Here is a 219,025-nt window from a genome sequence, read left to right on the forward strand (position 1 = left end):
GCTGACAGCATGGGCAACATCTGCCGTGCTGGGCTGGGGTGTCGTATTCGCCGTACCGATGTCGGCCAATGCCCAGGCGCTCACACCTGACCAGAGCGTCGACGATCCGTTGGCACTACCGACCTCCGGCGCCGCGCCTGACCGGACGGCGGCATCTGCAGCCGATGCGCAGGCGACATCGCCAGTGAACCAGGCCTCCAGCAGCAATGCGGACACGCCACCGAACATGCGCCTCCGCCTCGACAATGTCGATCCGACCACGACGAGCTCCACGCTCAGCGACGATCTGCGCCGCGTCAATTCACGCGAACCCGCCATCGATGGGCTGAGGACACGAGCGCATCCCGATCGCGCCGATGCGCAAGGCATACCGCTCGGCACCTTCACCCTGCGCCCCTCGGTCAATCAGTCCATCAATATGGAGCGGAACAAGACCGGTTCCACCGAGAACAACCGCACCTTCCTGCAAACGGATTTGCGCAGCACGCTGACATCCGATTGGGATCGACACGCCCTGACCATCACCGGTGAAGGTGTCTGGCAGAAGAACCTCAGCGGCACAGGCGCGGAACAGCCTGTGGTCACGATCAATGCCGACCTGCGCCTTGACCTTCCCGCCAACACCACCGCCCACGTCACCGCCGGCTACCAATTTTATAGGGAAGACACCAACGACCCGAATGCAATTGCCGGCGCGTCGAAACAATCCGCCGTCAATCAGTTCTCCACCGGGCTTTCGCTGGAACGCGACTTCGGCCTGCTGCGCGGCACGACCGCTGTTGCGCTGACGCGAACGGTTTATTCCGACGCCGTGCTCTCTGACGGAACCCAGATCACCCTCAGCGATCGCGACCAGACGGCCGGCACATGGCGCGGCCGCATCGGCTATGAGCTCTCGCCGGTGATCATTCCCTTCGTGGAAGCCGACCTTGGCCTCGCGATCTACGACCAGACGCGCGACAGCAACGGCTATGCGCGCTCGAACCAGAGCTATGGCGGCAAGGCAGGCGTCGAAATCGATCTCGGCGAGAAATTGAAGGGCGAACTCGGCTTCGGCTACCAGCATACGGAATTCGACGATGCGCGCCTTGCCTCGATCGACTCGCCGACGATCGACGGCAGTCTTGCCTGGTCGCCGCAGCGCGGCACCGATGTGAGCATCGGCCTTTCGAGCACGGTTCAACCGTCGACGACCCCGGGCCTGGGCGGCTACACCGCTTACCGCCTCACCAGCACCGTGAGCCATCAGCTGCGCGACGATCTCACTGCCAAGGTAACGGGCGGAACGATCTGGCGTGATTATCCTTCCGGCAGCGCAGCCAACGAAACCGAATATGACGCAGCGCTCGGTCTGACCTGGGGGATCAACCGCTATCTCGATCTGACCGGCAATATCGGCTACCAGCTGACCACCAGAAAAGCCGGCGACGACACGCGCCAGCTCCAGGCCGGCGTCGGGTTGACAGTAAAGCGCTGATCGCGCTTTCGCATAGCGCTATGATCTTGATTGAAAACCATCTGCTTCCGCAATGAAAAAGGCCCGGCATAACCGGGCCTCAGTCTTCAGTCTCGATGAATCGGCAGCCTACTTCAAGGCAGCGATCAGCCCCTTCAATTCATCTTCGATGGTCGGACGGATATCTGCGCGCGAAAGTGCAAACGCGACGTTGGCGAGAATGAATCCATCCTTTGCGCCGCAGTCGAAGGTCTGGCCCCGGAAGTGGTAGCCGGCAAAATCCTGGGACTGCGCAAGCTTCAGCATGCCGTCGGTCAGCTGGATCTCGTTGCCGGCACCCCGCTCCTGGCTTTCCAGGATGCGGAAGATTTCCGGCTGCAGGATGTAGCGGCCGTTGATGAAGAAGTTGGACGGAGCGGTGCCCCTGGCCGGCTTCTCGACCATTTCGGTGATGCGGAAACCGCTGCCGATCGTATCGCCGACGCCGACGATGCCGTATTTATGTGTCTGATCGGGAGCGCATTCCTCGACGGCGATGACGTTGCCGCCGCTCTGCTCGTAAAGCTCGATCATGCCCTTCATGCAGCCCTTTTCGGCGCGCATGACCATGTCGGGCAGCAGCAGCGCGAAAGGCTCGTCGCCGACGATCTCGCGGGCGCACCAGACGGCGTGGCCGAGGCCGAGCGGCTCCTGCTGGCGCGTGAAGCTCGCCGTACCCGCCTTCGGCAGCAGGCCGCTCAGCAGCGACAGCTCGGCATTCTTGTTGCGCTGGCGCAGCGTATGCTCGAGTTCGAACTGAATGTCGAAATAATCTTCGATGACGTGCTTGCTGCGGCCCGTCACGAATACGAAATGCTCGATCCCGGCTTCCATCGCCTCGTCGACGACGTATTGAATCACCGGCTTATCGACGACGGTCAGCATTTCCTTCGGCACCGCCTTGGTCGCCGGCAAGAACCGCGTCCCTAGTCCTGCGACCGGAAATACTGCCTTACGAACCTTCTTATGCTGTCCCACTCATACCTCCTGGGCATTAAATCAGTTGGCGCCAAGCCATTCTAAAGGTCAGTAGATTAAATTTGCTACTGTTTTGCAAATAATGACTGAACCCCGCTTCCATGGTAAAGAATTTGTTGACTTCGTTCGTTTAGTGTCAAGCTTGGGCCGATGCTACGCGCATCGCCGCACCGAAATCCAACGATTGATGGACAAGGCTGTCGATGACCGTAAACCGCAAAAACTCCCTTCTTGGTCTCGCTCTGGCGCTCGCGCTCGGCGCCTTGGCGGGATTCCTTCCCGTTAACGCCAATGCCGACCCAGGGTTCCAAAAATGGATCGCGGGCTTCTATGCGACCGCCGCAAAGAGCGGCATTACGCAATCGACCTATCGCAATGCATTTGCCGGCGTGACGGACCCCGACCCCACAGTCCTCGAAAAGGCGCAGTACCAACCGGAATTCAAGTCCCAGATCTGGGATTACCTCGATTCCCGTGTCAATCCGTATACCGTCGATATTGGCCGGAAGATGGCGGTCAAATACGCATCCACATTACGCACGCTCGAGCAGCATTTCGGTGTGGATCGAAACATTATTCTGGCCATCTGGTCGATGGAGTCGAACTACGGCGCCGTTCTGGCCAAGAACGACCGGCTGCATTATGTGCCCCGGGCACTCGCGACACTTGCCTATGCCGATCCGAAGCGGGCCGGCTACGCCAAAAAGCAGCTCATCGCCGCGCTGAAGATCCTGCAGAAGGGCGATATATCGCGCAAGGATCTGAATGGTTCCTGGGCCGGCGCGATGGGTCACACCCAGTTCATCCCGACCAGCTATCTGCTTTACGCCGTCGATGCCGATGGCAGCGGCCATGCCGATATCTGGAACTCCATTCCGGACGCCTTGGCGACGACGGCCAATCTTCTCGCCAAGAACGGCTGGAGCACCGGCCGTACCTGGGGCTACGAAGTCATCGTGCCCGCCGGCAGCCACGCTCAGGCCGGCAAGACGCACACCATCGCTCAATGGGCGGCCCTCGGCTTCGTGCGCCCCAACGGCAAAGGCTTCCGCCAGACCTCCGACCGCGCGCAGCTGAAAATGCCGGGCGGCCCGAACGGCCCCGGCTTCCTGATGACCGGCAACTTCTTCACCGTAAAGCGTTACAATGCATCCGACAGCTATGCGCTCGCCGTCGGCCTGCTGGCCGATCAAATCGCCGGCTATGGCGGCATGCAGCAATCCTGGCCACGTCCGAGCGGCACGCTGAACGTGCAGCAGAAGTTCGAGCTGCAGACGCGATTGAAGCAGCTCGGCTATTATGACGGCGTCGTCGACGGCAATTTCGGTTCCGGCTCGAAGGCCGCGATCGCTGCAGTTCAGCAGCGCATCGGCATGGACGCGGACGGCGAGCCCTCGATGAACCTGTTGAACGCGCTGCGCAAATAGGCCGTCGCATCTGTCGAATCCGGGATCGCTGGACGAGGGAGCCGCCCTCATGCCACCATGGGCCGTGAGCGGAAAGAAATGATGATAGAGCGACCTGCCCGCGCAACCATGGCAAGCCTGAGAATCATCTTCGCGGCATTCATTGCGGCTGTCATCGCGTTCGGCTGTCTTTCTCCGGCGGCCGAGGCGCAGGAGCGGCCACGCAGAAACTTGCTCGACATGCTGTTCGGCACCCGCGAGCCAGACTATCCCGACCAGCCCGCCGAGCAGCCGCCGCCACGAAGAAAAAGCCAGCCGCGCAAGCGGCCAACGCCGCCACCGCGCCAGCCGGTGGTGGTACAGCCGGAGACGCCGCCAGCAGCGGAAAAGCTTCAGGACGCAAAGACGATTCTCGTCGTCGGCGATTTTCTGGCAAGCGGCCTTGGAACCGGATTGGAAGACGCCTTTTCCACCTCGCCAGGCGTCGTCATCCAGGCGCGCGGCAATGTCGCCTCCGGCCTCGTCCGCCAGGATTATTACAACTGGCCGCAGCAATTGTCCGGAATGATGGATCAGATGAAACCGGCGATGGTCGTCGTCATGCTCGGCGCCAACGACCGCCAGCCCATCATCGGCTCAGGCCTTAACGAGAAATACGGTACGGACCCATGGTTTCTCGCCTATGAGGAGCGCGTACAGCAGTTCGCCAAGCTGATAACGAACCGCCGCATACCCCTTCTCTGGGTCGGCCTGCCGCCTTTCGGTTCGGACCAGCTGACCGCGAGTGCAGTCAAGCTCAACCACCTCTATCAAAGCCAGATGGCAGCCGTCGGCGGCGAATATGTCGACATCTGGGACGGTTTCACCGATCAGAGCGGCGAGTTCGTCGTCACTGGCTCCGACATTAACGGCCAGCAGGTGCGTCTCAGAACCGCCGACGGCGTCAACATGACCGCGGCAGGCAAGCGCAAGATCGCCTTCTATGTCGAAAAGCCGGCGCGCCGGCTGCTGGGCAATCAGGCAAGCCCCGACATCACCCGCCTCGATACCGGCAGTCCGCTGCCGGCACAGCAGACGAGCCTACCGGGCACGGAACCGGAGAAAGTCACCAGCATTCCGCCGATGAATCTTTCCGATCCTGAGCTCGATGGCGGCGCGCAGCTCCTGGGGAGCGTGCCCGCGCCCACCTCCCCGGCAGCATCACCGCGGGATCTTCTGGTCGACAAGGGCCAGATGGCGCCTGCCCCTGCAGGTCGCGTGGACGATTACCGCCTACAGGGATCGGTGGCGCGGTAGGCACCCCGGATGCCGTTTGACAACACTACAACCTACCAATAGAAAAGCGCCATGAGCACCGATAGCGCAGATCAGATCGATCGTCACCGCACCTGCCCGCAGGCTGTGGTTTTCCGCGCTTTCTCCGGCCGAGGTCTCCGCGTCCAGTCGTGACGACCGGAGGCATCGTGCGTCCGGCCATTGCTGGACGTAAAGCCCCTGCCCCAAAATATCAACGTTGCCCATGGAGAATGGCACGTGCTCAATATCTACAACGTCAATTCGCTCGTTCACTGGGAAGAGCGAGACATCCGTCTGCGTAACGACCTCATCCGCTTCTTTTCCGACGAAGTCTCGAGCTTCCTGCGCTCCGCAAACCCCGCCTGGGATATCCGAAGGGTCGAGGCCCCTACCCTGATGCCGAGAAACCTGGTCTCCGAAGCCTATTCCAATTCGGATATATGGGTGCAGGAACGACTATCGGAAACCGAGGCCGAACTTCTGCTTCGCCCGGAAACGACACCATCCACCTATGTCTACATGCAGCATCTCCTCGGCAATCATTCGAGGACACGGCTGCCTCTCTGCATCTGGCAGGCAGGCAAATCCTACCGCCGCGAACAGGACCAGCCCGGCAAAAATGTGCGGCTCAAGGAATTCTGGCAGCTCGAATTCCAATGCGCCTTCACCGCCGACAGTGGCAACGACTATCACGCAGCGAGCCTGGAGCCGGTTCGCCGCATGATCGGATCGGTCATCCATTTGCCGACGAGGATCGTTCCGTCCGATCGCCTGCCGGCCTACTCGCAGGTCACGATGGATATCGAAGTGGATAACGGCGACAAATGGATGGAGGTCTGCTCCATCTCCAAGCGCACGGATTTCCCGCAGCGCTATCGCAACCAGGCCAAGAAGGGCCTGGCGACCGACCATGACGTCACGGTGCTGGAGATCGCCATCGGGCTCGACCGCTGCGTCTACAATTGGAACATAGCGGCAAGCAGATAAGACAGAAGGCCGGGTTCATTGCGAACCCGGCCTTTCTCATAACTGACAGGCGATATCGGTGAGGCTTACCGCGGCAGAACCGTCGAGCCCATCAGGGCCTCGTCGATCGCACGCGCTGCCTGACGGCCCTCGCGGATCGCCCAGACCACCAGCGACTGGCCGCGGCGAACGTCGCCGGCGGTCCAGAGCTTGTCGACCGAAGTCTTGTAGTCCTTGTCGTTGGCAACAACGTTGGTCGAGCCGCGGCGGTCGGTGTTGAGCGTCAGCTTGCCGTCGAGTTCCTGGAGCACGCTGTCGGTGAAGGGGCCGCGGAAGCCGATGGCGATGAAGGCGAGATCGGCGCGGATGACGAATTCCGTTCCGGCGATCGGCTTGCGGCGCTCATCGACTTCGCAGCACTTTACACCGGTCAGCACGCCGTCTTCGCCGATGAACTCCAGCGTCGCGACCTGGAATTCGCGAACTGCGCCCTCGGCCTGCGAGGAAGACGTGCGCATCTTCGTCGCCCAGAACGGCCAGACGGCAAGCTTGTCTTCCTTTTCCGGCGGCTGCGGGCGGATGTCGAGCTGCGTCACCTTCACGGCGCCCTGGCGGAATGCGGTGCCGACGCAATCGGATGCGGTATCGCCGCCGCCGACGACGACGATATGCTTGCCGCCTGCCAGGATCGGGTCGGCAGGCCAGCCGGCGCTGTCGATGTTCTCACGGCCGACACGGCGGTTCTGCTGCACGAGATAGGGCATGGCGTCATGGACGCCGGCCAGCTCGACGCCGGGAATGCCGGCTTCGCGCGGGGTTTCCGAGCCGCCGCAATAGAGCACGGCATCATGATCGGCCAGAAGCTGCTCGACCTTGACGTCGACGCCGACGTTGACGCCGCAATGGAAGGTGACGCCCTCGCCCGTCATCTGCTCGACACGGCGGTCGATGAAGTTCTTCTCCATCTTGAAGTCAGGAATGCCATAGCGCAGCAGGCCGCCGGGCTTGCTCTCGCGCTCGTAGAGATGAACCTCGTGGCCGGCGCGGCCGAGCTGCTGGGCAGCCGCCATGCCGGCGGGGCCGGAACCGATGATGGCGACCTTCTTGCCCGTATGCACCGTTGCCGGCTGCGGACGAATGAAGCCAAGCTCATAGGCCTTGTCGGCAATCGCCTGCTCGACGGTCTTGATGGCGACCGGCGCATCTTCCAGGTTCAGCGTGCAGGCCTCCTCGCAGGGTGCGGGGCAGACGCGACCGGTGAATTCCGGAAAGTTGTTGGTCGAATGCAGGTTGCGGATCGCCTCTTCCCAGTTGTTGTTGTAGACGAGGTCGTTCCAATCCGGAATCTGGTTGTGCACCGGGCAGCCGGTCGGGCCGTGGCAATAGGGAATGCCACAGTCCATGCAGCGCGCTGCCTGTTTTTGCACTTCCTGGTCCGACATGGGGATCGTGAATTCGCGGAAATGCCGGATGCGATCCGATGCCGGCTGATACTTGCCGACCTGACGGTCGATCTCCAAGAAGCCTGTTACCTTGCCCATGCTTTCGTTTCCTCACTCAAAAAGAGGAGCCGAGGCTCCCGTGCCTGAGGGCAAATCCCGTTGCCCTGTCCGGCACTTTAATTCAAATCCGATTCCGCTATTCGACAGTTGCCATCGCCGTGATCAGCGACCGCAATGCGAGGCGAAGTCCTCGACTGGCTTGGTGAGCCGGGGCGGATTACTCCGCCGCCACGCTCATCCGGCTGCGCTCCATTTCAACGAGGGCACGACGGTATTCGACCGGCATGACCTTGCGGAATTTCGGGCGGTAGTCGGCCCAGCGATCGAGAATTTCCTTGGCTCGCGTCGAGCCCGTATAGTGGAAATGGTTCGAAATCAGCTGGTAGAGACGCTCCTCATCATGGCGTGTCATGTCATCCGAGACGTCGACGCGTCCCTTGTGCATGATGTCGCCGCCGTGATGATGCAGCTTCTCCAACAGTTCGTCCTCTTCGGGAACCGGCTCCAGTTCGACCATGGCCATGTTGCAGCGGCTGGCGAAATCGCCCTTCTCGTCGAGCACGTAGGCGACACCGCCCGACATGCCCGCTGCGAAGTTGCGCCCGGTCTCGCCGAGCACGACGACGACGCCGCCGGTCATGTATTCGCAGCCGTGGTCACCCACGCCTTCGACGATGGCGACCGCACCGGAGTTTCTGACTGCGAAGCGCTCGCCCGCGACACCGCGGAAGTAGCACTCGCCTTCGGTCGCACCGTAGAGCACGGTGTTGCCGACGATGATCGAGTGTTCGGCCTTAATCTTCGAATTCTCCGGCGGACGGACGATGATGCGGCCGCCCGAAAGGCCCTTGCCGACATAGTCGTTGCCGTCGCCGATGAGGTTGAAGGTCACGCCGCGCGCCAGGAATGCGCCGAACGACTGGCCGGCTGTGCCCTTGAGCGTGACGTTGATCGTATCATCCTTCAGGCCGCGATGGCCGTAGCGCTTGGCAACCGCGCCCGACAGCATGGCGCCGGCCGAACGGTCGACGTTCTTGATGTCGACTTCGAAGGCGACCGGTGTCTTGGAAGACAGCGCCGGTTCGGCCTTCTCGATCAGCTTGCGGTCGAGAACGTCGTCGATCGGGTGCTTCTGCACTGATGTCCAGTAGGTCTCTTCCTTCGGCGCATCGACCTTGTGGAAGATGCGGCTGAAGTCGAGGCCCTTGGCCTTCCAGTGGGCGAGCATGTCGTCCTTTTCCAGAAGCTCGGAAGCGCCGATGATGTCGTCCAGCTTGGTCACGCCAAGCGAGGCGAGGATCTCGCGCACTTCTTCGGCAACGAAGAAGAAGTAGTTGATGACATGTTCCGGCGCGCCCTTGAAGCGCTTGCGCAGCACCGGATCCTGGGTGGCGACGCCAACCGGACAGGTGTTCAGGTGGCACTTGCGCATCATGATGCAGCCGGCCGCGATCAGCGGCGCGGTGGCAAAGCCGAATTCGTCGGCACCGAGCAGCGCGCCGATGATGACGTCGCGGCCGGTCTTGAGACCACCGTCCACCTGCAGGGCGATGCGCGAGCGCAGCCCATTCAGCACCAGCGTCTGCTGGGTCTCGGCAAGGCCGATTTCCCAAGGAGAGCCAGCATGCTTCAGCGAGGTCAGCGGCGAAGCGCCGGTGCCGCCGTCATAGCCTGAGACGGTGATATGATCGGCGCGCGCCTTGGCGACGCCGGCGGCAACCGTGCCGACGCCGACTTCCGAGACGAGCTTGACCGACACATCCGAGGTCGGGTTGACGTTCTTCAGGTCGAAGATCAGCTGCGCCAGATCCTCGATCGAATAGATGTCATGGTGCGGCGGCGGCGAGATCAGGCCGACACCCGGCGTCGAATGCCGGGTCTTGGCAACCGTGGCATCGACCTTGTGGCCGGGCAGCTGGCCGCCTTCGCCGGGCTTGGCGCCCTGCGCGACCTTGATCTGCAGCACGTCGGCATTGACCAGATATTCGGTGGTCACGCCGAAACGGCCAGACGCAATCTGCTTGATGGCGGAACGTTCCGGGTTCGGCGAGCCGTCGACGAGCGGCATGTAACGGTCCGCTTCTTCGCCGCCTTCGCCGGTGTTCGACTTGCCGCCGATGCGGTTCATGGCGATCGCCAGCGTCGTGTGCGCCTCGCGACTGATCGAGCCAAAGGACATGGCGCCCGTCGAGAAGCGCTTGACGATATCGACCGCCGGCTCGACCTGATCGATCGAGATCGGCTTACGGCCGAGCGCTTCTGCACCCTTGATCTTGAAGAGGCCGCGGATGGTGTTCATCCGAAGCGCCGAATCGTTGACCATTTCCGAGAATTCGCGATAGCGATCCTCGGCATTGCCGCGCACGGCATGCTGGAGCGCGGCCACCGCATCCGGCGTCCAGGCATGGCTTTCGCCGCGCATGCGGAAGGCATACTCGCCGCCGATATCGAGCGTGCTTGCCAGCAGCGGATCGCGGCCGAAAGCCGAGTTGTGACGCGCGACGGTTTCCTCGGCGATTGTATCGAGACCGATGCCTTCGATCATCGTTGCCGTGCCGAAGAAGTATTTTTCGACCAGCTCCTGCTGCAAGCCCACAGCATCGAAGATCTGCGCGCCGCAATAGGACTGATAGGTCGAAATGCCCATCTTCGACATGACCTTGAGGATGCCCTTACCGACCGCCTTGATGTAGCGGTAGACGACTTCCGAGGCGTCCACTTCTTTCGGGAATTCGCCGCGCTGATGCATGTCGAGCAGCGTGTCGAAGGCGAGATAAGGGTTGATCGCCTCCGCACCGTAGCCGGCGAGCAGGCAGAAATGATGCACTTCGCGCGGCTCGCCGGTTTCGACGACGAGACCGACCGAGGTGCGCAGGCCCTTGCGGATCAGGTGATGATGCACGGCGGCCGTCGCCAGCAGCGCCGGGATCGCGATGCGATCCGGTCCGATCTGACGGTCGGAGAGCACGATGATATTGTAGCCGCCGCGAACGGCCGCTTCCGCCCGCTCGCAGAGCCGGTCGAGCATCTCGGGCATGCCTTCGGCGCCACGTTCGACATCATAGGTAAAGTCGAGCGTCTTGGTGTCGAAGCGATCCTCCGTATGACCAATGGAGCGGATCTTTTCGAGATCGCCGTTGGTCAGGATCGGCTGGCGCACTTCCAGGCGCTTGGCGTTGGCCATGCCGGTATGATCGAGCAGGTTCGGGCGCGGACCGATGAACGAGACGAGGCTCATGACGAGCTCCTCGCGGATCGGATCGATCGGCGGGTTCGTCACCTGCGCGAAGTTCTGCTTGAAGTAGGTGTAAAGCAGCTTCGGCTTGTCGGACATGGCCGAGATCGGCGTATCCGTGCCCATGGAGCCGACGGCTTCCTGCCCGGTCGTCGCCATCGGCGACATCAGGAGCTTGGTATCCTCGGTGGTGTAGCCAAAGGCCTGCTGGCGGTCGAGCAGCGACACGTCACGGCGCAGCGCCCGGGGCTCCACCGGCTTCAGATCTTCGAGGATCAGCTGCGTACGGTTAAGCCAGCTGCGATAGGGATGCTTGCCTGACAGTTCCGACTTCACCTCGTCGTCGGAGATGATGCGGCCCTTTTCCATGTCGATCAACAGCATCTTGCCCGGCTGCAGGCGCCACTTCTGGATGATCTTCTCTTCCTCGACCGGCAGAACGCCGGCCTCGGACGCCATGATGATGCGATCGTCGTTGGTGACGAGATAGCGAGCCGGGCGCAGGCCGTTACGGTCGAGCGTCGCGCCAATCTGCTTGCCGTCGGTGAATGCGACGGCGGCCGGGCCATCCCACGGTTCCATCAGGGCGGCGTGATACTCGTAGAATGCCTTGCGCTCGGCCGCCATCAGCTGGTTGCCGGCCCATGCTTCCGGAATGAGCATCATCATGGCATGCGCCATGGAATATCCGCCGCGCACGAGGAATTCGAGCGCGTTGTCGAAGCAGGCCGTATCCGACTGCCCCTCGTACGAGATCGGCCACAGCTTGGAGATATCTTCGCCGAAGAGCGGCGAGGATACCGACGCCTGACGGGCGGCCATCCAGTTGACGTTGCCGCGCAGCGTGTTGATTTCGCCATTGTGAGCGACCATGCGATACGGATGCGCCAGCTTCCAGGACGGGAAGGTGTTGGTCGAGAACCGCTGGTGCACGAGGGCAACCGCCGTTTCGAAACGCGGGTCGGACAAGTCCTTATAATAAGCGCCCACCTGGTAGGCGAGGAACATGCCCTTGTAGACGATGGTCGAGCTCGACAGCGAGACAGGATAGAAGCTGCTCTCCTCGCCCTCATATTCCGCATAGATGCGGTTGGAGATCACCTTGCGCAGGGTGAAGAGGCGGCGCTCGAATTCCTCGTTCGTGCCGGCATCGCGGCCGGCGCCGATGAAGACCTGTACATGATGCGGCTCGGTGGCGGCAATGTCAGGCGCCTTCGACAGCGAGGAATTATCGACCGGCACGTCGCGGAAGCCGAGCAGCACCTGGCCTTCTTCGGCAACGACCTGCTTGATCGCGGTCTTGAAATGCTCGATCAGCGCCTCGTCGCGCGGCAGGAAGAAATGGCCGACGCCATATTCGCCCGCCTTCGGCAGGATGACGCCCTGCTTGGCCATCTCCTCGCGGAAGAAACGGTCCGGGATCTGCACGAGAATGCCCGCGCCGTCGCCCATCAGCGGATCGGCACCAACGGCACCACGATGCGTCAGGTTCTCGAGAATGAACAGGCCGTCGCGCACGATCTGATGCGACTTGCGGCCCTTCATGTGCGCAACAAAGCCGACGCCGCAGGCATCGTGTTCGTTGCGCGGATCGTAGAGGCCTTGCTTCGGCGGGAGACCGCCCGATGTCGGACGATTGGCACGTTTCGACGTTTTGGCCGTCGCGGCAGCATTGGCTGCAGCGGTCTGGTCAAAACTCGTGAACGTCTTCCTGTTCGTCATCGTCTTCCCTCCGGTAAGGCCCGCCTCGCGGGCGCTCCTTCGTCCCGCGCGGTCCGTTTCCGGCGCCGACGCGCGACAGCTCTGTTGCATTGTGAAGATCCGGCCGCGAACCATGGCCCCGCTATGGAGCCTGTCGTCAGCGTTCCGCGCCTTGCTATTCCACCGTCGCCCTGCCCGGCGCCTCGAAGGCGTCAAGGACTTGCTCTCGGTAATTATAGCCCGAAATCCCGACATCGTCAGGACCCTCCGGCGCATCTTCGGCCTCAGCGGCCAAAATAGGACAGCAACCCTGTCCTAATTCATCAGCTCTATGCCAGAAAGTGTCCCCCTTCGCAAGAGCAAAACGGCAAAAATTCGTCAATGAAAGACGGAAGATTGCCTATGTCGCATAAATCGAGCAATAAAGTTTCGCTGCGGCGCATCATTTTATTTGTTGATTGCGTAGATCAATTTCTGTGATGGGTTCTTCAAGTTCTTGCTCTTGATAGGTTTTTGCATTGGCGTAATGTCCCGCCGACCCTATTTATCACGCTGCAACTCACTCTCGTTCATTGGTGCATCTCCATGTTCTTTGCCTCCGATAATTGGGCCGGCGCCCACTCCAAGATCGCCGAACGTCTCCTTGCCGAGTCAGGAGGCTTTGCCACCGCCTATGGCCTGAGCGATCTGGATCAAAAGGTAGAAGCCAAGTTCAGCGAAATCTTCGAGCGTGAGGTTGCAGTCTTCTTCGTCGCGACAGGTTCGGCCGCCAATTCATTGTCGCTCGCCAGCGTCCAGAAGCCGGGCGGCATCACCTTTTGCCATAGCGAGGCACATGTGGCCGAGGACGAATGCGGCTCGCCGGATTTCTTCAGCTCCGCGCGGCTGGCGACGGTCAAGGGCGCAGCCGGCAAGATCGACCCCCAAGCGCTTGCCGCGAAGATCGCCCGTTTCCCGCAGGATGCGGTGCATCACGGTCGCGCCGCTGCCGTGACGATCACGCAGGCGACGGAAATCGGCACCGTCTACTCGCTCGACGAGATCGACGCTGTGGCCTCCGTCGCCAAGGCCAATGGCCTGCCGCTGCACATGGACGGCGCGCGTTTCGCCAACGCCCTGGTCGCGCTCGCCGCCAGCCCGGCTGAGATGACCTGGAAGCGCGGCGTCGACATTCTTTCCTTCGGCGGCACCAAGAACGGCTGCTGGTGCGCCGAGGCGATCGTCTTCTTCGATCCGGAGAAGGCAAAGGAGATGCATTTCATCCGCAAGCGCGCCGCCCAGCTCTTCTCCAAATCGCGCTTCATCGCCGCCCAGTTCGACGGCTATTTCCAGGATGGACTCTGGCTCGATCTGGCCCGCCATTCCAATGGCATGGCCGATCGTCTGCGCGCCGGCATCGAAAAGACCCGTGGCGCCCGCCTTGCCTGGCCGACGATCTCGAATGAGGTTTTCGCGATCATACCGAAATCCGCTTCCAAGGCCGCCGAGGACAAGGGTGCCAAATTCTACGAATGGCCGATCCCGGAATCGCAGCCGGATCTGGTCGGCGATGATGAAACGCTGATCCGTCTCGTGACCAGCTTCGCCACAACGGAAGCCGATGTGGCGAACTTCCTCGCCTGCCTGGGCTGATATCGCGAATAAACGGAGCGCTGCGTCGGCCTGTCAGGGCAGATGCAGCGTCTCGGACCGCGGCCCCCTCACCTTGGCGAGAATGTCCTCCGACAAGGCTTTGACAAGCAGCTGATCCGCTCCTTTGCGCGGCACCAGCACGAATTCGACGTCTTCCAGAGCCGGCAGCCAGCCCGGCGCAATCTCCATCAATCCGGCCGGCGCCATGCTCCTGGGCTGAACGAGAACGCCCATGCCGGCGCGCGCCGCGGCCGTCAGCCCGCTGAGGCTGCCGCAGGTGCAGACGATCCGCCACGGCATCTGCTGCCGGCGCAGCGCCTCCAGCGCAATGGCGCGGGTGACGCTCGGCACGGGAAAGGCGATCAATGGCAGCGGTGATTCGAGCCTGCGAATACGCTCCGGATCGCGCGCCAGCCAGACCAGCGGCTCGCGATAGACGAGCGTTCCCCTGACATCGCCGAGCCGGCGCTTGGCAAGCACCAGATCGAGATCGCCATTGTCCTGCATTTCATAAAGCGTGCCGCTGAGCGCGACCGTCAACTCGAGATCGACCGACGGATGTGAGCGAACGAATTCCTCCAGCACGTCAGGGAGCTGGCTGGTGACGAAATCCTCCGAGACGCCGAGCCGAAGGCTGCCGCGCAGGCTGTTGCCGGCGAAGAGCTGGCGCACGTCTCCCTCGATCGACAATATCTGCCGCGCATGCCCGAGCAGCGCCTCGCCGTCGGCGGTCAGGACGACGCGGTGGGTGTCGCGCGCCAAAAGCTTCCGGCCGAGCTCCGCTTCCAGCCGCTGTATGTGCTGGCTGACTGTGGATTGCCCGAGCCCGAGCCGTTCTGCCGCCAGCGTGAAGCTGCCCATCTGCTCGACGGCGACGAAACTGCGCAATTGTGTGAGGTCTAGCATCACGCTTATCCCATTTTACGATAACTGTTATTCCTTGCATCGTGGATCGCGATAGGTCTATCTGCAAGACCTAATTCATCAAGACTTGCAAATGCGATTGGGGTTGGCACGATGCGCCGCTTTCTTCCAGACACCTTCACTATGCTGCTGGTGCTCACCGTTGTGACGGCATCCTTCTTTCCCGTGCATGGCGCGAGCGCCCACTATTTCGGCATCGCCACGAACTTCGCCATCGGCCTGCTGTTCTTCCTGCATGGGGCGCGTCTCTCACGCGACGTCGTCATCGCCGGCCTGCTGCACTGGCGGCTGCATCTCGTCATCCTGCTGACGACATTCGGCATCTTCCCGCTGCTCGTCCTGGCCCTGGGTCAGATCGTTCCCAACAGCGTCCTGCCCGTGTCGCTCTATACGGGCCTGCTGTTCCTCAGCGTGCTGCCCTCGACCGTACAGTCCTCCATCGCCTTCACCTCGATTGCCGGCGGCAACGTGCCGGCCGCCATCTGCTCGGCGTCTGCCTCGAACATCTTCGGCATGTTTCTGACGCCGCTGCTCGTCGGCATCCTGTTTTCGGTCGGCGGCCAAGGCGGCTTTTCCTGGGATGTCCTGTGGCAGATCATGCTGCAGCTGCTCGCCCCCTTCATCGCCGGCCAATTGCTGCAGCCGTGGATTGGCGACTGGATCCGCTCGAAGAAGAAGATCCTGATGCCGGTCGATCGCGGCTCGATCCTCATGGTCGTCTATTCGGCCTTCAGCGAAGCGGTGGTCGAGGGTCTGTGGCACACCTTCTCGGTTGTCGATATCGCCACGGTGATCGTCGCCAACATGGTTCTTCTGGCGACGGTGCTCTGCATCACCATGTTCGGCAGCCGTGCTCTCGGTTTCTCCAAGGCCGACGAGATCACCATCACCTTCTGCGGCTCGAAGAAATCGCTGGCAAGCGGCGTGCCGATGGCCAATGTCATCTTCGCCGGCCAAGGCATCGGCGCCATCGTGCTGCCGCTCATGCTGTTCCATCAGATCCAGCTGATGACATGCGCTGTCCTTGCCCAGAAATATGCCGATGCCGCCAAGCGGCGCGAGGCTACGAAGACGCAGGCAGGCGCAAAATCAGGCGAGGCAACCAACGCCGCCTGAGCCTTCGATATCCGGTAAGACAAAAGCGGCGCCCGATTCGGGGCGCCGCTTCTTTTTGATCTTGGGAGGATCAGGGGTACGACGGCTTAAGTCCGTCAGCCCTGGCACAACGATCAAAGACCGTCATGCCTGGGTCTTAGTTGATATGGGCCTCGATGGCCTTCGGGGCTTCCACGGGCTCAGCCGCAATGGAGATACGACGGGGCTTCATGGCTTCCGGAATGTTGCGCAGCAGATCGATGTGCAGCAAACCATTCTTCAGCGAAGCCGCCTGGACCTCGACATGATCGGCGAGCTGGAAACGGCGCTCGAAGGCGCGCTTGGCGATGCCGCGATAGAGGTATTCGCTGGTTTCAGCCGGCTCTTCGCTCTTTTCGCCCTTGACCTGAAGGACATGAGCGTGAGCTTCGATGCTCAGTTCCTTTTCATCGAAACCGGCAACGGCCATCGTGATGCGATAGGTGTTTTCACCCGTGCGCTCGATGTTGTAGGGCGGATAGGTCTGGGCCTGATCCGGCTGGCCAAGGCTGTCGAGCATGGTGAACAGACGGTCGAAACCGACGGTGGAACGATAGAGGGGAGAGAAGTCTACGTGACGCATGGAGTCCTCCTGTGAGCGACAATTGCGATTTCATTTTCTGTCCCATGACCCCACTCCTGGCGGTCTCGGGACGGTTCCGCGAGCCCGTTTGGCACCCGCGAAAAAGAGATGGGGATCGTTTTTCACGAGTTCAAGCCCCCTGTGCCGCCGCTCGCATTTCGCGGTAGAGCACCGCGTGAACCGCAGATGAACGCGTGGTTCGGAACCCGTTCAGGCGGCCCGGCCTATCAATAGACCATCGGAACACCATCATCCGATGACTGAAGTGTATCGTCCCTTCTTCTTCAGTCTTGCTCGGCCGGCGAAGCGGATCTCTCTATCCCGCGAGCCGGCCCTTTTCTTTCCGGTGCCCAAGCAATTCCACGACGGGGCAATTCCAGGAAAAGTATGACGCGGTTTTCCGTCCGGAATTGCGTCAAGGCAGACAACTACCGCAGCAGCTTCAACGAGCCTGTCAGCGATTTCACCCATTTCGACGGACCCGCTATTCCCAGACCATCGATCGCTTCCGCCGCGAGGTCGCGATCGGGAAACCTTGTCTCATACTCCCTGTAGTCGTGCAGCGAACGGGCGAAAGCCGGAAAAGCGACGACAGCCCGTTCGCTCTGTTGCTGCAATGCCTTCAGCAGCAGCGACCGGATGGTATCGGCATCCGCCTGCAGCATCGGAACCGGCGTGTTCGAGCTGATGTCGACGGTCCGGCCTTCGCTATCGACCAGTTGCCGCGCTGCAAGCGCGGGAAATCGCGCGCCGAGCCCGATCGCGATGGCACCGGCGGTATTGGCGATCAGCCCGAGCGGCAGATCAGGATTGATGACGATGGCGAGACGAAAATCGGGAAGCATGGGAAGCCTGTAGCTGGTGTGGACGTTCCCGAGCAGATTATCTCCGACACCGTGAAGGATCTTACCTTTCATTGCCAATATTTGATCATATGTGGTAGATCTTACCTGAATTGACCGATATCGAGGCCACATATGCCCGCCGCACTGGAACAGATCGACTTAAGAATTCTCGGAGCGCTTCAGAAGGACGGACGCCTGACCAACCAGGCGCTTTCGTCCGAAGTCGGGCTCTCGACCTCCCCATGCTGGCGGCGCGTGCGCCAACTGGAAGAAACCGGAGTCATCCAGGGCTATACGGCAACCCTCGACAGGCGCCAGATCGGCCTCGGCGTCCTGGCATTCATCAGGGTGAAGATCGACAGTCACAGCGAGGCCGAAGCGGAAGAATTTTCGCGCGACGTGCTGAAGCTCAGCGAAGTCGTGGCATGCTACAGCATCGCCGGAGATGCGGATTTCCTGCTGCAGGTCGTGGCAGCAGACCTCGACAGCTACGCGGATTTCGCCATGGCGGTCGTTCGCCGCTTGCCGCGCATCAAGGAGATGCAGACGACTTTCGTGCTCAAGGAAATCAAGCCCTTCAAGGGCTTTCCGCTGAGTGTCAGCCGGCGATAACGACGCAGGACCTGGATTGCCGGACATGGCCCGCCAGCCCTTTACGTCTGGACCGAAGCCATCCTATTCTACGAAGAGTGGCAGCCCACACCGGGGTATTGAATGTCGGCGTTCCGTTTCTCGAAAATTTCCGCATCGCTGAACGCGCTGCTCGCTGCAATTGGTCTGCTGACGGTGGCTGCACTTACGACGCCTGACATAACCGGGCAGACGAGGCACTTGTTGGAAGTCCTGCTCGCCAGCGTCTGGGCCGCCTACGTCCTGCAATTGATCGAGACGCTGATCTTGCAGCGGACGAGAGACGTTCACGGCAGGGCACTGGAAATCACCGTCGACGTGCTGGCCGTTTTAGCCCCCGTGGCCGCATTCTTTTTCGTGAGCGGGCGCGACCAAAGCCTCTATTGCGCCATCTGGTTGCTGAAGCCGCTGCGAGGCTCGACCTTCTTCCGGCTGCTGGGCAGGGTCCTGAGCAAGGAAGCGCGCAACCTGCTCGGCGTCACCTCGATCTTCGGCATCGTGCTGTTCGGCGCGGCGCTCGTAGCCTATATCATCGAGCGCGACATCCAGCCTGACAAGTTCGGCAGCATTCCCCTGGCGATGTGGTGGGCGGTGGTCACGCTGTCGACGACGGGCTACGGCGACGAGATTCCGCAAAGTTTCGCCGGTCGCATCCTTGCCGGGCTGGTGATGATGAGCGGAATCGGCATCTTCGCGCTGTGGGCCGGTATCCTCGCCACCGGCTTCTACGAGGAAGTTCGTCGCCAGGACTTCGTGCGCAATTGGCAGCTGGTGGCCGCAGTGCCGCTGTTCCAGAAGCTTGGTTCGGCCGCACTCATCGAGATCGTGCGGGCGCTGAGATCCCGCGTTGTGCCCGCCGGCGGCATCATCTGCCGCAAGGGCGAGGCCGGCGACCAGATGTTCTTCATCGTCGAAGGCCGCGTCAGCGTCGCCACACCGAACCCTGTGGAGCTCGGCTCCGGCAGTTTCTTCGGCGAGATGGCGCTGATCAGCGGCGAGCCCCGCTCGGCAACCGTCAGCGCCGCAACTGAGGTCTCGCTGCTGTCGCTCTATTCCTCGGATTTCCAGATGCTGTCGAGCAGCAGCCCGGAGATTGCCGACATCATCCGCAAAACCGCACTTGAGCGGCGCGGCACGACACCGAAGACCTGATGGAGACGGAGGAGCACCGGCACGAGGGATTCGCGCCGCAGGGACCGCCAACAAACCATTTGCAATTCCCCCAAGCTGCGCTATCCCCTTGAAAAGGACCATCCCGTCAGCGAGGCACGACACCGCCATGGATTCGATCCTCTACTCCACAGCAGACAATCCGGTGCCGGAGAACCGCACCGAAGGGTTCTTCGAGAGCTTCGACGGGCGCAAGCTGCGCTACGCCATCTTCCGTTGCGAGCAGCAGGTTGCCAGGGGAACCGTCGTGCTCCTGCAGGGCCGCAACGAGTTTATGGAGAAATATTTCGAGACGATCCGCGACCTCACGGCCAAGGGTCTTTGGGTCGCGACCTTCGATCTTCGCGGCCAAGGCGGATCGCAGCGGCTGCTGAAGGATCCGTTGCGCGGCCATGTCCGCCGGTTTTCGGATTACGAACGCGACCTGACGGCTTTCCTTGACAAGATCGTCCTGCCAGACACGCGCCTGCCGTTCTTTCTCCTTGCGCATTCGACCGGTGCCTTGATTGCCATGTCGGCCGCGCCAAGGCTTGGGAGCCGCATTGAGCGCATGGTGCTGTCGGCACCCTTTATCGGCCTGACGGGTCACGGCGCCTCCCCCCGCTTCATCCGCTTTGTCTCCAGCACGGTCAGCAACCTCGGGCTCGGTCGGATGCAATTCAGCAAGAAACTCAGGGAGACGTCATTTGCTGAGAATCCGCTGACGACGGACGAGCAGCGCTACCGGCGCAACATCGGCATTGGCAAGGCCTATCCGCAACTTTGCCTGGGGCCGCCGACGGCACGTTGGCTGTCGCAGGCATTCCGGACGATCGAGCGCGTCAACAGGCCTGAACACCTGTTCTCCATTCCCATTCCGACCATTTTGATCGCGCCGACGCGAGACGGCGTCGTGCCCTATGTCGATCAGGAGCGGCTGGCGCGCTATTTCCGCGCCGCGCAACTCGTACCCATTCACGGTGCCAAGCATGAAATCCTGCAGGAGCGGGACATCTATCGCAACCAGGCGCTTGCCGCCATCCACGCCTTCATCCCCGGCAGTGATGCGATGGCGAATGCTTACGAAGTCGAAGCCGGGGCCTGAGCGATCCGCCTTTCACGGATCGCTTGAGACGCGACGGATGACGTCAGGCTCTAGCGAGCCAGAATGGCGCGGGCTTGCTCATAGACGGCACGGCTGCCTGCCGCGATGATCGACCCGCCCATCTCAGGACGGCCGCCGTCCCAGGTGGTGATGATGCCGCCGGCCTGCTCGATAACGGGGATGATACCGCCGACATCATAGGGCTTCAGCGAATTCTCGATAACGAGATCGACATGACCGGCCGCAAGCAGCGCGTAAGCGTAGCAATCCGTGCCATAGCGGAAGAGCCGAACCTGGCTCTCGATTTCGCGATACCGGGAAAGCTCCTCGCCGACGAAGAGATGTGGCGACGTGGTAAAGAGAATGGCATTCGAAATGCTGCCGCAATCACGGACTTGCAACCGTCTTTCGCCATCCGGGCCGGAATAGGTGGAACCATTGCCATCGGCAAAATAGCGCTCGCCGGTAAAGGGCTGGTCGATCATGCCCATGATGGCGCGGCCGTTCTTCTGCAGGCCGATCAAGGTTCCCCAGACAGGGACACCGGAGATGAAGGCACGCGTACCGTCGATCGGATCGATCACCCAGACATGCTCGCGATCGAGACCGACACTGCCATGCTCTTCACCGAGAATGCCGTGATCGGGAAACTCGGCCTCGATCAGGGACCGTATCGCCACTTCGGCGGCGCGATCCCCCTCCGTCACCGGATCGAAGCCCTTGGCTTCCTTGTTGACCACGTCGACGCCGGCTCGGAAGCGCGGCAGGGTTTCGGCCTTGGCCGCCTCGGCCAGACGATAGAAGAACGAGCGATCGGGAAGCATGGTCAATCCGGGTAAGTGACAGGACGGCGAAGTCATAGCGCATATGGACCGCGAAGCAAACCGGATGATGACGCCATGGGCGGAATGCCTGCCGATCGGGCAAAATTTCCCAATCTGCCTAAATATTTTGCATAGCAAAATATTGCTTGACATTTGTGCAGCGCAGCAACATGATCCAGCTACAGTCTTCTGACTGTAAATGCCCTTCCTGGGTGTTTCCTCCCTAGACTTAACCGCGCCACGAGCGCGGTTCTTTTTGTCGGGATATCTCGAAAAGCAGGCACCAGGCCGCAAGGACCGGATACCGCCGGTCAGCCGCCATACCAACGTCGATTGAATTGCCTGCCGGGCGAAACGCTCCGGAAGATCAGACGCAAATGGGAATGCTTCTATTCAGCAGCCAGCGCCGGGTCGCCGGTGTAGGATTCCACATGCTCGGCAATGCGCTTCATGAAAAGCGTAATGGCGGATGCGACCTGATCGAAATCCGAACGCTTCTCCAGCGTCGTCTCGTCGACATAGAGAGCGCGATTGACCTCGATCTGCAGTGCGTGCAGCCCGCGAGAGGGACGGCCGTAATGCTCGGTGATGAAGCCCCCGGCATAGGGCTTGTTGCGCACGGCGTTGAAGCCGAGTTCCTCGAGGATTTGCATGGCCGCGCGGGATAGCTCAGCCGAGGCGCTGGTGCCGTAGCGATCGCCGAGGATGAAATCCGGGCGCAAGTTGCTGCCGGCAATGCGGATGTTGCCCGGCATCGAATGGCAATCCACAAGGACGCCGAAGCCGAATTTGACATGGGTTCGCGCAATCAGCCGCCGAAGCGTGGCATGATAGGGCTTGTAAATGGTGTCGATGCGTCTCAGCGCATCCTCGACCGGAACGCGGCGCGCATAGATCTCCATATTCTCGGCGACGATTCGCGGGATGGTTCCGAGACCGCCGGCGACCCTTAGCGAATTGATATTGGCATAGGACGGCAGCGCCCCGTCGAACATGCGCGGATCGAGCTCATAGGGCTCACGATTCACATCGATATAGGCGCGCGGAAAATTGGCAAACAGCAGCGGCGCACCAAGGGAGCTTGCCGCCGAAAAAAGCTCTTCGACGTAATGATCTTCCGAGCGGCGGATGGCGATACCCTGCAGGCGGGATTGGGCGATGAAATCGGGGGGATAGATGCGCCCGCTATGCGGGGAGCTGTAGACAAACGGTATCGTCTGGGAGGCGGGCTCCAATACCTCGAAAATCTCGAAACTACGCATTTCCGCGGACATCAACGTCTTTACCATGTCAACAACTTGTCGCAACAGTCATGTTGCCAGTTGCATGACAGCAAGTCCATAGTAACTTGAACGAAATGGCCTTAATCCAAAGCGCCGTAGTTGAATTCTCCGGGTGCGTGATCAGCGGAAACCTAAGGGGTTTTCGCCGGATTTGCTTGCGCCTCGAACAAATGCCAAATTGGTGCGTTATGCGCCATCATTCACGGCTTGTTTACGGCGGAGCGCTAACCTAAACCCTCGACGTGCCCAACCAGACAAGATTGATTAGCGATAGAGATGATGACCCAGAAGATACTTCTTGCCGAAGATGACAACGACATGCGTCGCTTCCTTGTGAAGGCGCTCGAAAAAGCCGGCTACAAGGTCTTGTCCTTTGACAATGGAGCAAGCGCTTATGACCGGTTGCGCGAAGAGCCGTTCTCGTTGCTTTTGACTGACATCGTCATGCCGGAAATGGACGGCATCGAGCTGGCGCGCCGCGCCACCGAACTCGATCCCGACCTGAAAGTGATGTTCATCACCGGTTTTGCCGCCGTCGCATTGAACCCTGATTCGAAGGCGCCGAAGGATGCCAAGGTCCTTTCCAAGCCTTTCCACCTTCGCGAACTCGTTGACGAAGTCAACAAACTCCTTGCCGCGTAAGGCTTTTGGCGGCCACGTCACAAAACCGAAAAAAAGCCTATTGACGGCGACCAAGGTTTTGTGATCTATGCGCCGCCATCGGATGGGCGTGTAGCTCAGCGGGAGAGCACTACGTTGACATCGTAGGGGTCACAGGTTCAATCCCTGTCACGCCCACCATCCTAATTCGCTGAAAAGCAAGGCCTTTCGAGAAATCGAAAGGCCTTTTTAGTTTCAGGTCGCTCGATAGAGCGCCAACGTCGTCAAAGCGAAACCGGCCGAAGAACAGCCCAACGGTCCGACGATTTGCAGACGCTCAGCGGTCCAGGAAATTCCGGAAGACTTCCGTCGTCGGATAGGCGTAGGCGCCACGGTCGATAAAACCCTGGCGGTAGAGGCAAGCTCGCAGAGCCAGCCAGTAAAGCGTGCTGTTCGGGTCGGGCGACCCACGCCGCCAGGAATAGGCCTCGGGCTCGCAATGATTGAGCGCCCTGTCATATCTTGCCAGCACCACCGGATCGCTGTCGGCACGAATGCCCTGGTGGATCTGATAGTTCGAAGGCGCCTCACCTGCGGAGACGCATGCCAGGCTCAAAATCGCTCCCAGCGCTAACATCATTCTCATGTGCTTCGATCTCCAACTTACCGCGTCCCGAAAAATTCGAGCGCAAGTGGAGAATAATCGCCTTTTGAAAGTTAGCCAATCACATGCTTTGGTCGGCTGCGATTGCGGCTTGCACGCAGCCTGCGACACAAGTTCCCGCGACAAGCCGCTTGACTTCCGGCCGGACCGTCATCCTACTGTCATATCAGCGCATCGATCATACGGGAGGATGAGATGACGGTGATGAAGCGGCAGTTCTACAAGAACCACAAGCCCAATGGTGACGAATATATGTTCCACCTCGCCCGCGACACCGAAAGCGGCGAGGTCTTCGTCATTCGCCAGGCGGATTTTGTCGTCGACGGTGGCAGCGAGAAAGCCATGACCCTCTACGAATTCCTGGCCGGCGGCGGCAATCGCCAGAACGCCCTGCTGCAGCTGATCGGCTCACTCGTCCCGGAAGCAGCGCAGCACTGAGGCCGTCTCCCAGAGACGCTGTCGTCCAGAAGCAACGGCTTGCGCAAGGTCAGCATCCTGAAGCGCAAAGAGCGATCATGAAACATCGCCATGCGCTTCGGGCGGGCTTGGCTTGAGCTTCGGGTTGACTGCCACATTTTGATCGGCGAATCTGCACGGGCTTGAAAGGAGCCCCTCTTATGCGATTCGCAGGCATTGCTTTTGGATTGACGGCGCTGGTCGCCACATCGGCCACGGCCGCGACAGTGGAGAATTTTCCGACGCAGGGCGTCACCGTCGTCAGTGGAAAATGCTCCAAACTCGTGGTCGGCAAACTCGATGCCTCCAAGGGCTGCACGGGCGAACTCGCCAGCGTGACGGGGCCGGATGGCTCAGTGACCTTCATTTTCACGTCCGGCGGTAAAATGCTCGGCTTCCAGGGCGACGGCAGAGGCATCAAGCCAGGCAGCCAGAAGGGCACGGCACAGCTGCCGATCGACGTTATTTCGACCGGCGCCGGCAACAAGATGTCTGGCGTCGAAGCAAAGGGCACTTGCACCTTCGCAAACCCCTATGCCGGCAAGCCGGTCGCCATCGAATGCTCGGCCAAATCGCCCAAAATGAGTTTCAACGGCAGCTTCACCTCCGACGGCAAGACGCCCCGACACAAGTAGCCGTCACTTATCGAATGGCCTGCGATGGGCTTAGTGTCGCGAGCCGGCTTTCGGCTTATGGCCGTGATTGGCATCGGCCGGCGCCTCGCGCGACAGGTCGGCGCCATTGATATGAGCGGGAACGTGAACGTCTTCATGCGTCACGGGATGCAAGGTCAGATCGACCTGATGTGGTGGCAAGACCTGCGCCTGGCGAAGCGTATTCGGTCGTGCCTTCTTCTGCCGCTCGGTCAGTTCCGGTTTCTGCTTTTGCTCTTTGCGATGAATGGGATTGGGGCTCATGGAAGCTTCTCCTATCAGTCATTGTCGCCAGAGTGCACGGACGGTACAAACAAGCCTGATGGGCAAACGCGACCTTTCCCGTTTGGTTCCTCAATTTCTCAATTTGGAAGCAGAACTGCGAAGGGAGATTTCAACCCTAGACACTTGACGTGCGTCGTGACTTCACTAACTTATAGCTTATCTCCGCGCCCCCTGACATCGGCGGCGGATTGAACTTTGGTGCCGGGCCCCTCTGGCGAGAGTTTTTACGGCGCTCTCGCGATGTCGGTACCGCCTGCAGATGAGCCGGCGGACTTCTTTCCATGAATAGCTTGACCATGCCTCACCCGCATGCCGTCTACGGCATGTGGCTGCGCGCTTTAATGGGCTTCACCACCTTCCTCCGCGGGGTGCGCCCATGACATCGCCCACCGCTTCCAAATCCGTGCTCAGCTATTTCAGCTGGGCTTTTGCCGTTACCGTGGGTGGCCTGGCCCTCGGAGCCTTTTTGGGCTGGAACACGACCGGCACGTTCGGCGGCCTCGCCACCGCTTTCTTCATCTGCGCGGTCCTGGCCGTGCTGGAGATTTCGCTTTCCTTCGACAATGCCATCGTCAATGCCAACAAGTTGAAGGAAATGACACCGGTCTGGCAGCATCGCTTCCTGACCTGGGGCATCATCATTGCCGTCTTCGGCATGCGCATCATCTTTCCGCTGGCAATCGTCGCCATTGCCGCCTGGATCGACCCCTGGGAGGCACTGAAACTCGCCGCCACCAAGCCCGAGCAATATGCGGAAATCATGCACGCCGCACATCTGCCCATCGCCGCCTTCGGCGGCACCTTCCTGATGATGGTAGGCCTGACTTACTTCTTCAACTACGAGAAGGATGTTCATTGGATCGGCTTCATCGAGAAGCGGATGGCGCATTTCGCCACCGTCAAGGGCATCGAAATCGCCTTCGTGCTGATTCTCGTCCTCATCTTCACCTCGGTGCTCGACGGTGACGACGCCACGGCCTTCCTTCACGCCTCGATCTATGGCCTGCTGACCTTCCTGCTTGTCGAGGTTCTTGCGGGCTTCCTGGACGCCTCGCAAAGGACGATGAGCGCGGCAGCAAGAGGCGGCTTCGGTGCGTTTCTCTACCTCGAAATTCTCGACGCCAGCTTCTCCTTCGACGGCGTCATCGGCGCCTTCGCCCTCACACAGAACCTGTTCATCATTGCCATCGGCCTCGGCATCGGCGCGATGTATGTCCGCTCGATGACGATCATGCTGGTGGAGAAAGGCACGCTCGCCCATTACCGCTACCTGGAGCATGGCGCCTTCTACGCCATCCTGATCCTCTCGGTGATCATGTATATCCAGACATTGACGCACATCCCGGAAGTCATCACCGGCCTTGGCGGCGCGGCCCTGATCGGTATCTCGCTCTGGTCGTCGATCCGTTACAATAAGCGCAACGCCCTCGCCCAGGCGCCAGTGCAAGACGAAGAGAGAGATCGGGCGGAAGCCTGAACAACCCTGCCGCGATCGCCGCCGCCCGAGGACGGGCGGCGGCGTCTTCCATGACGAAGACCCTTTTTACCTCTCCGCATTTTCCTTCAGGAAGCGCGTCCAGCAGGCATTCGCTGGACTTTCCAGACGGAGGTTGCCTATTGTTTACGATCTCGACGCATTAGTGCTGGCGCGTTACGAAAAAATATAGCAATGGCGATAGAAGTTGTCGGAGGAGTGAGAGCGAAAAAGCGCAATGGTTGCGCATCGCCGAGATATCTCCCGAATGAAATGTCTAGGAGAGGCAGAGCATGGCAGCAAAAATCGTTCCCGTGATCATGGCAGGAGGCAAGGGGACGCGGTTGTGGCCGCTATCGCGTGCTTCGGCCCCGAAGCAGTTCATTCAATTCATCGGCGACAGCACACTGTTTCAGAACACGCTGAAGCGCGTTGCGGATCGGGAGCTCTACGAAGCGCCGATCGTTCTGACCAATGAGGAGTTCCGCTTCCTCGTCGCCGAACAGGCGCGCGAGCTCGATCTGAAGCTGGCGGCCATATTGCTGGAGCCGGTCGCCCGCAACACCGCCGCCGCCGTTGCTGCCGCAGCTGTGCTGGTCAGCGAGCTTTTCGGCGAGGACGCGATCATGCACGTCCTGGGTTCCGACTACGAGATCGACGCCAGCAAGACCTATTACGACTGCGTGCGCCTGGCGCGCGATACCGCGCTTCAAGGCAAGCTCGTCACCTTCGGTATCAAGCCGACCGAGCCCGCCACCGGCTATGGCTACATCGAAAGCGGCAAGGCGCTGCCATCAGGCGCGCATGCCGTCAAGCGCTTCGTCGAGAAGCCTGCCCTGGAGAAGGCAGAGGAGATGGTTGCCAGCGGCCATTTCTACTGGAACTCGGGCATGTTCATGTTCTCGGCCGCTCAGCTTCTCGCCGAGATGAAGGAATTTGCGCCCGACGTCGAAAAGGCTGCCGCCAAGGCCGTTTCCAAATCGACCCGCGACCTCGATTTCACCCGCCTCGACGCCGACACCTTCTCCAAGAGCCCGGACATCTCGATCGACTATGCCCTGATGGAAAAGACGGCCAATGCCGCCGTCGTCCCGTCGCCCTTCACCTGGTCCGATCTCGGCAGCTGGGATGCGGTCTGGAAGGTGGGCAAGCGCGACGAGAGCGGCAACGTCTCCACCGGCGCTACGACGCTGGTCAACACGAAGAATTCGCTTGTCATGTCGCACAGCCTCCATGTGGCCGTGCAGGGCCTTGAAGACGTCGCCGTCATCGCCAGCGAAGATGCCGTCTATGTCGGGCCTCTCAAGGACAGCCAGGAAGTCGGCAAGCTCGTCAAATTGCTGGCAAGCGAGAAGAAGACCGCCAAGCTCACCGAGACGCACCCGACCTCTTATCGCCCCTGGGGCGGCTATACGTCGGTGCTGAACGGCGACCGCTTCCAGGTCAAGCGCATCTTCGTGCTACCCGGCAAGAAATTGTCTCTGCAAAAGCATCATCATCGTTCCGAGCACTGGGTCGTCGTCAAGGGTACGGCGGAAGTGACGGTCGGCGAAAACGTGCAGATGCTGCGCGAAAACGAATCGGTCTATATCCCGCTCGGCGAAGTGCATCGCCTGTCCAATCCCGGCAAGATCCTGCTGGAGCTCATCGAAGTACAAACCGGCTCCTACCTCGGCGAAGACGATATCATCCGCCTCGTCGACGAATTCGGCAGAAGCTGATCGAAACAACGAAATCGAGATTTCAGAACGGCGGGCGAAAGCTCGCCGTCTTTGCTTTTGGCTTTGCACGGCGAGACCTTGATGAAACGCCGACACGACTTGCTTTCTTTCGCTGCATTGCACACACTGCCTGTGGGAACAGCAATCACCGCACAACGATGCGGGCTAGGCGAAGAGACATATGGCGATCAAGGCAAGCATCTATCATCTCACCCATTACAAGTACGACAATCCGGTCCGCCTCGGCCCCCAGATCATCCGCCTGAAACCCGCCTCGCATTCCAAGACCCGCGTGCTGAGCCACTCGCTGAAGGTCACACCCTCCAATCATTTCGTGAACCTGCAGCAGGATCCGTATGGCAACTATCTCGCCCGGTTCGTCTTCCCCGATCCGGTGACCGAGCTGAAGATCGAGGTCGATCTCGTCGCCGATATGACGGTCTACAACCCCTTCGACTTCTTCGTCGAAGAGGAAGCCACCAAATGGCCCTTCGACTATCCCGAGACCATCCGCGAGGATCTGTCCATCTATATGAAGCCGGAGGAGCCAAGCCCCAGGGTGAAAGCCTTCCTCGCCACGCTCGACCGCTCGGAACAAAAAACCGTCGACATGATCGTCGGCCTTAACACGCGTCTGCAGAAGGAAATCGGCTACGTCATCCGCATGGAAGCCGGCGTACAGACGCCCGAGGAGACGCTGGAGACGGCCAGGGGCTCCTGCCGCGACACGAGCTGGCTGCTGGTGCAGGTGCTGCGCCATCTCGGCCTCGCCGCCCGTTTCGTCTCCGGCTATCTCATCCAGCTCACGCCCGACCTGAAGGCGCTCGACGGCCCTTCCGGCACCGAGGTCGATTTCACCGATCTGCATGCCTGGGCGGAAGTCTACCTTCCCGGTGCCGGCTGGGTCGGCCTCGACCCAACCTCGGGCCTTCTGACGGGCGAGAGCCATGTCCCGCTTGCCGCCACGCCGCATTACCGCAATGCCGCACCGATCTCCGGCGGCTATGTCGGCGAAGCCAGGACCGAATTCGATTTCGACATGAAGGTCACCCGCGTCGCCGAGCACCCGCGCATCACCAAGCCCTTCTCCGACGAAAGCTGGGAGGAGCTGGACGAACTCGGCGAAAAGGTCGATACCATCCTCAGAGAAGACGATGTGCGCCTCACCATGGGCGGCGAACCGACCTTCGTATCGATCGACGATTTCCAGTCCGAGGAATGGAACACCGCCGCCGTCGGCCCAACCAAGCGTGAAAAGGCCGATACACTGATCCGCCGCCTGCGCGAGCGCTTCGCGCCGAACGGCTTCCTGCATTATGGCCAGGGCAAATGGTATCCCGGCGAAAGCCTGCCGCGCTGGACCTTCTCGCTCTACTGGCGGCGCGACGGCCTGCCGATCTGGTCGAACCCCGACCTGATCGCCAATGAGGGCCGCAACTATAGCGTCACTGAGGACGATGCCGGCCGCCTGCTGACGGCCATCGCCGGTGAGCTCGACATCGAACCGGACAACGTGGTCCCCGCCTTCGAAGATCCAGCGGAATGGCTGGTGAAGGAAGCGAACCTGCCCGACAATGTCGATCCGTCCAACTCGAAGCTGAAGGACCCGGAGGAACGCTCGCGCATGGCCCGCGTCTTCGAACGCGGCCTGACGCGCCCCACGGGCTATATTCTCCCGATACAAGCATGGAACGCGCGCGCCAGCGGCCGTCGCTGGACGAGCGAGAAATGGCGCACACGCCGCGGCCGCATCTTCCTGACGCCAGGCGACAGCCCGGTCGGCTATCGCCTGCCGCTGAATTCACTCGGCTGGATACCGGCGTCGCAATATCCCTACATCAACCCGATGGACCCGACGATCCCGCGCGAGGCACTGCCCGATTACGGCGAAGACAAGGGCCGGCCACTCCAAGCGGCCCATTTCCAGCCTTTTACCGGCCAGCAGCCGGTCATGCCGCAATCCGTCGGTGAGATCGGCGGCTATGTCCGCACCGCCATCAGCGTCGAGCCGCGTGACGGGCGGCTTTGCATCTTCATGCCGCCGACGGTCAATGTCGAGGACTACCTTGACCTCGTCGCCTCCGCCGAGCGCGCGGCCGCGGCTCTGAACCTGCCGGTTCATATCGAAGGCTATCCGCCGCCGCAGGATGAGCGCATCAACGTCATCCGCGTCGCGCCCGATCCCGGCGTCATCGAGGTGAACATTCATCCGGCATCGAGCTGGAAGGAAACGGTCGACATCACCACGGCTGTTTATGACGAGGCTCGCGCCAGCCGGCTCGGCACCGACAAGTTCATGATCGACGGCCGCCACACCGGCACGGGCGGCGGCAACCATGTCGTCGTCGGCGGCCGCAGCACCATGGACAGCCCCTTCCTGCGCCGTCCCGACCTGTTGAAGAGCCTGGTGCTGCACTGGCAGCGGCATCCCTCGCTCTCCTATCTTTTCTCCGGCATGTTCATCGGCCCGACCAGCCAGGCGCCGCGCATCGACGAAGCCCGTCATGACAGTCTCTATGAGCTGGAAATTGCGCTGGCTCAGGTGCCAGCACCCGGCCGCGGCTTGCCGCCGCTTCCATGGCTGGTAGATCGCCTCTTCCGCAATCTCCTCACGGACGTCACCGGCAACACCCACCGCTCGGAAATCTGCATCGACAAGCTTTTTTCGCCGGATGGCCCGACCGGACGGCTTGGCCTCGTCGAATTCCGCGGCTTCGAAATGCCGCCGAATGCCCGCATGAGCCTCGCCCAGCAATTGCTGGTACGCGCGCTGATCGCCCGCTTCTGGCGTAACCCGATCGACGGCCGGTTCGTGCGCTGGGGCACGACGCTGCACGACCGCTTCATGCTGCCGCACTATATCTGGCAGGATTTTCTCGACGTGCTTTCCGACCTCCGCGAAAACGGTTTCGACCTCAGGCCCGAATGGTTTCAAGCGCAGCTTGAATTCCGCTTCCCCTTCTGCGGCGAAGTCGAATATGAGGGCAACAAGCTGGAACTGCGGCAAGCGCTGGAGCCGTGGCATGTGATGGGCGAAGAAGGTGCGATCGGCGGCACGGTGCGTTATGTCGATTCGTCGGTGGAACGCCTGCAAGTTCGACTTGAGACATCCAATCCCTCCCGCTATACGGTGACCTGCAACGGCCGCCACGTGCCGCTGACACCAACGAGAATGGCGGGCGTTTCGGTCGCCGGCGTACGCTACAAGGCGTGGCATCCGGCCTCGGGCCTGCATCCCGTCCTGCCCATCGACACGCCGCTGACCTTCGATATCTATGACACATGGTCGCGCCGTTCGATCGGCGGCTGCATCTATCATGTTGCTCATCCGGGCGGCCGCAACTATGACACCTTCCCGGTCAACGGCAACGAGGCGGAAGCGCGACGTCTTGCGCGATTCGAACCTTGGGGGCATACAGCAGGTGGCTATGCCCTGAGACCGGAGGCTGCATCGGTGGAATTCCCGCTGACGCTAGACCTCAGGCGGCCGGCAGGAATTTGAGACGGAACTATGCATGAGTAGAAAACCGGCGACGGAACGGCGGGACGAGGGAAAGACCGGCATCGGCAAGGAGCCGGCCTTTGCCTATCGTCCCCTGCCTGGCGTCGCCGATGAAATGGTCGACAACAAAGGCGCTGTCCGTCCCGTCTGGCAAAATCTCCTGTCGGCGCTGTCGCGCATGTCGGAGCAGGAACTGACGGAGCGCTTCGCCCGCGCAGACCGCTATCTGCGCGATGCAGGCGTTTTCTATCGGGCCTATGGGACGACTGGAGTCAGCGAACGCGGCTGGCCGATCTCGCATATTCCGGTACTCATCGATGAGCGCGAATGGCAAACTCTGTCGGAAGGCCTGCGCCAGCGCGCCGATCTGCTCGAAGAGATCATCGCTGACATCTATGGCGACAGCCGGCTGGTCGGCGAAGGGCTGTTGCCTCCGGCCCTGATCGCCGCCAACCCGGAATTCCTGCGCCCGCTCGTCGGCGTCAAGCCCGCAAGCGGCCACTATCTGCATTTCCTGGCGTTCGAGGTCGGCCGCGGCCCGGACGGCAACTGGTGGGTGCTGGCCGACCGCGCGCAGGCGCCATCGGGTGCGGGCTTCGCGCTGGAAACCCGCGTCGCCACCACCCGCGCCTTCTCCGATATCTATGCCGAAACCAAGGTTCATCGCCTGGCCTCTTTCTTCGGCGCCTTTCGCGATGCTTTGCTCGGCGGCAAGCGCGGCGAGGGACGCGTCGCCGTTCTGACGCCGGGACCTGCCAACGAGACCTACTACGAGCACGCCTATATCGCCCGTTATCTCGGCTTCATGCTGCTGGAAGGCGAGGACATCACCGTCGTCAACGATCAGCTGATGGTGCGCACGGTCGCAGGGTTGCGGCCGATCAGCGTGCTCTGGCGCCGTCTCGATGCCGCCTATGCCGATCCGCTGGAGCTCAATCAGCAATCCCATATCGGCACGCCGGGCATGATCGAGGCGCTGCGGGCACAGACGGTGACTATCGTCAACGCGCTCGGCTCCGGCATTCTCGAGACGCGCGCCCTGCTCGCCTTCATGCCGACCATCTGCCGGCATCTGCGCAGTGAGGAATTGAAGCTTCCGTCGATCGCGACCTGGTGGTGCGGCCAGAAGAGCGAGCGCGAGCATGTCGCCGGCAATATCGAGAAGATGGTCATCGGCCCTGCCTATTCCCGCATGCCCTTCTTCGATGACAACGGCCAGTCGGTGCTGGGCTCGACACTGCGCAGCACCGCCCGCGATTCGATCGCAGACTGGCTGGCAACCGAAGGCCAGAAGCTGGTCGGCCAGGAAGTGGTGACGCTTTCGACCACGCCGGCCTGGGTCAACGGCAAGCTGACGCCGCGGCCGATGAGCTTGCGCGTCTTCGCCGCCCGCACGGACAACGGCTGGCAGATCATGCCCGGCGGCTTTGCCCGCATCGGCAGCGGCGACGACGTGGCGGCTATCGCCATGCAGGCCGGCGGCTCGGCGGCCGATGTCTGGATCGTCTCCGACAAGCCCGTCGAAGCCCATACGCTGCTGCCGACCGAAGAGACCTTCACCCGCAATATGCCGGGCAGCCTGCCGAGCCGTGCCGCCGACAACCTCTTCTGGCTTGGGCGCTATATCGAGCGTGCTGAAGGTGCCTTGCGCATTCTGCGCGCCTGGCACGGACGTTTTGCCGAAGCGGCCGATCCGGAGCAGCCGCTGCTAGCGGATGTCAGCGCCTATCTCGCCACCACCGACATCGATACCAAGCAAGCAGTGCCGGAAAACCTGCTGCGCAACATCGATAGCGCCGTCTATTCGGCGAGCAACATCCGCGATCGCTTCTCCCCGGATGGCTGGCTGGCGCTGAACGACCTCGCCAAGACCGCACGCCGCTTCAAGGAAGGCGTGAAGCACGGCGACGACGCCAGCCATGCCATGACGATCCTGTTGCGCAAGCTCGCGGGCTTTGCCGGTCTCGTGCATGAAAACATGTACCGCTTCACCGGCTGGCGCTTCCTGTCGCTCGGTCGCTACATCGAGCGCGGCCTGCACATGACGCGGCTGCTCGGCCACATGTCCGGCCCGGATGCGCCGGATGGCGCGCTCGACATGCTTTTGGAAATCGGCGACAGCGTCATGACCCATCGCCGCCGCTACAACGTCAATACGGCCCGCCTGACGGTGACGGACCTGCTGGCACTCGACCCGCTCAACCCGCGCTCGATCCTTTTCCAGATGAACGAGATCCACCGCGAGGTCGAGCAATTGCCGAATGCCTTCGTCAACGGCCAGATGTCGCCCTTCTACCGGGAAGCCATGCGGCTGCATTCGGGCCTGGCCGTGATGACGCCCGAAACGATGACCGTCGAAGTCTACCAGCAGCTGGCACGCGAACTGGAGCGGCTTTCCGACCTGCTGGCGCGCACCTATCTCGGATGACGTAATGCTCTACGACCTGTCGCTTCACATGGGCTATATCTACGACGTGCCGGCAAGCGGCGCGCGGCACATTCTGCGCGTCATGCCACTATCCCTGCCCCATCGGCAACGGCTGATCGCCGGCTCGGTGAAAATAACCCCGAGCCCGGACGAGCAATCGAACTTCACGGATTTCTTCCAGCATCCGGCGACCTCGATCCTGTTGCGCGATCCGCATGAAAGGCTCGACATCCGCATGCAGGCGCGCGTCCAGGTGGAAAGCCAGCCTGTCACGGCCGACTTTTCCCCCCTTCTCGCCAAGTTGCCGGAAGAGATCGACGATTGCTGGTCGATCGATCCTTCTTCGCCCCACCATTTCCTCGGCAGCAGCCCGCGTCTGCCTGAAGCAAGCGTGATCGCCGATTACAGCAGGCAGTGGAAGACCGCCAATCTGACGACCCTGCAGATTGCTCACGCGGTCTGCGCGCAGATACACAAGGATTTCACCTACGATCCCAAAGCGACGACGGTGGATACCACGCCCAAGGAGGCTTTCCGTCTCAAGCGCGGCGTCTGCCAGGATTTTTCGCATGTGATGATCAGCGCGCTCCGCAGCCTCGGCATTCCCGCCGGCTATGTCAGCGGCTTCCTGCGCACGATCCCGCCACCGGGCAAGGAAAGGCTCGAAGGCGCCGACGCCATGCATGCCTGGGTGCGCGTCTGGTGCGGCGAGACGGCAGGCTGGATCGAACTCGACCCGACCAACAATATCCCGGCCGGCACCGATCACATCGTCGTCGCCTATGGCCGCGATTATTCCGATGTGGCACCGGTCATCGGCGTGCTCAAAGGTTACGGTAACCAAAAAACGGTTCAGGCCGTAGATGTAATTCCGCTAATATAATATAGAGCCAATTCAAAATGGGACCAATCTGGCGTTTTGTTCAAATTCGAACTGCCACCTAAACGATTGACTCATATTTATCATCGATAGTCCCGCGCATTCTCGAGGCATTTAATTCCCTCCAGCAGGCGGACGTGATGATCACCGGTTCGAATATACTTGGTATACTTAAAAAATTTCTCGGCGATAGAGCCGGAAACTTTGGCATCCTGACTGCAATTTCCATGCCTGTGCTGGTTGCTGCCGGCGGCGTCGCGATCGATGTCACGAACATGACGCTATCACACAGCCAGCTCCAGGAGGCAACGGATGCCGCGGCGCTCGCCGCCGCAACGGCGCTCGCCAATGGCACAGCGACCACGACGACTGTCAAGGATCTCGGCAACAATTTCGTCCTGGGACAAATGTCGAACTACCTGTCGGGAGATGGCGCGACAGCGGATGCACTGAGAGCGGGAACGTCGACTTCGGTAACGTCGAGCAGCAATTCATCTGGTGGCACAAGCTATTCGGTCACGGTCAACGCTTCCTATAGCATGCCGGTCAACAGCATGAGCCGCTTGCTCGGCATGCAATCGGTATCCATCGCGGCATCCAGCTCGACAACGAGTGGAACGGCTATTCAAAAAACTGCCCTGTCGATGGAAATCGCACTCGATAAGTCCGGATCGATGCTGCTCAACACGAATGTCATCGACAAGTCACAAAGCAGCTGCACGCAATATTACACTAATGGGAACTACCTCTATCAGTATCCAAACCCAATAAGCCCCTGCTATGTCAAAAAGATAGATGCACTGAAGACCGCAGTTGGCAATCTTCTTGACCAATTGGATGCTGCCGATCCCAAGTCACAATATGTTCGCACTGCAGCCATTGCGTGGAGCAGTCAGGTCGACAGCTCCAGCAACCTCGATTGGGGAACGAAGACGACCCGCACCAATGTCCTTGGCGGACTGAATGCGTCCGGTGGCACCGAGTCGAGCGCCCCGATGAAAAAGGCCTACAACACCGTCGCATCTACGGCTGAAGCAACTGCGCAGAACAATCAAGGCAATAAAAACTTCCAGAAATATATCGTTCTGATGACAGATGGCGAAAATAACGATCCAAGCTCGGATCAAAAAACGCTCGCGACTTGCAAAGCTGCAAAGGATGCCGGCGTGCAGATTTACACCGTCGCCTTCATGGCCCCGACGCGTGGACAGACTTTGCTCTCCTCCTGCGCATCAAGCCCATCCAATTATTTCGACGCGCAGCAAATGTCCGATCTGGTCACCGCCTTCAAAACCATCGGCGCTCAGGCGGCAAAGCAGATGACGCTCCTGACCAATTGATCTTGCAGGCGCCTCGCGCGAAGCAATCACAGGCCGATATAAAAGAAAAAACCGCGCGATACGTGTATCGCGCGGTTTTTCATTTCAACGATCCGCGAATAAGAGCCGGAAACATTATCGGAATCAAGTCTTTTCCCGCCGAAAGCAAGCAATTGGCGGCTATTTTGGCATCTGCCCAACTCCCTTGTTGCAACTGCTTTACATCAGTGCGTAAACTGATAGTGAAGAGGAGAGGAAATTTGGTTTAATCGGGCATAACACCCTGAATATAAAACACAAATGGCGAGAGTTGATAGCATGAATAATTTGACGAAGGCCGATCTCCCCGTTCCGGCCCCACGCAGTTCCCGCCCCGAAATCCTTGCGGAAGAGATTATCGAACGCCTGACCTACCGCATCGGCAAGGATGCGAAAGTGGCCAAGCCGCACGATTGGCTGACGGCGACGATCCTTGTCATCCGCGACCGCGTCATCGACAAATGGATGGAATCGACCCGTCGTGTCTACGAGACCGGCGCCAAACGCGTATACTATCTATCCTTGGAATTCCTGATCGGGCGCCTCATGCGCGACGCGGTTTCCAACCTCGGCCTGATGGAGGAGATCACCAACGCGCTCTCTTCGCTCGGCGTCGATATTCGCGTCATCGCCGGCCTCGAACCCGACGCAGCGCTCGGCAATGGCGGCCTTGGCCGTCTCGCCGCCTGCTTCATGGAATCCATGGCAACTGTCGATGTGCCGGCCTATGGCTATGGCATTCGTTATGTGCACGGCCTGTTCCGCCAGCAGATGGCCGACGGCTGGCAGGTGGAACTGCCGGAAACCTGGCTTGCCCATGGCAACCCATGGGAATTCGAGCGCCAGGAAAGCTCCTATGAAATCGGCTTTGGCGGTGGCGTCGAAACTGTCGGTGGCCATGATGATCAGCCCCGCTATGTCTGGAAGCCGGCCGAGCGCGTCATCGCCACGGCATTCGACACGCCCGTCGTCGGCTGGAGGGCCAAGCGCGTCAACACCCTCCGCCTCTGGTCGGCACAGCCGATCGATCCGATCCTGCTCGATGCATTCAACGCTGGCGACCATATCGGCGCGCTGCGTGAAAGCAACAAGGCCGAAAGCCTGACGCGCGTCCTCTATCCGGCCGATGCGACGCCCGCCGGCCAGGAACTGCGCCTGCGCCAGGAATTCTTCTTCTCGTCGGCCTCGCTGCAGGACATCCTGCGCCGCCATCTGCAGCAGTATGACGATCTGACCAATCTGGCCGACAAGGTCGCAATCCAGCTGAACGACACGCATCCAGCCGTCTCCGTCACGGAAATGATGCGCCTCCTGGTCGATGTCCATGGCTTCGAATTCGACAAAGCCTGGGATATCACCCGCAACACCTTCGGCTACACCAACCATACGCTGCTGCCCGAAGCGCTCGAAAGCTGGCCGGTGCCGCTGTTCGAGCGGCTCCTGCCGCGACACATGCAGATCATCTACGCCATCAATGCGAAGATTCTTGTCGAAGCCCGCAAGGCCCGCAATTTCAGCGACACCGAAATCCGCTCCATCTCTCTGATCGACGAGAACGGCGATCGCCGCGTGCGCATGGGCAATCTCGCCTTCGTCGGCTCGCATTCGATCAACGGCGTTTCCGCGCTGCATACCGACCTGATGAAGGTCACCGTCTTTGCCGACCTGCACAAACTCTATCCGGATCGCATCAACAACAAGACGAACGGCATCACGCCGCGCCGCTGGCTGATGCAGTGCAATCCCGGCCTGACCAGCCTCGTCCGCGAGACCATCGGCGACGCTTTCCTCGACGATGCCGAGCAGCTGAAACCCCTGGATCAGTTCGCCCGCGACAGCGCCTTCCAGCAGAAGTTCGCTGCCGTCAAGCGCGCCAACAAGGTGCAATTGTCCAATCTGGTCGCGAGCCGCATGGGCATCAAGCTCGATCCGAACGCGATGTTCGACATCCAGATCAAGCGCATTCACGAATACAAGCGTCAGCTTCTCAACATCATCGAAACAGTCGCTCTTTACGACCAGATCCGCTCGCATCCCGAGCTGGACTGGCAGCCGCGCGTCAAGCTCTTCGCCGGCAAGGCGGCGCCGAGCTATCACAACGCCAAGCTCATCATCAAGCTGATCAACGATGTCGCCCGCGTCATCAACAACGACCCCTCGGTGCGCGGCCTGCTGAAGGTGGTCTTCGTGCCGAACTACAACGTCTCTCTCGCCGAAGTCATGGTTCCGGCCGCCGATCTCTCCGAGCAGATATCGACCGCCGGCATGGAAGCGTCCGGCACGGGCAATATGAAGTTCGGCCTCAACGGTGCCTTGACCATCGGCACGCTCGACGGCGCCAATGTCGAGATGCGCGACAATGTCGGCGAAGACAATATCATCATCTTCGGGCTCAAAGCCGACGAGGTGGCCAACCTGCGCGGCGATGGTCACGATCCCCGCGCCGTCATCGAACGCTCGCGCGAGCTGGCACAGGCGCTTTCGGCCATCGCGTCCGGCGTCTTCTCACCGGATGATCGCAACCGCTACACCGCTCTGATCGAAGGCATTTACAGTCACGACTGGTTCATGGTCGCTGCCGATTTCGATGCCTACGCCTCAGCGCAGCGCGAAGTCGACATTCTCTGGGCCAATCCGTCCGAGTGGTACGCCAAGACGATCAACAACACCGCGCGCATGGGTTGGTTCTCCTCCGACAGGACGATCCGTCAATATGCCAAGGAAATCTGGAGAGCTGGATGAAAAAGCCGAAGAGACCCGCTGACGGCACAGGCTTGAGGGACATTTCGGCAGAGGATATTGCTGCAATTCTCGCAGGCACGCATTCCGACCCATTCGCTGTTCTCGGCGTACATCGGATGGACGACGGATTTGTGGCGCGCTGTTTCATCCTTGGCGCAGAGGCGGTGACCGCTACTTCGCTGGACGGCGCCATCATCGGCGAGCTGGATTGTCTCGATCCGGCAGGCTTCTTCTCCGGCGACGTGAAACTCTCCAAGCAGCAGCCGGTGCGCTATCGCGCCAGACGCGGCGACGCCGAATGGGCGGTCACCGACCCCTACAGCTTCGGCCCGGTTCTCGGGCCGATGGATGATTACTTTGCCCGCCAAGGCACGCATTTGCGCCTCTTCGACAAGATGGGCGCCCATCCCATGAAACATGAGGGCGTTCAGGGCTTTCACTTCGCGGTCTGGGCGCCGAACGCCCAGCGCGTCTCGGTGGTCGGCGATTTCAACGGCTGGGATGGCCGCCGGCATGTCATGCGCTTCCGCTCCGACAGCGGCATCTGGGAGATTTTTGCTCCGGATGTTCCGGCGGGTGTCGCCTATAAGTTCGAGATTCGCGGTCAGGACGGCGTGCTGCTGCCTCTGAAGGCCGATCCTTTCGCCCGCCGCAGCGAACTGCGCCCGAAGACGGCGTCCGTCACGGCCAACGGCCTCAGTCAGGTCTGGGAAGATGCGGCCCATCGCGAGCATTGGGCAAGCGTCGACCAGCGCCGCCAGCCCATCAGCATCTATGAGGTTCACGCCGGCTCCTGGCAGCGCCGCGATGATGGATCGATGCTGTCGTGGGATGAACTCGCCTCACGGCTGATCCCTTATTGCGTCGATATGGGCTTTACCCATATCGAATTCCTGCCGATCACCGAGCACCCCTACGATCCGTCCTGGGGTTACCAGACGACGGGCCTTTATGCGCCGACCGCCCGTTTTGGCGAGCCCGAAGGCTTTGCCCGCTTCGTCAACGGCTGCCACAAGGTCGGCATCGGCATCATTCTCGATTGGGTGCCGGCGCATTTCCCGACCGACGAACATGGCCTGCGCTGGTTCGACGGCACGGCGCTCTACGAGCATGAAGACCCACGCAAGGGCTTTCATCCCGATTGGAATACGGCGATCTACAATTTCGGCCGCACCGAGGTCCTTGCCTATCTGCAGAACAATGCCCTCTTCTGGGCGGAGAAGTACCATCTGGACGGTTTACGCGTCGATGCCGTCGCCTCCATGCTTTACCTCGACTATTCCCGCAAGCACGGCGAATGGATTCCGAATGAGTATGGTGGCAACGAGAACCTCGAGGCAGTCCGCTTCCTGCAGTCGATGAACACCCGGCTTTACGGCGCCCATCCGGGCGTCATGACCATCGCCGAGGAATCGACCTCCTGGCCGAAAGTATCCCAGCCTGTTCATGAAGGCGGCCTCGGCTTCGGCTTCAAGTGGAACATGGGCTTCATGCACGACACGCTGAGCTATCTCGCCCGCGAGCCCGTGCATCGTAAATATCACCACAACGAGCTGACCTTCGGCCTGATCTACGCCTTCTCGGAAAACTTCGTGCTGCCGCTCTCCCATGATGAGGTGGTGCACGGCAAGGGATCGCTGATCGCCAAGATGGCCGGCGACGACTGGCAGAAATTCGCCAATCTGCGCGCCTACTACGCTTTCATGTGGGGCTATCCCGGCAAGAAGCTGCTGTTCATGGGGCAGGAATTCGCGCAGTGGAGCGAGTGGAGCGAAGAGCGCGCGCTCGACTGGAACCTGCTGCAATATCGTATGCATGAAGGCATGCGGCGCCTCGTCCGCGATCTCAATTTCACCTATCGCAGCAAGCCGGCATTGCATGCCCGCGACTGCGAGGGCGATGGTTTCGAATGGCTGGTTGTCGATGATTTCGAGAATTCGGTGTTCGCCTGGCTGCGCAAGGCGCCGGGTGAAAAACCGGTTGCAGTCATCACCAATTTCACGCCAGTCTATCGCGAGAATTATACTTTGCGTCTGCCAGCGGAGGGGCGGTGGCGCGAAATATTGAATACCGATGCCGACATCTATGGCGGCAGCGGCAAGGGCAACGGCGGGCGTGTACAGGCCGTTAATGCCGGCGGTGGCATACAAGCGACAATAACGCTGCCTCCACTGGCGACCATCATGCTCGAACCGGAATTTTGAGATCATTACCGACAGGGAGGAATAAAATGGTAGAAAAACGTTTCCAGCCGCTGGCACGCGACGCCATGGCCTACGTTCTTGCCGGGGGTCGAGGCAGCCGGTTGAAGGAACTCACCGATCGCCGCGCCAAGCCGGCCGTCTACTTCGGCGGCAAGACCCGCATCATCGATTTCGCTCTCTCCAACGCGCTCAACTCCGGTATCCGCCGCATCGGCGTCGCCACGCAGTACAAGGCGCACTCGCTGATCCGCCACATGCAGCGCGGCTGGAACTTCTTCCGCCCGGAGCGAAACGAGAGCTTCGACATCCTGCCGGCCTCACAGCGCGTCTCGGAGACGCAGTGGTATGAAGGCACGGCTGACGCCGTCTATCAGAACATCGACATCATCGAGCCATATGGCCCCGAATACATGGTCATCCTCGCCGGCGACCACATCTACAAGATGGACTATGAATGGATGCTGCAGCAGCACGTCGATTCCGGCGCCGAGGTTACCATCGGTTGCCTCGAAGTGCCGCGCATGGAAGCCGTGGGCTTCGGCGTCATGCATGTCAACGAGAAGGATGAGATCATCGATTTCGTCGAGAAGCCGGCCGATCCGCCCGGCATTCCGGGCAATCCCGATTTCGCGCTCGCCTCGATGGGCATCTACGTCTTCCACACGAAATTCCTGATCGAATGCCTGAAGCGCGATGCGGCCGATCCGAATTCCAGCCGTGACTTCGGCAAGGACATCATTCCCTACATCGTCAAGAACGGTAAAGCCGTCGCCCATCGCTTCACGCAATCCTGCGTCCGCTCCGATTTCGAGCGCGAAGCCTATTGGCGCGACGTCGGCACGATCGATGCCTACTGGCAGGCCAATATCGATCTCACCGCCGTGGTGCCGGAACTCGACATCTACGACAAGTCCTGGCCGATCTGGACCTATGCCGAAATCAGCCCGCCGGCCAAATTCGTTCATGATGACGAGGACCGCCGCGGTTCGGCAGTTTCCTCCGTGGTCGCCGGCGATTGCATCATTTCCGGCGCCAGCCTCTACAACAGTCTGCTGTTCACCGGCGTACGTGCCAATTCCTACTCCAAATTGGAGGGAGCCGTCGTACTGCCGAGCGTAAAGGTTGGCCGCCGCGCGCAGCTCAAGAATGTCGTCATCGACCACGGTGTCACCATTCCGGAAGGCCTGATCGTCGGTGAGGATCCGGACCTGGATGCCAAGCGTTTCCGCCGTACGGAAAGCGGCATCTGCCTGATCACCCAAACGATGATCGACAAGCTGGATTTGTAACTTATGAAGGTTCTCTCGGTCTCGTCCGAAGTCTTCCCCTTGATCAAGACAGGGGGGCTGGCCGATGTGGCCGGCGCCCTGCCTATCGCACTGAAGCCCTATGGCATCGAAACCAAGACTCTGATCCCGGGCTATCCCGCGGTCATGAAGGTCATTCGCGATCCGGTCGTGCGCCTTGAGTTTGCCGACCTGCTCGGCGAAAAGGCGACCGTACTGGACGTCGAGCACGCCGGCATTTCTTTCCTCGTGCTGGATGCGCCGGCCTATTACAATCGCACCGGTGGCCCTTATGTCGACGCCACTGGCAAGGATTATCCCGACAACTGGCGGCGTTTCGCCGCTCTGTCGCTGGCCGGCGCGGAAATAGCCGCTGGCCGATTGCCCGGCTGGCAGCCGGATCTGGTGCATGTGCATGACTGGCAGTCCGCCATGGTGCCGGTCTATATGCGCTACTATGCGACGCCGGAGCTTCCGAGCGTGCTGACCATCCATAACATTGCCTTTCAGGGCCAGTTCGGCCCGGACATCTTCCCCGGCCTGCGCCTGCCGGCGCATGCCTTTTCCATGGAAGGCGTCGAGTATTATGGCGATGTGGGCTTTCTGAAAGGCGGCCTGCAGACGGCCCATGCGCTGACCACGGTCAGCCCGTCTTATGCGGAGGAAATCCTGACCCCGCAGTTCGGCATGGGCCTGGAGGGCGTCATCGCCAGCAGGGCCAACAGCCTGCACGGCATCGTCAACGGCATAGACGACGACATCTGGAATCCGGCGACCGATCCGATGATCGCTCAGACCTATAGCGCCGCGACGCTCAAGGACCGCGCCGCGAACCGCCTGCGCGTTGTCGAGCATTTCGGCCTTGATGCCGATGACGGTCCGATCTTCTGCGTCGTCAGCCGTCTGACCTGGCAGAAAGGCATGGACCTTCTTGCCAGTATTGCCGGCGAAATCATCCAAATGGGCGGCAAGCTTGCGATCCTGGGCGCCGGCGACGCGGCGCTGGAAGGCGCGCTATTTGCCGCAGCCGGCCGCTATCGCGGTCGCGTCGGCGTTTCGGCCGGCTACAACGAACCGATGTCGCATCTGATGCAGGCCGGCTGCGACGCCATTATCATCCCCTCGCGCTTCGAACCCTGTGGCCTCACGCAGCTTTATGGCTTACGCTATGGCTGCCTGCCGATCGTTGCGCGTACGGGCGGCCTCAATGATACCGTTATCGACGCGAACCACGCCGCGCTGCAGGCGAAAGTCGCGACCGGTATTCAATTTTCGCCCGTCACCGCCGAAGGACTGCTGCAAGCCGTGCGCCGTGCCATGCATCTTTTTCAGGATCGAAAGGTCTGGACGCAGATGCAAAAGCAGGGCATGAAATCCGACGTATCCTGGGGCAGGAGCGCAGAACGCTATGCCGCTCTCTACTCCAGTCTAGTCTCGAGAGGCGCTTAACCCGATGATTAAAACTGTATCCACCACCCCCTATGCGGATCAGAAGCCCGGTACTTCGGGCCTGCGAAAGAAGGTCCCCGAATTCCAGCAGCCGAATTACGCGGAAAACTTCATCCAGTCGATTTTCGATTCGCTCGAGGGCTATCAGGGCAAGACTCTGGTCATCGGCGGTGACGGCCGCTACTACAATCGCGAGGTCATCCAGAAGGCCATCAAGATGGCTGCCGCGAACGGCTTCGGCAAGGTGATGGTCGGCAAGGGCGGCATCCTCTCGACGCCCGCAGCCTCGAACATCATCCGCAAATACAAGGCCTTCGGCGGCATCATCCTGTCGGCCAGCCACAATCCCGGCGGACCGACCGAAGACTTCGGCATCAAGTACAATATCGGCAATGGCGGCCCGGCGCCCGAAAAGATCACCGACGCCATCTATGAGCGCTCGAAGGTGATCGACAGCTACAAGATATCGGATTTCCCCGACATCAACCTCGACCGCATCGCCCGCGAAGATGTCGGCGGCATGATCGTTTCGGTCATCGACCCGGTCGAAGACTATGCGGCTCTGATGGAAGAGCTGTTCGATTTCGGCGCCATCCGCAACCTGATCAGCCTCGGCTTCCGCCTTAACTTCGACGCGATGAGCGCCGTGACCGGCCCTTACGCGAAGGAAATCTTCGAGATCCGCCTCGGCGCGCCCGACGGCTCGGTGCGCAATTTCCTGCCGCTGCCGGATTTCGGCGGTCATCACCCGGATCCGAATCTCGTCCACTGCAAAGAGCTTTACGACGAGATGATGAGCGACGATGCGCCCGATTTCGGCGCGGCATCGGACGGCGACGGCGATCGCAACCTGATCATCGGCAAGGGCATCTACGTCACTCCGTCCGACAGCCTGGCAATCCTGGCGGCCAACGCCAATCTCGCTCCCGGCTATTCGCATGGCATCGCCGGCATTGCGCGCTCCATGCCGACGAGCGGCGCTGCCGACCGCGTTGCCGAAAAGCGCGGCGTCGGCATCTACGAGACGCCGACCGGCTGGAAATTCTTCGGTAATCTGCTCGACGCCGGCATGGCGACGATCTGTGGCGAAGAAAGCTCCGGCACCGGCTCGAACCACGTTCGCGAAAAGGACGGCCTCTGGGCCGTATTGCTCTGGCTGAACATCCTGGCCGTTCGCGGCGAGAGCGTCATCGATATCGTCACCCAGCATTGGGCCACCTACGGCCGCAACTATTACTCCCGCCACGATTATGAAGGCGTCGATACCAATGCGGCAAACGGCCTGATCACGGCTCTGCGCGAAAAGCTGCCGACGCTGCCCGGCACGAAGTATGGCGATCTCACCGTTGCCGCCGCCGACGACTTTGCCTATCACGATCCGGTCGACAAATCGGTCAGCCAGCATCAGGGCATCCGCATCATGTTCGAGGGCGGCTCCCGCGTGGTCTTCCGCCTCTCCGGCACCGGCACGACGGGCGCGACGCTGCGCGTCTATATCGAGCGTTATGAGCCCGATTCCACTCGTCACAATATCGAGACGCAGGAAGCGCTGGCCGACCTGATCGCCGCCGCCCAAGCCGTCGCCGATATCAAGGGCCACACCGGCCGCGACGCGCCGACGGTCATCACCTGATGATAGCGTGAGCCTAAGCCCCTTCGCCCCGCAAAAGCGGGGAGAAGGCGGCCAGGAGCCGCCGAACGAAGCGAGGTGGCGACTGGCCGGATGAGGGGCCCTCTCAAAATTTACCGCGACTGCACAATTCGCCGAGCGCTCTGCCCCTCACCCTAGCCCTCCCCCCGCAGCGGGGAGAGGGAACACCTTGAGCCATCCGGAAAGTCTTCCTCAATGTCAGAGTCCGCCACCCGCTCGCTTGGCGCCACCCTCACCGATCACGGGGTCGAATTCGCCGTCTGGTCCAGGAATGCCGAGCGGATCGAGCTTTGTGTGTTCGATGCGGAGGGCAATAGAGAGCTCGTACGCCTGCCATTGACCCGCGATGGCGACGAGCACCGCCTGTTCGTCGAGAACGCCAAGCAAGGCATGCGCTACGGCTTGCGAGCCCATGGCGCATACGATCCCGATCATGGCCTGTGGTTCGACCCGTCCAAACTGCTGATCGATCCCTATGCCCAAGAAATCGACCGGCCGTTCCGATACGATCCGCGCCTTGCGGCTTTCGGCGAGGACACGCAGGACCTTATGCCGAAGGCGATCGTCTCGCGCAACGTTCCCGTCACTGCGGCCAAGCCGCTTTTCCAGCCCGGCGGCCTCGTCTACGAGATCGCGGTAAGGCCCTTTACCATACTGCATCCCGATGTGCCGGCGAAGCAGCGCGGCACGCTCGGCGCCCTCGCTCACCCCTCCGTCATCGCGCATCTCAAAAGGCTGCAGGTCGATGCCGTCGAGCTGATGCCGATCACCGCATGGATCGACGAACGGCACCTGCCGCCGCTCGGCCTCACCAATGGCTGGGGCTACAATCCGGTTGGCTTCATGGCACTCGACCCGCGCCTCGTGCCCGGCGGCATGAAGGAGTTGCGGGAGACAGTCGCCGCTCTTCACGCTGAAGGGATCGCCGTGATCCTCGATCTCGTCTTCAATCACACGGGCGAAAGCGACCGCCAGGGTCCGACGCTGTCATTGCGCGGTCTCGACAGCCTCACCTATTTCCGCCATCTGCCGGATCAACCCGGCACGCTCGTCAACGATACCGGGACGGGCAATACCGTCGCCTGCGACCAGCCGGCAACGCGCAGGCTGATCATCGACAGCCTGCGCCATTTCGTCCAGCATGCCGGCATCGACGGTTTCCGCTTCGATCTCGCCACGGTGGTTGGGCGCGGCAGCAAGGGCTTCGATCCGGAAAGCATGACCCTGCGCATCATGCTGGCGGACGACGTACTCAGAGATCGGATCATGATCGCCGAGCCTTGGGATATCGGCCCGGGCGGCTATCAGCTGGGGAAATTCCCCGCACCCTTCCTCGAGTGGAACGACCGAGCCCGCGATGATCTGCGCCGCTTCTGGCGAGGCAATGCCGGCATCGGCGATCTGGCAACGGTGCTTGCAGGCTCTTCTTCCGTCTTCGGCCGCGACGGCCGCAGGCAGACGCGCAGCGTCAATTTCCTCGCCGCCCATGACGGCTTCACGCTGATGGACTTGGTTTCCTACGAGCATAAGCACAATGAGGCCAATGGCGAGCGCAATCGCGACGGCCACAACGAGAATTTCTCCTGGAACAACGGCGTCGAAGGCAAGACGGACGACCAGCAGGTCCAGCGCAGGCGCCGCAACGATATCGAAGCCATGCTGTCGACGCTCTTTGCCACGCGCGGCACGATCATGCTCACCGCCGGCGATGAAGGCGGACGCAGCCAGCAGGGCAACAACAACGCCTATTGCCAGGACAACGCCATCACCTGGACGGACTGGACAACGCTCGACGAGGAACTGATCGGCCATACCGCCTGGCTCGCCGGCCTGCGCCGCCGCTTCTCCGTATTCGCCGACATGGACTTCTTCAATGGCGACGGCGATGTGCTGTGGTTCTCGGCGACTGGCAAGCCGATGTCCGTGCCGGATTGGGAAGCGCCGAACGCTGCCGCACTCGGCATGGCGCTCCCGACGCAGGATCGCATCTCTGGTCGGTCGACGCGGCTTGCCATATTGTTCAACCGCGCCGCCGAAGAACTTCCCATAGCACTGCCGATCTCGCAAAATGGCGGCTGGTCGCTGCTGACTGCCGCGGGCGACACGACGGCCGGTGAGAGCATCATCCTTCGCGCCCGCTCCGTCGTGTTCCTTCTGGAAGACTGATCGCAGTTGCACTTTCATTCCCGATTCGCCAAAAGGGGTGCTGACCACACAGACTGACGAGGTTGGAATGCCTGGCGAAATTTCGCTTGCTGAGATCATAAGACTTGGAGGAACGGAGATCGGCGTCTCCGACTGGATCGCCGTTGACCAGACCATGATCGACACCTTTGCCGATGCCACGCTCGATCACCAGTTCATCCACGTCGATCCGGAGCGCGCCAGGGCGGAAACACCCTATGGCGGCACCATCGCCCACGGCTTCCTGACGCTCTCGCTGCTCTCGGCGATGAACTATAGCGGCTTGCCCAAGATCCGCGAACAGACCATGGGCATCAATTATGGCTTCGAAAAGATCCGCTTCATGTCGCCGGTCAAATGCGGCGCGCGCGTGCGCGGCCGCTTCATGCTTGCCGAAACCCGGCTACGTGGCGCCAATATGCTGATGCTGACCTATGATGTGACCGTGGAAATCGAAAATGAGCGCAAGCCGGCGCTGACTGCGACATGGACGACCATATCGCAGTTCGACCCGAAGGATCGGCCGGAAGAGGCTTGAGTCAAGCCGGCATCGGCCTCTTAGAGACCAGCATCCTCCGCACCTTCGGCCAAAAGGCCGAAAGCGTAGTCGGAGAAGGAGCGCCAGACTTCGACTCGGAACGTTTCCTCATCAAGCCGCAAGATCACGACTTCCGCCTTGCCGAGCAGCGTGCGCGAGCAAGCGCCGACGGGGAATGCGCCCAACGAAACGTCCTGCGAGCAGCCGGCGGCAAGCGTCGCTTCGGCACCGGGGCCGGACACGATCACAGCGGTATTGCGATGCGAGACATTGGTCGCCGAGTGCAACGCACCAGCCGATGCAGCCACATCGACGAGGTCTGCACCATTCTCGTCGATGACGAGCCATTCATCCGGGCCGAGCCACAGAGCGTGACGACCATTATTGCTGGCCGAGGTCTTCGGCCGGGTCGGCACTTGCAGGCCAAGCGCATGCGAAAGACCGTCAACGGAATCGGCAGGCGCGCGCAGCGAAATGCGGCTTGCGGGTGCCGCGGGTGTCAGCCGAACGGTGGCCGAGCCGCCGTGACGGCCGGAAAGCGGCAATTTGCGGGTAGCGAGATCAGCCATTGATCCGGCCTCCTTCCTTGTCAAAGAACACCAGATCCGTCACCTCGACGGCAATCGTCTTGTCGGGCATCGGCACATAGAGCGTCTTACCCATGCGCTCGCGCCCGCCGGCAACCAGCGCGAAGGCGATGGAGCGGCCGAGATTTTCGGACCAATAGGCCGAGGTGACATGGCCGAGCATGGTCATCGGCTTCGGCTCGTTCGGATCGGCGACGATCTGCGCGCCCTCCTCCAGCACCACCTTCGGATCGCGGGTGACGAGACCGACGAGCTGCTTGCGCCCTTCCTTGACGAGATCCGGGCGCTTCAGGCCGCGAATGCCGACGAAATCGGTCTTTTTCTTGGAAACGGCCCAGGCAAGCCCGGCATCGTCGGGCGTCACCGTGCCGTCCGTATCCTGGCCGACGATGATGTAGCCCTTCTCGGCGCGAAGGACGTGCATGGTCTCGGTGCCATAGGCGCAAGCGCCCAGCGGCTCGGCGCGAGCCCAGACGGCTTCCAGAACCGACTGGCCGTAATCGGCCGGCACGTTGATTTCATAGCCGACTTCACCGGTGAAGGAGACGCGGAACAGCCGTGCCGGCACGCCGCAAACCTTGCACTCGGCCACGCTCATATGCGGGAAGGCCTCGTTGGACAGATCCTGACCCTCGACGAGCGGCTCGATCATCTCGCGCGCCTTAGGCCCCTGGACGGCGATGACAGCCCATTGCTCGGTGGTCGAGGTCAGCCACACCTTCAGATGCGGGAACTCGGTCTGCAGATAGTCTTCCATATGATGCAGCACGCGCGGCGCGCCGCCAGTCGTGGTGGTCACGTGGAAGCGGTCCTCGGCCAGTCGTCCGACGACACCGTCGTCATAGACGAAGCCGTCCTCGCGGGTCATGATGCCATAGCGGCAGCGGCCAGGCTTCAGCGTATCCCAGGCATTGGTGTAGATCAGGTTCAGGAACTCGGCCGCGTCCGGCCCGACCACTTCGATCTTGCCGAGCGTCGAGGCATCGAACACGCCGGCCACTTCGCGCGCCGTGCGGCATTCGCGATCGACGGCCTGATGCATGGTCTCGCCGGCGCGAGGATAGAACCAGGCGCGCTTCCAGTTGCCGACATCTTCGAAGATCGCGCCGTGCGCTTCTTCCCAGCCATGCATCGGCGTCTTGCGGGCGGGGTCGAAGAGCGGGCCGCGCGAATGGCTGATGAGCGTGCCGTAGGTCACAGGCGTATAGGGCGCACGGAAGGTGGTGAGGCCGACCTGCGGAATATCCTTGCCGAGCATTTCGGCTGCGATCGCCAGCCCGTGCATGTTGGAAAGCTTGCCCTGGTCGGATGCCATGCCGTTGGTGGTGAAGCGCTTGATATGCTCGATGGAATGCATGCCCTCGCGCACGGCAAGGCGAATATCCTTGGCGCAGACGTCGTGCTGGAAATCGACGAAAGCCTTCGCATTCGTGTCCGGCCCTGCCCCTTCGGCAGCACCGATCATGCCGCCGGTCCATTCGAAAGCCTGCTCGGCATGGAGCTGGATCTTCTCGCCGCCATTAGTCGCTCCGGTGGCACGCGCCATCAGCTCACCGGCGGCAAGCGATTCCTCGATCGCCGCCTGCAGCCCGTCCGTGCCGTTGCAGGCACCGACGGAAAGGCAATCCTGAACATAGGTGCCTGGCAGGAAGCGCTGCTTCTCGGCCTCGAACTTCAGCTTGCCGCGCGATTGCGAGAACATATGGACCGATGGCGTCCATCCGGCCGAGACCAGCAGAGCGTCAATCGCGATCTTGCGCTTGGCGGAGCTGCCGTTGCGCGAAACCGTCATGGAGGAGACGCGCAGCTTGCCGGCCGTGTCGACGACGGCGTAGTCGGTCATCACCTCGATGCCGAGCCGCTTTGCCTCGGCCAGGACGGCTTCGCCCGGACGAGCGCGGCTGTCGACGATGGCAACGACCGAGACACCGGCACGCTTTAGATCGAATGCAGCCTCGTAGGCGGAATCATGCGCCGTATAGACGCCGATCTTCGCGCCGACGGCGACGCCGTAATGGTTGAGATAGGCGCGTGCGGCCGATGCGAGCATGATGCCCGGCCGGTCGTTGTTCGGAAACACCATGTGGCGTTCGATGGCGCCGGTCGCCAGGATGACGCGCTTGGTGCGGACCTGCCACAGTCGCTCGCGCGGCAGGTTGCGGCCGGGCTTCGCCAGATGGTCGGTCACCCGCTCGGCAAGGCCGAGGAAATTGTGATTGTAATAGCCGAAAGCGGTCGTGCGGGTCAGCACCTGAACATTCGGCATCGCCTTGAGCTTGGCGAGGATAGCCTGCGCCCAGTCATAGCCCTCGACACCGTCGATCTTGACGCCTGTGTCGAAACGCAGCGCCCCGCCGACTTCCGGCTGCTCGTCGCAGAGGATGACCTTGGCACCGGTTTCGGCAGCGGCGAGCGCCGCGGAAAGACCGGCGACACCGGCACCGACGACGAGAACGTCGCAATGGGCATAGCGGCTGGCGTAGTGATCCGGATCCTCTTCCGTGGGCGCGACACCAAGGCCGGCGGCGCGACGGATGAAGGGCTCATAGATGTGCTTCCAGGCCGACTTCGGCCACATGAAGGTCTTGTAGTAGAAACCGGCCGCAAAGAACGGCGACATCAGATTGTTGACGCCGCCGATATCGAAGGCGAGCGACGGCCAGCGGTTCTGCGACTGCGCCTTCATGCCGTCGAAGACTTCCTGGACGCTTGCGCGCACGTTCGGCTGCCTGCGCGCCGCATCGCGGGAGATGTCGAGCAGCGCATTCGGCTCTTCGGCCCCGGCTGACAGAATGCCACGCGGACGGTGATACTTGAAGGACCGGCCGACGAGATGGACGCCGTTGGCAAGCAGCGCGGAGGCGACGGTGTCGCCTTCGAGCGCTGTATAGGTCTTGCCGTCAAAAGTGAAGCGAGCGGTTCTGGCCGGCGTCAGACGTCCCTTGCCCGCGATACGATTGGCGCCGCTCATTCAGCTAATCCCTCTGTTTGTGCCGTCTGTTCTTGTTCGTTCTGATGCTGCGCTGCCGGCTCGGAAGTGCGCGGCAGCAGCGTCGCCGGATCCGGCTTCGGCTCGCCGGCCTTGTAGGTCCGGTAGAAATGATCGCTCACCGTGTCGCGCGCCGCATTGAAGAAGCGGCCGCAGCCATGGATGTGCCGCCAGCGCTCGAAGATCAGGCCCTTCGGATTGTCGCGCAGGAAGAAATATTCCTCGAACTCTTCATCCGAGATCCCGGCAATATTGGCCGGCCGCACGATATGCGCATCGCCGGCGTTGCGGAATTCGAGTTCCGAACGCTCTTCCTCGCAATAGGGGCAGTAAATCAGCAGCATCGTTTTCTACCTGTGTTAAAGCTCGGAGCCCGAAAGGCTTGTGCCGGGAGGCTGGGCGCAGAGCCGCCGTCCCATGGTGACGAAAGGTGTTACGCGCTTCAAAAGCGCCTCCAGCGATCCATAGGGTTTCAGCACGTTGGTCATTCCCAGATTGACCATGCTCATGCCCAGCAGATCCGTATCCAGTACGAAAGCCCTTGATGCTTCCGGCGTCTGCTTCGGCACGAAATAAACTTCCGGCTTGTTCAGCACTTTGGCACAGAGAAGCGTTCCGCTTTCGGCCACGAAAGGCCAATCCGTTTCGTTCTGCGCTTTATGGATCACCTGCATGCGAAAATCCTTGACCCCTGGCAAGAGATCGCTGACCTCGGTCGCGACCCTTCCCGCTGGCAGCAAAAGCCCTGCCGCAAGAACGATCCCGACCGCCGTCGGCATCAGTGCGCCACGGCAGCAGCTGCCGCTTCATCGATCAGACGGCCGGTGCGGAAACGATCCAGATTAAGTCCGGCATTGAACCGATGCGGCTCGTCGCGGGCGATGAGATGCGCAAACAGATTGGCCGAACCCGGCGTCGCCTTGAAACCGCCCGTGCCCCAGCCGCAATTGACATAGAGACCCGGCACCGGCGTCTTCGACTGGATCGCCGAACGGTCCGGCGTGTTGTCGACGATGCCACCCCAGGAGCGCATCATCTTGACGCGGCGGAACATCGGGAAGAGCTCGCAGATCGCATCCAGCGTATGCGTGATGATCTGCAGACCGCCGGTCTGGCTATAGGAGTTGTACTGGTCCGTGCCAGCGCCGATGACGAGCTCACCCTTGTCGGACTGCGAGATATAGGCATGCACCGTGTTCGACATCACGACACAAGGGAAGATCGGCTTCAGCGGCTCGGAGACGAGCGCCTGCAGCGGGCTCGACTGCAGCGGCACGCGCACGCCCGCCATCTGCATGACGACGGTGGTATGGCCGGCCGCGGAAACGCCGACCTTCTTGGCGCCGATGAAGCCCTTGCTCGTTTCGACGCCCGTCACACGGCCATCCGGGCCGCGGCGAATACCGGTCACTTCGCAATTCTGGATGATGTGCACACCGCGATCGGAAGCGGCGCGGGCAAAGCCCCAGGCAACCGCATCGTGCCGCGCCGTCCCGCCACGACGCTGCAGGGCCGCGCCGTTGATCGGATAGCGCGCCGTCTTGGAAATATCGAGCGGCGGACAATAAGCCTTGGCCTGCTCCGGCGTCAGCCATTCATTGTCGATGCCGTAGAGGCGGTTGGCATGGATATGCCGCTTGAAGGACTGCTGGTCGTGCACATTGTGCGACAGCATCATCACGCCGCGCGGGGAGTACATGACATTGTAGTTGAGATCCTGAGACAGCCCCTCCCAGAGCTTCATCGAATGCTCGTAGATGTGCATGCTCTCTTCATAGAGATAGTTCGAGCGGATGATGGTCGTGTTGCGGCCGGTATTGCCGCCGCCGAGCCAGCCCTTTTCGATCACGGCGACATTGGTGATGCCATGCTCCTTGGCGAGGTAGTAGGCCGCGCCCAGGCCGTGACCGCCGGCGCCGACGATAATGACGTCATACTCCTTGCGCGGCTCCGGCGAGGTCCATTGAGCCTCCCAGCCCTTGTGAGCCCGCATCGCTTCCCGTGCCACGGCAAAAACCGAGTATTTACGCATTCGCCCTCAACTCCTTCAGGCAAGACGCCAATTTTATGGGTCATACAAATCGCAAATCAGAAACCGACACAACGGCTCTTTTGCGACGCATTAGGGACCAGCTTTCGACACGGCTAAAAAGAATGAGCGGGTGGCGAGACTGAACCCTCCAGCTGAGCGCCCGCTGATATGGCCGAATTCATACTTGCCGAGAAATAAACCACGTTGTTGCATCACGTGCAAAAGATGTGAGTTCTTGCCGAAGCGCACCTTGCCCGCGACGACAGGCCGAAGCATGGCAGCGAGAACGGCAAAGGCAAGCGCGGGCGCGATGGGCAGCCTGACGACGGCGGCGAGATCGAAGACGCCATAGAGCATCTCCCCCTCATCATCTGGCAACTGCGAGAATCAGGCTGTTGCCATTGCCCGAATGACAGGGATCGGGAATTTCCCATAGGCATGCCAGTCTGCAAAGACGGAAAATCAAGCCCGCATCCCATAGCCGCAACAGCGCAGACACGGCATCAATAGCCAAAGTCGGTACTCGACAAACCGCTTTTTCCTCTGCAAACTCACGATCTGGCTAGACTTTGACAAACCGATCTGCTATCTCGCCTAACCAATCGCAAGGCTGCGGCTGCGCGAACGTTATATTTTTGCCTCCTGGCGCTGCCGTCGCCGCTGGCATCAACCAAACCAAAGGAACGTGATTCTCGTGCAGGTACTTGTCCGCGATAACAATGTCGACCAGGCTCTCCGCGCTCTCAAGAAGAAGATGCAGCGCGAAGGTATTTTCCGCGAAATGAAGATGCGCGACTACTATGAAAAGCCGTCGCAGAAGCGTGCTCGCGAGAAGGCTGAAGCTGTTCGTCGCGTTCGCAAGCTTGCTCGCAAGCGCGCTCAGCGCGAAGGCCTGGTTGCCAAGTAATCGCCGTTTTTTCGACGTTTTCAGATGCATGTGTGGCGGGGGCGAGTCGTTCGCCGCCGCCTTTTTGATTTATTCTCTGCGCAAATCGGATTAAATCAGAACCGCCTGATATGACGCATGGGGAAAGCGAACCCGATAATGGCAATGACGACTTTCGAAAAGTACCGCACTTCGAACCTCTCCTCCCGTGTTTCGAAGCGCGTTGCGGCCCTGCCAGCCTTGGCGATTCTTGCCGCAATCAGCCTTTCCGGCTGCCAGACAGCGTCCACCGATAGCGTGATCCGCATCGACAAGGCGCAAGGCTCTTCGGAAAATATCGCTTCGCTGACCTCGGTCATCAATGCCAATCCACAGGATCCGGAAGGCTACAACGTACGCGGCACGGCCTATGGCCGCGGCGGCGATTTCAGCCGCTCGCTCGGTGACTTCAACCAGGCCATCCAGCTCAATCCAAAATTCTACCAGGCTTACGCCAACCGCGCGCTCATCTACCGCAATATGGGCAAGCTGCCGGAGGCGATCGCAGACTACAATGCCGCGCTGCAGATCAACGGCAATTACGACGTCGCCTATATCGGCCGCGGCAATCTCTACCGCCAGGCCGGCCGCGACAACGATGCCTTCAACGACTATTCGAAGGCGATCAGCCTGGGAACAACGGATGGCCGCGCCTATAACGGCCGCGGCGTGATCTTCCAGAAGCGCAATCAGCAGGATAAGGCGATCGACGATTTCTCCAAGGCGATCTCGCTGTCGCCGAATTCGCCGGAGCCCTACAACAGCCGCGGCATCTCCTATCTCGCGCAGAATGACGATGACAACGCCTTCGCAGACTTCAATCACGCCATCGATCTGAACAACAAGGTCGCCGAATCCTGGGCAAACCAGGCCTTCGTCTATGAGCGCAAGGGCGACAAGGTGAAGGCCCGCCGTTCTTATCAGCACGCGGTCAATCTCGACCAGAACTATCAGCCGGCCAGGGATGGCCTGGCGCGCGTCGGCGTCGGCTCGTGAGATAACGGCATAGCGATAAGAGACGTTCGGCCGCCGGCAACCTCTGCCCGGCGGCTTTTCTTTGCGCCATCGAGCGCTTAATCTCGCGACACGCCCATCCGAACGAGACAGCGACATGCCCTCTCCACAGAAAATCATCGTCATCGGCGCTGGAATCATCGGCACGTCCATCGCCTGGCATCTCCAGCGCAAAGGTGCAGACGTTACGGTGGTCGCGCAGACGATCGGTGGTGTCGCAACGCCGAATTCCTTCTCCTGGATCAACGCCAGCTGGGGAAATCCTGAATTCTATTTCCGTTTCCGTCACCGCTCGATGGCCGAATGGTCGCGGCTTGCGCCGGAACTGCCGGGCTTGCCGCTGTCATGGTGCGGAGGATTGTGCTGGGATCTTCCTGAAACCGAACTGGATACCTATGCCGCAAGACACCACGGCTGGGGCTACGGCATACAGCCGGTCAATCGGGCGACCAGCGCGATGATCGAACCGAACCTCGCAGACCCGCCGGATTATGCGCTGCATGTCGCCGAGGAAGGTGCCGTCGAGCCCGTGGCAGCCGCCGAGCTGCTACTGAAGGATGCGGCGCATCGTGGCGCTGCATTGTTATCCGGCATCGAGGTCAAGCGTCTGCTCGTGAAGCGCAACCGGATTGTCGGCATCGAAACACACGACGGGGCGATGTACGCCGATCATGTCGTTCTTGCCGCCGGCGCCGGCACGGCGGCGCTTGCGGCATCGGCCGATATCCTGGTGCCGCTCGAAACACCGCCGGGGCTCATCGTCCATTCCCGCCCCGTGCACAAAATGCTGAACGGTCTGGTGATGGCGCCGGAATTGCATATGCGCCAGACACGGGAGGGGCGGATCATTGCCGGCGGCGACTTCGGCGGCACCGATCCCGGCGACGATCCGCAGGCGGCTGCCCGCGAACTTTTCGCCAAAACCAAAGCAGCCTTGAAAGGCGGCGAAGCGCTGGAACTCGATTTCCACAGCATAGGCCATCGTCCGACGCCGAAGGACGGCTTCCCCATCCTGGGCCGCGTCGATGCAGTACCGGGCCTCTATCTCGCGGTCCTGCATTCCGGTGTCACCCTGGCGCCGCTGGTCGGCTTGCTTGCAGCAGAAGAACTCATCGACGAGAGGGACGATCAACAACTGACCCCATTCCGCCTGTCCCGCTTTGCCTGACCCGGCAAAGAAAGCCGTCAGCGCAACCCAAGGGACGTATCGCCATCGTCGTAAATATCGGGGATCGCTTACGATTTCGCGGCAATGACTTTTCAGATGTTGCAAGGCAATTTACCGGGCCCTAACATGGGCGTTCCAAGAGCATGTAGCTCAAGTCTAAGCATGGGGGCGCTTGGCATGATGACCAAAACCATTCTTCCCGCATTTGCCAACACTTTCGCTCGTCATGGAGATACGATCGGTTGATCGCCCCATGAGGAAGCCGCATTTCCCGAAAGCATCGATTGGGGCCTATCTGATCGCCATAGCCTTGGCGATCGCTTTGCCGATCCTGGCTTTCGTCGCGTTGCTTCTCGTTCAGCTCGAAAACAATGAGCGCGATGTGTTGAAGGGCGATACCGTTCAGGCCGCTCAGGCCCTGGCGCGCGTCATCGACCGGCAATTGCAGGACATGGCAACGACGTTGCGGCTGCTGTCTTCCTCGCCGGAGCTCGAGCACAATGACATCGCCACCTTCTTCGCACGGACAGAGACGGTGCTGCGCACCGACTCACTCTTCGTGCTGCTTATGGAAAAGGATGGCCAGATCCGGCTGAATACCCGCTGGCCACTCGGCAAGGCGCTCGGCAAGACCGGCAACATGGCGGCACTGCAATCAGCATTGGACTCCGGACGCATCGAAACCTCCGATGTCTTTATGGGCTCAACTGTCCGCCGCTGGGTCTATAACGTCACGCTGCCCTTGGAGCACTCTCCGGCAGGCGCTGCACTGGCCATAACTCAGGATGCCGACGATCTTGCCAAGCTTATAACGACGGAAGCATTGCCGCCGGGCTGGTCAGCCGCCGTCATCGATAAATCCGGCCACATCGTTGCCGCCGGCGGCCCGACCACCCATGCGCCGGGCGACGCATTCAACAAGGAGATCCTGTCGAAGCTGATCGCATCCAGCGGCGTCTATCAGGATGACAAAATCCTGCCCCACTCGCTGCTCGGATATGCGCAGATCTCCGGCTGGTCGTGGAAGGCAATCGTCTGGGGGCCGGTCACCTCGGCACAATCCTCGCTGATGAGCACCTGGCGCTTTCTTATCTATGGCGGCGTCACGCTGCTGCTGGTTGCGCTGATCGCCGTCTACGCGCTGGCGCGGCAGGTGCGCATCACCATACAGAGCATCGCCGACATGGCCGATCGCATGGGCCGCGGCGAGATCGTGGCGCCGATCGACACCAGCGTTATCGAGGCCAACCAGGTGGCCGTTGCGCTCTCCAATGCCTCCTTCGACCGCAGCGTCACGGAAGACCGTCTGCATTTCGTCATGCATGAACTGGTTCATCGCACCAAGAACCTGCTGGCGCTCGCCCAGGCGATGACCCGTCAGCTCGCGCGTCAGGCGGATAGCGTCGATACGTTCCAGCGGGCGGTCGCCGACCGCTTGGAGGGATTGGCCCGTTCGATCGAGGTGCTGACGAGCGAGCAATGGTCCGGCGTCTCGTTGCGGCGGGTGATCGACATCCATCTCGCGACTTTCCTGCAAGCGCCGCAACAGCTCGACGTTCGCGGCAATGATTTCCTGCTGAAGCCGGAAGCCGTTCAAAATCTCGGCCTGATCCTGCATGAGCTGGCGACCAATTCGGTAAAATATGGCGCGCTCTCCGCTCCCGAAGGCAGGATCGCCATCGAATGGACGAATGAGGTTGGCGAGAACGGATCGATGATTCACTTCGTCTGGACCGAAAGCGGCGGCCCCGAGGTCAAGCCGCCGACCGAAACCGGGTTCGGCACCACCGTCACGAAGGTCCATGCCGCTGCATCCTTCGGCGGGCATGTCGAGGTCGATTTCCGCCCTGCCGGCCTCGTCTGGACGCTGATCGCGCCGCGTAACATGATGGAACGCGAGCGGACTTGATACCTAGAGCATTTCCAGGAGAAGTGCGCGGCGGTTTTCCGTCCGGAATGCGTAAGAAAACAAGAAGATAGAGCGGAAACGCTCTATGGTTGGCTGACGGGAGCCTCGGCGCGGGCCAGCAGCAGGGCGCGCTCTTTTTCATTGCCGGTCAATTCGGCAGCACGGCGGAACTCGGCGCTAGCCTCTGCAACGCGGCCCAGCTTCGCTAGAAGATCGCCCCGCACGGTCGGCAGCAAATGCGACCCCTTCAAGCGCGGCTCGCCTGCCAGCGTGTCAGCGACAGCGAGACCCTGCGCGGCGCCAAACGCCATGCCGACGGCCACAGCCCGGTTGATTTCGGCGATCGGCGACGGCGCTGCCACGATGAGCGCCTGATAGCAAGCGGCGATGGCGATCCAGTCGGTATCGGCGGCGGTCACTGCCCGGGAATGGCAGGCCGCGATCATCGCCTGCAGCAAATAAGGACCGGGCATCGGCGTCAGAAGCATGGCGCGGGCCAGACCATCGAGGCCGCTGCGGATCAGCGACCAGTTCCACCGGCTACGGTCCTGATCGAGCAGCAGGGTCGGATTGCCCGCCCCATCGACCCTGGCGGCAAAGCGTGAGGCGTGCAGCTCCATGAGAGCCAGCAAACCCAGCACCTCCGGCTCTTGCGGCATCAGCGCCGCCAGCGAGCGCCCCAACCGCAAGGCTTCGCCGCAAAGATCGGTACGCAGCCAATGCGGCCCTTCCGTTGCGACATACCCCTCATTGAAGATCAGATAGACCACCTCCAGCACCACAGCGAGACGCTCCCGCCTCTCCTCGCCGCGTGGCGTCTCGAAAGCGATTTCGGCATCGCGGAGCGTCCGCTTGGCGCGGACGATGCGCTGGGCAATGGTGGTTTCGGGCAACAGGAACGCACGACCGATCTCTTGCGTGGACAGCCCGCCCAGCAACCGCAAGGCAAGGGCTGCGCGTTGCTCGGCGGGCAGCACCGGATGGCAGGCAGTGAAGATCAGCCGCAGCAGATCGTCGTCCATATCTTCATCCAGCATCGACTCGATATCGGGCGTCTCGCGTTCCAGTGCTGCGAAGTCGATGGCCAGTTCGCGATGCTTGCCGTCGATCAGCGTGGTGCGGCGCAGCCGGTCAAGCGCGCGGTTCTTGGCAATCCGGGTCAGCCAAGCTGCCGGGTTGCGCGGAATACCATCGCGGGGCCAGCGTTCGAGTGCGAGCACGAAGGCGTCCTGCGCGATCTCCTCGGCCAGACCGATATCCCGCAGCAAGCGGTTCAGCCTGGCGGCGAGCTTAGGCTGCTCGATCCGCCAGACCGCTTCGATGGCACCTGCCGTGGTCATCCCTTCAGGTCGCGAAAGCCTTCGGCCGCCTTCTGCACATCCTCAGGGAACTCGCTCATCTCGTGGATGCGGCGGACTTCGATGATGTCGTTTTCCGACGCGGGGCAACGACGCGCCCATTCAATGGCCTCGTCGCGCGAGCGCACGTCGAGGATCCAATATCCGCCGAGCACCTCCCTGACTTCGGCAAACGGGCCGTCGACGACGGCGGGTTTTCCGCCCTTGAAGCTCACGCGAGCTCCTGAAGCCGGCGGATGCAGCCCTTCGAGCGCCAGAAGCACGCCAGCCTTCTTCAGCTCTTCGTTATATTTCATCATCGCTTCGATCGCCTCCGGGCTGGGCATGGCGTCGGGCGCAGCAGAAGCATAGCCGCCGGGGATCATCAGCATCATGAATCGCATGAGTTCTTTCTCCTTGGTTGGTTAGAACATACCACACGACGAGCGAGCCACGGCAGAATCGACGAGACCTCGAAAATAAATCGGATTTCCGGCGAAGAGGTGTCAGGCAGGGCGAGCACGCGCACGCATTGGCATCCGTCCCGATTGTCCTCTCACAGGAGGGCTGCTGTTCCGGTCGCAATCCAGGCCCTTAACCGCTCGGCGGTGTCCCGCCCCTGGGCGCTGGAGCGGGGCGCTCCACCCTACCCGTTCATCGCCTTGACGATTTCCTCGGTCACCTTCTTGGCGTCGCCCAAGAGCATCATCGTGCCATCCTTGTAGAACAGCGTGTTGTCGATGCCGGCATAGCCGGAGCCGAGCGAGCGCTTGACGAAAAGGCAGGTCTTGGCCTTGTCGACATCGAGGATGGGCATGCCGTAGATCGGCGAGGTCTTGTCGTCACGTGCCGCCGGATTGGTGACATCATTGGCGCCGATGACATAGGCGACATCGGCCTGGGCGAATTCCGAATTGATGTCCTCGAGCTCGAAGACTTCATCATAGGGCACATTGGCTTCGGCGAGCAGCACGTTCATATGACCGGGCATGCGGCCGGCAACGGGGTGGATCGCATATTTCACATCGACGCCATGCGCCTTCAGCCTGTCTGCCATTTCGCGCAGCGCATGCTGGGCCTGCGCGACCGCCATGCCGTAACCGGGGACGATGACAACCTTGGAGGCATTGGCCATCAGATAGGCGGCATCCTCTGCCGAGCCGAGCTTCACAGTCTTGTCGGAATTGTCGGCCCCACCCGATGCGGTCTCACCACCGAAGCCGCCGAGGATGACCGAGATGAAGGAGCGGTTCATGCCCTTGCACATGATGTAGGACAGGATCGCGCCCGAAGAGCCGACAAGCGCGCCGGTGATGATGAGCGCGAGATTGCCGAGCGTGAAACCGATGCCGGCGGCGGCCCAGCCGGAATAGGAATTCAGCATCGAAACGACGACCGGCATGTCGGCGCCGCCGATCGGCACGATCAGCAGCACGCCGAGCGCCAGCGACAGCAGCACGACGGCCCAGAAGGCGAAATGGCTCTCGCCTGCCGCCAGGCTGATGATGAAGAAGACGATCAGGACGAGCAGAGCGGCGTTGATGATATGCCGGTTCGGCAGCAGGATCGGTTTGCCGGACATGCGCCCGTCGAGCTTCAGGAAGGCGATGATCGAGCCGGTGAAGGTTAGCGCGCCGATGGCGACGCCGATCGCCATTTCGATGCGCGCTTCCGTATGGATATGGCCGATTTCGCCAATCCCGAAGGACGACGGCGTATAGAGCGCTGAAGCGGCCACGAGGACCGCCGCAAGGCCGACGAGCGAATGGAAGCCGGCCACAAGCTGCGGCATCGAGGTCATCGGGATGATGCGGGCGATATAGGCACCTGCCCCGCCGCCGATAGCGAGGCCGAGAACGATCAGCACGAAGCCGCCGAAAGACGGCGTCGCCAGCACCAGCGTCGTGGCGATGGCGATGCCCATGCCGATCATGCCGTAGAGATTGCCGCGCCGGCTGGTGGCCGGGTGGGACAGGCCGCGCAGCGCCAGGACGAACAGCACGCCGGAGACGAGATAGAGGAAAGCCGCGATATTGCTCAGCATGCCGCCCTCACTTGTCCTTCTTCTTGTACATCGCCAGCATGCGCTGGGTGACAAGGAAGCCGCCGACGATATTGACCGAGACAAGCACGAGTGCAACGAAGCCGAAGCCGGTGGCCAGCCCGCTCGCCGAAATGCCGACAGCCAGCAATGCGCCGACGACGATGACCGAGGAGATGGCGTTCGTCACCGCCATCAGCGGCGTGTGCAGGGCCGGCGTGACCGACCAAACGACGTAATAGCCGACGAAGATCGCCAGCACGAAGATGGCAAGCTGGAAGACGAAGGGATCGATCGCTCCGCCCGTTGCGGCGCTCGCAGCTTCGGGCGCTTGCGCAGCGGCGGTCCTGACGGCGGTGACGGCATCGTTCAGTTGCTGCAGTGCCTGGTCCATTGCTTGGCTGGCCATCTCAGAGATCTCCCTTGTTGACCGTCGGCTGGTCGGGATCGACGAAATTCGGGTGTACGACTTCGCCGTCATCCGTCAGCATCGTCGCCTTGATCAGTTCGTCGGTACGATTGAGGCCGAGGCTCTTGCTGTCCTTGTCGACCATCGTTTCCAGGAAGGTGACGAGATTCTTGGCGTAAAGGGCCGAGGCGCTCGCCGCGATCCGGCCGGCCATGTTGGGATAGCCGACCACTCTGACGCCCTCGACCTCGGTGATCCTGCCGTATTCCGCGCCCTCGATATTGCCGCCGCGCTCGACAGCGAGATCGACGGCGACGGCACCGGGGCGCATCGCCTTCAGCATGTCGCGGCTGACGAGGCGCGGCGCAGGCCGGCCGGGGATCAGCGCAGTGGTGATGATGATGTCCTGCTTGGCGATATGATCGGCGACGAGAGCATCCTGCTTGGCCTGATACTCCCTGGACATTTCCTTGGCATAGCCGCCGGCAGTCTCGGCAGCCCTGAATTCCTCGTCCTCGACGGCGATGAATTTCGCGCCGAGCGAAGCGACCTGTTCCTTGGCAGCCGGGCGTACATCCGTTGCGGAAACCAGCGCGCCGAGACGCCGCGCGGTAGCAATCGCCTGCAGACCGGCAACGCCGGCACCCATGACGAACACCTTCGCCGCCGGCACCGTGCCCGCCGCGGTCATCATCATCGGCAGTGCCCGATCATAGACGGCAGCGGCCTCGATGACGGCCTGATAGCCGGCGAGGTTTGCCTGCGACGACAGAACGTCCATCGACTGCGCCCGAGTGATGCGCGGCATCAGCTCCATGGCAAAACTCGTGAGTCCAGCGCGTGCCATCTCGGCAAGCGCGGCCTCGTTGCCATACGGATCCATAATGGCAATGACGACCGCGCCGCTCTTGTAGCCGGCGATCTCCTTACTCGTCGGGCGCCTGACTTTGAGAATGACATCCGCGCGCTCGGCATCCTTTGCCGTGCCAAGGTGCGCACCGATGGCTTCGTACTCACCATCCGGAATGCGCGACGAGGCGCCCGCGCCAGCTTCAACGATAACGTCGAAGCCGAGGCTCCTCATCTTCTTCACGCTCTCGACGGAAGCCGCAACGCGCGTTTCCTCCGCCAGGCTTTCCTTGGCCACGAAAACCAGATTGCTCAACGACAACACCTCGCATCAAACGGCGGCGCGTCCGGCAAGGCGGCGCTGCAGACTCACGGGAAGGCTTGGACCAGAAAGGCCCAGCGTCGATCAGCGCTGGAACGTCAGCGCAGCAGAATGATGCTGGCGATGGAAAGAACGATGAAAATGAGCAGGCCGCCGAGGAACCCGGCATGACCGAAGAAACCGGCTGCCATGGCGATCATCAATGCTGCAACGATCGCAGACCCGACCCGAGCACCCGTGATGAACAGACCATAGGTCTTCTCATGCTCCTTGTAATCCATGGGAGCACCAGTTTCAGCGGGTCCAGTGTGATGTTCAGCCATTCAAAATCTCCCCTCGATGCACTCAGCCCCATAGGGCCAATAACCGGCCAGGAGCTGGAGTTCGTCCTCAAAAGCGGCGGCACCTAGCACTAAGGTGCCGCCGCCAAATTTCCTCTACCGAGGGGTTACACAAAGCGACGAGAAATGCAATGCACGAGAAGGTCGCATCCGTGCACAGGTCAGCCGAATTGTCCGCGAATCTCGCGCCGCCCGCCACTTGCCAGCCGCGCGGTCGGCAGGATGGTCAGAGGCGGTGAGCCGTTGTCCTCGTTGCGGCCGAACATCATGCGCCGTTCGTAGGGCTCCGAATCGAAGAACGGATATCGCGTCATCAGCTTCCCGCGGATCTCCTTCGACCGCGATGCCAGCAGCGTCAGTTCGAAGCCGTAGGTCTTGGTCATGCGTGGCGGCACGACCGTATCGGCATAGAAAACACGCTTGTAGAACGCCGCATGGGCCGGTCGGACATGCTGCATCACGCGATCCGTGTTGAAATAGATGGCACCAACAATCGCCGGCCTCAACGTCAGATAGGGCAGAGCCGGCAGTTCCAGCTCGAAATCGGGATCCACGGCAAAGCGCGCGGGATCGATGAGCGTCATGCCGGCATCGAGGAAGGCATGAATCTCGTCCGGGAAGATGCCGGTCGACTGGCATACCCGATGATCCGGCGTGACGTGGTGTATTCGCACCGTGCTCACCAGCTCTTCGTAATAGTAGACACCGAAGACATAGGCGTGATCGTCGAAATCGATGTCATCGATCAGGTTTTTGGCGGCCACCGGCAGGACGTCGCGTGCCTTGTAAGCCTTGTAGCGTAGCCGCGCGACATCCTCCATGTCCTCGCTGCTTTCGATCCGGCGGTACTCCACGTGATCGAGCACCTCCATCAGCTTGCCGGCGAAGCTGTTTTTCAAAGTACTCATATGAGTCATAGTTAATGTTCCGTGATGGTTAACGGAATATCTTTGGTATTAATAGAAAACTTGATCAATATTTGTTTTAAATTTTATTAACTATTCGTTCATTAAGGTTAATTTTCTTGGCAAATACCGGCAAAGGTTGAGGCTTCGAAAGCAGTTCTAGCTTCCATTGCTACAAGGCCGCGCTCTCGCAGCTTCGGCTCTCCATTTTAATATGGGGAAATCAGCCTGCGCCAATCACGCCATCCCGTCCGATGGCTTTCAAAGAGGCGAGCGATCGCTGCGAACGGCCTCAATGGCGGAGGATGACCCGGAGGGCCGCCGAGGGATCAGGCGACGTGATCGTGCCGCAGCCCCGACTGCCGGCGGGCGAGGCTCTCCACCATTCCGATAACCTGCTCTTGAGGCACGGGCGTGGAGAATACGTATCCCTGGATGATATCGGCGAGATTGCTCTCAACGATCAGCGCCAGTTGCTCCAGCGTCTCGACACCCTCGATCACGATGTGGAGGCTAAGAGCGCGGGAAAGATCGACAATGCCGCACAGAAGCTTGAAACGGCGGCTGTCCGTCGTAATGTCGCGAACGAAGGAGCGGTCGATCTTGACGACGTCCACCGGCAGGGAATCGAGATAGCTGAGGCTTGAAAAACCCGTGCCGAAATCGTCGATGGCGATCGTGATGCCCTTGGCGCGCAGATCGGCAAGAATGGAACGAACCGTCGCCATCTCGTCCATCAAGCAGCTTTCCGTCACTTCGAGATGCAGCCGCGTGGGCTCCAGCCCCGATGCGTCGAGCGCTTCCGCGACAATATGGACGATATCGTTGCTGCGCAGATCCTGCGCCGAGAGATTGACCGATACCGCGACCTGCCCCGGCCACGAAGCACAATCCCGGCAGGCCCGATTGATCATGAAGCGGGTGATGCCGCCGACAATGCCCATCTCTTCGGCGATCTGCACGAAGATGTTTGGCGGGATCGAACCCTTTTCCGGATGAGTCCAGCGCGCCAAAGCCTCGCAGCAATCGATGCGGGCGCCGTCCGGCGTGAACATGGGTTGATACATAGCCAGCAGATTGCCGGCCTCCACCGCCTCGCGCAGATCGTCCTTCAGCTTTTGCCGCTCGACATAGCGCGCATCCATCTCCTGCTCGAAGGCGCTGCAACTTCCCTTCATCCGCAGCTTGGCATCGAACAGTGCCAGATCGGCCTTGATCTGCCATTCCTCCGGCCGAAACTCGCGGCTCGACATTGTGACATAACCGCCGCTGAATGATATCCGGAAGCTGTTGTCATCGACATCGTACGTACCGGTCATCGCGGCGTGCAATGCGCGCACGCGCGAATCGATATCGGACTCATTGCTCTCATTTGGAAAGAACAGCACGAATTGATCGCCCACAAGACGGGCCGGAAGTACCGCGGAGCCCGCAAGCTGTTTCAAGCGCTCGCCGATAGCGACCAGCAGACGATCCCCGGTCACATGTCCCTTGGTGTCGTTGACATGCTTGAAGTCGTCCACGTCGAGCACGAGAATGCTGACCTGACTTTCGCCGCTGCGCGCAGCGAGCTTTTCTTTGACGAGCTCGACGAAATATTCGCGGTTTGGCAGCCCCGTCAGAGGATCGTAGCGCACCATGTGCAGGATCTTGCGCTCCGCTCGGATGCGCACCGTCACATCTTCGAAAATCAGGATGACGACGCCATCGGCGCGGCGGCTCGCCGAAAACTCCAGAAACTGATCTTCATTGAACTGGATCAGGGTGCGCGACAGCGTGCCGCTGACGAGCTGCGCCATCTGCCGCTGAATGAGCCCCGGCAGCGACCCGTCGATGAAGGCATGACGCGCGCCGTAACGCAGCACCACGTCGAATTCGCAATCCTTGAGCTGTTCCTGATGCGAGAAATTCAGGAGCTCGCATGCCTTGCGATTGACCACGAGGATGCGGTTATGCGCGTCGAGCATGAACAGGCCATGCGTCATATTGTTGAGTGCGGTGTCGAACCGATCGGCGATCTGCGATATCTCGCGCGAGGCGATGACGTTCTTGTAGAGAAATTCGCGCACGCCGTTCGCCATAGCGCGCGTCGTCAGTCCGAACGGGACGAGCATGATGGAAACGATCGCCTTATAGAGCTGCTCCGACATCAGACAGGCGATGATGATGGGCAGGCAGCAGGCAAGGGTCTGGAGATCGATCGCCTTCTGCGAACCGTAGTTGCGGCCGACGATCGATACCATCGACGCCATGGTTACGGCGATGCAGATGAATTCCGCCAGAGGATCCTGCACGATCAGAATGGCATAGCCACTGCCGACGCCGAGTATGGATGCGGTCGCCGCAGCCCCAATGACATAGCGTGTTTCCCAACTCGCAATATCGGCGCGCGTAAAATTATGCTTGTCGGCCGCGTCGAAGAGCCGGAACGAATACATCCGCAGCACGAAGACGGCTGCAAAAGCCAGGCAAAGAACGAGATAGATGCTGGCGCGCGTGCTCATGAACACGACGACATAGGTGAGGATATGAACGGCCACGCCCGTAAACAGCGTTTTACGGTTTCCGAAAAGCGAACTGACGAACGACAGATAAACATCCGTCGGTACGGTGTCCGGGCTTGGAGGCTTCATTCAGAGTTCCCCTGATGCGGCGGACACCCTAGTGGAAACTTTTTAAAATTTGATTGCCCAAATAGCACGTATATGGACAGATTTTCCAATTATGTCGGCAACTTAGGTTGAATTTAGGTCACGATACGCATCGTATTCGTGCAATCGTCCCAAGTGAACTCGAACGCCGGGACAATATTTAAATGGCTAATAAAGAAAATAAAACATCATGGGACACTTGCGCAATACGTATCAGAGCTTGCCCGCCCGCTGCTGGATCATCATGAATGTATCGAACGTATATTCTGAAAGCTGCATCCACAGATACGCATCCTTCTTGTAGGCGACCTGATCCGCATAGATGCGCTTGAAGGAATCATTGGATTTGGACAGATCGGCATAAAGCCCGTTGGCTGCCTGGAAACAGGCTTCCATGATCTCCTGGCTGAAGGGGCGCAGCGTCACGCCCTGCTGCACGATGTCCTTCAGCGCCTGGGGATTTTTCACATCATATTTCGCCAGCATGTTGGTATTGGCGAAAGCACAGGCGCCGGTGAGGATGGCCTGATAGTTCTTCGGCAGCCCGCTCCATTTTTCCAGATTGAAGAAGGCGTGCACCAAGGCACCGCCCTCCCACCATCCTGGATAATAGTAGAATTTGGCGATCTTCTGCAGCCCGAGCTTCAGGTCGTCATAGGGGCCGACCCATTCGACGGCGTCGACTGTGCCCTTGTCCAATGCGCCATAGACGTCATTGGCAGCAATATCCTGCAGCGGCGCGACGCCGATTTTCTGCATCACCTTGCCAGCCAGGCCGGCAATGCGCATCTTCAGGCCCTTGAGATCGTCGAGCGTGTTGATTTCCTTGCGGAACCAGCCGCCCATCTGCGCACCGGTATTGCCGGCGGGAAGCCCCAACATGCCTTGCGTGGCATAGAACTCGTTCATCAGCTTGTTGCCGTTGCCCTGGTAGAACCAGGCATTGGTCAGCCGGGCATTGAGGCCGAACGGCAGCGTCGTGCCGATGGCGTAGGTCGGATCCTTGTCCGCGAAATAATAGGAGCAGGTATGCGCGGCATCGACGGTTCCCGCGCTTACCGCGTCGGCGGCCTGCGCAGCGGGCACGATTTCGCCGGCCTCATAGACCTGAATGGTGAAATTGCCGTTCGTCGCGTCGGAAACATGAGCGGCGATATCCTCGGCGCCGCCGTAGATCGTGTCCAGGCTTTTTGGAAAGGACGACGTCATCTTCCAGGTGATCTTTGGATATTCCTGAGCCAGAGCCGGGCTTGCAAGCGTGGAGGCGGCAGCACCTGCGCCAACTGCTCCTGCCCGCCTTATGAAGGAACGGCGATCCATCGAAATCTCCCATACGGACGGCTATGCTGGAGAGCGGAACGCTCCCCGATCTGGCGCAAGCGATGGAGCTAACCACGCCGCACACGGTCTTTCAAGTTTGCTCTCGCATCGCATTATGGCGATTCCTGTACATCCTTGTGACGAATGAAGGCAAAGCCTTAGTGAAACCACTCCGCGTTGCCGACAGGCCTATATGCGCGTAGATTGAAAGCAAGGATAATCCGCCCTCGGATTGACATCTTCGTCTTCCAGGGATCGCAGCGAATAGCCGTTTTGCACCTTCCGGAGCTCTGAATGTCCAAACCAATCATCGCCATCCCCGCCGACATCCGCGAGTTCGACGGAGCGACCTGGCATGCGGTGCAGCAGCAATATGTCCGCGCTGCCGTCAAGGCAGCTGGACTGATGCCGCTGATCGTGCCGGCTTTGGAAGACGGCAACGATGCCGACGCCATTCTGGACCGGGTTGACGGCCTGCTCGTCTCCGGTTCTGCCAGCAACGTGCATCCGTCGCTTTATGGAAAAGAAGCGCGAGAAGGCGACGGCCCCTTCGATCCGGCGCGCGACGCGACATCGCTGCCGCTTATCCGCCGCGCCATCGAGCGCGCCATTCCGATGCTCGCCATCTGCCGCGGCATTCAGGAATTGAACGTCGCGCTCGGCGGCACGCTGGCAAGCGAGATCCAGGAGCAGCCCGGCATCTGGGACCATCGCAAGCCGCAGAATGTCGACCGGGACACGATGTATTCGATCCGCCAGAGCGTCTTCGTCAAGGAGGGCTCGTGCATCGCCCGTATCGTCGGCCCGGGCGAAGTGCGCGTCAACTCGCTGCATCGCCAGGCGATCGCCGAGACGGCGCCGAGACTGCAGGTGGAGGCCCTGGCCGAAGACGGCACCATCGAAGCCGTCTCCGTCATCGGCGCCAAGGCCTTTGCTGTCGGCGTGCAATGGCATCCGGAATATTGGGCCGAGACGGATTCGCCGTCGCGCAAGCTCTTCGTCGCCTTCGGCGATGCCGTGCGCGACTATGCGGCCAGCAAGGAGCGGCTCGCCGCCGCTCAATAAAGCAAAGCTCTTCCGCATTCCTTCGAATGCGCGAAAAAGCTCCATCTTCCCATTTCCCAACGCATTCCGGACGCGGAAACCGCTGCGCAGTTTTCCTGGAAATGTTCTATCCGCAGAAAGCGGCGTGATCAGCCGCGCAGCTTGATCGGCGTTTCCGGGACCGGCGTCACCGGCTGGCCCTTGGCGAACCATTCGATGACATTGTCGACCACGAGATCGGCCATGGCGTCGCGCGTCGGCACCGAGGCGGACGCCACGTGCGGCAGCAGCGAGACATTCGGCAGCGAGAGGTAGCCGGCCGGTACATTGGGCTCGTCGTAGAACACATCGAGGCCCGCAGCTCCCAGCGTGCCGTTGCCGAGCGCAGCAATCAGCGCGTCATCATCGACCGACCAGCCACGGCCGACATTGATGAACACGCCTTGCGGCCCGAGCGCCGACAGGATCTCGGCGTTGATGACCTTGTGCGTTTCCGGCGTCTTCGGCACGATGGAGATCAGCGTATCCACCGACTGCGCCATTTCCTTCAGGGTCGGGTAGTAGTCGTAGGGCAGCGAGTCCCGCGGTGAGCGCGTGTGATAGCCGATCTTCACCTTGAACGGTTCCAGCCGCCTGGCAATTTCCAAGCCGATACGGCCGAGACCGTTTATGCCGACGCGACGCCCCTTCATGGAGAAGGGCGAGAGCGGAAACGCCCCTTCCTTAACCCAGCGTCCCTCTCGCAGCCAATTTTCCGCCTTCGGAAGCTGCCGTAGCGTGTTCAGCAGCAGCGCGATCGCCGTATCGGCGACCTCATCATTCAGGACGTCAGGCGTATTCGTGACGACGATCCCTTTGGAAGCGGCATGTTTGACGTCGATACCATCATAGCCGACGCCGAAATTGGCGATGACTTCGACATTCGGAAAGGCATCGATCCAGGTAGCATCGAAGCCGCCCGAAACAGCGACGCCGCGGATACGGGCTGCAGTCTCCGCATCGACCTTCGGGCCACCATCACGCTCGACGGACACGATAGCGAACTGCTTTCCAAGCCTTTCGAGAACACGCGGGTGTATCTTCCCCGGAACGAGGACGGCGATGCGGTTATCGGACATGAATCTTTCCTCTTGCGGTACGGTTCGGCGCGACGGCAGCAATTCCAAGAAAACACGCGGCGGCTTCCCGCCCGGAATTGCATGGACACAATGAGATGGAGCGGTTCAGAGATTCCGTGAAGGGCTGGACTGCTACTGGCGAGCCTTGTAAGGCGCCGTCGATTGGCGAATGCGCATTTCCGGCTTGATGAGATGGATACCATCCGGCTCATGGCTTCCCGCCAGTCTATCCAAAAGCGCCCGTGCCGCAAGCCTTCCGACCTCGGCCTGACCGTTCCAGACCGTAGTCAGCGCCGGCGTCGCAATCGCCGCCTCTTCGAGATCGTCATAGCCGGTAACCGAAATGTCTCTCCCCGGAACAAGGCCGGCGCGAGAAATGCCGTTCATCAGACCGATGGCGACGAGATCGTTCCAGCAGACCGCTGCCGACGGCTTTTGCGGCAGCGACAGGAAATGCACCGCCGCCTCGAAGCCGCCCTGCTTGGAACGCGCGCCGGGAATGCGCAGATTGGGATCGACTTCGATGCCCGCCTTGCGCAGCGCATTGACATAGCCCTGATAGCGGTCCCGCCCGGTCGACGTCTGGTCGGTGCCGCCGATCATCGCAATGGTGCGGTGGCCGAGGCTGATGAGGTGGTTGGTGGCAAGCGAGATGCCGTAGCTATCGTCGCCGCGATAGGTCGGCAGGTCGAGCGCGTCGATCTGGCGCGCGACGAGGATGGCCGGCATGCCGTTTTCTTCCGCCAGCTCGAAGTCTTCCGGCGGCGTTCCGATCGCCGGCGACATGATGACGCCGTCGCCGCCGAGCTGCAGCAGCGTCTCGATGAAGGTTCGCTGCTTCTCGACCGAGTCATAGTGGTTGGAGAGAATGAAGGTGTGCCGGCTGCGATCGAGTTCGCTTTCGATCGCCTTCAGGATTTCCCCGTAAAACGGGTTCATGATGTCGTGAACGACGACGCCGATGATCCCCGATCGCGATGTCCTGAGGCTGGCTGCGCGGCGGTTGTAGATATAGCCGAGCGCACGGGCCTGGTCCTTGATCTTCTCGCGTGTATTGACCGCGACCAACGGGCTATCGCGTAAGGCCAGAGATACCGTTGCTGTTGAAATGCCGAGCGTTTCCGCAATCGTAGAAAGCTTTATCTTTTGCGCCACGCGCTCCCTCCCCGTGAAACGCAGCCGTAAACATATTCCGTTCGTCTTTTTGATTCCGGAATTTAAAATCTTTAATTAAAAGCTTTAATCGCGTCGCGCAACCCGAATTCTCGGGGATTGTCAGAATTCGTCTTCATCCTCGTCGTCATCGCCGGCCTGGAGATTGTTCTCGATCGCCTTCAACAATCGCACGAGCGAACGGACGTCCTTTTCGGAGAAGCCGCGCGTTGCCAGTTCATCGCAGCTCGCCGCCGAACTTTCGATCTCGCTAACGCTGTTTCGCCCGGCTTCGGTCAGATAGACTTTGGTCAGACGGGCATCCTCGGCATCAGGCCGGCGCTCGACGAAGCCCTGCGCCTCCATGCGGCCGATCGTGCGCGTCATCGTCGGCGCCTTGACGCCGAGCTTCTGCGCCAGCGAACCGGCCGGAAGACCGTCGCTTGCCGCCAGGGCGAGGATGACGCCGTCCTGCCCGGCATAGAGCCCGCTTGCCGTCAGGCTGCGGGTCATCACCGTTCGCATGGACCGCGCCGCCTGCGTCAATGCCGGCGACAGATCGGCAAGCGTGTAGTCCCGGTGATCCTTCTTCTTACCTGACTTACTTTTCTTCCCGACCTTGTTCTTCTTACCCATCGTGATTCCGTTGACCTTTTCGCCGATGCGCCATCACGCTATGACATTGCGCAGGTTATTGACATAAACAAGAGGCGCACCCTCAGATGGCGCATCCTTTGCCATGTTTCGACGACAATGATGCTACATTGGCCCGTGAAGAACGGGCAAAATGGATCGCGGTGCTGCCACTTGGCGCCTATGAGCAACACGGTCCGCATCTGCCCTTCGAAACCGATGCGTTGATTGCCGACGGCATCGTTTCCCGCATCAAGGGCGCCCTGCCCGCCAGACTGCCCGTCACTTTCCTGGCGACGGAGCCTGTCGGCTACTCCATCGAGCACATCGATGTCACCGGGACCAAAACCTTGGCTTTCGACGAGGCGGTGGAACGCTGGCTCAGCATCGCCGAACGGATGAACAATCTCGGCATCCGCAAATTCGTCATGCTGAATGCTCATGGCGGCAACTCGCCGCTGATGACCATCGTCGCAACGGAAGCGCGCGTGCGCTTCAACATGCTGGCGGTCACGACCAGCTGGACCCGTTTCGGCGTGCCTGACGGGCTGATCACGCCCGACGACAAGGCCATCGACATTCACGGCGGCGAAATCGAAACCTCCGTCATGCTCGCTCTCCATCCGGAGAAGGTCGACATGTCGAAGGCGGAAAACTTTCCGTCCCGTCAATCCGATTTCATCCGTAACTTCCACCATCTTCGTGCCTACGGCCCCCATGCCTTCGGCTGGAAGATGTCCGATCTGAGCGAGCGCGGCGTAGCCGGCAATGCGAGCGTCGCGACCGCGGAAACGGGCGAAAGATTGATCGCCCATTCCGTCAAAGGTCTCGTCGAACTGCTTGAGGATGTCGACCGTTTCGACATGTCGACGCTGGCCTGATCGAACGGCCCAGCCGCGGCTCCGCCACCCAATGTGATCTTATAACATATAAAAGCCTTTGAACTGACGTCTCCAACTCCTTATATGGAACCCGACCAATGTCTGCTCCCCGGGGCAACCTTCCATATTTCGAGGCTCCAATGACCGAAACAGCCACGCAAAAGCCCGTTCCCGTCACCGTTCTCACCGGCTATCTCGGTGCCGGAAAGACGACGCTGCTCAACCGTATCCTTTCCGAAAACCATGGCAAGAAATACGCCGTCATCGTCAACGAATTCGGCGAGATCGGCATCGACAACGACCTCATCGTCGAGTCGGACGAAGAAATCTACGAAATGAACAATGGCTGCGTCTGCTGCACGGTTCGCGGCGACCTCATCCGCGTGGTCGAGGGCCTGATGCGCCGTCCCGGCCGCTTTGACGGCATCATCGTCGAAACGACGGGCCTTGCCGATCCGGTTCCCGTCGCCCAGACCTTCTTCATGGACGACGATGTCCGCGCCAAGACCGAACTTGATGCCGTCGTCGCACTCGTCGACGCCAAGCACCTGCCGCTGCGCCTGAAGGACAGCCGCGAAGCCGAAGACCAGATCGCCTTTGCCGACGTCGTCGTCATCAACAAGTCCGATCTCGTATCGCCGGAAGAGCTGGCCCAGATCGAGGACGTCGTTCGCGCCATCAACCCGGCCGCCCGCGTCTACAAGACGACCCGTTCCGGCGTCGATCTCGCCCGCGTGCTGAACCAGGGCGCCTTCAACCTCGAACGCGCCCTCGAGAACGATCCGCACTTCCTCGAGCACGATCACGAGGATCACGTTTGCGGCCCCGATTGCGATCATGACCATCATGATCACGATCACCACCATCATCATGACCACGATCATGATCATCATCACCACGATCACGACCATCATCACCACGCTCCGTCGCCGATCCACGACGTCACCGTACAGTCGGTTTCGCTGCGCGGCGGCGAGATGAATGCCGAACGCTTCTTCCCCTGGATCCAGAAGATCACGCAGACGCAGGGCCCGAACATCCTGCGCCTCAAGGGCATCATCGCCTTCAAGGACGACCCGGAGCGCTACGTCGTTCAGGGCGTACACATGATCATCGAAGGCGATCATCAGCGTCCCTGGAAGGACGGCGAGAAGCATGAAAGCCGTCTCGTCTTCATCGGTCGCGAACTCGACCGTGAAAAGCTGGAAGCAAGCTTCAAGGCCTGCGAGGCATCCGCCTGATGCCGACTGTTGCTCCGCTTGATATCGACGGCCATGTTCTGGCCGTCGAATTTTTAGGTGACACCCCTGTCTTCGCCAGCGCCGCCGGCGCCATCCACCGCCTCGAAGGCGGGGAGAAGGTCACCGAAGCCCATCGGGGGATGTTGACCTGCATCCGCGATCCCCATAGCGAGAGCCTGATTTCCGGCGGCGAGGACGGCAAGGTCCTGCGGATTGCCGCCGACGGCTCCGTAACGCTGCTGGCCGAAGCGCCGCGCAAATGGATCGGCCAGATCGCCGCCGGCCCGCAGGGTGCGGTCGCCTATTCCTATGGCAAGAGCACGTTCGTGCGCCTGTCCGACGGGACGACGAAGGAGTTTCCCGAGGAGCGCACGGTCGAAGGCATCGCCTTTGCGCCCAAGGGCCTGCGCATCGCCGTCGCCCGCTATAACGGCGTGTCGCTGCATTGGGTCGGCATGAGCGCGCAGCCGGTCAGCCTCGAATGGAAAGGCGCTCATACGGGCGTCACCTTCTCGCCCGATGGCCAGTTCATCGTCACCACCATGCAGGAGAACGCCCTGCACGGCTGGAAGCTGGATGCCAAGCCGGGCGCCGAAGCCCGTCATATGCGCATGACCGGCTATCCCGCCAAGGTGAAGTCGCTCTCCTGGTCCAACAAGGGCAAGTGGCTTGCGTCTTCAGGCGCTCCGGCCGCCATCGTCTGGCCCTTCCAGGGCAAGGACGGCCCGATGGGCAAGGCGCCGCTTGAGCTCGGCAGCCGCGCCAATATCATGGCGACCTGCGTGAAGTTCCATCCGGCCGAAGATATCCTCGCCATCGGCTTCATCGACGGCATGATCCTTGCAGTGCGACTTGGCGACGCCAAGGAGGCGCTTCTGCGCCGGCCCGGCAAGGGCGCGATCACGTCGATGAGCTGGAGCAAATCCGGCAAGCTGCTCGCCTTCGCCTCGGAAGCCGGCGACTGCGGCGTCGTCGACGTTTCGGCCTGAACGGAGAGACAGGATCATGCCCCAGTCAGGAACGGCACCAGCCGGAAATACCCCTGCCCCAGCCGAAGACGTCTGGAATGTGATCGGTTGCGAGGCCGCCGAACTTGCGGGCCGTGAGCCGACGCTCGCCCCGCTGCTGCAGGCGCAATTGCTTGCCAGCGGCTCCAATGCCGAAAGCCTTGCCAATGTGCTGGCCGCCCGCCTCTGCGTCGTCAGGATCGAGCATGGCGACCTGCTTTCGCTGCTGTTCGGCGTGCTGACGCGATATCCCGCCATCCTGCAGGCGACCGAAGCCGATCTCATTGCCGTGCGCACGCGCGACCCGGCCTGCACCACCTATCTGCATGCGCTCCTGAATCTGAAGGGTTTCCACGCCCTGCAGACGCATCGTATCGCCCATGCGCTCTGGACGGAGGGCCGCACGGAAATTGCCAGTTGGCTTTCCAATCTCGTCTCGCTCGTCTTCGGTCCCGATATCCATCCGGCGGCGAAGATCGGCACGTCGATCATGCTCGACCACGGCTCCGGCATCGTTATCGGCGAAACCGCCGTCATCGAGGATGAGGTTTCCATCCTGCAGAATGTTACCCTGGGGGGCACCGGCAAGGAGAGCGGCGACCGGCATCCGAAGATCCGCCATGGCGTCATGATCGGCGCCGGCGCCAAGATCCTCGGCAATATTGAAGTCGGAGCCTTCAGCAAGGTTGCGGCCGGCAGCGTCGTCGTGAAGCCGGTTCCTGCGCACTGCACCACCGCCGGCGTGCCGGCTTTGGTCGTGCGCATCCATCGCGCCGACGAAATCCCGGCCGAGACGATGGATCAGAACATCTAGTTCCGATCCATCGAGCCGACGGCACGGCACGTGACATAAGGTAGCAGCACGCTCGCATCCGGCGGGCGTGTGTGCGACCCAGATCTTCCTCACAGCAGAATCAAGTGTTTGACGAACAGAGGATTGCGGCGGTTTAAACTGATCACCGCATCCTTCATGGAACTGTCATGCTCCGTTGATAGCTCGAAAGAGTTCTCTGTGCCCGGCGCGGCGCAACATGCGCCGGGGCAATGCCCCCACTCGAAGAGGATATGACGATGACCAGTCTTTCACGTCGCGCCGCCCTTGCAGCCGGCAGCGCGCTTACCCTTGTTTTGCTCTGTTCCACTGTCGGTGCCGCTGACGTAAGCCCGGCGCCAAATACCGCGACACCGATCAAGCATCTTGTCGTGATCTTCCAGGAAAACGTCTCCTTCGACCATTATTTCGCGACCTACCCCAAGGCTGCGAATATCGATGGCGAACCGGCATTCAAGGCCGCCGATAACACGCCGAGCGATATCAATACGCTTGCCCATGCCGGTCTTCTCGACACCAATCCGAACAAGACCAACACAGCGAACGGCGCCGATGCCGCAGCCCCCTTCCGGCTCGACCGCACGCAGGCCGCCACCCAGTCGCAGAACCATGGCTATACCGCCGAACAGGCCGCCTATAACAATTTCGCCATGGACCTTTTTCCGGCCAATACCGGCAAGGGCACCAAGGGTGCCGCCGGCGCCTTCGGCACCAAGGGACAGGTCATGGGCTATTACGACGGCAACACCGTCACGGCCTATTGGAACTACGCCCAGCACTATGCGCTGAACGACAATTCCTTCTCCACCAACTTCGGCCCCTCGACCCCCGGCGCGCTGAACCTGATCTCGGGCCAGACCAACGGCGCCATCCTGCCGCCCGGCTACACGCTGGAAAGCGACGGCACCTATTCCAAGGGCCGCATCGTGCCCGACGGCAATGGCGGCTGGACCGCCATCAGCGACTTCGATCCCACGGGCGACGTCTGCTCGGTCGGCCAGACGGCGCTGATGTACGGCAGGAACATCGGTGACATGCTGAACGATCACAAGATCACCTGGGGCTTCTTCGAAGGCGGTTTCGACCTCTCGCTGACCAACCCGGACGGCACGACGGGCTGCAAACGCGCAACCACTTCAACCGTCACCAAGGTCAACTTCGTCGACTACATTCCGCATCACCAGCCGTTCCAGTATTATGCCTCGACCGCCAACCCGACGCATGCTCGCCCGTCTTCCGTGGCGGCGATCGGCACGACCGATGCGGCAAACCACCAGTACGACATGACCGACTTCTATGCGGCCCTGAAGAACGGCAACATGCCCACGATCAGCTTCCTGAAGGCACCCGCCTATCAGGACGGCCATGCCGGCTATTCCGATCCGCTCGACGAGCAGGAATTCGTGACGCAGGTGGTCAACACCGTGCAGAATTCGCCGGATTGGAAGGACACTGCCATCATCGTCCTCTACGACGACTCCGACGGCTGGTATGACCATGCCCACGCGGTCGTCAATCCATCGAAGCTCCCCGTCAAGGGCTATGACGTGCTGAGCGGCGACAGCTGCTCCACCGGCACGCCGCTGCCCGGCGTCAACGGCCAGCCCGCGCAGGGGCGCTGCGGCTACGGCACGCGCCAGCCGCTGATCGTCATCTCGCCTTACGCAAAGGTCAACTTCGTCGACCATACGCTGACCGACCAGACCTCCGTCATGCGCTTCATCGAGGATAACTGGATGGCCGGCGCGCGCCTTGGCGGCGGTTCGTTCGATGTGATCTCGGGCTCGCTGAACACCATGTTCGACTGGTCCAAGGGCGATGCGCCGAAGCTGATCCTCGATCCGAAGACCGGCAATCAGGCTTCGTAAAGCCACAAGGGAGATGGAGAATGCCCTTGCAGATCAACCACCGTCTCCTGCCGCTCATCGCGCTCGCGGGCCTCTCGCTCCCGGGTGCGGCTGTCGGCATGGCGAGCGAGCCGGCCACGAATAGTGCTGCCACGGACGGCTATGACGACCAGCCGACGTTGAGCGCGGTTGCCCAGCTCGGCAAGAAGCTGTTCTTCGATCCCTCGCTCTCGGGCGGCGGCCAGATGTCCTGCGCAACCTGCCACGACCCGGCCAACCACTATGCGCCTGCCAATGACCATACCATCCAGCTCGGCGGCTTGCATCTCGATCAACCTGGCATCCGCGCGGTGCCGAGCCTCGCCTACAAGATGTCGACGCCTTCCTTCTCGATCGGAGACGAGAGTACAGCCGACGAGGCTGCGGAAGCATCTCCGATGACGGAAGCATCGGGCGCAGCTCTCGCCAATGCTTCCGCCGCCGTTGTCGGCCCGCTGACCGCCCAGGCCATCGTCAAGGCCGATGCGCCAGCCGCAAACCTCGTGCCGAAGGGCGGCATGTTCTGGGACGGGCGCGTCGATTCGCTGGAAGAGCAGGCCTTGCAGCCGATGATCTCGCCCTTCGAAATGGCGAATGCCGATACGGCGACCGTCTACGCCAAGCTGAAGAAGGGGTATGGCAAGGACATTTCGGCGCTCTTCGGCGACAATATCCTCAACGATCAGGACATGATGATTTCGGAGATCGGCTTTGCGCTTGCCCGCTATCAGGTCGAGGAACGCTCTTTCCATCCCTATACCAGCAAGTACGATTACTACCTGCGCGGCAAGGCAGTGCTGACGGATGCGGAAGCGCGGGGATTGAAGCTGTTCGACGATGCGAACAAGGGCAATTGCGCTTCGTGCCATCTGGACAAAATGACCGGCGACGGGCAGATGCCGAACCTCACCGATTTCGAGTTCGAAGCCTTGGGCGCGCCACGCAATCCTGCCATTCCGGCCAATGCCGATGCCCGCTATTATGACACCGGCATTTGCGGCCCGCTGCGCAGTGACATCTATTCCGCCCAGCCACAGAATTGCGGGCTGTTCAAGACGCCGACGCTGCGCAACGTCGGCGCCCGCCACGTCTTCTTCCACAACGGCGTTTACCGCACCCTTGAGGATGTGACGCGCTTCTACGTCAAGCGCGATACCAATCCAGAGGAGATCTATCCGAAGGATGCGAGCGGCAAGGTGCTGAAATATGATGACCTGCCGGCGCAGTATCAGATCAATATCGACGTCATTGACGCGCCGATGAACCGCAAGCTCGGCGATACCCCTGCCCTCAACGACGCCGAGATCGCCGACGTCGTCGCCTTCCTGAAAACGCTCACGGACGGCTACGACCCGGCGAAGGACGGTATCAAGGCGGCCAAATAGAAACGCCTTCGCCCGCTCGGGCGAAGGGGACCTGGGATTTCAGGCAGTTTTGGCGATCGGCGGCTGGGCAAGCTTGCGGCCGCTGGCGACGATGATGCCGACGGCGCTGTCGAGCCAGCCATCCTTGAGCTCCAGAGCCAGGAAACGATCACGCTGGAACGGGCCTGGCATGACAAGGTGGCGGGTCTTTGTAGCGAAGAAGCCGAAACGCTCGTAGTAGGGTGCATCGCCGACGAGCAGGATTGCGCCATGCTCGCGCTTCTTGGCTTCCAGGATGGCGGCGCGCATGAGCGCCGAACCGACACCCTTGCCTTCATAGGCGGGATCGACGGCCAGCGGGCCGAGCAGCAGTGCATCGACCGGGCGCGTCTCGCGGTCGACGCCGGCTTCGACGTTCCAGAGGCGGACGGTGCCGATGACGTGGCCGCTACGATCACGCGCGACCAGTGCCAGGCCCTCGGCCGGAACGCGGCCCTGGCGCAGCTTTTCCGACGACTTTTTGCGGCGGTCGGGACCCATGGCGCGATCCAGCAGGTTTTCGCGCGCAACGACATCGCCTGCATTTTCCAGGTCGAGAGTGAAAGTGGACGGCGCAAAGAATGCGCGGACAGAATCAAGAACAGCGGCCATCTTGGCCTCCCGTGCCCAATACCGTTATCAGCGGTGGTGACGAACTATTGTGAGGGTGCCGCCCCGATTGATTACGGGGGCGGCGATATCAAACTCAGATGATGTAAGCCTTCAGCGGGTCGAAACCGTTGAACGCCACAGCCGAGTAGGTCGTGGTGTAGGCACCGGTGCCTTCGATCAGGACCTCGTCGCCGATGGTGAGCGTCACCGGCAGCGGATAGAGGTTCTTCTCGTAGAGCACGTCGGCCGAATCGCAGGTCGGACCGGCAATGACGCAGGGCTCCATCTCGTCGCCGTCGCGCACCGTGCGGATCGGGTAGCGGATCGCCTCGTCCATGGTTTCGGCGAGACCGCCGAACTTGCCGATGTCGAGGAAGACCCAGCGAGCGGCGTCGTTGTCCGATTTCTTGGAAATCAGGACGACTTCGGCCTTGATCACGCCGGCATTGCCGACCATGCCGCGGCCCGGCTCGATGATCGTGTGCGGGATCTGGTTGCCGAAATGGGCGCGCAGAGACGCAAAGATCGCCTTACCATAGGCTTCGGCCGAGGGAACATCACGCAGATACTTGGTTGGGAAACCGCCGCCCATGTTGACCATCTGCAGGTGGATGCCCTGTTTGGCGAGCGAAACGAAGACGCGCTTGGCATCGGCAAGCGCATCGTCCCAGGCGTCGACCTTGGTCATCTGCGAGCCGACGTGAAAAGACACGCCGTAGGATTCCAGACCCAGCTGATGGGCGTAGACGAGCACGTCGACAGCCATCTGCGGAACGCAGCCGAACTTGCGCGACAGCGGCCATTCGGCGCCTTCGCCATCCGTCAGCACGCGGCAGAACACACGAGCGCCGGGAGCGGCACGGGAAATCTTCTCGACTTCCTCGTGGCTGTCGACGGCGAAGAGGCTGATACCGAGTGCATGCGCACGGGCGATATCGCGCTCCTTCTTGATCGTGTTGCCGAAGGAGATGCGGGCAGCGGTCGCCCCGGCATCGAGCGCCATTTCGATTTCAGCGACGGACGCGCAATCGAAATTGGAGCCGAGGCTGGCGAGCAGGCGCAGCACTTCCGGAGCGGGGTTGGCCTTGACGGCATAGTAGATGGCGCTGTCCGGCATGGCATGACGGAAGGCGTGGAAGTTGTCGCGGACGACATCGAGATCGACCACCAAGCAAGGACCGTCCGGACGTCGGGTAGCGAGAAAGTCGCGAATACGCTGCGTGGTCATGTCAATTCCCTTTCAATTCCAAAGGCTCCGGGGAAACCCCAGAGGACAAAGGGCGACGCTCATTCGCTTAGGAACCAGCCGGTGGAGACCCCGGTACCATGCAAATGCGCGAAGCGCGGATGATGAACGAGTGCCGCAAGCGGCGCTAATTCGCTTTGTCTGCCATGGATTGGAGGGAATATCCCAACCGCACTTCCGGCAATGAAGGTGTGCCTCTTCAGTAACCCCGGCTGTTGGAAAGCCGGGAGAGAACAAAAAGGCCCGCACCGTCGTTGCTTCAGATGTCCTCGCATTTTTCGGTTGGCCGAAATAGCGACTGGAGGGGTTAGTTCCAGGTACCTTACCGATTTTCTCACCACATCGAGGATCGGCGGACACCCACGGGCACGTGCGACTTTGGGCTGATCGGGAAATAGGAACATTCGCGGTAATAATCAAGAAATTTTTTTGCCTATGCCCTAAAAAAATAATTGAACAAATCGACGCATTTTGTTCAACATCTCGAAACAGTTAGCGGGGGGCTTTGCCATGGATACATTAACCCGGATTCGCGCCTTTATAGATGTGGTGGAAGCCGAAGGATTTTCGGCGGCCGCGCGCAGGACAGGACGCTCCAAGGCGCTGCTTTCGAAATATGTTCGCGAGCTCGAAGACGAACTCGGCGCGCTGCTGCTCAACCGCACCACCCGCCAGTTCTCCATGACGGAGGCCGGCCATACCTATTATCGCACAGCCTCCGACATATTGAAGGAAATCGATAATCTCGCCGACCTCGTGCGCGAGAACAATCAGCAGCTCAAGGGGCGGCTGCGCATTTCCGTACCGCGCACTTTCGTCGATGCCGAGGTCGGGCAATCGCTGATCGACTTCGCCAAGGAGAATCCTGACCTCGCGCTGGAGATCGCTGCCGACGATCGCTTCGTCGACCTGATCGAGGAAGGCTTCGACGTTGCCGTGCGCATCACCAAGCTCGAAGATTCCGGCATGATCGCCCGCAAGATTTCGGACTTCCGCGTCCACCTCTGCGCAACGCAGGAGTTTCTCGACCGCTATCCGGCGCTGGAGCACCCGAGCGACCTGACGCGCGTGCCTTTCATCATCGACACTAACACGCGCTCGCAGGGCAGTATTCGCTTTGTGGATGCCGACAGCACCATCTTCAATGTCGCCATCAACGGCACGCTGGAGGTCAACAGTCCGCATGCGACGCTGCGCGCCGCGCTTGCTGACCTCGGCATTGCCGTCGTCCCGGATTTCATCGGCCGCAAGGCGATCGAAAGCGGGAAATTGCTGACCTTGTTCAACGATTATCTCCCGACCGACCGCGGCATTTATGCCGTCTATCCGCATCGCCGCTACCTGCCTGCCAAGGTGCGCATCTTTGTGGACTACCTGCACAACTGGTTCCGCAAGAACGGCTGAGAGCCGGCCGGTCCCAATTCCGTCTCATTTCCTGACCAGAAGTCGAAGTGAATCAATGCTCGCGAAACACATCGGACGCATGAGAAAATCCACGATTGTCCACGCCGTCGCGCTCGCCGGCGGCCTGCTGCTTGCACCGGCCATCGTGTCGGCGCATCCGCATATTTTCGTGGAAGCGCGGCTTGAAGTGTTGGCAGGACCAGATGGGAACGTGCAGGAACTGCGCAATGTCTGGCGCTTCGACGAGGTGTTCTCCTCCTCCGTGCTGATGGACTTCGACAAGAACACCAATCTGAAGCTCGATCCGGACGAACTGAAGGAAGTCGGCAAAACAGTACGCGAATCCCTCGCCGAATACGACTACTACGCCAACCTGACGCTCAACGGCAAAACGATCAAGGTGGACAAGCCCGACATCATCAATGTCGACTTTCGCGACGGCCAGCTTCTGATGTTCTTCGCCGTCAAGCCGGCCGAGCCGATGCCGCTGGCCAAGGGCAACAAGCTCAGCTTCGGCATCTACGACCCCACGCTCTATACGTCGATCGATTTCCCGAACGACAAGGAGCTGGTTACGGAAGGGGAAGCCTTCAAAAGCTGCACACCGAAGGTCGTGCGCCCAAACCCGGATGAAGTCATCGCCGAAAACAAGACGACATTGACGGATGCCTTCTACAACGATCCGACGGGAACGACGATGTCGAAACTCTTTGCAACGCGGATAGACGTTCAATGCTGATTTCGAGAGTAGGAAAGCTCGCTCCGGCTGCAGCGCTCGCCTTTCTGGCGGTTGCCAGTCTCGCACATGCCGCGGGCTCGCCGCTCGGCATCGGCACGGCAGAGCCGAGCTTCCAGCCGACCGGCGGCCCGCTTGCGCCGATCTTCCTCTATGTGAATTACGAGCAGCAAGCCTTCTACCGCGCGCTCACCAAATCGATCGAAGCCATGCGCCAGGACCCATGGCAGCTCTGGACCCTGATCGGCCTCTCGTTTGCTTACGGCATTTTCCACGCAGCCGGTCCCGGCCACGGCAAGGCAGTCATTTCCTCCTACATGGTCGCCAACGAGATCGAGCTGAAACGCGGCATCGGCATTTCCTTCATCTCGGCGCTCATCCAGGGTCTTGTCGCCGTCCTCGTCGTCGGCGCCGCCTATTTCGTCCTGCGCGGCTCAGGCATCACCATGACCATGGCGACCAACGCCATGGAGCTTGCCAGCTTCGTCATGGTCATCCTGTTCGGTTGCTGGCTTCTGTTCCGCAAAGTGCGGGCGATGCTTCAGAGCCGCGCGCAACGCCGCGAGATTCAGCTCGTGACATCGGCTGGTCCGATCAGCCTGTCGCTTTTCGAAGGTGCCGCAACCGGCACGGATTCGGTGCGGGGCTTCCAGCGCAGCGCCGCCGCCGGCGGCTATCAATGCTACGACCCCGCCCATGCGACAGGCGAAGGCGCCTATTGCGAAACCTGCGGCCATGCCCATCTGCCCGATCCGAAAATGCTGTCGAACGAGAAATTCAGCATCCGCGAAGCCTGGTCGGCCATCATCGCCGTCGGTCTGCGCCCCTGCTCCGGCGCACTGCTGGTCATGACCTTCTCGATGCTGAACGGGCTCTATCTCGGCGGGCTGCTGTCGGTGCTCGCCATGTCGATCGGCACGGCGCTGACCGTTTCGCTGCTCGCCATCATCGCGGTTTTCGCCAAGGGCACCGCCATGCGCTTCACCGGCAGGGGTTCGAGGCTTTCGGCATGGGTCGGCAACAGCATCGAGATTCTCGGCGCGCTGCTGGTCGTCTGCACGGGCGTCGTTCTGCTCGGAGCCTCGCTCCAGAGCTGACGGCGGCTTAGGGCTCCTTACGGCGCTGATAGCGCGCCCTCAACCAGAACACGAAGAAGAAAGCCAGGATGACCAGCACGCCGAAACCGGTGCCGAGCCAAGGCGAAATCGTTCCGAGCCAGACGATGACGTTCGGCATCAGATAGAGCACGGCGGTTGCCACCAGCAAAATAACCCCTGCCGCAATCGCTGCCGAGCGCGTGTCGCTTTTCTTGTCCGTCAAATCGCCGCCCCCCAGAGCAATTCCAGGAAAAGTGCATAACGGTTTTCCGTCCGGAATTGCGTAAAAACAAAGAGATAGAGCATTTTCGTGATTCGAGGAAAAGCGGAAAGGCTCTAGCACGCCATGAAATGTTTCGGCGAAGGCTTAGGCTAGCCGCCGCCGAAAGGCAACCGGCCGCAACCGATCAGGCTCAGACTCTACAGCGCCGCGCGGCGCTGTAGCACTTTAGATCTGCGGCATAATTTTATCCTTAAATCAATTCCGATTTAAGGAATTATGCAGTAGCGCCTGCAACCGTCGCCTCGATGTGATCGACCAGCGCATCGGGCAGGCCGAGCCGGCCGGCGAGCAGATCCAGATAGCCACGCTCAGCCCTGGAGTCCGGTTCGATCGTCAGCCGCGATGCCGTATAGACCTGCACTCGCTGTTCCTCGGTCTTCGCCGAGGCAACGATGGCATCGAGATCAACGGGATTGGCAAGTTCGCGCTGGAAGAAGGCTTCCGCCTCTGACCCGAGGCCGGCCTCCTGCACCTTGCCGAGAATGCGCTGACGCTCGGTATCGTCGATATGCCCGTCGGCGCGGGCAGCCGCGATCATTGCGCGGACGAGCGAGAGCGTGAAATCATCGCTGGCGATGGCCGGCGCCGTGCTGAAGCCGGAATCGGAGGGCGGCGGCAGGAATTGCGGCTCGGCCCGCGGGGCGGCCCGGGAGTCCGACTGCGGTGCAGGCTGCGGCTGATTGCCGTCGCGATAATTCTTGTAGGCCTGATAGCCAAGCCCGGCGATAGCGGCGAGGCCACCGAGTGTCAGGACATTGCCGGCAACCTGACGTCCGGTCTTCGTTCCGAGCAGCACACCGGCGATCGCGCTCGTTGCCATTGGATTGTCGCGGGCAAGATTGATGACCTCGGTCGCCTTGTCCTTGACGCTTCCCTGCATTCCGGGAACCTGAGATCCCAAAAACTGGTCCAGCAGCTTGCGGGCATCGATCATGTGGTGCTCCTTCCGTCCTTTTGATGGTGAAAGGGAGATAGGAAGCGCAACCGCAAATACCAATCCGCTGAATAGAAAAAGGCGCGCATGGAGCCACGCGCGCCTTCGAAATCGAACGGAAGCGAGGTCTCAGCCCTTGAGCGCGGCGGCCTCGGCGGCAAGCTTGGTGATCCCGGCCCAGTCGCCGGCCGCAACCAACTCCTTCGGCGCGACCCAGGAACCGCCGATGCAGACGACGTTCGGCAGCGACAGATAGTCATGAGCGTTCTTCAGCGAGATGCCGCCCGTCGGGCAGAAGATCGTGCCGGCAAGCGGCGAGGACAGTGCCTTGAGATAGGCCGCGCCGCCGGCCTGCTCGGCCGGGAAGAACTTCAGCACCGTATAGCCTTCTTCCCGCAGCGCCATGACTTCGCTCGCCGTGGCCGCGCCCGGCAGCAGCGGCACATGCGAAGAGCGGGCGGCATCGAGAAGCTCCTGCGTCGTGCCGGGGCTGACGATGAATTTCGAGCCGGCTTCGACGGCCGCGTCCCATTGGCTGACGTTCAGGATCGTGCCGGCGCCGACTTCGGCCCCTTCCACCTCCTCGGCCACGGCGCGGATGGCATCGAGCGCACCGGCGGTACGCAGCGTGATCTCGATCGCCTTCAAGCCGCCGGCGACGAGCGCCCGGGCCAGAGGAACAGCCGATTTCGCATCCTCGACGATCAGCACGGGCACGACCGGCTGCAATTTCAGAATGGAAAGAAGCTTCGCGGTTTTCTCACCCATGATCGGTACGCTCCCTTAAAACGATTGAAATCCGGCCTTCGAATAGCCTTCCCGGAGGTGCTTGTCGAGACAAAAGCTCACTCTCGCTGCGATGGGTAGGAATTCGTCGTGACTTGCTATAGGCTAGCTCAATCTGTGCCGGTGGAGCATGTCAAACGCATGGCAAAAGAGATCGAGCGAAAGTTTCTGGTGCGCGGCGATCATTGGCGGAATTTCGTGTCGGAGAGACTCGTTCTGCGACAAGGATACATCGCTTCCATGGATGACCGTTCAGTGCGGATCAGGCTGACGAATGAGAGCAATGCCACCTTGACGATAAAGATCGGCAAGGCGATGACGCGTGACGAGTTCGAATACGAGATTCCTGTCGAGGACGCGGAAGAGCTGCTGGGGACGGCCATCGGTCTCGTCATCGAAAAGACCCGCCACAAGGTGCCCTTCAAGGGATTCGTCTGGGAGATCGACGTGTTCCGCGGCGCTCATCGCGGCCTCGTGATCGCCGAGGTGGAGATGGAAGACGAAAACGACAATCCGGAGCTGCCGGACTGGATTGGCCGTGAAGTGACCGGCGAACACCGCTATTCCAACCAGGCGCTCGCGACCCAGTTCGAGCAGGAGTACGATGAGTTATCGCATACGGCCTGACCGGGCCTTCGATGGCGAGATGCATAAGGTCGCCGTGCATCAACTCGGCAAGGCGATAACCGTACTCAAAGATCGCCCGCAAGGTCTGCACGAAGCGGTCCATGCCGCTCGCAAGAGCATCAAGCGCGTACGCGCCCTCTATCGATTGATCGCTCCCGTCGCCGGGGAATTTCAGCGTCAGGAAAATGACCGGCTTCGAGACATGGCGCGCACGCTCTCCAGCGTGCGTGACGCGACTGCGATGATCGAGGTCAGCCTCTATCTTCAGGAAACGGCGACGGCACCTGACGAGCGGCAGGCATTATCCCGCGTCAACGAAGTGCTGACGGCCCGGCGCGACCGCTTGTCCGAGGCGGAGAGCGATCTTGAAGACAAGGCCCAGGCGGCGATCGACACTTGCCTCGAAGCGATCGAGGCAGTGAAGAGTGTTTCGGTCGAATGCGGCAGGCGCGATGCGGCACGGCTGCTCCAGAAGAGCTGGCGCAAGAACGGTCGCAAGGCGATGGAGGCATTCTGCGAATGCGGCGACACGGATGCTCATGTGGAGAGCTTTCATAACCTGCGCAAACGCAGCCAGGACTGTTGGATGAACCATCTGCTGCTGCGGGACATCTGGCCGACCGCCATGCATGCCAAGCAGCTTGAGGCCAAGGCACTGGTCGATGTGCTCGGCCGCTATCTCGACCTGTCGATCCTGTCCGGTGTTGCGGACCGCGAGCCGCATCTCTTCGACAGCAATGACGACCGCGCACGGCTGCTGGAGGCGATCATCTCGCGCCAGCAGGTTGCCCGCAAAGAGGCACTGAGCCGAGCCCATCGGGTCTTCGGCGACAAGCCCGAGCGCGAGGCGCGAACCATCAAACAGCTCTGGCTGGAAGCGGCGGATTGAAGCAGCCGATCTCCGGGCAACGACGGCCAAATCGGCCTTCCAGCCCGTTTTCTCGGCGGTTTATGCGGCCTGGACCAGCATATTGCGCCGGCGATGCCGGGCTTCGACGCAAATCCCGATTGCCTGCAAGCCAACAAAATTGTATTTCCCCGCCATGACCGACATTCTTTCCGACCCACGGCGCGAGGCGACCGGCGCATTTCTTGTTGCCGCGCTCTATCATTTCATTTCCTTCCCGCGCTTCGAAAGCCTGCGCGAGCCTCTGTTTGCGCTCTGCGAGGCAAACGGCGTCAAAGGCACCCTGCTGCTCGCGCATGAGGGCATCAACGGCACGATTGCCGGAACGGATGCGGCCATCGGCACCGTGCTCTCTTTCCTGCGCGCCCAGCCGGAATTTGCCGGCCTCGAGCACAAGGAAAGCCGCGCGTCGAAAATGCCGTTCGTGCGCATGAAGGTGAAGCTCAAGAAAGAGATCGTTACCATGGGCGTCGAGGATATCGACCCCACTCAGGTCGTCGGCACCTATGTCGCGCCGAAGGACTGGAACGCATTGATCTCCGATCCCGACACCATCGTCATCGACACCCGCAACGACTACGAGACCGCCATCGGCGTCTTCAAGGGCGCGGTCGACCCGAAGACCAAGACCTTCCGCGAATTCCCCGAATGGGTGCGTGAGAATACCGGCCTGCACAACAAGCCGAAGATCGCCATGTATTGCACCGGCGGCATCCGCTGCGAAAAGGCGACGGCCTTCATGAAGCAGCAGGGCTTCGACGAGGTCTATCATCTCAAGGGCGGCATCCTGAAATATCTCGAGGAAGTGCCGGCAGAGGAAAGCTTGTGGGAAGGCGCATGCTTCGTCTTCGACGAGCGCGTCTCGGTCGAGCATGGGCTGAAGGAAGGCAACCACAAGCTCTGTCACGCCTGCCGCAACCCGATCACCGCCGAAGAAGTGACATCGCCCTTCTACGAGGCGGGCGTTTCCTGCAGCCATTGCTATCACGAGCGCAGCGAGGAAGACCGCGAACGCTACCGCGAAAGGCAGCGCCAGATCGCGCTCGCCCGCAAGCGCGGCCATCAGCATATCGGCTGAGAAACTTAAAGCATGTCGCGCAAAAGCGTGCGGCGGTTTTGCGATAACGACATGCGAAACACCAAAAGCTTGAAGCGCACAGAGCGAGCCTGAAAGATCGCGAGTAGCTTTAAGCCGCGGCGCCGCGCTCTTCGTCGAGCGCCGCAGCATTCTGAACGGCAAGCCGCTTGCTGATCTCGGCTTCCGGCATCGGCTTTCCGTAGAAATAGCCCTGCAGCTCGTCGCAGCCGAAATTCTGCAGCGCCCGTCCCTGCTCTTCGATCTCGATACCTTCCGCTGTCACAGGAATGTCGAGCGAGCGGGCGAGCGCCACCGTTGCCCGCAGCATTTCGCGGGCGCGGCCGTCCTCCAACACGTTCATAGTCAGCGAGCGGTCGATCTTGATACGATCGAAGCCGAATTGGCGCAGATAGCCGATCGAGGAGAAGCCCGAGCCGAAATCGTCCAGCGCCACCTTGACGCCAAGCGCCTTCAGCCGCTCGATCGACTGGCGCGTGCGTTCCGGATTTTGAATGATATAGCCTTCGGTGATTTCCAGCGTCACGCGCCCGGCCTCGATCTCCGTGCTGTTCAGCACATTGCGAACGTAATCGGCGAAAGCGGGATTGCGGAATTGACCGGGCGAGACGTTGACGGCAACCCGCAGATCGGGCCATTGCCGCGCAGCTTCACACGCCTTGCGCAGGACGAACAGCCCGAGCGCCTCGATGAGCCCGGAGGTCTCGGCAACGGGAATGAAGGTCTCCGGCGAAATCGGTCCATGGCCCGGGCGGTTCCATCGCACGAGCGCCTCGACGCCAGTCATTTCGCAGCTCGAAGCATCGACCAGCGGCTGGTAGACAACCACCAGCTCTTCCATCTCGATCGCGCGACGCAGATCGAGCTCCAGCGCATTGCGCTCCTCGCGATGCGCATCCATGGCCGTCTCATAGCAGGTCATGCGGGCGCGGCCGGCCTCCTTGGCCTTGTACATGGCGAGGTCGGCGCGCCGCACCAGTTCTTCGCGGTCTATGCGACCTTCCGGCGAGCTTGCGATACCGATGCTGGCGCCGACGACGACCACACGACGGCCGATCTCCAATGGTTCGGACAGAAAATCCAGAACCTGTTCGGCGAGCCGCAGGGCCGGCGCGTCATTGAGCTCCTTGGTCGGAAAGACGATGGCGAATTCATCGCCTCCAAGACGTGCCAGGGATGCCTGCGGTGAAACGAGCACGCTGAGCCCTGCGGCAACGGCGCGAATGAGCTGATCGCCAGTGCCGTGCCCATAGGCATCGTTGATTTCCTTGAACCCATCGAGATCGAGATAGAGAAGCAGAACATTGCTGCCGTCGCCGCGCGCCCGTTCGACCAGCCGATCCACATCGAGCCGCAGCCCCTCGCGATTGAGAAGGCCGCTCAGCCGGTCGCGCAGGGAGCCCTGACGCGCCTGAACCTCCTCTGCCCGCAGCCGGCGCCCGGCCAGCGATCCCAGGATCAGCAGCACGACAAAGAACAGGCCGACCAAGCCAAGCGCACCAAGCACGAGTGGGCGAACTTGCTGATAGCTCAGATCTCCGGGTTCGCGTGAATTCCAGACCAGCCGTCCCAGAGACTTGCCTAGCGGATCGACGATCGATACGGCGTATCGAGCGACGGTCTCCGGCGGCACCAGCTTGAGACCGCTTATGACATAGATGTTGGAAAGCACCTTGATCCGTTCGGCATCGAGATAGCGCACGAGAATGAGGTAGCGCCGCTGGCCCTCGGGCACCGGAATGCGTCCAGATCTCTCCCGGATCGTCGCGGCGCCGACAGCCGCGATGCCCTTGCTGGTCATGATGTAGCCGCTCGCCTCGGGGACTCCGGTGATGCGCGTGGTGCGCGCCTGATCGACCAGGGCCCAAACGGCGGTTCCGAGAACGTCCTCGACATTCTCGGTCATTGGCTCGCCGTCATGATAGGCAACGATCGGCTTATTGTTGTCATCGACAATGACGGCCGTGTCGAACAGGGCACCGTTGGAGGATATATCGCCGTAATTGCCGGCGACCCAGCCGCGGTCATCCCGCCCGTAGACGCTGCGCGCGGCATCGTTGCGCGCGGAATGATCGTGCAGCGTCGCCTCGAGCTGCCCTTGAAAGGTTTTGAGCGCGCCGACCGTCGTCTCCCAGGAGCGCTCGTCGTCCAGCTTGTTGGAATAATCGGCCACACGACCGATCGCGGTGAGCACCATCAAAGTCACCACGGCAACGACCACCGCGAAAGTAATCAAAACGGCCGTCACGATAGAATGACGACCGACCTGCGTACTATGCCGCAATGACTCGATACCTGCTCCCAAGGTCTTTTCTCCTTGGTGCGAAAGTCTGCCGTCAGGACTTCAATAAACGGTTAAGGCGAATTCGAGATTCCTACAGGAAAGAGTTGTATATTTGCCCATACTGGGAAAATTCACCCTTCGGCGGAAATCGCGTCCGCGAAACGGCTGAGGCTGGCAGACAACAGGCCGTCGTCGCGTGCTCCCGAGAGAATTTCCGCCTGCAGTTCATCGCTCTTGCCCGCAATCGGCAGGCGCAGAAAGGCCTCCGATACGATGCGCAGCGACATGGTGCGCAGCACCTCGGCAAGCTGCTCCAGAACAAGGTCGCCGCGATGCGAGGCATGCGCGAACATCAGCGGCTTGAACGGTATCTCGTCGCGCGACACCAGCCAGTCCAGGGCATTCTTGAATCCGCCCGGTATGCCATGCGCATATTCCGGACAGGAAACGATCAAGCCATCCGCCTTTCGGATATTTCCCGCGAATTCTTCGACGATGGCAGGCGTCCGCTCGCCCTCATTGTCGGGATTGAAGATCGGCAGGTCGCCGATCAGATCACAGATCTCGATGGTAATGTCTTCAGGGCATCCAAGCCGCAGGGCTTCCAGCAGCTTGCGGCTGGTCGAAACCTGCCGCAGGCTGCCGCAAAGTGCATAAAGGAAAAGCGGGCGCAGGGTCATGCGCAAAGCCTAACAGGCCCCATCGATTCGGGCGATAGCTACCCTCCCCTTGAAGGGGAGGGTCGGACCAGAGGTCCGGGTGGGGTGACGATTGCGGACACTGCAGGTCACCCCTACCCGCGCGTTCCGGGTGACCTCCGCCTTCAAGGGGGAGGTAAGACTGCGTCAATCCGCCTTATGATTGCCCTTCGGGAACTGGGCCGCGAGCTCCCGATACCACTTGCCGCTCTTCTTGATCGTGCGCGCCTGCGTTTCATAATCGACATGCACGAGGCCGAAGCGCATGCGATAGCCTTCCGCCCATTCGAAATTGTCCATCAGGCTCCAGGCGAAATAGCCACGCATCGGATAACCGTCCTTGATGAGATCAGCGACGACACCGAGATGCTCGTTGTAATAGTCGAGGCGCGGCTGGTCGTCGACCTCGCCGTTGACGACGCCCATATTGTAGCAGGCACCATTTTCGGTGATGTAGCACTCCGGCAGGTCGTAGCGCTTGTTGAGATCCTCGACGACGTGCCTCAGGCCAGGTGAATAGACCTCCCAACCGATATCCGTCTTAACGTCGCTGACCGGCGGCGCATCCTTCGTCCAGGGGAAATCGCCGCTTTTGGAAGCGTCGTCGAGGACGCGCATCGGCATATAATAGTTCAGGCCCCACCAATCGAGCTTCTGATTGATGGTCTTGAGATCGCCGTCTTCGATGACAGGCATGCGATCGCCAAGCGCTTCGACGAATTCCTTCGGATATTCGCCCTTGAAGATCGGATCGAAGAAGGCGCCATTGTGGAACTGATGGGCACGCTCGACGGCCGCCAGATCTTTCGGGCGATCCGAGCCCGGCAGGATCGAAGCCGCGTTCAGCACGATACCGACCGGCACCTTCGGCGCCACAGCGCGGATCGCCTCGACGCCGAGACCGTGGGCCAGGTTCATGGTGTGCATGGCATAGAGCGCCGCCTGCATGTTGCGCTCGCCCGGCGCATGGATGCCATAGAGGTGGCTCAGCCAGACGATGCACCAGGGCTCGTTGAAGGTGGCAACCGAATCCAGACGGTCGCCGAGGCGGGCCATGACGGTCTTGGCATAACGCTGGAAGGCATGTGCCGTCGAGCGCGCCGTCCAGCCGCCGTCACCGGCAAGCGTCAGCGGCAGGTCCCAATGGTAGAGCGTAGCAAAGGTCTTGATCCCACGCGCCTTGCAGCCATCGACAAGGCGATCGTAGAAATCGAGGCCGGCTTCGTTCACCGGGCCGGTGCCGTCGGGAATGATGCGCGGCCAGGCGATCGAGAAGCGATAGGCTTCGACGCCCATCTCCTTGATCAGATCGAGATCCTGTTCCAGACGGTTATAATGGTCGCAGGCGACATCGCCATTGTTGCGCTGATAGACCCGGCCGGGCATGTTGGCGAAAGCATCCCATATCGAGGGCTTGCGGCCATCCGCCTTTGTGGCACCTTCGATCTGGAAGGCGGCGGTGGCAACGCCGAATGTGAAATCGCCGGGGAAGCGATCGGCAAGAAGCTTCGGATCGATCATGATGAAAATCCCGTCTGTTATGGCTTCGTTGGCTGCGGTTTAACCAAGCAGCGCGACAAAGTACAGTGCCGATACCAGAAAACTGCAACGTTGCAGGTGCCGATAAATCAAGCCGGCTAAGGGCGCCCAGGAAATTTCACCAGCTATGGCAGCAACCTTCGCACAGCTAGATAACATCAATGTCAACAGTCGTGACTTGTCTTTCGGCCAAGGATCAATTGAGGGTAGCATTCAAACCTGACAACGAAAGGATACGAATGCTCCCTGCGCTCCACGCTTTTCAACCTCATCTGCTGAGCCTCCTGCGCATCGTCGCCTCGCTCGTGCTGTTCAGCTATGGAACGCAGAAGGTGCTGCATTTCCCGGCGGCCGAAACCGTGCCGCCCGCCGGATCGCTGCCCTGGATCGCCGGCCTGCTTGAGCTGACCCTCGGCTTCCTCGTCCTGATCGGCTTCAAGACACGGATCGCCGCCTTCGTGCTGTCGGGCCTGATGGCGTTTGCCTATTTCCTGCGCCATGCACCGCAGAGCTTCTATCCCGCGCAGAACGGCGGCACCGCTGCCATCCTCTTCTGCTTCATCTTCCTGTTTCTCGTTGCAGCCGGCGGCGGCCCGTTCAGCGTCGATGCGCTGACGAAGCGCAAGCAGGAAGTCGCGGCCTGAACAAGCAGGTTCGAGGCGGTGTCGCCGCCTCGAACCCTATCCGAAGCTTAGAGCTTGACCCAGGCACCGTTGCGCTTCGAGGAAGCGACGCACGCCTCGACGAAAGCCACGCCCTTCACGCCATCATCGACGGTCGGGTAGATCACGGCCGGATCGACCGCCACGCCCTTCTTGCGGGCGTTGATGGCGCGCGCAGCCTCGGTATAGATCGTGGCAAACGCTTCGAGATAGCCTTCCGGATGGCCCGATGGGATGCGCGAGACGCGCGCCGCGGCAGCGCCGGAGCCGGCACCGTTGCGGGTAATCAGCCGCTTCTGATCGCCGAACGGCGTGTACCAGAGATAGTTCGGATCGGCCTGCGTCCACTCGATGCCGCCCTTGGTGCCGTAGACGCGCAGCTTCAGACCGTTCTCATGGCCGGGCGCCACCTGGCTGCACCAAAGCATGCCCTTTGCCGGCTTTTCCTTGCCCTTCGCCTTGAAGCGCAGCAGCACGTGACCGTTGTCATCGAGTCGGCGCCCCTCGACAAAGCTGTCGAGGTCGGCGGCAAGGCTGTCGAGTTCCAAGCCCGTCACGAAGGAAGCGAGGTTATAGGCATGCGTGCCGATATCCCCTGTCGAGCCGCCGGCGCCGGACTGGGCCGGATCGGTGCGCCATGCCGCCTGCTTCTGGCCGGACTGCTCGATATTTTCCGTCAGCCAGTCCTGCGGATATTCCACCTGCACGATGCGGATATCACCGAGTTCGCCATTCTCGACCATCTCGCGCGCCTGACGGACCATCGGATAGCCGGTATAGTTATGCGTGAGGATGAAGAGCGCGCCGCTCTCGTCGGCCACTTTCTTCAGCTTCTTGGCATCGGCAAGGTTGGAGGTCAGCGGCTTGTCGCAGATGACGTGGATGCCGCGGCGCAAGAATTCCTTGGCGGCGTCATAATGGACATGGTTCGGCGTGACGATCGAGACGGCTTCAATGCCGTTCTTCAGCTTGGCTTCCCGGATCGCCATGTCGCGATAGCTGGAATAGGTGCGCGAGGGATCGAGACCAAGATCGCGGCCCGAAGCCGCAGCCTTTTCCGGCGAAGACGAGAGCGCGCCGGCGATAAGATCGAACTGATCGTCAATGCGTGCCGCGATGCGATGCACTGCGCCGATGAATGCGCCGGCACCGCCGCCCACCATGCCAAGCCGAATGCGCGGCTCCCGCGTCTGTTCCGATGATCCTTCGATTGCCATTTTTGTCCTCCTGAGAGTTGAATTGTTTGAACGCGATCGCGTGCTGCAATCGTCCCCTCTCCCCGCCTGCGGGGAGAGGGGCCAAGCCTTCTGCAAGCTCTGAATTGGCGAAAATATCGAGAAGGCCCCTCATCCGTCCTCAAACGATTTCGCTCCGCTCAACCGTTCGAGCCCACCTTCTCCCCGCACATGCGGGTAGAAGGTTTCGGATTACAGCCCCAGCATGCGCCGGTTCGCCGCCTGGTCGGTGCCGCTACCCGCAAAGTCGTCAAAGGCCTTTTCCGTGACGCGGATGATATGCGCCTTGACGAACTCCGCGCCTTCGCGCGCACCGTCCTCGGGATGCTTCAGGGCGCATTCCCATTCGACCACGGCCCAGCCGTCGAAATTATTGGCGGTCATCTTCGAGAAGATAGCACCGAAATCGACCTGGCCGTCGCCGAGCGAACGGAAGCGGCCGGCGCGCTCGACCCAGCCCTGATAGCCGCCATAGACACCCTGGCGTCCGGTCGGATTGAACTCCGCATCCTTGACGTGGAACATCTTGATGCGGTCCTTGTAGATGTCGATGTTGTCGAGATAATCGAGGCACTGCAGGACATAGTGCGAGGGGTCGTAGAGCATGTTGGCGCGCGGGTGGTTCTTCACGCGCTCCAGGAACATCTCGAAGGTGATGCCGTCATGCAGGTCTTCGCCCGGATGGATTTCGTAGCAGACGTCAACGCCGTTTTCGTCGGCGTGATTGAGGATCGGCGTCCAGCGGCGGGCAAGCTCTTCAAAGGCGGTTTCGACGAGACCGGCCGGACGCTGCGGCCAGGGATAGATGAAGGGCCAGGCAAGCGCGCCCGAGAAGGTCGCATGCGCCTTGATGCCGAGATGCTTCGAAGCCGTCAGCGCCATCTTCACCTGTTCGACCGCCCATTCCTGCCGCGCCTTCGGGTTCCCTCGCACTTCCGGAGCCGCAAAACCGTCGAAGGCTTCGTCATAGGCGGGATGCACGGCAACGAGCTGACCCTGCAGATGGGTCGAAAGTTCCGTTACCTCGACACCGTTCGAGCGGGCGATACCGGCGAACTCGTCGCAATAATCCTTGGAGGAAGCTGCCTTCTTCAGGTCGATGAGCTGGCTTGCCCAAGTCGGAACCTGCACGCCGACATAGCCGGCATCGGCAGCCCATTTCGTGATCGAATCCCACGAATTGAATGGCGCGGTATCGCCTGCGAATTGTCCGAGAAACAGGCCGGGGCCTTTGATCGTCTTCATAGCTAATTCCTCCCTAGTCGCGTTCTGTAAACGTTTCCGATACCCTTCAAGCCCTTAGTCAGAGGCGGTTGGGATACCGTCACCTCAAAAAACTATAGGGTCGTCAGGATGAAAGTCGAATGCTTGGTGACCTAATCACGGCCGGCCGCTGGCGGCAAGAGGTACGTGCCGCAAAAAATAGTTGCGCGGTGCGAAACAAGGCGGCACGCCAAAAAACGCCCGCCGAAACCGGCGGGCGCATCTGTTCAACTCAACCGATCAGAACGGTGAATCGGGGAAGTAGAAGTCCTTGGCATTATCCTTCGTGACGAGCGTCGCATCGAGGATGTAATTACCGCGAACTGGAACCTGGTTGTAGAAGTTGGCAGCGGTCAGCTCTATGGCCGTGCCCACCATTGCCGGCGGGTAGAGAACGTCGACCGGGATAATCTTGTCGCCGTCCATGACCTTCTTGACCATGTCCTTCGAGCCGGCGCCGGCTACGATATACTTGATGTCGGTGCGCTTGGCCTGATCGATCGCCTGCAGCACGCCGACGGCCATGTCGTCATCCTGACACCAGACGACGTCGATCTTCGGGAACTTGGTCAGATAGTCCTGCATGACCTTGAAGGCGTCGTCGCGGTTCCAGTTGCCATACTGACGGTCGAGAACCTTGACCTTCGAGCCGGCAATGCCCTTGTCGAAACCATCCTGGCGCTGCTGATCGATCGGGATCGGCAGACCGCGGATGACGACGACCTGCGCGTCCGGCGTTGTGGCCTTGATGTATTCGCCAGCCGTCTGGCCGAGTGCCGGATTGTTGCCGGCGACATAGAGGTCACGGACGGAATTGTCGTTGTTGCTCGGCGCGCGGTCGACGAGCGTCACGAACTTGCCCTTGCCCTTGACTTCCTTGATGGCGTTGACGAGCGGATCCGGGTCCGAAGGCAGGATGACGAGCGCGTCGATGCCCTGGGTCTCGAGGTCCTGCACAGCGTTGGCCTGGCTCGCCGCGTCGGGCGAGGTCTTGACGATGACATTCAGACCGGGGTGCTGGGCCATCAGTTGCTTGGCGACGCGCTCGGCATGGAATACCACGCCGGAGGTCCAGCCATGGTCGGCGGCCGGAATGGAAACGCCGATCGTCACCTTCTTGTCCGCGGCATGCACCGCGCCGGCCAGAGCCGCAAGCACGACGGCCACGCCAATAAGTGTTTTGCGCATTTTATCCTCCCACATAGAAACAGGGCTTTGTCCTGATGACCGGGCGCCCCTTGACCCGGTTGTTCATGATTTGCGTACCAGCGAGCGCTGAACGAGCATGGCGATGATGATGATCGCACCCTGGATGGCGCCAATCAGATATTCGCTGATGAAATTGGAAAGCAGCATGATGTTGCCGACCAGCTCGAGGATGAAGGCGCCGCAGATGGTGCCCCATACCCTGCCCGCCCCGCCCTTCAGCGCGGTGCCGCCAACGACGACGGCGGTGATCGCCTGCAACTCCCAGAGAATGCCGGTCGTGGCCGAGGTCGAGCCGAGCCGCGGCACGTAGAGAAGCACGGCGATGGCGACGCAAAGGCCTTGAATGACGAAGGCAATGGTGCGCACACGGTTGACCGCGATGCCGGAATAGCGCGCGACATCGCTGTTCGAGCCGACGGCGACGACATGCCGTCCATAGCGGGTGCGGTAAAGAATGAAGGCGGCGACGCCGGTGACGGCAAGGATCACCACGATCGGAACCGGCACCCCTAGAATGGAGCCGAAATAGGCCGGACGATAGAGCGCCTGCAGTTCCGACGAGCGCAGCGTGATCGCGCCACCCTGCGACAGCCAGGTCGTCAACCCGCGATAGACGCCCATCGTACCGAGCGTGGCGATGAAAGGCTCGATCTTGCCGACGGTGGTAATCAGGCCGTTGGCAAGGCCACACAGCGCGCCGGCGACGATCCCGAATGCCATGGCCGCCACCAGCATCAGGGTCGGATCGGCGATGACGCCGGAATTCATCAGGAGGATCATCAGGCTCGCCACGAAGGCCACCATGGATCCGACGGACAGATCGAGATCGCCCGCGGAGATGACGAAGGTAGCTCCGACCGCGATGATGGCGATGAAGGCGCTTCTTGTCGCGACGTTGGCAAGATTGGTGATGCCGATGAAGTTCGGGTTGACCAGTGCGCCCACGATCAGAAGCAGCACCAGCGCTGCAAACGGCGCAACGGCCCTAAGATCGACATCCCGCCAGGAGCGCCCTCGCCGGCCTGCCTTGCCGCTGCTGTCTTCGCCCACGCTCATAACCAAAACCAACCTCCCGTCCCATGACTGCTGGGAATTCGCCCTGTCCTGTGCCGCCCGCTCAGGCAGCGGTCTTTTTCTTCAGGCCCGCCGCATAACGCATGATTTCCTGCTCGGAGATCTCGTCGCCTTCGAGCATGCCGACGATGTGGCCTTCGCGCATGACAGCGATCCGCGTGCACAACCCAATGACCTCGGGCATTTCCGAGGAGACCACGATGATCGAATGACCGTCGCGCGCCAGCGCCGAAATGAAATGATAGATCTGCTGCTTGGTGCCGACATCGATGCCGCGCGTCGGCTCGTCGATGATGATGATCTGAGGCTCGGTCTCCATGACCTTCGCCAAGAGCAGCTTCTGCTGATTGCCGCCCGACATGCGGCCGGCAACGATATTTCCGTCGCGCACCCTGATATCGAAGCGGCGGCGCGCCCGCGTCAGCGCATCCGCCTCGCTGGAGGCGCTCAGATAGCCGAACTTGCCGTGCCGATCGAGCGACTGCAGGGTCAGATTGACGGCCATGCCCGAATTCAGCAGCAGTCCCTTGGACTTGCGGTCCTTCGTCATATAGGCAAGGCCGGCATCGATGGCCGCATGCACGTCATGCGGCGGCACGGTCTGGCCGTTGGCGACGACCTCGCCGGACGCGCGCGAGCGCAGGCCGACGATCGCTTCCATCAGCTCCGTCCGGCCAGAGCCGATCATGCCGGAGAAGCCCAGTATCTCGCCCTTTCGCAGCTCGAAGCTCGCATCGCGAACGTAGCCAGTCGAAAGCGCGCTGACGCTGAGCACAACCTTCTCATCCACATCGGGCTCGTTCTTGGCCGGATAGAGGCTCGAAAGTTCGCGCCCGACCATCAGCTGGGCGATCGATTCGCCATCGAGCAGCGAGGTCGGAGAGGTCTTCACCCATTGGCCATCACGCAGCACCGTGACACGATCCGTCAGCTCCATGACCTCATCGAGCTTGTGGGAGACGAAGACGAAACTCGTTCCCTGGTCGCGTAGCTTGCGCACCTGCCTGAACAGGAAATTGGTCTCCTCGCGCGACAGGACGGCAGTCGGCTCGTCCATGAAGACGATCCGCGCATCGCGGCTGATCGCCTTGGCGATCTCCACCATCTGTTTGTCGGCGATGGAAAGCGTACTGATCAGAGCATTCTCGTCGACATGCGATCCGAGGAGGTCGAGCACGCGCCGCGTCTCCGCGCGCATATGCTTGCGGTCGAGCACGCCGAAGCGCGTGACTTCGCGACCAAGGAACAGGCTCTCGGTGACGGTCAGATGTTCCGCAAGGTTGAATTCCTGGTGGATGATGACGATGCCGAGCGCTTCGGCGGCACCGTTCGGCGGCAGCTTTACCGCCTTGCCGTCGAGCACGATCTCGCCGGAGGTAGGCTGCTCGAAGCCGGAAAGGACTTTGACGAGTGTCGATTTGCCGGCGCCGTTCTCGCCCATGAGCGCATGAATTTCGCCAACCCGAAGGTCGAAATTGACGCTGAACAGCACCTGCACGCCGCTGAAGGATTTGGAGATCCCCCTCGCAGACAGCACCACCGCACCGTCGACGGCTTCCGAACTCATTGCCTGTCCCCTCCCTACGGCTCCACCCGCTTTCCAATGATGTAAACCTTTACATACATCGTGTAAAGGTTTACATCATTGGATATCGTACAAAATTTCGCGGTTACCTTTGACCTCCACGTAAGTCTGTGTAGTCTCCAGCACCGAGACGAGACCCCAAGGCAGAGCGCAGTGTCGAATTCCACGCCCGCAACTATCGAAGACGTCGCCCGAATTGCCAATGTTTCGATTGCAACGGTCTCCAGAGCAATCCATATGCCGGAGAAAGTCGCCAATTCGACGCGGCTGAAGGTCAATCAGGCCATCGCCGTCACCGGCTATACGACCAATGCGATGGCGCGCAGCTTGAGGCTCGGCCGCTCCAACATGATCCTGGTCGTAGCCCCCGATATCGGCGACCCGAACTTCTCCAATATCCTGATCGGCCTGGAGAATGAGGCGCGTTCGCACGGCTATGGCATCCTCATCGGCCACACCCAGAACGATGCGCAGCGCGGGCTGGAATATCTGAAATTTCTCAATTCCAACCAGGCGGCGGGGCTGATCCTCTTTACCGGCATCCTGCCCTTCGGGCACCAGACGATGACGGCGCGGCTGCCGCCAAGCGTCGGCGTCTTCGAGCCTGTGTTCAACGGCGGCATTCCCTATGTCGGCGTCGACGATATCGCCGGTGCGCGCAAAGCCGTCGACCTGCTGATTGCCGAAGGCCACCGCAAGATCGCCTTCATCGGTGATTCCCGCACCCGCCTCGCCTACAGCCGGCGGCGCATGGGCTATGAAGCCGGGCTCGATGCGGCCGGCATCGGCGCCAATCTCCGAATCATCTTGGAGGGTGACGGCACGATCGAAAGCGGACGGCTCGCCGTCGAGCAGCTTTTCATGCGCGACACGCTGCCGACGGCCTTCATGTGCGTCAACGATCAGACCGCGATCGGCGTCATGATCGGCCTGAAAACACGCGGCTACGACATTCCCGAGGATTTCTCGGTGACCGGCTTCGACGACGTGCCGCAAGCCGTCTTCATGACGCCGTCGCTAACGACGATCCGCCAGCCACGCACCGCCATTGGCAAACATGCCATGGCGCTGCTGCTCGAACTGCTTTCGGATGGCGAGCCCCCCGAGACCGAGATCTTGCTACGGCCGGATCTGGTGGTGCGAAACTCGGTTTCGGCACCGTCGCGCGCGCGGCGATAGGCAGGTGTCGCGATGCCGCTCGGCAGGCTGGTCCTCTATGTCCACGATGTGGAAGCAACTATCCGCTTCTACGAGAAGTATTTCGGGTTCAAGCCGCATCGGCAGGCAGGCGATCGGATTGTCGAGTTGCTCGCTCCGGACGGCGGTGCCAATCTGATGATCCATCCTGCGGCTAAGGCGCAGAAAATGGGGCAATCGCTGGTAAAACTCGTGTTCGACGTCGAGCATGTCGAAGCTTTCCGCGCGAGATGCGCAGAGGAAGGTCTTGAATTCGGCCCCTTGCATCAGGCCGATGGTTATGCCTTCGCCAACGCTAAAGACCCTTCGGGAAATTCCATATCCATTTCCAGCCGCGCCTTCAGGCTGGAGTCGGGAGGCAGTGAACCACCGCCTCCCGAACCTATCGATCAAACGTAACGATTGACGATGTTTTCTAGCAGTTCCTGCTTGCCGGACTTCGGCTGCGGGTTGACGTCCTTGGTTTCGACCCACTGGGCGATCTGGTCGAGCGAATACTCGCCGCGCAGCAGCTTCTGGCCCTCAGCCGAATCCCAGCCGGCATAACGGTCGGCGAGCGGCTTGGAGAGCGCCTTGTCCTCGATCATCCTGGCAGCAGCCTTCAGGCCGCGAGCGCAGCAATCCATGCCGCCGATGTGGCCGATGAGCAGATCTTCCGGATCGAGCGACTGACGACGCAGCTTGGCGTCGAAATTCGTGCCGCCCGACTTGAAGCCGCCGCCTGCCAGAACCTGATAGTAGGCCAGCGTCATTTCCGGAACGTTGTTCGGGAACTGGTCGGTATCCCAGCCGGACTGGTAATCGTTGCGGTTCATGTCGATCGAGCCGAAGATGCCGAGCGCGTTGGCAAGCGCCAGTTCGTGCTCGAAGGAATGGCCAGCGAGGATCGCATGGCCCTGCTCGATGTTGACCTTCACTTCGTTCTCGAGACCGTACTTCTTGAGGAAGCCGTAGACGGTGGCAACGTCGTAGTCATACTGGTGCTTGGTCGGCTCCTGCGGCTTCGGCTCAATCAGGATCGTGCCCTTGAAGCCGATCTTGTGCTTGTACTCGACGACGAGATTGAGGAAGCGGCCCATCTGGTCCAATTCCCGCTTCAGGTCGGTGTTGAGCAGCGTCTCATAGCCTTCACGGCCGCCCCAGAGGACGTAGTTTTCGCCGCCGAGCTTGTGGGTGGCGTCCAGGCAGGTCTTCACGGTCGCTGCCGAAAAGGCGAAGACATCCGGATCCGGGTTGGTCGCGGCGCCCGACATGAAGCGGCGATTGGAGAAGAGGTTCGCCGTGCCCCAGAGCAGCTTCACGCCGGTTTCGGCCTGCTTCCGGGCGAAGTAATCGACGATCTCGTTGAGGTTCTTGGTGTTCTCGGCGAAGTTCTTGCCTTCCGGGCGCACGTCAGCATCGTGGAAGCAGTAATAGGGCGTGCCGAGCAGGGTGAAGAACTCGAAGGCGACGTCGGCCTTCAGCTTGGCGGCTTCCATGGTTTCATGGAACCAGGGGCGAAGGAAAGTCTGGCCGCCGAAGGGATCGCCGCCCGGCCAAGTGAAGGTGTGCCAGTAGGCGACGGCGAAGCGCAGATGGTCTTCCATCCGCTTGCCGGCAACGACTTCGTCCTTGTTGTAATAGCGGAAGGCCAGCGGATTGGTGCTGTCGGGGCCTTCGTATTTTACCTTGCTGATATCACCAAAAAATCCGGTGCTCATGTCTTGTCTCCTCAGGTTGGTGTTTCGGTATCGTTGTTCGTGCCGTGGCGCTCTGCCCCTCACCCTAGCCCTCTCCCCGCACGCGGGGAGAGGGGACGACCTCTGCATCCCCGCCGAGCAAAGCATTAGGGGCGGGCAGCGGTTGCCGCCTTCCCCCTCTCCCCGTCAAAACGGGGAGAAGGTGCCCGACAGGGCGGATGAGGGGCCACGCGCCATGTTATTTCAATGCGCCGACAGCGGCTTGATCGCCGGATAAACCGCCCGATAGCGCTTGTAGGCATCCGCATAGGCATCCGTCAGCGAGGTCACGGGATCGATCGTGCCAGCCGTCTGCGGCGGGGTGCAGACCGCGACCGGATCGGCGCCGGTGGCAGCGATCAGGCCGAGACGCGCAGCACCGAAGGCGGCACCGAAATCGCCGTCCGCCGGCAGGTCGACGGGCATGCCAAGCGCGGTGGCGATCGAAGCAAGCCAGTAGCGGGAACGCGAGCCGCCACCGATGGCGGTTACGCGTGCGATATCCGTGCCGGCAGACCGCAGCGCTTCCAGATTGTCGCGAATGGCGAAGGACACACCTTCGAGCACGGCCTGCGTCAGCACCGCGCGGCCGCTTTCATGACCGAGCCCGATGAATGCGCCGCGGATCGTCGCATCGTTGTGCGGCGTGCGCTCGCCCGAGAGATAGGGAAGGAAGGTAACGCTCGTCGGCGCCCTCAGCGTGTCGCCAAGCTCAGTGGTGAGTTCGGCAGCCGACTTGCCCGTCACATGCGAATGCCAGTTCAGCGCATCGGTCGCCGAGAGGATGACGCCCATCTGATGCCAGGTGTTCGGCAGCGCGTGGCAAAAGGCATGGACTGCGCTTTCAGGCTTCGGCAGGTAGGAGCTGTTGGCGGCAAAGAGAACGCCCGAGGTGCCGAGCGAAACGAACGCGGCGCCGTGGCTCACCGTACCCATGCCGCAGGCCGAAGCCGCATTGTCCCCTGCCCCGCCGGCAACGACGGCATCGCCATCGATACCCCATTTCGAGGCTAGCTCGCCGCGCAGCTTGCCGGCAACCTCGGTGCCTTCGACCAGCGTCGGCATCTGCTTCTCGTCGAGATTGGTCGCCGCCAGCAGTTCGGAAGACCATTTGCGCTTGCCGGTGTCGAGCCAGGAAGTGCCGGCGGAGTCAGACATTTCCGACATATGCTCGCCCGTTAGCCAGAGACGCAGATAGTCCTTCGGCAACAGCACCCAGCGCACCCTGGCGAAAATCTCAGGCTCATGCTTGGCGACCCATGCCAGCTTCGGCGCCGTAAATCCGGGGAAGACGATATTGCCGGTCAGCGCGCGGAACCTCGGATCTGCGTCGAGCGCGGCAGCCTCCTGATAGCTGCGGGTATCGTTCCAGAGAATGCAGGGCCGCAACACCTTGTCGTCGGCATCGAGCAGCGTCGCACCATGCATCTGACCGGAAAGGCCGATGCCGCGCACGGCGGCCAGTTCCTTCGGATGCGCCGCCTTCAGCCCGGCAACGGCCTCTTCGGTTGCGCGGATCCAGTGCGCCGGATCCTGCTCCGACCAGCCGGGATGCGGGCGCGAGACGTCGAGCCCGCCATTGGCGGAACCGATGATCCTCTGATTGCCGTCGATCAGCATCGCTTTGACGCCGGACGTTCCGAGATCGAGACCCAAATACATCAGATGGTACTCCCTATGCTCTGCCGCGTTCGAATGTCAGGGCAGATTGTCCTTCAAGAAAATGTCGAGGCGGATGCGCTCCTGGTCGGCGATGACGGCCTGGCCATCGGCGGTCGCCTTCATGACGCGGATGGCGCTGCGCACCTCATGGCCGGCATCCTGATTGAGAACGGCATCGATCGTGCCGTCCACCAGCGCGGTGCGCGTGTGCTGCGTCAGCTCATGCACGACCACGGTCAACTCGCGCTCGGGCCGGACGGCCTTCAAGGCTGCGATCAGGCCCCTGTTGCCGGCACCGAGGCTGTAGATGCCGATAATGTCCTTGTTTTCCGACAGTGCCTTGGAGACAAGCGATCTGGTCCGCTCCGGATCGTCGCGTCCTTCCAGCACGGGCAGCAGCCGCAGCTTGGGAAACTCCTCTGCCATCACGGCCGAGAACCCCTGCAAGCGCTCGCGATGGTCGCGCACCAGCATGGAGCCGGCGAGAACCGTAAGATCGCCCTCGCGGCCGCCAAGGAACCGGCCCAGCAGCCGGGCAGCGGTGCGGCCGGCGGCGATATTGTCGATACCGGCATAGTGATGCCTCGTGGAATCGGTAAGATCTGAAACCAGCGTGACGACCGGGATGCGCTCGGACACCAGCCGGTCAACCGCGGCCCGCACTTCCGGCGCATCGGTCGCCACCAGGGCGACGCCGGCGACATCCTGCCCCTGCAGCCCATCGAGCGCAGCGACGAGGGCCGACACATCGAAAGCCGGCACCTCGACGATGCGGATATCGGTGCGCTCCATGCCCGCCCGCAAAGTCGCGTGATGCACCTCGGAACGCAGCCCGTGCATGAAGGAATTATCGCCCGTCGGTACGATGAAAACGAGAGGATAGACGCGGCCCTTGGCCAGATTGGCGGCGGCGACATCGCGGATATAGCCGATCTGGCGAATGGCCTCTTCCACCTTCTCGCGCGTCACCAGCCGCACGCCGGGCCGCTGGTTCAGGACGCGGTCTACGGTCGCGAGGCTCACACCTGCGGCAGCTGCGATGTCATGCACGGTCGGTCTCATCGGCTCCTCCTCAAGAAACCATTACCGCCGTTTCTGATGTACGTAAATCAAAAATTTTCAGCCAAGCGATTTTCCGCTCGTTCCTACGGAAAAAAGGGCCCCTCGCAACGAGGAGCCCTGCCTTGGGAGCATAACTAGAAGTTGGATCAGTGGCCTCCGCCACCTCCGCCGCCGCCCGGTACGTTGGGCTTGCTAAGCATGAGAACGCCGAGGATCATCGCCAGGAACAGCACAGTCAGCATCAGGAAGATGTCCCCGAAGGACATAACGACCGCCTGCCGCGTCGCCATGCCGACCATCCGCTTCAAGGCGGCCTGTTGGCCATCCAAACCGGACGCGTTGAAGTTCGCAGCCATATTGTTCAGTTGGGTAACGGCGGCATGGCTGCCCCAATGAATATGGTCACGCAGGTTGAAATAATGCTGGTCCTGCCGGTTCGTCAGCAGCGTGTTGATGATCGCAAGACCGACGGCACCGCCGAGGTTACGCGTCAGATTGAACAGGCCGGACGCGCCGCGCATACGGGCGGGAGGCATGGTTCCGAGCGCGATATTGTTGATCGGCACCATGCAGAGCATCAGGCCAAAGCCGCGCAGTATCTGCGGGATCAATAGTTCCCAGAAGTCCCAGTCCACCGTCAGATGCATCATGATGTAGGTGCCGGCGGAGAAGCTGGTGAACCCGATGATCATCAGGATACGCAGATCGACCCTGCTCGCCAGGAAGCCGGCAAGCGGCGCCGTGAAGAACATGGCGAGACCCGAGACGAACATCGTCTCGCCGATCTGCAGCGAATCATAGCCACGAATGCGCGCAAGAAAGAGCGGATAGATGTAAGTCAGGCCATAGAGGCCGATGCCCATGACGAAGGAGAACATCGACCCGAATGCGAAGTTCTTGTTGGTGAAGGCTCTGAGATCCACCACGGGGAATTCGACCGTAAACGCCCGGTAGAAGAAGATGACCGCGGCGATGGCGGAGGCGATGGCGCCGACGACGATATAATTGTCGTTGAACCAGTCGTTGGTGTTGCCTTCCTCAAGCACATATTCCAGCGCGCCGAGGAAAACGCCCATCGAAAACAGGCCCCACCAGTCGAACTTCTTCATCAGCGACAGCTCGGGCTTGTCGAAATCGATGAAATTCCAGGTGACGATGGCAACGACGATGCCAGGCGGGATGTTGACCAGGAACAGCCAGTGCCATGAAAAGGCGTTGGAAAGATACCCGCCTACGGTCGGGCCGATGGTCGGCGCAAGCGTGGCGATCAGGCCGATGATCGGCGAGACGACGTTGCGCTTGGACGGCGGGAAGATCGTGAATGCCGCCGCAAAGACCGAGGGAATCATGCCGCCGCCGATAAAGCCCTGCAGAGCGCGGTAGATGATCATCTGGTCGATGTTGGTGGCGGTCGCGGCAAGCGCACTCGCTGCGGTGAAGCCGGCCGCCGAAATCGCGAACAGGTAGCGTGTGGAAATGATGCGTGCCAGCGTTCCCGAAAGCGGGATCATGATGACTTCGGCGATCAGATAAGCCGTCTGGACCCAGCCGATTTCATCCGAGCCGGCGCTGAGGCCCGCCTGGATCTCGCTGAGCGACGCCGAAACGATCTGAATGTCGAGGATCGACATGAACATGCCAAGCACCATCGCCAGAAAGGCGATGAGCTTTTTCGTGTCGATATGATCCGCCGCTGGCGCGGCAGGCCCGGCCGCGCGTGGGGGCGATCCGGCTGTAGTGCTGGCGGACGACATCGTGCGTCTCTCCCGAGCTTGATCGCTTACTTGTCCGGTGCCGTGCGGGTATCGACGTCGACGACGACGCTGAGGCCTGCGCGCAGACGGCCGGTATTGAGCGCATCCTGCGGCAATGCGATGCGGACAGGCACGCGCTGGATGATCTTGGTGAAGTTACCCGTCGCGTTCTCCGGCGGCAGCAGCGAGAAGACAGAGCCTGAAGCCGGCGAGATCGACTCGACGGTGCCGACGACCGGATGATCGCTATAGGCATCGACATGGACATTGACCTTGGAACCGGGAACCAGGTGCTGGATCTGCGTTTCCTTGAAGTTCGCGTCGATATAGAGCTGCTTGGTCGGTACGATCGCCATCAGCTTCTGTCCGGGGGAGACGAGATCGCCTTCCTGGACCGAGCGGTTGCCGACGATGCCGTCATAGGGCGCCTTCAGCACGGTGAAGGACAGGTCGCGAGCGGCCTTGTCACGAGCGGCGGCGAGCCCCTTGATCGTGCTTTCTGCCTGACGGCGCTGCGCCTGCAGCAGGTTAATGTTGGCCTGAGCCGAGGCGATGGCGGCATCGCCGCCGACCAGGTTGGCCTTGGCTTGGTCGAGCGCGATGTTGGCGCTATCCAAGGCGGCCGTGGTGCCGACCGACTTGGCTTGCAGTTCAGCAGCGCGCGTCTGGGTGATCTGGGCGCCACGAACCGTGGCGTCGAGGGCAACCTTCTGGGCCTGCGACTGGGCAAGAGCGGCCTGGCCGGCGGCGATCTGTGCATCGATGGTATGGAGCGAAAGCTGTTCGGTGTCGTAGGAAGCCTGCGCCTGCTCAAGTGCCAGCTTGTAGTCGCCGTCGTCGAGCGTGGCGAGCACATCGCCAGCCTTGACCGTCTGGTTGGCGACGACATTCACCTTGGCGACATAGCCCGTGACCTTCGGCGAGATCGTTGCGATATCACCGCCGATATAGGCGTCGTCTGTGGACACCATAAAGCGGCCGTTCGTCCACCATTCATAACCATACCAGCCGCCTGCCGCGAGGGCGGCGACGATGATGATCGGGAAAGCCAGGCTGCGCCGCTTCTTTTCCGGCGGCGGTGGGGCCGCGGGGACCGGAGATGCTGGCGCAGCCTGGGCGGGGGTCGGGTTGCCGCGCGTTTCGGCAACAGGAGCGTTGGCGGATGCGCCTGCTTCCCGAGCTTCCGCTTCGGCATCAGCGGGCTCATTCACGATGCGCGCTACATTGTTTCCATGACTTGACGACATTGCCCTACCACCGAAAATCTTGGTAAAATAATCGAACCGAACGGTTCGGTTCAATTGACATAGAGCGTTTTAGATTCCATATCAAGAGATATCGAACCGCGCGGTTCGATTTATTTGGCGAATCTGATTAAGATTCAGAAAAAGTGATCGAGTGAAGGAGACGATGAAACACGAATCTCAAAATGCCGCTGTGTTGAACGCACCCGCTCCAGGCTCCGGCGGACGCTGGGCTGCCGGCGAAGATCCGGCCAAGCGTCATCAAATTCTCGAGGGCGCCAAGCGCGTCTTTATGAAAATGGGCTTCGATGCGGCGAGTATGAACGACGTTACCCGCGAGGCGGGCGTCTCCAAAGGCACTCTCTACGTTTATTTCGCCAACAAGGAAGATCTGTTCGCCGCCATTGTAAATAGCGAACGTGCGCATTTCGTCGAAATCGTGCGTGCGGCTCTTGTCGATGACGCCGATATTTCGTCCAGCCTTCTCGAATTCGGCAAGGTTTTCGCGACACACGTTACATCCGATAAGACCATCAGCGCCATGCGAACGGTCGTTGGCGTGCGCGAACGCATGCCATCGCTCTGTCAACGCTTCTTCACCGGCCCGGACAATCTGCGCACCGTCTTGCGCGGCTTTCTGGAGCGCAAGGCCGAAGCTGGCAGCGTGGAGATAGACGACTTCGACCTGGCCGCGCGCCAATTCCTTGAGATGGCCAGCGGCGGTTATTTCAAATTGCGGCTGTTCGGCGACATGGATGCTCCCCCTACGGCAGAGGAAATCGATTATGTCGTGCGCGGCGCCGTGCGCGTCTTCCTCGCGGCTTACGGCACCGATCGCCGGGGTCGGGACTGACGCTTCTGCGATTGCCGGCGAACGGAGGCCCCCAACTCCGCAATGGCGATCAAGCGTCGCCGCGACTGCTTGCCTATGACTGGTCCGGCAACCAGGGGAGTTTAATATGAGCGCGATCGGTAGAGCGATATGGTTCATCGAAAGCCATTTCACATCCGATATTTCGCTGGACGAGATTGCCGAGACGGCCGGTCTGTCGCGCTATCATCTGTCGCGCGTCTTCGGAATGACGACAGGCCATTCGATTAGCGGCTATATCAGAAGCCGTCGCTTGAGCGGCGCAGCTCTCGCGCTGATCGACAGTTCCTCCACCATTCTCCAGGTTGCCCTCGATGCCGGCTACGGCTCGCACGAGGCCTTCACCCGTGCCTTTCGCGACCAGTTCGGCATGACGCCGGAAAGCCTGCGCAAACAGGGGCACGTTCGCAACCTCGCTCTACAGGAGCCGATCAGAATGGACGATACCCGCCTTCCCAAACTCGACGCCCCGCGCTTCGAGACCCACCCCGCAATGCTGCTCGCCGGCCTTGCGGAAACCTATGCCCATGAGGCCACTCAGGCGATCCCCTCGCTCTGGCAGAAATTCAACCAGCATTTCGGCCATATTCCCGGCCAGAAGGGCAATGCCGCCTACGGCGTCTGCACCCAGGCGGACGAAGGCAGCGAGAGCTTTCGCTACATGTCGGCCGCCGAAATCTCCGGCACCGACGACCTGCCCGAAGGCTTCGTCACCATGAAGCTGCCGCCGCAACGCTATGCGATCTTCACCCATCGCGGTCATATTTCCGGCATCACGGCGACGGTGCACCAGATCTTCGGCGAGTGGCTTCCGCAATCCGGTCATCAGCACGCCGGCGTTCCCGACATGATGGAACGCTACGACGACCGGTTCGACCCGCACACCGGCATGGGCGTGACCGAAATCTGGATCCCGCTGAAAGCCTAAACAGTGCCCGCCGCCACGAAAATGGCGGCGGTGCTTGTACCGGAGACGGCACTCCTTACATTACGGCCATTCTTAGAGGCCGGAGCTGGGGGTCAGCATCGGCGGAGCCGAAAGCTGACAAGGGGATGTCACCTATGGATATTGTGGGGCTGGTACAGGATCCGAGCGCGTGGGTCGCGCTCGTCACACTCGTGGTCATGGAGGTGGTGCTTGGCATCGACAACCTCATCTTCATCTCGATCCTGACCAACAAGCTGCCGGTCGAACACCGGGACAGGGCCCGCAAGATCGGCATCGGACTTGCCCTTGCCATGCGCCTCGCCCTGCTCGGCACCGTGGCCTGGATCGTCCAGCTGACGATCCCGGTCTTCCAAGTTTTCGGCCAGGGCTTCTCCTGGAAGGACATGATCCTGATCGGCGGCGGCCTCTTCCTGGTCTGGAAGGCGACGAAGGAGATCCATCACAACGTCGATCCGCAGGAGCAGGGCGAGGATTTCATTGCCAGCTCCACCACCACGAGCTTCGCTTCGGCCATCGGCCAGATCCTGCTGCTCGACCTCGTCTTCTCGATCGACAGTATCATCACCGCCGTCGGCATGACGCCGCATCTGCCGATCATGTTCATTGCCGTGATCGCCGCCGTCACCGTCATGCTGGTGGCTGCCAACCCCCTCGCCAACTTCATCGAGAGGAACCCGAGTATCGTCATGCTGGCGCTCGCCTTCCTGCTGATGATCGGCACGACGCTGATCGCCGAAGGCATGGGTGTGCATGTTCCGAAGGGCTATATCTATACCGCCATGGCCTTCTCCGCTCTCGTGGAGGTGCTCAATATGCTGGCGCGCAACCGTCGGAAAAGGGCATCCGGCGGCCATTGACCGGGAAAGCCGCACCCCGAAACGTGTGCGGTTTGGAGCGTTTCCGCTTTTCATAGAATCGCGAAAACGCTCTATCTGTTTTTTACGCATTCCGGACGGAAAGCCACTGCGCACTTTTCCTGGAAGTGCTCCAGTAGCGTCCGATCAGTCCTGAACATGGATGTCGACATATTCTCCGACATCGCCACGTCCATAAATATCGACTTTCACCCAGACATTGCCGCGAACGATGAGGTTTCCGGCATCGTCGGCGATGTTGCCGTTTGCCAGCATCTCTTCGAGCTTCGCCCGGTTTGACGGCAGCGAGAAGAAGCTGTCCCCCTGGTCGCCACGGTCGCGGCGGCGATAGGCATGGTAATTGGCGCGGTCCTGGCGGATGATCTGCCAGGGCGCCGTCAGGCGCTCGCCCTTGGAATTGTAAAGATCGTCACTGCCGATATAGGCACGATAGGACTCGATCAGCTTCGCCGAGCCATCGCGCGTAATCGTCGATTGGGCCACGGCTGCATCGAACATGGCGGCTGTCAACAAAAGGCTCAAAATCAATTTCTTCATTGCTTCCTCGCGGTGAACGATTGAAGACCTATTTCGCAACTGCCGCGAAAATTGCAAATCAAATTCGTCGGGCGGCTCGCTTTTATTTCCATGGCCTTAGGAAGAGTAAAGAGACCTCATGAAATTGAGAGATCGGCTCAAATCGATGCGGCGTAATGCCGGTCACCTCGCCGCGGTAACCTCCCAGCGCAGTTTCCCTTGACGCAACCCCTTGAATATGGCCTAAGCCAGCCATACGGAAAACGCGGAATGGAAACGGCAATACGCCCTTTTCCGGCCGGTTTCCTAATCCAGATACATCTTCGGCTGGACGGCGCTCGTCCCGAGCGCGGCCCGGCCCTTTATGACGGGCAAACAAGATGACCACTTCAGGCGTTCGCGTCCGCATCGCACCCTCCCCCACCGGCGAGCCGCATGTCGGCACGGCCTACATCGCGCTGTTCAATTATCTCTTCGCCAAGAAACACGGCGGCGAGTTCATCCTGCGCATCGAGGATACCGACGCGACCCGCTCTACCCCGGAATTCGAGACCAAGGTGCTCGACGCGCTGAAATGGTGCGGCCTGAAATGGTCCGAAGGTCCCGATATCGGCGGCCCCTACGGCCCCTATCGCCAGAGCGACCGCAAGGACCTCTACAAGCCCTATGTCGAGCAGATCGTCACGGCCGGTCACGGCTTCCGCTGCTTCTGCACGCCGGAGCGTCTGGAAAAGATGCGCGAGGCACAGCGCGCCGCCGGCCTTCCGCCGAAATATGACGGCCACTGTCTGAACCTCTCGGCCGAGGAAGTTTCGACGCGCGTCGCGGCCGGCGAGCCGCATGTGGTGCGCATGAAGATCCCGACGGAAGGCTCCTGCAAGTTCCATGACGGCGTCTACGGCGATGTCGAAATCCCGTGGGATGCCGTCGACATGCAGGTCTTGCTCAAGGCCGACGGCATGCCGACCTATCACATGGCCAACGTCGTCGACGACCACCTTATGAAGATCACCCATGTCGCGCGCGGCGAGGAATGGCTCGCCTCGGTGCCGAAGCACATTCTGATCTATCAGTATCTCGGCTGGGAGCCGCCGGTGTTCATGCACCTGTCGCTGATGCGCAATGCCGACAAGTCGAAATTGTCGAAGCGCAAGAACCCGACCTCGATCTCTTATTACACGGCCCTCGGCTATATCCCCGAGGCGCTGATGAACTTCCTCGGCCTTTTCTTCATCCAGATCGCCGAAGGCGAAGAGCTCTTGAGCATGGATGAGCTTGCCGCAAAGTTCGACCCGGAAAACCTCTCCAAGGCCGGTGCGATCTTCGATATCCAGAAGCTCGACTGGCTGAACGGCCGCTGGATCCGCGAAAAGCTCTCGGAAGAGGAATTCCAGCATCGCGTCCTGATCTGGGCGATGGAAAACGATCGCTTGAAGGAAGGCCTGAAGCTCTCGCAGTCGCGCATCACCAAGCTTGGCGAGCTGCCGGATCTCACCGGCTTCCTGTTCAAGTCCGATCTCAACCTTGATCCCTCCGCCTTCGCCAAGATCAAGTCGACGCCGGAAGAATTGCTTGACATCCTGAACACGGTGCAGCCCGATCTCGAAAAGATCCTCGAATGGAACGTCGAGACCATCGAAGCCGAGCTGCGCGCCATCGCCGACCGCATGGGCAAGAAGCTGAAGGTCATCGTGGCCCCGCTTTTCGTCGCCATGTCGGGCTCCTCGCGCTCGCTGCCGCTTTTCGATAGCATGGCCGTCCTCGGCCGCTCCGTCGTCCGCCAGCGGCTGAAACTGGCTGCCCAGACCGTTGCGACCCTCGTCGGCCCGAAGAATTGAACCGGACTTTAAAACCATGAACGACAAGACCGAAACCGCCACCCTCTCCTCCGACGCGACGGAAGTTCGCGCGCAGAAGCTGAAGCTGCTGCGCGAGCAGATCGGCGACGTCTATCCGGCACATTTCCACCGGACCATGACCAATGCCGAACTCGCTGCGAAATATGAGGGCCTGGAGCCGGACACGGAGACCGCCGACGTCGTCACCGTCGCCGGCCGCGTCTATTCCTCGCGCAACTCCGGCATGTTCATGGATATCCATGACGCCTCGGCCAAGATCCAGATCTTCAGCCATAAGGACGTGACCTCGGAAGAGGCCCGCAGCCTGCTGCCGATGATCGACATCGGCGACATCATCGGCGTCACCGGTGTCGTCCGCCGCACCAAGCGCGGTGAGCTGACGATCAATGCCCAGCAGATCACCATGCTGACCAAGTCCTTGCTGCCGATGCCGGAAAAGTGGCACGGCCTGTCCGATATCGAGCTGCGCTACCGCAAGCGCCATCTCGACATCATGACCAACGAGGAATCCAAGCTCCGCTTCCAGCAGCGCAGCCGCATCGTCTCCGGCATCCGCCGTTTCATGGAGAATGACGGCTTCATGGAAGTCGAGACGCCGATGCTGCATTCGGTCTATGGCGGCGCCACCGCCGAGCCGTTCAAGACGCATCACAACACGCTGAAGCTCGACATGTACCTGCGCATCGCGCCGGAACTGTTCCTGAAGCGCACGCTGGTTTCCGGTCTCACCGACAAGGTCTTCGAGATCAACCGCAACTTCCGCAACGAAGGCGTCTCCACCCGGCACAATCCCGAATTCACCATGATGGAGTGCTATTGGGCCTATGCCGACTACGAGGACATCATGGACCTCGTCGAGCGGCTGTTCTCGACGCTCGCCATGTCGATCCACGGCAGCACCGAATTCGCCTTCGGCGACAAGCAGATCTCCTTCAAGGGTCCGTTCCGCCGCGTGCCGATGCCTGATGCCGTCAAGGAAGCGACCGGCATCGACTTCCTCGCGATCAAGACCGATGAGGAAGCCCGCTCCGCTGCCAAGGCCGCCGGCTTCGCCGTCGAGAAGGACGCGACATGGGGCGAATGCCTTGCCTTCATCTTCGAAGAGAAGGTCGAGGGCACGCTGATCCAACCGGCGCACGTCACGCATTTCCCGAAGGACATCTCGCCCTTCGCCAAGGAAGTACCGGGCGAGCCGCGTCTCGTCGAACGCTTCGAAACCTATTGCAACGCCTGGGAACTCGGCAACGCGTTCTCGGAGCTCAACGATCCGGAAGAGCAGCGCGCCCGCATGGTCGAGCAGCTCCAGCAGGCGCACGCGCGCGGCGAGAAGGAGAAGCAGCTGGACGAGGAATTCCTCGATGCCATCGACCAGGGCATGCCGCCGGCAGGCGGTCTCGGCATCGGCGTGGACCGCCTCATCATGCTTTTGACCAACTCGCCGTCGATCCGCGACATCATCCTCTTCCCGGCACGCCGCAACAAGGCGGATTGATATAATCTCATCCTCCGAAAATCAAAGGTGCGAACCATGACCGAGAAAGAGACATCGGCAGCGGATGCCGAAAGCGAACTGCAGCGGCAGGCCGATCTTGCAGAGATCGGCGATGTCGATCTGTCGCAGTACAAGCCGGGAACTTTCGGCTGCCACGAGGCGATGCACACGACGTCGATCATGCTCGACATGACCGACGATCATCTGCTGCAGCACCCCGCCATCCTGGCGGATCCCGATTTCTACCGTCTTGCCGGCGAGGTTCACGAGGCGCTTTTCGCGCTCTACCAGGCGATCGGCGAGAAACATTTGGCGGATTGAGGAAGTTGCCTTTGTGCCTCCCGGCATAAGGGCAATTCTGATCAGTTCGTGACGGGCGAGTGCCGGCCGGCAGCACCGGTCAAGGTCGGATCCAGTCCCTGTGACGGCCCCTTTTCGTCGCTGGTCGCGTCGGCACCGATAAACTCGCCCTTCTCATCATAATCCGACCGCACGTTGCCGGTCGATTTCGGCTCCGGCGGAGCGGGCTTGTTATCTTGCTGCTCCGCCTGCTTGGCAGCCGCTTTTTCTTCCGCGGCGATTGCCGCCTTCAGCTTGTCTTTCTTGGCATCGCCGGGTCTGTTGTCCGCCGCTAGCGCATTGTCGCAATCGCTCAGGTCCTTCAATCCGGCAAGGGCAGTATCGATGTCGCGCGGCATCATCGTAATCTGCTCGCCATAAAACAGGCCGGCCGTGCTTGCGCCACCGTCATAATAGCGCGCGGTGAGCGGAACCTCGCTGCTGCCGTCGGCAAGCTTCTCGGGATGCGGCACATAGACGACATCCGCCCCCAGCGCCCGGCCGCGTATGTCGGAGCGCAGCGTCGGTCCATTCTCATCGAGAACCACAACCTGGACGAGGTCTGCCTTCTGCTCCTGATAAACGGCTTTGGCGACACGCAGCGCCGTCGTCACGCGCGTCATGCCATCGGTCGGCTGGGTGCGGATATATTTGCGCACCCAGAATCGGTTGTCCTTGCGAATGGTAACGAGGTTGATGTCCGTGCACTGCAGCCCGTTGCGGGAAGCGGAGGTAAGACCGAGAAGCTTGTCCTTGCCGACATAAATCGCCAAAACGCCGGAGCAGCCTATGAGAAAGGCCACTCCGCCGATCATGACGACAAATTTCCGGGGCATCCGGAAAATGTGCAGTAAGGCGCTCACGCCAACTGCTCCAGCATAGACCACTCCAAGGCGATAAAGATGATCACCCCTCACGTTAGGGATTTGGCGTTTCGGAATACTTAAAACCGAGGCAAAACTTGCGTCCCTCGCTGTATCTTTACCAAAAAAGGTCCAAACTTTCACAGCTTTGACGAGAGCTTGCTTTCCGTGTCGCGGACATGCTCTAACTCTATCATGGCCTTCACCTTGAGACAGTTGCAGTATTTCGTTGCCGTCGCAGAGCAGGGTTCGGTGACCCGCGCGGCGCAGAACCTGTCGATCTCGCAATCCTCGGTGACGGAGGCCCTGAAAGAACTGGAAAGCGACCTCGGCGTCGAGCTGTTCGAGCGCCATCCGCGCGGGCTCTCCATCACCCATAATGGCCACCAGTTCCTGCGCCATGCGACGAAGATTCTGGCGACCGTTTCCGATGCGCGAACCAGCTTTTCCGGCAAGCGGAACGAGGCCGGCGGCACGCTGAATATCGGGGTGACGTCCCTCGTCGCCGGCTATGTCCTGTCGGATCTTCTGGCGCGCTACCGCCGCGCCTGCCCCGGCGTCGAAGTCAGCGCCATCGAGGACAATGGCGGTTATCTCGAACACCTTCTGGTTGGCGGCGAACTCGACGTCGCCGTCATGGTCATTTCCAACCTGCGCGACCGCATGGCGCTGCAGGCCGAGATCCTCGAGACCTCGCCTTATCGCCTCTGGCTGCCGATGGGCCATCCCCTCGTTTCAGCCGATATCATCAGCGTCGCCGACATCAGCCGAGAACCGCTGATCATGCTGACCATCGACGAGATCGAGGAGAATACCGGCAAGCTTTTGACCGCGCTCGGCGCCCGCCCCCATGTCGCCTTCCGCACGCGTTCCGTCGAAGCAGTGCGCAGCCTCGTCGCAACCGGTGCGGGCGTCGCTTTGCTGCCGGACCTCGTCTATCGCCCCTGGTCGCTGGAAGGTGATCGCATCGAAAGCCGTGATGTTTCCGGCTCTTTGCCGGTCGTGCAGGTCGGCATGGTCTGGCGCAAGGGATCGAGCCTTCCGCAAGCCGCCCGCGACTTTGTCGGCGTCGCTGAAAGCATGCGCACGGGGAGACAGCGATAACAAGAGCGCTAATCCCCTAGCACCCAGCATTCTCCTACGCCGCGCACGGGCGCGTGTTGGAATCGGAATTTCCGATATCACCTTTCTGATAAATGAATTTGCGAATGCGGCGAAATCGCGCCACCTTTTCTTCCGGGAACAGGAAGCCAGCCACTGGCTCCACAATATCAAGGCTCAAAAACCGGGAGAGTCCGATGAAGCATCTGCTGAAATCATGCACGGCTGCGCTCGCATGCTTAAGTTTCGCCACGCAGGTCATTGCCGCCGAGCCGCCGAAGACGCTCGGCAGGGGCGAAGGTGCCGTCAGCATCGTCGCATGGGCCGGCTATATCGAACGCGGCGAAAGCGACAAGAACTACGATTGGGTCACCGGCTTCGAAAAGGAAACCGGCTGCAAGGTCAGCGTCAAGACGGCAGCGACATCGGACGAAATGGTTGCCCTGATGAACGAAGGCGGCTTCGATCTCGTCACCGCTTCCGGCGACGCATCGCTCAGGCTCGTTGCCGGCAAGCGCGTGCAGCCGATCAACACCAACCTGATCCCGAGCTGGAAGAACCTCGACGAGCGCCTGAAGAATGCCCCCTGGCACACGGTCAACGGCGTCCATTACGGCGTGCCCTATCTCTGGGGGCCGAACGTATTGATGTACAACACCGATGCCTTCAAGGACCAGGCGCCGAAGAGCTGGAACGTCGTCTTCGAAGAAACGACGCTGCCCGACGGCAAGTCCAACAAGGGCCGCGTGCAGGCCTATGACGGCCCGATCTATATTGCCGACGCCGCCCTCTACCTTATGGCCCACAAGCCCGAGCTCGGCATCAAGGACCCCTACGAGCTCAACGAAGACCAGTACAAGGCCGCTCTCGAGCTGTTGCGCGGCCAGCGCAAGATCGTCAGCCGCTACTGGCATGACGCGATGATCCAGACCGACGACTTCAAGAACGAAGGCGTCGTCGCCTCCGGTTCCTGGCCGTTCCAGGTGAACCTGCTGCAGGCCGACAAACGGAAGATCGCCTCGACCTTCCCGGATGAGGGAGCGACAGGCTGGGCGGACACCACGATGTTGCATGCCGACAGCGAGCATCCGAACTGCGCCTATATGTGGCTGGAACACTCCCTGCAGGCGAAGGTTCAGGGCGATGCGGCCGCTTGGTTCGGCGCAGTCCCATCCGTTCCGGCCGCCTGCAAGGGCGACGAACTCCTGACCGACAGCGGTTGCGCCACCAACGGCTATGATCATTTCGACAAGATCAAGTTCTGGAAGACGCCCGTCGCGAAATGCAGCACGCAGAGCGAATGCGTGCCCTATCATCGCTGGGTGTCCGATTACATCGGCGTGATCGGCGGCAGATAACGAGCCTACATCGGTCTTCGCCGCCCCGAATCCGGAGCGGCGATCCCGCCGACGCTCTGAAGCGCCCGCCCCTGCAGCAGGCCAGATCCCGATCCGGGCCGGCTGACATCGTTTCAAACATTCTGCATATCCCTGGAGAAACCAATGAACGCCGTTCGTTTCCAGCAGGTGTCGCGCCATTTCGGCCAGGTCCGCGCTGTGGATAGCGTCGATCTGGAGATCGCACCTGGCGAATTCTTCGCCATGCTCGGCCCTTCCGGTTCCGGCAAGACCACCTGCCTCAGGCTGATTGCCGGCTTCGAGCAACCCACGGGCGGCCATATCGAGATCTTTGGCGAAACCGCCGAAGGCGTGCCGCCCTACAGGCGCAACGTCAACACGGTCTTCCAGGATTACGCGCTCTTTCCGCATCTCGACATTCTCGACAACGTCGCCTACGGGCTGATGGTCAAGGGTGTCGGCAAGAGCGAAAGAGTGCGTGCCGCCGAGCAGGCACTGGAGCTGGTAAAGCTGCCGGGCTATGGCGCTCGCCGCCCCGGCCAGCTCTCCGGCGGCCAGCGTCAGCGCGTGGCGCTCGCCCGTGCGCTGGTCAACAAGCCGAAGGTCTTGCTTCTCGACGAGCCGCTCGGCGCTCTCGATCTGAAGCTGCGCGAGCAGATGCAGGAGGAATTGAAGAGCCTGCAGCGCGCGCTCGGCATCACCTTCGTCTTCGTCACCCACGATCAGGGCGAGGCCCTTTCCATGGCCGACCGCGTCGCCGTCTTCAACGATGGCCGCATCGTGCAGCATGGCACGCCGCACGACATCTATCAGCGGCCGAAGACCCGCTTCGTCGCCGATTTCGTCGGCTCCTCCAACGTCATTGCCCCCGAAACCATGTCGTCGCTCGGCGGCGAGCGGCGCTGGGCAAGCCTGCGCCCCGAGGCCATCCGGTTGACTGGGGAGAGCGGCGTGGCGGCCACCGTGAAGGCGACGAGCTTCCTCGGTGCCGCTACCCGCCTCTCGGTCGAAGCGAATGGCGCCCGCCTGCATGTGACAGTACCCGCCGGCCATTCGGCCCCAGATGCCGGTGCTTCCGTTCGCCTTGCATGGCTGCCGGCGGATGTACACTACATGGATGACGCTGCGTGAACGCCGCGGCCTTCCCCACCCCGGCGAAGCAAGCGCCAGCCTCGATCCTGCCGAGCCGCGGCGGCGTCTTCGGCCGCCTCTCCGATCTCTTCTGGCGCCGGCCGAAGCTGCTGCTGTTCCTGATGCTGACGCCACCACTGCTCTGGCTCGGCATCATCTATATCGGATCGCTGATCGCGCTGCTGCTACAGAGCTTCTTCTCCATCGACGACTTCTCGGGAATGGTGAACTACGAATTCACGCTTTCGACCTATGCACAGCTGCTGAATTCGGCGAATTTCGACATCATCGTGCGCACGGTGGTCATGGCGGCCCTCGTCACGTTGGCCTCGGCCCTCGTCGCGTTCCCCATCGCCTATTATGCCGCCCGCTATGCCCAGGGCAAATGGAAGGCGCTGTTCTATCTCGGCATCATGCTGCCGCTCTGGTCGAGCTATCTGGTGAAGATCTATGCCTGGAAACTGATCCTCGCCAAGGAAGGCATCCTCACCTGGCTCTTCGCCAAGCTGCATCTCGGCTGGCTGCTCGACGGCGTGCTCGCTTTGCCCATCATCGGCGGCAACTCGCTGTCGGTCAGCTATATCGGCACCTTCCTCGTCTTCGTCTATATCTGGCTGCCCTACATGATCCTGCCGACCCAGGCCGCACTCGAGCGCGTGCCTGCCAATCTGTTGGAAGCCTCGTCAGACCTGGGCGCCACGCCGAACCAGACCTTCCGAACCGTGCTGCTGCCGCTCGCCCTGCCGGGTGTCGTCGCCGGCTCCATCTTCACCTTCTCGCTGACCCTGGGCGATTACATCATCCCGCAGATCGTCGGCTCCTCGCGCCTCTTCATCGGCCAGGCCGTCTATGCGCAGCAGGGAACCGCCGGCAACGTGCCGCTGGCCGCCGCCTTCTCCGTCGTGCCCATCGTCATCATGGCCATCTATCTCTGGATCGCCAAAAAGCAGGGAGCTTTCGATGCGCTCTGATCGTGGCCAACGCGCCTCACTTCCGCTGAAGATCGCAGCCGCCGGCGGCCTGCTCTTCCTGCACCTGCCGATCCTGCTGATCTTCGTCTATGCCTTCACGACGGAAGAAAAGAGCTACCAGTGGCCGCCGCCGGGCTTCACGCTGCAGTGGTTCGGCATTGCCTGGAACCGGCCGGATATCTGGTCTTCACTGGCGCTCTCCGTCCAAGTGGCAACCATCGCAACCGCAATCGCCCTGCTGCTCGGCACGCTCTGCGCCGCCGCCGTCAGCCAGACGAAATTCTTCGGCCGCGAGGCGATCTCCCTGCTGGTCATCCTGCCGATCGCGCTTCCCGGCATCATCACCGGCATCGCGCTGCGCTCTGCCTTCAGCCTGTTCGATATCCCGTTCTCGGTCTGGACGATCGTTCTCGGCCATGCCACCTTCTGCGTCGTCGTTGTTTATAACAATGCGGTTGCCCGTTTCCGCCGCACCTCCGGTTCGCTGATCGAGGCGTCGATGGATCTTGGCGCCGATGGCTTCCAGACCTTCCGCCACGTCGTCCTGCCCAATATCGGCACGGCGCTGCTCGCAGGCGGCATGCTCGCCTTCGCGCTGTCCTTCGATGAGGTCATCGTCACCACCTTCACCGGCGGCCAGCAGATGACCTTGCCGATCTGGATGCTGGAGGAACTTATTCGCCCGCGCCAGCGACCCGTCACCAACGTCGTTGCCATGGTCGTCGTGCTTGTCACTTTCCTGCCGATCCTGGCAGCCTACTATCTGACCCGCGACGGCGACCAGATCGCCGGCGGCGGCAAATGAAAGGGAGATAAATATGGATACCCAGATGCTGATCGGCTCCCGCTTCGAAGCCGGCACCGAAACGGAAGAGCATGTGCTGAACCCGAAGACCGGCGAGAAAGTGCTCGACCTGCCGGAGGCCTCTCTCGGCCAGATCGATGCCGCCGTCGACGCTGCCGAAAAGGCTTTTACGAGCTGGTCGCAGACGACGCCGAGCCAGCGTTCGGCCTATCTTCTCAAGATCGCCGACGCCATCGAACGCGATGCCGAAGGCTTCGCAACGCTCGAAGCGCTGAACTGCGGCAAGCCGATCAATGCCGTGCTCAATGACGAAATCCCGGCGATCGTCGACTGCTACCGCTTCTTCGCCGGTGCGGTGCGCAATCTGCACGGCCCGGTCGCCGGCGAATATCTGCCCGGACACACCTCGATGATCCGCCGCGACCCAATCGGCATCGTCGGCTCGATCGCGCCCTGGAACTATCCGCTGATGATGATGGCCTGGAAGCTGGCGCCGGCCATTGCCGGCGGCAACACCGTCGTCTTCAAGCCCTCCGAGCAGACGCCGCTGACGGCACTGAAGATGGCGAAGCTTTTGGCGGATGTTCTGCCGGAAGGCGTCGTCAACGTCATTCTCGGCCGCGGCGAGAGCGTCGGCAATGCGCTAATCAACCACCCGAAGATCGGCATGGTCTCCATCACCGGCGACGTCGCCACCGGTAAAAAAGTGCTGCAGGCCGCTGCCAAGACGGTGAAGCGCACGCATCTCGAACTCGGCGGCAAGGCCCCCGTCATCATCTTCGACGATGCCGATATCGACGCCGTCGTCGCCGGCATCCGCACCTTCGGCTACTACAATGCCGGCCAGGACTGCACCGCTGCCTGCCGCATCTATGCCGACGCCAAGGTCTACGACAATTTCGTCGCCGATCTCACCTCCGCAGTCTCCAGCATCAAGTTCAACCTTGCCGACGACACCGAGAACGAGATCGGCCCGCTAATCTCGAAGCGCCAGCGCGACCGCGTCGAAAGTTTCGTCACCCGCGCCGCCGAACACAAGCACATGGAAATCACCACCGGCGGCAAGATTTCCGGCGAACGCGGCTTCTTCTATGCCCCGACTGTCGTCGCAGGCGCCACGCAGGACGACGAGATCGTCCGCCGCGAGGTCTTCGGCCCCGTCGTCTCGGTCACCCGCTTCACCAATCCCGACGATGCCGTCGCCTGGGCCAATGACAGCGACTATGGCCTTGCCTCCTCGGTGTGGACCAAGGACATCAGCCGCGGCATGCAAACGGCAGCTCGCCTTCAATACGGCTGCACCTGGATCAACACCCACTTCATGCTGGTCAACGAAATGCCGCATGGCGGCCTGAAACAATCGGGCTACGGCAAGGATATGTCAGTCTACGCTATCGAAGACTATACGGCAGTGCGGCATGTGATGATCAATCATGGGTGATGGCGGCCGTCGATGACAATCGGCTTTTTCGAGTTTTGGGGTAGCGCTGTACCCCCCTCTGTCACTGTCGTGACATCTCCCCCACAAGGGGAGGAGATTGGTAATTCGCGGTAGCCTTTTGCATTCAAACCAGCATCGTATCTGCTGAAGCTACGACCTATAGTCTTCGCAGAGCGTGCGGCAAACTCCCAACGATCTCCCCCCTTGTGGGGGAGATGTCCCGAAGGGGACAGAGGGGGGTAAAGCACCCTCCACACATCCCATAGCGTCAGTCAAAGACGACAATGCACCTTCGTGCCAAACCGCCCTCGGAACAATTCACCCTCCTTCTGCGTCATTAAGACGTACAACGCAGAGGAGATTGCTAATGCTGAAATGGGCTCTCATTTTCTTTGTGATTTCGCTGATCAGCGGCTTTTTCGGCTTCTCCGGCGTGTCCACGGCAGCCGCAAGCATTGCGCGCGTTCTCTTCGCCATCTTCCTGATCATCTTCCTGGCGTTCCTGATCCTGGCTGTCATGGTCGGCAATGCCGCCGTCTGACCGCCCGGTTGAAGGCGCCTCGGGTCGGGCTTAAATCAGGCTCGCCCCGACATTAATGGCGAGCGCCAGAATCGTCGTGTTGAACAAGAACGACAGGATGGAATGCAGAAGCGCCAGCCTACGCATCGAAACGGTGGAAATCCCGATGTCGGCGGTCTGCGCTGCAACGCCGATGGTAAAGGAGAAATAGAGAAAGTCCCAATAGATGGGCTCTTCCACCGGCTCGGCGAATTTCAGCCCCTGCCCTTTGCCCGGGCTGCTGTAGAATCTGTGCGCATAATGGATCGTGAACATTATGTGCAGGAAAGCCCATGAGATCAGGATCGTCACGATCGCCATCATCACCCGGAAAAAAGCGACTTCAGGCGCGGCATCCTTGACACCCAGCAGATCGAGCGCAATGCCGCCGATGCTGGCGACGGCAGCGGTGATCGACAGAAACAGCAGAAAACCATCCGAGAAATCGAGATCGGCGGAACGCTTGCGGATGCGCTGCGCATCGGCCGTCAGCATCCGGTAGAGGCTGTAAACGATATAGACGACCGCGGTCGTATCCCAGGAGATCAGCAGGTTGCCGGCATTGAAGTCACGCGACGTCAGAAGCAGAAAAACGGCAATACCGGCAAGCACGGAAATCAGGATGACATGGTGCTTGCGCCACAACACCAACCATCTGGAATGACGCAAATGTCCATGTGCATCCATGCCGCTCTCCGATCACAAATCGTCTTCCAAGACGTCGATTCGCCGATGACAGTGGCAAATAAAAGGAGACCCCGCAATACAGGGCCTCCGATCTGAAAAATGATGTATCAGCCCGTCCAGCCGCCGTCGATGACGTGGGTCTGGCCCGTCGTGAAGCCCGCCTCGTCGCCGGCGAGATAGGTCACCAATGCGGCGATCTCCTCCGCGGTCGCGATCCGGCCCATCGGCTGACGGGCAATGAAATCCTTCATCGCCTTGTCGTAGTCGCCGGTTGCGCGAAGGCGCTCATGCAGCGAAGGGCTATCGACCGTACCGGGGCAAATGGCATTGGCGCGGATGCCCCTGGCAACGAAATCGGCGGCGATCGACTTGGTGAGCCCGATGACGGCGGCCTTGGAGGCGCAATAGGCGAAGCGGTTGGGCACACCCTTCACGCTGGAAGCGACCGAGGCCATGTTGACGATCGAGCCTTTGCCCTTCTCCAGCATGCCCGGCAGGAAGGTGCGGCAGGTCGTGTACATCGCCTTGGCGTTGAGGTTGAAGGAGAAATCCCAGTCCTTCTCCTCGCAATCGAGGATCGTGCCGGCATGGACGAAGCCCGCGCAGTTGAAGAGCACGTCGATCGGGCCAATCTCTTCCGCGTAGGCCTTGACCGCCGCACTGTCGAGCACGTTCAGCACATGCTTGCTGGCGCCATCCAGCGTCGAGAGCGTCTGCTCGTTGATGTCGGTAGCGTAGACATGCGCGCCAAGCGAGATGAAGCGCTCCGCCGATGCCCGGCCGATGCCCTGCCCCGCCGCCGTGATGACGACCTTCTTGCCTTCCAACCCGTGACCCATAATCCTGATCCTTTCCTCGGGAACTGTGATCCCATCCATCCCGGCCGCATGGCCACTAACTTGGACAAGATCAAGCAATAACAATCAGTTGGTGCAGCCTCTCGTTAGACCTCAAAGGACTGCGCGAAGCGGCGGTTCAGCTTGTCGATGAGGACTGTATGCCGCGTAGCCGTTCGCAGTCCATCGCTAATCATCTCGGACGCGTCGCTTTGAAATGCCATGTAGCCGTCATGCCGCGGCCGCACATAGGCGCCCTCCAGCGTCGCCCGCGTGTTGCGGTAAAAGTCGAGCGCCGGCGCGTTGACCGCATCGCTGACCCAGGCGTCGGCATGACCCGGCTGACCATTGCCTTCAGCGTAGATACCCGCTTGCACCGGTCCGCCGGCAATCCAGCGTGCAAAGGCCTTCGCCTCTTCCGGAGCCTTTGTGCGTGCCGAGACGGCAATGCCCGTACCACCCAGCGCCGAACCATTCGGCGGCCGCCTGTCGATAACAGGCATATCCGCAAAGGCGATCCGCGCCGGCCTGAAGCCCGCGAAGGAATAGTTCACGTAGCCATAGATGAAAGGCGACGCCACATAGGAGCTATCCGGCTGGCCCATCAGGTCGAGCACGGCGATCGGGTCCATCTCATAGCAGCGGACATCCATTCCGGCGACGATGCGTGCCATCCAGTCAAGTGCCGCTTCGCCATCCACTTTCGCGATGAAATCCGGGCCTTCGACACTGCAGTGCGTACCGAGATGGGCAGCAAGCGTAATGAAGGTCATCAGCGAATGCGGCGGCCGCATCGGCAGGATCGCTTTGCCTTCTTTGGCGAGCGTGACGAACTCGGAGAGATCCTTGACCGGCGCACTCAGGCGGTCCGGCCGATAGGCCTGTACCTGCGTCGCCGCATCGAGCGGAAAGGCCCATTGGCGCCCCTGCCAATTGTAGCTCGGATAGGAGCGCCCGACCGTGCCGGCCGCAATCGCTGCAATTTCATCGACATGAGCTGCATCATCGAGCGGCAGCAGGCAGTTCTCGCGGGTGATCTGGCCGACATGCGGGTGATCGATGACGATGAGGTCATATTGGGCGGCAAGCTCTTCCACCGCAAAGGTTTCGAAATCCTGCAACGAGCGCTTTTCCCAGCTGATCTCGACGCCGGTCTTTTCCAGCCACTCTTTGGAGCAAGCAAGCATCGGATCGTAGCCGCGCGGATGCGACCAGGTCATTCCCTTCAGCTTGACCATCATGCTTTCTCCGCGCCGGTCTTGCGCTCGACGACCAGGATATGATCAGCGGCGAGCACGACTTCGTCGCGCTGGTTCAGCACCTCGCAGCGCTCGACCACACGACCGGACGCCGGCCGCTTCGGATCATTCTCCTTCGCCGAAATGGTAACGCGCGTGCGGATCGTATCGCCGATATGCACGGGGCGGACGAAACGCAGCCGGTCATAGCCATAGGAAAAGGCGACGGGATTGATGAGCGACGCCGTCAGACCGACGCCGATCGCAAAGATCATCGTGCCATGCGCGATGCGCTGGCCGCCGGGCAGGGTCTTGGCGAACTCGGCATCTACGTGATGCGGAAAGAAATCGCCGGTATGGCCGGCATGAACGACGAAATCGGTCTCGGTAATCGTCCGTCCGGTCGTCAGCCTGACATGGCCGAGTTCATAGTCTTCGAAATAGATGGTTTGCTCTGCCATTCCTCAAGCCTTTGGAAGTTCTGCAATCGGCGTCGCCGGCGCGGCGCTCGACTGATAAGCGGCTTCGACGAGGGCCATGGTCTGCCAGGCGTCCTCCACGGAGCCGATCAGCTCCTGATCCTCGCCGGATGCGAAGCGCTGCAGGTTGGCCATGCGATTGACGAAGGCATCCGGAAACCAGGCGCCTTCCAGCTTGACCTCGACCCAATCGCTGCCACCCTCGGGGCGGATCCACAGCTCGTCCGGCTCGCCGCGCGGATAGTCGAGATTGACGCCGAGTTTCACATAGGCCGCGCCCTTGGTGCCGGCGATGCGAAACTCGCAGGCCTGGAACTTGCGGCCGAAATCATGGTCGTGATTGACCGAGAGCACGCAGCGGACCTTATCGCCATAGTCGAGGATCGCCGCTGTTCGGGTCTGCGCGACATCGTGATTGGGATGGCCGATGGTCTTGGCATGAACGCCTTGAGGATTACCGAGCAGCCCGCGAATGAAATCGAGATAGTGGATAGAGTGCATGGCGATCTCGATCCGCGGCAGATCCTTCAGGAACGGCCACAACCCCCAAGGCGTCGCCAGCGCCAGCCAGGCGTCGAAGTCGACGACATCGCCGAGATAGCCCTTGTTCACGGCATCATAGAGCGCCAGCATCATCGGCGCGAAGCGAAGCTGGAAATTGACGGCCGCCTTGATGTCGCGCTCGCGGCAGACCCGCAAAATTTCGGAGGCGCCTGTGAGATCGCTGCCCATCGGCTTCTGGATCAGCGCGAAGGAGCCTCGCGGCAATTTCGACAGAATAGTGGCATGTGCCGCCGGCGGCGTCGCCAGATCGAAAATCGCGCCTTCGACGGCAAGTGCCTCTGCCTCGAAGGCGAAAGCGCGGATGCCCCATTGAGCAGCGAGCACCGCCGCTTTCTCGGCGTTCGGATCGTAAAGACCCGCTACCGGAAAACCGCCTTGCTTATAAGCCGGCAGATGCGCGTCACCGACGATGCTGCCGGCGCCGAAGATCACGATCGGACGCGGCTTCGACGGCTTCGGCCACCATTGGCGAAGGGATGTGGGGTCGAAGATCATTATACCCTCCCCTTGAGGGGGAGCGTCGGACCAAAGGTCCGGGGTGGGGTGACCTCTCCCCTTGCGAGAATGGCAGCGCTATGCGCCCGGAGCATCACCCGCACCTGCGCATTCCGGGATATGCCCCTCATCCGGCCTGTCGGCCACCTTCTCCCCGTTTTGACGGGGAGAAGGGGATGGGCGCACCCTCCGTCGTCTCTCACCTTTACAAGGATCGAAAGGCTGCTCCGAAAAAGATCGTCCCCTCTCCCCGCCTGCGGGGAGAGGGCTAGGGTGAGGGGCTCTTGTCGAACATTAGCCATGATGAAACACCTCCTCCATCATGGCCCACCACTCGCCCTCCTTGCGGGTTTCGAGCGGCTTCTGGCAGGGGATGCAAACGGACCACCATTCCTGGTTCTTCGGGCTTGCGGCCATCTTGCGCATATCGGCCTCGAAATCCGCGCCGACATATTCCCAATAGCCGAAGAGCAGGTTTTCCGGCTCCTTCAGGAAGATCGAATAGTTGGTGATGTTGCACTCGGAGATCAGCGCCAGGATCTCGGGCCACACGGCCGCGTGAAGCGCCTTGTATTCCGCAACCTTGGCCGGCTCCAGGCCGATCACCATTCCCATCCGCTGCATGGCCAGTTCCTCCTCAGCCGTGGATTTCCCGGGTGAATTCGCCGATCGAGCGCGCCTTCACCGCTTCCCAGTCCCAGGCGATGCCGATACCGGGCTCGGAGGGCGCCAGCGCCTTGCCGTCGACGATCTCCATGCCCTTGGTGGTGAGATCGTCGAGCTGCGGGATATATTCGACATATTTGCCGTTCGGCACGGCGCAGGTGAGGCTGACATGCAGCTCCATCAGGAAATGCGGGCAGACCGGAATATCGAAGGCTTCGGCAGCATGCGCCACCTTCAGCCAGGGCGTGATGCCGCCGATGCGGGCAACATCCACCTGCACGATGGAGCAGGCGCCCTTCTGCATGTATTCACGGAAATGCCGGATCGAATACATTGATTCGCCGACCGCGATCGGCGTCGGCGTCGATCGGGTCAACCGGATATGGCCGTCGAGATCGTCGGCCGGCAGCGGCTCTTCGATCCAGGCAAGATCCAGCTCCTTGAGCCGCGCCGCCCGGCGGATCGCCTCATCGACGGTAAAGCCCTGATTGCAGTCGGTCATGATCTCGAAGCCGGAGCCGAGTGCCAGGCGCATCGCGGCCAATCGGTCGTAGTCCTCTGAGCCATGCGGCTTGCCGATCTTCACCTTCGAGCCGGAAAAACCCTTGGCCTTCGCCTGCAGGGCGTCTTCGACCAAGGCTTCCTTGTCGATATGCAGCCAGCCGCCCTCGGTCGTGTAGAGCGGACAGCGGTCCTTGGCGCCGCCGGCAAGCTTCCAGAGCGGCAGGCCCTGCTTCTTCGCCCGCAGATCCCAAAGCGCCGTGTCGACGGCCGCAAGTGCCAGCGCGGTAATAGGCCCGATGGTCGTTGCATGGGTAGCGAATTCCAGTCTGTGCCAGATCGCCTCGATGCAATCGGCATCCTCGCCGATCAAAAGCGGCACCAGATGATCGGACAGCAGCCGCATGACGGACGAGCCGCCGGTGCCGATCGTATAGCTATAGCCCGTGCCGACTGCGCCATCGGAATCAGTGATGGTAACGATCGGCGTCTCCTGGCTGACGAAGCTCTGGATCGCATCCGTCCGCTTCACCTTCGGCGGCAGATCGACCATGCGCAGCTCAATTTTTTCGATACGTGCCATGGGACGTTTCCTCAGATTGCCAGGCTCTTGCCGGTTTCGGTGGAAAAGAGGTGCGCCTGACTGAGGTCGAAGCTCATCTTCAGCTGTTCGCCGCTCTTCAGAGAGCGCGGATTGAGCATGCGCGACACCCATTCACGCCCCGCGAATTCGACGAAGACGAGCGTTTCGTTGCCGAGCGGTTCGGTGATGGCGACGGGCAGCGTCAGTTCGTAAACGGCTGTCTCAGCGCCGGAGTGCAGGCCGTGACCCGTCGGGAAGATATCGTCGGGCCTGAGACCGAAGGCGACCTTTTCGCCTTCCTTGACCTTGCCGGCAAACTGGCTCGGCAGCGGCAGACGCTCACCATTCTTGAAGGTGAGCTCGCCGCCCTTCAGCGTCGCCTCTTCGATATTCATCGGCGGCGAGCCGATGAAGCCGGCGACGAAGCGCGTGGCGGGCCGCTTGAACACTTCATCCGGTGTGCCGACCTGCTCGATATAGCCATCACGCATGATGACGATACGGTCCGCCAGTGTCATTGCCTCGACCTGGTCGTGGGTCACGTAGACCACCGTCGACTGCACCTTGGCATGCAGCTTCTTGATCTCGGTGCGCATCTGCGTGCGCAGCTTGGCGTCGAGGTTCGATAGCGGCTCATCGAAGAGGAAGACTTCGGGCTGGCGCACGATGGCGCGGCCCATGGCGACGCGCTGGCGCTGGCCGCCGGAAAGCTGCGCCGGACGGCGATCCATGAGCGCCTCGAGGCTGAGGATGGCGGCGGCCTCGTTCACCCGCTTGTCGATCTCTGCCTGCGGCTGCTTGGCGATCTTCAGCGAGAAACCCATGTTCTCGCGCACCGTCATATGCGGATAGAGCGCATAGGACTGGAACACCATCGAGATGTTGCGATCGCGCGGCGGCAGGTCGTTGACGACGGTATCGCCGATCTCGATCGTGCCGCCGGAAACCTCTTCCAGGCCGGCGATCATGCGCAGCGTCGTCGACTTGCCGCAGCCGGAGGGACCGACGAGCGCGATGAACTCCTTGTCCGCGATGTCGAGATCAATCCCGTGGACGATTTCCAGTGCGCCGTAGCGCTTGACGAGTTTTTTGAGGGAAACCTGAGCCATTAAGATCAACCTTTGACCGCACCGAATGTCAGACCCGACACCAGATGCTTCTGAATGATGAAAGTGAGAGCGAGCGCCGGAACGATCATGACGACAGCCAGTGCGCACATGCCGCGCCAGTCGATGGTGAACTCGGCCGTATAGTCGAGCAGACCGACGGGCAGCGTCTTGGAATCGACGGAGCGCGTCAGCTGCGAGGCCAGTGCATATTCGTTCCAGCAGGTAAGGAAGGCGAAGATGCCGGCCGATGCGATGCCGGGACCGGCAAGCGGGAATTCCACCTGCCAGAAGGCCTGCCAGCGCGTGCAGCCGTCGATCTGCGCGGCTTCGGCGAGATCCTTCGGCACCTGCCGGAAAAAGCCGTCGATCAGCCAGATGGTGAAAGGCACGTTGAGCGCGACATAGGTGAGGATCAGGCCGAAATGCGTGTCGATGATCCCGAGCCGCGCGTAGACCATGAAGAGCGGCAGCGAGAGCGCCACGCCGGGCACGGACCGCGTCAGCATCAGCCCGAGGAACACGGCCGACTTGCCTGAGAACCGGAAGCGGGCGAAGGCATAGCCGCCGGACATGCCGATGACGAGCGCAATCGCGGTCGAGGTGATGGAGATGATCAGCGAATTGCGGAAATAGTCCCAGACGGGAATGCCGCCCTGCCCCACGCCGCCGAACATGGCACGATAGGCTTCCAGCGAAAGCTCCTGCGGTATCCAGACCGGCGGCTTCGCCATGATTTCCACGGTGGGCCTGAGCGAACTGATGATGATCCAGAAGCCGGGCAGGCAGATGATGAGCATCGCGAGGAAGAGGCCGATGAGATAGGCGACTTTCCACAGGCGGCGGTGCAGGCGTTGTTGAGCGTTGCGATCCATGATTACCACTCCGCTCCGATCTGGGTGCGGGCAAGCGCCAGCTTACGGAAGAAATAGACTGTGAAGGCGATCGAAAGGATGATCGAGACATAGGCCATGGCGTTGGCGAGACCCATCTGCGCATCGGCATAGGCGGTGCGTCCGACCAGCGTCCAGATCAGCTCCGTGCGCCGCGCCGGCCCGCCATCCGTCATGATCTTGACGATGTCGTAGGCACGCGCAACGTCGAGCGAACGGATCGTCATGGCGATGAAGGCAAACGGCATCAGGAACGGCCAGGTGACGTAGCGGAAGGTCTGCCAGCTGGTGCAGCCGTCGACCTTGGCGGCCTCGACCGGCTCCTGCGGCATGGCGAGCAAGCCTGCAAGAATGAGGATCGCGAAGACCGACGTCGACGACCAGACTTCGGCGATGACGATGGAGAGCAGCGCCAGATTGCCGTCGATAAGCCACGGTATGGCGTCGTTGGTAATGCCCAGCGACTGCAGCGCATTGTTGATGATGCCGACATTGTCGTTGAACATGAACTTGAACTGGAAGCCGACGAGCACGGGCGAGAACATCATCGGAAACATCATCAGCGTGCGCAGCACGCGCTTGCCGTGGGTCGCCTTGTTGACTAGGACAGCCAATCCGAGGCCAAGCAGCATTTCCAGATTGAGCGCGATGGTCAGCAGCACCACCGTGCGCACGAAGGCGGCCAGAAACACCGGGTCGGTCAGGATGCGCATGTAGTTGCGCAGGCCGATGAAGGTAAAGAGCGTCGCCGGCTTTGTCAGTCGAAATGGCGTGAAGCTGGAATAAAACGAGAGAAGCAGCGGAAACAGCACCACCGCGACAAGGACGATAATCGCAGGGAGAAGAAGCAGGACCGGCGGAGATATCTTTTTGAACATGGTTTGCACCTGTCGGCATTCCTCGGCAGCGTGGCCCGGACTGCTTGGAATGGATTGCGCGAGGACGAGACCCGGCACAAAACCGGCAGGCACGAACCGGCCCCTCGCGGCGCCAATCGAAAGCCATTCTCGAAGTCAGTTTGCGGAAGTCCCGCGCATTTCGGGGCGCGGGACTTCGATTGCATCGCTTAGAGCGCGCCGGCGTCCTTCAGGATATCGGTTGCCTTCTGGGCCGCGGCATCAAGCGCCTGCTTGGAGCTTTTATCGCCAAGAATGGCCGCCTGAAGCTCGGGATAGACGACGTTGGAAATCTCGATCCACTGCGGCGTGCGCGGAACCGGGAAGGCGTATTTCATCGATTCCTGGAAGGTGCTCAGCACTTCCTTCTTGTAAGGGTCGGAAGCAGCCTGCTGGATATCCCAATCCCATACGGCCTTGCGGGTCGGCAAGGTGCCGTTCGCAGCTTCGAGCTTCTGCGAGTCGTCGTTGGTCAGGAACCAGACGAGCGAAGCGGCCGCGTCCTTATGAGCGCAGGCTTCGGTCACCGAGAAGCCATGATGGCCGGACCAGCCGGTGTGCTTGCCGGAAGAGCCGGCAGGCTGCACCACGACGCCGACATTGCCGGCAATCTTCGAAGACTTCGGATCGTTGAAATAGGTCGCCCAGCCCGGCCAGTCGAGATCAAGCGCGATGGAACCGGACGCGAAGCCGGCGCCGAGGTCGTCCCACAGATAGTTGGTCGTACCGGCCGGAACGGCCTTGGCCTTGTACATGTTGACGAACCAGTCGAGCGCACGCACGCCGGCTTCGGAGTTGAAGGCAGGCTTGCCGTCCTTGCCGAGATACTCGCCGCCTTCAGCGATCAGCATTTCATAGAAACGGCCGTTGATGGCCTCTTCCTTGCCGGGGAACTGCGTGCCGAAGAAGTTCGGCGGATTGGCGAAGAACGTCGCCTGGTCGGAGACTTCTTTCCAGGTCTTCGGCGGCGCAAGATCGTAGCCGTACTTGTCCTTGAAGGCCTTCTTCTTGGCGTCGTCCTTGTAGAGGCTCTTCTGATAGTAGAGCGCCGAGACGTCGAACTGGGCGCGCGGCAGCATGACCAGGCGGCCGTCGATGGTCGAGGCCTGGATGGTCGAATCGACGAACTGGCCGATTTCTTCCTTCGGCAGCAGCTTGCCAAGGTCGGTGTAAAGGTCGGGATATTGCGGCGCGAAGGACGAATGGTTCGAGCCGACGCACCAGGAAATGCTGCCAGACGCCATGTCGGACTTGATTTCCTTGTCGAGTTCGAAGTGGTTCTTCTTGGACAGAATGTTGACCTTGGCGCCCGTCGCCTTCTCCCACTCGGCGATGCGCGCATAAAGCGGCTCATACTGCTGTCCGCCGATGAGCTTGGCGTCGATCGTCACGCCCGAAAATTTGCCCGGCAGATCGGCGGCGAAGACCGACGTGCCCGCAAGCAGTGCCATCATGCCGGCAGCAAGACCGGCCCTCCAATTCCTCATCGAAATTCCTCCCTTAACATCGGACCCCTTGTCCGACTGCCCTCTCGATCCAAATATGGATCAATGATTTATAAGTAAACATCTTATTCATTGGCCGTCAAGCCAGGATCGCGCGCTTGTAAAATGCATTCATTCATATATGAATGATAGTTCATGTTTCTTCGCATGGGGGACTTGCGGATGAGTGTAGAAGACGACAGTGATCGCTATCGCGCGCCAGCCCTGGACAAGGGGCTTGACATATTGGAGCTGCTCGCAACCATAGACGGCGGCTTGACGCAGGCGGAAATTGCCAAGGCGCTTAACAAGAGCCCCAACGAATTCTATCGCATGCTCGATCGCCTGGTGCGGCGCGGCTATGTGCAGCGGCAGGACGGCGACCGCTTTTATCTGACGCTGAAGCTGTTCGGACTTGCGCATTATCACGCGCCGGTGCGCCGTCTCGTCTCCTTCGCAACGCCGCTGATGCGGGAGTTCTCAAACCGTGCCGAGCAGGCCTGTCACCTGGCGATCTATGATCGCGGCTCCGTCGTCGTCATCGCTCAGCAGGATTCGCCGACCTATTGGGGTATTTCGATTCGCGTCGGCGCCCAGATCAATCTCTACAATACCGGCTCCGGCCACATTCTTCTGGCATTCAAGGATGAAAAGCAGCGCCAGATGATGATCAACGAGCAGAGGCGCCAGGAGCAGGAAGCGGAGGAGCCGCCGGCCGATCTCGAGGAGAAGCTGCTGGCGATCCGGGAAAAGGGCTTCGAAACCATGAACAGCCTGCAGACGAGCGGCGTGCACAATATTTCCGCGCCCGTTCTGGCGATGGACGGCAACGCATTGGCCGCCCTCACCTGCCCCTATATCGAACCCGTGAACCCGAAGGCGCCGACGCGCGAACAGGTCGTCGAATATGTGCGGGAAGCGGCAAAGCAGATCTCCGAAACCGTGGCCGGCACGGTGGACAAGGCCGAGCTATAATTTTTATTTGAATAAATTATTCTTCTGTGAGTATATGTTGAGCAAGCAGGTATGGGAGGAACGCCATGCTTTTCGACAGCCATCTGCACATCGTCGACCGGAAGCGCCTCGCCTATCCTTGGCTCGCTAAGGCCGGCGCGCTCAACCGCGACAGCCTTTACGAAGACTATGCCCGCGAGGCCAAGCGGCTTGGGATTACCGACACGCTTCACATGGAAGTCGACGTCGCCGAGAGCGACATCGAGCGGGAAACCGACTATGTCAAAAGCCTGAGCAGCGATCCCGGCAACCTGCTGCGCGGCGCCATCGCCGCCTGCCGTCCCGAAAGCACAGATTTTCCCGCCTATCTCGAACGCGTACTCGCAGACCCCTTCGTCAAGGGTTTCCGCCGGGTTCTGCATGTCGTGCCGGATGACGTTTCCGAGGGTGCGCTCTTCCGCGAAAACCTGAAGCGGCTTGGCAATACGCGGCTCACCTTCGATCTCTGCGTCTTGCCGCACCAGATATCGAAGGCGGTCGCGCTCATCGACCTCAATCCCGACATCAGCTTCGTGCTCGACCATTGCGGCGTGCCGGCGGTGAAGGATGGGCTCAGCGAAAGCTGGTCGTCAGGTATCGCCGAAGTCTCGAAACGCCAGAATGTCATCGTGAAGATCTCCGGCGTTGTTGCCTATGCCGATTCCGACAATTGGTCGCAGGAAACGCTGCGTCCCTTCGTCGAGCATTGTATCGCAAGCTTCGGCTGGGATCGTGTCATCTGGGGCAGCGACTGGCCGGTCTGCACGCTCGGCGGCAATCTCTCCACTTGGGTCGCAGCAACCCACGCCCTGATGCAAGGCGTAAGCGATGACGAACGCAATCGGCTCTATCATCTGAATGCCAAGCGCCTCTGGTCTCTCTGAGACAAGACGCGTTTCCACCGAAAGAACTGCCATGACCGCGACTGTCGGCATATCCAGCACTCATCCGAAAACCATGCCGGCCGATCACGCCGAAATTCCCGTCTGGAACGCGGAAAACTGGTTCTACGAGGATTTCGAGATCGGCCACAAGATTCGTTCGCTGCGGCGCACGATCTCCGAAGGTGAGTCCCAGCAATTCAATGCGCTGGTGCTCGACATGCACCCTTATGTCAGCGATCAGATCTTTGCCGAAACCGAGGGCCTGTTCGGCAAGCGGCTGGTTGCCGGCGCCTTCGTCTTTTCGGCCGGCCTCGGACTTGTCGCCACCAATTGCGTCAACGCCTTTTCCTATGGCTATGACAAGCTGCGTTTCATCAAGCCGACGTTCATCGGCGACACCATCTACACCATCCGCACCAATCTGGATAAGCAGCCGAAATATGCCGAGCTTGGCCTGATCCGCTCGTCTTACGAAGTCTTCAAAGGTGAAGGCGAGCTGGTGCTCTATTGCGAGCATATCCAGACCGTGCGCTACAAGAACGGCCGGCCGGCGGACGCGCCGCCGCTGAAAGCCTGATATGAACACGGAAAATCACGAAGGCCTGCTCTCCGGCATTCTCGTGCTGGATATGAGCCAGTTTCTTGCCGGCCCGATGGCGGCGCTGCGGCTTGGCGATCTCGGCGCGCGCGTCATCAAGATCGAGCGCCCCGATGGCGGCGATCTCTGCCGCCGGCTCTATCTCAGCGACACCGAGATCGGCGGCGATTCCACGCTCTTCCACGCCATCAACCGCGGCAAGGAGAGCTTTACCGTCAATATGAAGGATGAAAAAGACCTCCAGGAACTGCGCGCGCTGATCGCCAAAGCCGACGTCGTCATTCAGAACTTCCGCCCCGGCGTCATCGAAAGGCTTGGTCTCGACTACGCCTCCGTTGCCGCGATCAATCCCCGCATCGTCTATGGCAGCATCACCGGATATGGCCCCGATAATGAATGGCGTCACTTCCCCGGGCAGGATCTGCTGGCCCAGGCCCGCTCCGGCGTCATGTGGCTGAACGGCGAGGCCGATGACGGCCCCGTGCCCTTCGGCCTTGCCGTCGCCGACATGCTGGCCGGCAATCTCCTCGTTCAGGCCATTCTCGCGGGGCTGGTGCGGCGTGGCGTAACCGGGCGCGGCGTGCATGTGGAAACGAGCTTGCTGGAGGCGCTGGTCGATTTCCAGTTCGAAGTGCTGACCACGCATCTCAACGACGGCGGCCGCCTGCCGAAGAAATCCGCCGTGCGCAATGCCCACGCCTATCTCGCCGCCCCCTATGGCGTCTATCGCTGCGCCGACAGCTGGCTGGCGCTCGCCATGATGCCGCTGGAAAAACTCGCGCCACTACTCAATCTGCCAGCGCTCGCCAACTACACGCCTGATGACGCCTTCCAGCGCCGCGACGAGATCAAGACCATGATCGCAAGCCGCCTGCAGGAGAAGACAGTTCGGGAGTGGCTCGCCATCTTGGAGCCCGCCGACATCTGGGCGGCGGAAGTGTTCGACTGGCCAAAACTGCTGCAAAGTGCGGCCTTCCGCCAGCTCGACATGCTGCAGACGGTGACCCGCGATGACGGCACGTCCGTGCGCACGACGGCAAGCCCGATTCGGGTGAATGGAATGCGCGCCAAGAACGATATGGCGGCGCCGACGATCGGTGAGCAGTCGGACAAAGTCAGGGCGGAGTTTATTGGGGATCGGTAGGTCATCGCATACTTCGCATCTGCCGCACCCGTGATACCCCCCTCTGTCACTGTCGTGACATCTCCCCCACAAGGGGGGAGATCGTTGGGGCGCATTATACCGCTCCTAGGAGCCGATAATTCAGCAAGTCTCAGTGCCAGTCGTTTGGCACCAGCAGCGCTGCGGGTTACCAATCTCCCCCCTTTTGGGGGAGATATCACGAAGTGACAGAGGGGGGTGCGCAGGTGCGATAAACTCAAAGTCCCAACCTATCACTTAAAACAAAAAGGGCGCCGCATCCCTGCGACACCCCTGAGCAGCCACTCCCCAAAGAGAGAGCCAATTTCACCTTCAAGCCGCAGCGAGCTGCAGTTCCTTGCTGACCATGGCACGCAGCGTGCCGAGATCCTTGGCGAAGGCGCGGATGCCTTCGGAGAGCTTCTCGGTTGCCATCGCGTCTTCGTTCATCATCCAGCGGAAGGTCTTCTCGTCGACCGCGATCTTTTCGACCGAACCCTTGTTCTCCGGCGAGAGCTTGCGCTCCAGCTTGCCTTCGTCCTTGGAAAGATCGTCGAGCAGGTTCGGGCTGATCGTCAGTCGGTCGCAACCGGCCAGCGCTTCGATTTCGCCGGTGTTGCGGAAAGAGGCGCCCATGACGATCGTCTTGATGTCGTTGGCCTTGTAGTAGTGGTAGATGTCGCGCACCGAGATGACGCCCGGATCTTCCTCAGCCGTGTAATCCTTGCCGGTCGACTTCTTGTACCAGTCGAGGATGCGGCCGACGAAGGGCGAGATCAGGAATGCCTTGGCGTCAGCGCAGGCAATAGCCTGCGCCTTGCTGAACAGCAGCGTCAGATTGCAGTCGATGCCTTCCTTCTGCAGCACTTCGGCGGCACGGATGCCTTCCCAGGTGGAGGCGAGCTTGATGAGGATGCGATCACGCTCGATGCCGCGCTCCTTGTAGGAAGCGATGATGGCGCGGGCCTTGGCGAGCGAGGCTTGCGTATCGAACGACAGGTCGGCGTCGACTTCGGTCGAAACACGACCGGGAACGAGACCGGAAAGCGCTGCGCCGACGGAGATTGCCAGACGGTCGGCAACGGCAGCCGTAACCGCTTCGGAGGCACCGCCCTGCCTCTTGCCCCAAGCGACGGCTTCCTTGATCGCATCGGCGAACATCGGCGTGCCGAGCGCCTTCAGCACGATGGTCGGGTTGGTGGTGCAATCCACCGGCTTGAGGCGCGCGACGGCCTCGATATCGCCGGTATCGGCCACCACGGTGGTCATGGCGCGGAGTTGGTCAAGCTTGGAAGTCATAACAGGTATCCTTGTTGAATGAGGCCCATTGGGAAGCGGAGATTTGGGGCGGCGTGTCTCGTCCGGTCGGCGGACGGCTTGAAGGCATCAGGCAGAATACGCCCTTCCTTCTCCTATGTATCGGTAACGGGATAAAAAGCGCGAAAGTTCCATTTCCGGTGAACGGCCGAGCGGTGAAGAAACAATCCTCCGGAGACAGGCTTTCCACCGGCGCCGGGCGCCCTACATGAACCCCCGTCCGGCCTGGAACCTGCTCGGAGCAACACTCGCACATTGTCCTCCTCGATTGGACAGAACCGAATTCCTCAGCCCCGACTATCAGCAATCCCGCAAGGAAAAGTCAAGGACATTTGCGCAATTCAATTGACATAAGTTTCATGCCATAGAATATCGGCAGAAGAAGAGCCGATCCCGCCTGCTCCTGTCATCCGCCATTGCTCCTTTTCATTTTCCGGGGCGATCATGACGCTAAATGGCGCATGCGACAATCTTGCCGGAGGACCTGTGGCCAAACTGAGACGCGGGACACATACCGCCTATTCGGAAACCTCGTCGCTGAGGCTTCGTGCCGCGTGGCTCTATTACAACCAGGGCCTGACGCAGAAGGACGTTGCCGAACAGCTCGGCATCAGCCGCACCACGGTTATTCGTCTGCTGGATGAGGCCATGCGCCGCGCCGAAGTGCAGATCTGGATCACCGAAGGCATCGACGACTGCGTGGAGCTGGCGATCAAGCTCGAGCGCACCTATGGGCTCGATGAAGCGATCGTCGTTCCGGAGCCTGCCGGCGGCAATGTCAACGCCCAGGCAAAGAGTGTCGGCCTGGCGCTCGGCCAGTTTCTCACGGAAGCCATCCCCGACAATTATACGATCGGCGTCGGCTGGGGCCGGACGATGACCGCATCGCTCGCAAGCTTCCGCCCTCCCCGTCGTGACAATTGCAAGGTGGTCTCCCTGCTCGGCGGCATCGTCGCCGTCCATCAGACCAACCCGATCGACTATACGTGGCGCCTGGCAAGCCAGCTCGGGGCGGAATGCTATATGTTCCTGGCGCCGCTGCTGGTCGACTCGATCGAGACCAAGCGCAATCTGATCGAAAAATGCGGCCTCGAAGCCATCTACCGGCTGGCGGAGAACCTCGATCTGGCCATCGTCAGCTGCGGCGACATCGGCCCGCACTCGACCTCGCTGTCGGAGGGGTTCATCTCGAAGCGCGAACTGGAAGAGCTGATCGAAGCGGGCTGCGTCTGCGACACCATGTTCAATTTCCTCGATGCCGAGGGCAATTCCGTCGATCACCCCATCAACAAGCGCGTGATGTCCGTCGATCTCGATACGCTGAAAAAGGCAAAGCACATCGTCATTTCCTCGGGCGGCGCGCACCGCGCCCAGGCGATCAGCGCCACCATCAAGCGCATCGGCTGCAATACCTTGATTACGGATGAAAGCGCTGCCAAGGCGCTGCTGCAGATGGCGATGGCGAAGGCGGCTTGAGGGCGTTTCGGCGGGGAACTCCACATTCGACGAAAGTGCGATACCCCCCTCTGTCACGAAGTGACAGAGGGGGGTATCGCGGGCTCGGCAAACTACCAACCTGCGAAAATACCCTCAAACATCCCCCGCTTCCCATCCCAGCATTGCCCGCTTGCGCGTCAGCCCCCAATGATATCCGGTGAGCTGCCCATTCTTGCCGAGCGCGCGATGGCAGGGCACGACGAAGGAGATCGGGTTGCGGCCGACAGCGGCGCCCACGGCGCGCATCGCCGTCGGCTGGCCGATATCCTTGGCGATGTCGGAGTAGGTCACAGCACGACCCATCGGGATCTTCAATAGGCTTTCCCAGACGCGAAGCTGAAAATCCGAACCGATCAGCACGACGCGCAACGGCTGGTCGCTCGACCAGTTCGATCGCTCGAAAATGCGCCCGGCGTAAGGTGCCGTCGCATTCGGATCCTCGATGAATTGCGCATTCGGCCAGCGGCAGGTCATGTCTGCCAGGCAGGCCTTCTCATTGCCGGCATCGCTGAAGGCGAGGCCGGCAAGACCGCGATCGGTGACCATGATCAAAGCAAGGCCGAAGGGAGAGATGTGAAACGCATAGCGCATCACCAGACCGCTGCCCCTCGCCTTCCATTCACCCGGCGACATCGCCTCATGCGTGACGAAGAGATCGTGCAGCCGGCTCGGACCGGAAAGGCCGACTTCGAAAGACGTCTCCAGAAGCGGCAGATCCTCCTTGCGCAGCAGCCGCTTGGCATGATCGAGCGTGACGGCCTGAAGGAAGGCCTTGGGCGACAATCCGGCCCAGCGCGTGAACGTCTTCTGCAATTGCGTCGGTGATTGGCCGAGCCGGTCGGCAAGCATCTCCAGCGACGGCTGGTCGCGATATTCCTCAGTGATGAGCTCGATGACTTCCCGCACGGTCTCGTAATCCTGGCCTTCCGGGGTGATGTCTTTTTTCAGCTGTGCAATCGCATTCATGATCTTTCTCCTTGGAAAGGAGAAAACCACGGCAAGAGGGCTAAAACCACCCGATTCTTGCGCAAGTAGTCTCTCTGCGAAAATGTGATCGGCCTGCCTCGCTCTGCCCGCTCATATCCTCTGCGTGACCGTCGCCAACGCGCGTTTGAAGGCCTTGGCAAAGCTCTCGCGATCTTCGGGGTTGAGGAAGGAGCCGACATCGGTGTCGTGGCTTCTGTCGCGGACATGCATCGACACGACGCCGATCTCGTGGTGGCGGCAAACGAGGAAACGCGTCCAGAACGGATTGAAATCGTGCTCCACCATGCGGCCTGTCGGCGAGAACTTGCGGATGGACACATTGGTACGCGATACCGTCACCTCTTCGCGCACGCGCCCCGAGCGGTAGTTCAGCCAGAAGGCGCCATAGAGCAGGAAGAAATCGGCGCCGAAGAAGATGCCGATCGGCCAGGCGCCGCGCGTGACGAAGACGAAGCTGTACAAGAGGCAGAAGACGCCGGCCAAGGCCAGCATGACCTTAAATCCCTTTCGCCCGAGCGAGCGGTGGGGAAACAATTCGGCTGCGAAAACCGGCCTGTTGCCGTCTGCAGCCGTATCGGCGTTGCGTTCAGTCATAGGACTTGAGTATAGGTCGTTCATGGCAAATCCAAAGATCAAATCCAGCGCTCAAATCGCGAAAAAGTCAAATGCGACCGCAGGCCGCAAGCCGGCTGCAAAAAGCCTCTATTCCAAGGCGGACCTGGAAGAGATCTTCCGGCGCTTCTCCATCCAGCGGCCGGAACCGAAGGGCGAACTCGAGCACGTCAATCCCTTCACGCTCGTCGTTGCCGTCGCGCTTTCGGCGCAGGCGACCGACGCCGGCGTCAACAAGGCGACGCGCGCCCTCTTTGCCGTCGCCGACACGCCGCAGAAGATGCTGGATCTCGGCGAGGAACGCATTCGCGAATACATCAAGACCATCGGCCTTTACCGCAACAAGGCAAAGAATGTCGTGGCGCTATCGGAAAAGCTGATCGCGGATTTCGGCGGCGAGGTGCCGCGGACGCGCGAGGAGCTGGTGACGCTGCCGGGCGTCGGCCGCAAGACCGCAAACGTCGTGCTGTCCATGGCCTTCGGTCAGGCGACGATGGCCGTCGACACGCACATCTTCCGCATTGCCAACCGGCTGCTGCTGGCCCCCGGCAAGACGCCGGATGAGGTCGAGCAGCGGCTGATGAAGATCATCCCCGACGAATATCTCTACCATGCGCATCACTGGCTGATCCTGCACGGACGCTACTGCTGCAAGGCACGCAAGCCGGAATGCGAACGCTGCGTCATTGCCGACCTCTGTCGCTCGCCGGAAAAGACCTGGGATATCCCGGCGCCGCTGGTCGAACTGCCGGCGCAAGTCATCGGCTCGGAAGCCGCAAGCTAAGAACGCCGGACCTGCACACTGGTCTCCTTGTGTAAAATCAGCTTGTGCAGATGCACCATCATCCCGGCCGCAAACAGCGGCGTCAGCAGATTGAGCAATGGGATGGCCAGAAAGGCCGCGATCACCAGACCGGCGAGGAATACCGTGAAAGCGTGTTTGACACGAAACTCCCGCGCCTCGTCCGGCGAGCGAAAGCGCATGGCGGCGAATTCGAAGAATTCCCGGCCGAGCAGATAACCGTTCACCAGAAAGAAGGCGACGAGATTGACGCCCGGAATGAACAGCAGCAGCAGCGCCACGATATTGCCGACGATGACGACGCCAAGAAACCGTACCGAGCTTTTCATCGCCGCAGCGATCGGCATGGCGATTCCAGGAACGTCGGAAGGATAGTCGCGCTTTTCTACAACTTCCGCGACATCATCGAGAAAGAGGCCGGCAATCAGCGCAGTGACCGGCGAGATCAGCAGCGCCATAGCCAACGCCAATGCGATGCCAGCGAAAATACCAAGGAAAAGCGTGAGCCAGCCCGTCCAGTCCGCAGTGGACGGCATGATGCCCTGCAGCCATGGCAGAACGAAGGAATTGAACGCGCCGCGCAATGCAAACCAAAGCACGACAAGCGCCAGAAATGTCAGGCCGAGAACCTTCCAGAAGACCTTGCGCGTCTCGGGCGCAAAGAGATTTTCGAAGGCAAGGCGGGCAGCAAGGACAATCATATGGTCGAGCCTCGTGGTGGATAGCTTGACACCTAGGACGCGATTGCATCGATATCAATATCTCGCCAAACATGTGAGTATGGCCAATTAAAAAAATGTATCGTTGTAATAAAGTTTAGGCTAATATGTTTTAGATGCCTTGTTCCTAATAACAACCAAAACAACAACGGCGGCCTTATGAGATTTGTGTAACCAGTTGTTGCATCAATTGGTGCACTCAAACATTAAAAGGACCGTCAGTGGGGCGCAGAATTTGGAAGACCTCGGCCAAAAACTTAGGGAATATATTAAGGTTGGTACGCCAGCGGAGCGTCGAATTGCAAAGTATTTCTCAGAACATCTGAATGAGTTGCCATTCGAAACCGCCTCCTCCGTAGCCGATAGGCTGGAGTTGAGCCCGATGACGGTGGGACGATTCCTGCGATCCCTTGGCTATCACGGCCTTGATGGTATCCGGGTGCATCTGAAGGAGAATGTGGCTCCGGTTACGCTACAATTGCCGAACATTCTCGAACAACTTCAGAAGGATGCCGGCGAGAGCCGCCCCTTGGCGGCCCAGATCGTCGAACAGGTCGAGATATTGCAGCATATCTACAACCTCGCCAACCAGCCGCAGTGGCATGATGCGGTTTCGACAATCCTGTCATCAAGCAGTGTTTTCGTCGCGTCCCATCCCGGTCTTGCAGGGCTCGGTCGCCATTTCTGCGAGCGGCTGACCTTCGCTCGCGATCATGTTCTCTTCCTCGACGGAGCCAACGGCAGCTATATCGAAATGCTGGGCGCGCACTCCGAGGACAGCCTGCTCATCATCATCGATTCACCGCGCTTCGCCACTTCGCGGTTATTGGCGCGCTCCGCCCGTCGCGCCGGACACAAGGTTCTGCTGGCAACCGGCCAATTTACGGAATGGGCGCATGAATTTGCCAACGTCACGCTGTCGTTGCCACCTCCGCGGGCCAATAGCCGCGAGAGCCTCTCGGGCATGATGGCGCTGCTGGAATTGATCGCTATTGCCGTCGCGCAGGCCGCCGGCGGAGCGGCGGAAAGCAGGGCCCGCCGGATAGAAGAGCTACAGGGCATGTTCGCCCCGGCGCCGTTAAGATAAGCAGCATCAAGGGCCGATCCAGCTATTCCATGGCATCCAATTCCGCCCGATGGCGATACATGGCCAGGAAGCGGCGATAATCACGATCGTAAAGCGCCTTCTTGCGAGTATCCGGCAAGCGCTCGTGACCGCCGGGATACATGGCAGCACCCGCCGCACCGAGGCTTTCATGAAGACCGCAAGAGACGGAGGCGGCAATTGCGGTGCCGAGAAGCACCGTCTCGTTCATCTTCGGGGTCACGACCTTGCAGCCGGTCACGTCGGAGTAGAGTTCCATCAGCACCGAATTCTTCACATGGCCGCCGGCGACATGCAGCGTGTCGGGCACGTAGCCATAATCCCGCATCCGTTCCAGGATATGGCGGACGCCGAGCGCAATGCCGACGCTGCTGCGCCAATAGAGCCGGCAAAGGCCATCGAAAGACGCGTCCAGCGTCATGCCGCTGATGACACCCAATGCATGCGGATCGGCAAGCGGCGAGCGATTGCCGTGAAAATCGGGCAGCACGTGGATACGTCCGCCCAGCGAATCGCCCTCGGCAAGCCGGAGCTCGGCGATCCGCCGAACGATGCGATCATGCAACGCCGCCGTCGGAGGGCCGCCGGCCGCATGCATGCTGACGATATGGTCGAGAAGCGCGCCCGTTGCCGACTGCCCGGCCTCGACCAGCCACATTCCCGGGAACACAGCTTCGTAATAGGGGCCCCACATGCCGGTGCTGCGCTTGCGCTCGCGCGCGAAGGAAACCACGCAGCTCGAGGTTCCGGCAATCAGCGCCAGTTGATGCTCCAGCGTCGCGGCATCGCCGGCATAAGCGGCAAGCGCGCCGAGCGCCCCGGCATAGGCATCGATCATGCCGGCACCGACATGGCAGGCACGGTCGAGCCCCAGCGCTTTCGCAGCCTCGGCCGTTAAGGTGCCGATACTGCTGCCGACGGCGACACTCTCCTCGGGAAGACCGCCGCGCTCGCGCAGGTCGCCAAGGCCGATCACGTTGAGAAAATCGGCCTGCCAGCCCGGCTCGCGATGGGCTAGATAGTTCCATTTCGCCACCAGCGTCGAACGCGACCGCGCAACCAAACCCGTGGCCTTCCAGGTCATGAAATCGGCAAGATCGAAGAAATAGCCGGCCTCAGCCCAGCTTTCCGGCAGGTTTTCCTTCAGCCACATCAGCTTCGGCATTTCCATTTCCGGCGACATGAACTCGCCCGAATATTCGAGAACCGCATGCCTCGTCGCCGTGCAGTAATCCGCCTCCGCCAGCGCCCGATGATCGAGCCAGACGATGGTGTCGAACCTCTTGTCGCCACCGGTGGAAACGGTGAGCTGCCTGGCATCCCGATCGCGCACCACCAGTGAGCAGGTTGCATCGAAACCGATCGCGCCGATGACGGATGCATCGACGCCAGACGCTTTTACGGCTGCGCGAACAGCCGTGCAAACGGCGGCCCATATGTCTTCGGAATCATGCTCGGCGTGGTTCTCACGCGGGCGGTTCATCAGGATCGGCTGTTCGCTTTTCGCCAGCAGTGAGCCGCTCGCCGTGAAGACACCGGCGCGCGCACTGCCTGTGCCGATATCGACCGCAACCACGTGATCACGCATGAAAAAGAGGTCCCGACCACTTATCTCTTGTTGCGGACAAGTTGTATCAATTCCGGCATCGCGTCAAACACGACTTCCGGCGAAAGCTGTTCCAGCTCCGCCCGGTAACTCGGCGAATGCGCATGCGAACCGCCGGTGAAGGCGAAGACCGTCATGCCGGCCGCGCGCGCCGCCGTGATGCCGGCCGGGCTGTCTTCCACGACGAGACAATCCTTCGGCGGCACACCCATCTTTTCCGCCGCATAAAGAAACAGATCCGGCGCCGGCTTCCCGCGCTTGACCATGCTGGCGCTGAAAATGTGCGGCTCCAGCTTGTCCAGAAGGCCGGTCACGCCGAGCGAGAGGCGGATGCGCTCCAGCTGGCTCGAGGAGGCGACGCAGCGTGGCAGCGAAAGCGCATCCAGCGTCGCGGCAATGCCATCGATCGGCTTCAACTCGTGCCTGAAGCGCTCATAGAGATCGTTGCGGATACGATCGAGAAACGCCTGGTCGATGAAGACATCGAATTCCGTCTGCATCGTATCGACGAGCGTCGCCAGGCTCTTGCCGAGGAAACGGCTGTAGACATCCTCTTCGCTCATCTCGACGCCGACGTCGCGCATCGCCTGGATGAGCACGCCGACCGACAGCGGCTCGCTATCGACAAGCACGCCATCGCAATCGAAGATTACGAGCCCTGTTCCCTCACTCGTCATCACACATCCAACCTGGATTCCGTTGCTGTCCCGCCTGGACGAAATGTCGGCATGACAATGAAAAACGGCCGGAGCAGGAGAACTCCGGCCGTTCGAAAATTATTCCGCGAGTTTGTTATCCAAGTATAGCTGCAGGGTGGCGCGGGTTCCCTTTTCCCACAGCGTTTTCAGGGCATGCGCGAAGCGCTTGCGGAAAAGATCGGATTTGGCGACATCGCCGAAGATATCGTCGAATATCAGGAAGGCTGCCGGATCATTCTTCGCCTTGAGGGCTGCTTCATGCAGCCGGTCGGCGCTGGCATCGTTGAAAACGATGTCCTTGCCGCTGTCGCTCTTGCCGGCGAAGTAGCGGCACCAGAGGGCTGAGACGAGCGCAAGGCCGACAATATCCTCGCCGCGACGAAGACGATCGGCTGTGGATGGCAGGATGAACTTCGGCTGACGGTTCGAGCCGTCCTGTGCCAGGCGCGGGATGGTATCGGCGATCTTCGGATTGGAAAAACGCCGCTCGATCAACTTGAAATAATCCGCAAGCACGGTGTTCGGCACCGGCGGGATGACGGGGATGATCTCGTCGTTTTCGAGCTTTGCGAGGAAGGCCCGGATCAGCGGCTCTTCCATGGCTTCATGCACGAAATGGATATCCATCAGTGCCGCCGGATAGGCGATCGCCGCATGGCCGCCGTTGAGAATGCGGATCTTCATGTGCTCATAGGGCGTGACGTCGGGCACGAAGGTCACGCCGACCTTTTCCAGCGCCGGCCGGCCGGCGGGGAAATTGTCCTCCAGCACCCATTGCTTGAACTCTTCGCAATAGACGGGCCAGTTGTCTTCGATGTCGAAGACTTCCTTCAGAAGATCGATCTCGCGCGCACCCGTCGCCGGCGTGATGCGGTCGACCATGCCGTTCGGGAAAGCGACGTTCGCGGCGATCCAGTCGGCAAAGGCCGGGTCGGAGAGCCGCGCTGTGCCGACGACGGCGGCTTTGGTGACGCCACCATTGTGGGGGATGTTGTCGCAGGACATGACGGTGAAGGACGGCAAGCCGGCGGCAAGCCGCGCCTTGAGGCCGGCCACGATCAGGCCGAACACCGTTTTCGGCGCATTCGGGTTCTGACCGTCGGCGACGATTGCCGGATGGGCGGGATTGAACTTGCCCGAGGCGTCGATGAAGTATCCGCCCTCGGTGATCGTCATGGAAACGATGCGGATCGTCGGATCGGTGAGCTTGGCGATCATGGCCTTGGCGTCGCCGACCGGCAGAATGTCGATCATCGGTGCGGTCACGCGTGCGACCGTGCGATTATTGTCCTGCTCGACCACGGTCGTCAAAAAGTCCTGAGCGGCGAGCTTTTCCCGCATGGCCGCATCGGAAGGCAGCACGCCCGCACCGATAATCGCCCAGTCATGCGCCCCGCCGGCATTGAAGAGATCGTCGAGATAAACAGCCTGATGGGCGCGATGGAAATTGCCGACACCGAAATGCACGATGCCCGCCGAAAGCGACTTCGGATCGTAGGCAGGAATAGCCGCCTTTGCGGCCGCCTGCTGAAGAGTTGCGAGCGATAATTTGCACGTCATGTCTCTCGTCCTTCTGAAAGGTCTCTGGCTCAGAGCGGTTTGGGACGACCGCGCCGGCTGGTGTTCTCGCCCGTCCGCATAGATCGATAAATGCGAACCGGAAGAAATGCTTTGGCCGTGCGCATTGATCGCGCACGGCCTTGGTTTTGGCTCAGATCGACAGGCCCTCGGCGTTAAACCGATGAATATGCGCCTTGTCCGGCGTCAGATAGACCGTGTCGCCGGCCCGGGCCGGGAAATCGCCCGAACCGCGCGCCGTCACCGTGCCGATCCCATCGACATCGATGTGCAGGAAGGTGTCGGAGCCGAGATGCTCGGCAACCAGCACTTTCCCCTGCCAGTCACCCGAACTTGTCGACAGCAGCACATGCTCCGGCCTGACGCCGATGGTGTCGCCGCCGAGGCTCTGGGCATAAGCGCCCTTGACGAAATTCATCTTCGGCGAGCCGATGAAACCGGCGACGAAGAGATTGCGCGGGCTGCGATAGAGTTCCAGCGGCGAACCCACCTGCTCGATATTGCCGCGGTTGAGCACGACGATCTTGTCGGCCATGGTCATGGCCTCGACCTGATCGTGCGTCACATAGATCATCGTCGTCTTCAGCTGCTGATGCAGCTCGCTGATTTCGAGTCGCATGTTGACGCGCAGCGCCGCGTCCAGGTTCGACAAGGGCTCGTCGAACAGGAAGGCTGCCGGCTGGCGCACGATGGCGCGGCCGATGGCGACGCGCTGACGCTGACCGCCGGAAAGCTGGCGCGGCTTGCGCTCCAGATAGTCCGTGAGGTTCAGGACGCGCGCGGCATCCGCGACCTTCTTGTCGATTTCCGCCTGCGGCATATTCGCCATTTTGAGCGGAAAAGCGATGTTCTTGCGCACGCTCATATGCGGATAGAGCGCGTAGGACTGGAACACCATGGCAAGGCCGCGGTCGGACGGCTTCAGATTGGTGCCGTCCTTTCCGTCGATCATGATCTGCCCGCCGGAGACGTCTTCGAGGCCGGCGATCAGGCGCAGAAGCGTGGACTTGCCGCAGCCGGACGGGCCGACGAACACCACGAACTCACCATTATCGATCTCGAGGTCGATGGAAGGGATGACCTTGGCTTCGCCGAAGACCTTGGAAACTTGTCTGAGAACAATGCTACCCATGCTTGTCTTCCTTACTTAACCGCGCCGAAGGTAAGGCCGCGAACGAGTTGTTTCTGGCTGAACCAGCCGAGGATCAGGATCGGAGCGATCGCCATGGTCGATGCCGCCGAAAGCTTGGCATAGAACAGGCCCTCGGGGCTGGAGTAGGAGGCGATGAAGGTGCTCAGCGGTGCTGCTTCGACGGCCGACAGATTGAGCGTCCAGAAGGCCTCGTTCCAGGCGAGGATGATGTTGAGCAGCATCGTCGAGGCAAGGCCGGGGATCGCCATCGGCGTCAGAACGTAGATGATCTCCTTGGCGAGCGTCGCTCCGTCCATGCGGGCCGCTTCGAGGATCTCTCCGGGGATCTCCTTGAAGTAGGTGTAGAGCATCCAGACGATGATCGGCAGGTTGATGAGCATCAGGACGACGACCATACCCGCGCGGCTGGCGAACTGGTTGTTCAAGAGGCCGAAGCCCTGGAACAGAAGATAGATCGGGATGAAGGCGCCGACCGGCGGCATCATTTTCGTCGACAGCATCCACATCAGGACGTCCTTGGTCCGCTTGGTCGGCGAAAATGCCATGGCCCAGGCGGCCGGAACGGAGACGATGAGGCCGAGAATAGTCGACCCGAAAGCGATGATGACCGAGTTGCCGAAGTGGAGGAAGTAATTCGAGCGCGACTGCACCTCGAAATAATTCTGCAGCGTCCAGTGGAAAAAGAGGAACTGCGGCGGCGAGGCGATGGCATCACCCTCGGTCTTGAAGCTCGTCAGGATCGTCCACAGGATCGGGAAGAAGATGAGCAGCGCCACGACCCATGCGACGACGGATATGGCGATCTTGCGCTGCGTGCTGATTTTGCGTGCCATCTCAAGCCTCCAGATTCTTGCCGACTGCGCGCATCAGGAAGATCGCGACGATATTGGCAAGGATGACGGCGATGATGCCGCCTGCCGATGCGCTGCCGACGTCCTGTGACAGAACGATCTGCGAATAGACCAGATAGGTCAGGTTGGTCGTCGCCGTGCCCGGGCCGCCATTGGTGGTGACCAGGATCTCGGCGAAGGCGGAGAGCAGGAAAATCGTCTCGATCAGGATCACCACGGTGATGGCGCGGGCCAGATGCGGCAGGGTGATATAGATGAACTTCGAAACCGGACCTGCACCATCCATCTCGGCTGCTTCCTTCTGCTCTTCGTCCAGCGACTGCAGGGCGGTCAGCAGGATGAGCGTGGCAAAGGGCAGCCATTGCCAGGCGACGATGATGATGACCGACAAAAGCGGAACCGTCTCCAGCCAGGTCAGCGGATCAAGCCCGAAGAACCGGAAGAGATGCGCCAGGAGCCCGTTCACCGGGTTCATGAACATATGCTTCCAGATCAGGGCGGCGACCGTCGGCATCACGAAGAAAGGCGCAAGCACCAGCATGCGCACGATGCCCTGGCCGAAGATCGGCTGATCAAGAAGGAGCGCCAGCGCAATGCCGCCGATGACGGTGATCAGCAACGCGCCACCGACCAGCAGCAGTGTCACGATCAGCGAACTTAGGAAGGCCGGATCGGTGATGAAATATTCGTAGTTGAGCCAACCGAGGAAATCATGCGTGCCGGGATTGAGCAGATTGTAGTTCAGCGTCGAGAAATAGATCGTCATCACGAGCGGGACGATCATCCACGCAAAGAGGAGCAGAACCGAGGGCGCCATCATGGTGCGTGCGGTAGAACGGGTGTGCAACGTTGCCATGGCAAGTACCGACCTATCTTTAAGCAGGAAGAGGTGGCCGTGGACCGGCTGAAACGAAAAGGGCCGCCAAGGGCAGTTCGGCGCTCGGCGGCCTAGAGGAAAGCAATGCTCGAGAGGAGGCACTGCTTTCCTTAGCTTCAGAGGCCCCTTACTTCGGATAGCCGGCCTTCTTCATTTCGCGTTCCGTCAGCTGCTGAGCAGCCTTCAGAGCCTGATCGACGGAGATCTGACCGGCAAGAGCGGCCGAGAACTGCTGGCCGACAGCCGTGCCGATGCCCTGGAACTCGGGGATGGCGACAAACTGGACGCCGACATAGGGAACCGGCTTCACGGTCGGATGCGTCGGGTCGGCCGAGTTGATCGAGTCGAGCGTCATCTTCGCGAAAGACGCTGCCTTCTGGTAGTCCGCATTCGCATAGAGCGAGGTACGGGTGCCGGGAGGTGCGTTCAGCCAGCCTTCCTTCTGTGCGACAAGGCTGGTGTATTCCTTGCTGGTTGCCCAGGAGATGAACTTCTCTGCGATTTCAGCCTTCTTCGACGAAGCCGGGATGGCGAGGTTCCATGCCCAGAGCCAGTTGCCGCGCTTGCCGAGGCCCTTGTCCGGCGCCAGAGCGAAGCCGACCTTGTCGGCAACCTTGGATTCCTTCGGATCGGAGACGAAGGAAGCTGCAACCGTTGCGTCGATCCACATTCCGCACTTGCCGGACTGGAACAGGGCCAGGTTTTCGTTGAAGCCGTTGGAGGAAGCGCCTGGAGGGCCGGCATCCTTCATCAGCTTGACGTAGAAGTCGAGCGTCGCCTTCCATTCCGGCTGGTCGAATTGTGCCTTCCACTTTTCGTCGAACCAGCGGGCGCCGAAGGAGTTCGACATCGCCGTCAGGAACGCCATGTTCTCGCCCCAGCCTGCCTTGCCGCGAAGGCAGATGCCGTAGACTTCATGGTCCTTGTCGGTGATCTTGCGGGCCGCATCGGCAACGAAGTCCCAGGTCGGCGCGTCCGGCATCTTCAGGCCGGCCTTGTCGAACAGGTCCTTGCGGTACATCACCATCGAGCTTTCGCCATAGAACGGTGCCGCATAGAGCTTGCCGTCGGTGGTCAGACCGCTGCGAATGGCCGGGAGAAGGTCATTCACGTCATAGTCCTTGTCGGCGGAAAGCTTGTCGAGCGAGGCAAGCCAGCCGAGCTTGCTCCAGATCGGCACTTCGTAGGTGCCGATGGTCAACACGTCGTACTGGCCGGCTTTGGTCGCGATGTCGGTCGTAACCTTCTGGCGCAATACGTTTTCTTCAAGCGTGACCCATTGCAGATCGATACCGGGGTTCTTGGCTTTGAAGTCGTCCGTAAGCTTCTGCATACGAACCATGTCGCCGTTGTTGACTGTCGCAATCGTGAGGGTTTCGGCGGACGCCAAGCCGGCAAACATCAGCGCCGAGCAGGCGCTCAGCAGTAAAGTTTTCAATTTCATATCTTCCTCCCAGAAGACCAAAAATGAGCATTCGCTTTGCTCGTGGGCAATTACTCACCTCTTGCGACAAAATGTCAATGCGAATTCGTTGCTGCATTGCCGAGCAAGCAACCTATCAGTTTGTTTTCATGGATTAAATTTTTTGCTCAGTCCCTGAGCAAAAACTCAGCAACTGCTTCATCGGTGATCAAACCGTTGATTTGGCGGCCGATAACGGCAGCCTTGATTGCCTCGAACTTGCGCTTCCCCTTGGCGATTCCGATGACGGAGGAGGTATCGCGCGACGGCAGCGGCGCGCTTGCGACGCGATCGTTGACGTCGTCGGGCATGAGCTTCCCCTGGCCATCGAAGACCCAGCCGCAAATCTCGCCGGCCGCGCCGCGTTTCATCAGGGCCAGCATCTCGTCCCTCTCGAGGAAGCCGTCGAGACAGAGCGGCGCCTCGACACCCATTTCGCCGATGCCGACAAAGGTCACGTCGGCCTGGGCGCTGATATCGAGCGTCGAGCGTACCAGCGCCTGCGCGTGCAGCAGCTCGCGTTCCTCGGCCGAAGATACCAGCACCGGCAGCGGCATCGGAAAATGCCGCGCCTTGACGACGTCGGCCATGCTGAAGATGACGTTGTAATAGGCGGCCGAGCCGTCCGGGCCGATATTGCCCGTCAGCGACACCACACGGTGCTGCAGACATTCGATCGCCGGCAACTGGTCGACCGCGGCCTTCAGAGTGCGGCCTGTACCGATCGCGACCACGATCGGGTCGCTGCGCTTCAGCCAGCGCTCGATTTCGGCGGCACCCGCCTGAGCGATGCCGACCGTCGAGGACGTGCCGTCCGGATCGCTCGGCACGATATCGACATGCCGCAGATTGAACTTCTTCTTGAGCGCCGCCGAATATTCAAGGCAAGCGGCGATCGGATGATCCAGCCGAACCTTGATCAGCCGTTCGGCGACAGCAAGCGACACCAGCCTCTGCGCCGACTGGCGGGAAATCCCCATCGCGACGGCGATCTCGTCCTGCGTCCGCCCGGCGACGTAATAGAGCCATCCGGCGCGCGCCGCATCGTCAAGCCGCCCTTGGGAATCCAGCTTCTTCGCCATCGCATTCCTTTATCGAAACAGCGCTCAGTCCGGTGATGGGATCACTCAGCTTCCGGCGGGATGACGCCCTTGGTCAAGGTGAAACAACCATAGAAGCGGCGTTCACCCGTCTGGATCACGCAATAGGCATCCTTGGCGCGCTCGTAGAAGGCAAATCGCTCGACCGGCGACAGCGGCCAGTGCTTGCCCTCGGCCTTGTCGATCGCCGCCTGCACTTCGCGCTGGACCTGCGGCACCTCGTCTGGCGCACCCACAACTTCCATGCGCGTCGCCGCATCGTCGATGAAGCTATCGAGCGGCATCAGCGACAATATCGCGGCAACGGCATCGGCCGCCGGCACATTGTCGATGCGCAGCAGCTCACCCAAGACCGTCTGGCTCGCAATGGCCTCCGCGGGAAAATTCGTATCCACGACGACGAGCATGTCGCCATGCCCCATCGATTTCAGCGCGTAGAGCACATCCGCATTCAACAGCGGCGAAATTCCCTTCAGCATGACCGAACAACCTCCAATGGCCTGTGGCGGCTATCCTGCGCCGCTTCGTTCTCCGCGCAAAGAAGTAACCACGGCACCCCAGTCTGTCCATAGGTGCCGGGAACGTTTCCGGCAAAGACGCCTCGGCTTGAAAGACATATCTCCTCAAGGCCTATTTTGGCCGTTATTGACCCGATAGGTTCGTCGGCATTAACTGAAGCGCAGTCAACGGTTGAGAGGGCTAAGGTGCGGATTCTCCTTGTGGAAGACGATGATACGATCGGCAGCGCCGTTCGCGACCATATCGCGGCAGATTCGCACGCCGTCGACTGGGTAAAAAATCTGGCCGATGCCGGCGAAGTTACCAGTGCCGTGAATTACGGCCTCGTCCTGCTCGACCTGCAGCTTCCGGACGGCAGCGGCATCGATTTTCTCAAGCGCCTGCGCCGCAAGCCTGACGAGACCCCCGTCATCATCCTCACCGCCCGCGACCAGATCTCCGATCGTATCGAGGGCTTGAACAGCGGCGCCGACGATTATCTCGTAAAGCCCTTCAGTCTCGGCGAGCTTACCGCCCGCATCCTGGCGGTCGCCCGGCGCTATATCGGCAGCCCGCAGCCGACCATCCGCTTTGCCGACCTCGAGATCGATCAGCCGCAGCGACGCGTCCGGCTGGAAGGCAAGGACATCGTACTGACGGGGCGCGAATGGGCCGTGCTCGACCTGCTTGTCGCCCGGCCGGGCGCGATCGTGTCGAAGGACAAGATCGAAGAAGCGCTCTACGCTTTCGGCTCCGAAATCGAGAGCAATACGGTCGAAGTCTATGTCAGCCGCCTGCGCAAGAAGATCGGCAAGGACCGCATCCGGACGGCGCGCGGCGTCGGCTATAGCCTGGGTGACAAATGACGAAGCCCAATGAGCCTAGCCGCGCCAGCATCACCTGGCGCCTGATCGCCGCGCTCACCGGGACCGTCGTGCTTTTCTGGCTGATTGCCGTCGGCATCGGCGTCTATGTCGTCCATAAGGAACTGTCCGAGACTTTCGACGGCGCGCTGCAGGAAACCGCGGAGCGGCTGATGCCTCTGGTGCTCGATGATCTCGGCAATCGCGACCATTCGGGCGATCCGCAAAGCCTGGAGCAGCTGAACAAGGGGCTGAACCGCGAATATCTGACCTATCAGGTGCTCGATGCGAACGGCAAGGTCATCCTGCATTCGCACGACGCTCCGCCAACGGCCTACGATGTGCCGCTGGCGCTCGGCTTCCACAACTCTGAGCGATATCGGATCTATACGGAATCGTCGGCTGACGGGACCATCTTCCTGCACGTCGCCGACGCCTTCAAGAATCGTCGCGAAGCCTCCCGCGAAAGCGGTGTCGCGCTGCTCTGGCCGTTGCTGGCCCTCATTCCCGCCAGCATCGTCGCCATCGGTCTTGTCGTCGGCCGGTCGCTGCGGCCGATCGACCGCCTGCGATCGCAGATCGCCACCAAGGACGGCGGCAATATGATGCCGCTGGATAGCGAGACTCTGCCGCGCGAGCTGCAGCCGATCGCCCGGTCCGTCAATCTCCTGCTCGACCGTCTTCGCCTCGCCTTGGAAGCCGAGCGCGAATTCTCCGCCAATAGCGCCCATGAACTGCGCACGCCGATTGCCGGCGCCCTCGCGCAGACCCAGCGCCTGCTGGCGGAATTGCCGCCGGGTCCGCTTGCCGAACGCGCCAGCCGCATCGAGACCTCGCTCTCCAATCTCGGCCGTCTGGCTGAAAAGCTGCTGCAGCTCTCCCGCGCCCAGGCCGGCATCGGCACCGGCGACAAGCCAATCGATCTGATCGCGGTCATCGAAACCGTGATCGGCGACTACGACCGCGACACGGGCACTGCCGGACGCGTCTTGCTGGAGAACGAGACGAAGGGAAAGCTGATCCGCAATATCGATATCGACGCCTTTGCCATCGTCATGCGCAACCTGATCGACAACGCATTGGTCCACGGACCGGTCGACGATGAAGTGACCGTCAGCATTGGCGATGGCACCGTCCGCGTCGTCAACGGCGGCCATGTGCTTTCGCAGGAGGAATTCGCCGGCCTGAAGAAACGCTTCTGGCGTGGCAGGACAAAGGCCGCCGGCTCAGGCCTCGGGCTTTCCATCGTCGAGCGTATCGTCAATCAGATCGGAGGGCGCATCGACCTCATATCGCCCGCCACAGGAAGACCTGATGGCTTCGAAGCGAGGATTACCCTGCCGCGCGGCTGATGCGGCGGGGCACCTCGAGGATTGGTCTTGCAAAGACCGGCAAAGGGTGCGAGCAAGTGCCGCATGTTTCCTGCAGGTCTGTATTCATGATCGTTTCCTTCGACATCGGCGGTAGCGCCATCAAGGGCGGAATCGCCCGCTCCATGACGGATATTCTGCCGCTGGCCCGGCGCCCGACCCCCAGGCATGATTTTGCGGAATTCGTCGCAGTCCTGCGCGAAGTGATCGCCGAAGCCGGCGGGAAGCCGACCTGCCTCTCCTTTTCCATTGCCGGCGTGGTGGACCCCGACACGCAGGCGCTGACCTGCGCCAACATACGCTGTATTGATGGCCGGCATCTTGCGGCCGATCTGGAAGCGGAACTCGGCTACCCGGTACTGATCGCCAACGACGCCGATTGCTTCGCCATGGCGGAAGCCATGTCCGGCGCCGGCCGCGGCCATCGCATCGTCTTCGGCGCCATTCTCGGCACCGGCGTCGGCGGCGGCCTGGTGGCGGACGGACGCTTGGTCAACGCTGCCGGCGGCTTTGCCGGCGAATGGGGTCATGGGCCGATCATCGCGTCCTTCGCCGGCGATCCGCCGGCCGCCATCCCCGCCTATCCCTGCGGCTGCGGCCAGAAGGGTTGCGTCGACACAGTCGGCGGCGCCCGTGGCATCGAGCGCCTGCACAAGACGCTGTACGGTGCCGAATTGTCGAGCGAAGAGATCATCGACCGGTGGCTGAAGGACGACACGCAGGCGCAGCGCACGATCGACGTCATGATCGATCTGGTCGCCTCACCGCTTGCGCTTACGGTCAACATAACAGGCGCGACCATCGTTCCGGTCGGAGGCGGCCTTTCCAACGTCGAACCGCTTCTGGCACGGCTGGACCAGGCGGTACGCGCCCGCATCCTGCGCAAATTCGGCCGGCCGTTGGTGGTCCCAAGCCAATGCAAGCTTGAGCCGGGGCTGATCGGCGCCGCCCTGCTGGGGCTGCAATATGCGGAAGAACACCATCATGCTGCTTGAGATCTGCGTCGACGATATTTCCGGCCTCAAGACCGCCATCGCGGGTGGCGCCGATCGCATCGAGCTCTGCAGCGCGCTATCCGTCGGTGGCCTCACTCCGAGCGCTGGGCTGATAGAGGCGGCGGCGGGCATGCCCGTTCCTTCCTATGCCATGATCCGCCCGCGCGCCGGCAGCTTCGTCTATTCTGCCGACGAGCTCGACGTCATGAAGCGCGATATCGACATGGCGCGCGATGCCGGACTGCCGGGCGTCGTATTCGGCGCTTCGCTGCCCGACGGACGGCTCGATTTCAATGCGCTGGCCGCACTGGCAGCCCACGCCGGAACACTTGGCAAGACGCTGCACCGCGCCTTCGACCTCGTCCCGGATATCGGCGAGGCCGTCGAAATGGCCGTCTCCCTTGGCTTCGAACGCATCCTGACATCGGGTGGCGCAAAAACCAGTGCGGAAGGCATCGCAACGCTGGAGCGGGTGATCGCCATTGCGGCCGGCCGTATTTCCATCATGCCAGGCGCAGGCGTCACGCTCGCGACGATCGGTCAGCTATGGCCGCGATTGCCGATCAGCGAAATCCACTCCTCCTGTTCCGTGGCGGCAAGCGAGACCGATGAACGGCTGCTCGCCCTCGGATTTTCGGCACCGTCGGCTCGTCGCACCGATGCAGCGACCGTCAAAGCGCTCAAGGCCTATTTCGCCTAGAGCTCTTCGGCCCTCTACTGAAACTCAGAGCCGCTCCAGCCCGTTGTTTTCACGCAATTCCGGGCTAAGGGCTGCCGCGTGCCTTTCCCAGAGTTGCTGCAAGCAACGCCATGAATTGACAAAGAAACATTAGAATGATCAATCGTTCATAAACGCATATGCTGTAGGCATGGGCGAGCTGTGCAACATGCAATCGTTGCAGCAAGGCGAATTTCCTCGGGAGCAGCTGTAGATCTCAATCATGTCGGTGGCGCCACCTCGCAAGAAAAGCTGGGCTGTGTTCTGGGTTGCCGCTGTCGTCATCGGCTCGATCATCTTGGCGACCGCGCTGCTTGCCAACGACATGCGCAACCTGAGAGCGCTGGACCGCCGCTATCATCTCAACCTGTTCCCCAAGTCTGAGCAGCGGCCCCCGCCGGCACCGGCGCAAAGCGCTGGAAACTCGGTCCCGCCACCCGCCGGAGCTGCTTCAAGCACCGTAGTCGGAAACAAGACCGCGGCGCCGGCCGGCGCCGCCGTGCGCAGCGCTCGGGCACCGGCCAAGGCAGCAGCCGCCAAATCATCCCCGGACAGAACTTCGCACCTGTTCGATCCCCCGGTCGATGCGCTGCGCAGCGCCTTCGTGCGAAGCTGGCGGATATCTGGCCAGAACCTTTGCGCCGATCTGGTGAAGTTCGGCCTTTCCGTCGGCGAATGGCGGCCAAGCGAACTGGGCGGCGGCACCTCGGAATGCAGCTATGCCGTCCAGAAGGGCGCCTATGGCGATCCGAAGGCAGCTTCCTTCTTCATCATCGTCCGCGGCAAGCCGACCGGTGAGCTCGACACCATCCGCATCAAGGTGATCATGCCCGACAACGCCGACGGCAAAGCCATCGCCAGCACTTTCGTCGATACCGTCGTGCTCTTGCTCAACGAGACGCACTGGCTGGATTTTCAAACTGCGTTGGATGCGATCGGCACCTTGCAGGATGTGACGCTGCAGGCCTTCGGCGCCAAGCTCAGCTTCTTCAAGGAATTCCAGGGCAACAATAATTTCAATCTTCAGCTGGAGCTGAGAAGAACCGCGCCGGAACAGATCCGAACGGCGACCGTTTTCGACAAGGCGCGCTGGACGCTGCGTTCTCCCCTGTCGATCAACTAGGGCACGGGACGCGCACGGCATCTGGCGAACCTGGCCGGTCCGGTTTTCGTTGCACTGCGCCATGGATAATGGTCATATCATTAGGAAACGCCTGCTCCCCCTCAGGCGGTGGAAAGCTATTATATTTTATGGACTCGCCTGATCTCAATCCGCAGGGCCAGACTTTCGCGGTCGAACGCGATCCCAGCCTGCGCTACATCATCCCTGCCGTCGTTGCCGTGGCCTTCCTGATGGAACAGCTCGATTCGACCATTCTCATCACCGCCGTTCCCGATATCGCCAGGAGCCTCGCTACCACCCCGGTGCGCATGAACCTGGCGGTGACGACCTATATCCTGTCGCTGGCAATGTTCATCCCGGTGAGCGGCTGGTTCGCGGATCGCTTCGGCACGCGTCGCATCTTCGCCCTCGCGCTCTTCGTCTTCACGCTCGGCTCGATCCTCTGCGGCCTGGCGACCAGCCTGCCCATGCTGATCGCAACGCGGGCGCTGCAGGGCTTCGGCGGTGCGATGATGACGCCGGTCGGCCGCCTCATACTCATCCGCAGTTTCCCGCGCAGCCAGCTGGTAACGGCGATGACCTATATGACCCTGCCCGCCGTCATCGGGCCGGTGATCGGACCGCTGCTTGGCGGGTTCCTGACCACCTATCTTTCCTGGCGCTGGATCTTCTGGGTGAACCTGCCTTTCGGGCTGATCGGCATGGCCATGGCGCTGCGCTACGTCGAAGACACTGAACGCGACGAGACGATCAAGTTCGATTTTCGCGGCTTCGTCATGGTCGGCGTCGGCTGCGTGCTGCTACAGTACGGGATCGAGAATATCGGGCGTCCCACAATTTCCGTCTGGGCCATATTCCTCGTCCTCGCCGCAGCCGGACTGCTGCTCGTCGGCTTCGTCCGCTATGCGAGGACGGCCGAAGCGCCGGCCGTGGACCTCACCCTGTTCAAGCTACGCACGTTCCGCATCGGCACGCTTGCCGGCGGCATCTGCCGCGTCGGGCTGAACGGCGTTCCCTTCCTGCTGCCGCTGATGCTGCAGGTCGGCTTCGGCCTGAGCCCGATCGTCTCGGGTACTCTGACCTTCGTCAGCGCCCTGAGTGCGCTTGTCGTCCGCCCCATATCGGTGAAACTGCTGAAACTCTACGGCTTCGACCGCATGTTGACCTGGAGCGCGGTGTTCGGCGCTACCGTCGTGGCCGGCTTCGCCCTGATCACGCCCGATACGCCGCACTGGTTCGTCATTCTCTATGTCTTCATCTTCGGGCTGGCGCGCGCGGCGCAGTTCATGACCTCCAACACCCTGTCATATTCCGAGACGCCGGCCGCACAGCTGAGCCGCGCAACCAGCCTCGGAGGCGTCCTGCAGCAGTTGAGCGTCAGCTTCGGCGTCTCCGTCGCCGCCATGCTGCTCGGTCTGGTCACGCTCGATGGATCGTCGCTGACGCCGGAGAAATTCCATATCGTGTTTCTGCTGATGGCGGTGATCCCGCTGTGCGGCATCCCCGGCTTCCTCAGGCTGCAGCCGGAAGACGGCATGCAGGTGAGCGGCCACCGGCGCCAGTCGGCACAATCCTCGTAGTCGATCCCGGCGCCTTATGCCGCAAGTGCGGACGCGCGGGGATGGACCAGATGGTCGCGAAGCACCGTACCGGAGCGGTCGACCTCCTGCATCAGTACATCGTAGCTCCAGAGATCGGCCAGGTGCTGCAATACGCGCTTGGCGTCCATATCCTCGAGCAGCGCACCGTTCAGCACCGTATGCTTGAGCAAGAGCCGCCTATCGCCCGCCAGATCGACGTCGACGATCTCGATATGTGGATCGATCCAGCCGACATCATATTGCCGCGCAAGCTCCCGGCGGATGCGCCGATAGCCGCGTTCGTCATGGATAGCAGCGACCCTCAGCCCCTCTTCCTCCTCCGGATCGTCGGTGAGCTGGAACATCCGCATCTTGCGCATCAGATGTGGGCTCAAAAACTGCGATACGAAACTCTCGTCGCGATAATTGGCCCAGAGATCGCGCAGCACCGCCATGGTGTCGCCGGTGCCGGCAATCTCTGGGAACCACTGACGATCCTCGTCCTTCGGCCTCGTCACGATGCGCTCGATATCCTGCATCATGGCAAAGCCGATCGCATAGGGGTTGAGACCGGAATAGCGCTGGTCGTTGAAGGTCGGCTGGAAAACCACGTTGGTATGCGATTTCAGGAATTCCAGGAAATCGCCGTCGCTGATGCCGCCGAGCTCGTGCAGCCTCGTCATGATCCGATAATGCACGTAGGTCGCCGTGCCCTCGTTCATTACCTTGGTCTGGCTCTGAGGATAGAAATATTGCGCGACATGCCGCACGATGCGGATGATCTCACGCTGCCACGATTTCAGCCTCGGCGCCATTTTTTCCAGGAAGTAGAGGATGTTTTCCTGCGGCAGACCCGCCAGGGAGCGCCGGCGCTCCAGATCGAGATCGGGCATCTTCTTGCCGGCTCCGACCGGAATCGTACGCCAGAGATCGTTGAAAATCTTCTCGTCATATTCGCGCCGCTCGCGCTCGCGCTTTTCCTCGTCGCGCAGGTCCGGCGTCTTCTTGCCGGCATAGCGATGGACGCCGTGCGACATCAGCGCATGCGCCGCATCGAGCGTGCGCTCGACGGCGGCATGACCATAGCGCTCCTCGCAGCGCGCGATATAGCTCTTGGCGAAATTGAGGTAGTCGAGAATGCCTTCGGCATCCGTCCAGAGCTTGAAGAGATAGTTGTTCTTAAAGAAGTGATTATGACCGAAGGCGGCATGCGCGATGACGAGCGCCTGCATCGTCGCCGTGTTCTCCTCCATCAGGTAGGAGATGCAGGGCGAGCTGTTGATGACGATTTCGTAGGCAAGCCCGCGCAGCCCCTTGCGATAGAAGGCTTCGTGATGGGCGAAATGCTTGCCGAAGGACCAGTGCTTGTAGAAGAGAGGCATGCCGATCGAGGAATAGACGTCAAGCATCTGCTCGGCGGTGATGATCTCGATCTGGTTGGGATAAACGTCGAGACCGAGCTCGCCGATGGCGATCTTCTCGCAGGCATCGTGGATTCGCTGGATGGTGGCGAAATCCCAGTCCGCACCCACAAAGAGCCGTTCCATCGATGCATCTGCCATCATCAGCTCCTTGTTTCAGCCGCCCTGCGCTGGAAAAGATCGTGGAAGACCGGATAGATCTGGCTGCGATCGTTCACCCGTCGCATCGAGAGTACCGGCCAACCCGCCTGTAGCCGCTCGTAGAGCGACCAGATCGCCGAGCCGGACGAAATCGCGACGCTGCGCGATTCGCCCACCTCCAAATAGGCGAAATACTGGCAAACCGGCAGGATCGCGCCAGTCATGAGGGCGGCCGTCGTGGCATTGTCGGAATAGGCATTATCGCCGTCCGATGCCTGAGCGGCATAGATATTCCAGTCCGACGGCGGGAAACGATCATGCACGATCTGCCGCATGGTTTCGAGCGCGCTCGAAACCTGAGTACCGCCGGTTGCCGGGCTGCGGAAGAAGGTCTCTTCATCCACCTCCTCGGCCACATCGGTGTGCCGGATGAAGACGATCTCGACGCGGCGGTACTGCCGGGTCAGGAAGATGTAGAGCAGCATATAGAAGCGCTTGGCGAGGTCCTTCATATGCTCCGACATCGAGCCGGAGACATCCATGAGGCAGAACATCACGGCCTGCGCCACAGGTTTCGGTTCGTTCTCGAAACGGCGGTAGCGGATGTCGATCGGATCGATATAGGGGATGCGCCGGACTTTCGATTCCAGCATCTTGATCTCTGCCTCGAGCTGCGCCCGACGCTTTTCGTCCTCGCACTCCTCCGCCTCTTCGATGAGCTTGGCGACCGTTTCCGGCTTGGGCCGGTGCAGCGCGACGCGTCGCATCATCGCCAGCCGCATGGTGCGGTTTATGGCGAGGTTGGCAGGCGACCCTGTCACGGAGTAGCCCGAGCGCACCGGATTGATCTGATCGGCTGACATCAGCCGCCGCTTGGCGAGGTCCGGCAGCTCGAGATCGTCAAGAAAGAGATCGAGGAATTCGTCGCGTGTCAGAATGAAGCGGAACGCGTCCTCGCCGGTGCCGTCGCCGCCGGCCTGCGGCCTGCCGCCGCCGCCCTCGGGACGCGGGAGGATGTCGCCCTCGATGAAATCCTTGTTGCCGGGAAGAATATGCTCCTTCAGCCCCTCGGGGCCGCGATGGAACCGAGGCTCCTCGGTTCCATCCAGTGGAATGCTGATTTCGCCACCTTTCAGAATGTCCTGAATGTCGCGTTTTTGAGAGGATTCATAGACCGCTCTTTGCACCAGCGCTTTTGCTCTTCGCAAAAATCGTTGACGATTTTCCAGACTTTTTCCGCCTGGGTTCAGGCGTCTGTCAACAATGTGCATTCCTTCTTCCTTGGTGGCTCATCCCGCCTGTTTCACGCGCATGTACCATTCCACAAGCCGCCGAACCTGGCGCTCGGTATAGCCCCGCGCGACCATTCGCTCGACGAATTCGCCATGTTTCTTCTCCGTCTCGCCGTCCTTCTTGGAACCGAAGGAGATGACCGGCAGAAGGTCCTCGACCTGGGAGAACATCCGTTTTTCGATGACTTCACGGATCTTCTCGTAGCTGGTCCAGGATGGGTTCTTGCCGCCATGGCTCGCCCTTGCCCTCAGGCAGAACTTGACGATCTCGTTACGGAAGTCCTTCGGGTTGGCGATGCCGGCCGGCTTCTCGATCTTGGTGAGTTCCTGGTTCAGGAGCTCGCGATCCAGAAGCTGCCCCGTATCGGGATCCTTGAAGTCGACGTCCTCGATCCAGGCGTCGGCATAGTCGACGTAGCGATCAAAGAGGTTCTGGCCGTAATCGGCATAGGATTCCAGATAGGCCTTCTGGATCTCGTGACCGATAAACTCCGCATAGCGCGGCGCCAGCTCGCTCTTGATGAACTCGATGTAGAGCTTCTCGGTTTCGAGCGGCAGCTGCTCCCTGCGGATCGACTGCTCCAGCATGTACATCAGGTGCACCGGATCGGCACCTATCTCGGTCGTGTCGTAGTTGAAGGTCGCGGCAAGAACCTTGAAAGCGAAGCGGGTGGAAGCCCCATCCATGCCTTCGTCGACACCGGCCGCATCGCGATATTCCTGCACGCTGCGCGCTCTCGGATCGGTCTCCTTCAGGCTTTCGCCGTCATAGACGCGAAGCTTGGAGAAGGCCGTCGAGTTCTCATGCTTGGAAAGCCGCGTCAGAACCGTGAAGCGGGCGAGCGTCTCCAAGGTCGACGGTGCGCAGGGCGCGTCGCTGAGCTCGGATTCCTCGATCAGCTTCTCGTAGATCTTCTGCTCTTCGGTGACACGCAGGCAATAAGGCACCTTCACGACGCAGATGCGGTCGATGAACGCCTCATTATTCTTGTTGGCCTTGAATGTCTGCCATTCCGACTCGTTGGAGTGGGCTAGAATGATGCCCGAGAAGGGTATGGCGCCAATATTCTCGGTGCCGATGTAATTGCCTTCCTGAGTCGCCGTCAGCAGCGGATGCAGCATCTTGATCGGCGCCTTGAACATCTCGACGAATTCGAGAATGCCCTGGTTGGCGCGGTTCAAGGCACCTGAATAGCTGTAGGCGTCGGGATCGTTCTGCGCCAGGCTTTCGAGCTTGCGGATATCCACCTTGCCGACCAGCGAGGAGATGTCCTGATTGTTCTCGTCACCCGGCTCCGTTTTGGCGACGGCAATTTGCCGCAGCCTGGAGGGCTGCATCCGGACGACGCGGAAGCGGGAGATGTCGCCTTCGAACTCTTCCAGCCGTTTCAGGCACCAGGGGCTCATCAGTCCCGTCAGGCGCCGACGCGGAATGCCGTAACGCTCTTCGATCATCGGCCCCATGGTCACGGGGTCGAACAGGCTGAGCGGGCTTTCGAAGACCGGGCTCAATTCGTTCCCGGCCTTGAGCACATGGATGGGATGAACTTCCATCAGCGATTTCAGCCGCTCGGCAAGCGATGACTTGCCGCCGCCGACGGGACCGAGCAGATAGAGGATCTGCTTGCGCTCCTCCAGCCCTTGAGCAGCATGCCGGAAGAAGGCGACAATGCGTTCTATCGTCTCTTCCATGCCGAAAAAGCCCGCAAATGCCGGATAGGTCCGGATCGTCCGGTTCATGAAGATACGCCCAAGTCTCGTGTCCTTGGCCGTATCGATCAGCAGGGGTTCGCCCATGGCTGCCAGTAGCCGCTCTGCCGCATTTGCGTACATGAGCGGGTCATCCCGGCACCCTTCCAGGTATTCGGAAAATGACATCTCGACTTCGCGCCGTGCTTCGAAAGTACGGGCGAACGTGTTGAATAGAACATCGTTGTTTGACATGGCGCCTCGATAGCTTGCTATTGCAATAAACGCCGGACTTAACGAGATCACTCATCCCGCTAGTATCTAAGGTGCGGTATCAGTCGCTTCGAATCAATAGGCGACCCATACAATAATTCGTACGCCTGATTATGAATGCCATCAACATCTTGATGTACTCGTACACCAAATTAATGAAGCACAACCTTCAAGTTGTTATGATGACAATAAACTCATCACAGGATGCATATTCTCACAATGGAACTTCTGCGGGCCTTCCGTATGAAGACCGATGTCAACGAGCGATTGGTCGAAGCCGGCGCTGCGTCCCATTGTCTGCATGATTTTGGAGAAAAGATGGTGCCCAGAGCCGGAATCGAACCAGCGACACGCGGATTTTCAATCCGCTGCTCTACCAACTGAGCTATCTGGGCATCCGAGCTTCGCGTCGAAGGAAGAGCCTTGAGAGGCGCTGGGCGGTTGGTTCGCCCCGGAAGCGAGCGGGGTTATAGCATCTTGTTCGGCCATGTCCAGCCGCAAATGACTCTTTTTTGACAGGAAATGGAATTTTGGTAATTCGCGAACAAAATGAAAGGGTTCGTAAGGTCGGACAGCGCGGGAAAACCACATTCAGCCTTGATCGGAGCCGTCGGCCTTCGTCTCATCCTCCGTCACGGGGATGGCATAGGAGCCGTTCAGCCAACGCGAAAGATCGAGCGAACGGCAACGATCCGAGCAGAAGGGATAGTGTTCGCGCACCGAAGGCTGGCCGCATTCCGCGCAAGGGCGCGGCTTGCGCAGTGGCTCGACCTTCGCGCCCACCTTGATCTCATCGATCTTCGCCATGTCGCTATCCTTCCTGCCATCCGGCGTGGACATCGAAGCCCTCGCCCGCTAGCAGCAGCATGGTTTCATAAAGCGGCAATCCCACGACATTGGTGTAGGAACCGACAAGTTTCTGTACGAAGGAGCCCGCGAGCCCCTGAATACCGTAGGCTCCCGCCTTGCCGCGCCACTGGCCCGATGCCAGATACATTTCGATATCGCGGCCGGAAAGCCGCTTGAAGCGCACCTTGGTCTCGACGACTTTCTGACGCAGCTTGCGGTCCGGCGTGATCAGGCAGATGCCGGTATAGACGACATGACCGCGACCGGAGAGCAGATGCAGCGCCGACGAGGCCTCGTCGATGAATTCCGCCTTCGGCAGGATGCGCCGCCCGACGGCGACCACCGTATCCGCAGACAGGATATAGCTGCCCTGCCAGGCGGCATCGCTTCTGACGGCCGCAAAGGCCGCCTCGCCCTTCTCCCCCGAAAGCCGCCGCGCAAGCGAGCGCGGATGCTCCGACTTCTTCGGCGTCTCGTCGATGTCCATGGGCATGAGGCGTGCGGGCTCGATGCCTGACTGGTGCAGGAGCTCGACGCGGCGCGGCGATCCGGAAGCCAGTATCAGCTTGTGTTTCAACGCCATCAGACCTCGACCTGTCATGCGGGAATGAGAACCGGCTCTAGAGCATGATGCCGAAAAGTGTCAGCGGTTTGCGGACGACATCGTGCTCGATTTCTTTGTTTCCAGAGCGGCCGATTACTTGAAACGATAGGTGATGCGGCCCTTGGTCAGGTCGTAAGGGGTCATTTCCACCAGCACCTTGTCGCCGGCAAGAACGCGGATACGGTTCTTGCGCATGCGGCCCGCCGTGTGGGCGATGATCTCATGCTCGTTTTCCAGCTTCACGCGGAAGGTCGCGTTCGGCAGGAGTTCGGTGACGACACCGGGAAATTCGAGGACTTCTTCTTTCGGCATTAAAGCTTCTTTTCCTGTCGGTTGGGGCCGGCGCCCATGGCAAAAAGCCGGGGGTCGCCAGAAATTGCGCGGAAACTACACAATCACCGCGGTTTTGTGAACCTCGTTGATAAGGGTTTCTGCATTTGTTTCATCGGCAGCTCTAAAGCGAACCGCGATGCTCCACAAGTCGGTTCTCGATCAGGCCCAGCAGATGGTCGCGAACTCCGCGATAGGCATCGAGAACCTGGTCGCGTGTGCCATCGGTCGCGGATGGGTCGATGGTCGGCCAATAGATGACCTCCACCGCCTTTGCCCGCGTCAATTCAAGGGCAGCATGATGGGCTTCCGGCGAGAGCGTGATGATGACGTCAAAGAAATCATCCTCCAGCTCTTCCATGGTTTGCGGCTGTCGACGACCGAGCGAAAGCCCGATCTCGTCCAGCACGACATCGACGAAGGGGTTGCGCTCGCCGGCCCGCACACCGGCAGACGCGACATAGGTGCCTTGCGGCAGCATGCTGCGCGCGATCGTTTCGGCCATCGGCGAACGGATGGCATTGAGCCCGCACATGAAGAGGATCGCGCCGGGCGCTTTGCCATTGTGCTCGATCGCCTGCGGCTGCTCCATGCCGGTCACCCGCGCCAATAAAGGACGCAGACGAGCGTGAAGAGTCGGCGAGCCGTATCGAAATCCACGGTGATCTTGCCGTCCAGCCGGTCCATCAGCGTCTGGGAGCCTTCGTTGTGAATGCCGCGCCGACCCATGTCGATCGCCTCGATGCGGCTGGGGGTGGCGGAGCGGATCGCCTCATAATAGCTCTCGCAGATCATGAAGTAGTCCTTCACGATCCGGCGGAATGGCGTCAGCGACAGGATATGCGTGGCGACCATGCTGCCGTCTTCGACGCGAATGTCGAAAACGAGCTTCTGGTCGACCAGCGACAGGTTGAGCAGATAGGGGCCGCCTTTATGCCCAACGGGCTCAAAGCTGTTTTCCTCGATCAGATCGAAGATGGCGACGGCGCGCTCATGCTCGACATCGGGCGTCGAACGGCCGATCGTGTCGTCCAGGACCACATCGCTCAGCCGAAAGACGCCCTTGGCCATGCCTTACCCTTCGAGATTGAGGCGGATCGCGACCGACCGCGCATGTGCGTCCAGCCCCTCGGAATTGGCGAGCGCGATCGCCGCCGGCCCGAGTGCACGAAGCTGCTCCGACCCGAGCCGCAGGATCGAGGTGCGCTTGACGAAGTCAAGCACCGAAAGGCCGGAGGAGAAGCGTGCGGAGCGGGCCGTCGGCAGCACATGGTTCGAGCCGCCGACATAATCGCCGATCACTTCCGGCGTGTGTCGGCCGACGAAGATGGCGCCGGCGTTGCGGACACCGGCGAGCAGCGGCTCGGGATCGTCGACCGCAAGCTCCAGATGCTCGGCCGCGATGCGGTTGGCAAGCGGAATGGCCTTCTTCAGCTCGGGAACCAGGATGACCGCGCCGAAATCGCGCCAGCTTGCGGCCGCCGTCTGCGAGCGGCTGAGCTGCTTCAGCTGCCGCTCGACCGCGGCTTCCACGGCCTTGCCGAATTCGGCATCGTCGGTGATCAGGATCGATTGCGCGCTTTCGTCATGCTCGGCCTGAGCAAGGAGATCGGCGGCAATCCAATCCGGATCGTTGTTCTTGTCGGCGATGACGAGCACTTCCGACGGGCCGGCGATCATGTCGATGCCGACGGTGCCGAACACTTGGCGTTTGGCCGCGGCCACATAGGCATTGCCGGGACCGGTGATCTTGGCGACCGGCTCGATCGTTTCGGTGCCATAGGCAAGCGCCGCAATCGCCTGCGCGCCGCCGATGCGGTAGATTTCTTCGACGCCGGCCATGCGGGCGGCCGCAAGGACGGCTGGATTGACCGCGCCGTCCTTGGTCGGCACGACGATGACGATGCGATCGACCCCGGCGACCTTGGCCGGCACGGCATTCATCAGCACCGAGCTCGGATAGCTCGCCGTGCCGCCGGGTACATAGAGACCAACGGCCTCGATCGCCGTCCAGCGCGAGCCGAGGCCGACGCCGAGATCGTCCTCATAGATATCGTCCTTGGGCAGCTGCCGGCAGTGATGCGATTCGATGCGGGTGGCAGCGACCTTCAGCGCGCCCAGAACTTCCGCAGGCACGGCCTCGATGGCGGCATCGATCTCGGCTTCGCTGACGCGCATCGGCGTCACGGCGAAATCGACGCCGTCGAACTTTTTGGAATAATCCGCAAGAGCAGCATCGCCGCGTGCCCGCACATCGTCGATGATGCCTCGCACCACGGCATTCACATCCTCGGATACTTCCCGCTTGGTCGTCAGGAAAGCGGCGAACTGCTGTTCGAACCCTTCAGACGCCTGATCCAGCCAGATAGCCAATGCTGATATTCCTCTTCCATCGAAACCGCGTTCAGCGGCCGTATCCAACCGTTTCAAGCCTAAAGCGCGTCGCGATCTTTCGGATTCGCTTCTGGCGCTTCAGATCTTTGACCTTGCGCATGTCGTTGTCGCAAAACCGCTGCACACTTTTGCGCGACATGCTTTAGTCGCCCGCATCCGGATGCCGGGGCTTATGGGCCGTTTCCCACGCGCCGCCGATATCCGCAAGCTGGGCCTCGATGCATTCGACATCGAGCGCGATGGTGGCCTGGCCGGCAAGGGCCAGCTCGATCGTGCCGTCAGGCCCCTCGCCCCTCGGATCGAAGCGGATGGCGAGCAGCGACAGCACCTCATCACCGTTGCGCCGGTTGATGCCGTTGGAACGGACCGCCTGCACGCGCTTGAACACCAGCGCTGCACGATGGCGCTCGTAAGGCTTGCTGCGCCGATCCGATTGCTCCCAGGCGAAGCGATTGGCCGCAAGCGAAAACTGCTCTTGCTTCGGGGCATAGGACATGTCGCCGACCTTGAAGACGCTATCCTGCATATAGGCAGAAATGACATCCAGGTCTTCGTTGTCGAGTGCCATTAGCTTGAGATCGCTCATTCGCCCTTTATCCCCGATCGCGCCAGTCGAACGCCGTTTCCTGCGTTTCTCTTCTGTGGACATAAGATGAGAGCACAAAAGACGCAACCGAAGAAAACGGGCGTGCCCCGCTCTCTTCGTGCCAACAAACGGAATTACCGTATTCCATGCGAAACCGAACAGCGGCTTTGCTGCCACGGCACATGCAAAATCACCGGCCGGAAGCGGGAAGCGCCAACCGGAGAGATCGCGGCGCGCCTTAGTCGCTGATGCGCTCGACGATGGCGCCGCAGCGCGTCAGCTTGTCTTCCAGCCGCTCGAAGCCGCGGTCGAGGTGATAGATGCGCGACACCAGCGTCTCGCCCTCGGCGGCGAGGCCGGCAATGACGAGCGAAACGGAGGCGCGAAGGTCCGTCGCCATGACCGGGGCGCCCTTCAGCTTTTCCACGCCCTCGATGCGGGCCGTCTGGCCTGACAGAGAGATCTTGGCGCCGAGGCGGGCAAGCTCCTGCACATGCATGAAGCGGTTTTCGAAGATGGTCTCGGTGATGTGCGAAATGCCCGAGGAGCGCGTCATCAGCGCCATGAACTGCGCCTGCAGGTCCGTCGGGAAGCCGGGGAACGGATCCGTGACGACGTCGACGGGCTTGATGCCGCCGCCGTTGCGCATGATGCGGATGCCGTTATTGGTCGGCGAAACATCGGCGCCGGCGCGACGCAGGCTTTCAAGCGCGGTGTCGAGCAGCGCCATGTCGGTATTTTCGAGCGTGACGTCGCCGCCGGTCATGGCGACGGCCATAGCATAGGTGCCGGTCTCGATACGGTCGGGCAGCACGCGATGGCGGGCGCCGGAAAGCGAGGTGACGCCCTCGATGGTGATCGTGCTGGTGCCGGCGCCGGAAATCTTGGCGCCCATGGCGATCAGGCAGTTGGCAAGATCGACGACTTCAGGCTCGCGGGCGGCATTGCCGATCACAGTCGTACCGCGGGCAAGCGTCGCGGCCATCATCAGCACATGCGTCGCGCCGACCGAAACCTTCGGGAAGACATAGCGGGCGCCGATGAGGCCGCCCTTCGGCGCGGTGGCGTTGATATAGCCGCCGTCGATTTCCATGGTGGCGCCGAGCGCCTCTAGCCCCTCGATGAAGAGATCGACCGGGCGCGTACCGATGGCGCAGCCGCCGGGCAGCGAGACACGCGCCTGTCCCTCGCGGGCGAGCAGCGGCCCGATGACCCAGAAGCTCGCGCGCATCTTGGCGACGAGCTCGTAAGGTGCGGTTGTGTCGACGATGGTGCGGCAGGTGAAATGGATGGTGCGGGAATAGCCGTCTTCCTGACGCTCGCGCCGGCCGTTGACGGCGACGTCGACGCCGTGATTGCCGAGGATGCGCATCAAAAGCTCGACATCGGCCAGATGCGGCACGTTTTCGAGCGTCAGCGTATCGCTGGTCAGAAGCGAGGCGATCATCAGCGGCAGGGCGGCATTCTTGGCGCCGGAGATCGGAATGATACCGTTGAGCTCGTTGCCGCCGACAATCCTGATACGATCCATGTGTGCAATACGGGCGAGGCCCGCCTTTCCTGAAGTTCCGTGCGCCACGTCCACGCGCCTGGGGAAAAAGCGCTGTTTAGACGAAATAGATTAACGCATCAATTCGTTTGATGATGGGCGACATCAATCATTGCGATTCGTCCATTTTTGCGGCAGCGCCCTACTCATCCCCCGTTTTTACAGGCTTTGCTTTTGCCGCCGGCAGCCCATCCGTCTCGTCGGCCTGGCCGGCGCGGCGCGCCCGCACCTGCTGTTTGCGCCGCGAAAGATTCTCCCTGAGCTTCTGCGCCGCACGCTCCCGCCGCCGATCCGCCTCGGTGATCTGCGTCACGCCTTCGCCTTCCTCGCCGGGCGTCGAACCACCCTGCAAAGCCTGCTCTTCATCGATTTTCGTCTTGTCTGCACCCATGGCTTTTCCATAGCCGAAAACCTCAGCCTTCAAAAGACCGGCACATTTTTTCCAACAATCTTTCAAAGAACTTGCAATTTGCGGCTTGCACTCCGCCCCGACCTATGGCAATAGCCGCCTCGCCCAATACGGCGCACCTATCAGCGCCACGGATTGCTGCTATAGCTCAGGGGTAGAGCACTCCCTTGGTAAGGGAGAGGCCGAGAGTTCAAATCTCTCTAGCAGCACCAGCTTTTCTTGATATCAACTGTGGGTATTAACTCCATATATTGCGTAAAGCTAACGCATCTATAGTTTTACTCGCCGCCGAAGTGACGCGACTATCTCAACCACCTCATTTTCCTTCGAAAATCGATAGTCTGCTGTTGTCAAATGAGACCGCAGGGCATCGCGCTGCTGAGCGTCTAGACTGCCGCCGTGTTCTAGGTATCGGTCCGTTCCTCTGAAAAGAGCAAGAAAGGGCTGAATTGCCCGTCTGGACCAAAGCGCCTCCTTCTCAATAGCTTTAGCCAAACGATCAAACGCTTCGTTGAAGCTTGCCGTCATGGAGTATCCTGGAACAAGCATCTGAGTCATCAATATCTTCCCCAGAGTCGTCAGGCCAAATGGATGCAATTCAATTGCTACCGCGTGACGCGCGTGCTGAACTGCTTGGTCGAGATGCTCTATCGCATCATCGTCTTCAGAGTTGCGCTGATAGTTCGCCAGATTGAGCAGCGCAACTTGCTCCCAGTAGCGAGAGTTCCACTTCCAACGTTCTCTTGTCGCGTCATAGAACTGCTCAGCGGCATTACCAAGAAGCTTTCCCGAGATATCGTCATAGTCGAACAGACGACCAGCAAGACGCGCCTCGGGTGTTCGCCGCTTGATCGTCGCTCTACTTACGAACGGTTGCAGCTCATTCGCAAGTGATATGAAAGTTCGGAGAAGGCTTGGCCTAAAATTAGATATAGCGCGCTCAAGCACATTTTCCGCAAACGTCGAATTCTCCGGAACAACATAATCTCTATCTCGATCAGAATATGCAAGCGGTAAAGGATTTTGACTATCGAATTGTTTCCTAATACCTTTTCTTTCGGCCGCACCGAGAAGAATTTCATACCTCAAACCGCCCATAAAACAGTGCTGAGCCAGTGCCGTGCAGAGATAGCGGTCAAACTCGTCCTCAGACGCATCACCGATAATATCATCAACGATTCTCTCAAGGGGTTTAAAATCGTTCAATATTCGGCAGCACGCAACCGCAATCGGATCTTTAGATAGACGTTTCGCGTAGTTTTTCCTATGCTTAAGTATATCGTGGTCCCCGAGATTTCCTGTTTCGAAGTATTTATCGATCAGACGTTCAGCGTCGATCTCAGACAGAGTGAGTGAATCCGAAACAGTTAAGTTCGTATCGTGCAACACAGTCTGAAGATAATTTGATCGATATGAGCGCTCTGCGGCCAATACAACCACGTCAGATCGATTAACTCTACCAAGTGTTTCGGCGATCGCTGCTGCTTGATCGGCAAAATTGTCAACCAGCACAACAATCGGCCCTTCAATCGCATTTAATACTTCTGAGGTCGTCCTATCTATCCGACTTAAAGCGGAACATACGAATGTTTTAATCCCGCGTTTTGCAAGCTCGAATGCTGCTCGCCGAATCACGGTTGTCTTTCCAGCACCAGCTCTTTCAGCAAGTAGAAGCAACTTTGCGGGCGACGTCGCGTCCTGCAACATCTGTTCGATCTGAACGACGAGGTCAGCGCCGGTCGACCTAGCTATATCTAGATTCCCTGCAAGATCCTGCCACGTCGGCAAGTGTCCATATTGGAAGCGTGAATTAGTGGAGGGACTCGCGCTGCCGGGAATAAGTTCGAAATCAGAGTGAAAGGCAATAGATGCTGATCTAGTAATTCCCGTAGGCATCAATGCCTGGAATTCGTTTGGAATCAATTCTTCTGGCGTCGGCGGATGGGGGAGTTTCGCTTTACAATATTCGAGAAATTCAGATGTCCAGCCGCGAAAATGAAGAAGATTGTGCCGCCTGCATAAATCGGCAGTTATTGCATCGTCCTCCTTGGTTACAAGGATTGATGGCCCTCTATCGTCTCGTGAAGTTAATTCTGATCTATAAGACAAATAGTAATCGAGATCCGGCTCATCCAGACTGGTTCCCGAAATCACCATCGGCTCGCTTTTGATAAATGTCGATAATACCGACATCCAAGGATTTATTGTCTGCACCTGCTGTATATAATGCTCTCTTGAAAAGACGTACCCTTTCTCAGGAGCTTGCACATAGCCATGCAAATGTATTACCATAAGCTCTGATAAATTTGACGCTTCCCTGAATTCATCTTTATAATGAATTGATATTAAGCGTTGCTTTTTTACACTTGAAGTATATTCATTTTCTATTACATCATCTATATTCCATGTAAATAAGCGCTTCCATATAAAATGCGACAAGAGCTTCGGCGTCGGGCCTGGATGACATTCGGAAAACCGCTTTGTTACATGAGGTTCGATTTGATCCTCTCTCAAAAGAGAAAAAACCCTCTGAAGAGAGTGTTTAGAGGCAGCGCCAGTTACTCCACATAGTTCTTCTTTAAAAGACTCCCCGCTAGGCAACAATCCGAATGCATTTCTGGAATCCATGCTAGCGCCGGCACCCAAAAGTAGATTGTATTGGCCTGCTGCAAGTGATGAAATAAAAGCGTCATGTTGCGACGATGTAATATTCTTGAACGTCACCAGCTTTCCTCCGAACGCGCACGCGGACTCTACATTTTTTATGTGCGAGCCGCCATAAGTTGCCAACGCTTGGCAACGTTGATCAGTGTCACTGACTTTCTCACATGGAGCTTATCTTGCCACAAAGCAAAACGATTTGTTGATTGCGACCGCAAGAGAAAGCAATCCAAGATTGCTTTAAGCTACATCACATTCAATCAAACGAAAATAGGCGTCAGGAAGTTGGAAACCCGGTCGGATCGCCTGAGCGAAGTAGTTTGCCATTTCCGGGCGTCTGAGGGCGCAAACAAGTAGACAGAAAGCATCGCTTTAGCCATTCATACGAATGGGCGCCAGTACGCTATTGTTGAAGGTCACCACCCCTACCCCAATTCCGCTGCAATCCCCCGTATAACCCCTTCTCCCATCACATCCGCCTTGGCCCGGGAGAGAAGCCTCTATGTCGAAACTACGCGTCGCCGTTCTGTTTGGTGGCCAGTCCACCGAGCATGAGGTTTCCGTCATGTCGGCCCGCAATGTCGTCAAGGCGATCGATGGCGGCAGATATGAGATCGTACCGATCCTGATCGATCGCGCCGGGCGCTGGCTGCTGGTGGAGAAAAAGGGCGGCGCGTTGCCGGAGCCGGTTGCCTATGAAGGCAGGCAAGTCTGCCTGGTTCCGGGCGGCGAGGGCCGGCTGATGGCGCTGGAAGGTGCTGGCGCGCGCGAACTGCCTGCGGTCGACGTACTGTTTCCGGTGCTGCATGGGCTGAACGGCGAGGATGGCTCCATTCAGGGCCTCGCCCAGATCGTCGGCCTCCCCCTCGTCGGCTGCGGCATTCTGGGCTCGGCCAACGCGATCGACAAGGACATGGCAAAGCGCCTGCTGCGCGAGGCCGGCCTGCCGGTGGCGCGCTCCGTCACGCTGACGCGCGGCGAAAAACCTGACTTCGAGGAGATCGCAGCCACGCTCGGCTCGCCCGTCTTCGTAAAACCCACGCGCCAGGGCTCGTCGGTCGGCGTCAGCAAGGTGCAGGATGCCGTAGCGTTCGAAAGCGCGCTGGCCGAGGCCTTCCGGCATGACCGCAAGGTGCTGGTGGAGGAGTTCGTGCGCGCCCGCGAGATCGAATGCGCCGTGCTGGAACAGCCTGACGGTACGCTCTTCGTATCCGTGCCGGGCGAGATCACGACGGCCACGACCCACGGCTTCTATTCCTACGAGGCGAAATATCTCGATCAGCATGGCGCCGTCGTCACCGTGCCGGCGGATATTCCGGCCGAGACGGCCGACGTGCTGAAGCGGATGGCGGCCGATGGTTTTCGCGCGCTCGGCTGCGAGGGGCTGGCGCGCGTCGATTTCTTCTTGGCGCCGGATGGAAGCGTCGTCATCAACGAGATCAACACCATGCCCGGCTTCACCAATATCAGCATGTATCCCAAGGCCATGGGCGCCTCCGGCATTTCCTATCCGGAGCTTGTCAGCCGCCTGATCGAGCATGGGCTTGCTCGGGCGCGGCAAACCTAGTTCGCAGGTCGGCGACGCACGCCCTCAGACCTTTTCCGTCTTCTTGGTCTTGACCTTCGGCTCGACAGGCGCATCGGGCGTCGGTGCCAGCAGCTTTCTGAGCGAGGCGATCTTGTCCTTCACCAGCGGGCGGAAGCGGCTGGCGCGATAGGGCATGTCGGCGGCGCCATAACCTTCCGGGCCGTCATCATTGCCGCGATGGATCTCCTCCAGCTTCACGCCGATGAAGGTGCCGTCGACATAATGCGTGTATTCGCCGACCCAGCGGATGGTGTAGATCGTTCCCTTGCGGATCAGCTGATCGATGCTGACATGCTTGAACTTGTCGTCGATGCAGACGACCTTCTGGCCCACATGGAAATCGTAACTCACCCTGCCCTCCTTGAAGCAGTCGAAGCAACTCGGCCGCGTCGTTCAGATACAAGCATAGCCGCATATGCGCCAGTGGGTAAACGCGAGCTGAGGTCGCAGCCACACTGATGAAATAGCAGGCAGTTGCGTATGGGCAGGTTAGCCCCTCATCCGTCCTCTCACAGTTTCGCTTCGCTCGACCGTTCGAGTCCACCTTCTCCCCGCATGCGGGGCGAAGGGGTTTGAGAGCATCGCCCCCTCTCCCCGTCAAAACGCGGAGAGGGCTGGGGTGAGGGGCACTTTTGTTCCATATGCGATAGCCTTGCATGAATCGGTGACAAAGCAACCCGTTGACATCCTTCATGGAAGGCTGAAGATTGCGCTTCGTCCGAGCAGCCGTAAGGCCTGGCTTTCACGTCCGTATCCGATACCCGCAAGGCCCGCTGAAGGCTCGTTAAGTTGATGCCCACCCTCCGCCTCATCGCTGACGACCTCACCGGCGCGCTCGATACCGCAGTCGAATTCGTCGGTGTCTACGGGCCGATCGAGGTGCAGCGGGAAGATGCGCTGCCGGCAAACCTGCCGGATTGCCTGGCGGTCGATAGCGGCACCCGCGAGAAAACGGCCGCCGAAGCCGAGATGATCGTCGGCGGCATCGCGCCGCTGCTGGAGGGCGCCGATCTTGCCTTCAAAAAGGTGGATAGCCTGTTTCGCGGCCCCTGGGCGGTAGAGCTCGCCGCCTGCTTTCGGCTTGGCCACTGGCGGCATTGCATTCTCGCGCCGGCCTTTCCGCATCACGGACGGCACACGAGGGGCGGACGACAGGTGCTGTTTGCCGGGAAAGACGCCTGGCGCGATGTCAGCGGCGATCTTGTTGCTCACTTGCGCGCGGAGGGACTGCCAGCCTTCAATACGACGCTTGGCCCTGAAAACCAGCCCATTCCCGATGGCATCCATGTTTTCGATGCCCATTCGGACGACGATCTGGATGCCGTCATCGCATGGGTCTCCTCGCAGCTGGAGGGACCGGTCCTCTGGAGCGGCACCGGCGGGCTGGCCCAGGCCCTTGCACGGAATATCGACCTGGCGACGCATCATCGCCTTCATCCCGAAAAACACTCAGGCAAAAAGCGCACGGCGCTTGCCGTGCCCGTTTCGCGCCGGCTGCAAAGGCCGGTGCTCGGCCTGTTCGGCTCCGATCAGCCGATCACTTTGGCGCAGCTCCAGGCCTGCGGTCCTTATTGGCTGAAGCTTGCGGAAGGTGCGGATGCCGATGCCGTCGATCACCAGATCCAGCAGGGCGGCGTCGCCATGGTTAGCCTCGACCTACCGATGGGGCTCGAGCGCGACGACGCAGCAAGACGCATCGCAGCAACTTTCGGCGGCATCGCCAAAGCGCTGCGGGCCCCCGCCACATTGATTGTCGCCGGTGGCGAGACCTTGAGAAATCTCTGCGCGGCGCTCGACGTCACCGCCCTCAGCATTACCGGCCAGGCAGCGCCCGGCCTTCCACGCTCGACGATTGTCGGTGGCCCTTGGGAAGGCACCACGGTCATCTCCAAGTCGGGCGCATTCGGCGGCCCGACCCTATGGCGCGATCTCCTGAGTGAAAACGCGCTGATCGCCGGAGGAGAAGAACCATGACGCGGCATCTGGCAATCACCATGGGCGATCCCGCCGGCATCGGTCCGGAAATCATCGTCAAGGCCGCAGCCCGGCTGAAGGATCGACTTGATCAAGGTAAGCTGAAGCTAACGATTATCGGCAGTGGCCCTGCCTTGCTGCGCGCAGAAAAGCAACTCGGCCTCGACATCGAAATCCCAGAAGTGCAGATGGAAGGTGACTGGCCGAACCTCTGCTTCATCCAGGCCGATGCCGAGGGCGAACCTATCCTGCCGGGCCAACTTTCCGCCGATGGCGGCCGCATGGCCTTCAAGGCGATCGAGAAGGGCGTTCAGCTCGCCATGTCAGGCAAGGTCGGCGGCATCGTCACCGCGCCGCTCAACAAGGAAGCGCTGAACAAGGCCGGCTTCCATTATGCCGGCCATACCGAACTGCTGGCGGAACTCACCGGTGCGCGCGGCTCGGTGATGATGCTCGCCCATGGCAGTATGCGCGTCAGCCACGTCACCACCCATGTCGCGCTGGAGGATGTGCCGAAGCGCCTGACGCCCGAGCGGCTGCGTCTCGTCATCGACCTCACGCACAAGGCGCTCAAAAATCTCGGCATCGCCAGCCCGAAGATTGCGGTGGCGGCGCTCAATCCGCATGCCGGCGAAGGCGGGCTCTTCGGCCGTCAGGATATCGATATCTCCGCGCCCACCATCGCCAAGGCCGTCGAAGATGGGCTCGATATCGTCGGCCCCGTCCCCGGCGACACCGTCTTCGTCAAGCTGCGCGCCGGCCAGTATGATGCCGTCATCGCCATGTATCACGATCAGGGACATATCCCGGTCAAGCTGCTGGGTTTCGAGATCGACCCGGCAACCGGCAAATGGATGGATCTTTCCGGCGTCAATATCACGCTTGGCCTGCCGATCGTGCGCACCTCCGTCGATCACGGCACGGCCTTCGACATCGCCGGCAAGGGCATCGCCAATGAGCGCAGCCTGATCGAGGCGATCGAATTCGCCGAAAGGCTTGCGGCCGGCCGTTAGGAGCCCTAGAGGACCGCCGATGTCTCGCCAAGGAGCTGATCGGTGCGCTCGGCGAGCAGCGTAAGGAAGGCTTTCGTCCTCGCCGCAGGGCGCGGTCCTGGCGGATAGATGGCATGGACGTCCACTCGCCTGAACTCATAGGAGGGCAGTACCGGAACGAGCCTTCCTTCGGCGATTTCCCGGCCGCAGACGGGAGCGAACAATGCGCCTATTCCCCTTTCCGCCAGCACCGCCTCCATGAGTGGCCTCCAGTGATTGACGCGCCATGCGGTACGGATGGGCACTTCTATCGGCGCGCCGTCTGGACCGATCAGATGCAACCGCTCATCCGCCGCGAAACCGGCGACCCTGATGAAGGGGTGCGCCGCAAGCTCCATCGGTTCACGCAGCAGCCCGTGCCGCTCGATATAGCCGGGAGCAGCCAGCGCGAGCCGCCGCATCGTCCCCAGCCGACGGGCAATGAAATTGCCGCTGCCGATCTCGCCGATGCGGATGGAGAGATCCACGCCCTCGGTCATCGGATCGACAAAGCGATCATTCAAGGTCACATCGATCGCCAGAGCCGGATGCCGTGTCTGGAATTCGACGAGCAGCTTCGGCAATGTCATCTCTCCAAGCCCATGCGGCGCTGCGATCCGAAACGTTCCGGTCAGCGACGTCTCAGCTGAAGCGACGGAAGCCTCCGCTTCCTCGGCGGCTTCTATGGCACGTTTGGCATAGTCGTAGAAGCGCGCGCCGGCGTCGGTCGCCTGCACCGAGCGCGTCGTCCGGTAGAGGAGCCGCGCCCCCAGATGCTTCTCCAGCTTCTCGACGCGTTCGCTGACGGTGGGCTGACCGAGGCCGAGATCGCGGGCGGCGGCCGAAAGGCTGCCGCGTTCGACGACACGAGTGAAGATGCGCATGGCGGAAAGCATATCCATGACAGTATTCTATCGCCTTTTACGATAAATGACATCGCTATTCACTTCCTTCCAAAGCATATGCCGATCGACGATCTTCGGGCCGGTCAACAATCCAATCGGAGAACCAGTCTTGCAGACCAGCACCATTCCAACTGAAAATACGCAGTCCCAGCCGTTCCAGGGGCAGAATATCGTCATCATCGGCGGCTCCTCGGGGATCGGGCTCGCAACCGCCAGGCAGGCCAAGAATGCCGGCGCGAATCTCTTTCTGGTATCCCGCAATCCGCAACGTCTTCGGGACGCTGCCGAAGCGATCGGCGGCGCGACCCAGATCGTTGCAGACATTGCGGCGCCGCAGCCGGCGATATTCGCAGGGATCGACAGGATCGATCATCTGCTGATCACGGCCGGAACGGTGCACCTGCAGTCGCTCAAGGATCAATCGGAAGCGGATCTCCTGAAGGTCATCAGCGAACGCCTGATCGGGCCTTTGCTCACCGTCAAGGCTGCTCTTCCCCTCCTGCATGCCGCAAGCTCGATTACCATGACCTCCGGTCAGTTCGCCTCCCGCCCCGCCGCCATCGGTGCCGTCGTGGCAGCCGCCGTTGCCGCTGTCGAAAGCACGGTTCGCGCTCTCGCCCTCGAATTATCGCCGATGCGCATCAACGCGGTTTCGCCGGGATGGGTGGATACCCCGCTGCTCGACGGGTTGATGGGTGAAGCCAAGCGGCAGGTGCTCGAACAAACCGCCTCGACCCTGCCCAGCCGCAATATCGGCCGGCCGGAGGATATCGCCCAGGCCATCCTCTTCCTGATGGCGAACCGCTTCGTGACAGGAGAGGTTTTGCATATCGATGGTGGCGGGCGGTTGGTATAAACGCCACTGCCCGGCACGGGTTCGAAAAAATTTTCGCCCCCCTTGTCGGCCTTGCCGCTCCTCTTTCGTCCTAGGGGCATCTAATAGGAGAGAGGAGCACACGATGTCCAAGATTGCCCCATGCCTGTGGTTTGCACGAGAAGCAGAGGAAGCAGCGAACCTCTATGTTTCGCTCTTCCCGAATTCCCGTATCGATCATGTGCAGAAGAACGTTATCGACACTCCCGCCGGTAAGGCGGATCAGGTTCTGGTCGTCAACTTCACGCTTGCCGGTCAGCGCTTCATGGCGCTGAACGGCGGCAACCGCATCGAGTTCACCCATGCCATCTCGCTGGAGGTGGATTGCGTCGATCAAGCCGAAGTCGACCGCCTCTGGGACGGACTTGCCGATGGCGGAACACCCGTGGCATGCGGTTGGGTAACGGACCGTTACGGCGTTTCCTGGCAGATCGTGCCGACCGTGCTCAGCAAGTATATCGCCGATCCGGATCCGGCCAAGGCCGCCCGCGTCATGCAGGCGATGATGCAGATGGTCAAGCTCGACATTGCCGGCCTCGAAGCCGCCTATCGCGGCTGACCATCGTGACCATTCGGGAGGTCGTGCAACGCGCAGCCTCCCGAAGACGACGCTAAAATTCCCCGCAATTTCAAGGGTTCAGACCAATGCCGGTGCCCGTAAGACTTGCGGCAAATCGATGCCTGGAATAGCGTCCCACATAGGCTCGTCAAAGGCGGGTTTCTTGATACCATTTCAAGCAATTGGACTGCCGCGGCCGTTCAGGCGCGACCCGGCGGGAAACGGCCGATTTCATGCAGCATCAGCGAGACCGCATCGATCTCACCGGACGCGACTATACGGCGATCTATGCATTGAGCGATATCCATGGCAGCCACGATGAGATGGTGGCTGCCGAAAGGCGCATTGTCGAGGATGCCCGCAACCTTCCCGGCCGAAAACTGCTGATGTATCTCGGCGATTATGTCGATCGCGGCCCGCATTCGAGCGATGTGCTTGCGCATCTCTGCGCCCCGCCGCCGGAAGGCTTCGACCGCTACGCGCTTTGCGGCAATCATGACGATGCCTTCTTGCGCTTTCTGGACGATCCCAACGCCAATATCCATTGGCTTGAATTCGGCGCTCTGCCGACACTTCTGTCCTATGGCATCGACGCCAGACATGTGCTTTTCGACCTGGGCTATAGCATAGAGGACTTGCGCGACCTGACGCTCAAGGCAATGCCGCCAGCACATCTCGATCTGCTACGCTCGCTGGCCGTAGCCGTCACTCTCGGCTCGATGCTCTTTGTCCATGCCGGCATCCAGCCGGGCGTTGCTTTAAGCGAGCAGACGGACGAGGATATGATGTGGATCCGCGAACCGTTTTTGTCTGAGGGACCGCAATTGCCCTTGCTGGTAATCCACGGTCATACGCCTGGTTCGCACCCCGTCTTCGGCCAGGGCCGCATCGGCATCGACACAGCCGTCTCCATGGGCGGAACACTGACGGTTCTCAAGATCGCCGACGGCAGGCAGACCATTCTGCTTTAGGGTATTTCCAGGAAAAGTGCGCAGCGGTTTTCCGTTCGGAATGCACAAAGAAACAAGAGGATAGAGCGCTTTCGCGATTCGAGGAAAAGCGGAAACGCTCTGGAGATGAAAAGCGAACCAAACAAAAACCCCGGCCTGAAGCCGGGGCAAGTTTTCGCGTGCCTTACTCTGCCGCCACGGCCGGCGGCGGTAGCTGGATGGCATTCTGCTCGTCGTCGACCTGTTCCCTGGCCGGCGGCTCCGCCGACTTGTGCTTGGGCTCGCGGCCGAAGAACAGGGCGTAGCCGGCGGGCAGCACGAAGATCGTCAGGATCGTCGCCACCAGAATGCCGCCCATCATGGCGTAGGCGAGCGGACCCCAGAAGACGCCGCGCGAGATCGGGATCAGCGCCAGCACGGCCGTCAGCGCCGTCAGCATGATCGGCCGGAAACGACGCACGGCCGAGCCGATGATCGCTTCCTTCCGGTCCATACCCGCCGCAATATCCTGGTCGATCTGGTCGACGAGAATGATCGAGTTGCGGATGATGATGCCGAGCAGCGCGATGACGCCGAGGATCGCGACGAAGCCGAAGGGCGCACCGCTGATCAACAGCGCCGCAGCGGCGCCGATGATGCCGAGCGGGCCGGTCGCCAGCACCAGCATCGCCTTGCCGAAGTGCTGCAGCTGCGCCATCAACAGCACGACGATGACCACAAGCATGATCGGCGCCTTGGCAGCGATCGAAGCCTGGCTTTCGGCACTGTCTTCGGCACCGCCCTGGATCTGGATCTTGTAGCCAGCCGGCAGGCTGTTTCTTAGATCGGCCATGTCGTTGTAGAGCTTGGCCGTCACATCGTTCGACTGGACGTTGTCGGGCAAAGTCGCCCTTACCGTGATGGTCGGCAGACGGTCGCGGCGCCATTCGATGCCCTGCTCCATCGCAGGCACGATCTTCGCAACCTGCGACAGCGGTACAAAGCCGCCCGAGTCGGTCGGGATATAGACCGAGTTGACCGACGTCAGCAGATGACGGCTTTCCTCCGGCTCGCGGGCAACGATCCCGACGGTTTCCTCGCCCTCGCGATAATTGTCGAGGGTAACGCCGGACATCGAAGCCTGCAGCATCTGGCGGATGCGCTGCGAGGTGACGCCGAGGGCGCGGGCGCGATCCTGATCGATCACCAGCTTCATGGCCGGCACCGGCTCGAGCCAGTCGTCATGGATGGCGCCGAGCAGCGGATTCTGGGCAAAGCGCTGCTTCACTTGGTCGGCAATATGGCGAACCTCCTGCCGATCCGAACCCATGACGCGCATCTGCACGGGCCAGCCTGTGGGCGGGCCGAGGAACAGGCGGTCGACCTTGCCGCGGACGGACGGGAAATCTGCCGCCAGGATGCCGCGCATCTTGACGATCAGGCGCTCGCGGGCCGGCTCGTCCTTGGCCATGACCAGCATCTGAGCATAGTTGGGGTTGGTGAGCTGCTGATCGAGCGGCAGGAAGAAGCGCGGTGCGCCCTGACCGACATAGGTGGCGATGAAGCGCTTGTCCGGATCATCGGCCATGCGTGCCTCAAGGGCCTGTGCCTGCCGCTCGACTTCCTTGATGCTGGTGCCCTCCGGCAGCCACAAGTCCACGAGGATTTCCGGACGCGACGACTGCGGGAAGAAATTCTGCGGAATGAACTGGAAGGACCAGAGGCTGCCGACGAAGGCGGCAAGCGTCAGAGCCAGAACGATGACGCGATGGCGCACGGCCCAGGCGACGGAGGAGCGCAGGCGGCGATAGAAGCGCGTATCGAACACATCATGATGCTCGCCGGCATGATGCCGCTGCTTGAGGATCATGTAGCCGAGCCATGGCGTGAAGTAGACAGCCACGAACCAGGAGATCACGAGCGCGATACCGACGACGTAGAACAGCGTGCGGACATATTCGCCGGCCGTCGACGCCGCAAATCCCACCGGAATGAAGCCTGCGGTGGTGATCAGCGTGCCCGTCAGCATCGGAAACGCGGTCGAGGAATAGGCGAAGCTGGCGGCATCGAGCTTCACCAGCCCCTCTTCCAGCTTGCGCTCCATGAGCTCGACCACGATCATGGCGTCGTCGACGAGCAGGCCGAGCGCAATGATGAGTGCGCCGAGCGAGATACGCTGCAGGTCGATGCCGAACTCGTACATGATTGCGAAAGTGGCTGCCAGCACCAGCGGAATGGCAATCGCGATCACCAGGCCGGAGCGCCAGCCGATCGACAGGAACGATACGATCAGCACGATGACGAGAGCTTCGCCGAGCGCATGCATGAATTCGCTGATGGCGTCAGTCACGACATCAGGCTGGTTGGCGATCTGATCGACCTGCACGCCAACCGGCAGCGACGCCTCGAAACGCTTGTAGGTTTCTTCAACCGACTTGCCGACATCGGTCACCTTGAAGCCCGGAGCCATGACGACGCCGAGCTGCACGCTCGGATGGCCGTTATAGAGGAATTTGGCTGTGTAGGGATCCTGCAGACCGGCGGTGACGGTGGCGATATCGCCGAGGCGAGTGACCTGACCGCCGGCGTTCAGCCGCAGGTTCTTGATATCCTCGATCTTGTTGACGTCGCCCCCGACCGAGATGCGCACCGAACGCGTGCTGGTATCGACCGTACCGGAGGGATCGACATTGTTCTGGCCGACGATGGCATTCTTCAGGTCGTTGAGCGTCAGCCGACGTTCGGCCAGCACCTTGGAAGAAACATCGATATAGATCTGCTCAGCCTGGTCGCCGATGATGGTGGCCTTCTCGACACCGGGCGTGGAGAGCAGCATGTCGCGCGCCTGGATGGCGAATTTCTTCAGCTCCGGATAGCTGTAGCCGTCACCGCTGATCGAATGCAGCGTGATGAAGGTATCGCCGAATTCGTCGTTGAAATAGGGGCCGAGCAGGCCGGACGGCAGCTCGTTGTTGATATCGCCGACCTTCTTGCGGATCTGGTAGAAGGCATCCTTCACCTCGGCTGTGTTGGTGTCGCCCTTGATCTGGACGGTGGTGATGGCAAAACCGGCGCGGGTATAGGATTTGACCCAGTCGAGATGCGGCGTTTCCTGCAGCTTGCGCTCGATCTTGTTGACCACCTGGTCTTCCATGTCCTGCAGGGAAGCGCCGGGCCACACGGTCTGCACGACCATGACGCGGAAGGTGAAATCGGGGTCTTCCTTCTGGCCCATATGGGTCAGGCCGAGCGCGCCGGCGATGATGATGAGCCCGAACAGGAAGCGCGCGATGCTCGGATGGGCGATCGCCCAACGCGACAGGTTGAAACGCTTCCTCTCGGCGGAGGTGCTGTTGCTGGACATGGTGTCGTCCCTCTCGATCCGGATCAGCGTACGATATCCGCCGAAGCGGCTTTGGTTTCTGCGGCGGCCTGCTGGCCTGCGGCACCAGACAGTTTGACCTTCATGTTTTCAGACATGAACTGGGTGCCGGCGGCAACGACGACATCGCCGGTCTTGAGGCCATCGGCGACACGCACGCCGTCATCGGCGAAATCGGCAACCTTGATGGTGCGCGAATGGACCGTGCCGGCACTGCGATCGACAAGCCAGACGATCTGCTTTCCGTCCTTCTGCGCAAGGGCGCTCAGCGGAATGGAAACATAGGGCTGGGTGTTGCCGGCGAGCGCTTCGATCGTCGCGGTCATGCCGAGCAGAACGCGCTGATCGTTCGGCAGGCTAACGCGCACCGCAAACGTACGAGACTGATCGGCGCTGCCGGATACTTCCCGCACCTTTCCGTCCAGTACGAGCGCCGAATCCGACCAGAAGCGCGCCTTGACGTCCTTGCCGACCTTGAACTGGGCAATGTCCATCTCCGGTACGGCGACCTGCACTTCCTTCTCGCCATCGACGGCAACGGTAACGACCGGCGTGCCGGAGGCAACCACCTGACCGACATCGGCGTTGATTGTGGTGACGATGCCGTTCATGTCCGAGGTCAGATCGGCATAGGCGACCTGGTTCTTGGCTTCGGTGAGCGCCGAGACGGCGGAATCGCGCGACGAAACCGCTTGTTCGTAGGAGAGCTCGGCCTGTTCGAGCTGCGACTTGGAGGTGACATTCTTGTCGAACAGCGCCTGAGCGCGTGTGCGGGCAAGCTCGGTCGTCTGCACCTGCTTTTCCGCCGAATCCAGAGTTGCCTGCGAGCGGCGCACGGCAAGAGTATAATCGGTCGCATCGATGCGGGCGAGCACATCGCCGGGCTTCACCCTCTGGCCGATATCCACCTTGCGCTCGACGATCTTGCCGTTGATGCGGAAGCCGAGATTCATCTCGGTGCGCGCGCGCACGGCGCCGGAATAGTCGAGCTTGCGCGTCGTATCCGCCTGGGCGATTTCGACCACCTTCACCGGACGGATCACCTCCGCCGTCTCTTCCTTCTTCTCGTTGCAGCCTGTGAGCCCGAGCCCAACGGCGGCAATGAGAGCCGCGCCGGCAGCGGCCCGTAGAGTGTTGGTCGTCAGCGAAACCATGTCGCTCTCCTAAAGTCGAATAAAAAACGGGAGCGCTCCGGCCATCCGGTGCGCGAACTGCTATTTCTTCAAGGCCCTGATGACGAATTCGATGAGATCTTCGGGCTCGGCCTGGTATGATTTGGCAAGACACTGCGCCACCATCTGCGGATGGCAGAGATCGACCGTCGCCGCGGCAAAGCATTTGGCTGCAACATGCGGGTCCTGCTCGGCAAACTCTCCGGCGGCAATCCCTTCGCCGATGATCTCGGCGACCAGATCCTGCATACGTTCGATGTGCTTTTCGATGACATGCCAGTCGCGCTCTATGGCGACAATGACCATCTCGTGAACCTTCTGCTCGTCGAGCATGGTCTCCAGCGTCATCTTGTATTGGCCCATGGTGTAGGCCCGCAGCCGATCGGATGCGCTGAGCGGCTGGTTACGAATATTGAAAGCCATCTGATAGCTCTGCTGGAGCATACGCCCGCAAAGAGCTTGATGGATTTCAACCTTGGAGCTGAAGAAACGATAGATGTTCGCCGTCGACATGCCGAGATCGCGGGCGATGTCGGCCACCGTGGTCTTGCTATAACCATAGTGGCGAAACAGCCGCTCAGCAGCTTCGAGGATGCGCGCGATGTTGTCCTGACGCGCAGGGTCGGCGCTAACATCGGGAAGATCGAGCATGGGCAGTACCTGATGATTTACGAGTGACGATTTTCAATTTTCGTCACTCGTAAATCATCAGAGCGCCGATGTCAAGAAAACCGCCTGCAACGGCAGGCGGTTTTCGAATGCTATGCGATGACGTTTGAGTGTGCCGAACAACTTGCAACAAAGGTTAAACGATCGGCAAAGCCCTTGTCGGAACTGAGCCGAAAGCGGCCAACATGCTCGGGGGCGACAGCGCCCGGTCAGACGCCCAGGAGCGCAGGACGGAAGCGACGGATGCTGAGATAGCCGACAAGCAGGCACACCACGAGGAGAGCCACCTGCGCCACCAGTATCGGCGGCTCGTTACCATTGGGTGCCAGCGTATTCAGCGCCGGTATCTTCTGGAACGATTGAATGATCAGCACCAGACAGTTGAAGAACAGCAGCACCATGGCCCCGACGATGAAAACAGGGCGCCAGATGCCGGCAAGATGGAAACTGTAGCGCGCCAGCGCGGTCGGTATGAAGATGAGAACACACAGACCGCCGACGATGATTGCCGGTGTGGCAGCGTGAAACGGAAACAGAAAGCCCGTCAAGCTGGTGAGAATGGTCGCGACCATATAGACCAGCGTCGATCGCTCGTGACGATTGGCGGTAAGAAAGCCGTGAGCGACGACAATGCCGCTGACGATGGCAATCAAGCTTATGACGACGTGAATTAAGAGAATTCCTGACATTCGCCTCTCCCTTGAGCACCGCATTCCCATGAATGACAGCCTAATGCCCGGATGCGGAATATATATGAAACGCGCCGCGCCAACCAGCGCGGCGCAAAAGCTGAAGCGGCCGGTTCAGGCGGCGTGAACTTCCAGCGAAATCGGAACCGAAGCGAGAGCCTTGGAAACAGGGCAGCCGGCCTTGGCCTTGTTGGCAAGCTCGGTGAACGTGGCCTCGTCGGCGCCAGGCACCTTGCCCGTCAGGGTCAGGTGGATCGCGGTGATGGCAAAGCCGCCTTCGACGCTTTCCAGCGTGACCTTGGCCGTGGTCTCCATGCTCTCGGCGGTGAAGCCAGCCTCATTGAGGATCAGCGACAAGGCCATGGTGAAGCAACCGGCATGCGCAGCCCCGATCAGCTCTTCCGGATTGGTGCCGGCAACGCCTTCGAAGCGGCTGGCGAAACCGTAGGGATAATGATTGAGCGCGCCGCTCTGGGTCGAGATCTGGCCTTTGCCATCCTTCAGACCGCCGGACCATTGAGCCGAACCTGTACGATTGATCTGCATATCGTCCTCCTTGTCGTTGAACTGAGCTTTGGGAGCAGAATCCTCGCTTCCCGCGGTGATCCGACGGCGACGGCATTCACACCGGCCGCACGGACACCATAATCCTTCTATCCGCCGAAGACGACGCCGCCATAACAGCAGCGGCGCCGACGTCAACAAAGCCCAGCGCAGCGGATTGTTCCCGTCTGCGATGGGATGATGCCGTTTAATCATCATACAAGGCTGTTGCTAATGTATGATGATTAAAGTATCTTGGCTTTCATGCGAAAAACGCTTCGAACGTGAGCGGATATCGGCCGCATGCACGACCAGCATGCGCCCTTGGTCGCAAGCGATTTCGGGAGCGCGCAATGGTCTGGAGGAAATAGGGTGGTTTCGGTTGAAGAACAGGGGCATGCCTCCCCGGCTCAGCCGGCGCGCCGTCCGCGCGTCCGCAAGAACGTGACTGCGTCGATTGCCGAGGATATCTGCTCCGAACGTTATCCCTCGGGCTCGACCCTGCCGCGCGAGAACGATCTTTGCGCGATCTACGGCGTCAGCCGCACGGTCATCCGCGAGTCCCTCAAAATACTGGAATCGAAGGGGCTCGTGCGCGGCAAGCCGCGCATCGGCACGTCAGTCTGCGCCAAGGACGACTGGAACATCCTCGATCAGGACGTGCTCGAATGGATGGGTCCCTACATCGCCGGCTTCGATATTCTCGGCTCTATCCTGGAGGCGCGCCGCACCATCGAACCCGTTGCCGCTGAATATGCCGCCGAGCGGGCCACCGCCCAGGAAATTGCCGATCTCGACAATGCATGGCGGCAGATGCGCGATAGCGGCGACGATCCGGAAGGCTTCACCGAAGCCGACGTGACCTTTCACAAGCTGCTGCTGAGCGCCAGCCACAACCAGGTGTTCCGCCGCCTGTCGAGCGCCATGCATGCCGGCCTCAAATATGCGCTGCACGCCTCGAATGTCGCCGCTCACAGCCGGGACGAGGCGATCGTCGTCCATGGCCAGCTGGTGGAGGCGCTGCGTCTGCGCGACCGCGCTGCGGCCCGCGACTGCGCCCATCGCATGCTCGATCTTGCCGCCCGTGACCTTGCCGTCGAACGACGGCCGGATGGCGGGCGGAAAACCAATCCCGAAACCCCGACATCCGCGGCATCGCGCCGCTGATACGATTCAAAGTCGAAATGGAAGCAATGCCATGAAGATCACGAAACTGACGACCTACATAGTGCCGCCACGGTGGCTGTTCCTGAAGATTGAGACGGATGAGGGCATCGTCGGCTGGGGCGAGCCGGTCGTGGAAGGCCGTGCGCTAACCGTGCAGGCAGCCGTGCACGAGCTTGAAGACTATCTGATCGGCAAGGATCCCTTTCTGATCGAGGATCACTGGAACGTCATGTACCGCGCCGGCTTCTATCGCGGCGGCGCCATTCACATGTCGGCGCTTGCCGGCATCGACCAGGCGCTCTGGGATATCAAGGGCAAGGCGCTCGGACAGCCGATCCATTCGCTGCTCGGCGGCCAGGTGCGCGACAAGATCAAGGTCTATTCCTGGATCGGCGGCGACCGCCCCTCCGACGTTGCCAACAACGCCAAGGACGTCGTTGCCCGCGGCTTCAAGGCGATCAAGCTCAACGGCTGCGAGGAAATGCAGATCGTCGACACCTATGACAAGGTGGAAAAGGCAGTCGAAACCATCGCCACCATCCGCGAGGCGATCGGCCCTTATATCGGCATCGGCGTCGATTTCCACGGCCGCGTCCACCGGCCGATGGCCAAGGTACTCGCCAAGGAGCTGGAGCCCTACAAGCTGCTCTTTATCGAAGAGCCGGTGCTCTCTGAAAACCGCGAGGCGCTGAAGGAAATCGCCAATCATTGCTCGACGCCGATTGCCTTGGGTGAGCGTCTCTATTCGCGCTGGGACTTCAAGTCTGTGCTATCGGACGGCTATGTCGACATTCTCCAGCCCGATCTCAGCCACGCCGGCGGCATCACCGAATGCCGCAAGATCGCGGCCATGGCCGAAGCCTATGACGTGGCGCTGGCCCCGCATTGCCCGCTCGGCCCGATCGCACTTGCCGCCTGCCTGCAGGTCGATGCCGTCAGCTACAATGCCTTCATCCAGGAGCAGAGCCTCGGCATTCACTACAACAAGGGCAACGACATCCTCGACTATATCTCCAACAAGGAGGTGTTCCACTATGCCGACGGCTTCGTCTCGATCCCGCAGGGTCCCGGCCTCGGTATCGAGGTGGACGAGGCCTATGTGATCGAGCGCGCCAAGGAAGGCCATCGCTGGCGCAACCCGGTATGGCGTCACGAGGACGGCAGCGTCGCCGAGTGGTAAGATCACGGCCCTCTCCTGACGGACGAAGGGCCTGACATCCGCAATGATTCAAGGCCCGATGGCAGCAGATCCGCGCTATCGGGCCCTTTCTTTAGACAGTGCTCTCTCAGTCCGGCACCTTCCCCCTTTGCCGCTCTGCGGCGAAGATGGCTGCAACCCTGTTTCACATTCCAAAAAAGTTGCGCCTGCAGTATCGGCGCAGATACTGCAGGCGCGTCATGCGTCTCAACAAGCCCCCAGGGAGACGCATTCCCAGAGCACGATCACCAAAGGCGTGGAGTGCCCTTTAGCTCAGACCATGCTCAAGCAGACAATTTCAAACTACTCCCGCTCGCCGGTGAGGTTCAGCAGCAGCTGGAAGATGTTGACGAAGTTCAGGTAGAGCGACAGGGCACCGAAGACGGCAAGCTTCTGTTGCGATTCCTGATCGTGGTTTTCGGCATACTGTTCCTTGATGTTCTGCGTATCCCAGGCGGTCAGGCCGACGAAGACGACGATACCGATCACCGAGATTGCGAATTGCAGAGCGCTCGAACCCAGGAAGATATTGACGATGCTGGCGATGATTACACCGAACAGGCCCATCATCAGGAACGAGCCGATGTTGGAAAGATCACGCTTCGTGGTGTAGCCGTAAAGGCTGGTCGCGCCGAACATGGTCGCGGCGATGAAGAAGGTGCGCGCGATGCTCGTGCCGGTGAAGACCAGGAAGACCGAGGCCAGCGACAGACCCATGACCGCGCAGAATACCCAGAACATCATCTGCGCCGTGCTGGCCGACATGGACTGGATGCGGAACGAGAAGAAGAACACGAAGGCGAGCGGCGCCAGCATGACGACCCACTTCAGCGGCGTCTGGAAGATCGGCACGTAAAGTGCCGGCGTCGTGCCGACGATCATCGCGACGATGCCCGTCACCACAAGGCCGATACCCATGTAGTTGTAGACGCGCAGCATGTGCTGGCGCAGACCTTCGTCGAAGAGCGCCTGCGAGCCTGCGCCGGCTGCGTAGCCGTATCGCGGATTGGTCGGGTTCATAGTCGTTCTCCTTTAATTCAAACTCAATACAGGCTGCGAGCGAGCTTCTGGGCATCGCCGTCAAGCTGCCCCGCCTTGCCGTTGCCGATCAGCGCATAGGCGACTTCGCCGATCTGCCAATAGGCAGCCTGGACATCGTCACGCTTGATATGACTGACGTCCTGGACGGCGAAATTGCCCGGACGGACGGCGAAAAGTGATAAATGCCCGTCCGTGCCGGCATCCACCATCATTTCGACGCTCGGACCGAACTCGGACGGATAGATCTGCGCATCGGTGACGCGCCAGTCGCCCGGCAGCTCCGGCAAGACGATTGCCGTCGACGCGCGGATTTCATCCGCATTGTAATTGGCGTCCGCCGATTGCGGCTTGATTTCCTCGCGCATGGTGGTCGTCTTGTAGGCGCGCACCGCATCGTCGACGAAAGCCGGCGGCCGTGCGGACGCATTGACTTCACTCGCCGTAAAGGCGCCAAAGGACGTATGCGCGACCCAGCCGGTCGCCACCAGCATGGCAATGGCGGCGACACGCTGGAAAGAACCAAACATGCGACCGTAGACCAGCCCGCGCTCCAGTCGCCGTGCGGCCTCGCGCGTCTCCGCCCTGAGCACAGGGCTTTCGCCGGCCAGCGCCATGCGCAACTCACCGCGAATGCTCATATCCGCCATCACCTTGGCAGCAATCTCGGGATGATCCGAGAGGTAGGATTCCACCTCGACACGGCGCGCGAGGGTGAGCTCGCCATCGACATAGGCGTCAAGATCGGTATCGATGATCGGATCAACGATTTTCATTGCCGCCTCCTTCGATCAACCGCAGATGCGAAACCCTGGAGGTCGCGTCCTCGAAATTGCGCAGGCTCGCCCGGGCCCGCGAAATGCGGGACATCAGCGTGCCGACCGGAATGCCAAGCGCGGCTGCCGCCTCCTGATAGGAGAGGTCTTCGATTGCCACGAGATGCAGCGCCTCGCGCTGCTCCTCCGGCAGACCGAAGAAGGCCTCGCGCACCTGACTCAGGCGCACCGCATGGTCCTGCGGCGCGGCCAATGCCGGCGCCACCTCCGCAGCCGCTTCCTCGTGACGACGGCTCTGCGACCTACTCTGGCGCAAGCGATCGATATGCACATTGTGCAGGATCGACAACAGCCAGGTGCGCAGGTTGCCGTCACGCCGGAAGGACGCCTTCCGCTCATAGGCCTTGACCAGCGCGTCATGCACCAGATCTTCGGCATCGTCCGCATTGCGCACGAGCGAGCGGGCGTAACGTCTCAGCGAACCGAGCTGCCCCAAAACATCGAATGTGCGTCCTTTGCGTTCCATGCACCTATATACGGAAGCAGCCCGGATTCTATTCCATGGCCTGACGAATATTTTTGCTGATTTTTACATCAGCAGGAAATCCTTGGGCTGCGGCAGCGGCGGCAGATCGGTTTCGCCGAGCGCCTCGCGCAGATTGATCTCGATCGTATCGGCAAGGGCGCCGATGGCGAGCGCATTGGGACGACGGCCGAACGGATCCTCCAGCTCGTCGCCCAGCGCGTCGAGGCCGAAGAAAGTATAGGCGATCAACGCCGTGACGAAGGGCGAGCCCCAGCCGAGCGTATCGACATAGCCGAAGGGCAGAAGGAAGCAGAAGAGATAGGCGGTGCGATGCAGAAGCAGCGTATAGCCAAAGGGCAGCGGCGTGTTGCGGAGGCGCTCGCAGGCGGCCTGGGCCGCCCCCATCTGGCCGATGGTGATATCCAGCATCTGATACTGGATATCCGAAATCGCGCCTGACGCCTTCAATCGCGCGAGATCGGCGGACATCAGGCGCAGAATGAGATCGGGCTTGTTGCGGGCTGCATGGTAGAAATCGGCCTCGCTCGAAGTCAGCAGACGGAGCACTTTTCCCTCGTCGCTACCCGGCCGCAAAAGACAGACCAGCGCCTGCGCGAAGGCCATGGTCAGGCGCAGCAGGTTCTTGCGCGCCTCGACGCCCGTTTCACCCGCACTCTCCAGCACCAGTGTCTGGCGGGCAAAACCGCGCGCGAGATAGACGAGCTGCCCCCAGTCGCGCCGACCCTCCCACCAGCGGTCGTAGCAGGCATTGTTGCGGAAGCCGAGGAAGATCGAAAGCGCGATGCCGAGCAGCGAAAGCGCCGAACCGTTGAAGGAAATGATGAGGTTCGGCCGTTCCTCATGACCCCAGACGATAAGCATGGACAGCAGGAAGATGGCGATGATCTGCGGCAGAATGCGCCGGATGATCGAACCGCGGAGGATGAAGAAAAGCTGGAAAAGATTCGGCCGGTCGCGGACGATCATGGCGAAGCGCACTCTCGATGAATGTCTGGTGAGGGAGCAATACACCAGACGCGCAGCGAGTAACGAGCATTTCTTGCAAGGCGGCCGTGCCCGGCGGGCAACGCTCGCCGGACAGCGCATCAGCTATCGGTCAATTCGCGCCGGTGCTCGCAGTGACCAAAACCGGGTCGGCGCGATAATCCTTGGGAAAGAGATGTTCAAGATTCTTGATCTTCGGCAGATCGTTGATGACGATATACGGATAAGTCGGATGCGTCGTCAGGAAATCCTGGTGATAGCTTTCCGCTGCATAGAATTGCCGCGCCGGCTCGATCTTGGTGACGATATTGGCATCGAAGGCCTTAGCGCGATTGAGCTGATCGATATAGGCGTGGGCAATGTCGGACTGCGACTGGCTGGTCGGGAAGATGGCGGAGCGATATTGCGTGCCGGTATCAGGCCCCTGATAGTTCAGTTCGGTCGGATCATGCGCCACCGAGAAATAGATCTGCAGCAGATGGCCGTAGCTGATCTTGTGCGGATCGAAGACGATGCGCACGGATTCGGCATGGCCGGTGTCGCCGCTGCTCACCATTTCATAATGCGCCGCATCCTTGCTGCCGCCGGTATAGCCGGACGTGGCACTGATGATGCCGTTGACGTGCTGGAAGACGCCTTGCACGCCCCAGAAGCAGCCGCCGGCAAGCACTGCCGTCTCCGTATTGGCAGAGGCCGCCTTTTCATCCATGCTCGGCGCAGGAATGACACGCGCGTCCTCGGCCGAAGCGCGGCCGACAAATTGCAGCGCAACGCCGCCAAGCAATACCGCCACCGCCGTAAGGCCGGCGAAGCGGGTGACGCGTGCCGAATAAATGCGGATCATGTTTGTCGATAAAGTCTTCATGTTGATTTCCTCTCGACCGCGATGGCCAATGCTCCGGTCATAAGGAAATACGGGAAGACAGGCATTTTTGTTACACACGCCAGCGTGTAACACCGAAACGTGAAGACGGAGCGGCGCGATCAGTAGTGCGGCGGCTTGGCGATACCAGGCGCGTCGAGCGATTGCTCTTCGAGCGTCAGGAAGCGCTCCGTCAGCCGGTCGAGCTTATGCCTGGTCTGCTCGATCACCTTCCATTGCTCGGCAATCTGATCGGACAGTTCCTCGATCGTCTTCGCCTGATAGGCGACCGTCTCTTCGAGTGTCGTGATGCGGCTCTGTTCGTCTGACATATCCAATCCCCTTCGGCAGCGATCTATATCACCCGAACATGGCGCGTACAGGCCTCAATTCGCCTTGCGGCGAGCGATGACGCCGTTTGACGGTGATGTGACAAAACTGAGAAACAGCTGAAAAGACCCGTTACCTTACTGACATGGGGGCCTTCTAAAGAGAGCGCAGAGACGCGCCGGTTTTGAGGGAACTCTTTTGCAGGCGCATTGCTTCTGACGACTCCGGAGACGCGCCTTGAAGATCATCCAGATCACCGACACGCATTTGAGCCCCAACAAGCCGCATTTCAACGGCAATTGGGAGCCGCTGGCAAAATGGATCGAGGCCAGCGGCGCCGACCTTATCGTCCACACCGGCGATTTGAGCGTCGACGGCGCCGACAGGGACGAGGATCTCGTCTTCTCTATGGAGATGATGCGGCAGGTATCCGCGCCGATGCTGATCGTGCCCGGCAATCACGATGTCGGCCACCTGCCAGGCTCCTACCAGCCGGTCAATCCCGAGCGGCTGGAGCGCTGGCGCCGCCTTGTCGGCCCGGATTATTGGGCGAAGGACGTCGACAACTGGCGCCTGATCGGCCTCAACAGCCTGCTGATGGGCTTCGAGGATGACGAGGAGCAGAAGCAGTTCGACTGGCTGCAGGACATGCTCGAAAGCCGTGGCGAACGCCGCATTGCCCTCTTTGCCCACAAGCCTCTCTTCGTCGATGCGCCGGATGAAGGCGATACCGGCTACTGGAGCGTGCGGCCTTCGCAGCGCCGCCGGCTCTATGATCTGATCGCGGCCCACGACGTCGCCCTCTTCGGCAGCGGCCACCTGCACTGGACCTGGGAAGGCCGCTTCAACGACACCAACCTGGTCTGGGCGCCGCCCGGCGCCTTCATCCTCGACACGATGGAGCGAGAAATGCCCGGCGAGCGGCTGATCGGTGCCGCGATCCACGAACTTGGCGAGACGGTGTCGTCCGAGCTCGTCGCCGTGCCCGGCATGACCGCCTACTTCCTCGATGACGTCGTCATGGAAGTCTACCCGCAGGCAGCCCCCAAGGCAAAGAAGGAGCCGGCCGAATGAGTGCACTCTCGCTTCGCGGCATCGCCAAATCCTTCGGCGGCAACGCCATCCTCAAGGGCGTCAACATCGACGTCGAACCCGGCGAATTCATCGCCCTCGTCGGTCCATCCGGCTGCGGCAAGAGCACGCTGCTGCGCATCCTTGCAGGCCTCGACCATGCCGACAGCGGCGAAATCGTCCTTGGCGGCAGCGACGTCTCCGGCGTTGCGGCGGCAGACCGCAACATCGCCATGGTCTTCCAGTCCTACGCGCTCTATCCGCACCTGACGGCTTCGGAAAACATCGCCGTGCCGCTCGCCATGCGCCGCCTGTCGCGCGCTCAGCGCCTGCCCTTCATCGGCTCGCTGATCCCCGGCCAGCGCGCCACCCGTACCGGCATCATCCGCGACGTCCGTGAAATGGCGACTTCTCTGAAGATCGACCATTTGCTCGACCGCAAGCCGGGCCAGATGTCGGGCGGCCAGCGCCAGCGCGTGGCGCTGGCCCGCGCCATGGTGCGCCGCCCCGCCGTCTTCCTCATGGACGAGCCGCTCTCCAATCTCGACGCCAATCTGCGCGTCCACGCCCGAGGCGAGATCGTCGATCTGCATCGCCGCGCCGGCGTGCCCACGGTCTACGTCACCCACGATCAGGCCGAGGCGCTCTCGATGGCGGATCGCGTCGCGGTCATGATCGGCGGGCAGCTGCTGCAGCTCGCCTCGCCGCAGACGATCTATGACGATCCGGCCCATGTCGAAGTTGCCCGCTTCGTCGGCCAGCCGCGCATCAATCTGCTGCCGGCACTGGCGGAGAACGGCATCGTTGCCTTCGGCGGCATCCGTCTTGCGCTGGAAGACGACACCTTCTCCGGAAGCAACGTCACCCTCGGCATCCGCCCGGAGTTCGTGAGCCTCGCTCAAAATCGCCAGGACGCACTCGCGGCCCATATCGAGCGCATGGAATTCCTCGGCTCCGAGGTCATCCTCTACGCCAAGCTCGATGCGATCGGCGAAACCATGATCGTCAAACTTGCGCCTGCCGAGGCCGCCGGTCTTTCTGCCGGCATGCCTGTGGCGCTCTCGCTTGCAGCCGAGCAGGCCTTGGTCTTTGCCGAGGATGGTCGTCGGCTGCGTGCCGTCCCGACAACTGTCGACGCTGCCCGGGAGAAGGCGCATGGCTAGCATTGCCGCCACATCCTTGCCGATGCAGTCGGCGGCGGCGCACGAACGCAGCGAGGCCCGCACGGCTCTGCTGTTCGCCCTGCCCGCCATTGTCCTGATCGTGCTCTTCATCCTGGTGCCGATCATCGCCGTCGTCGTGCTCGGCTTCACGGATTTCCAGCTCGGCGACAAGGGCCTGCGCTTCGTCGCTTTCGAGAATTATGCGCATCTGCTGAAGGATCGCGGCTTCCAGAAATCGCTTTGGAACACCGCAACCTATACCGCCATCGTCGCACCTGCCTCGATCGTGCTTGGCCTCGGCGTCGCGTTGCTGATCGAGAGCGAAGGCATTGGCCGCAGCTTCTTCCGCACGGCCTACTTCCTGCCCGTCGCCTCGCTGATCGTCGCGATGGCAACCGTCTGGCAGTATCTTTTTCACCCGACGATCGGCCCGATCAACGCTCTTCTCGCCGAGATGGGCGTGCGCGGACCGAACTGGCTCGGCTCGTCGGCGACGGCGCTCTACAGCTTGTCGATCATCGGCGTCTGGCAGTCGGTGGGCTTCAACATGGTGCTGTTTCTTGCCGGCCTTACCGCCATCCCGCGTGAGCTTTACGCGGCAGCCGAAGTGGATGGCGCGAAATCGTCCTTCGACCGCTTCTGGCTCGTCACCTGGCCGATGCTCGGACCGACGACGCTGTTCGTCACCACAATCAGCATCATCAATGCGGTGAAGGTCTTCGACACCGTGAAGGCATTGACCGACGGCGGCCCCAACCATGCCTCGGAAGTCCTGCTCTTCACCATCTACCAGGAAGGCTTCGTCTATCTCCGGGTCGGCTACGCCTCGGCCATGACGACGGTGTTTCTCGCCATCCTCGTGGTGCTGACCTTCCTGCAATATCGCGTCCAAGACCGGCAGGTGCATTACACATGACCTCGACAGGCTTCACTCCCGGCCGCATCCTGCGCCTTTTGGTGCTGATCCTCGGCTCGCTCATATTCCTTGCGCCCTACATCTTCATGATCTCGACCGCCGGCAAGGCGCAGGACGATATCTTCACATCGGCGCTGAAGCTGATCCCGACGAATTTCTATTATATCGAGAACATCGCCAAGGCGCTGAGCAAGGTGTCGATGGGCACGCTGCTGTTCAACGGCGTTCTCGTCTGCGGCCTGATCTTCTTCTTCCAGGTGCTGATCGCCATCCCCTGCGCCTATGCCATGGCTAAGCTGAAATTTCCGGCTGCGCGCATCATGATGCTGCTGGTCATGCTTGGGTTGCTGATCCCGATCCATGCGACGGCGCTACCGCTTTATGTCGGCTTCAACAGCCTGTCGCTGCTGAACAGCTACACCGCTCTGGTCGCGCCCTTCTCGATCTCGGTGTTCGCGATCTTCATGTTCCTGCAGTTCTTCCGCGCCATGCCGGATGATCTGATCCACGCCGCCCGTCTCGACGGCATGTCCGAACTCGGCATCGTCGCCCGCGTCATCGTGCCGAATGCCTGGCCGGCGGTCACGGCCTTCGCGATCTTCTCCGTCGTCGCGCACTGGAACGACCTCTACTGGCCGCTGATCGTCATCACCAAGCAGGCCTATTTCACGCCACCGCTGGGCCTCATGTATTTCCGCGCCGCCGAAGCCGGCGACGACTACGGCGCGCTCATGGCGGCAACCCTCATGATTACCCTTCCCCTCGTCGCGGCATTCCTTCTCGCACAGAAGCGTTTCGTCGAGGGCATTACCATGACCGGTCTCAAAGGCTGACCGGTTCGACTAGAGCGGATGATTCTAGATCGAATCGATCTAAGATCTGAATCCGCTCTAGAATCAAAGAAGTAGAGCATGATTTCGTCCGAAAACCGCTTACACTTTTCGGCATCATGCTCGAACAGGAGAACGAGCGATGAAGCATATCACCCAGATTCTCGCCGCCGCGGCCATTTCGATGGTCGTGACGGTCCCGGCCTACGCCGAAACGACCCTGACGGTTCACTACCCCATGCCCGGCTTCTTCAAGAACGTGATGGACACGATCTCGAAGAAGTTCATGGAAGAAAATCCCGACATCAAGATCCAGTTCGCTGCCCCTTCGGCCACCTATGAGGAAGGCATCCAGACCATCCTGCGCCAGGCCGGCACCAGCGAAATGCCCGATGTCACCTTCATCGGCCTCAACCGCCTGCGCATGATGGACGAGCGTAACGTCGCCGTCGACCTCGGCCCCCTCGTCAAGAAAGAGGGCAACATGGCCGAGAAGGGTTTCTCGGACACGATCCTGAAGCTCGCCCAGGTCAAGGGCAAGCAGGTCGGCCTCGCTTTCGCGACCTCGAACCCGATCATGTACTACAACGCCGATCTGGTGAAGGCTGCCGGCGGCAATCCGGACAACCCGCCGAAGACCTGGGATGAAGTCATCGCGCTCGCCGGCAAGATCAAGGCGCTCGGCAACGGCGTCGACGGCATGGACTTCCGCTGGCAGGGCGACGACTGGATGTTCTCCGCCCTCCTCTTCGGCGCCGGCGGCAAGATGCTGAGCGACGACGAAAGCAAGGTCGCCTTCAACGGTCCTGAGGGACAGAAGGCCGTCGAGATGATCCAGCGCTTCGTCAAGGAAGGCGGCATGCCGGTCTTCACCAAGGCTGCCGGCGAGCAGGCTTTCGCTGCCGGCAAGGTCGGCTTCGAATTCCAGACCACCGGCGCACTCGTCAACACCATCAAGAATGTCGGCACCAAGTTCGATCTGCGTACCGCCAAGATCCCGCTGATCGACCCGGTCAACGGCCGCCTTCCCACAGGCGGCAATGCCGTCGTCATCCTGACGCATGATCCGGTCAAGGAAGAAGCCGCCTGGAAGTTCGCCAAGTTCGCCGCCGGCCCCTATGGCGCCTCCGTCGTCGTTCCCGGCACCGGCTATGTTCCGAACAACGAACTGGCTGCCAAGTCTGCCGAATATCTCGGCGACTTCTACAAGAAGAACCCGCTGTTCCAGGCTGGCCTGAGCCAGATGCCGGTCATGATCCCCTGGTACGCCTTCCCGGGCGCCAACGGCGTCAAGGTCACGCAGACCATCGTCGACAACCTCTCGCGCATCATCGATGGCTCGGCCGCACCGAAGGAAGCGCTTGAGGATGCTGCTTCCGACGTCGGAGGCATGCTGCCGCGCAGCTGATCTTTCGATCCGGTCCGAAGAAATCGCGCCGCCTCTCTTCGGGAGGCGGCGTTTCCCGTGCAGAGACGCTCAGGACTGAACAGCAAGATCGCGCACGCTCCCGCCCACGCGCAGCCGGTAAGGCACGGTCAAATGGCGAGGCGGCGCGGCGTTTTCCGCCATGTCGAGCAATAGCGATGCGGCAGCCGCACCCATGGTCCCGTCCGGTATTTCAACGGTCGTCAACGACACCTCCGTCAACAGACCGAGGGAAATCCCATCGAAACCCGCGACCGAGATATCGCGTGGAATAGAGAGGCCCTGTCGCCGCAGCGCGCCCATCACGCCGAGGGCCAGAAGATCGTTGGAGGCGATGATCGCCGTCGGGTTCGAACGCGCGACGACGTCCGAAAGATCGAGTTGCTCCAGGCTGCTCACGAAGGAAATCTCCAGAGTATCCAAAGGCCGCTGCCCGGCCGCCTCCATAGCTCTGATATAGCCGAGATAGCGTAGTTTCGCCCGGTCCGACGCCGCGAAGTGTCCGGAGATGAACAGAATGCGGCGGTGCCCCTTGCATAGGAGATGGTTGGTCAAATCACGACCTGCAGCGAAATTGTCGGTGGCGACGGCGGCGGTGAAGCGGCTTGTCGGCAGATTGCCGAGCAGCACGGTCGGCGGCAGGGCTGAAGATAGAGCCATACTGCGTTCGGGATCGCAGACCGTGAGGATGAGGCCGGTCGGCTGCTGATGAAGAAGCGAGGCGACCGCGTCCGGCTCCTGCGCCGGGTCATAGTTCGACTGCGCGATCAACACGCTGTGACCCGCATGAAAGGCTCGGTTCTGGATGCTGGAAAGCGAAGCCGCAAAAACGGGATTGGTAACGCTGGGAATGAGCACGCCGATTGCCGGCCGCCCGTTGCCAGTACGCCCACCCCCCCGATAGCCGAGTTCCGCCGCCGCCCGGCGCACGCGGCGCACCATCTCGTCGCTGACGGGACCGTTGCGATTGAGCACGCGGCTGGCGGTCGCGACCGAACAGCCGGCGCGAAAAGCAACCTGCTGGAGCGTCGACATGATATCAAGCACCTCCGGCTTCGGACTTCAGCCCCCGATTGGAACAGCCCCCTGGAAATGATGGGGATTTATATCAGAGCAATGACAGTTATTTGACGGGGGCATCGCTGCGGCCGCGACGTCCAGACCCTTGAAGTTTGCTGCGGCGCGGCAGATGTTCATTCTGATCGCAGCGGCGAATGATGCTGTCATCAACCGATGCCATGATTGCCGCGCTGTGATCCGCAGATCCGCCCCTTTGAAAGGATGCTCTCATGTCAGAAGCAGAAGCACGGACGCCTGCCACTTCCACCGACAAGACCGAAAGACTGTTCTTCCTCGATATCAACGACGGACGCATTCTCTCCTCCGCCATCGACGGCACCGATCTCAAGCTCATCGTCCAACGGCCGGGCCGCAGCCCGGACGGCATTCTCGTCGACAGCGAGAACGGCTGGATCTACTGGACCGAGATGGGCAACGACTACAACGCCCATGACGGCTCCATCGAGCGCATGGACCTCGACGGCGGCAACCACATCACATTGATCCCGCCAGGCAGCACGCTCGTCACGCCGAAGCAGATCCAGCTCGACCGCGACAACGGCAAGCTCTATTGGTGCGACCGCGAGGGTATGCGCGTCATGCGCGCCAACATCGATGGCAGTGATATCGAAACCCTGGTGCAGAATGGCGACAGCCCGGAAGACAGCGCCGATATCGAACGCTGGTGCGTTGGCATCGCCCTCGACCTGCCGCTCGGGCAGATCTACTGGACCCAGAAAGGGCCGCCGGATGCCGGCCTCGGCCGCATCTTCCGCGCTGGCATCAATATCCCGGCCGGCGAAACCGCCACCAATCGCAGCGACATCGAGACCTTGCTCGACAAGCTGCCGGAACCGATCGATCTTGAACTCGACCTTGCCACCCGCACGATCTACTGGACCGATCGCGGCAATCTTCCGCGCGGCAATACCGTCAACTGCGCCCAGATGGACGATATCGCCGCAACGTCAGAAGTCGTCCTCGAAGGCCTGGACGAAGGCATCGGCCTCTCGCTCGATCTGCCTGGTAATCGCATGTTCTTCACCGATATCGGCGGCAATCTCTATTCCGCCAGACTCGATGGCGCGGGCGAGCGAGAACTCCTGCACCATGCCGGCTCGTTCACCGGCATCGTCTACGCGGTGGTTTGAGGTTTCCAGTCGTCTTCAAGTCGTGGGATTGCCCCTCACCCTAGCCCTCTCCCCGTTTTAACGGGGAGAGGGGATGATCCCCTCACCAAAATAAGTAGTTGAAGCGAAGGCTGTGGGTGCGTCTATCCCCTTCTCCCGTTCTGACGGGGAGAAGGGGGCCGGCAGGCCGGATGAGGGGCACTTTAGCACTCAGTTACCCTTGCGCACGCCATCCAGCAGATGCGGCAGCGACTTGACGCCATCGTCTCGCAGCTCGGCCGGCAGCAGCCCTTCCGGCAGGTCCTGATAGGAGACCGGGCGCAGGAAGCGGCGGATGGCAAGCGTGCCGACCGAGGTCGTGCGGCTGTCCGACGTAGCCGGAAAAGGCCCGCCATGCACCATGGCATGGCTGACTTCGACGCCGGTCGGCCAGCTATTGGCAAGGATGCGCCCGGCCTTGCGCTCCAGCACCGGCACCAGCTTGGCGGCCGTGACATAGTCATCCGCTTCGATCTGCAGCGTCGCGGTCAGCTGGCCCTCGAGCTTTTCCGCAACGGCGATCATCTGCTCGATGTCCTTGCATCGCACCAGCAGGCTCGCGGCGCCAAAAACCTCATGACCCAGGCGCTCGTCGGCCAGGAAAGGCTCGACGCCAGTCTCGAAGAAGATGCCGGGGCTGCGGTTGACGCCTTCGGCCGGCGCGCCATGAGCGACGGTCTTGACCGCCTCATGCTCCGCCAATGCCGCAACGCCCTTGTCGAAGGCGGCATGGATGCCCGGGGTCAGCATCGGCGCCGGCGCGCGGCCCGTCAGGGCATCGCTGGCAGCCTCAACGAACCGGTCGAGATCTGGGCTCTCGATCGCGAAGAGCAGGCCCGGATTGGTGCAGAACTGGCCGGCACCGAGCGTCAGGGAATCGATGAAGCCCGTACCGATCACCTCGGCGCGTGCAGCGAGCGCGGCGGGGAAGAGGAAGACGGGATTGACGCTGCTCATCTCGGCATAAACAGGGATGGGCTCAGGCCGTGCCGCGGCGATCGCGCCGAGCGCCATGCCGCCGCCACGCGAACCGGTAAAGCCGACAGCCTTGATGCGGGGATCGCGCACCAGCGCCGCGCCGGTTTCGTTGGCGCCGGTCAACAGCGAGAATGTGCCTTCCGGAAGACCGCAAGCGGCAACGGCGGCGCGGACAGCGCGTCCCACAAGTTCGCCCGTACCCGGATGGGCAAGATGACCCTTGACGACGACCGGGCAGCCGGCGGCGAGCGCCGATGCCGTATCACCGCCTGCAACCGAGAAGGCGAGCGGAAAGTTGCTGGCGCCGAAGACGGCGACCGGGCCGAGCGGGATCTGACGTAGGCGCAGATCGGACCGCGGCATCGGCTTGCGCTCCGGCAAAGCCGGATCGACGCGCAGATCGAGCCACTCGCCCGAGCGGACGACCTCAGCAAACAGCCGCAGCTGGCCGACGGTGCGGGCACGCTCGCCCTGCAGACGCGCGACCGGCAGGCCGGTCTCTTCCGTCGCCCGCTCGATCAGCACATCGCCGATCTCCATGATATTGTCGGCAATCTTTTCGAGGAATGCCGAGCGTTGTTCCGGGCTGGTGGCGCGATAGACGTCGAATGCCTGGGCCGCCAGTTCACAGGCCTTTGCCACGTCGGTCTCGCCGGCAATCGCAAAAGCCGGCTCCAGATCGGCACCCGTTGCCGGGTTGATGGCACGCGCGGTTCTGTTGTCACCGGTCGAATCCGCGCCGATCAGCAAATCGCCGTTAATCACAAAAGACTGTGTCATGGATGTTCCTTGATGATGTCGAAGCACCGGAAGGTGCACTCGCGGGAGCAGATAGCAGGATGGGATGACAGATGTAAGATGATAATCGTCATCTAATTATCAAGGTTGACGAAACAAGATCGAGGCGCCAGCGACCTTTGGGCGCAGCTTCACGGGAGACGAAAGCAGGCAATCCATCGCCATATGGCGTTGCGGCCGCTTTCGTGCCAATTTAGCGTCCATCCGAAAGACTGAGTGCGGCCAAGCCCCCATGACCATTGCACTTCTTGGTGATCCGATTGTCCAGTTCTGCGTTCTGGTCGTCATCGGCACATTCGTCAGCCGCATCATGCTGCGTCATCAGCGCGCGGGGCGCCTGATCGGGCAAATCATCTTCTTCGTTTCCCTGACCGTGCTTCTGCTCTATCACGGCATCATCCCTTACGAGCCGAGCCCACCGCAGGACTCGGTGACGCTGCGCACCTTCACAGGTGTTGCCAAGATCATATGGTGGGTCAACGGCGCCTGGGTGCTGATCGCCTTCGTGCGCCTGTTTCTGATCTTCGAACGCAAGCCCCGCGAGGGCCGACTGCTGCAGGACCTGATCGTCGGCATCATCTATCTCGGCGCAATACTCTCGATCATCGGCGATGTCTTCAGTGTTCCGATCGGCACGTTGATCGCGACATCGGGCGTCTTCGCCATCATTCTCGGTCTTGCCCTGCAAAGCACGTTGAGCGACGTTTTCTCCGGCATCGCGCTCAATCTCGGCCGTCCCTATTCGGTGGGCGACTGGATCGTGCTCGAAAACGATGTCCAGGGCCGCGTCGTCGAAACCAATTGGCGGGCGACGCATTTGCTGAACGGCACGAACGACCTCGTGGTCATCCCGAACAGCGTCCTTGCCAAGACGCGGCTCACCAACCTTTCTTCGCCGGAAGAAAGCCACGGCGCGACGGTGACGGTGCGCGTTCAGCCGACGACACTTCCGCGTGTTGTCGCCGATCTCATGCAGAACGTGCTGATCAGCTGCAATTCAATCCTGAAGGTGCCGGAGCCCAGCGTCGCCATCATCTCCATCGACGGGCAGGCGCTTGAACTGCTGCTTTCGTTCCGCGTCCGCGATATGTCGATGACGATGACCGCAAAAAACGAGATCTACGATCTTCTCTACCGCCACTCGAAGGCGGCCGGTTTGAAATTCGCCGGACCTCCCGGGACGATCACGGTCGCCGCGGAGCACGCAACCGAAACGCCCGCCGATCAACAGCACGGCCCCGGAACGCCATGGCGGCTGGTCAGCAACATCCCGCTCTTCTCATCGCTGACCGAGGACGAGAAGGAGCATCTGGCGTCGCACATGCAGCGCCGCACCTATCGCAAGGACGCGGTCATCGCCGAACAGGATGCCAAGCTTCGCGCGCTGACGATCGTCCGGTCGGGCGTGGTCAGCATCACCCGCCGCGAGGGGCATCGGCAGATCGAGCTCACACGCCTCGCTCCCGGCGACTATTTCGGAGAGAGCGGTCTGTTGATGGGATCGGGCGAAGTCGGGACTGTTCGCGCCTTGACCTTCGTCGTCACCTATGAAATCGGCGAGGACTGCCTGTCGCCGCTGCTGCATGACCGGCCGGCCCTTGCCGAGGAGCTGGGTGCCATCATGGCGAAACGCATCGAGGCCGAGCACCATCTGTTTGCCAGCACCGACGTGCTGGTCAACGGCGCTCCCGTCAGCTCGCTGAGCTCGCGCATCAAGCATCTCTTCCAGCTGCAACAGCACGACTAGGCCGCATCCTCCGTTACGCAAGGGCAGCCCGGACGTCGAGGCGCCGCGCCGCAGATGCATAACGCTCGGTTCCACGACACCGATGCCGAGCCCTTAGAACAACTCCAGGAAAAATGCGTAGCGGTTTTCCTGGAGTTGCTAGAAAACAAAGAGATAGAGCGGTTCAGAGTTTCCGTGAAAAGCGGAAGCGCTCTAGTTCGACTTCGCCGCCGGCGCAGCCTGGCTTTGTGCCGCAAAGAACGCCTTGGCATCCATGGTGAACTGCTCGCGCGATGTCGGCCTCGTGTAGAACATATGGCCGCCGCGATAGAGCTTCAGCGCCACGCGATCGGCAAAGGCCGCCGGCATATGGTCGAGCACGTATTTGTTGACGCCGAAGGGAATGACGAGATCGCTATAGCCTTGCCCGACCATCAGCCGGAACGAGGGTGACAGCGACAGCAGCTCCTTGAGGTCGTCGGTGACGCCGGCGCTGAGGCGCGAGCCACCGTCTCGGCCGCCCCATTTCCATTGCCTGTTCACCGATGTCGACAGGAGCGTGTAGGTCATGTCGGTGCGGAAGCCGAGTTCATCGCGCGCATAGCTCGAAAAGGCGCCGCCATAGGCACGGACGAAGCCATCGAGAATAGGGTCACCGCCACGCTCGGAATCCGACTGCGGATAGGGATCGGGCGCCAGCAAGGAGGCATCGTAGGCGCTTGCCACTTCACCACCGCCGCCATCTGAGTGTTTCTGATAGACGCTGCCGAGAAACCCCTGGCTCCTGGCAACGATATCCTCGGGGATACCTGTCAGTTTCGCCACCCGAGCGTAGAAGGCCCTGCCGGCGTCTCCGGAGGGCGGCCGACCGGCAAGTGCCGGCAGATATTCGTTGAGAGCGAAATACTCTGCGGCCTGAACCGCCTTATCGCTGAGCGCGTTTTGCCGCTCCAGCTCGGCTGCAGCCAGCGAAGGGAGCATCAGGGCAGCGCCAAGCGCATCGTTGCTGCCACCGAAAACGAGCCGGCCCTCGAGCAAGGGCGAGAGCATGACGATGCCCGAAATCAGTATGCCCTGATCCTCGCGCAGGCTGTTGGCGACCTTGACCGAACGGAAGCCGCCATAGCTTTCCCCGAGAATGTATTTCGGCGAGGCCGCGCGGCCATTATGGCCGACATAGAGGGCAATCGCCTTGGCAAGGCTCTCGGCATCGCTCTCCACGCTGTAGAAGTCGTTCGCATCGTCCGGCTTCACCGTCCGGCTCCAGCCAGTGCCGATCGGATCGATCAGGACGAGATCGGTAAAATCGAGCCAGCTCTGAGCATTGTCGATCAGCTTGGCATTGGCGCCATCGCGGCCATCCGGACCGAAATCGAGAATCTTCGGCCCGACGAGACCGAGATTGAGGAAGGCCGCTGCGGCGCCCGGTCCACCATTGAATACGAAGGTGACGGGTCGGCCGGCATCGCGATTCTTCGCGACATAGGCGGTATAGAAGATCGCCGCGCTGCGCTGGCCATCCTGCCCGAAAAGATCGAGCGTACCGGCCGTCGCCGTATAGGCGATGCTCCTGCCGCCGGCATTCAGCACATGGTCGCTCACCGCATCTGGCGGCAACAGCGAAAGAACACCGGCATGGCCATCCGCCGCCGGACGGGACTGCTCGGGCGACGCCGCAAAAGCCGGCATGGACATCAACGAGAAAGCCAATAGAAAGCCCGGAACCATCTGGCGAAGAGACATCGGAATTACCCTCCAAACGTCCGGCCATACTATGTCACCGAAGGCAGGCACGGAAACTCAAGACATATTGATCGGCGATCCGTCGGTCGCATCATTTTCAGCGCGCGATGCTATTGAGCCCACACCAACCATTTGCCAGTCTGGCGGCAGCCTCGGGAAACCATTCCGACAACAGGAAATCGCAAGGAATACGACGATGAAGCAGGACATCGACATCAAGACGGCCGACGGTATGGCCAAAGCGGCCGTCTTCCGCCCCGACAACGGTGCCTCAGCCGGGAGCGGCGTGATCTTCTATATGGATGCCATGGGTCCGCGCGCCTCGCTTTACGAAATGGCGCAGCGGCTCGCCGATGCCGGCCATATCGTGCTGCTTCCGGACCTCTTCTATCGCTTCGGCGCCTATGGCCCCTTCGACGGCAGCGCCTTCGGCAATCCGGCATCGCGGGAGACGATCATGACGATGCTACGCGGAACGACGCAACAAATGACGAGAAACGACAGCGCCGCCTTCCTCGACGCGCTGTCCGCCGCAGGCGCTAAGGGGCCTGCCGGCGTGGTCGGTTATTGCATGGGTGGGGCTCGCGCGCTGACGGCCGCTGCCGCCTATCCCGACCGTATCGCAGCGGCAGCCAGCTTCCATGGCGGCAATCTCGCCAGCGAAGCGGAAGATAGCCCGCACCGCCTAGCGGCCGATATCAAGGCGCGCGTCTATGTCGGCGCTGCCGGTATCGACAACAGCTTTCCGCCGGAACAATCCGCCCGTCTCGCCGAGGCGCTGCGCACCGGCGGCGTCGACCATATCATCGAAAACTATGTCGGCATGTCGCACGGATGGACGGTGCCAGACCATGGCGTCTACGACGAGACCGGTGCCGAAAGGCATTGGAAACGTCTGCTGAACCTGTTCGACGAAGCCTTGGCATAGGCAGACGACATCGACATCGCGCTGCCATATCGAAAGCGGGAAGTCTCCCCTCAACTCTCGGGCTACGAAACGGCAACCGAATCAGAATTTGATCTGCCCGACGCTGGTCAATGTCGTCTTCTGCGAAACGCCGGGTGCATTGACCATGTGCCAGGCCACATATTGCTCGCCATAAAGTTCGGTGGACGACATGCCGTCGACGGGCAGCACGATGTTCATGCCGTTCAAAGCGGCATCCGTCGCCGTATCGAGAACAGCACCTTCCGAGGCCGTGCCAGTGACGATGACGGTCTTGATGCCCTTGTCGGCGAGAATGCTGCGCAGATTGGTGCCGATGAATTTGTCGGCCCCGGACTTGACGATCGGCTCGCTCGCCAGAGGCGCCAGAGCCGTTGCGATATCCTGCGGCTGGCCGGCGCCGGCCAGGCTGAAAACGACAAGCATCTCTTTGGCCCGCGCCTGATCGAGCAGGGTTTTCACCTTGGGCACGGAGGCGAGGCAACGCGGCTTGCTTTTCGCGTTGCACGGCCCTTTGGTCGGATCCTGCGCGCCGTTGAAATCGAGGAGCAGCAATGCCGTCGTCTTCGGATCGATGGTGACGGGCTTCAGATCCGGCGGAGCAGGCGGTTTCACCTTATGCCACTCGTCGATGATCGTCTGCGCCATCGCCGGCGAGGCCAGCTCCGGGCTGAATGCCGTACAAAAAGCTGCGAAACAGGAACTGAAGGCAAAGACCGCTTTCCGGGTCGTGGCACTTGGCTGTCGCATCACGTTCGTCTCCTGTGCAAGCGTTCCCATGGGTAGACAACCCTGCAGGATAGATAGGCCGGAAATCGCGGCAGGGTAACGAAACTCTTCGTGATACCGGGAATGGCAAATATAACGACGATACGGCTGCTACCCTTGTTCGACCAGCAACTGCCCGAGACAATCCATCGTTGACAAACGTCAGCCAGACCATAATCTGCGCTTAAGCCTTTGCGATCGCCACCATTCTCCAGGAGATCATGACCATGCTGGCGAACTGCATGAGACGATTGATTTTGGCAGGCATTGCTCTTGGCCTCTCAGCCTATGCAGCCACGGCCGCCCAGACGCTCGATATCGTCGCGCAAAAGGGCTTAATCCGTATCGGCTATATCAACGACGAGGCGCCATTCTCCTTCAAGAAGAAGGACGGGAGTCCCACCGGCTATGCCGTCGATCTCTGCGGAAAGATCGCCGACGCCGTCGGCCGCAAGGTTACCGGCCTGAAGCGAGATTATGTCGAAATGACCCTCGCCGACGGCTTCAATGCCGTGAAAGACGGCCGCATCGACCTCCTCTGCGGCGCCTTGACCATCAATCTCGCCAGACGCCAGAGCGTCGATTTCTCGCAATCGATCTTCCTGACCGGCGCGAGCGCCCTGCTGCGCAAGGATTCGCCCGACTATCTGATGGTGCTTTTCCTCGACAAGCGGCCGACCCTTGCCTCCAACAAGCAGGCGCCGGCAAAGAGCACGATCGGTGTCCGCTCCGACACGACCACCGGCGCGACGCTGCGCGAGGCGCTCGGACCCGACGTGCCGCAAACACGCATCGAGAATTTTGCCACGCATCAGGACGGCGTAGCCGCCCTCGAAAGCCGGAAGATCGACGCCTATTTCGCCGACCGCGCCCTGCTCTTCGATCTCGCTTCCCATGCTCACAAGCCATCTGCGCTTGCCATTGGCAATCGCCTCTTCACGCACGAACCCTATGGCATCGCGCTCAGGCAGGATGACTCGGCCTTTCGCCTGCTTGTCGATCAAACACTGACAGAAACCTACCAGTCGGATGATTTCGCCAAGCTGCTGACCACTTATTTCGGCGAAGAAGGCCCGATCTTGCGCCGCGAGATCATGATGCAATCGATCCCGCAATAGAGCGGCACGTGCTTGGCGAAGGCGATAGCGTCGCCTTTGCGACATGGCGACAAGCGATCATCGGCAAGGCCTCCTGCCGTTTTCCATGGTGGATGGCCCGCCGGTCGTCGTGCAAGCATCTTGAATATGTCGTAGACAGGCTCTGGTCGCCGCCGCACACATCATAAAATCCGCCTCCAGTATCAATCAGGGTCGCACGCAATGGCAGTATTTCCTCAAAAGGCGAAGGTCGTCATCATCGGGCTTGGCGGTATCGTCGGCGCATCGATTGCCCACCATCTGATCGAGCGCGGCTGGGACGATATTGTCGGCATCGACAAGTCCGGTATCCCCACCGATATCGGCTCGACAGCCCATGCCTCCGACTTCTGTTACACCACCAGCCATGATTTCCTCTCCTGCTGGACGACACTCTACTCCATCGATTTCTACGATAAGCTCGGCCACTACGCCCGCGTCGGCGGCCTGGAAGTCGCCCGCGTCGGCGATGACGACCGCATGGCGGAAATCAAGCGCAAGGTCACGTCTGGCAAGGCCTTCGGCACGCGCGTGAGCCTCATCGAACCCGCCGAGATCAAGGAAAAATTCCCGCTGATCGAGGAAAGCATGGTTCAGGGCGGCATGTGGGATCCGGATGCCGGCCTCGTCATTCCCCGTTCGCAGACCGTTGCCGGCAAGCTGATCGACCAGGGCGAGAAGAGCGGCAAGCTCCTCTCCTTCGCCAATACGCCCGCCCAATCCCTGATCGTCAAGGACGGCCGCATCACCGGCGTCGTCACCCATCGCGGCACCATCGAGGCGGAATATGTCATCGTCTGCGCCGGCCTCTGGGGCCGCTTGATCGCCGAAATGGTCGGCGAAGACCTGCCGGTCATGCCGGTCGACCACCCGCTGACCTTCTTCGGCCCCTATAATGAATTTGCCAATACGGGCAAGGAAATCGGCTTCCCGCTGATGCGCGATCAGGGCAACTCCGCCTATATGCGCGACACCGGCGATCCGAAGACCGCCGAAGGCGGCCAGATCGAATGGGGCTACTACGAAGAGAAGAACCCGCGCCTCTGCCATCCTCGCGATCTGCTTGAAAAGCACGAAGCCCGTCTCTCGCCCTCGCAGCGCGATCTCGACATGGAGCAGATCATCGAGCCGCTCGAACGCGCCATGGAACTGACACCGATCCTCGGCGAACTCGGCTACAATGAAGGCCATTCCTTCAATGGCCTCCTGCAGGTCACCACCGACGGCGGCCCGTCCGTCGGCGAAAGTCAGAAGGTTCGCGGGCTCTGGTACTGCGTCGCCATCTGGGTGAAGGACGGCCCCGGCTTCGGCAAGCTCGTTGCCGACTGGATGACAGACGGCCGCACGCCGATCGACCACAACAGGATCGATTACTCCCGCTTCTACCCACATATGCTGGAAGAGAGCTTCATCGAAGGCCGCTGCACCGAAGCGGCCCAGAAGATCTACAATCCCGCCGTTCATCCGCGCGAACCCTATGCGACCGGCCGCAATGTCCGCCGCTCGCCCTTCTATGAGCGTGAAAAGGAACTCGGCGGCTATTTCATGGAACTCGGCGGCTGGGAGCGCGCACACGGCTATGCCGCCAACGAGCCCCTGCTGGAAAAATACGGCGATCGCATCCCGGTGCGTGAAAACGAATGGGACAACCGCCATTTCTGGCGCGTGTCCAATGCCGAGCATCTGGCGCTGAGCGAAGATTGCGGCATCATCAACCTCTCGCATTTCGCCATGTACGACATCGAGGGTCCCGATCATGTCGAGCTGCTGGAATGGCTCTGTGCGGCCAAGATCGGCGGCGACGCCAATATCGGCAAGGGCATCTATACCCACTTCCTCGACGACGAGGGCATGGTGCGTGCCGATTTTACCGTGATCCGCATGGCCGACCGCTGCCGCCTCATCGACGGCGCCGATGCCGGCCCGCGCGATTTCCACTACATGCGCCGTGTCGCTCAGGATAAGGGTTTCGACGTCACCATCACCGATGTCACCGAACGTTATGTCACGATCGGCATCTGGGGACCGAATGCCCGCACCAACCTGCAGAAGGTCGTCGAAAGCCCGGAAAACCTCTCGCACGAGAACTTCCCCTTCGCCGCGATCAAGCAGATCCGCATCGCCGGCAAGAACGTCACAGCGTTTCGCATCTCCTATGTCGGCGAGCAGGGTTGGGAACTGCATATGGCCTATGGTGATGCGCTGGCCGTCTGGGATGCGCTGCGTTCGACAGGCGCTATCGCCGTCGGCGTCGAAACCTATGCCAACAGCCGCCGCATGGAAAAGAGCCTCCGCCTGCAGAATGCCGACCTGCTGACGGAATATAATCTGCTGGAAGCCGATCTCGCCCGCCCGAAGGTCAAGGAGGCCGATTTCCGCGGCAAGGCGAAGCATCTCGAATATCGCGCCCGCGAGCATCAGCCGGCCATGCTTTGTACCCTCGTCGTGACCGATAATATCGACTCCAACGGCGTTGCCCGCTACCCGGTCGGCATCCTGCCAGTCATGGACCCCGAAACCGGCGAAACCCTGGTCGACGAACTCGGCCGCCGCTCCTTCACCACGTCGATCGCCTATGGCCCGACCATCGGCAAGAACATTGCGCTTGCCTACCTGCCCTGGTCCCATGCCCAGGAAGGACGCAAGCTCAAGGTCGAATATTTCGGCGAAACCTACCCTGTCGAAGTTGTCGGCGTCGGCTACAAGCCGCTCTACGACGCCGAGAACCTCAAGCCGCGCAGCTGATCCTTCCGCTGCGCAAGGCCTCAAGGCCACATGAAGCCAAAAAACTGCCCGTTTGGTCCCCAGACGGGCAGTTTCATTTTCCGGATAGCAGCGATCCCCGATTGAGGGGCGAAGAGCGGTTAATGGATGGTGCGCACGTCCTTAGAGATTGCCGCTTCCGCTCGAATCCCATCGGGGCCAATGACCAATGGTCACAGCGCGAAGCAGCCACTCCACGGGCCCGTAATTGAAACGCCGAAGCCACCAGCGGCTAAGAAGAAGCTGGAGGCCGAAGAGGACGACGGCCACAACCAGCGTCATCGCGAAAGACAGCTTGCCGATCAGCCCGAAGCCATAACCGTGAAAGATCAGGGCACAGACAATCGATTGCATGAGATAATTCGACAATGCCATGCGCCCGGCGCTAGCCAGATAATCGCGCCAGCTACCCATTCGGCCGGAATCCAATGCCATCAGCACTCCCGCGATGATGGCACCCGTCAGGAATGGCGATGTGAGAACGGAAAGCGCCAAGCCCGCCGTTTCCAGTGACGTACCCGGAGCAAATTGCGTAGCACAGGCGTAGGCAACGCCGCCGGGCAGCCCAACCGCCAATCCCCAGCAGATCGAACGAACCAGATATGGCCGATAGAGATCGCGATTCTGCAGCAGCTTTCGCTGCCCGAAAACGAAGCCGATAAGGAACATGGCCAATGCACAGGGGGCTTGAAGCAGCAACAGCATCGGCAGGAATGACGCCATATCCTCTCCGTGCTGCCCCATGATGGAAATGGGCGTTCCACGATAGGCGGCGAGCGCCGTTTGCGCGTGGTCTATTATCAGAGCGCTATCGTCCTGATCCGGCGCACTCCATTGAAGAAACGCGAGAGCGAACCAAAGCACCGCGGTCACGACGACGAATGCGGCCGCAAGGCGAATCTTGAAGCCGCCACGCACCTCTCTCAAGGCGAGGAGCAGCAGGCCGAGAACGGCGTACGTGGTCAATATGTCGCCGTGAAACAGAACGAGCGCATGAATGGCCCCGATGAGGAACAATCCCGCTTGCCGGCGCAGCATGCGCGGCAGGAAAGCCACATCCGCCTTTTGCGCCGATTGCATTTGAAGCGTGACGCTGTAGCCGAACAGGAACGAGAAGAGCAGGTAGAATTTCAGCTCGAAGACGGCTGAAATCACGAAAGCCAGAACAGCATCGAGCGACGACCATCCATCCGTTGCCGGAAGACCGGTGCCATAGTAAACCGAGGAGAATGCGAGGATATTGACCTGCAATATCCCAAACAATGCAAAGCCGCGCAACGCGTCGATATTGGTAATGCGATCACGGTCACGCATCGGGGGTTTCCCCGCTGATGCAAAGAATGTTGCGAATGATGGTCCGGAGCGAATCGCGCTCTCCGGCGGGATCGAAGCCGGCATCGATCGACACGCGGTTGAAAATCCCGTCGATCACGATCATCAGAAATCGGACGGCATGTTCGAGCGGGACCACGAGCTTAACTTGGCCACGCTCGGCCGCGCCGTTCAGAAGCGCGGTCAGGCCTTTCGCGAGGAGCGTGTCGGCGGCGGCATTGAGCGCGCCGACATCGTCGTCCCGCGTTGCTTCGGCCGCGATCTCCAGTATCAACCGCCTCTCCTGCCCGTCCGCGGCCAGATGCAGAACGACATCGAGGAACTCCAGCAGCGCCGCCGACAGATCCGCCCGCTGAAGCAGCTCGCCGATATAGGTCGCCGTCTGGCTCGTCTGTTGGTGGACGACGGCGAGGATGATCGCCTTCTTG

Annotated in this window: 193 protein-coding genes and 3 tRNA genes (2 of these 196 running past the window's edge); 91 read left to right on the forward strand and 105 right to left on the reverse strand. The window is 60.8% G+C overall.

The window, feature by feature from the left end; genetic code table 11:
• Positions 1-1,477, forward strand: the 3' portion of a protein-coding gene (locus RHSP_RS13090; protein ID WP_004117521.1) for an outer membrane beta-barrel protein. The gene continues 41 nt to the left of window position 1, outside the view; only the last 1,477 of its 1,518 coding nucleotides appear in the window; its start codon lies beyond the left edge, outside the window; it ends in the stop codon at positions 1,475-1,477.
• 108 nt (positions 1,478-1,585) lie between these two features.
• On the opposite strand, the gene galU is transcribed toward RHSP_RS13090, so the two are convergent.
• Positions 1,586-2,473: a UTP--glucose-1-phosphate uridylyltransferase GalU gene (gene galU / locus RHSP_RS13095; protein ID WP_004117524.1), complete on the reverse strand. Its 888-nt coding sequence runs from the start codon at positions 2,471-2,473 to the stop codon at positions 1,586-1,588.
• 203 nt (positions 2,474-2,676) lie between these two features.
• Between galU and RHSP_RS13100 the strand changes: the two genes are divergently transcribed.
• From RHSP_RS13100 to RHSP_RS13110, 3 genes are all read left to right on the forward strand, one after another.
• Positions 2,677-3,900, forward strand: a complete 1,224-nt coding sequence (locus RHSP_RS13100; protein ID WP_004117527.1) for a lytic murein transglycosylase — start codon at positions 2,677-2,679, stop codon at positions 3,898-3,900.
• 81 nt (positions 3,901-3,981) lie between these two features.
• Complete coding sequence (locus RHSP_RS13105) at positions 3,982-5,175, forward strand: SGNH/GDSL hydrolase family protein (RefSeq protein WP_086005361.1); 1,194 nt, start codon at positions 3,982-3,984, stop codon at positions 5,173-5,175.
• Between the two features lie 237 nt (positions 5,176-5,412).
• Positions 5,413-6,162 (forward strand): aminoacyl--tRNA ligase-related protein, encoded by a 750-nt coding sequence (locus RHSP_RS13110; protein WP_004117533.1) that lies wholly within the window; start codon positions 5,413-5,415, stop codon positions 6,160-6,162.
• A gap of 65 nt (positions 6,163-6,227) precedes the next feature.
• On the opposite strand, the gene RHSP_RS13115 is transcribed toward RHSP_RS13110, so the two are convergent.
• The gene (locus RHSP_RS13115; protein ID WP_004117535.1) at positions 6,228-7,682 is read right to left on the reverse strand and encodes a glutamate synthase subunit beta; all 1,455 of its coding nucleotides are present in this window, start codon (positions 7,680-7,682) and stop codon (positions 6,228-6,230) included.
• A gap of 178 nt (positions 7,683-7,860) precedes the next feature.
• Positions 7,861-12,600 carry a glutamate synthase large subunit gene (gene gltB, locus RHSP_RS13120; RefSeq protein ID WP_004117538.1) on the reverse strand — a complete coding sequence of 1,580 codons (4,740 nt, stop codon included), beginning with the start codon at positions 12,598-12,600 and terminating at the stop codon, positions 7,861-7,863.
• A gap of 564 nt (positions 12,601-13,164) precedes the next feature.
• Between gltB and RHSP_RS13125 the strand changes: the two genes are divergently transcribed.
• Positions 13,165-14,211 (forward strand): threonine aldolase family protein, encoded by a 1,047-nt coding sequence (locus RHSP_RS13125; protein ID WP_037151674.1) that lies wholly within the window; start codon positions 13,165-13,167, stop codon positions 14,209-14,211.
• 33 nt (positions 14,212-14,244) lie between these two features.
• Here the strand turns inward: RHSP_RS13125 and RHSP_RS13130 are convergent, their stop codons facing one another.
• Entirely contained in the window at positions 14,245-15,117 is an 873-nt protein-coding gene (locus RHSP_RS13130; RefSeq protein ID WP_004117540.1) for a LysR substrate-binding domain-containing protein, read from the reverse strand.
• 111 nt (positions 15,118-15,228) lie between these two features.
• Here RHSP_RS13130 and RHSP_RS13135 point away from each other — a divergent pair, with 111 nt between their 5' ends.
• Positions 15,229-16,251, forward strand: coding sequence for a bile acid:sodium symporter family protein (locus RHSP_RS13135; protein WP_004117541.1), 1,023 nt, complete (start codon positions 15,229-15,231; stop codon positions 16,249-16,251).
• A gap of 136 nt (positions 16,252-16,387) precedes the next feature.
• Here RHSP_RS13135 and RHSP_RS13140 read toward each other — a convergent pair whose 3' ends face one another.
• Both RHSP_RS13140 and RHSP_RS13145 read right to left on the reverse strand, forming a co-directional pair.
• Positions 16,388-16,852 carry an Hsp20 family protein gene (locus RHSP_RS13140; RefSeq protein ID WP_004117542.1) on the reverse strand — a complete coding sequence of 155 codons (465 nt, stop codon included), beginning with the start codon at positions 16,850-16,852 and terminating at the stop codon, positions 16,388-16,390.
• 428 nt (positions 16,853-17,280) lie between these two features.
• Positions 17,281-17,697: a DUF2000 domain-containing protein gene (locus RHSP_RS13145; RefSeq protein ID WP_004117543.1), complete on the reverse strand. Its 417-nt coding sequence runs from the start codon at positions 17,695-17,697 to the stop codon at positions 17,281-17,283.
• Between the two features lie 132 nt (positions 17,698-17,829).
• On the opposite strand from RHSP_RS13145, the gene RHSP_RS13150 reads away from it, so the two are divergent.
• The 3 genes from RHSP_RS13150 (at position 17,830) to RHSP_RS13160 (ending at position 20,581) form a co-directional block, all read left to right on the forward strand.
• A complete protein-coding gene (locus RHSP_RS13150) occupies positions 17,830-18,309 on the forward strand; it encodes an Lrp/AsnC family transcriptional regulator (RefSeq protein WP_004117546.1) in 480 nt (159 codons plus the stop codon).
• Between the two features lie 102 nt (positions 18,310-18,411).
• Complete coding sequence (locus RHSP_RS13155; RefSeq protein WP_004117549.1) at positions 18,412-19,479, forward strand: cyclic nucleotide-gated ion channel; 1,068 nt, start codon at positions 18,412-18,414, stop codon at positions 19,477-19,479.
• A gap of 127 nt (positions 19,480-19,606) precedes the next feature.
• Entirely contained in the window at positions 19,607-20,581 is a 975-nt protein-coding gene (locus tag RHSP_RS13160) for an alpha/beta fold hydrolase (protein WP_004117552.1), read from the forward strand.
• A 50-nt stretch (positions 20,582-20,631) separates the two neighbouring features.
• Here the strand turns inward: RHSP_RS13160 and hisN are convergent, their stop codons facing one another.
• The gene (hisN, locus tag RHSP_RS13165) at positions 20,632-21,405 is read right to left on the reverse strand and encodes a histidinol-phosphatase (protein ID WP_037151679.1); all 774 of its coding nucleotides are present in this window, start codon (positions 21,403-21,405) and stop codon (positions 20,632-20,634) included.
• Between the two features lie 389 nt (positions 21,406-21,794).
• Positions 21,795-22,694 carry an N-formylglutamate amidohydrolase gene (locus tag RHSP_RS13170; RefSeq protein ID WP_200863259.1) on the reverse strand — a complete coding sequence of 300 codons (900 nt, stop codon included), beginning with the start codon at positions 22,692-22,694 and terminating at the stop codon, positions 21,795-21,797.
• A 273-nt stretch (positions 22,695-22,967) separates the two neighbouring features.
• On the opposite strand from RHSP_RS13170, the gene cpdR1 reads away from it, so the two are divergent.
• Both cpdR1 and RHSP_RS13180 read left to right on the forward strand, forming a co-directional pair.
• On the forward strand, positions 22,968-23,330 hold the full coding sequence (gene cpdR1, locus RHSP_RS13175; protein WP_004117561.1) for a response regulator CpdR1: 363 nt from the start codon (positions 22,968-22,970) through the stop codon (positions 23,328-23,330).
• A gap of 84 nt (positions 23,331-23,414) precedes the next feature.
• Positions 23,415-23,489, forward strand: a tRNA-Val gene (locus RHSP_RS13180).
• A 136-nt stretch (positions 23,490-23,625) separates the two neighbouring features.
• On the opposite strand, the gene RHSP_RS13185 is transcribed toward RHSP_RS13180, so the two are convergent.
• Positions 23,626-23,934, reverse strand: a complete 309-nt coding sequence (locus RHSP_RS13185; protein WP_037151682.1) for a hypothetical protein — start codon at positions 23,932-23,934, stop codon at positions 23,626-23,628.
• A 213-nt stretch (positions 23,935-24,147) separates the two neighbouring features.
• Between RHSP_RS13185 and RHSP_RS13190 the strand changes: the two genes are divergently transcribed.
• Together RHSP_RS13190 and RHSP_RS13195 are read left to right on the forward strand one after the other, a co-directional pair.
• On the forward strand, positions 24,148-24,390 hold the full coding sequence (locus tag RHSP_RS13190; RefSeq protein ID WP_004117565.1) for a hypothetical protein: 243 nt from the start codon (positions 24,148-24,150) through the stop codon (positions 24,388-24,390).
• Positions 24,391-24,569: 179 nt separating this feature from the next.
• Positions 24,570-25,043, forward strand: a complete 474-nt coding sequence (locus RHSP_RS13195; RefSeq protein ID WP_004117567.1) for a hypothetical protein — start codon at positions 24,570-24,572, stop codon at positions 25,041-25,043.
• A gap of 30 nt (positions 25,044-25,073) precedes the next feature.
• Here RHSP_RS13195 and RHSP_RS13200 read toward each other — a convergent pair whose 3' ends face one another.
• On the reverse strand, positions 25,074-25,325 hold the full coding sequence (locus RHSP_RS13200; protein ID WP_004117576.1) for a hypothetical protein: 252 nt from the start codon (positions 25,323-25,325) through the stop codon (positions 25,074-25,076).
• Positions 25,326-25,722: 397 nt separating this feature from the next.
• Between RHSP_RS13200 and RHSP_RS13205 the strand changes: the two genes are divergently transcribed.
• The 13 genes from RHSP_RS13205 (at position 25,723) to RHSP_RS13265 (ending at position 48,763) form a co-directional block, all read left to right on the forward strand.
• The gene (locus RHSP_RS13205) at positions 25,723-26,823 is read left to right on the forward strand and encodes a DUF475 domain-containing protein (protein WP_004117579.1); all 1,101 of its coding nucleotides are present in this window, start codon (positions 25,723-25,725) and stop codon (positions 26,821-26,823) included.
• Positions 26,824-27,113: 290 nt separating this feature from the next.
• On the forward strand, positions 27,114-28,541 hold the full coding sequence (locus RHSP_RS13210; RefSeq protein ID WP_004117582.1) for a mannose-1-phosphate guanylyltransferase/mannose-6-phosphate isomerase: 1,428 nt from the start codon (positions 27,114-27,116) through the stop codon (positions 28,539-28,541).
• A gap of 181 nt (positions 28,542-28,722) precedes the next feature.
• Positions 28,723-32,043: a transglutaminase family protein gene (locus RHSP_RS13215; RefSeq protein ID WP_004117585.1), complete on the forward strand. Its 3,321-nt coding sequence runs from the start codon at positions 28,723-28,725 to the stop codon at positions 32,041-32,043.
• Positions 32,044-32,056: 13 nt separating this feature from the next.
• Positions 32,057-34,471, forward strand: a complete 2,415-nt coding sequence (locus RHSP_RS13220; RefSeq protein ID WP_004117588.1) for a circularly permuted type 2 ATP-grasp protein — start codon at positions 32,057-32,059, stop codon at positions 34,469-34,471.
• A 4-nt stretch (positions 34,472-34,475) separates the two neighbouring features.
• On the forward strand, positions 34,476-35,354 hold the full coding sequence (locus RHSP_RS13225; RefSeq protein WP_004117590.1) for a transglutaminase family protein: 879 nt from the start codon (positions 34,476-34,478) through the stop codon (positions 35,352-35,354).
• A 137-nt stretch (positions 35,355-35,491) separates the two neighbouring features.
• A complete protein-coding gene (locus RHSP_RS13230) occupies positions 35,492-36,691 on the forward strand; it encodes a vWA domain-containing protein (RefSeq protein ID WP_004117593.1) in 1,200 nt (399 codons plus the stop codon).
• Between the two features lie 297 nt (positions 36,692-36,988).
• Positions 36,989-39,451, forward strand: coding sequence for a glycogen/starch/alpha-glucan phosphorylase (locus RHSP_RS13235; RefSeq protein ID WP_004117596.1), 2,463 nt, complete (start codon positions 36,989-36,991; stop codon positions 39,449-39,451).
• Positions 39,448-41,655, forward strand: coding sequence for a 1,4-alpha-glucan branching protein GlgB (gene glgB / locus RHSP_RS13240; protein WP_004117598.1), 2,208 nt, complete (start codon positions 39,448-39,450; stop codon positions 41,653-41,655). The genes RHSP_RS13235 and glgB overlap by 4 nt, the downstream gene beginning before the upstream one ends.
• A gap of 26 nt (positions 41,656-41,681) precedes the next feature.
• The gene (glgC, locus tag RHSP_RS13245) at positions 41,682-42,944 is read left to right on the forward strand and encodes a glucose-1-phosphate adenylyltransferase (protein WP_004117601.1); all 1,263 of its coding nucleotides are present in this window, start codon (positions 41,682-41,684) and stop codon (positions 42,942-42,944) included.
• Positions 42,945-42,947: 3 nt separating this feature from the next.
• A complete protein-coding gene (gene glgA / locus RHSP_RS13250; protein ID WP_004117604.1) occupies positions 42,948-44,390 on the forward strand; it encodes a glycogen synthase GlgA in 1,443 nt (480 codons plus the stop codon).
• 4 nt (positions 44,391-44,394) lie between these two features.
• Positions 44,395-46,023: an alpha-D-glucose phosphate-specific phosphoglucomutase gene (locus RHSP_RS13255; protein ID WP_004117607.1), complete on the forward strand. Its 1,629-nt coding sequence runs from the start codon at positions 44,395-44,397 to the stop codon at positions 46,021-46,023.
• A 213-nt stretch (positions 46,024-46,236) separates the two neighbouring features.
• The gene (gene glgX, locus RHSP_RS13260; RefSeq protein WP_004117609.1) at positions 46,237-48,207 is read left to right on the forward strand and encodes a glycogen debranching protein GlgX; all 1,971 of its coding nucleotides are present in this window, start codon (positions 46,237-46,239) and stop codon (positions 48,205-48,207) included.
• Positions 48,208-48,274: 67 nt separating this feature from the next.
• Complete coding sequence (locus RHSP_RS13265) at positions 48,275-48,763, forward strand: MaoC family dehydratase (protein WP_004117612.1); 489 nt, start codon at positions 48,275-48,277, stop codon at positions 48,761-48,763.
• A gap of 20 nt (positions 48,764-48,783) precedes the next feature.
• On the opposite strand, the gene RHSP_RS13270 is transcribed toward RHSP_RS13265, so the two are convergent.
• The 6 genes from RHSP_RS13270 to RHSP_RS13295 form a co-directional block, all read right to left on the reverse strand.
• Complete coding sequence (locus RHSP_RS13270) at positions 48,784-49,332, reverse strand: sarcosine oxidase subunit gamma (protein WP_004117615.1); 549 nt, start codon at positions 49,330-49,332, stop codon at positions 48,784-48,786.
• The gene (locus RHSP_RS13275; RefSeq protein WP_004117623.1) at positions 49,325-52,321 is read right to left on the reverse strand and encodes a sarcosine oxidase subunit alpha; all 2,997 of its coding nucleotides are present in this window, start codon (positions 52,319-52,321) and stop codon (positions 49,325-49,327) included. The genes RHSP_RS13270 and RHSP_RS13275 overlap by 8 nt, the downstream gene beginning before the upstream one ends.
• A complete protein-coding gene (locus tag RHSP_RS13280; protein WP_004117626.1) occupies positions 52,318-52,683 on the reverse strand; it encodes a sarcosine oxidase subunit delta in 366 nt (121 codons plus the stop codon). The genes RHSP_RS13275 and RHSP_RS13280 overlap by 4 nt, the downstream gene beginning before the upstream one ends.
• Positions 52,684-52,698: 15 nt before the next feature.
• Complete coding sequence (locus RHSP_RS13285; RefSeq protein ID WP_004117629.1) at positions 52,699-53,118, reverse strand: hypothetical protein; 420 nt, start codon at positions 53,116-53,118, stop codon at positions 52,699-52,701.
• The gene (locus RHSP_RS13290; protein ID WP_037151686.1) at positions 53,118-54,371 is read right to left on the reverse strand and encodes a sarcosine oxidase subunit beta family protein; all 1,254 of its coding nucleotides are present in this window, start codon (positions 54,369-54,371) and stop codon (positions 53,118-53,120) included. Before RHSP_RS13290 ends, RHSP_RS13285 begins: the two co-directional genes overlap by 1 nt.
• 90 nt (positions 54,372-54,461) lie before the next feature.
• Positions 54,462-54,728, reverse strand: coding sequence for a hypothetical protein (locus RHSP_RS13295; RefSeq protein WP_004117636.1), 267 nt, complete (start codon positions 54,726-54,728; stop codon positions 54,462-54,464).
• Positions 54,729-55,065: 337 nt separating this feature from the next.
• On the opposite strand from RHSP_RS13295, the gene rpsU reads away from it, so the two are divergent.
• The 4 genes from rpsU (at position 55,066) to RHSP_RS13315 (ending at position 59,387) form a co-directional block, all read left to right on the forward strand.
• Complete coding sequence (gene rpsU, locus RHSP_RS13300; protein WP_004117638.1) at positions 55,066-55,278, forward strand: 30S ribosomal protein S21; 213 nt, start codon at positions 55,066-55,068, stop codon at positions 55,276-55,278.
• A gap of 138 nt (positions 55,279-55,416) precedes the next feature.
• Positions 55,417-56,292 (forward strand): tetratricopeptide repeat protein, encoded by an 876-nt coding sequence (locus RHSP_RS13305; protein ID WP_037151689.1) that lies wholly within the window; start codon positions 55,417-55,419, stop codon positions 56,290-56,292.
• 115 nt (positions 56,293-56,407) lie between these two features.
• Complete coding sequence (locus tag RHSP_RS13310; RefSeq protein ID WP_004117642.1) at positions 56,408-57,478, forward strand: NAD(P)/FAD-dependent oxidoreductase; 1,071 nt, start codon at positions 56,408-56,410, stop codon at positions 57,476-57,478.
• A gap of 253 nt (positions 57,479-57,731) precedes the next feature.
• Positions 57,732-59,387 carry a sensor histidine kinase gene (locus RHSP_RS13315; RefSeq protein WP_004117643.1) on the forward strand — a complete coding sequence of 552 codons (1,656 nt, stop codon included), beginning with the start codon at positions 57,732-57,734 and terminating at the stop codon, positions 59,385-59,387.
• 83 nt (positions 59,388-59,470) lie between these two features.
• On the opposite strand, the gene RHSP_RS13320 is transcribed toward RHSP_RS13315, so the two are convergent.
• The 9 genes from RHSP_RS13320 to dctP all read right to left on the reverse strand — a co-directional run bounded on the left by RHSP_RS13320 (position 59,471) and on the right by dctP (position 69,562).
• On the reverse strand, positions 59,471-60,727 hold the full coding sequence (locus RHSP_RS13320; RefSeq protein ID WP_004117644.1) for an RNA polymerase sigma factor: 1,257 nt from the start codon (positions 60,725-60,727) through the stop codon (positions 59,471-59,473).
• Positions 60,724-61,128: a YciI family protein gene (locus tag RHSP_RS13325; protein WP_004117646.1), complete on the reverse strand. Its 405-nt coding sequence runs from the start codon at positions 61,126-61,128 to the stop codon at positions 60,724-60,726. The genes RHSP_RS13320 and RHSP_RS13325 overlap by 4 nt, the downstream gene beginning before the upstream one ends.
• Before the next feature lie 242 nt (positions 61,129-61,370).
• Positions 61,371-62,765 carry an NAD(P)(+) transhydrogenase (Re/Si-specific) subunit beta gene (locus tag RHSP_RS13330; protein WP_037151972.1) on the reverse strand — a complete coding sequence of 465 codons (1,395 nt, stop codon included), beginning with the start codon at positions 62,763-62,765 and terminating at the stop codon, positions 61,371-61,373.
• Between the two features lie 10 nt (positions 62,766-62,775).
• Entirely contained in the window at positions 62,776-63,174 is a 399-nt protein-coding gene (locus tag RHSP_RS13335) for a proton-translocating transhydrogenase family protein (protein WP_004117651.1), read from the reverse strand.
• A 1-nt stretch (position 63,175) separates the two neighbouring features.
• Positions 63,176-64,339 (reverse strand): Re/Si-specific NAD(P)(+) transhydrogenase subunit alpha, encoded by a 1,164-nt coding sequence (locus tag RHSP_RS13340; RefSeq protein WP_037151692.1) that lies wholly within the window; start codon positions 64,337-64,339, stop codon positions 63,176-63,178.
• A gap of 104 nt (positions 64,340-64,443) precedes the next feature.
• Entirely contained in the window at positions 64,444-64,668 is a 225-nt protein-coding gene (locus RHSP_RS13345) for an aa3-type cytochrome c oxidase subunit IV (protein WP_004117657.1), read from the reverse strand.
• Between the two features lie 179 nt (positions 64,669-64,847).
• Positions 64,848-65,603 carry an N-acyl amino acid synthase FeeM domain-containing protein gene (locus tag RHSP_RS13350; RefSeq protein WP_004117659.1) on the reverse strand — a complete coding sequence of 252 codons (756 nt, stop codon included), beginning with the start codon at positions 65,601-65,603 and terminating at the stop codon, positions 64,848-64,850.
• 317 nt (positions 65,604-65,920) lie between these two features.
• The gene (locus tag RHSP_RS13355) at positions 65,921-68,224 is read right to left on the reverse strand and encodes a putative bifunctional diguanylate cyclase/phosphodiesterase (protein WP_004117662.1); all 2,304 of its coding nucleotides are present in this window, start codon (positions 68,222-68,224) and stop codon (positions 65,921-65,923) included.
• A 231-nt stretch (positions 68,225-68,455) separates the two neighbouring features.
• Positions 68,456-69,562: a TRAP transporter substrate-binding protein DctP gene (gene dctP / locus RHSP_RS13360; protein WP_004117664.1), complete on the reverse strand. Its 1,107-nt coding sequence runs from the start codon at positions 69,560-69,562 to the stop codon at positions 68,456-68,458.
• 294 nt (positions 69,563-69,856) lie between these two features.
• On the opposite strand from dctP, the gene RHSP_RS13370 reads away from it, so the two are divergent.
• Complete coding sequence (locus RHSP_RS13370; protein ID WP_004117666.1) at positions 69,857-70,627, forward strand: gamma-glutamyl-gamma-aminobutyrate hydrolase family protein; 771 nt, start codon at positions 69,857-69,859, stop codon at positions 70,625-70,627.
• 128 nt (positions 70,628-70,755) lie between these two features.
• On the opposite strand, the gene RHSP_RS13375 is transcribed toward RHSP_RS13370, so the two are convergent.
• From RHSP_RS13375 to RHSP_RS13385, 3 genes are all read right to left on the reverse strand, one after another.
• On the reverse strand, positions 70,756-71,724 hold the full coding sequence (locus RHSP_RS13375) for a 2-hydroxyacid dehydrogenase (RefSeq protein WP_004117668.1): 969 nt from the start codon (positions 71,722-71,724) through the stop codon (positions 70,756-70,758).
• A 132-nt stretch (positions 71,725-71,856) separates the two neighbouring features.
• Positions 71,857-72,879: a LacI family DNA-binding transcriptional regulator gene (locus RHSP_RS13380; protein ID WP_004117670.1), complete on the reverse strand. Its 1,023-nt coding sequence runs from the start codon at positions 72,877-72,879 to the stop codon at positions 71,857-71,859.
• Positions 72,880-72,999: 120 nt separating this feature from the next.
• Complete coding sequence (locus RHSP_RS13385) at positions 73,000-73,512, reverse strand: MarR family winged helix-turn-helix transcriptional regulator (protein ID WP_037151700.1); 513 nt, start codon at positions 73,510-73,512, stop codon at positions 73,000-73,002.
• 86 nt (positions 73,513-73,598) lie between these two features.
• Between RHSP_RS13385 and RHSP_RS13390 the strand changes: the two genes are divergently transcribed.
• The 6 genes from RHSP_RS13390 (at position 73,599) to RHSP_RS13415 (ending at position 80,741) form a co-directional block, all read left to right on the forward strand.
• Complete coding sequence (locus RHSP_RS13390) at positions 73,599-74,390, forward strand: creatininase family protein (RefSeq protein ID WP_004117674.1); 792 nt, start codon at positions 73,599-73,601, stop codon at positions 74,388-74,390.
• Positions 74,391-74,530: 140 nt separating this feature from the next.
• Positions 74,531-75,631, forward strand: a complete 1,101-nt coding sequence (locus RHSP_RS13395) for a CobW family GTP-binding protein (protein ID WP_037151703.1) — start codon at positions 74,531-74,533, stop codon at positions 75,629-75,631.
• Entirely contained in the window at positions 75,631-76,620 is a 990-nt protein-coding gene (locus RHSP_RS13400; RefSeq protein ID WP_004117677.1) for a WD40 repeat domain-containing protein, read from the forward strand. Before RHSP_RS13395 ends, RHSP_RS13400 begins: the two co-directional genes overlap by 1 nt.
• Before the next feature lie 16 nt (positions 76,621-76,636).
• Positions 76,637-77,452, forward strand: coding sequence for a serine O-acetyltransferase (gene cysE, locus RHSP_RS13405; RefSeq protein ID WP_004117678.1), 816 nt, complete (start codon positions 76,637-76,639; stop codon positions 77,450-77,452).
• Positions 77,453-77,709: 257 nt separating this feature from the next.
• Complete coding sequence (locus RHSP_RS13410) at positions 77,710-79,338, forward strand: phospholipase C (RefSeq protein ID WP_037151975.1); 1,629 nt, start codon at positions 77,710-77,712, stop codon at positions 79,336-79,338.
• Between the two features lie 20 nt (positions 79,339-79,358).
• The gene (locus RHSP_RS13415; protein WP_037151706.1) at positions 79,359-80,741 is read left to right on the forward strand and encodes a cytochrome-c peroxidase; all 1,383 of its coding nucleotides are present in this window, start codon (positions 79,359-79,361) and stop codon (positions 80,739-80,741) included.
• Positions 80,742-80,780: 39 nt separating this feature from the next.
• On the opposite strand, the gene RHSP_RS13420 is transcribed toward RHSP_RS13415, so the two are convergent.
• Complete coding sequence (locus tag RHSP_RS13420; protein WP_004117686.1) at positions 80,781-81,371, reverse strand: GNAT family N-acetyltransferase; 591 nt, start codon at positions 81,369-81,371, stop codon at positions 80,781-80,783.
• A gap of 94 nt (positions 81,372-81,465) precedes the next feature.
• Positions 81,466-82,599, reverse strand: coding sequence for an ornithine/lysine decarboxylase (odc2, locus tag RHSP_RS13425; protein ID WP_037151710.1), 1,134 nt, complete (start codon positions 82,597-82,599; stop codon positions 81,466-81,468).
• Between the two features lie 528 nt (positions 82,600-83,127).
• On the opposite strand from odc2, the gene RHSP_RS13430 reads away from it, so the two are divergent.
• The 3 genes from RHSP_RS13430 (at position 83,128) to RHSP_RS13440 (ending at position 85,854) form a co-directional block, all read left to right on the forward strand.
• Positions 83,128-84,021: a LysR family transcriptional regulator gene (locus tag RHSP_RS13430; protein WP_004117689.1), complete on the forward strand. Its 894-nt coding sequence runs from the start codon at positions 83,128-83,130 to the stop codon at positions 84,019-84,021.
• A gap of 79 nt (positions 84,022-84,100) precedes the next feature.
• The gene (locus tag RHSP_RS13435) at positions 84,101-84,760 is read left to right on the forward strand and encodes a DUF1007 family protein (RefSeq protein WP_037151978.1); all 660 of its coding nucleotides are present in this window, start codon (positions 84,101-84,103) and stop codon (positions 84,758-84,760) included.
• Positions 84,754-85,854, forward strand: coding sequence for a nickel/cobalt transporter (locus RHSP_RS13440; protein WP_004117691.1), 1,101 nt, complete (start codon positions 84,754-84,756; stop codon positions 85,852-85,854). Before RHSP_RS13435 ends, RHSP_RS13440 begins: the two co-directional genes overlap by 7 nt.
• A 7-nt stretch (positions 85,855-85,861) precedes the next feature.
• Here the strand turns inward: RHSP_RS13440 and RHSP_RS13445 are convergent, their stop codons facing one another.
• From RHSP_RS13445 to RHSP_RS13455, 3 genes are all read right to left on the reverse strand, one after another.
• On the reverse strand, positions 85,862-86,077 hold the full coding sequence (locus RHSP_RS13445; RefSeq protein ID WP_004117692.1) for a hypothetical protein: 216 nt from the start codon (positions 86,075-86,077) through the stop codon (positions 85,862-85,864).
• Positions 86,078-86,351: 274 nt separating this feature from the next.
• Entirely contained in the window at positions 86,352-87,071 is a 720-nt protein-coding gene (locus RHSP_RS13450) for a tellurite resistance TerB family protein (RefSeq protein ID WP_004117695.1), read from the reverse strand.
• A gap of 129 nt (positions 87,072-87,200) precedes the next feature.
• The gene (locus tag RHSP_RS13455) at positions 87,201-87,839 is read right to left on the reverse strand and encodes a 2-dehydro-3-deoxy-phosphogluconate aldolase (protein ID WP_004117697.1); all 639 of its coding nucleotides are present in this window, start codon (positions 87,837-87,839) and stop codon (positions 87,201-87,203) included.
• 159 nt (positions 87,840-87,998) lie between these two features.
• Between RHSP_RS13455 and RHSP_RS13460 the strand changes: the two genes are divergently transcribed.
• The 3 genes from RHSP_RS13460 (at position 87,999) to trhO (ending at position 90,469) form a co-directional block, all read left to right on the forward strand.
• Entirely contained in the window at positions 87,999-88,484 is a 486-nt protein-coding gene (locus tag RHSP_RS13460) for a CYTH domain-containing protein (protein ID WP_037151713.1), read from the forward strand.
• Complete coding sequence (locus RHSP_RS13465) at positions 88,462-89,373, forward strand: CHAD domain-containing protein (protein ID WP_004117701.1); 912 nt, start codon at positions 88,462-88,464, stop codon at positions 89,371-89,373. Before RHSP_RS13460 ends, RHSP_RS13465 begins: the two co-directional genes overlap by 23 nt.
• Positions 89,374-89,527: 154 nt before the next feature.
• Positions 89,528-90,469, forward strand: a complete 942-nt coding sequence (trhO, locus tag RHSP_RS13470; protein ID WP_037151717.1) for an oxygen-dependent tRNA uridine(34) hydroxylase TrhO — start codon at positions 89,528-89,530, stop codon at positions 90,467-90,469.
• Positions 90,470-90,578: 109 nt separating this feature from the next.
• On the opposite strand, the gene RHSP_RS13475 is transcribed toward trhO, so the two are convergent.
• The 3 genes from RHSP_RS13475 to RHSP_RS13485 form a co-directional block, all read right to left on the reverse strand.
• Entirely contained in the window at positions 90,579-92,792 is a 2,214-nt protein-coding gene (locus tag RHSP_RS13475; RefSeq protein ID WP_004117705.1) for a bifunctional diguanylate cyclase/phosphodiesterase, read from the reverse strand.
• A gap of 110 nt (positions 92,793-92,902) precedes the next feature.
• Positions 92,903-93,451, reverse strand: coding sequence for an NADPH-dependent FMN reductase (locus RHSP_RS13480; protein ID WP_004117706.1), 549 nt, complete (start codon positions 93,449-93,451; stop codon positions 92,903-92,905).
• A 165-nt stretch (positions 93,452-93,616) separates the two neighbouring features.
• Positions 93,617-94,990: a GH1 family beta-glucosidase gene (locus RHSP_RS13485; RefSeq protein WP_004117708.1), complete on the reverse strand. Its 1,374-nt coding sequence runs from the start codon at positions 94,988-94,990 to the stop codon at positions 93,617-93,619.
• Between the two features lie 257 nt (positions 94,991-95,247).
• Here RHSP_RS13485 and RHSP_RS13490 point away from each other — a divergent pair, with 257 nt between their 5' ends.
• Positions 95,248-95,652 carry a DoxX family protein gene (locus RHSP_RS13490; protein WP_004117710.1) on the forward strand — a complete coding sequence of 135 codons (405 nt, stop codon included), beginning with the start codon at positions 95,248-95,250 and terminating at the stop codon, positions 95,650-95,652.
• Between the two features lie 47 nt (positions 95,653-95,699).
• On the opposite strand, the gene RHSP_RS13495 is transcribed toward RHSP_RS13490, so the two are convergent.
• From RHSP_RS13495 to RHSP_RS13515, 5 genes are all read right to left on the reverse strand, one after another.
• Complete coding sequence (locus RHSP_RS13495) at positions 95,700-96,887, reverse strand: Gfo/Idh/MocA family protein (RefSeq protein ID WP_004117712.1); 1,188 nt, start codon at positions 96,885-96,887, stop codon at positions 95,700-95,702.
• A 210-nt stretch (positions 96,888-97,097) separates the two neighbouring features.
• Positions 97,098-98,150: a sugar phosphate isomerase/epimerase family protein gene (locus tag RHSP_RS13500; RefSeq protein ID WP_037151721.1), complete on the reverse strand. Its 1,053-nt coding sequence runs from the start codon at positions 98,148-98,150 to the stop codon at positions 97,098-97,100.
• A 258-nt stretch (positions 98,151-98,408) separates the two neighbouring features.
• On the reverse strand, positions 98,409-99,356 hold the full coding sequence (locus tag RHSP_RS13505; RefSeq protein WP_037151724.1) for a substrate-binding domain-containing protein: 948 nt from the start codon (positions 99,354-99,356) through the stop codon (positions 98,409-98,411).
• Positions 99,357-99,419: 63 nt separating this feature from the next.
• Positions 99,420-100,433: an ABC transporter permease gene (locus RHSP_RS13510; RefSeq protein WP_004117718.1), complete on the reverse strand. Its 1,014-nt coding sequence runs from the start codon at positions 100,431-100,433 to the stop codon at positions 99,420-99,422.
• Between the two features lie 61 nt (positions 100,434-100,494).
• Complete coding sequence (locus RHSP_RS13515) at positions 100,495-102,018, reverse strand: sugar ABC transporter ATP-binding protein (RefSeq protein ID WP_004117720.1); 1,524 nt, start codon at positions 102,016-102,018, stop codon at positions 100,495-100,497.
• Positions 102,019-102,189: 171 nt separating this feature from the next.
• On the opposite strand from RHSP_RS13515, the gene RHSP_RS13520 reads away from it, so the two are divergent.
• A complete protein-coding gene (locus RHSP_RS13520) occupies positions 102,190-103,215 on the forward strand; it encodes a LacI family DNA-binding transcriptional regulator (protein WP_004117721.1) in 1,026 nt (341 codons plus the stop codon).
• A 12-nt stretch (positions 103,216-103,227) separates the two neighbouring features.
• Positions 103,228-103,632: a VOC family protein gene (locus tag RHSP_RS13525; protein ID WP_004117722.1), complete on the forward strand. Its 405-nt coding sequence runs from the start codon at positions 103,228-103,230 to the stop codon at positions 103,630-103,632.
• On the opposite strand, the gene xylA is transcribed toward RHSP_RS13525, so the two are convergent.
• The 5 genes from xylA to RHSP_RS13550 form a co-directional block, all read right to left on the reverse strand.
• Positions 103,623-104,933 carry a xylose isomerase gene (xylA, locus tag RHSP_RS13530; protein WP_037151728.1) on the reverse strand — a complete coding sequence of 437 codons (1,311 nt, stop codon included), beginning with the start codon at positions 104,931-104,933 and terminating at the stop codon, positions 103,623-103,625. The genes RHSP_RS13525 and xylA overlap by 10 nt on opposite strands.
• Positions 104,934-105,155: 222 nt before the next feature.
• The gene (gene xylB / locus RHSP_RS13535) at positions 105,156-106,613 is read right to left on the reverse strand and encodes a xylulokinase (protein WP_037151731.1); all 1,458 of its coding nucleotides are present in this window, start codon (positions 106,611-106,613) and stop codon (positions 105,156-105,158) included.
• 36 nt (positions 106,614-106,649) lie between these two features.
• On the reverse strand, positions 106,650-107,675 hold the full coding sequence (locus RHSP_RS13540; RefSeq protein WP_004117737.1) for a LacI family DNA-binding transcriptional regulator: 1,026 nt from the start codon (positions 107,673-107,675) through the stop codon (positions 106,650-106,652).
• Positions 107,676-107,821: 146 nt separating this feature from the next.
• Positions 107,822-109,429 (reverse strand): DHA2 family efflux MFS transporter permease subunit, encoded by a 1,608-nt coding sequence (locus RHSP_RS13545; protein ID WP_004117738.1) that lies wholly within the window; start codon positions 109,427-109,429, stop codon positions 107,822-107,824.
• A 26-nt stretch (positions 109,430-109,455) separates the two neighbouring features.
• Positions 109,456-110,676, reverse strand: a complete 1,221-nt coding sequence (locus tag RHSP_RS13550; protein WP_004117739.1) for an HlyD family secretion protein — start codon at positions 110,674-110,676, stop codon at positions 109,456-109,458.
• 163 nt (positions 110,677-110,839) lie between these two features.
• On the opposite strand from RHSP_RS13550, the gene RHSP_RS13555 reads away from it, so the two are divergent.
• The 3 genes from RHSP_RS13555 (at position 110,840) to RHSP_RS13565 (ending at position 113,350) form a co-directional block, all read left to right on the forward strand.
• Positions 110,840-111,526: a TetR/AcrR family transcriptional regulator gene (locus RHSP_RS13555; RefSeq protein WP_004117740.1), complete on the forward strand. Its 687-nt coding sequence runs from the start codon at positions 110,840-110,842 to the stop codon at positions 111,524-111,526.
• A 106-nt stretch (positions 111,527-111,632) separates the two neighbouring features.
• Positions 111,633-112,472, forward strand: coding sequence for a GyrI-like domain-containing protein (locus RHSP_RS13560; RefSeq protein WP_037151736.1), 840 nt, complete (start codon positions 111,633-111,635; stop codon positions 112,470-112,472).
• Positions 112,473-112,606: 134 nt separating this feature from the next.
• Positions 112,607-113,350, forward strand: coding sequence for a TerC family protein (locus tag RHSP_RS13565; RefSeq protein WP_037151740.1), 744 nt, complete (start codon positions 112,607-112,609; stop codon positions 113,348-113,350).
• Between the two features lie 144 nt (positions 113,351-113,494).
• Here the strand turns inward: RHSP_RS13565 and RHSP_RS13570 are convergent, their stop codons facing one another.
• Positions 113,495-113,905, reverse strand: coding sequence for a hypothetical protein (locus tag RHSP_RS13570; protein ID WP_004117742.1), 411 nt, complete (start codon positions 113,903-113,905; stop codon positions 113,495-113,497).
• 359 nt (positions 113,906-114,264) lie between these two features.
• On the opposite strand from RHSP_RS13570, the gene gltX reads away from it, so the two are divergent.
• From gltX to RHSP_RS13585, 3 genes are read left to right on the forward strand one after another with little or no spacing between them, the layout of a single operon-like run.
• Positions 114,265-115,722: a glutamate--tRNA ligase gene (gene gltX, locus RHSP_RS13575; protein WP_004117744.1), complete on the forward strand. Its 1,458-nt coding sequence runs from the start codon at positions 114,265-114,267 to the stop codon at positions 115,720-115,722.
• Positions 115,723-115,738: 16 nt separating this feature from the next.
• A complete protein-coding gene (lysS, locus tag RHSP_RS13580) occupies positions 115,739-117,235 on the forward strand; it encodes a lysine--tRNA ligase (protein WP_037151743.1) in 1,497 nt (498 codons plus the stop codon).
• 36 nt (positions 117,236-117,271) lie between these two features.
• The gene (locus tag RHSP_RS13585) at positions 117,272-117,556 is read left to right on the forward strand and encodes a hypothetical protein (protein WP_004117748.1); all 285 of its coding nucleotides are present in this window, start codon (positions 117,272-117,274) and stop codon (positions 117,554-117,556) included.
• A gap of 41 nt (positions 117,557-117,597) precedes the next feature.
• Here RHSP_RS13585 and RHSP_RS13590 read toward each other — a convergent pair whose 3' ends face one another.
• The gene (locus tag RHSP_RS13590) at positions 117,598-118,389 is read right to left on the reverse strand and encodes a hypothetical protein (protein WP_420820092.1); all 792 of its coding nucleotides are present in this window, start codon (positions 118,387-118,389) and stop codon (positions 117,598-117,600) included.
• 243 nt (positions 118,390-118,632) lie between these two features.
• Between RHSP_RS13590 and RHSP_RS13595 the strand changes: the two genes are divergently transcribed.
• The 7 genes from RHSP_RS13595 to RHSP_RS33580 all read left to right on the forward strand — a co-directional run bounded on the left by RHSP_RS13595 (position 118,633) and on the right by RHSP_RS33580 (position 125,785).
• Positions 118,633-119,541, forward strand: a complete 909-nt coding sequence (locus RHSP_RS13595; protein ID WP_004117752.1) for a LysR family transcriptional regulator — start codon at positions 118,633-118,635, stop codon at positions 119,539-119,541.
• A 194-nt stretch (positions 119,542-119,735) separates the two neighbouring features.
• A complete protein-coding gene (locus tag RHSP_RS13600) occupies positions 119,736-120,896 on the forward strand; it encodes an ABC transporter substrate-binding protein (RefSeq protein ID WP_037151746.1) in 1,161 nt (386 codons plus the stop codon).
• Positions 120,897-121,040: 144 nt separating this feature from the next.
• Complete coding sequence (locus tag RHSP_RS13605; RefSeq protein ID WP_037151749.1) at positions 121,041-122,027, forward strand: ABC transporter ATP-binding protein; 987 nt, start codon at positions 121,041-121,043, stop codon at positions 122,025-122,027.
• Complete coding sequence (locus RHSP_RS13610) at positions 122,024-122,998, forward strand: ABC transporter permease (RefSeq protein ID WP_004117758.1); 975 nt, start codon at positions 122,024-122,026, stop codon at positions 122,996-122,998. Before RHSP_RS13605 ends, RHSP_RS13610 begins: the two co-directional genes overlap by 4 nt.
• A complete protein-coding gene (locus RHSP_RS13615; protein ID WP_004117760.1) occupies positions 122,988-123,803 on the forward strand; it encodes an ABC transporter permease in 816 nt (271 codons plus the stop codon). The genes RHSP_RS13610 and RHSP_RS13615 overlap by 11 nt, the downstream gene beginning before the upstream one ends.
• 13 nt (positions 123,804-123,816) lie before the next feature.
• Positions 123,817-125,244: a gamma-aminobutyraldehyde dehydrogenase gene (locus RHSP_RS13620; protein WP_004117763.1), complete on the forward strand. Its 1,428-nt coding sequence runs from the start codon at positions 123,817-123,819 to the stop codon at positions 125,242-125,244.
• A 367-nt stretch (positions 125,245-125,611) separates the two neighbouring features.
• Positions 125,612-125,785 carry a DUF1328 domain-containing protein gene (locus tag RHSP_RS33580; RefSeq protein ID WP_037151755.1) on the forward strand — a complete coding sequence of 58 codons (174 nt, stop codon included), beginning with the start codon at positions 125,612-125,614 and terminating at the stop codon, positions 125,783-125,785.
• Between the two features lie 30 nt (positions 125,786-125,815).
• On the opposite strand, the gene RHSP_RS13630 is transcribed toward RHSP_RS33580, so the two are convergent.
• The 11 genes from RHSP_RS13630 to RHSP_RS13685 form a co-directional block, all read right to left on the reverse strand.
• Positions 125,816-126,490 (reverse strand): DUF1345 domain-containing protein, encoded by a 675-nt coding sequence (locus RHSP_RS13630; RefSeq protein ID WP_004117765.1) that lies wholly within the window; start codon positions 126,488-126,490, stop codon positions 125,816-125,818.
• Between the two features lie 107 nt (positions 126,491-126,597).
• Positions 126,598-127,329 (reverse strand): SDR family oxidoreductase, encoded by a 732-nt coding sequence (locus RHSP_RS13635; protein WP_004117766.1) that lies wholly within the window; start codon positions 127,327-127,329, stop codon positions 126,598-126,600.
• A 104-nt stretch (positions 127,330-127,433) separates the two neighbouring features.
• Positions 127,434-128,567 carry an extracellular solute-binding protein gene (locus RHSP_RS13640; RefSeq protein WP_004117768.1) on the reverse strand — a complete coding sequence of 378 codons (1,134 nt, stop codon included), beginning with the start codon at positions 128,565-128,567 and terminating at the stop codon, positions 127,434-127,436.
• Complete coding sequence (locus tag RHSP_RS13645) at positions 128,564-129,025, reverse strand: MaoC/PaaZ C-terminal domain-containing protein (RefSeq protein WP_004117770.1); 462 nt, start codon at positions 129,023-129,025, stop codon at positions 128,564-128,566. Before RHSP_RS13645 ends, RHSP_RS13640 begins: the two co-directional genes overlap by 4 nt.
• A gap of 3 nt (positions 129,026-129,028) precedes the next feature.
• Positions 129,029-130,102 (reverse strand): Gfo/Idh/MocA family protein, encoded by a 1,074-nt coding sequence (locus tag RHSP_RS13650; protein WP_004117773.1) that lies wholly within the window; start codon positions 130,100-130,102, stop codon positions 129,029-129,031.
• A 294-nt stretch (positions 130,103-130,396) separates the two neighbouring features.
• Complete coding sequence (locus tag RHSP_RS13660; protein WP_004117775.1) at positions 130,397-130,726, reverse strand: L-rhamnose mutarotase; 330 nt, start codon at positions 130,724-130,726, stop codon at positions 130,397-130,399.
• Positions 130,727-130,739: 13 nt separating this feature from the next.
• Positions 130,740-131,852, reverse strand: coding sequence for a mandelate racemase/muconate lactonizing enzyme family protein (locus tag RHSP_RS13665; protein ID WP_004117777.1), 1,113 nt, complete (start codon positions 131,850-131,852; stop codon positions 130,740-130,742).
• 11 nt (positions 131,853-131,863) lie between these two features.
• Positions 131,864-132,961, reverse strand: a complete 1,098-nt coding sequence (locus tag RHSP_RS13670; RefSeq protein ID WP_004117779.1) for an ABC transporter ATP-binding protein — start codon at positions 132,959-132,961, stop codon at positions 131,864-131,866.
• A 5-nt stretch (positions 132,962-132,966) separates the two neighbouring features.
• Positions 132,967-133,833, reverse strand: a complete 867-nt coding sequence (locus tag RHSP_RS13675; RefSeq protein ID WP_037151762.1) for a carbohydrate ABC transporter permease — start codon at positions 133,831-133,833, stop codon at positions 132,967-132,969.
• A 2-nt stretch (positions 133,834-133,835) separates the two neighbouring features.
• A complete protein-coding gene (locus tag RHSP_RS13680; RefSeq protein WP_037151767.1) occupies positions 133,836-134,729 on the reverse strand; it encodes a carbohydrate ABC transporter permease in 894 nt (297 codons plus the stop codon).
• Between the two features lie 188 nt (positions 134,730-134,917).
• Positions 134,918-136,201 carry a type 2 periplasmic-binding domain-containing protein gene (locus RHSP_RS13685; protein ID WP_420820094.1) on the reverse strand — a complete coding sequence of 428 codons (1,284 nt, stop codon included), beginning with the start codon at positions 136,199-136,201 and terminating at the stop codon, positions 134,918-134,920.
• A 213-nt stretch (positions 136,202-136,414) separates the two neighbouring features.
• Between RHSP_RS13685 and RHSP_RS13690 the strand changes: the two genes are divergently transcribed.
• The 4 genes from RHSP_RS13690 (at position 136,415) to RHSP_RS13705 (ending at position 139,850) form a co-directional block, all read left to right on the forward strand.
• The gene (locus RHSP_RS13690; RefSeq protein ID WP_004117787.1) at positions 136,415-137,206 is read left to right on the forward strand and encodes an IclR family transcriptional regulator; all 792 of its coding nucleotides are present in this window, start codon (positions 136,415-136,417) and stop codon (positions 137,204-137,206) included.
• Between the two features lie 65 nt (positions 137,207-137,271).
• Positions 137,272-138,108 carry an amidohydrolase family protein gene (locus RHSP_RS13695; RefSeq protein ID WP_004117788.1) on the forward strand — a complete coding sequence of 279 codons (837 nt, stop codon included), beginning with the start codon at positions 137,272-137,274 and terminating at the stop codon, positions 138,106-138,108.
• A gap of 31 nt (positions 138,109-138,139) precedes the next feature.
• On the forward strand, positions 138,140-138,685 hold the full coding sequence (locus RHSP_RS13700) for a MaoC family dehydratase (RefSeq protein ID WP_004117791.1): 546 nt from the start codon (positions 138,140-138,142) through the stop codon (positions 138,683-138,685).
• A gap of 1 nt (position 138,686) precedes the next feature.
• Positions 138,687-139,850 (forward strand): CaiB/BaiF CoA transferase family protein, encoded by a 1,164-nt coding sequence (locus tag RHSP_RS13705; protein WP_004117794.1) that lies wholly within the window; start codon positions 138,687-138,689, stop codon positions 139,848-139,850.
• Positions 139,851-140,180: 330 nt separating this feature from the next.
• Here the strand turns inward: RHSP_RS13705 and tal are convergent, their stop codons facing one another.
• Entirely contained in the window at positions 140,181-141,146 is a 966-nt protein-coding gene (gene tal, locus RHSP_RS13710) for a transaldolase (protein ID WP_037151774.1), read from the reverse strand.
• Positions 141,147-141,650: 504 nt separating this feature from the next.
• Between tal and RHSP_RS13715 the strand changes: the two genes are divergently transcribed.
• Positions 141,651-142,640 (forward strand): sugar-binding transcriptional regulator, encoded by a 990-nt coding sequence (locus tag RHSP_RS13715; RefSeq protein WP_037151777.1) that lies wholly within the window; start codon positions 141,651-141,653, stop codon positions 142,638-142,640.
• A 114-nt stretch (positions 142,641-142,754) separates the two neighbouring features.
• On the opposite strand, the gene RHSP_RS13720 is transcribed toward RHSP_RS13715, so the two are convergent.
• Both RHSP_RS13720 and RHSP_RS13725 read right to left on the reverse strand, forming a co-directional pair.
• On the reverse strand, positions 142,755-143,627 hold the full coding sequence (locus tag RHSP_RS13720; protein WP_004117802.1) for a methylated-DNA--[protein]-cysteine S-methyltransferase: 873 nt from the start codon (positions 143,625-143,627) through the stop codon (positions 142,755-142,757).
• A gap of 111 nt (positions 143,628-143,738) precedes the next feature.
• Positions 143,739-144,242 carry a DUF2244 domain-containing protein gene (locus tag RHSP_RS13725; RefSeq protein WP_037151780.1) on the reverse strand — a complete coding sequence of 168 codons (504 nt, stop codon included), beginning with the start codon at positions 144,240-144,242 and terminating at the stop codon, positions 143,739-143,741.
• Between the two features lie 22 nt (positions 144,243-144,264).
• On the opposite strand from RHSP_RS13725, the gene nth reads away from it, so the two are divergent.
• The gene (gene nth / locus RHSP_RS13730; protein WP_004117807.1) at positions 144,265-145,044 is read left to right on the forward strand and encodes an endonuclease III; all 780 of its coding nucleotides are present in this window, start codon (positions 144,265-144,267) and stop codon (positions 145,042-145,044) included.
• Here nth and RHSP_RS13735 read toward each other — a convergent pair.
• Positions 145,041-145,763, reverse strand: coding sequence for a sulfate transporter family protein (locus tag RHSP_RS13735; protein WP_004117810.1), 723 nt, complete (start codon positions 145,761-145,763; stop codon positions 145,041-145,043). The genes nth and RHSP_RS13735 overlap by 4 nt on opposite strands.
• 253 nt (positions 145,764-146,016) lie before the next feature.
• On the opposite strand from RHSP_RS13735, the gene RHSP_RS13740 reads away from it, so the two are divergent.
• Positions 146,017-146,868 carry a MurR/RpiR family transcriptional regulator gene (locus RHSP_RS13740; RefSeq protein WP_037151784.1) on the forward strand — a complete coding sequence of 284 codons (852 nt, stop codon included), beginning with the start codon at positions 146,017-146,019 and terminating at the stop codon, positions 146,866-146,868.
• A gap of 22 nt (positions 146,869-146,890) precedes the next feature.
• On the opposite strand, the gene RHSP_RS13745 is transcribed toward RHSP_RS13740, so the two are convergent.
• From RHSP_RS13745 to RHSP_RS13785, 9 genes are all read right to left on the reverse strand, one after another.
• Positions 146,891-148,474, reverse strand: a complete 1,584-nt coding sequence (locus RHSP_RS13745; RefSeq protein ID WP_004117816.1) for an FGGY-family carbohydrate kinase — start codon at positions 148,472-148,474, stop codon at positions 146,891-146,893.
• Between the two features lie 20 nt (positions 148,475-148,494).
• On the reverse strand, positions 148,495-149,169 hold the full coding sequence (locus RHSP_RS13750; protein ID WP_004117818.1) for an HAD family hydrolase: 675 nt from the start codon (positions 149,167-149,169) through the stop codon (positions 148,495-148,497).
• Positions 149,170-149,268: 99 nt separating this feature from the next.
• Positions 149,269-150,750 carry a mannitol dehydrogenase family protein gene (locus RHSP_RS13755; protein WP_004117819.1) on the reverse strand — a complete coding sequence of 494 codons (1,482 nt, stop codon included), beginning with the start codon at positions 150,748-150,750 and terminating at the stop codon, positions 149,269-149,271.
• A 151-nt stretch (positions 150,751-150,901) separates the two neighbouring features.
• Positions 150,902-151,900 (reverse strand): ABC transporter ATP-binding protein, encoded by a 999-nt coding sequence (locus RHSP_RS13760; RefSeq protein WP_037151788.1) that lies wholly within the window; start codon positions 151,898-151,900, stop codon positions 150,902-150,904.
• Positions 151,901-151,911: 11 nt separating this feature from the next.
• Complete coding sequence (locus tag RHSP_RS13765) at positions 151,912-152,754, reverse strand: carbohydrate ABC transporter permease (RefSeq protein WP_037151790.1); 843 nt, start codon at positions 152,752-152,754, stop codon at positions 151,912-151,914.
• Between the two features lies 1 nt (position 152,755).
• Positions 152,756-153,628 (reverse strand): carbohydrate ABC transporter permease, encoded by an 873-nt coding sequence (locus RHSP_RS13770; RefSeq protein ID WP_004117823.1) that lies wholly within the window; start codon positions 153,626-153,628, stop codon positions 152,756-152,758.
• Between the two features lie 148 nt (positions 153,629-153,776).
• Entirely contained in the window at positions 153,777-155,093 is a 1,317-nt protein-coding gene (locus RHSP_RS13775; protein ID WP_004117824.1) for an ABC transporter substrate-binding protein, read from the reverse strand.
• Between the two features lie 146 nt (positions 155,094-155,239).
• Positions 155,240-156,193, reverse strand: coding sequence for a sugar-binding transcriptional regulator (locus tag RHSP_RS13780; protein ID WP_004117825.1), 954 nt, complete (start codon positions 156,191-156,193; stop codon positions 155,240-155,242).
• Positions 156,194-156,234: 41 nt separating this feature from the next.
• Positions 156,235-156,690 carry an RbsD/FucU family protein gene (locus RHSP_RS13785; protein ID WP_004117828.1) on the reverse strand — a complete coding sequence of 152 codons (456 nt, stop codon included), beginning with the start codon at positions 156,688-156,690 and terminating at the stop codon, positions 156,235-156,237.
• Positions 156,691-156,915: 225 nt separating this feature from the next.
• Here RHSP_RS13785 and RHSP_RS13790 point away from each other — a divergent pair, with 225 nt between their 5' ends.
• From RHSP_RS13790 to RHSP_RS13815, 6 genes are all read left to right on the forward strand, one after another.
• Positions 156,916-157,575: a response regulator transcription factor gene (locus tag RHSP_RS13790; RefSeq protein WP_037151794.1), complete on the forward strand. Its 660-nt coding sequence runs from the start codon at positions 156,916-156,918 to the stop codon at positions 157,573-157,575.
• Entirely contained in the window at positions 157,572-158,924 is a 1,353-nt protein-coding gene (locus RHSP_RS13795; protein ID WP_037151797.1) for an ATP-binding protein, read from the forward strand. Before RHSP_RS13790 ends, RHSP_RS13795 begins: the two co-directional genes overlap by 4 nt.
• Before the next feature lie 86 nt (positions 158,925-159,010).
• Positions 159,011-159,937, forward strand: coding sequence for an ROK family protein (locus RHSP_RS13800; protein ID WP_004117842.1), 927 nt, complete (start codon positions 159,011-159,013; stop codon positions 159,935-159,937).
• Positions 159,927-160,637, forward strand: a complete 711-nt coding sequence (locus tag RHSP_RS13805) for a copper homeostasis protein CutC (protein WP_004117845.1) — start codon at positions 159,927-159,929, stop codon at positions 160,635-160,637. Before RHSP_RS13800 ends, RHSP_RS13805 begins: the two co-directional genes overlap by 11 nt.
• Positions 160,638-160,878: 241 nt before the next feature.
• Positions 160,879-161,778, forward strand: coding sequence for a DUF6030 family protein (locus RHSP_RS13810; protein WP_004117847.1), 900 nt, complete (start codon positions 160,879-160,881; stop codon positions 161,776-161,778).
• 128 nt (positions 161,779-161,906) lie between these two features.
• Complete coding sequence (locus RHSP_RS13815; RefSeq protein WP_037151800.1) at positions 161,907-163,358, forward strand: DHA2 family efflux MFS transporter permease subunit; 1,452 nt, start codon at positions 161,907-161,909, stop codon at positions 163,356-163,358.
• Positions 163,359-163,372: 14 nt separating this feature from the next.
• On the opposite strand, the gene RHSP_RS13820 is transcribed toward RHSP_RS13815, so the two are convergent.
• The 13 genes from RHSP_RS13820 to RHSP_RS13880 all read right to left on the reverse strand — a co-directional run bounded on the left by RHSP_RS13820 (position 163,373) and on the right by RHSP_RS13880 (position 174,877).
• The gene (locus tag RHSP_RS13820) at positions 163,373-164,923 is read right to left on the reverse strand and encodes a SpoVR family protein (protein WP_004117858.1); all 1,551 of its coding nucleotides are present in this window, start codon (positions 164,921-164,923) and stop codon (positions 163,373-163,375) included.
• Positions 164,923-166,191, reverse strand: coding sequence for a YeaH/YhbH family protein (locus RHSP_RS13825; RefSeq protein WP_004117861.1), 1,269 nt, complete (start codon positions 166,189-166,191; stop codon positions 164,923-164,925). Before RHSP_RS13825 ends, RHSP_RS13820 begins: the two co-directional genes overlap by 1 nt.
• Positions 166,192-166,209: 18 nt before the next feature.
• Positions 166,210-168,156: a PrkA family serine protein kinase gene (locus RHSP_RS13830; protein WP_004117863.1), complete on the reverse strand. Its 1,947-nt coding sequence runs from the start codon at positions 168,154-168,156 to the stop codon at positions 166,210-166,212.
• Between the two features lie 337 nt (positions 168,157-168,493).
• Positions 168,494-168,569, reverse strand: a tRNA-Phe gene (locus RHSP_RS13835).
• Positions 168,570-168,765: 196 nt separating this feature from the next.
• Positions 168,766-168,981 carry a DNA gyrase inhibitor YacG gene (gene yacG / locus RHSP_RS13840; protein WP_004117870.1) on the reverse strand — a complete coding sequence of 72 codons (216 nt, stop codon included), beginning with the start codon at positions 168,979-168,981 and terminating at the stop codon, positions 168,766-168,768.
• Between the two features lie 4 nt (positions 168,982-168,985).
• Positions 168,986-169,606, reverse strand: a complete 621-nt coding sequence (locus RHSP_RS13845; protein WP_004117872.1) for a Maf-like protein — start codon at positions 169,604-169,606, stop codon at positions 168,986-168,988.
• A gap of 114 nt (positions 169,607-169,720) precedes the next feature.
• The gene (gene infA / locus RHSP_RS13850) at positions 169,721-169,939 is read right to left on the reverse strand and encodes a translation initiation factor IF-1 (RefSeq protein WP_004117876.1); all 219 of its coding nucleotides are present in this window, start codon (positions 169,937-169,939) and stop codon (positions 169,721-169,723) included.
• A 142-nt stretch (positions 169,940-170,081) separates the two neighbouring features.
• Positions 170,082-170,549, reverse strand: a complete 468-nt coding sequence (locus RHSP_RS13855; RefSeq protein ID WP_004117883.1) for an arsenate-mycothiol transferase ArsC — start codon at positions 170,547-170,549, stop codon at positions 170,082-170,084.
• Positions 170,550-170,554: 5 nt separating this feature from the next.
• Positions 170,555-171,028: a UPF0262 family protein gene (locus tag RHSP_RS13860; RefSeq protein WP_037151803.1), complete on the reverse strand. Its 474-nt coding sequence runs from the start codon at positions 171,026-171,028 to the stop codon at positions 170,555-170,557.
• A 3-nt stretch (positions 171,029-171,031) separates the two neighbouring features.
• Positions 171,032-172,330: a histidinol dehydrogenase gene (hisD, locus tag RHSP_RS13865; RefSeq protein WP_037151806.1), complete on the reverse strand. Its 1,299-nt coding sequence runs from the start codon at positions 172,328-172,330 to the stop codon at positions 171,032-171,034.
• Positions 172,331-172,493: 163 nt separating this feature from the next.
• Positions 172,494-172,937, reverse strand: a complete 444-nt coding sequence (locus tag RHSP_RS13870; RefSeq protein WP_004117892.1) for a DUF2948 family protein — start codon at positions 172,935-172,937, stop codon at positions 172,494-172,496.
• A gap of 238 nt (positions 172,938-173,175) precedes the next feature.
• Positions 173,176-174,468: a UDP-N-acetylglucosamine 1-carboxyvinyltransferase gene (gene murA / locus RHSP_RS13875; RefSeq protein ID WP_037151809.1), complete on the reverse strand. Its 1,293-nt coding sequence runs from the start codon at positions 174,466-174,468 to the stop codon at positions 173,176-173,178.
• A gap of 160 nt (positions 174,469-174,628) precedes the next feature.
• Entirely contained in the window at positions 174,629-174,877 is a 249-nt protein-coding gene (locus RHSP_RS13880; RefSeq protein WP_004117897.1) for a hypothetical protein, read from the reverse strand.
• 155 nt (positions 174,878-175,032) lie between these two features.
• Between RHSP_RS13880 and RHSP_RS13885 the strand changes: the two genes are divergently transcribed.
• A tRNA-Thr gene (locus tag RHSP_RS13885) sits at positions 175,033-175,107 on the forward strand.
• Between the two features lie 58 nt (positions 175,108-175,165).
• Here the strand turns inward: RHSP_RS13885 and RHSP_RS33585 are convergent.
• Positions 175,166-177,619 (reverse strand): P-loop NTPase, encoded by a 2,454-nt coding sequence (locus tag RHSP_RS33585; RefSeq protein WP_004117901.1) that lies wholly within the window; start codon positions 177,617-177,619, stop codon positions 175,166-175,168.
• A gap of 439 nt (positions 177,620-178,058) precedes the next feature.
• Between RHSP_RS33585 and RHSP_RS13895 the strand changes: the two genes are divergently transcribed.
• Positions 178,059-179,123 carry a D-alanine--D-alanine ligase family protein gene (locus RHSP_RS13895; RefSeq protein ID WP_004117903.1) on the forward strand — a complete coding sequence of 355 codons (1,065 nt, stop codon included), beginning with the start codon at positions 178,059-178,061 and terminating at the stop codon, positions 179,121-179,123.
• Between the two features lie 24 nt (positions 179,124-179,147).
• Here the strand turns inward: RHSP_RS13895 and RHSP_RS13900 are convergent, their stop codons facing one another.
• Positions 179,148-179,495, reverse strand: a complete 348-nt coding sequence (locus tag RHSP_RS13900; protein ID WP_004117911.1) for a CAP-Gly domain-containing protein — start codon at positions 179,493-179,495, stop codon at positions 179,148-179,150.
• A 441-nt stretch (positions 179,496-179,936) separates the two neighbouring features.
• On the opposite strand from RHSP_RS13900, the gene RHSP_RS13905 reads away from it, so the two are divergent.
• Together RHSP_RS13905 and pdxA are read left to right on the forward strand one after the other, a co-directional pair.
• Positions 179,937-181,118, forward strand: coding sequence for a four-carbon acid sugar kinase family protein (locus RHSP_RS13905; protein ID WP_004117913.1), 1,182 nt, complete (start codon positions 179,937-179,939; stop codon positions 181,116-181,118).
• On the forward strand, positions 181,115-182,131 hold the full coding sequence (gene pdxA, locus RHSP_RS13910; RefSeq protein ID WP_004117914.1) for a 4-hydroxythreonine-4-phosphate dehydrogenase PdxA: 1,017 nt from the start codon (positions 181,115-181,117) through the stop codon (positions 182,129-182,131). Before RHSP_RS13905 ends, pdxA begins: the two co-directional genes overlap by 4 nt.
• 5 nt (positions 182,132-182,136) lie before the next feature.
• Here the strand turns inward: pdxA and RHSP_RS13915 are convergent, their stop codons facing one another.
• The gene (locus RHSP_RS13915; protein WP_004117915.1) at positions 182,137-183,051 is read right to left on the reverse strand and encodes a LysR family transcriptional regulator; all 915 of its coding nucleotides are present in this window, start codon (positions 183,049-183,051) and stop codon (positions 182,137-182,139) included.
• A gap of 112 nt (positions 183,052-183,163) precedes the next feature.
• On the opposite strand from RHSP_RS13915, the gene RHSP_RS13920 reads away from it, so the two are divergent.
• The 3 genes from RHSP_RS13920 (at position 183,164) to RHSP_RS13930 (ending at position 185,458) form a co-directional block, all read left to right on the forward strand.
• Entirely contained in the window at positions 183,164-183,910 is a 747-nt protein-coding gene (locus RHSP_RS13920) for an SDR family oxidoreductase (protein ID WP_004117916.1), read from the forward strand.
• A gap of 103 nt (positions 183,911-184,013) precedes the next feature.
• Entirely contained in the window at positions 184,014-184,487 is a 474-nt protein-coding gene (locus RHSP_RS13925) for a VOC family protein (protein WP_004117917.1), read from the forward strand.
• Between the two features lie 233 nt (positions 184,488-184,720).
• A complete protein-coding gene (locus RHSP_RS13930) occupies positions 184,721-185,458 on the forward strand; it encodes a metallophosphoesterase (protein ID WP_004117918.1) in 738 nt (245 codons plus the stop codon).
• A gap of 163 nt (positions 185,459-185,621) precedes the next feature.
• Here the strand turns inward: RHSP_RS13930 and RHSP_RS13935 are convergent, their stop codons facing one another.
• The 5 genes from RHSP_RS13935 to RHSP_RS13955 all read right to left on the reverse strand — a co-directional run bounded on the left by RHSP_RS13935 (position 185,622) and on the right by RHSP_RS13955 (position 191,874).
• Positions 185,622-188,780, reverse strand: coding sequence for an efflux RND transporter permease subunit (locus RHSP_RS13935; RefSeq protein ID WP_004117919.1), 3,159 nt, complete (start codon positions 188,778-188,780; stop codon positions 185,622-185,624).
• Positions 188,781-188,803: 23 nt separating this feature from the next.
• Positions 188,804-189,952, reverse strand: a complete 1,149-nt coding sequence (locus tag RHSP_RS13940) for an efflux RND transporter periplasmic adaptor subunit (RefSeq protein WP_004117921.1) — start codon at positions 189,950-189,952, stop codon at positions 188,804-188,806.
• A 60-nt stretch (positions 189,953-190,012) separates the two neighbouring features.
• Positions 190,013-190,621, reverse strand: a complete 609-nt coding sequence (locus RHSP_RS13945; RefSeq protein WP_037151816.1) for a TetR/AcrR family transcriptional regulator — start codon at positions 190,619-190,621, stop codon at positions 190,013-190,015.
• 227 nt (positions 190,622-190,848) lie between these two features.
• A complete protein-coding gene (locus RHSP_RS13950; RefSeq protein WP_004117924.1) occupies positions 190,849-191,328 on the reverse strand; it encodes a hypothetical protein in 480 nt (159 codons plus the stop codon).
• 114 nt (positions 191,329-191,442) lie between these two features.
• On the reverse strand, positions 191,443-191,874 hold the full coding sequence (locus RHSP_RS13955; protein ID WP_004117925.1) for an OsmC family protein: 432 nt from the start codon (positions 191,872-191,874) through the stop codon (positions 191,443-191,445).
• 369 nt (positions 191,875-192,243) lie between these two features.
• On the opposite strand from RHSP_RS13955, the gene RHSP_RS13960 reads away from it, so the two are divergent.
• Together RHSP_RS13960 and dgoD are read left to right on the forward strand one after the other, a co-directional pair.
• Entirely contained in the window at positions 192,244-193,038 is a 795-nt protein-coding gene (locus tag RHSP_RS13960) for a FadR/GntR family transcriptional regulator (RefSeq protein ID WP_037151819.1), read from the forward strand.
• Positions 193,039-193,069: 31 nt separating this feature from the next.
• Complete coding sequence (dgoD, locus tag RHSP_RS13965; protein WP_037151824.1) at positions 193,070-194,218, forward strand: galactonate dehydratase; 1,149 nt, start codon at positions 193,070-193,072, stop codon at positions 194,216-194,218.
• Positions 194,219-194,539: 321 nt separating this feature from the next.
• Here the strand turns inward: dgoD and RHSP_RS13970 are convergent, their stop codons facing one another.
• The 6 genes from RHSP_RS13970 to RHSP_RS13995 all read right to left on the reverse strand — a co-directional run bounded on the left by RHSP_RS13970 (position 194,540) and on the right by RHSP_RS13995 (position 198,775).
• On the reverse strand, positions 194,540-195,256 hold the full coding sequence (locus RHSP_RS13970; protein ID WP_004117929.1) for a Bax inhibitor-1/YccA family protein: 717 nt from the start codon (positions 195,254-195,256) through the stop codon (positions 194,540-194,542).
• A 23-nt stretch (positions 195,257-195,279) separates the two neighbouring features.
• The gene (locus tag RHSP_RS13975) at positions 195,280-196,050 is read right to left on the reverse strand and encodes an anti-sigma factor family protein (protein ID WP_004117931.1); all 771 of its coding nucleotides are present in this window, start codon (positions 196,048-196,050) and stop codon (positions 195,280-195,282) included.
• Positions 196,037-196,576: a sigma-70 family RNA polymerase sigma factor gene (locus RHSP_RS13980; protein WP_004117935.1), complete on the reverse strand. Its 540-nt coding sequence runs from the start codon at positions 196,574-196,576 to the stop codon at positions 196,037-196,039. The genes RHSP_RS13975 and RHSP_RS13980 overlap by 14 nt, the downstream gene beginning before the upstream one ends.
• Positions 196,577-196,639: 63 nt before the next feature.
• The gene (locus RHSP_RS13985; RefSeq protein WP_004117937.1) at positions 196,640-197,563 is read right to left on the reverse strand and encodes a bestrophin family protein; all 924 of its coding nucleotides are present in this window, start codon (positions 197,561-197,563) and stop codon (positions 196,640-196,642) included.
• A gap of 130 nt (positions 197,564-197,693) precedes the next feature.
• Entirely contained in the window at positions 197,694-198,446 is a 753-nt protein-coding gene (msrA, locus tag RHSP_RS13990) for a peptide-methionine (S)-S-oxide reductase MsrA (protein ID WP_004117939.1), read from the reverse strand.
• A 119-nt stretch (positions 198,447-198,565) separates the two neighbouring features.
• Positions 198,566-198,775, reverse strand: a complete 210-nt coding sequence (locus RHSP_RS13995) for a SlyX family protein (RefSeq protein ID WP_004117941.1) — start codon at positions 198,773-198,775, stop codon at positions 198,566-198,568.
• 235 nt (positions 198,776-199,010) lie between these two features.
• Here RHSP_RS13995 and RHSP_RS14000 point away from each other — a divergent pair, with 235 nt between their 5' ends.
• The 5 genes from RHSP_RS14000 (at position 199,011) to RHSP_RS14020 (ending at position 204,161) form a co-directional block, all read left to right on the forward strand.
• Positions 199,011-199,847, forward strand: a complete 837-nt coding sequence (locus tag RHSP_RS14000) for a metallophosphoesterase family protein (protein WP_004117943.1) — start codon at positions 199,011-199,013, stop codon at positions 199,845-199,847.
• Positions 199,844-201,007, forward strand: coding sequence for an ABC transporter ATP-binding protein (locus tag RHSP_RS14005; RefSeq protein WP_004117945.1), 1,164 nt, complete (start codon positions 199,844-199,846; stop codon positions 201,005-201,007). The genes RHSP_RS14000 and RHSP_RS14005 overlap by 4 nt, the downstream gene beginning before the upstream one ends.
• A complete protein-coding gene (locus RHSP_RS14010) occupies positions 201,000-201,923 on the forward strand; it encodes a carbohydrate ABC transporter permease (protein ID WP_037151828.1) in 924 nt (307 codons plus the stop codon). Before RHSP_RS14005 ends, RHSP_RS14010 begins: the two co-directional genes overlap by 8 nt.
• The gene (locus RHSP_RS14015; RefSeq protein WP_004117951.1) at positions 201,920-202,756 is read left to right on the forward strand and encodes a carbohydrate ABC transporter permease; all 837 of its coding nucleotides are present in this window, start codon (positions 201,920-201,922) and stop codon (positions 202,754-202,756) included. Before RHSP_RS14010 ends, RHSP_RS14015 begins: the two co-directional genes overlap by 4 nt.
• Positions 202,757-202,895: 139 nt before the next feature.
• Positions 202,896-204,161 carry an ABC transporter substrate-binding protein gene (locus RHSP_RS14020; protein WP_004117954.1) on the forward strand — a complete coding sequence of 422 codons (1,266 nt, stop codon included), beginning with the start codon at positions 202,896-202,898 and terminating at the stop codon, positions 204,159-204,161.
• A gap of 69 nt (positions 204,162-204,230) precedes the next feature.
• Here the strand turns inward: RHSP_RS14020 and RHSP_RS14025 are convergent, their stop codons facing one another.
• On the reverse strand, positions 204,231-205,214 hold the full coding sequence (locus RHSP_RS14025) for a substrate-binding domain-containing protein (protein WP_004117957.1): 984 nt from the start codon (positions 205,212-205,214) through the stop codon (positions 204,231-204,233).
• 254 nt (positions 205,215-205,468) lie between these two features.
• On the opposite strand from RHSP_RS14025, the gene RHSP_RS14030 reads away from it, so the two are divergent.
• Positions 205,469-206,389 carry a YncE family protein gene (locus RHSP_RS14030; protein ID WP_004117960.1) on the forward strand — a complete coding sequence of 307 codons (921 nt, stop codon included), beginning with the start codon at positions 205,469-205,471 and terminating at the stop codon, positions 206,387-206,389.
• Between the two features lie 189 nt (positions 206,390-206,578).
• Here the strand turns inward: RHSP_RS14030 and RHSP_RS14035 are convergent, their stop codons facing one another.
• A complete protein-coding gene (locus RHSP_RS14035; protein ID WP_037151831.1) occupies positions 206,579-208,165 on the reverse strand; it encodes an aldehyde dehydrogenase (NADP(+)) in 1,587 nt (528 codons plus the stop codon).
• 250 nt (positions 208,166-208,415) lie between these two features.
• Between RHSP_RS14035 and RHSP_RS14040 the strand changes: the two genes are divergently transcribed.
• Entirely contained in the window at positions 208,416-209,930 is a 1,515-nt protein-coding gene (locus RHSP_RS14040) for a mechanosensitive ion channel family protein (protein ID WP_004117965.1), read from the forward strand.
• Between the two features lie 192 nt (positions 209,931-210,122).
• On the opposite strand, the gene RHSP_RS14045 is transcribed toward RHSP_RS14040, so the two are convergent.
• Positions 210,123-211,652, reverse strand: a complete 1,530-nt coding sequence (locus RHSP_RS14045; RefSeq protein WP_037151835.1) for a S10 family peptidase — start codon at positions 211,650-211,652, stop codon at positions 210,123-210,125.
• Between the two features lie 196 nt (positions 211,653-211,848).
• On the opposite strand from RHSP_RS14045, the gene RHSP_RS14050 reads away from it, so the two are divergent.
• Positions 211,849-212,580 carry a dienelactone hydrolase family protein gene (locus RHSP_RS14050; RefSeq protein WP_004117969.1) on the forward strand — a complete coding sequence of 244 codons (732 nt, stop codon included), beginning with the start codon at positions 211,849-211,851 and terminating at the stop codon, positions 212,578-212,580.
• A gap of 81 nt (positions 212,581-212,661) precedes the next feature.
• On the opposite strand, the gene RHSP_RS14055 is transcribed toward RHSP_RS14050, so the two are convergent.
• Entirely contained in the window at positions 212,662-213,348 is a 687-nt protein-coding gene (locus tag RHSP_RS14055; RefSeq protein ID WP_037151839.1) for a cysteine hydrolase family protein, read from the reverse strand.
• Between the two features lie 245 nt (positions 213,349-213,593).
• On the opposite strand from RHSP_RS14055, the gene RHSP_RS14060 reads away from it, so the two are divergent.
• Together RHSP_RS14060 and RHSP_RS14065 are read left to right on the forward strand one after the other, a co-directional pair.
• Complete coding sequence (locus RHSP_RS14060; protein WP_004117973.1) at positions 213,594-214,484, forward strand: amino acid ABC transporter substrate-binding protein; 891 nt, start codon at positions 213,594-213,596, stop codon at positions 214,482-214,484.
• Positions 214,485-214,685: 201 nt separating this feature from the next.
• Entirely contained in the window at positions 214,686-217,247 is a 2,562-nt protein-coding gene (locus RHSP_RS14065) for a GcvT family protein (RefSeq protein ID WP_004117974.1), read from the forward strand.
• A 141-nt stretch (positions 217,248-217,388) separates the two neighbouring features.
• Here RHSP_RS14065 and RHSP_RS14070 read toward each other — a convergent pair whose 3' ends face one another.
• Together RHSP_RS14070 and RHSP_RS14075 are read right to left on the reverse strand one after the other, a co-directional pair.
• The gene (locus RHSP_RS14070; RefSeq protein ID WP_037151843.1) at positions 217,389-218,579 is read right to left on the reverse strand and encodes a DUF418 domain-containing protein; all 1,191 of its coding nucleotides are present in this window, start codon (positions 218,577-218,579) and stop codon (positions 217,389-217,391) included.
• Positions 218,572-219,025 carry the 3' portion of a TetR/AcrR family transcriptional regulator gene (locus RHSP_RS14075; RefSeq protein WP_004117980.1) on the reverse strand. Its footprint extends 161 nt past the window's final position, so the window shows 454 of its 615 coding nt (coding positions 162-615); the start codon falls outside the window, past its right edge — the gene reads right to left on this strand; it ends in the stop codon at positions 218,572-218,574. Before RHSP_RS14075 ends, RHSP_RS14070 begins: the two co-directional genes overlap by 8 nt.

The organism is Rhizobium freirei PRF 81, assembly GCF_000359745.1.
Lineage (GTDB): Bacteria > Pseudomonadota > Alphaproteobacteria > Rhizobiales > Rhizobiaceae > Rhizobium > Rhizobium freirei.

What these genes read in the sequence shown, in the direction of transcription:
- RHSP_RS13100 (WP_004117527.1), top strand. Translation starts at nt 2,677, where the DNA reads ATGACCGTAAACCGCAAAAACTCCCTTCTTGGTCTCGCTCTGGCGCTC.
- RHSP_RS13105 (WP_086005361.1), top strand. Translation starts at nt 3,982, where the DNA reads ATGATAGAGCGACCTGCCCGCGCAACCATGGCAAGCCTGAGAATCATC.
- RHSP_RS13115 (WP_004117535.1), bottom strand. Translation starts at nt 7,682, where the DNA reads ATGGGCAAGGTAACAGGCTTCTTGGAGATCGACCGTCAGGTCGGCAAG.
- gltB (WP_004117538.1), bottom strand. Translation starts at nt 12,600, where the DNA reads ATGACGAACAGGAAGACGTTCACGAGTTTTGACCAGACCGCTGCAGCC.
- RHSP_RS13125 (WP_037151674.1), top strand. Translation starts at nt 13,165, where the DNA reads ATGTTCTTTGCCTCCGATAATTGGGCCGGCGCCCACTCCAAGATCGCC.
- RHSP_RS13130 (WP_004117540.1), bottom strand. Translation starts at nt 15,117, where the DNA reads ATGCTAGACCTCACACAATTGCGCAGTTTCGTCGCCGTCGAGCAGATG.
- RHSP_RS13135 (WP_004117541.1), top strand. Translation starts at nt 15,229, where the DNA reads ATGCGCCGCTTTCTTCCAGACACCTTCACTATGCTGCTGGTGCTCACC.
- RHSP_RS13140 (WP_004117542.1), bottom strand. Translation starts at nt 16,852, where the DNA reads ATGCGTCACGTAGACTTCTCTCCCCTCTATCGTTCCACCGTCGGTTTC.
- RHSP_RS13145 (WP_004117543.1), bottom strand. Translation starts at nt 17,697, where the DNA reads ATGCTTCCCGATTTTCGTCTCGCCATCGTCATCAATCCTGATCTGCCG.
- RHSP_RS13150 (WP_004117546.1), top strand. Translation starts at nt 17,830, where the DNA reads ATGCCCGCCGCACTGGAACAGATCGACTTAAGAATTCTCGGAGCGCTT.
- RHSP_RS13155 (WP_004117549.1), top strand. Translation starts at nt 18,412, where the DNA reads ATGTCGGCGTTCCGTTTCTCGAAAATTTCCGCATCGCTGAACGCGCTG.
- RHSP_RS13160 (WP_004117552.1), top strand. Translation starts at nt 19,607, where the DNA reads ATGGATTCGATCCTCTACTCCACAGCAGACAATCCGGTGCCGGAGAAC.
- hisN (WP_037151679.1), bottom strand. Translation starts at nt 21,405, where the DNA reads ATGCTTCCCGATCGCTCGTTCTTCTATCGTCTGGCCGAGGCGGCCAAG.
- RHSP_RS13170 (WP_200863259.1), bottom strand. Translation starts at nt 22,694, where the DNA reads ATGGTAAAGACGTTGATGTCCGCGGAAATGCGTAGTTTCGAGATTTTC.
- cpdR1 (WP_004117561.1), top strand. Translation starts at nt 22,968, where the DNA reads ATGACCCAGAAGATACTTCTTGCCGAAGATGACAACGACATGCGTCGC.
- RHSP_RS13185 (WP_037151682.1), bottom strand. Translation starts at nt 23,934, where the DNA reads ATGAGAATGATGTTAGCGCTGGGAGCGATTTTGAGCCTGGCATGCGTC.
- RHSP_RS13190 (WP_004117565.1), top strand. Translation starts at nt 24,148, where the DNA reads ATGACGGTGATGAAGCGGCAGTTCTACAAGAACCACAAGCCCAATGGT.
- RHSP_RS13195 (WP_004117567.1), top strand. Translation starts at nt 24,570, where the DNA reads ATGCGATTCGCAGGCATTGCTTTTGGATTGACGGCGCTGGTCGCCACA.
- RHSP_RS13200 (WP_004117576.1), bottom strand. Translation starts at nt 25,325, where the DNA reads ATGAGCCCCAATCCCATTCATCGCAAAGAGCAAAAGCAGAAACCGGAA.
- RHSP_RS13205 (WP_004117579.1), top strand. Translation starts at nt 25,723, where the DNA reads ATGACATCGCCCACCGCTTCCAAATCCGTGCTCAGCTATTTCAGCTGG.
- RHSP_RS13210 (WP_004117582.1), top strand. Translation starts at nt 27,114, where the DNA reads ATGGCAGCAAAAATCGTTCCCGTGATCATGGCAGGAGGCAAGGGGACG.
- RHSP_RS13215 (WP_004117585.1), top strand. Translation starts at nt 28,723, where the DNA reads ATGGCGATCAAGGCAAGCATCTATCATCTCACCCATTACAAGTACGAC.
- RHSP_RS13220 (WP_004117588.1), top strand. Translation starts at nt 32,057, where the DNA reads ATGAGTAGAAAACCGGCGACGGAACGGCGGGACGAGGGAAAGACCGGC.
- RHSP_RS13225 (WP_004117590.1), top strand. Translation starts at nt 34,476, where the DNA reads ATGCTCTACGACCTGTCGCTTCACATGGGCTATATCTACGACGTGCCG.
- RHSP_RS13230 (WP_004117593.1), top strand. Translation starts at nt 35,492, where the DNA reads ATGATCACCGGTTCGAATATACTTGGTATACTTAAAAAATTTCTCGGC.
- RHSP_RS13235 (WP_004117596.1), top strand. Translation starts at nt 36,989, where the DNA reads ATGAATAATTTGACGAAGGCCGATCTCCCCGTTCCGGCCCCACGCAGT.
- glgB (WP_004117598.1), top strand. Translation starts at nt 39,448, where the DNA reads ATGAAAAAGCCGAAGAGACCCGCTGACGGCACAGGCTTGAGGGACATT.
- glgC (WP_004117601.1), top strand. Translation starts at nt 41,682, where the DNA reads ATGGTAGAAAAACGTTTCCAGCCGCTGGCACGCGACGCCATGGCCTAC.
- glgA (WP_004117604.1), top strand. Translation starts at nt 42,948, where the DNA reads ATGAAGGTTCTCTCGGTCTCGTCCGAAGTCTTCCCCTTGATCAAGACA.
- RHSP_RS13255 (WP_004117607.1), top strand. Translation starts at nt 44,395, where the DNA reads ATGATTAAAACTGTATCCACCACCCCCTATGCGGATCAGAAGCCCGGT.
- glgX (WP_004117609.1), top strand. Translation starts at nt 46,237, where the DNA reads ATGTCAGAGTCCGCCACCCGCTCGCTTGGCGCCACCCTCACCGATCAC.
- RHSP_RS13265 (WP_004117612.1), top strand. Translation starts at nt 48,275, where the DNA reads ATGCCTGGCGAAATTTCGCTTGCTGAGATCATAAGACTTGGAGGAACG.
- RHSP_RS13270 (WP_004117615.1), bottom strand. Translation starts at nt 49,332, where the DNA reads ATGGCTGATCTCGCTACCCGCAAATTGCCGCTTTCCGGCCGTCACGGC.
- RHSP_RS13275 (WP_004117623.1), bottom strand. Translation starts at nt 52,321, where the DNA reads ATGAGCGGCGCCAATCGTATCGCGGGCAAGGGACGTCTGACGCCGGCC.
- RHSP_RS13280 (WP_004117626.1), bottom strand. Translation starts at nt 52,683, where the DNA reads ATGCTGCTGATTTACTGCCCCTATTGCGAGGAAGAGCGTTCGGAACTC.
- RHSP_RS13285 (WP_004117629.1), bottom strand. Translation starts at nt 53,118, where the DNA reads ATGCCGACGGCGGTCGGGATCGTTCTTGCGGCAGGGCTTTTGCTGCCA.
- RHSP_RS13290 (WP_037151686.1), bottom strand. Translation starts at nt 54,371, where the DNA reads ATGCGTAAATACTCGGTTTTTGCCGTGGCACGGGAAGCGATGCGGGCT.
- RHSP_RS13295 (WP_004117636.1), bottom strand. Translation starts at nt 54,728, where the DNA reads ATGCTCTATGGCGTCTTCGATCTCGCCGCCGTCGTCAGGCTGCCCATC.
- RHSP_RS13305 (WP_037151689.1), top strand. Translation starts at nt 55,417, where the DNA reads ATGGCAATGACGACTTTCGAAAAGTACCGCACTTCGAACCTCTCCTCC.
- RHSP_RS13310 (WP_004117642.1), top strand. Translation starts at nt 56,408, where the DNA reads ATGCCCTCTCCACAGAAAATCATCGTCATCGGCGCTGGAATCATCGGC.
- RHSP_RS13315 (WP_004117643.1), top strand. Translation starts at nt 57,732, where the DNA reads ATGAGGAAGCCGCATTTCCCGAAAGCATCGATTGGGGCCTATCTGATC.
- RHSP_RS13320 (WP_004117644.1), bottom strand. Translation starts at nt 60,727, where the DNA reads ATGACCACGGCAGGTGCCATCGAAGCGGTCTGGCGGATCGAGCAGCCT.
- RHSP_RS13325 (WP_004117646.1), bottom strand. Translation starts at nt 61,128, where the DNA reads ATGCGATTCATGATGCTGATGATCCCCGGCGGCTATGCTTCTGCTGCG.
- RHSP_RS13335 (WP_004117651.1), bottom strand. Translation starts at nt 63,174, where the DNA reads ATGGCCAGCCAAGCAATGGACCAGGCACTGCAGCAACTGAACGATGCC.
- RHSP_RS13345 (WP_004117657.1), bottom strand. Translation starts at nt 64,668, where the DNA reads ATGGCTGAACATCACACTGGACCCGCTGAAACTGGTGCTCCCATGGAT.
- RHSP_RS13350 (WP_004117659.1), bottom strand. Translation starts at nt 65,603, where the DNA reads ATGACTCATATGAGTACTTTGAAAAACAGCTTCGCCGGCAAGCTGATG.
- RHSP_RS13355 (WP_004117662.1), bottom strand. Translation starts at nt 68,224, where the DNA reads ATGAAGCCTCCAAGCCCGGACACCGTACCGACGGATGTTTATCTGTCG.
- dctP (WP_004117664.1), bottom strand. Translation starts at nt 69,562, where the DNA reads ATGGATCGCCGTTCCTTCATAAGGCGGGCAGGAGCAGTTGGCGCAGGT.
- RHSP_RS13370 (WP_004117666.1), top strand. Translation starts at nt 69,857, where the DNA reads ATGTCCAAACCAATCATCGCCATCCCCGCCGACATCCGCGAGTTCGAC.
- RHSP_RS13375 (WP_004117668.1), bottom strand. Translation starts at nt 71,724, where the DNA reads ATGTCCGATAACCGCATCGCCGTCCTCGTTCCGGGGAAGATACACCCG.
- RHSP_RS13385 (WP_037151700.1), bottom strand. Translation starts at nt 73,512, where the DNA reads ATGGGTAAGAAGAACAAGGTCGGGAAGAAAAGTAAGTCAGGTAAGAAG.
- RHSP_RS13390 (WP_004117674.1), top strand. Translation starts at nt 73,599, where the DNA reads ATGGCGCATCCTTTGCCATGTTTCGACGACAATGATGCTACATTGGCC.
- RHSP_RS13395 (WP_037151703.1), top strand. Translation starts at nt 74,531, where the DNA reads ATGACCGAAACAGCCACGCAAAAGCCCGTTCCCGTCACCGTTCTCACC.
- RHSP_RS13400 (WP_004117677.1), top strand. Translation starts at nt 75,631, where the DNA reads ATGCCGACTGTTGCTCCGCTTGATATCGACGGCCATGTTCTGGCCGTC.
- cysE (WP_004117678.1), top strand. Translation starts at nt 76,637, where the DNA reads ATGCCCCAGTCAGGAACGGCACCAGCCGGAAATACCCCTGCCCCAGCC.
- RHSP_RS13410 (WP_037151975.1), top strand. Translation starts at nt 77,710, where the DNA reads ATGACCAGTCTTTCACGTCGCGCCGCCCTTGCAGCCGGCAGCGCGCTT.
- RHSP_RS13415 (WP_037151706.1), top strand. Translation starts at nt 79,359, where the DNA reads ATGCCCTTGCAGATCAACCACCGTCTCCTGCCGCTCATCGCGCTCGCG.
- RHSP_RS13420 (WP_004117686.1), bottom strand. Translation starts at nt 81,371, where the DNA reads ATGGCCGCTGTTCTTGATTCTGTCCGCGCATTCTTTGCGCCGTCCACT.
- odc2 (WP_037151710.1), bottom strand. Translation starts at nt 82,599, where the DNA reads ATGACCACGCAGCGTATTCGCGACTTTCTCGCTACCCGACGTCCGGAC.
- RHSP_RS13430 (WP_004117689.1), top strand. Translation starts at nt 83,128, where the DNA reads ATGGATACATTAACCCGGATTCGCGCCTTTATAGATGTGGTGGAAGCC.
- RHSP_RS13435 (WP_037151978.1), top strand. Translation starts at nt 84,101, where the DNA reads ATGAGAAAATCCACGATTGTCCACGCCGTCGCGCTCGCCGGCGGCCTG.
- RHSP_RS13440 (WP_004117691.1), top strand. Translation starts at nt 84,754, where the DNA reads ATGCTGATTTCGAGAGTAGGAAAGCTCGCTCCGGCTGCAGCGCTCGCC.
- RHSP_RS13450 (WP_004117695.1), bottom strand. Translation starts at nt 87,071, where the DNA reads ATGATCGATGCCCGCAAGCTGCTGGACCAGTTTTTGGGATCTCAGGTT.
- RHSP_RS13455 (WP_004117697.1), bottom strand. Translation starts at nt 87,839, where the DNA reads ATGGGTGAGAAAACCGCGAAGCTTCTTTCCATTCTGAAATTGCAGCCG.
- RHSP_RS13460 (WP_037151713.1), top strand. Translation starts at nt 87,999, where the DNA reads ATGGCAAAAGAGATCGAGCGAAAGTTTCTGGTGCGCGGCGATCATTGG.
- RHSP_RS13465 (WP_004117701.1), top strand. Translation starts at nt 88,462, where the DNA reads ATGAGTTATCGCATACGGCCTGACCGGGCCTTCGATGGCGAGATGCAT.
- trhO (WP_037151717.1), top strand. Translation starts at nt 89,528, where the DNA reads ATGACCGACATTCTTTCCGACCCACGGCGCGAGGCGACCGGCGCATTT.
- RHSP_RS13480 (WP_004117706.1), bottom strand. Translation starts at nt 93,451, where the DNA reads ATGACCCTGCGCCCGCTTTTCCTTTATGCACTTTGCGGCAGCCTGCGG.
- RHSP_RS13485 (WP_004117708.1), bottom strand. Translation starts at nt 94,990, where the DNA reads ATGATCGATCCGAAGCTTCTTGCCGATCGCTTCCCCGGCGATTTCACA.
- RHSP_RS13490 (WP_004117710.1), top strand. Translation starts at nt 95,248, where the DNA reads ATGCTCCCTGCGCTCCACGCTTTTCAACCTCATCTGCTGAGCCTCCTG.
- RHSP_RS13495 (WP_004117712.1), bottom strand. Translation starts at nt 96,887, where the DNA reads ATGGCAATCGAAGGATCATCGGAACAGACGCGGGAGCCGCGCATTCGG.
- RHSP_RS13500 (WP_037151721.1), bottom strand. Translation starts at nt 98,150, where the DNA reads ATGAAGACGATCAAAGGCCCCGGCCTGTTTCTCGGACAATTCGCAGGC.
- RHSP_RS13505 (WP_037151724.1), bottom strand. Translation starts at nt 99,356, where the DNA reads ATGCGCAAAACACTTATTGGCGTGGCCGTCGTGCTTGCGGCTCTGGCC.
- RHSP_RS13510 (WP_004117718.1), bottom strand. Translation starts at nt 100,433, where the DNA reads ATGAGCGTGGGCGAAGACAGCAGCGGCAAGGCAGGCCGGCGAGGGCGC.
- RHSP_RS13515 (WP_004117720.1), bottom strand. Translation starts at nt 102,018, where the DNA reads ATGAGTTCGGAAGCCGTCGACGGTGCGGTGGTGCTGTCTGCGAGGGGG.
- RHSP_RS13525 (WP_004117722.1), top strand. Translation starts at nt 103,228, where the DNA reads ATGCCGCTCGGCAGGCTGGTCCTCTATGTCCACGATGTGGAAGCAACT.
- xylA (WP_037151728.1), bottom strand. Translation starts at nt 104,933, where the DNA reads ATGAGCACCGGATTTTTTGGTGATATCAGCAAGGTAAAATACGAAGGC.
- xylB (WP_037151731.1), bottom strand. Translation starts at nt 106,613, where the DNA reads ATGTATTTGGGTCTCGATCTCGGAACGTCCGGCGTCAAAGCGATGCTG.
- RHSP_RS13540 (WP_004117737.1), bottom strand. Translation starts at nt 107,675, where the DNA reads ATGAGACCGACCGTGCATGACATCGCAGCTGCCGCAGGTGTGAGCCTC.
- RHSP_RS13545 (WP_004117738.1), bottom strand. Translation starts at nt 109,429, where the DNA reads ATGTCGTCCGCCAGCACTACAGCCGGATCGCCCCCACGCGCGGCCGGG.
- RHSP_RS13550 (WP_004117739.1), bottom strand. Translation starts at nt 110,676, where the DNA reads ATGTCGTCAAGTCATGGAAACAATGTAGCGCGCATCGTGAATGAGCCC.
- RHSP_RS13555 (WP_004117740.1), top strand. Translation starts at nt 110,840, where the DNA reads ATGAAACACGAATCTCAAAATGCCGCTGTGTTGAACGCACCCGCTCCA.
- RHSP_RS13560 (WP_037151736.1), top strand. Translation starts at nt 111,633, where the DNA reads ATGAGCGCGATCGGTAGAGCGATATGGTTCATCGAAAGCCATTTCACA.
- RHSP_RS13565 (WP_037151740.1), top strand. Translation starts at nt 112,607, where the DNA reads ATGGATATTGTGGGGCTGGTACAGGATCCGAGCGCGTGGGTCGCGCTC.
- RHSP_RS13570 (WP_004117742.1), bottom strand. Translation starts at nt 113,905, where the DNA reads ATGAAGAAATTGATTTTGAGCCTTTTGTTGACAGCCGCCATGTTCGAT.
- gltX (WP_004117744.1), top strand. Translation starts at nt 114,265, where the DNA reads ATGACCACTTCAGGCGTTCGCGTCCGCATCGCACCCTCCCCCACCGGC.
- lysS (WP_037151743.1), top strand. Translation starts at nt 115,739, where the DNA reads ATGAACGACAAGACCGAAACCGCCACCCTCTCCTCCGACGCGACGGAA.
- RHSP_RS13585 (WP_004117748.1), top strand. Translation starts at nt 117,272, where the DNA reads ATGACCGAGAAAGAGACATCGGCAGCGGATGCCGAAAGCGAACTGCAG.
- RHSP_RS13590 (WP_420820092.1), bottom strand. Translation starts at nt 118,389, where the DNA reads ATGATCGGCGGAGTGGCCTTTCTCATAGGCTGCTCCGGCGTTTTGGCG.
- RHSP_RS13595 (WP_004117752.1), top strand. Translation starts at nt 118,633, where the DNA reads ATGGCCTTCACCTTGAGACAGTTGCAGTATTTCGTTGCCGTCGCAGAG.
- RHSP_RS13600 (WP_037151746.1), top strand. Translation starts at nt 119,736, where the DNA reads ATGAAGCATCTGCTGAAATCATGCACGGCTGCGCTCGCATGCTTAAGT.
- RHSP_RS13605 (WP_037151749.1), top strand. Translation starts at nt 121,041, where the DNA reads ATGAACGCCGTTCGTTTCCAGCAGGTGTCGCGCCATTTCGGCCAGGTC.
- RHSP_RS13615 (WP_004117760.1), top strand. Translation starts at nt 122,988, where the DNA reads ATGCGCTCTGATCGTGGCCAACGCGCCTCACTTCCGCTGAAGATCGCA.
- RHSP_RS13620 (WP_004117763.1), top strand. Translation starts at nt 123,817, where the DNA reads ATGGATACCCAGATGCTGATCGGCTCCCGCTTCGAAGCCGGCACCGAA.
- RHSP_RS33580 (WP_037151755.1), top strand. Translation starts at nt 125,612, where the DNA reads ATGCTGAAATGGGCTCTCATTTTCTTTGTGATTTCGCTGATCAGCGGC.
- RHSP_RS13630 (WP_004117765.1), bottom strand. Translation starts at nt 126,490, where the DNA reads ATGGATGCACATGGACATTTGCGTCATTCCAGATGGTTGGTGTTGTGG.
- RHSP_RS13635 (WP_004117766.1), bottom strand. Translation starts at nt 127,329, where the DNA reads ATGGGTCACGGGTTGGAAGGCAAGAAGGTCGTCATCACGGCGGCGGGG.
- RHSP_RS13640 (WP_004117768.1), bottom strand. Translation starts at nt 128,567, where the DNA reads ATGATGGTCAAGCTGAAGGGAATGACCTGGTCGCATCCGCGCGGCTAC.
- RHSP_RS13645 (WP_004117770.1), bottom strand. Translation starts at nt 129,025, where the DNA reads ATGGCAGAGCAAACCATCTATTTCGAAGACTATGAACTCGGCCATGTC.
- RHSP_RS13650 (WP_004117773.1), bottom strand. Translation starts at nt 130,102, where the DNA reads ATGATCTTCGACCCCACATCCCTTCGCCAATGGTGGCCGAAGCCGTCG.
- RHSP_RS13660 (WP_004117775.1), bottom strand. Translation starts at nt 130,726, where the DNA reads ATGCAGCGGATGGGAATGGTGATCGGCCTGGAGCCGGCCAAGGTTGCG.
- RHSP_RS13665 (WP_004117777.1), bottom strand. Translation starts at nt 131,852, where the DNA reads ATGGCACGTATCGAAAAAATTGAGCTGCGCATGGTCGATCTGCCGCCG.
- RHSP_RS13670 (WP_004117779.1), bottom strand. Translation starts at nt 132,961, where the DNA reads ATGGCTCAGGTTTCCCTCAAAAAACTCGTCAAGCGCTACGGCGCACTG.
- RHSP_RS13675 (WP_037151762.1), bottom strand. Translation starts at nt 133,833, where the DNA reads ATGGATCGCAACGCTCAACAACGCCTGCACCGCCGCCTGTGGAAAGTC.
- RHSP_RS13680 (WP_037151767.1), bottom strand. Translation starts at nt 134,729, where the DNA reads ATGTTCAAAAAGATATCTCCGCCGGTCCTGCTTCTTCTCCCTGCGATT.
- RHSP_RS13685 (WP_420820094.1), bottom strand. Translation starts at nt 136,201, where the DNA reads ATGATGGCACTGCTTGCGGGCACGTCGGTCTTCGCCGCCGATCTGCCG.
- RHSP_RS13690 (WP_004117787.1), top strand. Translation starts at nt 136,415, where the DNA reads ATGAGTGTAGAAGACGACAGTGATCGCTATCGCGCGCCAGCCCTGGAC.
- RHSP_RS13695 (WP_004117788.1), top strand. Translation starts at nt 137,272, where the DNA reads ATGCTTTTCGACAGCCATCTGCACATCGTCGACCGGAAGCGCCTCGCC.
- RHSP_RS13700 (WP_004117791.1), top strand. Translation starts at nt 138,140, where the DNA reads ATGACCGCGACTGTCGGCATATCCAGCACTCATCCGAAAACCATGCCG.
- RHSP_RS13705 (WP_004117794.1), top strand. Translation starts at nt 138,687, where the DNA reads ATGAACACGGAAAATCACGAAGGCCTGCTCTCCGGCATTCTCGTGCTG.
- tal (WP_037151774.1), bottom strand. Translation starts at nt 141,146, where the DNA reads ATGACTTCCAAGCTTGACCAACTCCGCGCCATGACCACCGTGGTGGCC.
- RHSP_RS13720 (WP_004117802.1), bottom strand. Translation starts at nt 143,627, where the DNA reads ATGAATGCGATTGCACAGCTGAAAAAAGACATCACCCCGGAAGGCCAG.
- RHSP_RS13725 (WP_037151780.1), bottom strand. Translation starts at nt 144,242, where the DNA reads ATGACTGAACGCAACGCCGATACGGCTGCAGACGGCAACAGGCCGGTT.
- nth (WP_004117807.1), top strand. Translation starts at nt 144,265, where the DNA reads ATGGCAAATCCAAAGATCAAATCCAGCGCTCAAATCGCGAAAAAGTCA.
- RHSP_RS13735 (WP_004117810.1), bottom strand. Translation starts at nt 145,763, where the DNA reads ATGATTGTCCTTGCTGCCCGCCTTGCCTTCGAAAATCTCTTTGCGCCC.
- RHSP_RS13745 (WP_004117816.1), bottom strand. Translation starts at nt 148,474, where the DNA reads ATGCGTGATCACGTGGTTGCGGTCGATATCGGCACAGGCAGTGCGCGC.
- RHSP_RS13750 (WP_004117818.1), bottom strand. Translation starts at nt 149,169, where the DNA reads ATGACGAGTGAGGGAACAGGGCTCGTAATCTTCGATTGCGATGGCGTG.
- RHSP_RS13755 (WP_004117819.1), bottom strand. Translation starts at nt 150,750, where the DNA reads ATGACGTGCAAATTATCGCTCGCAACTCTTCAGCAGGCGGCCGCAAAG.
- RHSP_RS13760 (WP_037151788.1), bottom strand. Translation starts at nt 151,900, where the DNA reads ATGGGTAGCATTGTTCTCAGACAAGTTTCCAAGGTCTTCGGCGAAGCC.
- RHSP_RS13765 (WP_037151790.1), bottom strand. Translation starts at nt 152,754, where the DNA reads ATGGCACGCAAAATCAGCACGCAGCGCAAGATCGCCATATCCGTCGTC.
- RHSP_RS13770 (WP_004117823.1), bottom strand. Translation starts at nt 153,628, where the DNA reads ATGGCAACGTTGCACACCCGTTCTACCGCACGCACCATGATGGCGCCC.
- RHSP_RS13775 (WP_004117824.1), bottom strand. Translation starts at nt 155,093, where the DNA reads ATGAAATTGAAAACTTTACTGCTGAGCGCCTGCTCGGCGCTGATGTTT.
- RHSP_RS13780 (WP_004117825.1), bottom strand. Translation starts at nt 156,193, where the DNA reads ATGGCGAAGAAGCTGGATTCCCAAGGGCGGCTTGACGATGCGGCGCGC.
- RHSP_RS13785 (WP_004117828.1), bottom strand. Translation starts at nt 156,690, where the DNA reads ATGCTGAAGGGAATTTCGCCGCTGTTGAATGCGGATGTGCTCTACGCG.
- RHSP_RS13795 (WP_037151797.1), top strand. Translation starts at nt 157,572, where the DNA reads ATGACGAAGCCCAATGAGCCTAGCCGCGCCAGCATCACCTGGCGCCTG.
- RHSP_RS13800 (WP_004117842.1), top strand. Translation starts at nt 159,011, where the DNA reads ATGATCGTTTCCTTCGACATCGGCGGTAGCGCCATCAAGGGCGGAATC.
- RHSP_RS13805 (WP_004117845.1), top strand. Translation starts at nt 159,927, where the DNA reads ATGCTGCTTGAGATCTGCGTCGACGATATTTCCGGCCTCAAGACCGCC.
- RHSP_RS13810 (WP_004117847.1), top strand. Translation starts at nt 160,879, where the DNA reads ATGTCGGTGGCGCCACCTCGCAAGAAAAGCTGGGCTGTGTTCTGGGTT.
- RHSP_RS13815 (WP_037151800.1), top strand. Translation starts at nt 161,907, where the DNA reads ATGGACTCGCCTGATCTCAATCCGCAGGGCCAGACTTTCGCGGTCGAA.
- RHSP_RS13820 (WP_004117858.1), bottom strand. Translation starts at nt 164,923, where the DNA reads ATGATGGCAGATGCATCGATGGAACGGCTCTTTGTGGGTGCGGACTGG.
- RHSP_RS13825 (WP_004117861.1), bottom strand. Translation starts at nt 166,191, where the DNA reads ATGCACATTGTTGACAGACGCCTGAACCCAGGCGGAAAAAGTCTGGAA.
- RHSP_RS13830 (WP_004117863.1), bottom strand. Translation starts at nt 168,156, where the DNA reads ATGTCAAACAACGATGTTCTATTCAACACGTTCGCCCGTACTTTCGAA.
- yacG (WP_004117870.1), bottom strand. Translation starts at nt 168,981, where the DNA reads ATGGCGAAGATCGATGAGATCAAGGTGGGCGCGAAGGTCGAGCCACTG.
- RHSP_RS13845 (WP_004117872.1), bottom strand. Translation starts at nt 169,606, where the DNA reads ATGGCGTTGAAACACAAGCTGATACTGGCTTCCGGATCGCCGCGCCGC.
- infA (WP_004117876.1), bottom strand. Translation starts at nt 169,939, where the DNA reads ATGCCGAAAGAAGAAGTCCTCGAATTTCCCGGTGTCGTCACCGAACTC.
- RHSP_RS13855 (WP_004117883.1), bottom strand. Translation starts at nt 170,549, where the DNA reads ATGGAGCAGCCGCAGGCGATCGAGCACAATGGCAAAGCGCCCGGCGCG.
- RHSP_RS13860 (WP_037151803.1), bottom strand. Translation starts at nt 171,028, where the DNA reads ATGGCCAAGGGCGTCTTTCGGCTGAGCGATGTGGTCCTGGACGACACG.
- RHSP_RS13870 (WP_004117892.1), bottom strand. Translation starts at nt 172,937, where the DNA reads ATGAGCGATCTCAAGCTAATGGCACTCGACAACGAAGACCTGGATGTC.
- murA (WP_037151809.1), bottom strand. Translation starts at nt 174,468, where the DNA reads ATGGATCGTATCAGGATTGTCGGCGGCAACGAGCTCAACGGTATCATT.
- RHSP_RS13880 (WP_004117897.1), bottom strand. Translation starts at nt 174,877, where the DNA reads ATGGGTGCAGACAAGACGAAAATCGATGAAGAGCAGGCTTTGCAGGGT.
- RHSP_RS13895 (WP_004117903.1), top strand. Translation starts at nt 178,059, where the DNA reads ATGTCGAAACTACGCGTCGCCGTTCTGTTTGGTGGCCAGTCCACCGAG.
- RHSP_RS13905 (WP_004117913.1), top strand. Translation starts at nt 179,937, where the DNA reads ATGCCCACCCTCCGCCTCATCGCTGACGACCTCACCGGCGCGCTCGAT.
- pdxA (WP_004117914.1), top strand. Translation starts at nt 181,115, where the DNA reads ATGACGCGGCATCTGGCAATCACCATGGGCGATCCCGCCGGCATCGGT.
- RHSP_RS13915 (WP_004117915.1), bottom strand. Translation starts at nt 183,051, where the DNA reads ATGGATATGCTTTCCGCCATGCGCATCTTCACTCGTGTCGTCGAACGC.
- RHSP_RS13925 (WP_004117917.1), top strand. Translation starts at nt 184,014, where the DNA reads ATGTCCAAGATTGCCCCATGCCTGTGGTTTGCACGAGAAGCAGAGGAA.
- RHSP_RS13930 (WP_004117918.1), top strand. Translation starts at nt 184,721, where the DNA reads ATGCAGCATCAGCGAGACCGCATCGATCTCACCGGACGCGACTATACG.
- RHSP_RS13935 (WP_004117919.1), bottom strand. Translation starts at nt 188,780, where the DNA reads ATGTCCAGCAACAGCACCTCCGCCGAGAGGAAGCGTTTCAACCTGTCG.
- RHSP_RS13940 (WP_004117921.1), bottom strand. Translation starts at nt 189,952, where the DNA reads ATGGTTTCGCTGACGACCAACACTCTACGGGCCGCTGCCGGCGCGGCT.
- RHSP_RS13945 (WP_037151816.1), bottom strand. Translation starts at nt 190,621, where the DNA reads ATGCTCGATCTTCCCGATGTTAGCGCCGACCCTGCGCGTCAGGACAAC.
- RHSP_RS13950 (WP_004117924.1), bottom strand. Translation starts at nt 191,328, where the DNA reads ATGTCAGGAATTCTCTTAATTCACGTCGTCATAAGCTTGATTGCCATC.
- RHSP_RS13955 (WP_004117925.1), bottom strand. Translation starts at nt 191,874, where the DNA reads ATGCAGATCAATCGTACAGGTTCGGCTCAATGGTCCGGCGGTCTGAAG.
- dgoD (WP_037151824.1), top strand. Translation starts at nt 193,070, where the DNA reads ATGAAGATCACGAAACTGACGACCTACATAGTGCCGCCACGGTGGCTG.
- RHSP_RS13970 (WP_004117929.1), bottom strand. Translation starts at nt 195,256, where the DNA reads ATGAACCCGACCAATCCGCGATACGGCTACGCAGCCGGCGCAGGCTCG.
- RHSP_RS13975 (WP_004117931.1), bottom strand. Translation starts at nt 196,050, where the DNA reads ATGAAAATCGTTGATCCGATCATCGATACCGATCTTGACGCCTATGTC.
- RHSP_RS13980 (WP_004117935.1), bottom strand. Translation starts at nt 196,576, where the DNA reads ATGGAACGCAAAGGACGCACATTCGATGTTTTGGGGCAGCTCGGTTCG.
- RHSP_RS13985 (WP_004117937.1), bottom strand. Translation starts at nt 197,563, where the DNA reads ATGATCGTCCGCGACCGGCCGAATCTTTTCCAGCTTTTCTTCATCCTC.
- msrA (WP_004117939.1), bottom strand. Translation starts at nt 198,446, where the DNA reads ATGAAGACTTTATCGACAAACATGATCCGCATTTATTCGGCACGCGTC.
- RHSP_RS13995 (WP_004117941.1), bottom strand. Translation starts at nt 198,775, where the DNA reads ATGTCAGACGAACAGAGCCGCATCACGACACTCGAAGAGACGGTCGCC.
- RHSP_RS14005 (WP_004117945.1), top strand. Translation starts at nt 199,844, where the DNA reads ATGAGTGCACTCTCGCTTCGCGGCATCGCCAAATCCTTCGGCGGCAAC.
- RHSP_RS14010 (WP_037151828.1), top strand. Translation starts at nt 201,000, where the DNA reads ATGGCTAGCATTGCCGCCACATCCTTGCCGATGCAGTCGGCGGCGGCG.
- RHSP_RS14015 (WP_004117951.1), top strand. Translation starts at nt 201,920, where the DNA reads ATGACCTCGACAGGCTTCACTCCCGGCCGCATCCTGCGCCTTTTGGTG.
- RHSP_RS14020 (WP_004117954.1), top strand. Translation starts at nt 202,896, where the DNA reads ATGAAGCATATCACCCAGATTCTCGCCGCCGCGGCCATTTCGATGGTC.
- RHSP_RS14025 (WP_004117957.1), bottom strand. Translation starts at nt 205,214, where the DNA reads ATGTCGACGCTCCAGCAGGTTGCTTTTCGCGCCGGCTGTTCGGTCGCG.
- RHSP_RS14030 (WP_004117960.1), top strand. Translation starts at nt 205,469, where the DNA reads ATGTCAGAAGCAGAAGCACGGACGCCTGCCACTTCCACCGACAAGACC.
- RHSP_RS14035 (WP_037151831.1), bottom strand. Translation starts at nt 208,165, where the DNA reads ATGACACAGTCTTTTGTGATTAACGGCGATTTGCTGATCGGCGCGGAT.
- RHSP_RS14040 (WP_004117965.1), top strand. Translation starts at nt 208,416, where the DNA reads ATGACCATTGCACTTCTTGGTGATCCGATTGTCCAGTTCTGCGTTCTG.
- RHSP_RS14045 (WP_037151835.1), bottom strand. Translation starts at nt 211,652, where the DNA reads ATGTCTCTTCGCCAGATGGTTCCGGGCTTTCTATTGGCTTTCTCGTTG.
- RHSP_RS14050 (WP_004117969.1), top strand. Translation starts at nt 211,849, where the DNA reads ATGAAGCAGGACATCGACATCAAGACGGCCGACGGTATGGCCAAAGCG.
- RHSP_RS14055 (WP_037151839.1), bottom strand. Translation starts at nt 213,348, where the DNA reads ATGCGACAGCCAAGTGCCACGACCCGGAAAGCGGTCTTTGCCTTCAGT.
- RHSP_RS14060 (WP_004117973.1), top strand. Translation starts at nt 213,594, where the DNA reads ATGCTGGCGAACTGCATGAGACGATTGATTTTGGCAGGCATTGCTCTT.
- RHSP_RS14065 (WP_004117974.1), top strand. Translation starts at nt 214,686, where the DNA reads ATGGCAGTATTTCCTCAAAAGGCGAAGGTCGTCATCATCGGGCTTGGC.
- RHSP_RS14070 (WP_037151843.1), bottom strand. Translation starts at nt 218,579, where the DNA reads ATGCGTGACCGTGATCGCATTACCAATATCGACGCGTTGCGCGGCTTT.